This is a genomic window from Pseudomonas sp. HLS-6 TE3448 (assembly GCF_053629555.1).
Genome location: NZ_JBRJIO010000001.1, coordinates 4686987 through 4917672 on the forward strand (window position 1 = coordinate 4686987; position 230686 = coordinate 4917672).

The 230686-nt window shown below is 60.3% G+C and carries 202 protein-coding genes, 3 tRNA genes and 4 pseudogenes (2 of these 209 only partly in view); 102 read left to right on the forward strand and 107 right to left on the reverse strand.

The features are described 5' to 3' along the window. The 7 genes from AB7M23_RS21525 to AB7M23_RS21555 form a co-directional block, all read left to right on the forward strand. A protein-coding gene (locus tag AB7M23_RS21525) for a DMT family transporter (protein ID WP_454241984.1) crosses the window boundary here: on the forward strand, positions 1–119 show its 3' portion. 823 nt of this gene lie to the left of the window's left edge; only the last 119 of its 942 coding nucleotides appear in the window; the start codon falls outside the window, past its left edge; it ends in the stop codon at positions 117–119. A gap of 150 nt (positions 120–269) precedes the next feature. Further along, positions 270–3182, forward strand: coding sequence for a monovalent cation/H+ antiporter subunit A (locus AB7M23_RS21530; protein WP_454241985.1), 2913 nt, complete (start codon positions 270–272; stop codon positions 3180–3182). Then, positions 3182–3526, forward strand: a complete 345-nt coding sequence (locus tag AB7M23_RS21535; RefSeq protein WP_065759923.1) for a Na+/H+ antiporter subunit C — start codon at positions 3182–3184, stop codon at positions 3524–3526. The genes AB7M23_RS21530 and AB7M23_RS21535 overlap by 1 nt, the downstream gene beginning before the upstream one ends. Continuing rightward, the gene (locus AB7M23_RS21540) at positions 3523–5202 is read left to right on the forward strand and encodes a monovalent cation/H+ antiporter subunit D (protein ID WP_454241986.1); all 1680 of its coding nucleotides are present in this window, start codon (positions 3523–3525) and stop codon (positions 5200–5202) included. Before AB7M23_RS21535 ends, AB7M23_RS21540 begins: the two co-directional genes overlap by 4 nt. Then, positions 5199–5687 carry a Na+/H+ antiporter subunit E gene (locus tag AB7M23_RS21545; protein WP_454241987.1) on the forward strand — a complete coding sequence of 163 codons (489 nt, stop codon included), beginning with the start codon at positions 5199–5201 and terminating at the stop codon, positions 5685–5687. Before AB7M23_RS21540 ends, AB7M23_RS21545 begins: the two co-directional genes overlap by 4 nt. Then, positions 5684–5962, forward strand: coding sequence for a K+/H+ antiporter subunit F (locus AB7M23_RS21550; protein ID WP_065759920.1), 279 nt, complete (start codon positions 5684–5686; stop codon positions 5960–5962). The genes AB7M23_RS21545 and AB7M23_RS21550 overlap by 4 nt, the downstream gene beginning before the upstream one ends. Beyond that, positions 5959–6324, forward strand: coding sequence for a Na+/H+ antiporter subunit G (locus AB7M23_RS21555; RefSeq protein WP_099775315.1), 366 nt, complete (start codon positions 5959–5961; stop codon positions 6322–6324). The genes AB7M23_RS21550 and AB7M23_RS21555 overlap by 4 nt, the downstream gene beginning before the upstream one ends. A 4-nt stretch (positions 6325–6328) precedes the next feature. On the opposite strand, the gene AB7M23_RS21560 is transcribed toward AB7M23_RS21555, so the two are convergent. Then, the gene (locus tag AB7M23_RS21560) at positions 6329–6538 is read right to left on the reverse strand and encodes a hypothetical protein (protein WP_454241988.1); all 210 of its coding nucleotides are present in this window, start codon (positions 6536–6538) and stop codon (positions 6329–6331) included. Next, on the reverse strand, positions 6535–7002 hold the full coding sequence (locus AB7M23_RS21565) for a hypothetical protein (protein ID WP_065759917.1): 468 nt from the start codon (positions 7000–7002) through the stop codon (positions 6535–6537). The genes AB7M23_RS21560 and AB7M23_RS21565 overlap by 4 nt, the downstream gene beginning before the upstream one ends. A gap of 317 nt (positions 7003–7319) precedes the next feature. Between AB7M23_RS21565 and AB7M23_RS21570 the strand changes: the two genes are divergently transcribed. Continuing rightward, positions 7320–7523, forward strand: coding sequence for a hypothetical protein (locus tag AB7M23_RS21570; protein WP_099775316.1), 204 nt, complete (start codon positions 7320–7322; stop codon positions 7521–7523). Between the two features lie 10 nt (positions 7524–7533). Here the strand turns inward: AB7M23_RS21570 and AB7M23_RS21575 are convergent, their stop codons facing one another. The 14 genes from AB7M23_RS21575 to AB7M23_RS21640 form a co-directional block, all read right to left on the reverse strand. Beyond that, the gene (locus AB7M23_RS21575; protein WP_330523791.1) at positions 7534–7749 is read right to left on the reverse strand and encodes a hypothetical protein; all 216 of its coding nucleotides are present in this window, start codon (positions 7747–7749) and stop codon (positions 7534–7536) included. A 114-nt stretch (positions 7750–7863) separates the two neighbouring features. Then, the gene (locus AB7M23_RS21580) at positions 7864–9474 is read right to left on the reverse strand and encodes a methyl-accepting chemotaxis protein (RefSeq protein WP_454241989.1); all 1611 of its coding nucleotides are present in this window, start codon (positions 9472–9474) and stop codon (positions 7864–7866) included. A 167-nt stretch (positions 9475–9641) separates the two neighbouring features. Beyond that, a complete protein-coding gene (locus tag AB7M23_RS21585; protein WP_065759913.1) occupies positions 9642–10046 on the reverse strand; it encodes a TraR/DksA family transcriptional regulator in 405 nt (134 codons plus the stop codon). Between the two features lie 335 nt (positions 10047–10381). Continuing rightward, positions 10382–12049, reverse strand: coding sequence for a PAS domain-containing hybrid sensor histidine kinase/response regulator (locus AB7M23_RS21590; RefSeq protein WP_454241990.1), 1668 nt, complete (start codon positions 12047–12049; stop codon positions 10382–10384). Next, complete coding sequence (ercA, locus tag AB7M23_RS21595; protein WP_065759911.1) at positions 12033–13196, reverse strand: alcohol dehydrogenase-like regulatory protein ErcA; 1164 nt, start codon at positions 13194–13196, stop codon at positions 12033–12035. Before ercA ends, AB7M23_RS21590 begins: the two co-directional genes overlap by 17 nt. 129 nt (positions 13197–13325) lie before the next feature. Beyond that, positions 13326–13397: a pyrroloquinoline quinone precursor peptide PqqA gene (gene pqqA / locus AB7M23_RS21600; RefSeq protein ID WP_009394664.1), complete on the reverse strand. Its 72-nt coding sequence runs from the start codon at positions 13395–13397 to the stop codon at positions 13326–13328. Between the two features lie 259 nt (positions 13398–13656). After that, positions 13657–15177 carry an acetaldehyde dehydrogenase ExaC gene (gene exaC / locus AB7M23_RS21605; protein ID WP_065759935.1) on the reverse strand — a complete coding sequence of 507 codons (1521 nt, stop codon included), beginning with the start codon at positions 15175–15177 and terminating at the stop codon, positions 13657–13659. Positions 15178–15381: 204 nt separating this feature from the next. Then, complete coding sequence (locus AB7M23_RS21610; protein WP_065759910.1) at positions 15382–16155, reverse strand: enoyl-CoA hydratase; 774 nt, start codon at positions 16153–16155, stop codon at positions 15382–15384. A 14-nt stretch (positions 16156–16169) separates the two neighbouring features. Next, positions 16170–17297: an acyl-CoA dehydrogenase gene (locus tag AB7M23_RS21615; RefSeq protein ID WP_065759909.1), complete on the reverse strand. Its 1128-nt coding sequence runs from the start codon at positions 17295–17297 to the stop codon at positions 16170–16172. A gap of 8 nt (positions 17298–17305) precedes the next feature. Further along, the gene (locus AB7M23_RS21620) at positions 17306–18499 is read right to left on the reverse strand and encodes an acetyl-CoA C-acyltransferase (protein WP_330523788.1); all 1194 of its coding nucleotides are present in this window, start codon (positions 18497–18499) and stop codon (positions 17306–17308) included. Positions 18500–18515: 16 nt separating this feature from the next. Further along, entirely contained in the window at positions 18516–19283 is a 768-nt protein-coding gene (locus tag AB7M23_RS21625; RefSeq protein WP_454241991.1) for an SDR family NAD(P)-dependent oxidoreductase, read from the reverse strand. Positions 19284–19294: 11 nt separating this feature from the next. Continuing rightward, positions 19295–20947 carry an acyl-CoA synthetase gene (locus AB7M23_RS21630; RefSeq protein ID WP_454241992.1) on the reverse strand — a complete coding sequence of 551 codons (1653 nt, stop codon included), beginning with the start codon at positions 20945–20947 and terminating at the stop codon, positions 19295–19297. 115 nt (positions 20948–21062) lie between these two features. After that, the gene (locus tag AB7M23_RS21635; RefSeq protein ID WP_065759905.1) at positions 21063–22079 is read right to left on the reverse strand and encodes an AraC family transcriptional regulator; all 1017 of its coding nucleotides are present in this window, start codon (positions 22077–22079) and stop codon (positions 21063–21065) included. Between the two features lie 70 nt (positions 22080–22149). Beyond that, a complete protein-coding gene (locus tag AB7M23_RS21640) occupies positions 22150–23013 on the reverse strand; it encodes a LysR substrate-binding domain-containing protein (RefSeq protein WP_065759904.1) in 864 nt (287 codons plus the stop codon). Positions 23014–23125: 112 nt separating this feature from the next. Here AB7M23_RS21640 and AB7M23_RS21645 point away from each other — a divergent pair, with 112 nt between their 5' ends. Together AB7M23_RS21645 and phnX are read left to right on the forward strand one after the other, a co-directional pair. Further along, complete coding sequence (locus AB7M23_RS21645) at positions 23126–24235, forward strand: 2-aminoethylphosphonate--pyruvate transaminase (RefSeq protein ID WP_454241993.1); 1110 nt, start codon at positions 23126–23128, stop codon at positions 24233–24235. 48 nt (positions 24236–24283) lie between these two features. Continuing rightward, a complete protein-coding gene (phnX, locus tag AB7M23_RS21650; RefSeq protein ID WP_454241994.1) occupies positions 24284–25111 on the forward strand; it encodes a phosphonoacetaldehyde hydrolase in 828 nt (275 codons plus the stop codon). A 38-nt stretch (positions 25112–25149) separates the two neighbouring features. On the opposite strand, the gene AB7M23_RS21655 is transcribed toward phnX, so the two are convergent. After that, complete coding sequence (locus tag AB7M23_RS21655; RefSeq protein WP_065759901.1) at positions 25150–25704, reverse strand: NADPH-dependent FMN reductase; 555 nt, start codon at positions 25702–25704, stop codon at positions 25150–25152. A 147-nt stretch (positions 25705–25851) separates the two neighbouring features. On the opposite strand from AB7M23_RS21655, the gene AB7M23_RS21660 reads away from it, so the two are divergent. Further along, complete coding sequence (locus AB7M23_RS21660) at positions 25852–26070, forward strand: hypothetical protein (protein WP_065759900.1); 219 nt, start codon at positions 25852–25854, stop codon at positions 26068–26070. Positions 26071–26076: 6 nt separating this feature from the next. Here the strand turns inward: AB7M23_RS21660 and AB7M23_RS21665 are convergent, their stop codons facing one another. The 4 genes from AB7M23_RS21665 to AB7M23_RS21680 all read right to left on the reverse strand — a co-directional run bounded on the left by AB7M23_RS21665 (position 26077) and on the right by AB7M23_RS21680 (position 30554). After that, positions 26077–28332: an Orn/Lys/Arg family decarboxylase gene (locus tag AB7M23_RS21665; RefSeq protein ID WP_454241995.1), complete on the reverse strand. Its 2256-nt coding sequence runs from the start codon at positions 28330–28332 to the stop codon at positions 26077–26079. An 85-nt stretch (positions 28333–28417) separates the two neighbouring features. Further along, positions 28418–29161 carry a DNA polymerase III subunit epsilon gene (gene dnaQ, locus AB7M23_RS21670; RefSeq protein ID WP_065759934.1) on the reverse strand — a complete coding sequence of 248 codons (744 nt, stop codon included), beginning with the start codon at positions 29159–29161 and terminating at the stop codon, positions 28418–28420. 145 nt (positions 29162–29306) lie between these two features. Further along, positions 29307–29753, reverse strand: a complete 447-nt coding sequence (gene rnhA / locus AB7M23_RS21675; RefSeq protein ID WP_065759898.1) for a ribonuclease HI — start codon at positions 29751–29753, stop codon at positions 29307–29309. Positions 29754–29795: 42 nt separating this feature from the next. Continuing rightward, positions 29796–30554, reverse strand: a complete 759-nt coding sequence (locus AB7M23_RS21680; protein ID WP_454241996.1) for a methyltransferase domain-containing protein — start codon at positions 30552–30554, stop codon at positions 29796–29798. 82 nt (positions 30555–30636) lie between these two features. Here AB7M23_RS21680 and gloB point away from each other — a divergent pair, with 82 nt between their 5' ends. From gloB to fabI, 8 genes are all read left to right on the forward strand, one after another. Then, a complete protein-coding gene (gene gloB / locus AB7M23_RS21685) occupies positions 30637–31416 on the forward strand; it encodes a hydroxyacylglutathione hydrolase (protein ID WP_454241997.1) in 780 nt (259 codons plus the stop codon). A 99-nt stretch (positions 31417–31515) separates the two neighbouring features. Next, a complete protein-coding gene (locus AB7M23_RS21690) occupies positions 31516–32925 on the forward strand; it encodes a transglycosylase SLT domain-containing protein (protein ID WP_454241998.1) in 1410 nt (469 codons plus the stop codon). 124 nt (positions 32926–33049) lie between these two features. Next, a complete protein-coding gene (locus AB7M23_RS21695) occupies positions 33050–34879 on the forward strand; it encodes an extracellular solute-binding protein (RefSeq protein WP_330523781.1) in 1830 nt (609 codons plus the stop codon). Further along, positions 34876–36726, forward strand: a complete 1851-nt coding sequence (locus AB7M23_RS21700) for an extracellular solute-binding protein (RefSeq protein ID WP_454241999.1) — start codon at positions 34876–34878, stop codon at positions 36724–36726. Before AB7M23_RS21695 ends, AB7M23_RS21700 begins: the two co-directional genes overlap by 4 nt. A 1-nt stretch (position 36727) precedes the next feature. Next, positions 36728–37801 carry a microcin C ABC transporter permease YejB gene (locus tag AB7M23_RS21705; RefSeq protein ID WP_099775322.1) on the forward strand — a complete coding sequence of 358 codons (1074 nt, stop codon included), beginning with the start codon at positions 36728–36730 and terminating at the stop codon, positions 37799–37801. Between the two features lies 1 nt (position 37802). After that, positions 37803–38822, forward strand: coding sequence for an ABC transporter permease (locus AB7M23_RS21710; protein WP_102051751.1), 1020 nt, complete (start codon positions 37803–37805; stop codon positions 38820–38822). A gap of 1 nt (position 38823) precedes the next feature. After that, a complete protein-coding gene (locus AB7M23_RS21715) occupies positions 38824–40434 on the forward strand; it encodes an ABC transporter ATP-binding protein (protein ID WP_065761183.1) in 1611 nt (536 codons plus the stop codon). Between the two features lie 18 nt (positions 40435–40452). Beyond that, positions 40453–41247, forward strand: coding sequence for an enoyl-ACP reductase FabI (fabI, locus tag AB7M23_RS21720; protein WP_454242000.1), 795 nt, complete (start codon positions 40453–40455; stop codon positions 41245–41247). Between the two features lie 188 nt (positions 41248–41435). Here the strand turns inward: fabI and AB7M23_RS21725 are convergent, their stop codons facing one another. From AB7M23_RS21725 to AB7M23_RS21755, 7 genes are all read right to left on the reverse strand, one after another. Next, a complete protein-coding gene (locus AB7M23_RS21725) occupies positions 41436–43307 on the reverse strand; it encodes a SurA N-terminal domain-containing protein (RefSeq protein WP_454242001.1) in 1872 nt (623 codons plus the stop codon). Between the two features lie 231 nt (positions 43308–43538). After that, complete coding sequence (locus AB7M23_RS21730; RefSeq protein ID WP_065761180.1) at positions 43539–43811, reverse strand: HU family DNA-binding protein; 273 nt, start codon at positions 43809–43811, stop codon at positions 43539–43541. A 145-nt stretch (positions 43812–43956) separates the two neighbouring features. Then, a complete protein-coding gene (gene lon / locus AB7M23_RS21735) occupies positions 43957–46353 on the reverse strand; it encodes an endopeptidase La (protein ID WP_065761179.1) in 2397 nt (798 codons plus the stop codon). 151 nt (positions 46354–46504) lie between these two features. Then, positions 46505–47788: an ATP-dependent Clp protease ATP-binding subunit ClpX gene (gene clpX, locus AB7M23_RS21740; RefSeq protein WP_065761178.1), complete on the reverse strand. Its 1284-nt coding sequence runs from the start codon at positions 47786–47788 to the stop codon at positions 46505–46507. Between the two features lie 105 nt (positions 47789–47893). Continuing rightward, positions 47894–48535, reverse strand: coding sequence for an ATP-dependent Clp endopeptidase proteolytic subunit ClpP (gene clpP / locus AB7M23_RS21745; RefSeq protein ID WP_065761177.1), 642 nt, complete (start codon positions 48533–48535; stop codon positions 47894–47896). A gap of 91 nt (positions 48536–48626) precedes the next feature. Beyond that, positions 48627–49937 (reverse strand): trigger factor, encoded by a 1311-nt coding sequence (tig, locus tag AB7M23_RS21750; RefSeq protein WP_065761176.1) that lies wholly within the window; start codon positions 49935–49937, stop codon positions 48627–48629. A 252-nt stretch (positions 49938–50189) separates the two neighbouring features. Then, entirely contained in the window at positions 50190–50495 is a 306-nt protein-coding gene (locus tag AB7M23_RS21755) for a DUF6388 family protein (protein WP_065761175.1), read from the reverse strand. A gap of 319 nt (positions 50496–50814) precedes the next feature. Here AB7M23_RS21755 and AB7M23_RS21760 point away from each other — a divergent pair, with 319 nt between their 5' ends. Further along, entirely contained in the window at positions 50815–51357 is a 543-nt protein-coding gene (locus AB7M23_RS21760; protein ID WP_454242207.1) for an Hsp20/alpha crystallin family protein, read from the forward strand. Positions 51358–51490: 133 nt separating this feature from the next. Beyond that, the gene (locus AB7M23_RS21765) at positions 51491–51982 is read left to right on the forward strand and encodes a BCAM0308 family protein (RefSeq protein ID WP_454242002.1); all 492 of its coding nucleotides are present in this window, start codon (positions 51491–51493) and stop codon (positions 51980–51982) included. Between the two features lie 160 nt (positions 51983–52142). Here the strand turns inward: AB7M23_RS21765 and AB7M23_RS21770 are convergent. The 3 genes from AB7M23_RS21770 to AB7M23_RS21780 all read right to left on the reverse strand — a co-directional run bounded on the left by AB7M23_RS21770 (position 52143) and on the right by AB7M23_RS21780 (position 52475). Then, positions 52143–52227 (reverse strand) — tRNA-Leu (locus AB7M23_RS21770). A 54-nt stretch (positions 52228–52281) separates the two neighbouring features. Beyond that, positions 52282–52357: transfer RNA gene (locus tag AB7M23_RS21775), tRNA-His, on the reverse strand. A gap of 41 nt (positions 52358–52398) precedes the next feature. Next, a tRNA-Arg gene (locus AB7M23_RS21780) sits at positions 52399–52475 on the reverse strand. A 285-nt stretch (positions 52476–52760) separates the two neighbouring features. Between AB7M23_RS21780 and folD the strand changes: the two genes are divergently transcribed. The 8 genes from folD to AB7M23_RS21820 all read left to right on the forward strand — a co-directional run bounded on the left by folD (position 52761) and on the right by AB7M23_RS21820 (position 59735). Then, a complete protein-coding gene (gene folD, locus AB7M23_RS21785; protein WP_065761832.1) occupies positions 52761–53615 on the forward strand; it encodes a bifunctional methylenetetrahydrofolate dehydrogenase/methenyltetrahydrofolate cyclohydrolase FolD in 855 nt (284 codons plus the stop codon). A gap of 225 nt (positions 53616–53840) precedes the next feature. After that, positions 53841–54758, forward strand: coding sequence for a citrulline utilization hydrolase CtlX (gene ctlX, locus AB7M23_RS21790; protein ID WP_454242003.1), 918 nt, complete (start codon positions 53841–53843; stop codon positions 54756–54758). A gap of 24 nt (positions 54759–54782) precedes the next feature. Further along, a complete protein-coding gene (locus AB7M23_RS21795; protein ID WP_454242004.1) occupies positions 54783–55829 on the forward strand; it encodes an ornithine cyclodeaminase in 1047 nt (348 codons plus the stop codon). Positions 55830–56086: 257 nt separating this feature from the next. Further along, positions 56087–56866 (forward strand): ABC transporter substrate-binding protein, encoded by a 780-nt coding sequence (locus AB7M23_RS21800; RefSeq protein ID WP_065761829.1) that lies wholly within the window; start codon positions 56087–56089, stop codon positions 56864–56866. A gap of 69 nt (positions 56867–56935) precedes the next feature. After that, a complete protein-coding gene (locus AB7M23_RS21805; protein ID WP_454242005.1) occupies positions 56936–57661 on the forward strand; it encodes an ABC transporter permease in 726 nt (241 codons plus the stop codon). Beyond that, a complete protein-coding gene (locus tag AB7M23_RS21810) occupies positions 57658–58371 on the forward strand; it encodes an ABC transporter permease (RefSeq protein WP_454242006.1) in 714 nt (237 codons plus the stop codon). Before AB7M23_RS21805 ends, AB7M23_RS21810 begins: the two co-directional genes overlap by 4 nt. A 3-nt stretch (positions 58372–58374) precedes the next feature. After that, on the forward strand, positions 58375–59229 hold the full coding sequence (locus tag AB7M23_RS21815) for an ABC transporter ATP-binding protein (RefSeq protein WP_330522891.1): 855 nt from the start codon (positions 58375–58377) through the stop codon (positions 59227–59229). Positions 59230–59240: 11 nt separating this feature from the next. Beyond that, complete coding sequence (locus tag AB7M23_RS21820; protein ID WP_102051759.1) at positions 59241–59735, forward strand: Lrp/AsnC family transcriptional regulator; 495 nt, start codon at positions 59241–59243, stop codon at positions 59733–59735. A gap of 55 nt (positions 59736–59790) precedes the next feature. On the opposite strand, the gene AB7M23_RS21825 is transcribed toward AB7M23_RS21820, so the two are convergent. From AB7M23_RS21825 to AB7M23_RS21835, 3 genes and pseudogenes are all read right to left on the reverse strand, one after another. Further along, entirely contained in the window at positions 59791–61494 is a 1704-nt protein-coding gene (locus AB7M23_RS21825) for a putative bifunctional diguanylate cyclase/phosphodiesterase (protein WP_454242007.1), read from the reverse strand. A 22-nt stretch (positions 61495–61516) separates the two neighbouring features. Beyond that, positions 61517–62005, reverse strand: a pseudogene (locus AB7M23_RS21830) (methyl-accepting chemotaxis protein); the annotation flags it as partial. A gap of 795 nt (positions 62006–62800) precedes the next feature. Next, positions 62801–62965 (reverse strand): annotated as a pseudogene (locus tag AB7M23_RS21835) (PAS domain-containing protein); the annotation flags it as partial. Positions 62966–63269: 304 nt separating this feature from the next. Between AB7M23_RS21835 and AB7M23_RS21840 the strand changes: the two are divergent. Beyond that, a complete protein-coding gene (locus AB7M23_RS21840) occupies positions 63270–63584 on the forward strand; it encodes a helix-turn-helix domain-containing protein (protein ID WP_099775367.1) in 315 nt (104 codons plus the stop codon). 119 nt (positions 63585–63703) lie between these two features. On the opposite strand, the gene AB7M23_RS21845 is transcribed toward AB7M23_RS21840, so the two are convergent. Beyond that, positions 63704–65158, reverse strand: coding sequence for a TrkH family potassium uptake protein (locus tag AB7M23_RS21845; RefSeq protein ID WP_330522893.1), 1455 nt, complete (start codon positions 65156–65158; stop codon positions 63704–63706). A gap of 302 nt (positions 65159–65460) precedes the next feature. Between AB7M23_RS21845 and msuE (AB7M23_RS21850) the strand changes: the two genes are divergently transcribed. The 3 genes from msuE (AB7M23_RS21850) to AB7M23_RS21860 are packed head-to-tail and all read left to right on the forward strand — an operon-like array spanning position 65461 to position 68419. After that, a complete protein-coding gene (gene msuE / locus AB7M23_RS21850) occupies positions 65461–66024 on the forward strand; it encodes an FMN reductase (protein WP_454242008.1) in 564 nt (187 codons plus the stop codon). A 9-nt stretch (positions 66025–66033) separates the two neighbouring features. Next, a complete protein-coding gene (gene ssuD / locus AB7M23_RS21855; protein WP_099775370.1) occupies positions 66034–67188 on the forward strand; it encodes an FMNH2-dependent alkanesulfonate monooxygenase in 1155 nt (384 codons plus the stop codon). Positions 67189–67231: 43 nt separating this feature from the next. Then, positions 67232–68419: an acyl-CoA dehydrogenase family protein gene (locus AB7M23_RS21860; protein WP_454242009.1), complete on the forward strand. Its 1188-nt coding sequence runs from the start codon at positions 67232–67234 to the stop codon at positions 68417–68419. A gap of 122 nt (positions 68420–68541) precedes the next feature. Here the strand turns inward: AB7M23_RS21860 and AB7M23_RS21865 are convergent, their stop codons facing one another. The 7 genes from AB7M23_RS21865 to msuE (AB7M23_RS21895) form a co-directional block, all read right to left on the reverse strand. Then, complete coding sequence (locus tag AB7M23_RS21865) at positions 68542–69867, reverse strand: ABC transporter substrate-binding protein (protein ID WP_409281551.1); 1326 nt, start codon at positions 69865–69867, stop codon at positions 68542–68544. Positions 69868–69951: 84 nt separating this feature from the next. Beyond that, on the reverse strand, positions 69952–71019 hold the full coding sequence (locus tag AB7M23_RS21870) for a branched-chain amino acid ABC transporter permease (RefSeq protein WP_065760120.1): 1068 nt from the start codon (positions 71017–71019) through the stop codon (positions 69952–69954). An 11-nt stretch (positions 71020–71030) separates the two neighbouring features. After that, entirely contained in the window at positions 71031–71912 is an 882-nt protein-coding gene (locus AB7M23_RS21875; protein ID WP_065760121.1) for a branched-chain amino acid ABC transporter permease, read from the reverse strand. 70 nt (positions 71913–71982) lie between these two features. Further along, the gene (locus AB7M23_RS21880; RefSeq protein ID WP_454242010.1) at positions 71983–72774 is read right to left on the reverse strand and encodes an ABC transporter ATP-binding protein; all 792 of its coding nucleotides are present in this window, start codon (positions 72772–72774) and stop codon (positions 71983–71985) included. A gap of 15 nt (positions 72775–72789) precedes the next feature. After that, entirely contained in the window at positions 72790–73950 is a 1161-nt protein-coding gene (locus tag AB7M23_RS21885; protein WP_454242011.1) for an AMP-binding protein, read from the reverse strand. Positions 73951–73963: 13 nt separating this feature from the next. Then, entirely contained in the window at positions 73964–75055 is a 1092-nt protein-coding gene (sfnG, locus tag AB7M23_RS21890; protein WP_065760124.1) for a dimethylsulfone monooxygenase SfnG, read from the reverse strand. 32 nt (positions 75056–75087) lie between these two features. Further along, positions 75088–75651, reverse strand: a complete 564-nt coding sequence (msuE, locus tag AB7M23_RS21895; RefSeq protein WP_102051767.1) for an FMN reductase — start codon at positions 75649–75651, stop codon at positions 75088–75090. Positions 75652–76053: 402 nt separating this feature from the next. Here msuE (AB7M23_RS21895) and AB7M23_RS21900 point away from each other — a divergent pair, with 402 nt between their 5' ends. Next, positions 76054–77298 carry an acyl-CoA dehydrogenase family protein gene (locus AB7M23_RS21900; protein WP_065760126.1) on the forward strand — a complete coding sequence of 415 codons (1245 nt, stop codon included), beginning with the start codon at positions 76054–76056 and terminating at the stop codon, positions 77296–77298. A 68-nt stretch (positions 77299–77366) separates the two neighbouring features. On the opposite strand, the gene AB7M23_RS21905 is transcribed toward AB7M23_RS21900, so the two are convergent. Then, positions 77367–78773 (reverse strand): LLM class flavin-dependent oxidoreductase, encoded by a 1407-nt coding sequence (locus tag AB7M23_RS21905; RefSeq protein WP_330522899.1) that lies wholly within the window; start codon positions 78771–78773, stop codon positions 77367–77369. Between the two features lie 684 nt (positions 78774–79457). On the opposite strand from AB7M23_RS21905, the gene AB7M23_RS21910 reads away from it, so the two are divergent. From AB7M23_RS21910 to AB7M23_RS21930, 5 genes are all read left to right on the forward strand, one after another. Continuing rightward, the gene (locus AB7M23_RS21910; RefSeq protein ID WP_065760128.1) at positions 79458–79784 is read left to right on the forward strand and encodes a DUF485 domain-containing protein; all 327 of its coding nucleotides are present in this window, start codon (positions 79458–79460) and stop codon (positions 79782–79784) included. Beyond that, positions 79781–81448: a cation acetate symporter gene (locus tag AB7M23_RS21915; RefSeq protein ID WP_065760129.1), complete on the forward strand. Its 1668-nt coding sequence runs from the start codon at positions 79781–79783 to the stop codon at positions 81446–81448. Before AB7M23_RS21910 ends, AB7M23_RS21915 begins: the two co-directional genes overlap by 4 nt. 108 nt (positions 81449–81556) lie before the next feature. Next, complete coding sequence (locus AB7M23_RS21920) at positions 81557–82822, forward strand: OprD family porin (protein WP_454242012.1); 1266 nt, start codon at positions 81557–81559, stop codon at positions 82820–82822. A 160-nt stretch (positions 82823–82982) separates the two neighbouring features. Next, the gene (locus AB7M23_RS21925) at positions 82983–83768 is read left to right on the forward strand and encodes a sulfite exporter TauE/SafE family protein (protein WP_330522901.1); all 786 of its coding nucleotides are present in this window, start codon (positions 82983–82985) and stop codon (positions 83766–83768) included. Positions 83769–84205: 437 nt separating this feature from the next. Further along, positions 84206–85168, forward strand: a complete 963-nt coding sequence (locus AB7M23_RS21930) for an IS110 family transposase (RefSeq protein WP_102053915.1) — start codon at positions 84206–84208, stop codon at positions 85166–85168. A 119-nt stretch (positions 85169–85287) separates the two neighbouring features. Here AB7M23_RS21930 and AB7M23_RS21935 read toward each other — a convergent pair whose 3' ends face one another. The 3 genes from AB7M23_RS21935 to AB7M23_RS21945 are packed head-to-tail and all read right to left on the reverse strand — an operon-like array spanning position 85288 to position 88166. After that, positions 85288–86610 (reverse strand): TRAP transporter large permease, encoded by a 1323-nt coding sequence (locus AB7M23_RS21935; RefSeq protein ID WP_065761741.1) that lies wholly within the window; start codon positions 86608–86610, stop codon positions 85288–85290. Continuing rightward, positions 86607–87140 (reverse strand): TRAP transporter small permease, encoded by a 534-nt coding sequence (locus tag AB7M23_RS21940; protein WP_454242013.1) that lies wholly within the window; start codon positions 87138–87140, stop codon positions 86607–86609. The genes AB7M23_RS21935 and AB7M23_RS21940 overlap by 4 nt, the downstream gene beginning before the upstream one ends. Before the next feature lie 6 nt (positions 87141–87146). Continuing rightward, complete coding sequence (locus tag AB7M23_RS21945) at positions 87147–88166, reverse strand: TRAP transporter substrate-binding protein (RefSeq protein WP_454242014.1); 1020 nt, start codon at positions 88164–88166, stop codon at positions 87147–87149. 332 nt (positions 88167–88498) lie between these two features. Here AB7M23_RS21945 and AB7M23_RS21950 point away from each other — a divergent pair, with 332 nt between their 5' ends. Then, positions 88499–89758: an OprD family porin gene (locus AB7M23_RS21950; RefSeq protein WP_454242015.1), complete on the forward strand. Its 1260-nt coding sequence runs from the start codon at positions 88499–88501 to the stop codon at positions 89756–89758. Between the two features lie 44 nt (positions 89759–89802). On the opposite strand, the gene hpaR is transcribed toward AB7M23_RS21950, so the two are convergent. The 3 genes from hpaR to AB7M23_RS21965 form a co-directional block, all read right to left on the reverse strand. Continuing rightward, positions 89803–90225: a homoprotocatechuate degradation operon regulator HpaR gene (gene hpaR / locus AB7M23_RS21955; protein ID WP_102051772.1), complete on the reverse strand. Its 423-nt coding sequence runs from the start codon at positions 90223–90225 to the stop codon at positions 89803–89805. A 98-nt stretch (positions 90226–90323) separates the two neighbouring features. Beyond that, on the reverse strand, positions 90324–91589 hold the full coding sequence (locus AB7M23_RS21960; RefSeq protein WP_454242208.1) for a serine hydrolase domain-containing protein: 1266 nt from the start codon (positions 91587–91589) through the stop codon (positions 90324–90326). 261 nt (positions 91590–91850) lie between these two features. Beyond that, positions 91851–92147 carry a DUF3077 domain-containing protein gene (locus AB7M23_RS21965; protein ID WP_454242016.1) on the reverse strand — a complete coding sequence of 99 codons (297 nt, stop codon included), beginning with the start codon at positions 92145–92147 and terminating at the stop codon, positions 91851–91853. 630 nt (positions 92148–92777) lie between these two features. Here AB7M23_RS21965 and dusA point away from each other — a divergent pair. The 3 genes from dusA to AB7M23_RS21980 all read left to right on the forward strand — a co-directional run bounded on the left by dusA (position 92778) and on the right by AB7M23_RS21980 (position 96835). Then, a complete protein-coding gene (gene dusA, locus AB7M23_RS21970; RefSeq protein WP_454242017.1) occupies positions 92778–93779 on the forward strand; it encodes a tRNA dihydrouridine(20/20a) synthase DusA in 1002 nt (333 codons plus the stop codon). Between the two features lie 124 nt (positions 93780–93903). After that, positions 93904–94830 (forward strand): transaldolase, encoded by a 927-nt coding sequence (gene tal, locus AB7M23_RS21975; protein WP_454242018.1) that lies wholly within the window; start codon positions 93904–93906, stop codon positions 94828–94830. 85 nt (positions 94831–94915) lie between these two features. Then, positions 94916–96835, forward strand: a complete 1920-nt coding sequence (locus AB7M23_RS21980) for an alkaline phosphatase D family protein (RefSeq protein ID WP_454242019.1) — start codon at positions 94916–94918, stop codon at positions 96833–96835. Positions 96836–96880: 45 nt separating this feature from the next. On the opposite strand, the gene rssC is transcribed toward AB7M23_RS21980, so the two are convergent. Together rssC and rssB are read right to left on the reverse strand one after the other, a co-directional pair. Next, positions 96881–97363, reverse strand: coding sequence for an anti-sigma factor antagonist RssC (gene rssC / locus AB7M23_RS21985; protein WP_065758484.1), 483 nt, complete (start codon positions 97361–97363; stop codon positions 96881–96883). Further along, positions 97360–98544: a two-component system response regulator RssB gene (rssB, locus tag AB7M23_RS21990; RefSeq protein ID WP_330522910.1), complete on the reverse strand. Its 1185-nt coding sequence runs from the start codon at positions 98542–98544 to the stop codon at positions 97360–97362. The genes rssC and rssB overlap by 4 nt, the downstream gene beginning before the upstream one ends. A gap of 270 nt (positions 98545–98814) precedes the next feature. Between rssB and AB7M23_RS21995 the strand changes: the two genes are divergently transcribed. Continuing rightward, the gene (locus AB7M23_RS21995) at positions 98815–99114 is read left to right on the forward strand and encodes a PilZ domain-containing protein (RefSeq protein WP_099775387.1); all 300 of its coding nucleotides are present in this window, start codon (positions 98815–98817) and stop codon (positions 99112–99114) included. Between the two features lie 153 nt (positions 99115–99267). Here AB7M23_RS21995 and AB7M23_RS22000 read toward each other — a convergent pair whose 3' ends face one another. Continuing rightward, positions 99268–99972 carry an MlaA family lipoprotein gene (locus tag AB7M23_RS22000; RefSeq protein ID WP_454242020.1) on the reverse strand — a complete coding sequence of 235 codons (705 nt, stop codon included), beginning with the start codon at positions 99970–99972 and terminating at the stop codon, positions 99268–99270. A 198-nt stretch (positions 99973–100170) separates the two neighbouring features. Here AB7M23_RS22000 and AB7M23_RS22005 point away from each other — a divergent pair, with 198 nt between their 5' ends. Next, positions 100171–100755 carry a phosphonoacetaldehyde phosphonohydrolase-related protein gene (locus tag AB7M23_RS22005; protein ID WP_454242021.1) on the forward strand — a complete coding sequence of 195 codons (585 nt, stop codon included), beginning with the start codon at positions 100171–100173 and terminating at the stop codon, positions 100753–100755. A gap of 123 nt (positions 100756–100878) precedes the next feature. Beyond that, positions 100879–101142, forward strand: a complete 264-nt coding sequence (locus tag AB7M23_RS22010) for a DUF4404 family protein (protein WP_454242022.1) — start codon at positions 100879–100881, stop codon at positions 101140–101142. Between the two features lie 39 nt (positions 101143–101181). Here AB7M23_RS22010 and queF read toward each other — a convergent pair whose 3' ends face one another. Both queF and AB7M23_RS22020 read right to left on the reverse strand, forming a co-directional pair. Beyond that, positions 101182–102012: an NADPH-dependent 7-cyano-7-deazaguanine reductase QueF gene (gene queF, locus AB7M23_RS22015; protein ID WP_454242023.1), complete on the reverse strand. Its 831-nt coding sequence runs from the start codon at positions 102010–102012 to the stop codon at positions 101182–101184. A 68-nt stretch (positions 102013–102080) separates the two neighbouring features. Then, positions 102081–102605, reverse strand: coding sequence for a cupredoxin domain-containing protein (locus AB7M23_RS22020; protein ID WP_454242024.1), 525 nt, complete (start codon positions 102603–102605; stop codon positions 102081–102083). A gap of 154 nt (positions 102606–102759) precedes the next feature. Between AB7M23_RS22020 and AB7M23_RS22025 the strand changes: the two genes are divergently transcribed. Further along, complete coding sequence (locus AB7M23_RS22025) at positions 102760–103440, forward strand: heavy metal response regulator transcription factor (protein WP_454242025.1); 681 nt, start codon at positions 102760–102762, stop codon at positions 103438–103440. Further along, positions 103437–104789 carry a heavy metal sensor histidine kinase gene (locus AB7M23_RS22030; protein ID WP_454242209.1) on the forward strand — a complete coding sequence of 451 codons (1353 nt, stop codon included), beginning with the start codon at positions 103437–103439 and terminating at the stop codon, positions 104787–104789. Before AB7M23_RS22025 ends, AB7M23_RS22030 begins: the two co-directional genes overlap by 4 nt. 123 nt (positions 104790–104912) lie before the next feature. Here AB7M23_RS22030 and AB7M23_RS22035 read toward each other — a convergent pair whose 3' ends face one another. The 3 genes from AB7M23_RS22035 to AB7M23_RS22045 all read right to left on the reverse strand — a co-directional run bounded on the left by AB7M23_RS22035 (position 104913) and on the right by AB7M23_RS22045 (position 108171). Further along, the gene (locus AB7M23_RS22035; protein ID WP_330522914.1) at positions 104913–106157 is read right to left on the reverse strand and encodes a lipoprotein-releasing ABC transporter permease subunit; all 1245 of its coding nucleotides are present in this window, start codon (positions 106155–106157) and stop codon (positions 104913–104915) included. 72 nt (positions 106158–106229) lie between these two features. After that, on the reverse strand, positions 106230–106913 hold the full coding sequence (lolD, locus tag AB7M23_RS22040) for a lipoprotein-releasing ABC transporter ATP-binding protein LolD (protein ID WP_176717400.1): 684 nt from the start codon (positions 106911–106913) through the stop codon (positions 106230–106232). Between the two features lie 7 nt (positions 106914–106920). Beyond that, positions 106921–108171 (reverse strand): lipoprotein-releasing ABC transporter permease subunit, encoded by a 1251-nt coding sequence (locus AB7M23_RS22045; RefSeq protein WP_454242026.1) that lies wholly within the window; start codon positions 108169–108171, stop codon positions 106921–106923. A 94-nt stretch (positions 108172–108265) separates the two neighbouring features. Between AB7M23_RS22045 and AB7M23_RS22050 the strand changes: the two genes are divergently transcribed. Continuing rightward, entirely contained in the window at positions 108266–108853 is a 588-nt protein-coding gene (locus tag AB7M23_RS22050) for a PilZ domain-containing protein (protein WP_065758472.1), read from the forward strand. Between the two features lie 29 nt (positions 108854–108882). Continuing rightward, the gene (locus AB7M23_RS22055) at positions 108883–109605 is read left to right on the forward strand and encodes a glycerophosphodiester phosphodiesterase (protein ID WP_065758471.1); all 723 of its coding nucleotides are present in this window, start codon (positions 108883–108885) and stop codon (positions 109603–109605) included. Positions 109606–109647: 42 nt separating this feature from the next. On the opposite strand, the gene sthA is transcribed toward AB7M23_RS22055, so the two are convergent. From sthA to AB7M23_RS22070, 3 genes are all read right to left on the reverse strand, one after another. Next, positions 109648–111042, reverse strand: coding sequence for a Si-specific NAD(P)(+) transhydrogenase (gene sthA, locus AB7M23_RS22060; RefSeq protein WP_454242027.1), 1395 nt, complete (start codon positions 111040–111042; stop codon positions 109648–109650). 180 nt (positions 111043–111222) lie between these two features. Then, a complete protein-coding gene (locus tag AB7M23_RS22065) occupies positions 111223–112233 on the reverse strand; it encodes an FAD:protein FMN transferase (RefSeq protein WP_454242028.1) in 1011 nt (336 codons plus the stop codon). 71 nt (positions 112234–112304) lie between these two features. Further along, entirely contained in the window at positions 112305–113768 is a 1464-nt protein-coding gene (locus AB7M23_RS22070) for a glyceraldehyde-3-phosphate dehydrogenase (protein WP_454242029.1), read from the reverse strand. A gap of 180 nt (positions 113769–113948) precedes the next feature. On the opposite strand from AB7M23_RS22070, the gene mfd reads away from it, so the two are divergent. Genes mfd through AB7M23_RS22085 form a run of 3 tightly spaced genes read left to right on the forward strand, consistent with a single transcriptional unit; the run spans position 113949 to position 120243 of the window. Next, the gene (gene mfd, locus AB7M23_RS22075; protein WP_454242030.1) at positions 113949–117398 is read left to right on the forward strand and encodes a transcription-repair coupling factor; all 3450 of its coding nucleotides are present in this window, start codon (positions 113949–113951) and stop codon (positions 117396–117398) included. Between the two features lie 9 nt (positions 117399–117407). Further along, positions 117408–117935, forward strand: coding sequence for a CsiV family protein (locus tag AB7M23_RS22080; RefSeq protein WP_454242031.1), 528 nt, complete (start codon positions 117408–117410; stop codon positions 117933–117935). Between the two features lies 1 nt (position 117936). Further along, the gene (locus tag AB7M23_RS22085; protein WP_454242032.1) at positions 117937–120243 is read left to right on the forward strand and encodes a DEAD/DEAH box helicase; all 2307 of its coding nucleotides are present in this window, start codon (positions 117937–117939) and stop codon (positions 120241–120243) included. Positions 120244–120312: 69 nt separating this feature from the next. Here AB7M23_RS22085 and AB7M23_RS22090 read toward each other — a convergent pair whose 3' ends face one another. From AB7M23_RS22090 to AB7M23_RS22105, 4 genes are read right to left on the reverse strand one after another with little or no spacing between them, the layout of a single operon-like run. Then, positions 120313–121050 carry an S-methyl-5'-thioinosine phosphorylase gene (locus AB7M23_RS22090; RefSeq protein WP_454242033.1) on the reverse strand — a complete coding sequence of 246 codons (738 nt, stop codon included), beginning with the start codon at positions 121048–121050 and terminating at the stop codon, positions 120313–120315. 9 nt (positions 121051–121059) lie between these two features. Continuing rightward, positions 121060–122058, reverse strand: a complete 999-nt coding sequence (gene nagZ / locus AB7M23_RS22095) for a beta-N-acetylhexosaminidase (RefSeq protein WP_189395348.1) — start codon at positions 122056–122058, stop codon at positions 121060–121062. Positions 122059–122080: 22 nt separating this feature from the next. After that, positions 122081–122605, reverse strand: a complete 525-nt coding sequence (locus tag AB7M23_RS22100) for a L,D-transpeptidase (RefSeq protein ID WP_330522921.1) — start codon at positions 122603–122605, stop codon at positions 122081–122083. A 36-nt stretch (positions 122606–122641) separates the two neighbouring features. Then, positions 122642–123355 carry a TetR/AcrR family transcriptional regulator gene (locus AB7M23_RS22105; RefSeq protein WP_099775395.1) on the reverse strand — a complete coding sequence of 238 codons (714 nt, stop codon included), beginning with the start codon at positions 123353–123355 and terminating at the stop codon, positions 122642–122644. Positions 123356–123608: 253 nt separating this feature from the next. Here AB7M23_RS22105 and lexA point away from each other — a divergent pair, with 253 nt between their 5' ends. Further along, the gene (gene lexA, locus AB7M23_RS22110) at positions 123609–124217 is read left to right on the forward strand and encodes a transcriptional repressor LexA (protein ID WP_065758460.1); all 609 of its coding nucleotides are present in this window, start codon (positions 123609–123611) and stop codon (positions 124215–124217) included. A gap of 12 nt (positions 124218–124229) precedes the next feature. Beyond that, positions 124230–124703 (forward strand): SOS-induced cell division inhibitor SulA, encoded by a 474-nt coding sequence (gene sulA / locus AB7M23_RS22115; protein ID WP_454242034.1) that lies wholly within the window; start codon positions 124230–124232, stop codon positions 124701–124703. Positions 124704–124767: 64 nt separating this feature from the next. Here sulA and AB7M23_RS22120 read toward each other — a convergent pair whose 3' ends face one another. The 7 genes from AB7M23_RS22120 to AB7M23_RS22150 form a co-directional block, all read right to left on the reverse strand. After that, positions 124768–125001: a hypothetical protein gene (locus AB7M23_RS22120; RefSeq protein ID WP_102051793.1), complete on the reverse strand. Its 234-nt coding sequence runs from the start codon at positions 124999–125001 to the stop codon at positions 124768–124770. Between the two features lie 50 nt (positions 125002–125051). Continuing rightward, positions 125052–125573, reverse strand: a complete 522-nt coding sequence (locus AB7M23_RS22125; protein ID WP_065758457.1) for a DUF6586 family protein — start codon at positions 125571–125573, stop codon at positions 125052–125054. Positions 125574–125714: 141 nt separating this feature from the next. After that, the gene (gene topA, locus AB7M23_RS22130; protein ID WP_065758456.1) at positions 125715–128327 is read right to left on the reverse strand and encodes a type I DNA topoisomerase; all 2613 of its coding nucleotides are present in this window, start codon (positions 128325–128327) and stop codon (positions 125715–125717) included. A gap of 100 nt (positions 128328–128427) precedes the next feature. After that, positions 128428–128679: a DUF1653 domain-containing protein gene (locus tag AB7M23_RS22135; protein ID WP_065758455.1), complete on the reverse strand. Its 252-nt coding sequence runs from the start codon at positions 128677–128679 to the stop codon at positions 128428–128430. A gap of 79 nt (positions 128680–128758) precedes the next feature. Further along, complete coding sequence (gene fadA / locus AB7M23_RS22140; protein ID WP_065758454.1) at positions 128759–129934, reverse strand: acetyl-CoA C-acyltransferase FadA; 1176 nt, start codon at positions 129932–129934, stop codon at positions 128759–128761. A gap of 31 nt (positions 129935–129965) precedes the next feature. Continuing rightward, the gene (gene fadB, locus AB7M23_RS22145; RefSeq protein ID WP_454242035.1) at positions 129966–132113 is read right to left on the reverse strand and encodes a fatty acid oxidation complex subunit alpha FadB; all 2148 of its coding nucleotides are present in this window, start codon (positions 132111–132113) and stop codon (positions 129966–129968) included. A 500-nt stretch (positions 132114–132613) separates the two neighbouring features. Beyond that, positions 132614–133051: a hypothetical protein gene (locus tag AB7M23_RS22150; RefSeq protein ID WP_454242036.1), complete on the reverse strand. Its 438-nt coding sequence runs from the start codon at positions 133049–133051 to the stop codon at positions 132614–132616. A gap of 110 nt (positions 133052–133161) precedes the next feature. Between AB7M23_RS22150 and AB7M23_RS22155 the strand changes: the two genes are divergently transcribed. Next, on the forward strand, positions 133162–133605 hold the full coding sequence (locus AB7M23_RS22155) for a universal stress protein (protein ID WP_454242037.1): 444 nt from the start codon (positions 133162–133164) through the stop codon (positions 133603–133605). 42 nt (positions 133606–133647) lie between these two features. Here the strand turns inward: AB7M23_RS22155 and AB7M23_RS22160 are convergent, their stop codons facing one another. Next, positions 133648–135567, reverse strand: a complete 1920-nt coding sequence (locus AB7M23_RS22160) for an ATP-binding cassette domain-containing protein (protein WP_065758450.1) — start codon at positions 135565–135567, stop codon at positions 133648–133650. Positions 135568–135777: 210 nt separating this feature from the next. Between AB7M23_RS22160 and AB7M23_RS22165 the strand changes: the two genes are divergently transcribed. Further along, positions 135778–137706 (forward strand): transglycosylase SLT domain-containing protein, encoded by a 1929-nt coding sequence (locus tag AB7M23_RS22165; protein ID WP_065758449.1) that lies wholly within the window; start codon positions 135778–135780, stop codon positions 137704–137706. Positions 137707–137782: 76 nt separating this feature from the next. Here the strand turns inward: AB7M23_RS22165 and AB7M23_RS22170 are convergent, their stop codons facing one another. Continuing rightward, the gene (locus AB7M23_RS22170) at positions 137783–138586 is read right to left on the reverse strand and encodes an MOSC domain-containing protein (RefSeq protein ID WP_454242038.1); all 804 of its coding nucleotides are present in this window, start codon (positions 138584–138586) and stop codon (positions 137783–137785) included. A 76-nt stretch (positions 138587–138662) separates the two neighbouring features. Next, positions 138663–139598 carry a chemotaxis protein CheV gene (locus AB7M23_RS22175; protein WP_454242039.1) on the reverse strand — a complete coding sequence of 312 codons (936 nt, stop codon included), beginning with the start codon at positions 139596–139598 and terminating at the stop codon, positions 138663–138665. Between the two features lie 379 nt (positions 139599–139977). Here AB7M23_RS22175 and AB7M23_RS22180 point away from each other — a divergent pair, with 379 nt between their 5' ends. The 5 genes from AB7M23_RS22180 to AB7M23_RS22200 all read left to right on the forward strand — a co-directional run bounded on the left by AB7M23_RS22180 (position 139978) and on the right by AB7M23_RS22200 (position 145646). Next, positions 139978–140400: a histidine kinase gene (locus AB7M23_RS22180; RefSeq protein WP_454242040.1), complete on the forward strand. Its 423-nt coding sequence runs from the start codon at positions 139978–139980 to the stop codon at positions 140398–140400. Positions 140401–140902: 502 nt separating this feature from the next. Further along, on the forward strand, positions 140903–141793 hold the full coding sequence (locus AB7M23_RS22185; protein ID WP_454242041.1) for a sensor histidine kinase: 891 nt from the start codon (positions 140903–140905) through the stop codon (positions 141791–141793). Next, the gene (locus tag AB7M23_RS22190; protein WP_099775399.1) at positions 141790–142449 is read left to right on the forward strand and encodes a response regulator; all 660 of its coding nucleotides are present in this window, start codon (positions 141790–141792) and stop codon (positions 142447–142449) included. Before AB7M23_RS22185 ends, AB7M23_RS22190 begins: the two co-directional genes overlap by 4 nt. A 431-nt stretch (positions 142450–142880) precedes the next feature. Then, the gene (locus AB7M23_RS22195) at positions 142881–144335 is read left to right on the forward strand and encodes a mannose-1-phosphate guanylyltransferase/mannose-6-phosphate isomerase (protein WP_454242042.1); all 1455 of its coding nucleotides are present in this window, start codon (positions 142881–142883) and stop codon (positions 144333–144335) included. 63 nt (positions 144336–144398) lie between these two features. Further along, positions 144399–145646, forward strand: a complete 1248-nt coding sequence (locus tag AB7M23_RS22200; RefSeq protein WP_454242043.1) for a glycosyltransferase family 4 protein — start codon at positions 144399–144401, stop codon at positions 145644–145646. Here the strand turns inward: AB7M23_RS22200 and AB7M23_RS22205 are convergent. Together AB7M23_RS22205 and moaB are read right to left on the reverse strand one after the other, a co-directional pair. After that, positions 145635–146822 carry a molybdopterin molybdotransferase MoeA gene (locus AB7M23_RS22205; protein ID WP_177442414.1) on the reverse strand — a complete coding sequence of 396 codons (1188 nt, stop codon included), beginning with the start codon at positions 146820–146822 and terminating at the stop codon, positions 145635–145637. The genes AB7M23_RS22200 and AB7M23_RS22205 overlap by 12 nt on opposite strands. Positions 146823–146844: 22 nt before the next feature. Next, the gene (gene moaB / locus AB7M23_RS22210; RefSeq protein ID WP_099775403.1) at positions 146845–147384 is read right to left on the reverse strand and encodes a molybdenum cofactor biosynthesis protein B; all 540 of its coding nucleotides are present in this window, start codon (positions 147382–147384) and stop codon (positions 146845–146847) included. A gap of 186 nt (positions 147385–147570) precedes the next feature. On the opposite strand from moaB, the gene AB7M23_RS22215 reads away from it, so the two are divergent. Both AB7M23_RS22215 and AB7M23_RS22220 read left to right on the forward strand, forming a co-directional pair. Next, on the forward strand, positions 147571–147792 hold the full coding sequence (locus tag AB7M23_RS22215; protein WP_454242044.1) for a YgdI/YgdR family lipoprotein: 222 nt from the start codon (positions 147571–147573) through the stop codon (positions 147790–147792). Positions 147793–147895: 103 nt separating this feature from the next. Further along, on the forward strand, positions 147896–148270 hold the full coding sequence (locus AB7M23_RS22220) for a bacteriocin (protein WP_065758439.1): 375 nt from the start codon (positions 147896–147898) through the stop codon (positions 148268–148270). Positions 148271–148391: 121 nt separating this feature from the next. Here AB7M23_RS22220 and mqo read toward each other — a convergent pair whose 3' ends face one another. The 4 genes and pseudogenes from mqo to AB7M23_RS22240 all read right to left on the reverse strand — a co-directional run bounded on the left by mqo (position 148392) and on the right by AB7M23_RS22240 (position 154022). Continuing rightward, positions 148392–149981 (reverse strand): malate dehydrogenase (quinone), encoded by a 1590-nt coding sequence (gene mqo, locus AB7M23_RS22225; RefSeq protein WP_454242045.1) that lies wholly within the window; start codon positions 149979–149981, stop codon positions 148392–148394. A gap of 397 nt (positions 149982–150378) precedes the next feature. Then, a complete protein-coding gene (locus AB7M23_RS22230) occupies positions 150379–151146 on the reverse strand; it encodes a methyl-accepting chemotaxis protein (RefSeq protein WP_454242210.1) in 768 nt (255 codons plus the stop codon). A gap of 117 nt (positions 151147–151263) precedes the next feature. Continuing rightward, a pseudogene (locus AB7M23_RS22235) lies at positions 151264–152004 on the reverse strand (HAMP domain-containing protein); the annotation flags it as partial. 224 nt (positions 152005–152228) lie between these two features. Further along, entirely contained in the window at positions 152229–154022 is a 1794-nt protein-coding gene (locus tag AB7M23_RS22240) for an ABC transporter transmembrane domain-containing protein (protein ID WP_454242046.1), read from the reverse strand. Between the two features lie 234 nt (positions 154023–154256). Between AB7M23_RS22240 and AB7M23_RS22245 the strand changes: the two genes are divergently transcribed. Next, complete coding sequence (locus tag AB7M23_RS22245; protein WP_454242047.1) at positions 154257–154427, forward strand: PA1571 family protein; 171 nt, start codon at positions 154257–154259, stop codon at positions 154425–154427. A 54-nt stretch (positions 154428–154481) separates the two neighbouring features. Here AB7M23_RS22245 and pdxB read toward each other — a convergent pair whose 3' ends face one another. Beyond that, positions 154482–155624 (reverse strand): 4-phosphoerythronate dehydrogenase PdxB, encoded by a 1143-nt coding sequence (gene pdxB / locus AB7M23_RS22250; protein ID WP_454242048.1) that lies wholly within the window; start codon positions 155622–155624, stop codon positions 154482–154484. Positions 155625–155765: 141 nt separating this feature from the next. Between pdxB and AB7M23_RS22255 the strand changes: the two genes are divergently transcribed. Continuing rightward, positions 155766–157154: an MATE family efflux transporter gene (locus AB7M23_RS22255; protein WP_454242049.1), complete on the forward strand. Its 1389-nt coding sequence runs from the start codon at positions 155766–155768 to the stop codon at positions 157152–157154. Here AB7M23_RS22255 and tusA read toward each other — a convergent pair. After that, positions 157151–157405 (reverse strand): sulfurtransferase TusA, encoded by a 255-nt coding sequence (tusA, locus tag AB7M23_RS22260; protein ID WP_065758433.1) that lies wholly within the window; start codon positions 157403–157405, stop codon positions 157151–157153. The genes AB7M23_RS22255 and tusA overlap by 4 nt on opposite strands. 70 nt (positions 157406–157475) lie before the next feature. Then, on the reverse strand, positions 157476–158540 hold the full coding sequence (gene rlmM, locus AB7M23_RS22265; protein WP_065758432.1) for a 23S rRNA (cytidine(2498)-2'-O)-methyltransferase RlmM: 1065 nt from the start codon (positions 158538–158540) through the stop codon (positions 157476–157478). 255 nt (positions 158541–158795) lie between these two features. On the opposite strand from rlmM, the gene acnA reads away from it, so the two are divergent. The 3 genes from acnA (at position 158796) to AB7M23_RS22280 (ending at position 164145) form a co-directional block, all read left to right on the forward strand. Further along, positions 158796–161480 (forward strand): aconitate hydratase AcnA, encoded by a 2685-nt coding sequence (gene acnA, locus AB7M23_RS22270; protein ID WP_454242050.1) that lies wholly within the window; start codon positions 158796–158798, stop codon positions 161478–161480. 100 nt (positions 161481–161580) lie between these two features. After that, on the forward strand, positions 161581–162375 hold the full coding sequence (locus AB7M23_RS22275) for a CPBP family intramembrane glutamic endopeptidase (RefSeq protein ID WP_454242051.1): 795 nt from the start codon (positions 161581–161583) through the stop codon (positions 162373–162375). A 204-nt stretch (positions 162376–162579) separates the two neighbouring features. Continuing rightward, positions 162580–164145, forward strand: a complete 1566-nt coding sequence (locus AB7M23_RS22280; RefSeq protein ID WP_099775412.1) for a methyl-accepting chemotaxis protein — start codon at positions 162580–162582, stop codon at positions 164143–164145. A 44-nt stretch (positions 164146–164189) separates the two neighbouring features. On the opposite strand, the gene AB7M23_RS22285 is transcribed toward AB7M23_RS22280, so the two are convergent. The 4 genes from AB7M23_RS22285 to AB7M23_RS22300 all read right to left on the reverse strand — a co-directional run bounded on the left by AB7M23_RS22285 (position 164190) and on the right by AB7M23_RS22300 (position 166319). Then, on the reverse strand, positions 164190–165077 hold the full coding sequence (locus AB7M23_RS22285; RefSeq protein ID WP_065761174.1) for a pseudouridine synthase: 888 nt from the start codon (positions 165075–165077) through the stop codon (positions 164190–164192). A 50-nt stretch (positions 165078–165127) separates the two neighbouring features. Beyond that, positions 165128–165439 (reverse strand): transcriptional regulator, encoded by a 312-nt coding sequence (locus AB7M23_RS22290; protein WP_065761171.1) that lies wholly within the window; start codon positions 165437–165439, stop codon positions 165128–165130. A 91-nt stretch (positions 165440–165530) separates the two neighbouring features. Further along, on the reverse strand, positions 165531–165962 hold the full coding sequence (locus tag AB7M23_RS22295) for a D-Ala-D-Ala carboxypeptidase family metallohydrolase (RefSeq protein ID WP_102051803.1): 432 nt from the start codon (positions 165960–165962) through the stop codon (positions 165531–165533). A 120-nt stretch (positions 165963–166082) separates the two neighbouring features. Next, entirely contained in the window at positions 166083–166319 is a 237-nt protein-coding gene (locus AB7M23_RS22300; RefSeq protein ID WP_065761169.1) for a glutaredoxin family protein, read from the reverse strand. 176 nt (positions 166320–166495) lie between these two features. Here AB7M23_RS22300 and AB7M23_RS22305 point away from each other — a divergent pair, with 176 nt between their 5' ends. Beyond that, on the forward strand, positions 166496–168454 hold the full coding sequence (locus AB7M23_RS22305; RefSeq protein WP_454242052.1) for a cation:proton antiporter: 1959 nt from the start codon (positions 166496–166498) through the stop codon (positions 168452–168454). A gap of 6 nt (positions 168455–168460) precedes the next feature. Here AB7M23_RS22305 and AB7M23_RS22310 read toward each other — a convergent pair whose 3' ends face one another. Continuing rightward, complete coding sequence (locus tag AB7M23_RS22310) at positions 168461–169669, reverse strand: ammonium transporter (protein WP_454242053.1); 1209 nt, start codon at positions 169667–169669, stop codon at positions 168461–168463. Between the two features lie 284 nt (positions 169670–169953). Between AB7M23_RS22310 and AB7M23_RS22315 the strand changes: the two genes are divergently transcribed. The 7 genes from AB7M23_RS22315 (at position 169954) to AB7M23_RS22345 (ending at position 178234) form a co-directional block, all read left to right on the forward strand. Then, positions 169954–170268 carry a DUF883 family protein gene (locus AB7M23_RS22315; RefSeq protein ID WP_065761166.1) on the forward strand — a complete coding sequence of 105 codons (315 nt, stop codon included), beginning with the start codon at positions 169954–169956 and terminating at the stop codon, positions 170266–170268. 11 nt (positions 170269–170279) lie between these two features. Continuing rightward, positions 170280–170654, forward strand: a complete 375-nt coding sequence (locus tag AB7M23_RS22320) for a phage holin family protein (protein ID WP_065761165.1) — start codon at positions 170280–170282, stop codon at positions 170652–170654. Further along, positions 170651–170983 (forward strand): hypothetical protein, encoded by a 333-nt coding sequence (locus tag AB7M23_RS22325; protein ID WP_099775415.1) that lies wholly within the window; start codon positions 170651–170653, stop codon positions 170981–170983. The genes AB7M23_RS22320 and AB7M23_RS22325 overlap by 4 nt, the downstream gene beginning before the upstream one ends. 88 nt (positions 170984–171071) lie before the next feature. Continuing rightward, entirely contained in the window at positions 171072–172235 is a 1164-nt protein-coding gene (locus tag AB7M23_RS22330; RefSeq protein ID WP_454242054.1) for an EAL domain-containing protein, read from the forward strand. A 71-nt stretch (positions 172236–172306) separates the two neighbouring features. After that, complete coding sequence (locus tag AB7M23_RS22335) at positions 172307–173638, forward strand: deoxyguanosinetriphosphate triphosphohydrolase (protein ID WP_099776744.1); 1332 nt, start codon at positions 172307–172309, stop codon at positions 173636–173638. A gap of 310 nt (positions 173639–173948) precedes the next feature. Beyond that, positions 173949–174575, forward strand: a complete 627-nt coding sequence (locus AB7M23_RS22340; protein ID WP_454242055.1) for a response regulator — start codon at positions 173949–173951, stop codon at positions 174573–174575. Next, positions 174572–178234, forward strand: coding sequence for a transporter substrate-binding domain-containing protein (locus AB7M23_RS22345; protein ID WP_454242056.1), 3663 nt, complete (start codon positions 174572–174574; stop codon positions 178232–178234). The genes AB7M23_RS22340 and AB7M23_RS22345 overlap by 4 nt, the downstream gene beginning before the upstream one ends. A gap of 66 nt (positions 178235–178300) precedes the next feature. Here the strand turns inward: AB7M23_RS22345 and AB7M23_RS22350 are convergent, their stop codons facing one another. Then, on the reverse strand, positions 178301–178645 hold the full coding sequence (locus AB7M23_RS22350) for a YggL 50S ribosome-binding family protein (RefSeq protein ID WP_065761161.1): 345 nt from the start codon (positions 178643–178645) through the stop codon (positions 178301–178303). 249 nt (positions 178646–178894) lie between these two features. Between AB7M23_RS22350 and dacB the strand changes: the two genes are divergently transcribed. Next, a complete protein-coding gene (dacB, locus tag AB7M23_RS22355) occupies positions 178895–180358 on the forward strand; it encodes a D-alanyl-D-alanine carboxypeptidase/D-alanyl-D-alanine endopeptidase (protein ID WP_454242057.1) in 1464 nt (487 codons plus the stop codon). A gap of 135 nt (positions 180359–180493) precedes the next feature. On the opposite strand, the gene rlmKL is transcribed toward dacB, so the two are convergent. Next, entirely contained in the window at positions 180494–182689 is a 2196-nt protein-coding gene (gene rlmKL, locus AB7M23_RS22360) for a bifunctional 23S rRNA (guanine(2069)-N(7))-methyltransferase RlmK/23S rRNA (guanine(2445)-N(2))-methyltransferase RlmL (RefSeq protein ID WP_454242058.1), read from the reverse strand. 542 nt (positions 182690–183231) lie between these two features. Between rlmKL and rmf the strand changes: the two genes are divergently transcribed. After that, positions 183232–183447 carry a ribosome modulation factor gene (gene rmf, locus AB7M23_RS22365; protein ID WP_010223328.1) on the forward strand — a complete coding sequence of 72 codons (216 nt, stop codon included), beginning with the start codon at positions 183232–183234 and terminating at the stop codon, positions 183445–183447. A gap of 94 nt (positions 183448–183541) precedes the next feature. Here rmf and AB7M23_RS22370 read toward each other — a convergent pair whose 3' ends face one another. Then, positions 183542–184567, reverse strand: a complete 1026-nt coding sequence (locus AB7M23_RS22370) for a quinone-dependent dihydroorotate dehydrogenase (RefSeq protein ID WP_330522944.1) — start codon at positions 184565–184567, stop codon at positions 183542–183544. A gap of 159 nt (positions 184568–184726) precedes the next feature. Between AB7M23_RS22370 and AB7M23_RS22375 the strand changes: the two genes are divergently transcribed. The 4 genes from AB7M23_RS22375 to AB7M23_RS22390 all read left to right on the forward strand — a co-directional run bounded on the left by AB7M23_RS22375 (position 184727) and on the right by AB7M23_RS22390 (position 189597). Beyond that, on the forward strand, positions 184727–185941 hold the full coding sequence (locus tag AB7M23_RS22375; RefSeq protein WP_454242059.1) for a CmpA/NrtA family ABC transporter substrate-binding protein: 1215 nt from the start codon (positions 184727–184729) through the stop codon (positions 185939–185941). A gap of 14 nt (positions 185942–185955) precedes the next feature. Continuing rightward, the gene (locus AB7M23_RS22380; protein WP_454242060.1) at positions 185956–186531 is read left to right on the forward strand and encodes an ANTAR domain-containing response regulator; all 576 of its coding nucleotides are present in this window, start codon (positions 185956–185958) and stop codon (positions 186529–186531) included. A 176-nt stretch (positions 186532–186707) separates the two neighbouring features. Then, positions 186708–187919, forward strand: a complete 1212-nt coding sequence (locus AB7M23_RS22385; protein ID WP_454242061.1) for a nitrate/nitrite transporter — start codon at positions 186708–186710, stop codon at positions 187917–187919. Positions 187920–187926: 7 nt separating this feature from the next. Beyond that, a complete protein-coding gene (locus AB7M23_RS22390) occupies positions 187927–189597 on the forward strand; it encodes a protein kinase domain-containing protein (RefSeq protein WP_454242062.1) in 1671 nt (556 codons plus the stop codon). Positions 189598–189631: 34 nt separating this feature from the next. On the opposite strand, the gene AB7M23_RS22395 is transcribed toward AB7M23_RS22390, so the two are convergent. Both AB7M23_RS22395 and AB7M23_RS22400 read right to left on the reverse strand, forming a co-directional pair. Next, positions 189632–189952, reverse strand: a complete 321-nt coding sequence (locus AB7M23_RS22395; RefSeq protein WP_454242063.1) for a hypothetical protein — start codon at positions 189950–189952, stop codon at positions 189632–189634. Next, positions 189942–190181: a hypothetical protein gene (locus AB7M23_RS22400; RefSeq protein ID WP_454242064.1), complete on the reverse strand. Its 240-nt coding sequence runs from the start codon at positions 190179–190181 to the stop codon at positions 189942–189944. The genes AB7M23_RS22395 and AB7M23_RS22400 overlap by 11 nt, the downstream gene beginning before the upstream one ends. A gap of 75 nt (positions 190182–190256) precedes the next feature. On the opposite strand from AB7M23_RS22400, the gene AB7M23_RS22405 reads away from it, so the two are divergent. Further along, positions 190257–192371 carry a hypothetical protein gene (locus tag AB7M23_RS22405; protein ID WP_454242065.1) on the forward strand — a complete coding sequence of 705 codons (2115 nt, stop codon included), beginning with the start codon at positions 190257–190259 and terminating at the stop codon, positions 192369–192371. A gap of 182 nt (positions 192372–192553) precedes the next feature. Here AB7M23_RS22405 and AB7M23_RS22410 read toward each other — a convergent pair whose 3' ends face one another. The 9 genes from AB7M23_RS22410 to ppsA form a co-directional block, all read right to left on the reverse strand. Then, complete coding sequence (locus AB7M23_RS22410) at positions 192554–193588, reverse strand: OmpA family protein (protein ID WP_102051809.1); 1035 nt, start codon at positions 193586–193588, stop codon at positions 192554–192556. A gap of 109 nt (positions 193589–193697) precedes the next feature. Further along, positions 193698–194288: an RNA polymerase sigma factor SigX gene (sigX, locus tag AB7M23_RS22415; RefSeq protein WP_176717403.1), complete on the reverse strand. Its 591-nt coding sequence runs from the start codon at positions 194286–194288 to the stop codon at positions 193698–193700. An 88-nt stretch (positions 194289–194376) separates the two neighbouring features. After that, positions 194377–195201, reverse strand: coding sequence for a mechanosensitive ion channel family protein (locus tag AB7M23_RS22420; RefSeq protein WP_065758608.1), 825 nt, complete (start codon positions 195199–195201; stop codon positions 194377–194379). 2 nt (positions 195202–195203) lie between these two features. Next, positions 195204–195458, reverse strand: coding sequence for a CrfX protein (locus tag AB7M23_RS22425; protein WP_176717402.1), 255 nt, complete (start codon positions 195456–195458; stop codon positions 195204–195206). Between the two features lie 84 nt (positions 195459–195542). Next, positions 195543–196538 carry a zinc transporter ZntB gene (locus AB7M23_RS22430; RefSeq protein ID WP_330522949.1) on the reverse strand — a complete coding sequence of 332 codons (996 nt, stop codon included), beginning with the start codon at positions 196536–196538 and terminating at the stop codon, positions 195543–195545. Between the two features lie 27 nt (positions 196539–196565). Further along, positions 196566–197054 carry a ribonuclease E activity regulator RraA gene (rraA, locus tag AB7M23_RS22435; RefSeq protein ID WP_065758605.1) on the reverse strand — a complete coding sequence of 163 codons (489 nt, stop codon included), beginning with the start codon at positions 197052–197054 and terminating at the stop codon, positions 196566–196568. Positions 197055–197146: 92 nt separating this feature from the next. Then, entirely contained in the window at positions 197147–197449 is a 303-nt protein-coding gene (locus AB7M23_RS22440; protein ID WP_099775424.1) for a Rieske (2Fe-2S) protein, read from the reverse strand. A 49-nt stretch (positions 197450–197498) separates the two neighbouring features. Further along, positions 197499–198497 (reverse strand): alpha/beta fold hydrolase, encoded by a 999-nt coding sequence (locus AB7M23_RS22445; RefSeq protein WP_454242066.1) that lies wholly within the window; start codon positions 198495–198497, stop codon positions 197499–197501. Between the two features lie 111 nt (positions 198498–198608). Next, positions 198609–200987: a phosphoenolpyruvate synthase gene (gene ppsA, locus AB7M23_RS22450; RefSeq protein ID WP_065758602.1), complete on the reverse strand. Its 2379-nt coding sequence runs from the start codon at positions 200985–200987 to the stop codon at positions 198609–198611. 177 nt (positions 200988–201164) lie between these two features. Between ppsA and ppsR the strand changes: the two genes are divergently transcribed. Further along, positions 201165–201983: a posphoenolpyruvate synthetase regulatory kinase/phosphorylase PpsR gene (gene ppsR, locus AB7M23_RS22455; RefSeq protein ID WP_065758614.1), complete on the forward strand. Its 819-nt coding sequence runs from the start codon at positions 201165–201167 to the stop codon at positions 201981–201983. Between the two features lie 139 nt (positions 201984–202122). Here ppsR and AB7M23_RS22460 read toward each other — a convergent pair whose 3' ends face one another. Continuing rightward, positions 202123–206979 carry an NAD-glutamate dehydrogenase gene (locus AB7M23_RS22460; protein WP_454242067.1) on the reverse strand — a complete coding sequence of 1619 codons (4857 nt, stop codon included), beginning with the start codon at positions 206977–206979 and terminating at the stop codon, positions 202123–202125. 328 nt (positions 206980–207307) lie between these two features. Between AB7M23_RS22460 and AB7M23_RS22465 the strand changes: the two genes are divergently transcribed. The 17 genes from AB7M23_RS22465 to AB7M23_RS22545 all read left to right on the forward strand — a co-directional run bounded on the left by AB7M23_RS22465 (position 207308) and on the right by AB7M23_RS22545 (position 226604). After that, positions 207308–207661: a hypothetical protein gene (locus AB7M23_RS22465; protein WP_409278849.1), complete on the forward strand. Its 354-nt coding sequence runs from the start codon at positions 207308–207310 to the stop codon at positions 207659–207661. Positions 207662–207760: 99 nt separating this feature from the next. Continuing rightward, positions 207761–208720, forward strand: a complete 960-nt coding sequence (locus tag AB7M23_RS22470; protein ID WP_099775428.1) for an AAA family ATPase — start codon at positions 207761–207763, stop codon at positions 208718–208720. A gap of 4 nt (positions 208721–208724) precedes the next feature. Further along, positions 208725–209669 (forward strand): DUF58 domain-containing protein, encoded by a 945-nt coding sequence (locus tag AB7M23_RS22475; protein ID WP_065758598.1) that lies wholly within the window; start codon positions 208725–208727, stop codon positions 209667–209669. After that, on the forward strand, positions 209666–210160 hold the full coding sequence (locus AB7M23_RS22480) for a DUF4381 domain-containing protein (RefSeq protein ID WP_330522956.1): 495 nt from the start codon (positions 209666–209668) through the stop codon (positions 210158–210160). Before AB7M23_RS22475 ends, AB7M23_RS22480 begins: the two co-directional genes overlap by 4 nt. Further along, complete coding sequence (locus AB7M23_RS22485) at positions 210153–211229, forward strand: vWA domain-containing protein (RefSeq protein WP_330522957.1); 1077 nt, start codon at positions 210153–210155, stop codon at positions 211227–211229. The genes AB7M23_RS22480 and AB7M23_RS22485 overlap by 8 nt, the downstream gene beginning before the upstream one ends. After that, entirely contained in the window at positions 211226–212953 is a 1728-nt protein-coding gene (locus AB7M23_RS22490) for a VWA domain-containing protein (protein ID WP_454242068.1), read from the forward strand. The genes AB7M23_RS22485 and AB7M23_RS22490 overlap by 4 nt, the downstream gene beginning before the upstream one ends. Beyond that, positions 212953–214575 carry a BatD family protein gene (locus AB7M23_RS22495; protein WP_454242069.1) on the forward strand — a complete coding sequence of 541 codons (1623 nt, stop codon included), beginning with the start codon at positions 212953–212955 and terminating at the stop codon, positions 214573–214575. Before AB7M23_RS22490 ends, AB7M23_RS22495 begins: the two co-directional genes overlap by 1 nt. A gap of 85 nt (positions 214576–214660) precedes the next feature. After that, on the forward strand, positions 214661–215347 hold the full coding sequence (locus AB7M23_RS22500) for a thermostable hemolysin (RefSeq protein WP_454242070.1): 687 nt from the start codon (positions 214661–214663) through the stop codon (positions 215345–215347). Next, the gene (locus AB7M23_RS22505) at positions 215337–216818 is read left to right on the forward strand and encodes an AMP-binding protein (protein WP_454242071.1); all 1482 of its coding nucleotides are present in this window, start codon (positions 215337–215339) and stop codon (positions 216816–216818) included. Before AB7M23_RS22500 ends, AB7M23_RS22505 begins: the two co-directional genes overlap by 11 nt. Next, positions 216815–217507, forward strand: coding sequence for a TenA family transcriptional regulator (locus AB7M23_RS22510; RefSeq protein WP_454242072.1), 693 nt, complete (start codon positions 216815–216817; stop codon positions 217505–217507). Before AB7M23_RS22505 ends, AB7M23_RS22510 begins: the two co-directional genes overlap by 4 nt. Then, on the forward strand, positions 217494–218303 hold the full coding sequence (locus tag AB7M23_RS22515) for an SDR family oxidoreductase (RefSeq protein ID WP_065758590.1): 810 nt from the start codon (positions 217494–217496) through the stop codon (positions 218301–218303). Before AB7M23_RS22510 ends, AB7M23_RS22515 begins: the two co-directional genes overlap by 14 nt. Further along, on the forward strand, positions 218300–218944 hold the full coding sequence (locus AB7M23_RS22520; RefSeq protein ID WP_099775432.1) for a hypothetical protein: 645 nt from the start codon (positions 218300–218302) through the stop codon (positions 218942–218944). The genes AB7M23_RS22515 and AB7M23_RS22520 overlap by 4 nt, the downstream gene beginning before the upstream one ends. Before the next feature lie 13 nt (positions 218945–218957). After that, entirely contained in the window at positions 218958–219620 is a 663-nt protein-coding gene (locus tag AB7M23_RS22525; protein WP_099775433.1) for a response regulator, read from the forward strand. Further along, entirely contained in the window at positions 219617–220990 is a 1374-nt protein-coding gene (locus AB7M23_RS22530) for an ATP-binding protein (RefSeq protein ID WP_454242073.1), read from the forward strand. The genes AB7M23_RS22525 and AB7M23_RS22530 overlap by 4 nt, the downstream gene beginning before the upstream one ends. 141 nt (positions 220991–221131) lie before the next feature. Continuing rightward, positions 221132–222370, forward strand: coding sequence for an exonuclease SbcCD subunit D C-terminal domain-containing protein (locus tag AB7M23_RS22535; protein WP_454242074.1), 1239 nt, complete (start codon positions 221132–221134; stop codon positions 222368–222370). Next, positions 222367–226014, forward strand: coding sequence for an AAA family ATPase (locus AB7M23_RS22540; RefSeq protein WP_454242075.1), 3648 nt, complete (start codon positions 222367–222369; stop codon positions 226012–226014). Before AB7M23_RS22535 ends, AB7M23_RS22540 begins: the two co-directional genes overlap by 4 nt. Further along, positions 226011–226604, forward strand: coding sequence for a glutathione S-transferase (locus tag AB7M23_RS22545; RefSeq protein ID WP_454242076.1), 594 nt, complete (start codon positions 226011–226013; stop codon positions 226602–226604). The genes AB7M23_RS22540 and AB7M23_RS22545 overlap by 4 nt, the downstream gene beginning before the upstream one ends. A gap of 72 nt (positions 226605–226676) precedes the next feature. On the opposite strand, the gene AB7M23_RS22550 is transcribed toward AB7M23_RS22545, so the two are convergent. The 4 genes and pseudogenes from AB7M23_RS22550 to AB7M23_RS22565 form a co-directional block, all read right to left on the reverse strand. Next, complete coding sequence (locus tag AB7M23_RS22550; protein WP_454242077.1) at positions 226677–227816, reverse strand: lactonase family protein; 1140 nt, start codon at positions 227814–227816, stop codon at positions 226677–226679. After that, positions 227782–228074: pseudogene (locus AB7M23_RS22555) on the reverse strand (DUF5629 family protein). Before AB7M23_RS22555 ends, AB7M23_RS22550 begins: the two are co-directional and overlap by 35 nt. 114 nt (positions 228075–228188) lie before the next feature. Continuing rightward, on the reverse strand, positions 228189–230585 hold the full coding sequence (locus AB7M23_RS22560) for an efflux RND transporter permease subunit (RefSeq protein ID WP_454242078.1): 2397 nt from the start codon (positions 230583–230585) through the stop codon (positions 228189–228191). Next, a protein-coding gene (locus AB7M23_RS22565; RefSeq protein WP_454242079.1) for a WD40/YVTN/BNR-like repeat-containing protein crosses the window boundary here: on the reverse strand, positions 230582–230686 show its end. 966 nt of this gene lie beyond the right edge of the window; the window shows 105 of its 1071 coding nt (coding positions 967–1071); its start codon lies off the right edge, out of view — the gene reads right to left on this strand; the stop codon is at positions 230582–230584. The genes AB7M23_RS22560 and AB7M23_RS22565 overlap by 4 nt, the downstream gene beginning before the upstream one ends.

The following is a 230686-nucleotide window of genomic DNA, read 5'->3' on the forward strand; positions in this document are numbered from 1 at the left end:
CGCTGGTCGGTGCATTGCTCATCGTCATTGCGGTAGTGGTCAGCGAATTGAAGGTCAAACGTCGAGAGGAGAAGTCCGTCGAGGAAGAGGTACGCGAACAAGAGCGCGAACCGGGTTGAGGCAGCAGGCTTCACGCCATCCCTGAAAAAAACTGTTATAAAAAAATAGTTTAATGCACCGTTCTTGTAGGATTCTGCGACAGCTTGTGGGTTGGTGATCGACGGTCCGGCACGTATGATCCCTTACAAACTCCTGCAGATTAGAAACCCATGTCCTTGATAGTTCTGCTGCTTCTGCCATTCATCGGCAGCTGTCTGGCGGCTGTCCTGCCGCATAACGCGCGTAACAGTGAGTCACTACTGGCAGGTCTTGTTGCACTTGTCGGCACCGTACAGGTGGCGCTGCTGTACCCTCAGATTGCCGATGGCGGCATCATTCGCGAAGAAGTGCGCTGGCTACCCAGCCTTGGGCTGAACCTGGTCTTGCGCCTGGATGGCTTCGCCTGGTTGTTCTCCATGCTGGTGCTTGGCATCGGCACGCTGGTTTCGCTCTACGCCCGTTACTACATGTCCCCTCAGGACCCGGTGCCGCGCTTTTTCGCCTTTTTCCTGGCGTTCATGGGGGCCATGCTCGGCCTGGTGATTTCCGGCAACCTGATCCAGATCGTATTCTTCTGGGAACTGACCAGCCTGTTCTCCTTCCTGCTGATCGGTTACTGGCATCATCGCAGCGATGCACGACGCGGGGCCTATATGGCCTTGATGGTTACCGGAGCTGGCGGCCTGTGCCTGCTGGCAGGGGTGCTGCTGCTCGGCCATGTGGTCGGCAGCTACGACCTGGACACGGTGCTGGCTGCCGGTGATCAGATACGTAGCCATGCCCTCTACCCGGTACTGCTGCCCCTCATCCTGCTGGGCGCCCTGAGCAAAAGCGCACAATTCCCCTTCCACTTCTGGCTTCCCCATGCCATGGCAGCGCCGACGCCCGTATCGGCCTACCTGCACTCCGCTACCATGGTCAAAGCCGGGGTGTTCCTGCTCGCAAGGCTTTGGCCGGCGCTGGCCGGCAGCGAACAATGGTTCTGGATCGTCAGCGGCGCGGGCGCCTGCACCTTGCTGCTGGGCGCTTACACGGCGATGTTCCAGAATGACCTCAAGGGCCTGCTGGCCTATTCGACCATCAGCCACTTGGGCTTGATCACCCTGCTGCTCGGGCTTAACAGCCCATTGGCGGCCGTCGCGGCAGTGTTCCACATTCTCAATCACGCAACCTTCAAGGCCTCACTGTTCATGGCGGCCGGGATCATCGATCACGAGAGCGGCACCCGTGACATTCGCAAACTCAGCGGGCTGTTTCGCCTGATCCCCTTTACCGCGACGCTGGCCATGGTTGCCAGTGCTTCGATGGCCGGCGTGCCATTGCTCAACGGCTTTCTGTCCAAGGAAATGTTCTTCGCCGAAACCGTGTTCATTTCCTCCACTGCCTGGGTCGAAACGACCCTGCCGGTCATCGCGACACTGGCCGGTACCTTCAGTGTGGCCTACGCCCTGCGCTTCACCGTGGATGTATTTTTCGGGCCGCAGGCCACCGACCTGCCCCACACGCCGCATGAGCCACCGCGCTGGATGCGTGCACCGGTCGAGCTCCTGGTACTGACCTGCCTGGTGGTGGGTATTTTTCCAGCCCAGTCCGTAGGCCCCCTGCTTGCCGCGGCCGCCTTGCCTGTAGTCGGCGGCACCCTGCCCGAATACAGCCTGGCAATCTGGCACGGCTGGAATGCACCACTGATCATGAGCCTGATTGCCATGGCGGGCGGCATCGTGCTGTACCTGTTGCTGCGCAACCAGTTCAAGCTCGGCCGCATTGCCCATCCACCCTTCATCGAGCGTTTCAACGGCAAGCGACTGTTTGAACGCTGCCAGGTACTGTTGATGCGCATGGCCCGCCGTGCCGAGCGCCTGCTCACGACCCGACGCCTGCAAAAGCAGTTGTTCATGCTGGTACTGGCAGCGTTCCTCGCAGGCCTGCTGCCCATGCTGCACAGTGGCCTGAGTTGGGGTGATCGACCGAAGATCCCAGGTTCCGGTGTATTCGTGGCCCTCTGGCTGATCGCAATTACCTGCGCCCTTGGTGCGGCCTGGCAAGCCAAGTATCACCGATTGGCCGCCCTGACCATGGTCAGCGTATGCGGCCTGATGACCTGTATCACCTTCGTCTGGTTCTCGGCACCCGACCTGGCGCTGACCCAACTGGTCGTGGAAGTGGTCACCACGATCCTGATCCTGCTGGGCCTGCGCTGGCTGCCACGCCGGATCGAGGGCGTCTCGCCACTGGGCAGCCAGGAACGTGCCCGCCTGCGACGCCTGCGCGACCTGGTGCTGGCAGTGCTGGTCGGTACCGGCATGGCCTTGCTGTCCTACGCCATGCTGACCCGGCCGACCCCCAACGACATCTCCTCGTTCTACCTGAGCCGGGCACTGCCCGAGGGCGGTGGCAGCAACGTCGTCAACGTGATGCTGGTGGATTTCCGTGGCTTCGATACCTTGGGCGAAATCACCGTGCTGGTTGCCGTGGCGCTCGCGGTGTTTGCCCTGCTGCGACGTTTCCGACCGCCACGCGAAAGTATCGAGTTACCCGCACAACAGCGTCTGCTGGCGCCGGACGTGGTCACCGACCTGGTCAACCCACGGCACGCCGCCGATACGGCACTGGGCTTCATGATGGTGCCCGCCGCCCTGGTTCGCCTGCTGCTGCCGATTGCCCTGGTGGTGTCGATGTACCTGTTCATGCGCGGGCACAACCAGCCGGGCGGCGGCTTCGTTGCCGGCCTGGTGATGTCGGTAGCCTTCATCCTCCAGTACATGGTCGCTGGCACCCAGTGGGTCGAAGCGCAAATGAGCCTGCGCCCGCTGCGCTGGATGGGCACCGGCCTGCTCTGCGCCACCCTCACCGGGGTGGGTGCCATGCTGCTGGGCCACCCCTTCCTGACCACCCACACCGCCCACCTTCACCTGCCGGTGATCGGTGACTTGCATGTGGCCAGCGCACTGTTCTTCGATATCGGCGTGTTCACGGTCGTAGTCGGTTCAACCCTGCTGATCCTTACCGCGCTGGCGCACCAGTCGGTACGTAGCCATCGCCCCGGTGGCCACGTGAAAAACCCTCAACCAGGAGCCGCCTGATGGAAGAAGTCATTGCAATTGCCATCGGTGTACTCGCCGCCTCAGGTGTATGGCTGATACTGCGGCCACGGACCTTCCAGGTAGTGATGGGCCTGTGCCTGTTGTCCTATGGCGTCAACCTGTTCATCTTCAGTATGGGCAGCCTGTTCATTGGCAAGGAGCCGATCATCAAGGACGGCGTACCGCAGGACCTGTTCAACTACACCGACCCGCTGCCCCAAGCCCTGGTACTGACGGCAATCGTCATCAGCTTCGCCATGACCGCCTTGTTCCTGGTCGTACTGCTGGCGTCACGTGGCTTGACCGGCACTGACCACGTCGATGGCCGGGAGCCGAGTGAATGAATGCGATGAACCAACTGATCGTCGCCCCCATCCTGCTGCCTCTGATGACCGCAGCGCTGATGCTGCTGCTCGGCGAAAAGCGACGGCCACTCAAGGCCCGTATCAACCTGGTTTCAACCCTGCTTGGCCTGGGCATTTCCGTGGTGCTACTGGTGTGGGTACACACACAGGGGCATGCCAGTTCGATGGGTGTTTACCTGCCCGGGAACTGGCCCGCACCGTTCGGCATCGTGCTGGTAGTCGACCGCCTCGCGGCAATGATGCTGGTGTTGACCGGCATTGTCGGGCTTAGCGCGCTGCTCTACGCCATGGCCCGCTGGGACAGCGCAGGAGCCAGTTTCCATGCCCTCTTCCAGATCCAGCTGATGGGGCTGTACGGGGCCTTCCTGACGGCAGACCTGTTCAACCTGTTCGTCTTTTTCGAGGTGCTACTGGCGGCATCCTATGGCTTGATCCTGCACGGCTCGGGACGGGCACGGGTCAAGGCCGGCCTGCATTACATTGCCATCAACCTCGTCGCGTCATCGCTGTTCCTGATTGGCGCAGCGATGCTCTATGGCGTTACCGGCACCCTGAACATGGCCGACCTGGCGGTCAAGATCCCACTGGTGCCTGAGGCCGACCGAGGCTTGCTGCACGCTGGCGCCGCGATTCTGGCCATAGCCTTTCTGGCAAAGGCCGGCATCTGGCCGTTGAATTTCTGGCTGGTACCGGCGTACTCGGCAGCCAGCGCCCCCGTGGCCGCACTTTTCGCAATCATGACCAAGGTCGGCATCTACACCGTGTTGCGTCTCTGGACCTTGCTGTTTTCCGGGCAAGCCGGCGACTCTTCATTCTTCGGTGGTGAATGGCTGGTGTACGGCGGCCTCGCAACCCTGGGTTGTGCCGCACTGTTGATACTCGCCGCCCAGCGTCTTGAACGTATGGCCAGCCTGAGCATCCTGGTCTCGGCAGGTACGCTGCTGGCCGCGATAGGCTTCGGGCAACCCGCCCTGACCGCAGCGGCGCTGTTCTATCTGGTCAGCTCGACGCTCGCGCTGTGCGCACTGTTCCTGCTTGCGGAACTGATCGAACGCTCTCGTTCGGTCAACGAGATTCCGCTGGACGACGACGGCGACACCCTGCCCGAGCCACCCGAGCCACCCCAACTGCCCAAAGGCATCAACCTGGACGATGATCAGAAGGCCGTTGTCGGCCAAGTCATCCCCTGGGCCATGGCGTTTCTCGGCCTGAGCTTCATCGCCTGCGCCCTGCTGGTGATCGGCATGCCACCGCTATCGGGTTTCATCGGCAAGCTGAACCTGATCAGCGCCCTGCTCAACCCGCAAGGCCTCAGCATCACGACCGAACAGCCGTTGCCGATGACCGGCTGGACACTGCTGGCACTGCTGGTGCTTTCGGGCCTGGCCTCACTGATTGCCCTGGCACGCGTCGGTATCAAGCGCTTCTGGACACCACAGGAACGCCCTTCGCCAGTACTAAGGCGCCTGGAATGCCTGCCGATTGTTGCCCTGCTCGGCTTGTGCGTACTCCTCAGCATCCAGGCCGAGCCACTGTTACGCTACACGCAGGACACTGCGAACGGCCTGCAGAACCCGCAGCAGTACATTTCTGCGGTGTTCGCTACACGGCCAGTGGCAGGCCCGCTGGCTGTACCTGAGGAGGTGCAGCCATGAAGCGCCTGTTCCCTGCCCCTCTGATATCGCTGGCGCTGTGGTTGCTGTGGCTGGTATTGAACCTTTCGATAAGCCCCGGCAACCTGTTGCTGGGCGCGCTGCTTGGCGTGCTCGCACCGCTACTGATGGCCCCCCTGCGACCACAGTCAGTGAGCATTCGCAAACCTGCGACCATCGTACGCCTGATCCTGCGGGTTGGCCTGGATGTGCTGAGCTCCAACCTGCAAGTGGCTCGCAGTGTCCTGACTGCCGGCCAGCGCCCACCACGGTCGGCCTTCGTGCGCATTCCACTGGACTTGCGCGATGCTCACGGGCTAGCAGCCTTGTCGATGATCACAACGGTGGTCCCTGGCACCATCTGGTCGGAGCTGGCGCTGGACCGCAGTGTCTTGTTACTGCATGTCTTTGATCTGGACGACGAAACGCAATTCATCGAGCACTTCAAGCACACCTACGAACGCCCGCTGATGGAGATCTTCGAATGACAGGCCTGCTCGCCAACGCCATTCTCGCCAGCCTGTTCATTTTCGCCATGGCCATGGCCTTGACCTTGGTCAGGCTGTTCCGCGGCCCATCGGCGCAAGACCGGGTACTGGCGCTGGACTACCTGTACATCCTGGCCATGCTGATGATGCTGGTGCTGGGCATTCGCTACGCCAGTGATACCTACTTTGAAGGCGCGCTACTGATCGCGCTGTTCGGCTTTGTCGGCTCGTTCGCCCTGGCCAAATTCCTGCTGCGCGGTGAGGTGATCGAATGAGCGAGTTCAATGCATTGCCATTCTGGCTTGAACTGGCTACCGCGGCACTGCTGCTAACCGGCAGTGTGTTTGCGTTGATAGGCGCCTTCGGCCTCCTGCGCATGAAGACGTTCTTTCAGCGCATGCACCCACCAGCCCTTGCCTCGACGCTGGGGACCTGGTGTGTCGCACTGGCCTCGATCCTGTACTTTTCCGGCCTCAAGCACATGCCGGTTCTACATGCCTGGCTGATCCCGATCCTGCTTTCGATTACCGTACCAGTCACCACACTGCTGCTGGCGCGAGCGGCACTTTTCCGCAAACGCATGGCGAATGAGCCTGTGCCGGAAGAGATCAGTAGCGGGCGCGACAGGGGTAACTGATAGATCACGTGCTAAGGCGTTGCAGCTCACGTCGAACCATCGAAGCAAACTCCGGCGGGCTTAGTTGGTAGAGTTGCGCGGCAACCCAATCAAGCCAGGCGGCCTTAAGTTGTGCACGCTGCGCAAGCCATTGTTCAGCCAATTCGCGCGCCTGCGCCTGGTGCTGCGCATGAAACTCGGCCCGACCACGCAGTTCAGTGCCGACATCCGTCATTCGCTGGCCTTGAAGGTCATCTCGCCCTTGCGCCACTTGGCCGCTTTGGCGGTGGCCGCCTTGAGAATCTTGCTCAAGCCTTCCTGCAGTTGTGCATGGGCCGCAAATATCAGCACCACACTCTGCCCTTCACGTAACACGATTCCGTTGCCGTCCGGGGTCGATACGAAGGCATAGTCGCCCAGACCATAAACCGTATGTTTGATGTCACGGAATCGAACTTCCAACTTACCGCCCTCACGACTGGGCAGTACCGCCGCGCGAAAGTGGTCGCCGACCTTTAACTCCAGACGCTGCTTGTCATCAACGACCAACGCCTCTTCAGTGTCGATTTCGGCCATGTAAAGGCCTTCGGCACTTTGTTCAGTGACATAGACAAAACGCGATTGAAACTGTTTGACCAGCTTGGCCCGAAGATCGCCCAGCACAAACAGGGCCTGCATATCCAGATTGCTGACTGCCAATGAAAAATTCCTCAACGACTGATCACGCCCCTGCCAACGCTGGCAGCAATGCCGCGCAATGGCCAAGGCACGTTGTATTGAATGGCTAAGATAGTAGTGGTTTAGCGAATGATTATCCCGTGCAGATAAACACCCAAGCCTGAAGGAAAGTTAACTATTTCCTGCCGGCATAAGCCTTTTGGCGAATTCTCAGCAGATTTCCTCAATCAAGGAAGCTTTTTCTGACAGCAATATCGCATCAGACATGCGATAGCTGAAAGAACAGCCCCATCAGCGGGGTGTCCTGACAATCACTCATGCACTACAGGAAGCTGAATATGCACGAAAACACTGAATTCCGTCGAGAGGCCAACGCGTATTGTGGCGTAGAAAGTCGAAACCCTGCCAAGCCTCCCCGCTTCGTTGTGGTACCTGCGGGTATCGGATTCTTTCACATAACCGAGTACACCACCGGGCGGGTCAAAGGCTTTCGCCGTCAGCACACGGAAGCCTGCGCACTGGCGCGTGACCTTGAGCGCTGAAGGCGTGCGCTCAGCTGGCGTGGCGAGCCGCACCCACCCTGGCAGCCTTGTTCAACTGAGCCAGCCACGCGGCGCGGCATTCCTGAGCCTCGCTGCGGCTGGCAAAAGCGGTGCCTCGACGCTCGCCATTGACCAGCACCACCCAACATACTCGCTTGCCAAGTGCCTGCATCGATGCAGGCACACCAGAACCGATCATCACGGCTACATCGACCTTGCTATGCATGATTCCCTCCGGAACGTCATTAGCAAACTAACGATAGGGCCATGATAAAACCCGTTCCTCTCGGGAAAAAGCTATCGCCTGCATAGCAGTTTTACATCAGCCGCAACAAAACACTCAGCCCACAGCCGCCACCTGCGGCTTGTAACCCAGGCGAAAGCCGCCCCAATGACGCCCATGAACCTCAATGGGCACAGACAGATCATGCATCAGCTCACCGGTATCGCGGGTGTAGGTCTGCAGCAAAACAGCCTGTTGGTGGCTGCCACATCGAATGCCCGTCGGGTCATCGAACTTGCGCTTGCTGCGATTATGCGCAGTATCAACCGCTTCATCGCCGGTCAATGGCTGATTGAACGCTGCGTTGTGCGTTGGCACATAACCCTGTTGCGTGCAGGCAATGGCAAACACCAAGCCTTCGTGCTCCTTCAGCAAAGGCTCTTGGATGGCCGGCAGAACCTGGTCAGTGTACTGGTCAAAGCGCGTGCGATAACGCACGGGCCGAGTACCGGGGATCGCCTGATAGTGCCGATCAAACAGGTCATCCAGGCTGATACGGCCTTGTGCGACATCGGCCTCAAACTGCCTGGCCATTTTCTGCGCCCCCTCGCGCGCCAGGTCGTAGATGCGCTGGTGATACTCGTCCAGGCCGACCTCAGCCAAGCGTTCACTGATGCTCTCGGCCTGCCCTTCCATTTGCACCGCAGCCTTGGCCAGTTGCCGGGTCTGTTGGTCGCTGACCTGCAGATCACTACGCATTTGCTCGACAGCGCGGAACAGGCTGTCGAGTTGGGCCAGGTTGGTTTCTGTCCCTTGGGCAATCTCGCTGATCTGCTGCTCTACGCCCGCGGCCAGCCCGGCAATGCTGTCGAGTTGCTCACCGGTGTGCTCCACCTGATCGACCCCCGTGTGCAGGTCATCGGACAACTCACGAATCTGCTCCACGACCTGGGCCGTGCGTTGCTGGATATCAGCAACCATCAGCCCGACCTCTTCAGTCGCCGTTGCCGTTCGCCCGGCCAAGCCGCGCACCTCATCGGCAACGACCGCAAACCCGCGCCCATGCTCACCGGCGCGAGCAGCCTCGATAGCCGCATTCAGGGCCAGCAAGTTGGTCTGACTGGCAATGGTGTGAATCACCAGGGTCACCCGTGCAATGTCTTCGCTGCGTTGATGCAAGGCCTCGATCAACTCGCGACTCTCGCTGGCGCGGGCACTCAACTGATGCATCCGCTGGATCGACTCCGCAAGCACCGAACGCCCGGCAGCACTGCTCTGGTGTGCTTCACGGGCGGCAGCCAAGGCCTGCTGGCTGAGGTGCGAGGTCGCTTGCTCAGTATCGATCATGACGTGTGCGCTACTGACAATCTGAGCGGCTGAAGCAAGTTGCGATTGCAGCTTGCCGGCCAGTTGCTTCACAGAAAATGCCACACCCGCTGCCGACAAGGCGTTATGACTGGTAGTTCGCGAAAGATCACGGGTCAGCTCAGTGAGCGGATCGACTGCACGATGCACTTCATCCGGTTCGCGCCGGCGAAAACGCGGCAGCACCAGGGTCAACAAGGCCAGTGGCGCGCAGACATAGAACGACAGCCCGGCAAATGCCATCGCGGCCAACAGCACCAGCAGTACCAGACTTTGCAGCGCGACCCCCGCCCACCCCTGCCTGGCAATGGGTGAATGGCGCGGTGTTAGCATGGCCTCTGGCAGAGATCCTTCTCGCATCATGGTTCAAGCTCCATAGACACTGTCGTTTTTGTGACGCCATTAAACGCCACTATAAAGCCATTATCTATGCTTCCTTGGACCTAATACGACTGTGCTTGATACAGGACAAGAAACGCAAAGGCCCCGGGGTTTGATCCCTGGGGCCTTGAGCTACACCCGTGCTGACGTCAGATCTGACGCTGGTGCTTGTCGATCTGCTCGTGGCGTTCTTGCGCTTCGATGCAGTACTTGGTGGTCGGGCTGATAAGCAGACGCTTCAGGCCGATTGGCTCACCACTGTCATCGCACCAGCCGAAGCTTTCGTCGGCAATTCGGCCCAGTGCCATCTCCAGCTGTGGCAGCAGGCGCTGATCACGTTCGATGGCGTTGACCAGCCAATGGCGCTCTTCTTCGACCGAGGCAGCGTCGGCAGGATCGGCAGGCGAGTCCAGGCTTTCAATGGCTACACGGCTCTGTTCGATACGCTCCTGGGTTTCGATCTTCATCGACTGCAACAAGTCGGTGAAGAAGGCCAGTTGCTCGGCATTCATGTAGTCATCGGCCGGCATGGCCAGCAACTTTTCCTTTGTCATTGATTTCTCTATAAAAAATACGTGCATTAAGGCGAATCGGGTGCTGCTCGCGACGAGCGCGCTCAGCGGAATTCTTCAAGCACCATCCGGCACTCAATTTACAGGGGGCGGCAGTCTAAGGCCGAGATTCGTACTCAGCAACATAAAAGACAGTGGATGCACCCGAAAAAACCAAGGGTCATACTCACCTGATGGCCCGAGAGCGCAGGCTTTATAGCAAATAAAAGGGCTAGCCGGCGTACTGCAAGAGACAAACGGCAGCACCCGCCCCCGGCTCCCGGGAACCAACCGTTCAGATACTGTAACAATTTCTTGTGCATTCACGTGAATGCACACTACCCCAACAACTGACTCAACACCGCACGCAACTTGCCCGGTTTCACCGGTTTGCTCAACAACGGAGCCCCAAGGCGCTGCATCGCCAGACGGCTCTGATCGCTACGATCAGCAGTGATCATCACCGCGGCAATCGGCCGCCCAAAGTGCGCCCGCAGGTCCATGACCACATCACAGCCTGTTATTCCGTGGTCGAGGTGGTAGTCCGCCAGGATCAGCTCCGGCTCACGCCCCTGCAGCACCTCCAGCGCACTCTCACGGTCTGTAGCAGTCAGCACCTCACACCCCCACTGGCCAAGCAACGAGGCCATGCTCTGGAGAATGCTCAGCTCGTTGTCCAGCACCAGCAAACGGCGCCCCGGCAATGGATTGCCGATACTGGGTTGCGGCAACACGGCTGCCGCCGGTGGGCGTGGCAAATCGTGGGTCAGCGGTACATCAATGCTGAACACCGAGCCGCGCCCCGGCCAGGAACGCACACGCACCTGGCAGTCGAGTATGCGTGCAATACGCTCGACAATCGCCAACCCCAGGCCAACCCCCTTGCGATCAGCCGCACGACCAACGTCGAGCTGATTGAACTCCAGAAAAATCGACTCCAGGCGATCGGCGGCAATCCCCCTACCGCTATCCCACACCTCAAGTCGCAGGTAATGACCACATCGCCTGGCCCCCAACAACACACGTCCGTTCTCGGTGTATCGGCATGCATTGCTGAGGAAGTTGCGCAGGATCCGCGTCAACAAGCGCAAATCGGTATGAATCACCCGCTGACCGCTACGCACCCGCAAGCTCAGCCCTGCCGCCTCCGCTACCGGCTGGAACTCCGACGCCAATGGGGCCAACACCTCATCGAGGCTATACAGGTCAAGGTCCGGCTTGATCGCGGCCTGGTCCAGCCGGGAGATATCGAGCAAATCGGTAAGCAGGTCTTCGGCGCCTTCCAGCGCCTGATGAGCGCGTTCGACCAACACCTGCTCGGGGGCCGGTAGCGGTCGCTCACGCAAGGTAGAAATCAGCAGCCGCGCCGCATTCAATGGTTGCAACAGGTCATGGCTGGCCGCAGCCAGATACTTGTCCTTGCTACGGTTGGCGGCCTGGGCCGCATCGCGAGCCTCAATCAATTCATTGGTACGCTCGGTGACGCGCTGCTCCAGTTCATCGTTGAGCTGTTGCATGCGCTCTTGAGCCTGCTTGCGCTCGGTAATATCGGCAACAAAGCCTTCCACCAGGCCCTCTTCATCCGGTCGTCGCAGCAGGTTCATCAGCACGTCGATACTGCTGCCATCACGGCGACGCAACTGTGTCTCATAGCCCAACAAGGCGCCGTCGCGCTGCAACACCTGGGTAATTTGCAACAGCTCCGTCGGCCCACCGACAAACAAATGCCCTCCCAGATCCCTGCGGGCAAACAACACGGCCTGAGGGTCCGAGTAACCCAGCATACGTGCCAATGCCGGGTTCGCGGCACGCAGGCCATCGTCCAGGCTGGCCTGAAAAATCCCGTGTACCGCGTGCTCGAACAGCCACTTGTAACGATTGCGCTCGGCCTCCAGCTCCTCCAGCCGCACGGCCAACTCCGGGTAGTGGCTCTTGCGAACGGTGTGGTTGCTCAGCCCTAACAGCCCGGCAAGGGCATCGGCCCGAGGTTCAGAGGGCCTCGCCATACACCACCTCGACATCACGCAAGCTCGAGGCACGCGGGTTGGTCAGAATGCATGGATCATCCATGGCATGCTGCGACAGGAACGGGATATCCGACAGGCCAACACCGTGCAGGCCAAGGGTTTCATGGAAGCCCACCGCATGCTTGAGGGCAATCAGGTGCTCAACCAGCCGCTGGCGAATCTGGTTATGGTTCAAACCGCGGCAATCAATACCGAGGGTCTCGGCGATCACCTTGAAACGCTCGGGGGCGGCGCTGTAGTTGAAGGCCACGACGTGCTCAACCAACACCGCATTGCACAAGCCATGCGGCAGGTCGAGAAAACCGCCCAGGCTATGGGACATGGCATGTACCGCCCCCAGGATGGCGTTGGAAAACGCCAACCCGGCCTGCATGCTGCCCAACATGATCTTCTCGCGCAGGGCGATATCGCCGGGATTGGCAATCATCTGCACCAGGTGGCCGTTGATCAGGCGCATCGCTTCCAGGGCATGGGGATCGGTCAGCGGCCCGTGGCCGGTAGAGACAAAAGCCTCGATGGCATGCACCAACGCATCGATACCGGTGCAGGCGGAAAGGAATGGGTCCATGCTCAGGGTGGTTTCCGGGTCGATCAACGACACATCCGGCACCACTGCCTTGCTGACGATGGAGAATTTCATCCGTTCTTGCTGGTTGGAAATGATCACGAACTGCGAGACATCCGCCGAGGTGCCGGCCGTGGTCGGGATCAGGATCAGCGGCGGGCTCGGCACGCGAATGGTATCGACCCCTTCAAACTCCAGAATATGCCGCCCATGCGCGACCACGATGCCGATGCCCTTGGCGCAATCCATCGGGCTACCGCCACCGACGGCGACAATCACATCGCACTGCTCACTGCGGTAACGCTCAGCGCCGGCCATGACCTCCTCGACCCGAGGATTGGGCGACACGTCACTGTACAGGCAGTACTCGATGCCTTGCTCACGCAGGCTGGCTTCGATATCAGCCACCCACCCCGCCACGATCACCCCAGGGTCGCTGACCAGCAACACCTTGCGTGCGCCAAAGGTCTTGGCGTAGTTGGCCACATGGTGCCGACAGCCGGCGCCGAAGATGATTTCCGGGGAGACGAATTTACGCAACTGGCTCAGGTTCGGGCTCATGCAACGCCTTCTTGTTTTTTTTAAGATAGCGCCAGCCTAAAGCATCGGACCGGGATTGCAATCAGACCGTCAAGGTCGTCGAAGATAAGCCGCGCCGGTCACTGCAACCAGTGACCGGCGGGAGAAGGATCAACGGTTGGCGAAGTACATCGTCACTTCAAAACCAATACGCAGATCAGTGAACGCAGGCTTTTTCCACATAGCTCGATCCTCTTCTAGCACCACAGGATTGCGGTGATTTCATTAAACACTTGCCCTGCAAACCACGCCTCCTACTTTGGGAGCAAATGGCGCAGCGCTTTGGTGCCATACCCTCAACAAGCCCTTCAGATACAACGGGCACACGCGAGCGCCCTGCCAAGGGCAGATCCCGTCAAGCGAGCATTGAGTGGAGCACAAAAAAGCAGCCGCTGAACACTGACAGAAATGCCAGGTATCCAGCGGCTGAAAGGGACGTGAATTAGAAGAAGCCCAGCGGATTGATGTCGTAGCTCACCAGCAGGTTCTTGGTCTGCTGGTAATGGTCGAGCATCATTTTGTGGGTTTCACGGCCAACGCCAGACTTCTTGTACCCACCAAATGCGGCATGGGCCGGGTACAGGTGGTAGCAGTTGGTCCACACGCGACCGGCCTTGATCGCGCGGCCCATGCGGTAGGCACGGTTGATGTCACGGGTCCAGACGCCAGCACCAAGGCCAAACTCGGTGTCGTTGGCAATCGCCAGGGCTTCGGCCTCGTCCTTGAAGGTGGTCACACCAACGACAGGGCCGAAGATTTCTTCCTGGAACACCCGCATGCCATTGTGCCCCTTGAGCAGGGTCGGCTGGATGTAATAGCCCTGGGACAAATCACCGGCCAGACGCTCGCGGTCACCACCGGTGAGCACCTCGGCGCCTTCTTCGCGGGCGACCTGCATGTAGGAGAGGATCTTTTCGTACTGCTGTTCTGAAGCCTGGGCCCCGACCATGGTTTCGGTGTCCAGCGGATTGCCGCGTTTGATCTGGCCGATCTTCTTCATCACCGCGGCCATGAAGGGCTCGTAGATCGACTCCTGAACCAGCGCCCGCGATGGGCAGGTACAGACTTCACCCTGGTTGAAGAACGCCAGCACCAGGCCTTCGGCAGCCTTTTCGATGAATGCAGGTTCGGCCTGCATGATGTCCTCGAAGAAAATGTTCGGCGATTTGCCACCCAACTCCACTGTAGACGGAATGATGTTTTCGGCAGCACATTTGAGGATGTGCGAGCCCACAGGAGTGGAACCAGTGAAGGCGATCTTGGCGATGCGCTTGCTGGTGGCCAGGGCCTCACCCGCTTCACGGCCAAACCCCTGAACGATGTTCAACACGCCCGGTGGCAACAGGTCGCCAACCAGCTCGGCCAGCACTGTAATCGACAGCGGCGTCTGCTCAGCAGGCTTGAGTACGATGCAGTTACCGGCGGCCAGCGCTGGCGCGAGCTTCCAGGCCGCCATCAGCAGCGGAAAGTTCCACGGGATGATCTGCCCGACCACACCCAGCGGCTCGTGGAAATGGTAAGCCGTCGTGGTGTCATTGATCTCGGCGGCGCCTCCCTCCTGAGCACGGATACAGCCGGCAAAGTAACGGAAATGGTCAGCGGCCAAGGGTACGTCGGCATTCAGGGTTTCACGGATGGCCTTGCCATTGTCCCAGGTTTCGCTGATGGCCAGCACTTCCAGGTGCTGCTCGATACGGTCGGCAATCTGCAGCAGAATCCGCGAGCGGTCCTGCACCGAGGTTCGCCCCCAGGCATCGGCAGCGGCATGGGCCGCGTCCAGGGCACGGTCGATGTCGGCCGCATTGGAGCGCGGAAACTCCGCAATCAGTTGGCCATTGACCGGCGAGCTGTTGCTGAAGTACTGGCCGCTCAACGGCGCAACGAACTCACCGCCGATGTAGTTGCCATAACGGGGCTTGAAACTGACAAGGGCATCTGGGGTGCCGGGTGCTGCGTAAATCATGCGCAAACCTCTGCTGATCGAGGCCTGCCGAAGGGCAGGCAGTGGTTCGATCTTAGCCAGCAGGTCGATAGCCGCGAATGAGCCGTTGGCAGCGGGCGGCTCATTATTTGGTAGTAGGTCTGGGAGGCGTCGTAGCACCTTGGCAAGGCCTGGCTCCCACCGCCCAATGTGTGCGGGAGCAGGCCTTGCCGGCGAGCAGGTGCCTTAACGGTCCTTGAACTGTGCTTCGCGCTTGGCGATAAAGGCCGCCATGCCTTCTTTCTGGTCTTCAGTGGCGAAGGCCGCATGGAACACGCGACGCTCGAAGCGCACACCTTCGGTGAGGTTGACTTCAAAGGCGCGGTTGACGCTTTCCTTGACCATCATGGTCATCGGGATCGATTTGCTGGCGATCACGGCAGCGACCTTCAGCGCTTCGTCGAGCAACTCCGCCTGAGGTACGACACGGGCAACCAGCCCCGCACGCTCGGCCTCTTCAGCGCCCATCAGGCGACCGGTCAGGCACAGTTCCATAGCCTTGGCCTTGCCTACGGCGCGCGTCAGGCGCTGAGTACCGCCCATGCCCGGCAGCACACCCAGGTTGATTTCCGGCTGGCCGAACTTGGCGTTGTCAGCGGCAAGGATGAAGTCGCACATCATCGCCAATTCACAACCGCCACCCAAGGCGAAACCGGAGACGGCAGCAATGATCGGCTTGCGGCGATTGGCGATACGGTCAGCGTCGCTGAACAGGTCATCGACGTAGATCTGCGGGTAACGCAGGTCGGCCATTTCCTTGATATCGGCACCGGCAGCAAAGGCCTTCTGGGAGCCGGTAAGCACCACGCAGCCGATGTTCGGGTCGCGTTCGAGCTGGTCCAGCGCCTGGTTGATCTCACTCACGATCTGCGCGTTCAGGGCATTGAGCGCCTGCGGCCGATTGAGGGTGATCAGACCGACCTTGTCACGGATGTCCAACAGGATGGTTTCGTACGTCATGCAAACGGCTCCCTTCAAAGATTGCGCGCAATGACCATGCGCTGAATGTCGCTGGTGCCTTCGTAGATCTGGCAAACCCGCACATCGCGGTAGATCCGCTCCAGCGGGAAGTCGCTCAGATAGCCATAACCGCCCAGGGTCTGCAAGGCATCGGAGCAGACCTTCTCGGCCATTTCCGAAGCAAACAGCTTGGCCATCGAGGCTTCCACCAGCGCCGGACGCCCTGCATCACGCAAGGCTGCGGCATGATGCACCATCTGCCGCGCCACGGCGATGCGCGTTGCCATATCGGCCAGACGGAACGCGACAGCCTGATGCTCGATCAATGGCTTGCCGAAGCTTTGCCGCTCGCGGGCATAATCGCGAGCCACTTCAAACGCTGCGCGGGCCATACCCACCGATTGTGCGGCAATGCCGATGCGCCCGCCCTCCAGGTTCGCCAGCGCAATCTTGTAGCCTTCGCCCTCCTCGCCGAGGCGGTTGGCCACCGGCACGCGGACGTCATCGAAAACGATCTGGCAGGTGTCGGAGGCATGCTGGCCCAGCTTGTCTTCGACCCTGGCGACTTGGTAGCCCGGTGAATCCGTCGGCACGATGAAAGCGCTGATGCCGCGCTTGCCGGCTGCCGGATCCGTCACGGCAAACACGATCACCACACCGGCATTTTGCCCGGAGGTGATGAACTGCTTGCAGCCATTCAGTACGTAATGATCGCCATCACGGCGGGCGCGGGTTTTCAGGCTGCTGGCATCGGAACCGGCCTGCGGCTCGGTCAGGGCGAACGCACCGAGCATGGCGCCACTGGCCAGCGGGGTAAGGAACTGGGCTTTCTGCTGGTCATTGCCAAACTTGAGGATCGGCACACAGCCCACCGAGTTGTGCACGCTCATGATGGTCGAGCAGGCGCCATCACCGGCAGCGATTTCCTCAAGGGCCATGGCGTAAGCCAGGTAACCGGTGTCACAACCGCCCCACTGCTCCGGCACCAGCATGCCGAAGAAGCCCAGCTCAGCCATTTCGACCATGGCTTCTTTCGGGAAGCGGTGCTCACGGTCCCACTGTTCGGCAAAGGGCCGCAGACGTTCTTGGGCAAACTGCCGGGCGGCGTCGCTGATCTGCTGTTGTTCGTCATTCACTAACATGGTGGACCTCAATACAGGCATTCAACGGCCATGGCCGTGGCTTCACCGCCGCCGATGCAGATCGCCGCCACACCTCGGCGCAGGCCTTTCTGACGCAGGGCCGAGAGCAGCGTGACGAGAATCCGCGCACCCGACGCACCGATCGGATGGCCAAGGGCGCAAGCGCCACCGTGGACATTGACCTTGTCATGGGGCAATTCGAGCGCTTGCATGGCGGCCAGGGTAACCACGGCAAAGGCTTCGTTGATTTCGAACAGATCGACTTCGCCGAGGTTCCAGCCGGTGCGCTTCATCAGCTTTTCGATGGCGCCAATCGGTGCAACCGGGAACAGCGATGGCGTGTCAGCGAACGCTGCGTGACCATGGATCACTGCCAGCGGCTTGAGGCCACGTTGCTCAGCCTGGGAACGGCGCATCAGCACCAGCGCGGCTGCGCCGTCGGAGATCGAACTGGAGTTGGCCGCCGTTACGGTACCACCGTCACGAAAGGCCGGTTTGAGTTGCGGGATCTTGTCCAGGCGCGCCTTGGGCGGCTGTTCGTCATCACTGATCAGACGCTGTTCCTTGCCCACGGTGACTTCGACCGGAACGATCTCGGCGGCGAAGCTGCCGTCCTTGATCGCCTGCTGGGCGCGGGTCAGCGAGGCAATGGCAAAATCGTCCTGGGCTTTGCGACTGAAGCCATTCTTCTCGGCGCAATCCTCAGCGAAGGTGCCCATCAAGCGGCCCTTGTCGTAGGCATCTTCCAGGCCATCGAAGAACATGTGATCGATGATCTTGCCGTGCCCCATGCGATAACCGCTGCGGGCCTTGTCCAGCAGGTACGGCGCGTTGGACATGCTTTCCATGCCACCGGCCACCACCACATCGGCGCTGCCGGCCAGCAGCAGGTCATGGGCCATGATCGCGGCCTGCATGCCCGAACCACACATTTTGTTCAGGGTTGTACAGGTAGTGCCCTTGTCCAGGCCTGCACCGAGGGCTGCCTGACGGGCCGGCGCCTGACCAAGACCGGCAGGCAATACACAGCCGAACAGCACCTGCTCGACGCTATCGCTGGCAATACCAGCGCGCTCTACGGCCGCACGGATGGCTGCAGCACCGAGTTGCGGGGCCGTCAGGCTTTTCAGGTCACCCTGCAGCCCACCCATGGGGGTACGCACGGCGCTGACAATGACAATTGGATCGTTGGCGAGGGTCATGATGGTTACTCTCTGATTACTTGGCAGCCATGCGCAGCGCACCGTCAAGACGGATCACTTCGCCGTTGAGCATGCTGTTCTCGATAATGTGACGGGCCAGCGCCGCGTATTCCTGCGGACGACCCAGGCGTGGCGGATACGGCACACCTGCAGCCAGCGAATCACGCACTTCCTGAGGCATGCCCGCCATCATTGGGGTCTCGAAGATGCCTGGGGCGATGGTCATCACGCGGATACCAAACCGCGCCAGTTCACGAGCCGCCGGCAACGTCAGGCTGGCGATGGCGCCCTTGGAGGCAGCATAGGCTGCCTGGCCGATCTGGCCGTCATAGGCGGCGATGGATGCGGTGTTGATGATCACTCCGCGTTCACCCTCGGCACCGGCCTCGGTTTCAGCCATGGCCGCCGCGACCAAACGCAGCAAATTGAAGCTGCCAACCAGGTTAATGTTAATCACCCGACTGAAGCTGTCCAGGCCGTGCGGGCCCTGCTTGCCGAGGATCTTCTCGGCACCGACCACCCCGGCGCAGTTGACCAGACCATGGATGCTACCAAAGGCTTCGACTGCGGCATCCACAGCAGCCTTGGCGGCGGCTTCCTGGCTGATATCGGCAACCGCGTAACGCGCCTTGGGGCCAAGGGCCTGCGCCTTGGCCGCTACAGCTTCGGCATTGAGGTCGACCAGCATGACCTGGGCACCGGCCTCGATGAGCATTTCGGCGGTGGCCGCGCCCAGCCCGGAGGCCGCGCCGCTGACGATGAAGTTTTTATTGGCAATGTGCATGTTCGGGTTCCTCAGGCGCTGGCAGTCTGACCCAGCGCGGCTTGTTGTTTGGCGATTTCCTGATTGCGCAGGATGAAGCGCTGCAGCTTGCCGCTCGGGGTTTTCGGCAGCTCGCTGACAAATTCGATTTCACGTGGGTAGGCATGTGCATACAGGCGTTGGCGCACGTGCTGGCGCAGGGTTTCGGCCAGTTCGGGGCTGGCGCTGTGGCCATTCCCCAGCACCACGAACGCCTTGACCAGCTCAGTGCGCTCCGGGTCGGGTTTGCCGATCACCGCGGCCTCGACCACCGAAGGGTGCTCGATCAAGGCGCTCTCGACGTCGAACGGTCCAACCCGGTAGCCGGAGGTGGTGATCACGTCGTCACTGCGGCCGACGAAGCTGATGCTGCCGTCGTCGTTCAACTCGACGGTGTCGCCACTCAGGTAGTACTTGCCGACAAAGGCCTTGGTTGGCAGGCCGTGATAACCCGCGAACCAGCACAGTGGTGACTGCTCACGGTCCACGGCGAGAATGCCTGGCTGCCCGGCCGGCAGTTCACGCTGCTGCTCATCCAGCACGACAATGCGATGCCCTGGAACGGCAAAACCTGCGGCGCCCATATGCACCTTGTGCGCGAGGCCATGGTGATTGCACAGGACCATGCCCAGCTCGGTCTGGCCATAGTGGTCATGGATAGGCACATTCAACTGCTCGGCGAACCAGCGGATCACTTCTGGGTTGAGCGGCTCCCCAGCGCTACTGACCACCCGCAGGCAACCCTTGATCGGCGCCGAAAAGTCCTCACCGGCAGCAATCAACATACGGTAGGCGGTCGGCGAACCGGCGAGGTTGGTAATGCCGTATTTCTTGATCACCTTGCAGGTGCTTTCAACGCTGAACGGGCCATCGAAGAAGGTCGTCGCGTGGCCCAGCGACAGCGGGCCGGTAACCGCATAGTAGAGCCCGTAAGCCCAACCCGGGTCGGCCAGGTTCCAGAAAGCGTCTTCCGGGCGCAGGTCGATGGCGTCGCGCATGTACCCCTGGAACGCGACGATCGCGCGCAGCGGCACTTCCAGCGGCTTGGCCGGGCCGGTGGTGCCGGAGGTGAACATCAGCAGAAACGGTGCGTCGGCGCTCAGCAGCACAGGCTCGCATTCACTGGCCGCAGCATTGAGTTCGGTATGGAAGTCGAGGTCGCCGGAGTCGGCCTGGGCGAGCACCGAGATAATCCGCGGGCAACCCTCGACGTCATCGAGCTTGCTGCGGTTGTTGCGGTCGGTGATCACCACCTTGGCACCGGAGCTTTCCAGTCGGTGCTCGATCGCCTTGGGGCCAAATGCGGTGAACAGCGGCTGGTACACCGCACCCAGACGCCAGGTACCGAGTATCGTCACCAGCAGTTCTACGGTACGTGGCAACAAACCCGCCACACGGTCGCCGGGGCCTACACCCTGAGCCTTGAGCACGTTGGCAAACCGCGCGGCGCGGGCCTGCAGATCGGCAAAACTGTAGTGCGTGCTGTTACCGTCACGGTCTTCGCAGTTCAACGCAATACGCCCGTCCTGGGCATGTCGGTCACAGCACTCAACACAGGCGTTGAGCGCCTCAAGGTTACCTGCAAGGGCCTCGTCGGCGGCCTGCTGATAGTTGAAGCTGCTCGCAGCCACGCTGTATTCACGCATCACCAGACTCCTCGTTTCTTATTTTTGGAATAAACGAATGATCTGTTGATAGTCGCGCTGGTCACTGCCTGCGGCAATGGTCAAAGCGCGCAATCTGGATGACTGGTTTGGCCACTCAGTCGGTCGGCAGAAGAATCAGGCTGCGGTAGTGCCCCGGGTTACTGCCGGTCCATTTGCGGAATGCCTTGTAGAACGAGCTGGTATCGGCAAACCCCAGGCGCGCGGCAATGTCAGCAAAACTGACGTCGGCTTCGGCCAACCAGGTGATCGCCAGTTCCCGGCGCACACTGTCTTTCAAGCCCTGATAGGTCTGCCCTTCATCGGCCAAGCGCCGCCGTAACGTCGAGGCGGAAATGCACAGGCGCTGGGCCAAGGCTTCGGTCTCGGGCCAGGCCGCAGCGGGCAGCGCGCGCAGGTCGTGGCGAATACGCCGCGCCAGGCTGGCCGGGTCGCGGTACTTGACCAGGATGTTGGCGGGCGCTTCGGCCAGAAAACGCTGCAACTCATCGACGCTGCGCCTGACGGGAAGATCAAGGCACTCGGCCGCAAAGATCATCCGCGTGCGCGGGCGACCGAACTGCAGGTTCTCGGAAAACATCACCCGGTAGTCGTCGCAGAAGTCCGGCTCGGTACAGCGCAGTTCGATGGCCAGGATCGGAATACGCCGCCCTGCCAGCCAGCAGGCGACACCATGAACAATCATCCAGAAGGTGAAGTAGGTAAACGCCCGACGAGGTGCATCTTCAGGTTCGCCGACCACGATTTCGGCCAGGCTCTGCTGGCGCACCAACACCGGTTGCAGGTGCTCCAGCATCAATGACAGGAAGCTCAGCGCCGACTCCAGCGCGGCGCCCAGCGTGGGCTGCGCCATGGAAGAACGGCACAAAAATGCCAGGCTGCCGCTGCGCAAGCCGCGCGGGTCCATGCAAAAAAACTCATCGTGACAACGTCGCGCCAACAGCCGCCATAGCTGCGCATAGGCACTGGCCGGCACGCGGGCATCGAGCTGGCCCAACTGCTGCGGATCGATACCGACCCGTTTGAGTACCTCGCTCGTGGCGCTGCCTGCTGCACAACTCTGCAACAGGGCTTCACGCACCAGTTGCATGGAGATCGTGTCTTTCTCCGTCATCGCTTGTACTTCACCTTCCCTTGAGGTTGCCGGTCGACATCTTAGAGCTCCGCCAGCGAAAACGCTCGTTTCAGCCCTGCTGTGCCAGGTCCAGAAATGCCCGTATCAGCCGTAGCTCACGGCGTCGTTCCAGACAACCCAGCATATGCTGGTTGATCAGCCCCGGGCCGGCAATCGGCCGGGCCACAACACGCGGGTCGTGGCTGACTTCGACCGAGGCGACAATGCCGATACCCAGCTCTGCCGCCACGGCTTCGGTCACTGCTTCGCGGCTATCCAGTTCCAGCAGGACCCTGGGCTGCACCTGCGCTTCGCTGCACGCCTGATCGAAGGTGCGCCGGGTAATCGAACTGGGCTCGCGCAGCACCATGATCTGTTTATCCAACTGATCAATGGGCAACTGCGCGGTACTGGCAGCCCATTCATGCCCGGCCGGAATCAGTGCACAGATATGCGACGGCCCAAGGCTCTGCAAATACAGCCCCTTGCGCGGTTCCACCTCGGTCAGTACCGCCACATCGGCATGTTCGGACAACAACGCCGCAAGGGTTTCCTGAGCATTGCCCAGCCGCAGGTTCACCGTGATGCCCGGGTAGCGGGCGCGCAATTGCGCGAGCATCGGCATGACCCGGTGCGGGCCGTCTGCGGCCACTTCCAGGCGCCCGGTCAGCAACTGCCGGTTAGCTTCAAGCATCGCCTGGGCCTCTTCAGCCAGGCTGAACATGGCACGGGTGATCGCTGCCAGGCGGGTGCCCTCCTCGGTCAGTTCCACCCGGCGCGCCGTACGGCGCAACAAGGTGATCTGGTAATGCTCTTCAAGTGCCTTGATATGCCCGGTGACCGCTGGCTGGCTGATGAACAAGCGATTGGCGGCCCGGGTAAAACTGCCTTCACGGGCCACGGCATCAAAGGCGCGGAGCTGGAACAGGTTCATCAGTATCGGCCCCACTTATAGTTGGCATAACAACAAACAATTTGATTGATGGCGCGCGGAATTGCAACTTAAGCCCCGTACCTTCAGCCCACAGTTTGTGAGGACCACCACCATGAGTACTGCCGCTCCGATCCTGCTGACCCCTGGCCCCCTGACCACTTCGGCCCGTACACGGCAAGCAATGCTGGTGGACTGGGGCTCGTGGGACCGTGACTTCAACCAACTGACCGCCAGCCTGTGCCAACAACTGCTGGCCATCATCAACGGCGCCGGGACACACCATTGCGTTCCCCTGCAAGGCAGCGGCACCTTCGCCGTGGAAGCGGCCATCGGCACCCTGGTACCGCGCGACGGTAAAGTGCTGGTACTGATCAACGGCGCCTACGGCCAGCGCCTGGCAAAAATCTGCAAAGTACTGGGGCGCGCCTACAGCACGTTCGAAACCGCAGAAGACGAGCCGACCACGGCTGCCGATGTCGACCGCCTGCTGCAGGCCGACGCCAGCATCACCCACGTGGCGCTGATTCATTGTGAAACCAGTACCGGCATTCTCAACCCGCTGCCCGACATCGCCCGGGTCGTCGCCAACCACGGCAAGCGCCTGATCATCGATGCCATGAGTTCGTTCGGAGCCTTGCCGATCGACGCCAGCGAAGTACCCTTCGATGCCCTGATCGCCGCTTCCGGCAAGTGCCTGGAAGGTGTGCCAGGCATGGGCTTCGTATTCGCCAACCAGGCATCGCTGGCCGCTGCCGAAGGCAACTCGCATTCCCTGGCAATGGACCTGCACGATCAACACAGCTACATGGCCAAGACCGGCCAATGGCGCTTCACCCCGCCCACCCACGTGGTCGCGGCCCTACATGAAGCCCTGCTGCAGTACAACGAGGAAGGTGGCCTGCCCGCTCGTCATCAGCGCTACGCCAGCAACTGCAAAACCCTGCTCGATGGCATGGCCGCCATTGGCCTGCGCAGCTTCCTGCCGGCAGACATCCAGGCACCGATCATCGTCACCTTTCACGCCCCTCGTGATGCACGCTACGCCTTCAAAGACTTCTACGAGCGGGTCAAGGCCAAGGGGTTCATTCTCTACCCTGGCAAGCTCACCCAAGTGGAAACCTTCCGCGTCGGTTGCATCGGCTGTGTTGGCCCGGACGGCATGAGCGCCGCCGTCAACGCCATTGCCGAAGTGCTGCGCGAAATGGAAGTGCTGGATATCTGAAGCCGTTTTCAATCCGCCCGATGGCATGACCGATCAAGGAATTCACCGATGAACTACAAAAACCCAACACACCTGCAAGCCGCGATCCTCGACTGGGCCGGCACCGTGGTCGACTTTGGCTCCTTTGCACCCACGCAGATCTTCGTCGATGCCTTTGCCGAGTTCGACGTCGAGGTTTCTATCGAGGAAGCCCGCGGCCCGATGGGCATGGGGAAATGGGACCATATCCGCACCCTCTGCGACCAACCGCAGATTGCCGAGCGCTACCGTAAGGTGTTCGGGCGCACCCCGACCGATGATGACGTGACCGCCATTTACCAGCGTTTCATGCCGCTGCAGATCGAGAAGATCGCCGTGCATTCGGCACTGATCCCCGGCGCGCTGGAGACCCTCACCGGCCTGCGTCAGAACGGCCTGAAGATCGGCTCGTGCTCGGGCTATCCGAAAGTGGTGATGGACAAGGTAGTCGAACTGGCGGCAAAGAACGGCTATGTTGCCGACCACGTAGTGGCCACCGACGAAACCCCTAATGGACGCCCTTGGCCGGCGCAAGCGCTGGCCAACGTGATTGCCTTGGGCATCGACGACGTCGCTGCATGCGTCAAGGTCGATGACACCGTGCCAGGCATCCTCGAAGGCCGCCGCGCCGGCATGTGGACCGTCGCCCTGGTCTGTTCCGGCAACGCCCTGGGCCTGACCTACGAAGGCTATCGCGCCCTCGACCCGAACACGCTGGAAGCCGAGCGCAAACGCATTCATGCGATGTTCGAAGGTTCGCGCCCGCACTACCTGATCGACACTATCAATGAGTTACCCGGCGTGATCGCTGACATCAACCAGCGCCTGGCCCGAGGTGAGATGCCGCAAGCGGTTTGACTGCGCAGTGCCGGCTCCCGAAAGGAGCCGGCCTCACCTCAACGCTGATGCAGCGCGACCCAGCGCGCATAGCTGTCAATGAACCCCTGCAGAAACGGCCGGGTTTTCTCCGAAAGCTTGCCATGTTCATCGAACAGGCTCCCCGCCCCGCCTACATATGCCTCAGGCTGCTGCATGCAGGGCACGTCGAGGAACACCAGCGACTGGCGCAAATGATGGTTGGCACCAAAGCCCCCCACCGCACCCGGCGACACACTGATTACCGCGCCCGGCTTGCCGCTCCAGGCACTCTGCCCGTAGGGCCGTGAACCCACATCAATGGCGTTTTTCAGCACACCTGGGACCGAACGGTTGTACTCAGGTGTCACAAACAACAGTGCATCGCTGTTGCGAATCTGCTCACGAAAAGCCGTATAGGCAGCGGGTGGCGTGCCATCAATGTCTTCGTTGTACAGCGCCAGCCCGCCAATTTCGACAATACTCAATTTGAGACTGGGGGGCGCCAATTCGGCAAGCGCGCGAGCGACCTTGCGATTCAAGGACTCCTTACGCAGGCTGCCCACCAGCACCGCAACTGAATAGACCGGACTCATAGCGCTCTCCAACCTGAAAAACATAGGGAATTTTAGGTATAGACGATCAGTGCAGCTCCTCAGTTTTTTTCTACACTGGCAAAACTCCCCGCAGTTACAGCGGTCTATGGCTGACAGCGCATTTTTATTTCAGAGGTTGCACGTTAAATGACAGCAGTACTGGTCGGACAATTTCATGCACGGGATGCTGAAGGACGTATCTACCCTGTACATGAGTTCCAGGAATCTACCCTGCAGGCCGATGGAACTGCCGCCTCGCTCCCCGTTACCACCTACCGCCTGGCGATCGGTGACCGGGTCAACCACCTGGGTGAAGACCGTTTTGAACTGGTGCAAAGCGGTGTAGAGATCATCCGCATCCCCTGAGCCCATTCAGGGGGTAATGCAATCGACGGTATAGACCCGCCCCTGGGCGGTGTCTTCATGCTGTAGCCCATGCACGTCCGCGACAAAGCCGGGAAAACCGGTGTCGAAAGCCCGCGCGAAGGCCAGGTAGTCGATAATTGAGCGTGTCGCCTCGGTGAAGCGCTCACCCGGCATGATCAAGGGTATGCCCGGCGGGTACGGCACCAACATCACGGCGGCAATACGCCCGATCAATTGGTCGATGGGCACCGCCTCCACCTCCCCCCTGATCAGTTTGTCGTAGGCGTCGGCCGGCTTCATGACCACCTCCGGCAAACGGGTGTACAAACGCTTGAGTTGCTTAGCCGTGGCATTGCTGCGGTAACAGTCGTGCAACTGGTCACACAGGTCACGCAGGCCCAACCGCTGGTAACGCGACGGGTCCAGGTTTGCCACGCACGGCAGGCTTTCGAGCAAGTCGGTATTGGCGTCGTAATTGCGCTTGAACTCCAGCAGTTCGGTCAGCAAGGTGCTCCACTTGCCCTTGGTGATACCCATGGAAAACAGCACCAGGAAGGAATAGAGCCCAGTCTTTTCCACCACCAGCCCTCGCTCCCATAGAAACTTGCTGACCACGGCCGCCGGAATCCCGTGCTCGCCCAGCGTACCGTCCGCAGTCAGGCCCGGCATGACCAGCGTGACCTTGATCGGATCGAGCAGCACATAATCATCGGCCACCTCGCCAAACCCGTGCCATGCGGCCTGCGGCTGCAGCAGCCAGTCAGCAGTAGCCACCGCCCGCGCACCTTCGACCCGTGGTGGTTGCCAGACACTGAACCACCAGTCATCGGCGGCGATATGCGCGCGCAGGTTGGCCAGGGCCCGCCTGAAGCTCAACGCTTCATCGAACATTTCCTGCAGCAACGAACGCCCGGCCGGGCCTTCCATCATCGCCGACGCCACGTCGAGCGACGCCAGGATGCTGTATTGCGGCGACGTGGAAATATGCATCATGAACGCTTCGTTGAAACGGTCTCGGTCCAACTGCCGAGCCCCGCCATCCTGCACATGGATCATCGAAGCCTGGCTGAAGGCTGCCAGCAATTTGTGGGTCGAATGGGTGCTGAACACCAGCGGGCTGTCCGCACTGCGGGACGTTCCCATGGCGAAACGCCCGGCGAAAAATTCATGAAACGCCGCATAGGCATACCAGGCTTCGTCGAAGTGCAGCACCTCGACACTGTTGCCGAGCATCTGCTTGATCAGCTCGGCGTTGTAGCACAGGCCGTCATAGGTCGAGTTGGTCACCACGGCCATTCTCACCTTCGGCGCGCGGCCCTTCGCCAGCGGGTTGGCGTCGATCTTGGCCTGAATCGACTCGCGGCTGAATTCACTCAGCGGGATCGGCCCGATGATGCCCAGTTCGTTGCGTTCAGGGCACAGGTACAAAGGGATTGCACCGGTCATGATAATGGCGTGCAACACTGACTTGTGACAGTTGCGGTCAACCAGCACCAGATCATCGCGAGCGACCATCGCATGCCAGACAATCTTGTTGGCCGTAGAGGTGCCGTTGATCACAAAGAAGGTGTGGTCCGCACCGAAGTTGCGCGCGGCCCGCGCTTCAGCGTCAGCCAGTGGCCCGGTGTGATCGAGCAGCGAGCCAAGCTCCGACACCGACACCGAGAGATCCGAGCGCAAGGTGTTTTCACCGAAAAACTGGTGGAACGCCTGGCCCACCGGGCTTTTGCGATACGCCACACCGCCGCCGTGACCCGGCGTATGCCAGGAGTAGTTGGACTGCGCAGTGTGTTGCACCAATGCCTTGAAGAACGGCGGCAACAGCCCGTCCAGGTAATTGTGTGCAGCCCGTGCCACCTGCCGCGCCAAAAACGGTACCGTGTCTTCAAAAAGGTAGAGGATACCGCGCAGCTGGTTCAGCTCGCTCATGGCTTCCGCCGGCGCATTCTCCAGCGTCACTTGCTCGCCCAAGGCAAAGATCGGCAGGTGTGGCGCACGCAGCCGCGCCAGGCGAATGAGCTCGACCATGTTCTGCAGCAGGTGAGTATTCTCCCCGGCACCCTCGGCAGCGATCAGCATGCACGCCAGGCCATGGTGAGTGGACGCCACCAAACGTCCTTCGGCGTAATCCACTGCCGAAAGAATCGCAAAGCCGTCTTGCGTCAGCTCCTGAGCAATGGCACGTACGCGCTCGCCAGCAACCGTATCAGCCTTGATATCGCGGTGAACGATCAGAACGGGAAACTTAAGATCCTTGTACATGCGCCAACCCACCCCGGAAACGACAGGCCCGAAGAGCCTTTCACTTCACAGGTTAGAAGGTTGCCGCCAGTGTGCAGGAACGACTTCAGTTCGCCTCGTTCATCTGTTGCCACAACGACGGGCCACCCGCGGACTTGGCGATCGCTTCCAGGCGGGCAAGATGGGCTTCAAGCTCGCTGGCGTTAGCCCGAATGATTCGTCCAGGCTGACGATCAGCCGGCAACCGGCGAATTTCGCTGCCCTGAATGCTGTTGCCGTTACTGTCTTCGGCACCGTCGGCAGCCAACGAAAGGCTGGTCTGCCCGCCGGTCATGGCCAGGTAGACGTCTGCCAGCAACTCGGAGTCGAGCAACGCGCCGTGCAAGTCGCGACCGGAGTTGTCGATACCGTAGCGTTTGCACAAGGCATCAAGGCTGTTGCGTTGCCCTGGATGACGCTCCCGCGCCATCATCAGGGTGTCGAGCACGTCGCAGTATTGGGTGATGTCAGTGCGATCGGCGTAACCGGCCAAGGCGAATTCGTTGTTGATGAAACCAACGTCGAACGCCGCGTTATGGATGATCAGCCGCGCACCCTTGATGTATTCATAGAATTCATCGGCGACTTCGGCAAAGCGCGGTTTGCCAATCAGGAACGCATCGGTGATGCCGTGAACACCGATAGCGCCCTCGTCACTCTCACGATCCGGTTGCAGGTAAACGTGGAAGTTGCGGCCCGTCAGACGCCGACCAATCACCTCGACACAACCGATCTCGATGATCCGGTGACCGTCGGTAACCGGCATACCGGTGGTTTCGGTATCCAGCACTACCGACCTGTTGTTATGCATCTCCACGCCGGTGATCTCCTGCCGCGCACATCTAGAAAACCGCACCCCGTCGCTGATCCGGCCAAGCCGACAGTGACGGGGTGCTCAATTGGGAAAGCGAGGAATTCTACCTCAGCTCCGGGGCATTTGCCGGACCGATTTACGCTCAGCGCAGACCGCGCACTTCGTCGACACCGCGGTTGGCCAACTGGTCGGCCCGCTCGTTGCCGTCATGGCCAGTGTGGCCGCGCACCCACTTCCAGGTCACCTGATGCCGACCGACCTGTTCGTCAAGCTGCTGCCACAGGTCGGCATTCTTCACCGGTTGCTTGGCAGCGGTTTTCCACCCGCGTTTCTTCCAATTGACCATCCACTCGTTAATGCCCTTCATGACATATTCCGAGTCAGTGACCAACAACACTTCGCAACTGCGCTTGAGGGCTTCCAGCGCACGGATGGCGGCCATCAACTCCATACGGTTGTTGGTCGTTTCGCGCTCGCCCCCCCACAACTCCTTTTCCACACCCTTGCAAATCAGCAGGGCGCCCCAGCCACCGGGGCCAGGGTTACCCTTGCAGGCACCATCGGTGTAGATCTCGACGCTTTCGCTCATGTACAGCCTTTTTAATCAGTAATTGCCCCCAAGCCTGCACGCTCAGGGTTCGGAATTGCGTCGGTTGACCTTGGCCATCGGCAGGGGCAGCAACTTGCCCATGGGTTCGCGACGCTCCTGGCGCAGCGGCCGCAGGCCAACCACCATTTTGCGCGCTACCAACAGGTAGACACCACCACCGACGCCCTGCCATCGGCCGGCCAAGCGCTCCCAGCCTTCCAGGCGCTGTTGCCAGGCGGCGCAAGTGAGCGGCGGACGATAGCACCCGAAGCGGCGTTTCTCCAGCGCGAAGCCCAGCAGGTTCAACCAGTCGCCAACGCGAGAGGGCGAGATGCAGCGCGCCTTGCGCAAGGCATCATGGGCAAAGAAATGACGCACTCCCCAGGTACTCCAGGGGTTGATACCGACGATCAATAAATGCCCACCAGGGCGCACGCTGCTGGCGGCCTCGCGCAGCAGGCCATGCGGCGAAAGGCTGAAGTCCAGCCCATGCTGCAGCACGACCACATCAGCGGCGTGCTCACTCAACGGCCAGGCCTGCTCTTCACAGACAATCTCCACCCCTGGCAACGGCGCGCCCAGGCGCACATTGCGCTGCACTTGCGGCGCATTGGGCGGAGCCTCGGCACAAGGGCCGTAATGCACCAGGTAGCCACCGAAGTAACGCCCCAGTTCCTCCTCCAGCAGCCGCTGCTCTTCTTTGAGCAACAACTGCCCCAATGGCCCGCCGAACCAGTCTCTCGCCAGACTGATCAGCTCAAGCCAGTCCGGATCAGCCTGAGCGAACGCTTTGTCGGTCATAGCCCTCTCCCGCTTGCCGGGTTCTCGTGGAACCCCATAGCCTCTAAGATGCACCAATGTCCCACGCTTGGCGAATCGCACCATGATACAGATCGATGCCCTGCCCGCTTTCTCCGATAATTACATCTGGCTGTTGCAGGACCCTGCCAGCCGCCGTTGTGCGGTCGTCGATCCGGGGGACGCCGGCCCCGTGCTCACCTGGCTCGACCATCACCCTGGCTGGCAGTTGAGCGACATTCTGATCACCCACCACCACCACGATCATGTCGGCGGCATCGAAACGCTCAAGGCGACCACCGGCGCCCGGGTGTGCGGCCCGGCTACAGAGCCAATCCCGGCCCGCGACCTGGCCCTGAACGACAACGACCGCCTGCACGTGCTGGGCCTGACGTTCCAGGTGCTGGCAGTGCCCGGTCATACACTGGGGCATATTGCTTATTACAGTAGCCAGACACCAACACCGCTACTGTTCAGCGGTGATACGCTATTCGCCGCTGGCTGCGGTCGCCTGTTCGAAGGCACTGCCGAGCAAATGCACCAGTCACTGCAACGCCTGGCAGCCCTGCCAGCCGAGACGCTGGTCTATTGCACACATGAATACACCCTCAGCAACCTGCGCTTTGCCTGTGCGGTGGAACCACAAAACCCGCATATTGCCCAACGCTTCGCCGACGTTACCCAGTTTCGAGCACATGATCGCATCACATTACCCTCCACGCTGGCACTGGAGAAGCTGACGAACCCCTTTTTGCGCACCGGCGAAACATCCGTTAAAGAAAAAGTGGACGAACGGAATGGCACTACAAGCGCCTCTCCAAGTACTGTTTTTGCTGGCTTAAGGGCTTGGAAAGATACGTTCTAAGCAGACGCGGCTGGGCACCAAAAGTTCTGAGAGGTTGACCACCCCCCGGCTGCTTTCTAGAATCGCCCGACATTTTTGCCAGGAACTTACTTCCAGCCAATGTCGTCCCTTAGCCGCAGAACCCTCAATTCCGTCACCCTGACGCGCGTCGCACAAGCTGTCGCGCTGGCTCTGACCGCCACGCTCGTGGGCTGCCAGAGCACCAGTCATATGGGTGACTCCGAGAGCGTTCGCGCGCACAACTACCAGGCCCGACTGAAGCAAAAACCGGTCTTCATCCACGACAAGCCTGCACAACAGGCACCGGATGATGTCTGGGAACGCATGCGTCAGGGCTTCAAGTTGCAGGACGATATCGGGGTCAACCCGCGCATCGAGCAACAGCGCCTGTGGTTTGCCAGTAACCCTTCGCACCTGGAAACGGTCGGCGACCGCGGCAGCCTGTACATGCATTACATCGTCGAGCGTCTTGAAGAGCGCGACATGCCGCTGGAACTGGCACTGCTACCCGCGATCGAGAGCGCCTACAACCCCCTGGCGTATTCACGCGCCCATGCGGTCGGCCTATGGCAGTTCATCCCCTCGACCGGGCGGCACTTCAACCTGCGCCAAACGCGTTTCTATGATGGTCGGCGCGACATTACCGCGTCGACCAACGCAGCGCTGGACTACCTGTCACGCCTGCACGACATGTTCAACGGCGACTGGCTGCTGGCACTGGCGGCCTACAACGCCGGCGAAGGCACCGTGAGCCGCGCCATTGAGCGTAACGAACGCCTCGGCCTGCCGACCGACTACTGGAACCTGCCGCTCCCCAAGGAGACCCGCGACTACGTGCCCAAGCTGCTGGCACTCTCGCAAGTTGTGCTGACACCACAGGCTTACGGCGTAAACCTCAACCCGATTGCCAATGAACCCTACTTCGAGGCCATCGAGATCAAGGACCGCCTGGACCTTTCGCGCGTGGCGGCCCTGGCCGAAATCGACGAAGACGAGATGTATCAGCTCAACCCGGCCTTCAAGAAACGCATGACGGTCGATGGGCCGCAGCAACTGCTGGTCCCCACGGCCAAAGCGCAACTGCTCACGACCAGCCTGTCGAACATGAAGCCCGAAGAGCTGCTCAGCTTGCAGCCTCAGCCGGCCGTGTTCAAAGCCGCATTGGCCGAAGAGGAACCCAGCACAGCGGGTACCGCCCGTAGCTACCGGGTCAAGCGGGGGGACAACCTCGCCAGCATTGCCAAAGCCAACCGTGTCAGCGTCAACGATCTGCAACGCTGGAACAAGCTTTCCGGGCGCAACGTCAAGGTCGGCCAGACCCTTGCCTTGCGCGACACCAAAGGTGCCGTGAAGCAACGCTCCACCCAGTACAAGGTGCGCAAAGGTGACTCGCTGTACATGGTCGCCAAACGCTTCAACGTCGAAATGCAGCACCTCAAACGCTGGAACCCGAGCACCGCGCACGCACTCAAACCAGGCCAGACACTGACCGTCTATCTGCCTCATTGAGGCCGCACGGCACATCAACTCGGTGCCGCGTCGCCCCTGTGCGACCCGGTACTCTTTTTCCTGTCGATACAAGCTGTTACTGTAGCCAGACCAAAGCCCAAGCCGCCTGGAATGGATCCCCGACTTGATACGCCCCCTCCTGCTGTCAATCAGCCTGGCCTTGAGCTTTCCTGCGGGCGCAACAATCATCGAAAGCCATGGTTACGCCCAGTTTGGCACGCTCAAGTATCCAGCCAAGTTCACCCATTTTGACTGGGTCAATCCGCAAGCGCCCAAGGGCGGTACGTTGCGGGCCATGGCCTTTGGCACGTTCGATACGCTCAACCCCTATACCTTCAAGGGCAGCAGCCCGGTAACCACGCCGAACTTCCTGCAGTATGGCGTGAGCGAGCTGAACGAAACCCTCATGGTCGGTACCGGCCAGTACGATCCTTCCGGCGATGAGCCGACGTCCAGCTACGGCTTGATCGCCCGCTCGGTCGAGTACAGCGAGGACCGTAGCTGGGTGGTGTTCAACTTGCGTCCTGAAGCGCGCTTCCACGACGGCGTCCCGATTACCGCGACAGACGTCGCGTTTTCCTATCGCACGCTTCTCAAGGAAGGTCATCCGCTTTACCGCACCAACCTGCAGGAAGTACAACGGGTCGACATCCTCAGCCCTCAGCGGATTCGTTTCGTGTTCAAACGCGCTGGCAATCCACTGTTGATCCTGCGCCTGGGCGAGATGCCGGTACTGCCGCAGCACTACTGGAAAACACGCGATTTCAAGGCCACAACCTTCGAACCGCCCTTGGGCAGCGGACCGTACCGCATTGTTCAGGTACAGCCCGGCAGAAGCCTGGTGTTCGAGCGGGTCAGTAACTATTGGGGCAAGGACCTGGCGGTCAATCGTGGCAAGTACAACTTCGACCGGGTTGAGTTCGAGTTCTACCGCGACAGCGATGTTGCGTTTGAAGCCTTCAAGGCGGGCGAATTCGACATCTATATCGAACACCAGGCGAAGAACTGGGCCAATGGCTATACCTTCCCTGCCGTACGTCGCGGCGAGGTGATCAAGGCGCAGATCCCGCACCAGATTCCAACCCAGACCCAAGGCCTGTTCATGAACAGCCGCCGGGCGACCTTTGCCGACACCCGGGTTCGCCAGGCGCTGGGCCTGATGCTGGATTTCGAATGGACCAACCGCACCCTGTTCAGTAGCGCCTACCAGCGCGCGACCAGTTTCTACCCAAACAGCGAGTTCAGCGCCACTGGCTTGCCTGTCGGGCAAGAATGGCTAATGCTTTCGCCCTACCGCAACCAACTGCCGCCAGAGCTGTTCACCCAGCCGTTCAAGGTCAGCAGCACCGAAGGCCGGGGCATTGGCCGGGATACCTTGCGCCAGGCCCTGACACTGCTCAACCAGGCGGGCTGGAAACTGAGCGGACAACGCCTGCTCAACGCCAAGGGGCAACCCTTGAAACTGGAGATCCTGCTGGTCAATCCAAACCTGGAGCGGATTCTACAACCTTATGTCGAAAATCTGGCGAGCATCGGGATCGATGCACGCTTGCGCACCGTTGACCGCGCCCAGTACAAACAGCGGCTGGACCAGTTCGATTTCGACATGATTCTGATGACGCTCAACCAGACCCTCAGCCCGGGTCTTGAACAGTGGCAGTATTTCCATTCAAGCCAGGCCGCGGTCAAAGGCAGCAAAAACTATGCAGGGGTCAAGGACCCGGTGGTCGACCACTTGCTGGAGGTACTGCTCGCCGCAAAAAGCCGGGACGAGCAGGTTGCGGCCACTCGCGCACTGGACCGGGTACTGCTCTGGCAGCACTACATGATTCCCAACTGGTACCTGAACAATCACCGCCTGGCCTACCGCAATCGGTTCGCCTTCGTCGCCACACCGCCCTATACCCTGGGCCTTAACAGTTGGTGGCTCAAGCCTTCGGAGAATGCCCAATGACGCCATTGCCCGGCTTTCGCATACTGGCTGGCCTGTTGCTTGCTGGCCTCAGCCTGCAGACCCTGGCCGCGCCGCAACATGCGCTGACCCTGTACAACGAAGCGCCGAAGTACCCAGCCAACTTCAAGCACTTTGATTACGTCAACCCCGACGCGCCCAAGGGCGGCACCTTCCGCCAGAATGGCTTCGGCAGCTTCGACAGCCTAAACCCATTCATCAACAAGGGCGTCTCGGCGGACAACCTCGACCTGATCTACGACACCCTGGCCCGCGCCAGCCTGGACGAACCGTTCAGCGAATACGGCTTGCTGGCACAACAGATCGAAAAGGCCCCGGACAACAGCTGGGTGCGCTTCTACCTGCGCCCGGAAGCCCGCTTCCACGACGGCCACCCAGTACGCGCCGAGGACGTGGTGTTCACCTTCAACATGCTGATCAAGCACGGCGCCCCACTTTACCGCGGCTACTATGCCGACGTTGCGGAAGTGGTCGCCGAAGATCCGCTGCGGGTGCTGTTCAAGTTCAAGCACAACAACAACCGCGAGCTGCCGCTGATTCTCGGGCAGATCGCCGTATTGCCCAAACACTGGTGGGAAGGTCGTGACTTCACCAAGGGCAACCTGGAAATCCCGCTGGGCAGCGGGCCTTACACCATCGCCGAGGTCAAGCCCGGGCGCTCAATTCGCTACGTGCGCGACAAGAACTACTGGGGCAAGGACCTGCCGGTCAACCGCGGCTTCTACAACTTCGACCAGATGACGGTCGATTACTACCGCGACAACACCGTCGCCCTGCAGGCACTCAAAGCAGGGCAGTTCGATTATTGGCTGGAAAGCAGCGCCAAGAACTGGGCAACGGCCTACGACACGCCAGCGGTACGCGAAGGTCGCCTGATCCGTGAAGAAATCCCCAACGGCCTGCCAACCGGCATGCAAGGCTTCGTCTTCAACCTGCGTCGCCCAGTGTTCCAGGATGTACGGGTACGGGAAGCCCTGAGCCTGCTGCTGGACTTCGAGTGGACCAACAAGCAGTTGTTCAACGGCGCCTACACCCGCACCGGCAGCTACTTTGAAAACTCGGAGATGGCCGCCCGTGGCCTGCCTGATGCCGCCGAACTGAAGATCCTCGAACCCCTGCGCGGCAAGGTTCCCGAGCAAGTCTTCAGCCAGGCCTTCGCCAACCCGGTCACCGATGGCAGCGGCATGATCCGTGAACAGCAGCGCAAGGCCTACAAGCTGCTGCAGGAGGCCGGCTGGAGCATCAAGGATGACAAGATGGTCGATGCCCAGGGCAAACCGCTGAAAATCGAATTTCTGCTGGCCCAGACCGAGTTCGAGCGTGTCCTGTTGCCCTACAAACGCAACCTGGCCGACCTTGGTATCGATCTGACCCTTCGCCGGGTGGACGTTGCCGAATACGTCAACCGCCTGCGCTCACGTGACTTCGACATGATCGTCAGCGGCTTCCCGCAATCCAACTCCCCGGGCAACGAGCAGCGTGAGTATTGGCAAAGCGCCAGTGCCGACAACCCGGGCAGCCGCAATTTCATGGGCCTGAAAGACCCCGCCGTGGATTCGCTGGTGGAATCGCTGATCAACGCCGAATCGCGGCAAGACCTGATCGCCCATACCCGCGCACTCGACCGCGTATTGCTATGGGGTTACTACGTGGTACCCAACTGGCACATCAAAACCTGGCGCGTGGCCTACTGGAACCATATCGGCCATCCGCAAACCCCGCCCAAGTTCGACATTGGCATCAACACCTGGTGGATCAAACCCAGTACTACCCCTGTGATGCCCGTAGCAGCACCGACCGAGACTGCATCGACGAGCGGAGCACACTAGTATGCTGGCCTATACCCTACGCCGCCTGCTGCTGATTATCCCGACCCTGCTGGGCATCCTGGTCATCAACTTCATCATCATCCAGGCCGCCCCCGGTGGCCCGGTAGAGCAGATGATCGCCAAGCTCGAAGGTTTCGAGGGCGCCACCAGCCGGATTGCCGGCGGCGGCGCCGAAGTGTCGGTAGCCGGTTCCAACTACCGCGGCGCGCAAGGCCTGGATCCGGCCCTGATCAAGGAAATCGAGCGCATGTACGGCTTCGACAAGTCGGCGCCGGAACGCCTGTGGATCATGATCAAGAACTATGCCCGGCTCGATTTCGGCGAAAGCTTCTTCCGCGATGCCAAGGTCATCGACCTTATCGCAGAAAAGCTCCCGGTCTCGATTTCCCTGGGGCTGTGGAGCACCCTGATCATGTACCTGGTCTCGATCCCCCTGGGCATCGCCAAGGCCACCCGCCACGGCAGCCATTTCGACGTCTGGACCAGTTCGGCGATCATCATCGGCTACGCAATCCCGGCGTTCCTGTTTGCCATTCTGCTGATCGTACTGTTCGCAGGGGGTAGCTACTTCGACTGGTTCCCGCTGCGCGGCCTGACGTCGAACAACTTCGATGAACTGAGCACCACCGGCAAGATCCTCGACTACTTCTGGCACCTGGTACTACCGGTGACCGCACTGGTAATCGGCAACTTCGCGACCATGACCCTGCTGACCAAGAACAGCTTCCTTGACGAGATCAACAAGCAGTATGTGATCACCGCCAAGGCCAAGGGCCTGAGCAATAATCGTGTGCTTTACGGGCATGTGTTCCGCAATGCCATGCTGCTGGTGATTGCCGGCTTCCCCTCGGCCTTCATCGGCATTTTCTTCACTGGCTCGCTGTTGGTGGAGGTGATTTTCTCGCTCGACGGCCTGGGCCTGATGAGCTTCGAGGCAGCCATCAACCGTGACTACCCGGTGGTGTTCGGCACGCTGTTCATCTTCACCTTGCTGGGGCTGGTCGTGAAACTGATCGGCGACCTGACCTACACCCTGGTCGACCCACGCATCGACTTTGAAAGCCGGGAGCAATGAGATGAAACTGTCACCGCTCAATCGCCGGCGTTTTGAACGCTTCAAAGCCAACCGCCGTGGCTGGTGGTCGCTCTGGCTGTTCCTGATCCTTTTCGGCCTGAGCCTGGGCGCGGAACTGATCGCCAACGATAAACCCCTCGCCGTGCGCTATGACGGCCAGTGGTACTTCCCGGCGGTCAAACGCTACCCGGAAACCACCTTTGGCGGCGAGTTTCCGCTGGAGCCCAACTACAAGAGCCCGTACATCCGCGAACTGCTGGCCGCCAAGGACAGCTGGGTACTCTGGGCGCCCATTCCTTTCAGCTACCAGAGCATCAACTATGACCTGAAAGTCCCCGCCCCCGCGCCACCCTCGGCACAAAACTGGCTGGGCACCGACGACCAAGGGCGCGATGTGCTGGCGCGGGTAATCTATGGCTTTCGGATCTCGGTGCTGTTCGCACTGACCCTGACGATCCTGAGCTCGATCATCGGCGTGATCAGCGGCGCCCTGCAGGGTTTCTATGGTGGCTGGGTAGACTTGGCCGGGCAGCGCTTCCTGGAGATCTGGTCAGGCTTGCCAGTGCTTTACCTGCTGATCATCCTGGCCAGTTTCGTGCAGCCGAACTTCTGGTGGCTACTGGGCATCATGCTGTTGTTTTCCTGGATGAGCCTGGTCGACGTGGTGCGTGCCGAATTCCTGCGCGGGCGCAATCTGGAGTACGTGCGTGCGGCGCGAGCCCTCGGCATGCAAAATGGCGCGATCATGTTCCGGCATATCCTGCCCAACGCCATGGTCTCGACCATGACCTTCATGCCCTTCATTCTCACCGGCGCAATCGGCACCCTGACCGCACTGGACTTCCTCGGCTTCGGCCTGCCGCCTGGTGCTCCATCGCTGGGTGAACTGGTCGCACAGGGCAAGTCCAACCTGCAAGCACCGTGGCTGGGTATCAGTGCGTTTGCAGTACTGGCGCTGATGCTTAGCCTGCTGGTGTTCATCGGTGAATCCGCCCGCGATGCCTTCGACCCGAGGAAATAAGATGAATCAGGACAATTTGATCGAAGTCCGCGACCTTTCCGTCGAATTCGTCGTCGGCGACCAGATACAACGGGCCGTCGAACATATCAGTTTCGATATTCGCCGCGGCGAGACGCTGGCCCTGGTGGGCGAAAGCGGCTCAGGCAAATCGGTGACGGCTCACTCGATCCTGCGCCTGCTGCCCTACCCGATCGCCCGCCACCCCTCCGGCAGCATCCACTATGAGCAACGCGACCTGCTGAAACTGGACGAAAAGCAAATGCGCCACATCCGTGGCAACCGCATTGCGATGATCTTCCAGGAGCCGATGACCTCGCTTAACCCGCTGCACACCATCGAAAAGCAGATCAACGAAGTACTGCTGCTGCACAAAGGCCTGACGGGTAAAGCCGCCACCGAGCGCACCCTGGAGCTGCTGGACCTGGTGGGAATTCCCGAACCGGTCAAACGCCTCAAGGCGCTCCCGCACGAACTCTCTGGTGGCCAACGTCAACGGGTAATGATCGCCATGGCCCTGGCCAACGAGCCGGAGTTGCTGATCGCCGACGAACCGACCACCGCGCTGGACGTGACCGTCCAACTGAAAATTCTCAACTTGCTCAGGGAGCTGCAGTCGCGGTTGGGCATGGCCATGCTGCTGATCAGCCATGATTTGAACCTGGTAAAAAGAATTGCACATCGCGTATGTGTCATGCAGCGCGGTTGTATCGTCGAACAAGCGTCGTGCAACGAATTGTTCAGTGCTCCACAGCATCCGTATACCCAGATGCTGCTGGGCGCAGAGCCCAGTGGGCAGCCTGCGAACAACCCGATCGGCAAGCCGCTACTGGAGGTCGAAGACCTACGTGTGTGGTTCCCGATCAAAAAAGGCCTGATGCGACGAACAGTCGATTACGTCAAGGCGGTGGACGGCATCAATTTCAGCCTGCCTCAGGGCCAAACCCTAGGGATTGTTGGCGAGAGTGGTTCCGGAAAGTCCACGCTGGGTTTGGCGATTCTGCGGTTGCTGCACAGCCAAGGTGCCATACGTTTTCAAGGAAAGGCGCTAGACTGCCTTTCTCAGCAACAGGTGCGGCCGTTCCGACGGCAGATGCAAGTGGTCTTCCAGGACCCTTTCGGCAGCCTCAGCCCGCGCATGTGCGTGAGCGATATCGTCGGTGAGGGCCTGCGCATCCATCGGATTGGCACGGCAGCAGAACAGGAACAGGCGATCATAGAGGCACTCAAGGAGGTAGGGCTGGATCCGGAAACCCGGCACCGCTACCCTCACGAGTTCTCTGGAGGCCAGCGACAACGAATTGCCATTGCCCGGGCATTGGTATTGAAACCGGCACTGATACTGCTGGACGAGCCCACTTCTGCGCTCGACCGGACCGTTCAGCGCCAAGTGGTGGAGCTGCTGCGTTCGCTACAGACCAAGTACAACCTGACCTACTTGTTTATCAGCCATGACCTGGCGGTGATCAAGGCGCTAAGCCACCAACTGATCGTGGTCAAGCAGGGCCAGGTGGTTGAACAAGGTCCGGCGGCAAGCATTTTCGCTGCACCGCAACATACTTATACACAGCAGCTGCTGGAAGCGGCCTTTTTGGCCCCAACAGCTGTCGATTAACCTGAAGAGGAACAACACATGGGTTTTCTCGCCGGTAAGCGCGTACTGATCGTCGGTGTCGCAAGCAAACTGTCCATCGCATCCGGTATTGCTGCAGCCATGCATCGCGAGGGCGCAGAACTTGCCTTCACCTACCAGAACGAAAAGCTCAAGGGCCGCGTCGAAGAGTTCGCCGCTGGCTGGGGCTCCAGCCCTGAGCTGTGCTTCCCCTGTGACGTTGCCAGCGACGAAGAGATCGCCAAGGTCTTCGAGGAACTGAGCAAGAAGTGGGACGGCCTGGATTGCATCGTGCACTCGGTTGGCTTCGCCCCGGGCGACCAACTGGATGGCGACTTCACCGACGTCACCACCCGCGAAGGCTTCCGCATCGCCCACGACATCAGCGCCTACAGCTTCGTCGCCCTGGCCAAGGCCGGTCGCGAAATGATGAAAGGCCGTAATGGCAGCCTGCTGACCCTGTCCTACCTGGGTGCAGAGCGCACCATGCCGAACTACAACGTCATGGGCATGGCCAAGGCCAGCCTGGAAGCCGGCGTACGCTACCTGGCCGGCAGCCTGGGCCCAGAGGGCACCCGCGTGAACGCCGTTTCCGCTGGCCCGATCCGTACACTGGCTGCCTCCGGCATCAAGAGCTTCCGCAAGATGCTGGCTGCCAACGAAGCCCAGACCCCACTGCGTCGTAACGTCACCATCGAGGAAGTCGGCAACGCTGGCGCCTTCCTCTGCTCCGACCTGGCGTCGGGCATCAGCGGCGAAATCATGTACGTAGACGGCGGCTTCAACACCACCGCCATGGGCGATCTCTCCGAGTAAGCCACAGCCGTAGTTGCAAACAAACCCCCGCTTTTTAGCGGGGGTTTGTATTTGTGGGCCAACGATACAGACGCCAAGCCTGCATCCCACAGGAAGCTGTAGGCCGTGGCGCTTGCCTCAAACAAAAGCCCCTGGCCTTTCGGTCAGGGGCTTTGTCTGTTGCCGTTGCTGCTCTAGAGGAACGTCACTCAGTAGCGAGTGATGTCCGCCTTGGCTTCCAACTGCTTGCGGTAGGCTGCAAAGTCTTGCTGGCCAGCACGCGACGCCAGGAAGCGACGGTAGGCCGACTTCTCTTCGTCAGTGGCCGCAGAACCTTCGTTGACACCATCCAGACGCAGTACAACGAAGCTGCCATCGGCCAGGCTGACACTGCCGAAGAGCGGCTTGTCCTTGGCTTCAGGCTTGCCCATGCGGAACAGGGCTTGCAGTTCTACAGGATCGATACCGTCCTGATTACGCGTCACCGCTTCCTGCACCTTCCAGCTCTGGCCCTCATACGCCGCTGTCGGCGCGATCTTGCCGTCACGCAGGCCGGCAATCAGGGCTTCGCCTTTAGCCTTCACAGCAGCACTGGCGTGCTCCTTGGCCAGGTGCTTGCGAATGCTGTCGGCAACCGCTTCCAGCGGCAGCTGAGCCGGTTTGCGATGCTCTTTGACACGAATGACCACGACCGTTTCAGGGTCCAGCTCGATAGACGAACTGTTGGCACCCTCTTCCATGACTTCACGGCTGAACGCCGCCTGAATCACGGCACGGTTAGCCGTCACGCCTTCGCCACCTTCACGACCGAAAGGCTCGGAGGTCTTGACCTTCAAGCCCAGCTCCTGAGCTGGCTGGCTCAGGTCGGAGGCCTCGAATGCGGAGTCAACCAGCTGCTTGGTCGCCTCGACAAAGCGCTGCTCGACCTGCTGCGTCTTCAACTCTCGCGTCAGCTTGTCTTTCAGGCTGGCGAAACTTGGCACCTCAGGCGCTTGCACACCCAGCAGCTTGATCAGGTGAAAGCCGTAGTCGGTACGAACCGGGGCCGACACTTGATCCTTGTCCAGCGCGTACAGTGCCTCTTCGAAAGCCGGGTCGTAAACACCCTGACCCGCAAAGCCAAGGTCACCACCATTGCTGGCCGAGCCCGGGTCCTGCGAAAACTCCTTGGCCAGCGCGGTAAAGTCTTCACCTTTGGCCAGGCGCTGTTGAATCTCTTCGATACGAGCCTTGGCCTGCGCTTCATTCACCTTGTCGTTGACTTCGATGAGGATGTGCGCGGCATGACGCTGCTCGGCGAGGCCGGAAACTTCTTTCTCATACAGCGCCTGAAGCTCATCTTCATTGACACTGACCTGATCGAAGAACGCGGACTTCTTGAGCTCCAGGTAGTCGATGACCACTTGATCCGGGCTCATGAACTCCTTGGCGTGCGCGTCGTAGTGAGCCTTGATCTCGTCGTCGCTCACCTTGCTCGCAGCAACATCTGCCTTGAAGGTGATGGAGGCGAAGTCACGGGTCTGTTTTTCCAGACGGGCGAATGCCTCAACCTGCGAGTCGGTCACAAAACCGCTTCCGGCAAGGCCGGTACGCAGTTGGCCAATGAGCATTTCCTGCGCCAGCATCTCGCGGAACTGCAGACGGCCGTAACCCATCTGCCGAATGACCTGGTCGAAGCGCTCGGCACTGAACTTGCCGTCAACCTGGAACTCCGGCGTCTGCAGGATCAACTGGTCCAGCGCCGCTTCGGAGAACGCGAATTTAGCGTCGTGGGCCCCTTGAAGCAGCAACTTGCGATCGATCAGCCCCTTGAGTGCCGCTTCGCGCAACATGTTTTCATCCAACAGGGAGGCGTCAAAATCCTTGCCCAACTGTTGCATCAGCTGACGACGTTGCATGTCGACCGCTTGGCTCAGCTCGTTCTGGCTAATGGCATCGCCATTGACCTTGGCAGCGTCCTGGCTGTGGCTGGTGGCCTGGAAGATGGCATCGACGCCGGTCAGCGCCATCAAGGCTACGATGACACCGATGATGGTCTTGGCAATCCAACCTTGTGAATTGTCCCTGATATTCTGCAGCATGCGTCCCCCAGAAACGGTTGTACTGATAAAGCAACCGTGGAGCGTGGGTAGAGTCCTGATAGAAGAAAGGCGCATCCGAGGATGCGCCTTCTCGTAGCTGGCGAAGCGGTCGAAAGCGGGATATCTAAGCTTTCGGAGGAGACGCCTCTCGAGAGGCTTGCCCCCTTTGCGCTTCGCTGTCGAACCAGGCCATGGCCTTATTCGACGAGGCGTAAGCCCGAAAGAAGCGACTTAGTTGACGGCTTCTTTCAGTGCTTTACCAGCTTTGAAGCCTGGCTTCTTGGCAGCAGGGATTTCCAGAGTCTTACCGGTTTGCGGGTTACGGCCAGTACGCGCAGGACGGTCGGTCACGGAGAACGTGCCGAAGCCTACCAGTACAACCGAGTCACCTGCCTTCAGGGCGCCGGTGACGGAGTCGATTACTGCATCCAGCGCACGGCCAGCTACAGCTTTCGGGATGTCAGCAGATGCAGCGATAGCGTCAATCAGTTCCGACTTGTTCACTCTAAGTCCCCTTATATCTCTATTGAGTTTGTTTCTAAGTATGTAATCAAAGCAAAACGATGCTGGGTGGCCAGTTGGCATTTAAGTGCCGCCCTATAAAAAAGGCTCTAACTGCCGCCAACCAAGCCCCCCAACCAAATACGTATTAATGCGTGCTGATTCTTTCCTTGGAATCACCGTCGCGCTTTTCATCCTTTGCGACAATCTCGGGAGCCACATCTGGCAAGGGCTCCGGGGCGTATTGCAGCGCAATTTGGAGGACTTCGTCAATCCATTTCACGGGTTTAATCTGCAGATCCCGCTTAATATTCTCAGGAATTTCTTTCAGATCCCGCACATTCTCTTCCGGAATGATCACCGTCTTGATTCCGCCACGGTGTGCGGCCAGTAGTTTTTCCTTCAAACCACCAATCGCCAATACCTGACCACGCAGGGTAATTTCACCGGTCATTGCCACATCGGCACGCACCGGAATCTGGGTCAGTGCCGACACCAGCGCGGTGCACATACCGATACCTGCACTTGGACCGTCCTTCGGCGTGGCCCCTTCCGGCATGTGGATATGGGTGTCACGCTTCTCGTGGAAGTCAGCGGGAATACCCAAGCTCCGTGCCCGGCTACGGACGACGGTCTGCGCCGCGGTGATCGACTCAACCATGACATCGCCCAACGAACCGGTCTTGATCAACTGGCCCTTGCCTGGCACCACAGCCGCTTCGATGGTCAGCAATTCGCCACCCACCTGGGTCCAGGCCAGCCCAGTAACCTGGCCAACCTGATCCTGCTGCTCAGCCAGACCATAACGGAACTTGCGAACGCCGAGGAAATGCTCGAGCTGATCGCCACTCACCTTGACGGCCACCTGCTTGTGCCCGGTGTGTTCCTTGACCACCTTGCGGCAAACCTTGGCAATCTGACGCTCAAGGCCACGCACACCGGCTTCACGGGTGTAGTAGCGAATGATGTCGCGAATCGCCGTGGTGTCGATATCCAACTCGCCTTTTTTCAAGCCGTTGGCCTTGATCTGCTTCGGCACCAGGTACTTGACGGCGATGTTGATCTTTTCGTCCTCGGTGTACCCCGGCAAACGGATGACTTCCATACGGTCCAGCAGGGCTGGTGGAATGTTCATCGAGTTCGAGGTGCAGAGGAACATCACGTCCGACAGGTCGTAATCGACCTCAAGGTAGTGATCGTTGAAGTTGTGGTTCTGCTCTGGATCCAGCACTTCCAGCAGCGCCGACGCCGGGTCGCCACGCATGTCGCTGCCCATCTTGTCGATTTCATCGAGCAGGAACAGTGGGTTGCGTACACCAACCTTGGTCATTTTCTGGATCAGGCGACCCGGCATCGAGCCGATGTAGGTACGCCGGTGGCCACGAATCTCGGCCTCGTCACGCACGCCGCCCAGCGCCATGCGCACGAACTTGCGATTGGTCGCAGCCGCGATCGACTCTGCCAGGGACGTTTTACCGACACCGGGCGGACCCACCAGGCACAACACCGGACCACGGATCTTTTTGACCCGCTTCTGCACGGCGAGGTACTCAAGGATGCGCTCCTTGACCTCTTCCAGGCCATAGTGGTCGGCATCGAGGATTTCTTCGGCCTTGGCCAGGTCCAGGCGGACCTTGCTCTGAGCTTTCCACGGTACCTGAACCAGCCAGTCCAGATAGGAACGCACCACGGTCGCCTCAGCAGACATCGGCGACATCTGCTTGAGCTTGTTCAGCTCGGCTTGCGCCTTGGCGTAGGCATCCTTGGGCAGGCCTGCCTCGTCGATGCGCTTTTTCAGCTCTTCGACTTCGTTGTGACCTTCTTCGCTATCGCCCAGCTCTTTCTGAATGGCCTTCATCTGCTCATTCAGGTAGTACTCGCGCTGGCTGCGCTCCATTTGTTTCTTGACCCGGCCACGGATGCGCTTCTCGACCTGCAACAGGTCGATTTCGGCATCCAGCAAGGCCAGGACATGCTCAACCCGGGCACCCAGGTCGATGATTTCGAGGATTTCCTGTTTCTGCTCGATTTTCAGCGCCATGTGCGCGGCCATGGTGTCGACCAGACGACCCGGCTCATCGATGCTGTTCAGCGAGGACAGGACTTCAGCCGGGACTTTCTTGCCCAGCTGGACATATTGTTCGAACTGCGAAAGCAGCGTGCGCACGAACACTTCGGATTCGCGGTCAGCGGCTTCCGACTCGTCGATCAGTGCGACTTCGGCACGGATGTGCCCGTCAACTTCGTTGAAACGCTCGACAGCACCACGCTGCTCACCCTCGACCAGCACCTTGACGGTGCCATCAGGCAGTTTCAGCAGTTGCAGAACGGTAGCGATGGTGCCCACACGATACAGGGCGTCTTCGCCTGGATCATCGTCGGCTGGATTCTTCTGGGCCAGCAGGAGGATCTGCTTCTCGCCCGTCATCGCGGCCTCGAGGGCCTCGATGGACTTCTCGCGCCCCACAAACAGCGGGATAACCATGTGCGGATAGACGACAACATCACGCAATGGCAAAAGAGGCAAGTCGAGGGTTGTCTTCATGATTTCGCCTCTACAGCGGCCTTGTGGCCGTAAAACCGATGGAATTTGAGCTTGAACCTAATGTGGGGGCAGCCCCGGAAAAAAACAAGCTCTACGACAGGAAAAGCAAAGGGGCCCGAAGGCCCCTTGCTGATTCGAGCCGGTGAAGGGCTCAGGCATCAGGTGCAGCTTTGGCTTGCGGCTCGCTGTTCTCATAGATCAACAGCGGCTGCGAGGAACCATCGATGACACTCTCGTCGATCACCACCTTGCTGACATCCTTCTGCGAAGGAATCTCGTACATGGTGTCGAGCAGGATGCCTTCGAGAATGGAACGCAGGCCACGTGCGCCGGTCTTGCGCTCCAGTGCCTTGCGAGCAACTGAACGCAGCGCGTCGTTGCGGAACTCCAGGTCCACGCCTTCCATCTCGAACAACTTGGCGTACTGCTTGGTCAGGGCGTTCTTCGGCTCGGTCAGGATCTGCATCAAGGCAGCCTCATCCAGCTCGTCGAGGGTTGCCAACACGGGCAAACGACCGACGAACTCAGGGATCAGGCCAAACTTGACCAGATCGTCCGGCTCGACTTCACGCAGCGACTCGCCAACCTTCTTGCCTTCCTGCTTGCTGCGTACTTCGGCAGTGAAGCCGATGCCGCCGCGGGTGGAACGGCTCTGGATCACTTTTTCCAGGCCAGAGAACGCACCGCCGCAGATAAACAGGATGTTGCGCGTATCGACCTGCAGGAACTCCTGCTGCGGGTGCTTGCGGCCACCTTGCGGCGGAACGGAAGCGACCGTGCCTTCGATCAGCTTGAGCAGCGCTTGCTGCACGCCCTCACCCGACACATCGCGGGTAATCGACGGGTTGTCCGACTTACGCGAAATCTTGTCGATTTCGTCGATGTAGACAATACCCATCTGGGCCTTTTCGACGTCGTAGTCGCACTTTTGCAACAGCTTCTGAATGATGTTCTCGACATCCTCACCGACATAGCCCGCTTCAGTCAGCGTGGTGGCATCGGCGATGGTGAACGGCACATTCAGCAGGCGCGCCAAGGTTTCAGCGAGCAGCGTCTTGCCCGAACCAGTCGGGCCGATCAGCAGGATGTTGCTCTTGCCAAGTTCGACGTCGTCGTTTTTCTTGTCGCGTTGGTTCAGGCGCTTGTAGTGGTTGTACACCGCTACGGCCAAGACCTTTTTCGCGCGCTCCTGACCAATGACGTACTGGTCCAGGATGGCGCTGATTTCTTTCGGCGAAGGCAATTTATGCGCACTGCTCTCGGCCTGGGCTTCCTGCACCTCCTCACGGATGATGTCGTTGCACAGGTCGACGCACTCGTCGCAGATAAATACCGAGGGGCCGGCAATCAACTTGCGCACTTCATGCTGGCTTTTGCCGCAGAAGGAGCAATAGAGCAATTTGCCGTTGTCCTCGCCGTTACGGGTGTCAGTCATTCGATCGATCCAATCCGGTAGGCTTGCAACACAAGATGAAGGCAATTGCGGGCTTTTTCAAGTCCGCAGGTGGCTGGGCGGGCCCAGCACCTGCTTTTGAGTCGATCAAGCAGTCATTTGACGCTTGTCGAACACCGAGTCGATCAGGCCGTACTCGGCAGCGCGTTGAGCGCTCATGAAGTTGTCACGGTTGGTGTCACGCTCGATGGTTTCGATCGACTGGCCGGTGTGGAACGCCAGCAGTTCGTTCAGACGCGAACGGATCGAAAGAATTTCCTTGGCATGGATGTCGATGTCCGACGCCTGACCCTGGAAACCACCCAGCGGCTGGTGAATCATCATCCGCGAGTTCGGCAGGCAATGACGCTTGCCCTTGGCACCACCGGCCAACAGGAACGCACCCATGCTGCAGGCCTGGCCGATGCAGATGGTGGAGACGTCTGGCTTGATGAACTGCATGGTGTCGTAGATCGACATGCCCGCAGTCACCGAACCACCCGGCGAGTTGATATAGAGATGGATATCCTTGTCCGGGTTTTCCGCTTCAAGGAACAGCATCTGCGCCGCTACCAGGTTAGCCATGTAGTCCTCTACCGGGCCAACCAGGAAGATGATCCGCTCCTTCAAGAGGCGCGAATAAATATCGTAGGCACGTTCGCCACGAGCGGATTGCTCGATAACCATCGGGACCAGACCGCCTGCGGCCTGGATGTCAGAGCTCTGCTGATAATAAGAATTGCGGGACATGTCCTGCACTCACTCCCAAATAGTCATGTCTTGAATACGCATAAGCCAGCACGAAGGCTGGCTTATGGTGTTTTCCTACGCGAGAAGGAAATCAGTCGGCAGTTGGTGCTTGCGCCGGCTTGACAGCTTCTTCGTAAGAGACCGATTTATCGGTCACAGTCGCTTTCTGCAGAACAGTATCCACAACTTGTTCTTCCAGCACAACCGAACGAACTTCGTTCAGTTGCTGGTCGTTCTTGTAGTACCACGCCACGACTTGCTCAGGCTCCTGGTAGGCCGAAGCCATTTCCTGGATCAGCTCACGTACGCGGTCTTCGTCCGGCTTCAGCTCGTTCTGCTTGACCACTTCGGCGACGATCAGGCCCAGCACGACGCGACGCTTGGCTTGCTCTTCGAACAGCTCAGCAGGCAGTTGCTCTGGCTTGATGTTGCCACCGAACTGTTGAACGGCTTGAACGCGCAGGCGGTTCACTTCGTTTTCCAGCAGGGCCTTTGGTACTTCGATCGGGTTGGCAGCCAGCAGGCCGTCCATTACCTGATTCTTGACCTTGGTCTTGATCGCCTGACGCAGTTCACGCTCCATGTTCTTGCGAACTTCGGCGCGGAAACCATCGACACCGGCTTCCTTGATACCGAACTGGGCGAAGAACTCTTCGGTCAGCTCAGGCAGCTTGGGCTCGGAAACGCTGTTGACGGTAACGGTGAACTCGGCAGCCTTGTTGGCCAGGTCCAGGTTCTGGTAGTTCTCAGGGAAGGTCAGGTTCAGAACGCGCTCTTCACCGGCCTTGGCACCGACCAGACCTTCTTCGAAGCCTGGGATCATGCGACCGGAGCCCAGCACCAGCTGAGTGCCCTTGGCCGAACCACCGGCGAAGGCTTCGCCATCGATCTTGCCAACGAAATCAATGTTCAGCTGGTCTTCGTTCTGAGCAGCACGCTCTGCCACTTCGTAACGGACGTTCTGCTTGCGCAGTACTTCCAGCATGTTGTCCAGGTCGGCGTCAGCCACTTCGGCGCTCAGGCGCTCAACGGCGATCGACTCAAAACCGGCAACGGCGAACTCAGGGAATACTTCGAAGGTGGCAACGTATTCCAGGTCCTTGCCCTTTTCGAACACTTTCGGCTCGACGGCAGGGGCGCCAGCAGGGTTCAGCTTCTGCTCAACCACAGCTTCATAGAACGTGGCCTGGATCAGGTCGCCCAGGGCTTCCTGACGGGCTGCGTCTTCGTAACGCTGACGAATCACGCTCATAGGCACTTTGCCAGGACGGAAGCCTGGGACCTTGGCGCGACGGGCAGTCTGTTGCAGACGCTTGTTGACTTCGGTCTCGATGCGCTCGGCCGGAACGCCGATGGTCATGCGGCGCTCGAGAGCGGAAGTATTTTCAACAGAAACTTGCATGGATATTCCTCGTTGCACAGACGTTAGCCGGCGATACCCGACTCCAGAATCAAGGGCAAGCATTCTAGTAGCTCAAACACCAGAAGTCACCCCGTTCAAGACGACGGGAAACCACACCGGTCCTTTTGTATGAAGGGGTATCGGCCAAAATGGCCAGACACCCGCAAACCAAGGCGCACCGGGCACTACGAGACGGTGCTCGATTTTGCCCACACCCTTGGCAAATCTTTTCAAAACACTACACGACGCTCATCACGGCGCGGCTTCATCGAGCTCATTGAGCCCGCAGTACTCTTCCCAGCTCATGCCCAATGCCTCGGCCACTTCACGATGCACTTCCAGGCGCATGGCCTGCAGCTCCTCGGGAGATGCTGCAATCAGCTGCAGCGCCAGTTCCCAGGGCTGGAGCCCCTGCGTCTCGGCTTCATCCTCGAACGCCCACTGGATCTGTTGCGCCTGATCATGCTCGCTAAGCTGGGCAATTTCAGCCAGCAACTGCGGATTGGCCTCGGCGAAACGCTCCAGGGCAACCGCCTGGCGGAACTCTTTTGCGATCATATAGCTCTTCCTTCCTGCAGCCGACAGCTCGACCACTACCTCAACCGCCTGAAATCTATCAGCTTTCAGGCCATTGTCACCACCCGTGCGCACGCTGAACACCTTGGCGACACGGGTCTTTGCGACGCCGACGATCAGATAGTGCTCATCTGATCCAGATCAAACCCGGCCAGGCCTTTTGCGATTCAATTGAAACCTGAACATCAAGACTGCCCTTCGCACACTGATCCCAGTGCCTGACTCGCACCCATATTCCGGGCAAATCACCGCGCAAACAAAGGCAACAACTGTCGAAAACCACTGTAAAGGAGATATGAAAATGGCTAACTCCGTAAAAAAAATGCCGGTCCAGCAAGAAGAAAAACCCGGCCAACACTTGGCCACCTCAGATTTGTGGCGCCCCTTCGAAAAACTCCGCCAGCAGGTTGATCACCTGTTCGAGGATTTCAACCGAGGCTCGCTTTCCACCCCATTCGGCCGGGGCCTGTTTGACGCCGAACCCTTCTGGCGCAGGGAACTGATCAGCCGCAATGTACCCGCCGTGGACATTTCCGATAAAGAAAAAAGCTACGAAATCACAGCCGAACTTCCCGGCATGGACGAAAAAAACATCGAGGTCAAACTGTCCAATGGCAGCCTGATCATCAAAGGCGAAAAGAAAGAAGACAAGGAAGAGAAAAGAAAGGGCTACTACCTCTCCGAGCGCCACTACGGCTCGTTTGAACGGGTATTCAACCTGCCCAAAGAGGTCGACGCCGACAAAATCGAAGCCAGCTTCAGTAAAGGCATACTGACAGTATCGCTACCGAAAAAGCCTGAAGCCATCAAGCCAGAAAAGGTCGTGCCCATTAAAAGCAGCTGATGCTGCGCACCTGCCCCTTGTCGCGCCCACACAAGGGGCATCTGGGAAAATGCCACAGCCCCTAACAGAGCGATCACCTCGATTCTTGATGCGTCACCGACCGCTGCACATCAGTACGCATCGGAGAGCAGCAATGGACAAATACCAGCACAGCCAGAAAGACAAGCTGTTCAAAACAGACAAAACAGATCCATACCTGGAAGCGCACCGACCTGGTGGCTCAGCGCAATGCCCAGACTGTGGTGCCAAATACCATGCAGGCCAGTGGTCATGGCATGCTGACGCATCCCACGTTTCAGTCGAAAATTTTGTCTGCCCGGCCTGCAGGCGTATCGCCGATCGCGCAGTAGCGGGCCAAGTGCGGCTGGCAGGAGCATTTCTGCAAAAGCACCGCGAGGAACTTGTTCATCTTGTCCGCAATACAGAAGCAAGGGAAAAGGCCGAGCACGCCCTGGAACGACTGATTGATGTAACAGAGGATGGCGATGAGGTTCTGGTCACCACGACCGGCCTGCACCTGGCCAATCGCATCGGCCACGACCTGGAAGCTGCTTATGACGGAGACACCAGTTATCGCTACAGCGACAGCGAGTTCTACCTCAGCGTGGACTGGCGTCGAGACTGATTCGGCACAGATCAAACCCAGAGGTAAAAAACAGCAGTCAGAAACGACAAAGGGCAGCCACATGGGCTGCCCTTTTCGCCTGTTCATTCCCAAAGTGTTCCCAAAACGTTCCCATTTGAAGGGAAATCTTGAAAAACGCCTTTAAAAACAAACGCTTAGATGGTGCGGACGAAGAGACTCGAACTCTTACAGCTTGCGCCGCTGGAACCTAAATCCAGTGTGTCTACCAATTTCACCACGTCCGCGTAAAGCGTTTAAAGCAAAGGCGCCGGACTATTCATCGGGCGCCTTTTAGAATATGGGGTGGACGATGGGGATCGAACCCACGACAACAGGAGTCACAATCCTGTGCTCTACCAACTGAGCTACGCCCACCATATTACGTTACTGCTTCACTTGTGCCAAAGCTGCCTTAATGGCGCACCCGGCAGGACTCGAACCTGCGACCATCCGCTTAGAAGGCGGATGCTCTATCCAGCTGAGCTACGGGCGCATATTTAATCTGCTTTCGTTTAAGATTACAAACTAACTTTTCAGTCCCGCCAAACGAGCTTAAAATCTGCTCATTCTGCCTGACCTTGCTAACCAGTGCTAGGCTCTGCCCGACAAGTGCGACGAATGTTATAGACGAGTGGCAGGGTCGTCAACTCTTTTTTGAAAAAAATTCATTTTATTTAAGGGCTTAGAGCATTTGCCAGACCAAGCGCCTTTGCCCTAGGGCTGTGTCATGCGAGAATGCGCGCTCATTTTATTCCCTCTCGATGGTTAATCACGCGTCATGACTGCACAACTTATCGACGGCAAGGCGATCGCCGCCAACCTGCGCCAGCAGATCGCCCAACGTGTCGCGGAGCGCCGCCAGCAAGGCCTGCGCACTCCTGGCCTGGCAGTGATCCTGGTCGGCAACGACCCCGCCTCTCAAGTCTATGTTTCGCACAAGCGCAAGGATTGCGAAGAGGTCGGCTTTATCTCCCAGGCCTTTGACCTGCCCAGCGATACCACGCAGCAAGCCCTGACCGATCTGATCGATCGCCTTAATAACGACGCGAACATCGATGGCATCCTGTTGCAGTTGCCGCTTCCGGCACACCTGGATGCATCGCTGCTGCTTGAGCGCATCCGCCCGGACAAAGACGTCGATGGTTTCCATCCTTATAACGTCGGTCGCCTGGCTCAGCGCATTCCTCTGCTGCGCCCTTGCACGCCGAAAGGCATCATGACCCTGCTGCAGAGCACCGGTCAGGACCTGTACGGCATGAATGCCGTGGTGGTGGGGGCTTCGAACATCGTTGGCCGCCCAATGGCCATGGAGTTGCTGCTGGCAGGCTGCACCGTGACCGTCACCCACCGCTTCACCAAGGACCTGGCAGGCCACGTCGGCCGTGCCGACCTGGTAGTGGTTGCCGCCGGCAAGCCAGGCCTGGTCAAGGGTGAGTGGATCAAGGAAGGCGCGATCGTCATCGACGTCGGCATCAACCGTCAGGAAGATGGCAAGCTGGTCGGCGATGTGGTTTATGAAACCGCCCTGCCACGCGCAGGCTGGATCACGCCGGTTCCAGGTGGTGTAGGCCCGATGACCCGTGCCTGCCTGCTGGAGAACACCTTGTATGCGGCAGAAACGCTGCACAAATAAGGCATCAGGCAACTGAACGAACGGCACCTGCGAAGGTGCCGTTTTTGTTGGCGCCCGAAAAACCTGATCGCCTTTCAAACCCGCTCGCCCCCATCATCACAGCCGATTCCGCTGCATCACGACCGCATTCAGCTTTCCCGGCTGAGCGCCACACCGGCTTCAGCCGGGATTTACACGGCATCCCACGGACAATAGGCACATAGCCAACCCTGGATGCGTGCCTCGATGCAAACCACCAATACCGTCTTGATGATCCGCCCGGCGCGGTTCGCCTTCAACCCGGACACGGCCTTCAACAACCGCTTTCAGCAACCCTTTCTCGCCCCGGAACAGGCACAGCAGAAAGCGCTGGAAGAGTTCGATGGCTACGTCGACACCCTGCGCCAGCACGGCGTAGACGTACTGGTGGTGCAGGACACCCCTGCCCCTCACACCCCGGACTCGATCTTCCCCAACAACTGGTGGAGCAGCCACGCGGACGGCAGCCTGGTGCTGTATCCGATGGAGGGCCAGAACCGTCGCCTGGAGCGCAACAAAGGCGTACTGCGCGTTCTGGAAGAGCGCTTTGCAATTAACACCACCATCGACCTGAGCCCGCTGGAGCAGCAAAGCATGTTCCTCGAAGGCACCGGCAGCATGGTGCTGGACCGCGAGCACCGGATCAGCTACGCCTGCCACTCCGGGCGAACCCACACCGAAGCGCTGCGCCAGTTCGCCGAACAACTTGATTACCGCCTTTGCGTGTTCCATGCCGTCGACCGGCACCACGCGCCGATCTACCACAGCAACGTGATGATGAGCGTTGGCACTGAGCTCTCGGTGGTGTGCCTGCAAGCCCTGCCCGATGCGAGCGAGCGGCAGGCACTGGAGCGCTCCCTGCGCGACACCGGCAAAGACATCCTGGCACTGGACTTCGACCAGCTTGAAGGCTTCGCCGGCAACATGCTCGAAGTCCACGACAAGCAAGGCCAGCCGCTGCTGGTGATGTCGCGTAGCGCCTGGGCTTCGCTGAAGCCCGACCAACGCGAACAGGTCGAACAGCACAGCCGCCCGGTGGTGGTGAACATCGACAACATCGAACGCATTGGCGGTGGCAGCGCCCGCTGCATGCTCGCCGAAGTCCACCTGCCCGTGCGCAACTAAACTGATTATAAGAAGGAGAACAGCATGACCCGTTATCTGGATGTCACCGACCTGAGCCACTTGGTCACTCGTAAAGGTTTGAGCACCTGCCTGCGCGAGATGGCCGAGTACATCCGCCAGGACTACCTGCGCTGGCACGACTTTGAAAAGTGCGCGCGCCTGGCCAACCATTCGCCCGATGGTGTCATCGAATTGATGCCGGTATCCGATGCGAACCTGTATGCCTTCAAGTACGTCAACGGCCACCCCAAGAACACCCAGCGCGGCATGCTCACCGTCATGGCGTTTGGCGCGCTTGGCGATGTCGATACGGGCGCCCCGGTCCTGCTGAGCGAGATGACCCTGACCACCGCCCTGCGAACCGCCGCCACCTCGGCCCTGGCCGCACGCTACCTGGCGCGCCCGGGCAGCCGCAGCATGGCGCTGATCGGCAACGGCTCGCAGAGTGAATTTCAAGCCTTGGCATTCCATGCCCTGCTGGGCATCGAAGAGATCCGTCTGTACGACATCGATCCGCAGGCGACCGCCAAGCTGATCGCCAACCTCAGCACCTTCCCGGCACTGAAACTGATTCAGGCCAGCTCTGTGGCCGACGCCGTTCGCGGCGCCGATATCATCACCACGGTCACCGCCGACAAGGCCTACGCCACCATCCTCACCCCGGAGATGATCGAGCCAGGCATGCACCTCAATGCTGTCGGTGGCGACTGCCCAGGCAAGACTGAGCTGCACCGCAACATCGTCGAAAACGCCCGGGTGATTGTTGAGTACGAGCCACAAAGCCGTATCGAAGGCGAGATCCAGCAGATGCCGGCCGACTCACCGACCACCGAGTTCTGGCAAGTCGTGAACGGCCAGGCATCAGGCCGCGAAAATGACACCCAGGTGACCCTGTTCGACTCCGTCGGATTTGCCCTGGAGGACTATTCGGCCCTGCGCTATGTACTGGACGAGGCCACGGCACTCGGGATAGGCCGCCAGATCGAGCTGGTGCCTGAACTCAGCAACCCGAAAGACCTCTTCGCCCTGCTGCGCAACCCTGCCGAAACCCTGGCAAAAAAACGCGCCTGAATCCGCCAAACCTGCTGCGCCCAGGCGCGGCAGGTCGGAAACGGCTGTGCAAAAGCCAAAACAGGCAACGCCACAGCCGAATCGGCTGCACGGCAACCGTTAACAGCAAATTACGGTCGCCACGGCCGGCTGAAACGACACAAAAAAAAACCGCTCATCGCGCATTCTGAGGCCAGACCGAAGAGTCACTTCAAGACCCAAACAGCCTCACGATTTTTTACTGCCCTAAATCAATTACAAAACCAAGGGATACCCTCATGACTTCGTTTCGAAAGCCCCTTAGCGTGTTGCTCCTTGCGCTGTGCGCAAGCGCGGTTCAGGCTCAAGAATGGAAAGAAATCCGTTTTGGTGTCTACCCTGAGTACCCGCCGTTTGAATCGGTAGCGGCCGACGGCAGCCTGCAAGGCTTCGACATTGAACTGGGCAATGCCATTTGCGCCAAGCTGCAGGTCAAGTGCACCTGGGTCAACAACGAGTTCGATGGCATGATTCCGGCACTGCGTGCGCGCAAGTTCGACGCGATCATGTCCTCCATGGCCGTGACCCCGGCACGGCAGAAGCAGATCGACTTCACTGACCGCCTGTTCCTCAGCCCGACATCCGTGATCACCCGCAAAGGTGCTGATTTCGGCGACACGCCGGAATCGCTCAAAGGCAAGCAGGTCGGCGTGCTGCAAGGCTCTCTGCAAGAGGCCTACGCCCGCGCCAAGCTGGCGCCGCTGGGCGCGCAGGTCAAGGCCTACCAGGCCCAGGACCAGAACTATGCTGACCTGATGAACGGCCGACTCGACGCCACCCTGACCGACAAGCTGGAAGCCCAACTGAACTTCCTGGCCAAACCCGAAGGTGCCGACTTCAAGACCGGCCCAGCCATCAAGGACCCCACCTTGCCGCTGGACATCGCCATGGGCTTGCGCAAGAACGATAGCGAACTGAAGGCCTTGCTGAACAAAGGCATCGCTGAGGTCCTTGCCGATGGGACCTTCGCCGAAATCCAGAAAAAGTACGTCGGCGACCTGGATATCTACAACGAGTAAATCTGTCTGCGGCCAGCCATCCTGCTGGCCGCAGCGGTCTCCACTCCAGCTTCTGACGAGACTTTTCCCGTGAATGACCTCCTCCACTCAATCGGCCTGCAGGCCCTGAGTCTGCAGGGCTTTGGCCCGCTGTTGGCGCAAGGGACCTGGATGACCCTGAAACTGGCGCTGCTGTCGCTGGCATTAAGCCTGAGCCTGGGCCTGATCGGCGCCTGCGCCAAATGCTCACCGCTACGCCTGCTGCGCGCTCCGGCCACGCTTTACACCACGCTGATACGCAGCGTGCCGGACCTGGTACTGATCCTGCTGATCTTCTACACCCTGCAATTGTGGCTCAACGATTTCACCGAAATGCTGGGCTGGAACTACGTCGAGATCGACCCGTTCATGGCCGGTGTGATCACCCTGGGTTTCATCTACGGTGCCTACTTCACCGAGAACTTTCGCGGTGCCATTCTCAGCGTACCGGCAGGCCAGCTTGAGGCTGCTACCGCCTACGGCCTGAGCCGCGCCCAGCGTTTTCGCCTGGTACTGTTCCCACAACTGATGCGCTTCGCCCTGCCAGGGCTGGGCAACAACTGGCTGGTACTGCTCAAGTCCACGGCACTGGTCTCGATCATCGGCCTGGCCGACCTGGTCAAAGCCGCGCAGAACGCCGGCAAGACCACCAATAACACCCTGTATTTTCTGATCCTCGCCGCACTGGTCTACCTGATGATCACGACCCTTTCAAACCGGCTATTTAAACGCCTGGAACGGCGCTACAACACGGGCATCAAGGGGCTGGCATCATGATCGAACTGCTTGAGCAATATGGCCTGGCCTACCTCTACAGTGATGGCGCCGGTTTTTCCGGGCTGGCGGTGACCCTGTGGTTGTTTATCGTGACGACCGTCCTGGGTTTCCTGCTGTCGCTGCCCTTGGCCCTGGCCAGGGTTTCACGCCAGCGCTGGCTGCGCTGGCCAGTGGAGTTCTACACCTACGTCTTTCGCGGCACACCACTCTACATACAACTGCTGATCTGCTACACCGGCCTGTACGGGCTGGAGGTCGTTCGCGACAACGCCTTGCTCGACGCGTTCTTCCGCAACGCGCTGAACTGCACCCTGCTGGCCTTCGTCCTCAATACCTGCGCCTACACCGTGGAGATCTTCGCCGGGGCGATTCGCAATATCCCCCACGGCGAAATTGAAGCGGCCCAGGCCTATGGCCTGTATGGCTGGCGCCTGAACCTGTTCGTGATTCTGCCAGCCGCCCTGCGCCGTGCGATGCCGGCCTACAGCAACGAACTGATCCTGATGCTGCACGCCACCTCCCTGGCCTTCACCGCAACCATCGCCGACATCCTCAAGGTCGCGCGTGACGCCAATGCCGCGACCTTCCTGACCTTCCAGGCCTTTGGTGTCGCGGCCCTGCTGTACATGCTGCTGTCCTTCGCGCTGGTCGGGCTGTTCCGCCTGGCCGAACGCCGCTGGATGCGTTTTCTTGTTCCTGTCCGAGGCTAAACCATGACCCTTTCTGCACACGCCTTGTCGTCCCATCGCGAGCCACTGCTTGAGCCACTTACGACAGCACGTCAGGCCAACGTCGCCCAGACAGCGGCGGTCAAACTGACCGTCGAAGACCTGCACAAACACTACGGCGATCATCAGGTACTCAAAGGCGTCTCGCTGCAAGCGCGCAAAGGCGATGTCATCAGCCTGATTGGTGCCAGCGGCTCGGGCAAAAGTACAATGCTGCGCTGCATCAACTTCCTTGAACAACCCGACGCGGGCGCGATTACCCTCGACGGCCAAACCATCGAGATGCGCCAGGGGCGCGCGGGCGTGCGCGCACCGCACCCTGCCCAATTGCAGAACCTGCGTACGCGTCTGGCCATGGTGTTCCAGCACTTCAACCTGTGGAGCCACATGACTGTGCTGGAGAACATTTGCCTGGCCCCTCGCCGTGTGCTTGGTGTCAGCGCACAGGACGCCGAAGCCCGCGCTCGCGCCTACCTGGACAAGGTCGGGCTGCCATCGCGCGCAGCCGATCAGTACCCGGCGTTCCTCTCCGGTGGGCAGCAACAGCGGGTTGCCATCGCCCGCGCACTGGCCATGGAGCCGGAAATCATCCTCTTCGATGAACCCACCTCGGCGCTCGACCCAGAGCTGGTGGGCGAGGTGCTCAAAGTCATACAGACGCTGGCCGAGGAAGGTCGTACCATGCTCATGGTCACCCACGAAATGGGCTTTGCCCGAAAGGTGTCCAGCCAGGTGTTGTTCCTGCATCAGGGCCGGGTCGAGGAACAAGGCAGCGCCGCGATACTCGACCACCCGCAGAGCGAGCGCCTGCAGCAATTTCTATCCAACCGTTTGAAGTGAAGCAGACCCGCATGGAAAACAAGGCCAACAGCCCCCACTGCGCGCCCCCTCTGGACCGGATCGATGAAGCCATCATTGATGTACTGCGCCATAACGGGCGGATCACCTATGAGAAGCTTTCATCACTGGTGCATCTGACGCCTCGCCCGTGCCTTGAGCGGGTACGCAAGCTGGAAAGGCGCGGCGTGATTAGAGGCTACGGCGCGATCATCGACGTGCAGATGGTTTCACCGGGGCTGTCGCTGCTGGTGCTGGTTGCCCTCTCCAACCAGAGCGGGCGCGCAGCGCAACGAGCGTTTGAGGCCTGCATTCGGGCCTGCCCACAGGTTTTTGAATGTCAGCTGATCAGCGGCCACTTCGATTACAGCCTGCGCATGCGCTGCCGGGACATGGAGCACTACCGGGTGCTGACCGAGACCTGGATGAACAACGACGAACTGCACATCGACAAATTGGTCGCGCACCCAGAGCTGGCCGTGGTGAAGAACACCGCAACCCAACTCTAGGCACCTGCGATGCAGGCGATGCCATCGGCGCCTGCATCGTCAACACCGCTGACGCCTATACCGTCAGCGGTGCCAATGCAGCCCACTCCACGGGCTGCACATAACCCTCGACCCACAGCGTCACATCGGCGGCGGGCATTGGCCGGGCAATGCAGTAGCCTTGCGCCATATCGCAGCCCAAGTCCATCAGCAACAGACCATGCTCAACCGTTTCCAGGCCTTCGGCGATCACCTGACGGCCGAACGCCCCCGCCAGGCTAATCACCGCGCGGGTCAAGGCCAGGTCATCCTGATCGTGGAGGATGTCACGAACAAACGACTTATCGATCTTGATCGTCTGGGTTGGCAGCCGCTTGAGGTAACTCAGCGATGAGTAACCTGTGCCGAAATCATCCAGGGAGAACTGCACACCCAGCTCCTGACAGGCATCCAGGCATTGGCTGACCCGCTGGATGTTCTCGATGGCCACCGATTCGACGATCTCCAGATCCAACATGCTTGGCGCCACCGCTGCGTGGCGGGCCAGCAGTCGTTTCAACCGCTCGACAAAGTCCGAACGCTGGAAATGCCGGGCCGCAATGTTCACGCTCACCGACCAACAGAAACCCTGCAGTTGCCATTGATGCATTTGCGCCATGGCCTGATCGATCACCCATTCACCGATATCGACGATCAGGTCAGTCTGCTCTACCAACGGTAAAAACTCCGCTGGCGGCACCAGCCCCTTGACCGGATGCTGCCAGCGCAACAACGCCTCAAAGCCAATCACCGCACCGGTGCGCATATTGACCTTAGGCTGGTAGTACAGGCACAGCTCACCCTTGGCCAACGCCTGGCGCAAGCGCTCAACGGTCTGGTGGGTAGCCTTGACCTCCTTGTCCAGCGAGACGTCAAACACATGGTAGCGGTTACGCCCACTTTGTTTGGCCACATACATGGCCTGGTCGGCATGGCGCAGCAAGGTGTCGGCATCGTCATTGTCGAGCGGAAACAGCGTCACCCCGATGCTCGCGCTGACTCTCAAGTCCTGAGCGTTGATGGCGTAAGGCGATGCGACGGCGGCGAGTACCCGCTGCAGGGCAATGTGCAAACGATAGTGGTCGTGAATATCACGCAGAATCAGCACGAACTCATCACCTGACAACCGCGCCACGGCGTCACCGCCGCGCAGGATGCCCTTGAGACGAGCGGCCACCTCGACCAGCAGCAAATCGCCACTGGCATGACCATAGCCGTCGTTCACCGCCTTGAAGCCATCCAGGTCAAGCATGCACACCGCCAGCTGGGTGCCCTCTTGCCGGGAAAAGTCCAGTGCCTGGGTCAACAGGTCAGACAGGTAGGCTCGGTTGGGCAAGCCGGTCAGCACATCGTGGCTGACCCGCCATTGCAAGGTGCGCAGCAACTGGCGCTTCTCGCTGACATCGAAACGAATCGAAACATACTTGCGTACTCGACCTGTCAGCGGATCAATCAACGGCACCATCGTACTGTCGACCCAGTACAACGAACCGTCCTTGGCACGGTTGCAGATCTCGCCTTTCCAGACCTTGCCCATCACCAGGGACCGCCACATCTCCTGAAAAAACTCCGGATCATGCAGGCCCGAATTGAGGATGCGGTGATTGGCCCCAAGCAGCTCTTCGCGGCTGTAACCGGAAATGCTGCAAAACTGTTGGTTTACGTAGGTAATCCGACCCGTCAGATCGGTTTCGGAAAAAATCGCGGCCGCATCGACGGCCGCGCGGTAGTTATCGTCCATGACGTCCTCTGCACCCTGCCGGCTATCGATTGAATCGCTCGACCAGAGCGCGCAGGCCCGAAGAAATGCGCTCCAATTCACCGCCCCGTGTCGCCGCAGCATTGGCATTCTGCGCGGTTTTCTGCACCGTGCTGGCTACCGTATTGATCTGCCGCGAGACATCTTCGGCGACATTTGACTGTTCCTGAGAAGCAGCAGCCATCTGATGGCTCATGTCACTGATACGCTCTACGGCTTCGCGGATACCTTGCAAGGCACGCTGTGCTTCCAGCACCTGCGCAACCCCCTGCTCAGCTTCCTGAATACCCAGGTTGGCGATGCTCACGGCTTCCTCGGCCCCCGTACGAAGGCTTTCAATGACGCCCTGAATTTGCAGGGTCGACTGACGGGTCTTGCCGGCCAATGCCCGCACTTCGTCAGCCACCACCGCAAAGCCGCGCCCTTGTTCGCCGGCCCGAGCGGCCTCAATGGCAGCGTTGAGCGCCAACAGGTTGGTCTGTTCGGCAATCGAGCGGATCACGCTCGCAGCCATCATGATGTCCTGGGTCTGCCCGGCCAGGTTTCCGACTGCCTGGTTGATCTGGGTGACCGTACTGGCCAGCAACTGGATCGCTTCGCGGGTGGTACCGGCCACCTGACTGCCCTGATCGGCCAGGAGGTTGGCGGTTTGCGCTTCACCTGCCGTTTGCTGCACATGCTGGGCGACCTCAGCGATGGACGCGGCCATCTCGGTCATTGCCGCTGCCGTCATGTCGGTTTCGGCACGCTGTTCGAGCAACGCCGACTCCGTGCTGCTGGACAAGCGACTGGAATCGGTCGCTGCCTCAGCCATCTGCCTGGCCAGATCGCTCAGGCGTGTGAGGGCTGTTTTCAACCGCGCCTCTTCACTGATCAGGATCATCTGCAATTGAGCGCTCGGCCCCACGGCATCGGTGTAGGTCATTGCAACGATCGGGTCGGCAAAGGTATTGGGCGTAGACTGCACGATCTGTTTAAGCTCGCGCCCAAGGCGGCTGTGGCCATAAAGACCGACCAGCCCGAAAAGCCCAAGCGTGGCGCCCTGGCCAAGCAGACCGGGAGCGGCCTGGTTTACCGCAATGCAAACCCCGGCAGCCAGCACCGGCAACGCCAGTACCTTGCCGATCACAGTAGCGCGACGCAGCAATGGCACGGCAGACTTGCCTTCACGCAAGCGCGCATACAGCGTCTCGGCACGCTGCACCTGCTCGCGGGTTGGCTTGACCCGCACAGACTCGTACCCCACCAGGCGCCCGTCCTCGAGCACCGGCGTGACGTAGGCACTGACCCAGTAGAAGTTGCCGTTCTTGCAGCGGTTCTTGACGATCCCCATCCAGCTCTGGCCGGCCTTGAGGTACTGCCACATCTGCTGGAACACCTCTGGCGGCATGTCCGGGTGACGTACAAGGTTGTGGGTACTACCGATAAGTTCTGCCTGACTGAAGCCGCTCATGGCGGCGAATTCGGCATTGCAGTAAGTGATCTTACTGGTGGTATCGGTTGCGGAAACAAGGCGTTGATGTTCCGGAAACGTCTGTTCGACAGAGGTTACCGGCAAATTGAGACGCACGTTAGAACTCCGTTAGTGGCGGTCGTAATCCTGGATCCAGTCCATGTTGAACCAGGCATTCAGACTCTTGTCTGACAATCCAATTCTACGAATTACATCACGTTTATGACAGTAATGTTACAGAATCTGGCGTTGCCTAGCTCGACCAAATACCGTTAAGTTCTTGATTCTAAATGGGAATTAAGCGATGACAATTTCAGGTTTGGGTTCAGCCATAAAGCGCTACCGCAAGGTGGCAGGGCTTACTCAGGCTGAATTCGGCGAGAAAACCGGTTTTGATCCCAAAACCATCAGCCGCTTTGAAACCGGCTCCTACACCCCAAGCGTTGAAGCACTGTTCAAATTTGCCGAAGTGCTGGGTATAAAGCTGAAAGCTTTTTTCTCGGAGTTGGGCGATGAAGACGAGCAAAGAGCCTATCTGTTCAACGTCGTACACAAAGCCCCCCCAAAAGACCTGGGAAAGCTGATCGCGGCGGTCGATATGGCCCTGTCCAGGCGTTAACGCCAGCAACAGCAAGCAGACAGGCTTATCGCTAAACAGCGCTGCCCCATTTTAGGGGCGCGGAGTATATCTGATTCAGCCCCCGGATGGGGGCTGAGGCTTGGCAGCGCCCCGCGTTTCTAGAAGCGCCAGAACGACGGTGTGAACAGCACCAGAACGGTGAGGATCTCCAGGCGCCCCAGCAGCATGCCGACGGTCAGCAGCCACTTCGCAGCATCGGGCAGTGAGGAGAAGTTACCGACCGGCCCGATCACCGGCCCCAACCCCGGCCCCACATTGCAGACGGCCGTCGCCGCACCGGTCAGTGCAATGGTCCAGTCCAGGCCGATCAGGGCCAGCCCCAGCGCAATGGCGGCGATGGTGGTGGTAAAGAAAAAGCAGAAGGTCAGCAGCGAACGCACAATGTCCTCATCCAGCGGATGGCCGTTGTACTTGCTGCGAATCGTTGCGCGCGGGTGAATCAGTTGCGACAGGCTGCCATGCAGTAACTGGCCGGCGACCTGGAAACGAAAGATCTTCAAACCACCGGCGGTTGAGCCCGAACAGCCACCGACGAACGTCAGGTAGAAGAAGAACAACACCGAAAATGTGCCCCACAGGGTGTAGTCACCCAGCGCAACGCCCGTTGTAGTCACCACCGACGTGACGTTGACCGCCACCAGGCGCACCGCCTCCCACCACCCGTATGGCCCGTTGAAATGCAGCCAGGTGCCGACCAGCAACCAGGTCAACACCAGAAAGCCAATGAAGCCACGTACCTGATGATCCTTGAACAAGGCGCCTCTATTGCCTCGCAGCACCGCCACATACAACGTAAAGGGCAAGCTGCCGAGGATCATCACCCCTACCGCGACCCAGTGAATGGCCGGCTGCGACCAGTGCGCCAACGAACTGTCCGAGGTCGAGAAGCCACCGGTGGATATCAGCGACATTGAGTGGTTGATCGCCTCGAACGGCGTCATCCCGGCCCACCAGAACGCCAGGTAGCCAATCCCGGTCAACACGACATAGACCAGCAGAATGTATTTCGCCATGACATGGGAGCGTGGCAGCACTTTGTCCGACCAGTCCGACGACTCGGTCTGGAACAAGCGCATCCCCCCGACACGCAGCAACGGCAGAATCGCTACCGCCATACCGATAAAGCCGATGCCGCCCAACCAATGCAACATCGAGCGCCAGATCAGCAAGCCCGGGGACGCGGTGTCCAGCCCGGTCAGCACGGTCGAACCGGTGGTGGTGATACCCGACATCGTTTCAAAAAACGCATCCGTGTAGCTGATATCCCGTATGAACACCATCGGCAGCGCCGCAAAGGTACAGACCACGACCCAACTGGCCGTCGTCAGCAAATACATGTCTCGCGGGCGTAAATGAGCGTCCTCGGGACGCCCTTGTGCGACCAGCGCAATACCGGTGAGAAAGGTGATGACACCTGAACGGACAAATGCAGAAAGCCCGTCCTGCTGCTCATAAAGCATCAAGGTGAACAGAGGGATCGTCATGCTCACCGCAAGGGTGATGAGGAAGACACCGAGGATGAAACCAATCAAGCGGATTCTGGCAAGTGACATGTACGGGCTCTGACTGAATGGCGCGCGCAAGTATCGTTATAGCGCAGCACACAGACGCGTAAAGAATCCGTAAAAATTCAGTGGCTTCACACCTCATACTGCAGCCGCCCGCGCAGCCACTGTTGCGCCAACAACAGCAGCGAAACTGTTGCCCCAGCAACAGCCATTCAACAGGGCGCACTTCAAGCAACACTTGAGTACCCCGCAAAAAGCTCATAACAATTTGATAAATAAAGACTTTTCACACATGGAACAACTCTTGCTCCTGCCCCTGTACCTTCAACAGCAACGGGCCTGTAGCCATGAGCACTCCAATCAAAGTCGTCGCCGTTTCCGGTGGCACGTTCCGCCCTTCGCGCACACTGGTTCTGACCCAGTCCATCCTGGCTGAACTGGCGCAACAACTGCCCATCGAGAGCAAGGTCATTGAACTGGGGGATATCGTCCGCCCACTGGGTGGCGCGCTCTCGCGTAAAGAGCTGCCGGAAACCGTAGAGCATGAGCTGCGCGCAATCGAGTCCGCCGACCTGCTGATCGTCGCGGCGCCCGTCTACCGTGGCACCTACCCCGGCCAGTTCAAGCACCTGTTCGACCTGATTGGCCAGGATGCCTTGATTGATACGCCAGTACTGCTCGCCGCAACCGGTGGCAGTGAACGCCATGCGCTGGTCATCGACCACCAACTGCGTCCGCTGTTCAGCTTCTTCCAGTCGGTCACCCTGCCGATCGGGGTCTACGCCGCCGAAGCCGATTTCAGCAACTACCAGATCACCAGCACGGCCCTGCAGGCTCGTATCCGCCTGGCCGGGGAAAAAGCCTCCGAGCAGCTCAACGGCCACCGCGCTGTTCTACGTAAAATTGCCTGAGGCGCCGACATGAATGTTTTCTGGTTTCTGCCCACCCACGGCGACGGTCATTTGCTGGGTACCAGTGAGGGCGCCCGCCCCGTCACCCTGCCCTACCTCAAACAGGTGGCCCAGGCCGCCGACAGCCTCGGTTACTACGGCGTACTGATACCCACTGGACGCTCCTGCGAAGACTCCTGGGTGGTGGCCTCTGCCCTGGTACCGCTGACCGAACGCCTGCGTTACCTGGTAGCGATCCGCCCCGGGATCATTTCGCCGACGGTCTCTGCACGCATGGCCGCGACCCTTGATCGCTTGTCCGCAGGCCGCCTGTTGATCAACGTGGTAACCGGCGGTGACCCGGACGAAAACCGTGGAGACGGCCTGCATCTGAGCCACAGTGAACGCTATGAGGCCAGTGGCGAGTTCCTGCATATCTGGCGGCGTGTGCTGCAGGGCGAAGCCGTGGACTATGACGGCAAGCACCTTCAAGTGCAAAACGCCAAGGCGCTCTACCCTCCCGTGCAAAAACCCTATCCACCGCTGTATTTCGGCGGTTCTTCCGACGCGGCGCACGAGCTGGCCGCCGAGCAGGTGGATGTCTACCTGACCTGGGGCGAACCACCGGCGGCTGTCGCCGAAAAGATCGCCGATGTCCGTGCCCGCGCAGCCAAACACGGGCGCACCGTGAAGTTCGGCATTCGCTTGCATGTGATTGTCCGCGAGACTGCCGAACAAGCCTGGCAAGCCGCTGACAAGCTGATCGCCAACATCAGCGACGAAACCATTGCCGCCGCGCAGCAGTCCTTCTCGCGTTTCGATTCCGAGGGGCAACGGCGCATGGCCGCGCTGCATGGTGGTCGGCGTGACCAACTGGAGATCTACCCGAACCTCTGGGCGGGCGTCGGCCTGGTGCGTGGTGGTGCAGGCACGGCCCTGGTCGGTGACCCGCAACAAGTGGCCGGGCTGATCAAGGAATATGCCGACCTCGGCATCGAGAGCTTCATTTTCTCCGGCTACCCACACCTGGAAGAGGCCTATCGCTTTGCCGAACTGGTCTTTCCGCTGCTGCCGGAACCCTATGCGAGCCTGGCAGGCCGCGGTGTCACCAACCTCTCAGGCCCCTTTGGCGAAATGATCGCCAACGACGTGCTGCCCACCCAGGCAACAGCGCAACCAGCCTGATGGACGCGCCTCAAGCCACCCTACCCCCCGATGAGGACAGCCTGTGACTGCTATTCATCAATCCGCACGCCTGACGCCACTGCAGATTGCCCAAGCGCTGACCAGCACCTTCGCCGAAAGCGCCGCGGAACGTGACCGCCTCGGCGGCACACCGAAAGCCGAGCGCGATGCGCTGCGCCAGAGCGGCTTGCTGGGCTTGATCATTCCGACGCAATACGGCGGTCTGGGCGCCAACTGGACAGAGACGCTGAACATCGTTCGCGAATTTGCCAAGGTCGACAGCTCGATCGCTCACGTCTTTGGCTTCCAGCACCTGATGCTGGCTACTGTGCGCTTGTTCTCCCGGCCAGACCAATGGCAACCGTGGTTCGAGCTGACAGCACGCAACAACTGGTTCTGGGGCAACGCCCTCAACCCGCTGGATACCCGTACCGTCTCGAAAAAACTCGCCGGTTGGCGTGAGTTCTCAGGGCGTAAAAGCTTTTGCTCGGGCTCGGCCGACTCGGAAATGCTGATTGCCTCGGCGCTGGATGAGTCCACCCAGGGCAAACTGCTGATTGCCGCCATCCCAAGCGGGCGCACCGGCATTACCCTGCACGGAGACTGGGACAACATTGGGCAACGGCAAACCGACAGTGGCAGTGCGACCTTTGAACGGGTACGGGTCGAGGAAAACGAGTTGCTGCTCGAACCCGGCCCCTTGAGTACGCCCTTCGCCTGCCTGCGCCCGCTGATCGCGCAGCTCACCTTCGTCAACATGTTCCTTGGCATTGCCGAAGGCGCCTTCGTCGAAGCCCGCAACTACACCCTCAAGGAAACCCGCCCGTGGTTCAAGGCCAAGGTTGAACACGCCAACGAAGACCCTTACATCCTCGGCCACTATGGCGAGTTCTGGGTCGGCCTGGAAAGCGTGCGATTGCTCACCGAACGGGCGAACGCGCTGCTCGATCAAGCCTGGCGCAAGGAGCATCAACTGCATAGCGAAGAACGCGGTGAACTGGCCGTCGCCATCGCAACCGCCAAGGTGGCAGCAACACGCATCGGCCTGGACCTGACCAGCCGCTTGTTTGAAGTGACCGGCGCACGTTCCACCCACGCGGCCCTGCGCCTCGACCGCTACTGGCGCAACCTGCGCACACAGTCTCTGCATGATCCTGTGGACTACAAACTGCAAGAGCTGGGTGACTGGGCGCTGAATGCTCAACTGCCAACCCCGACGTTCTACTCCTAGGGTGGTGGCCTCGCGTCCTTGCAGCGGTTCATCAACGGCTACCCGGTCGTTGCCCCAGACAACACCGGGACAACGCTATCGGGACAACACCGGGGCCCATGTGCCCCGGTGTCGATGCAGCATCAGGACGCTTTGCTGCAGTCGCGCGGGGTGATGCCTTTCTCCTTCGCGTACTTTTGTGCAGAAGCTTCGATGATTGGCCGCAGCAATGCGCGGTCGGCCTGCACCCAATCGCTGATCAGGTTCCACTTCTCCCCATCCCACTGCTGGAAGCGCACGGCACCGCCGCCCTCATGGTCGGAGCAGGACAGTTGCAGGGGTTGCACCAGGCCTAGCGCGCCCAGTTCCTTGAGCCGCGCCTCATCCAGCTTCAGGTGCTCAAAGCCCCAGCGCACCTGCTCGCCGCTCAACGGCTTGTGGCCGTACTTTTCCTGCGCCAGGCGTACCGCCTCGACGTTGAGAATGCCGTTCACCACACCCAGGTTGTAGTAGACGGTCCCGAAGCGTTTTGGATCGGCAAGGTCGCCATGACCGGCATCGATAACGTCCTTCTTGATCCCTTGCGTCACCGGGAACGTGGTCCCGGAAGGGTGCGTGGTAATCGAGATGAAGCCCTTGGCTGCAGCACCTGCCGGTGCGGCGTCTTCCTCGGAGTTACTCCAGATGTTGCCGATGATTCGGTCCGCCGGGAAGCCGACCTTCTGCGCGCTCTTCAAGGCAACCGGGTTCATGACACCCCAGCCTCGCAGAATGACCCAGTCCGGCTTGGCGCGACGGATGTTCAGCCACTGCGATTGCTGTTCGTTGCCAGGGTGCGGCACCTCCAGCAAGGTCAGGGTAAAGCCATACTTGTCGGCCAACGCCTGCAGCACCTCATTGGTTTCCTTGCCATAGGGAGAACCATGGTAGAGCGTGACGATCTTCTTGCCACTCAACTTGTCCAGGCCACCCGACTGCTGGCCGATGTAATTGATGATCGCCGACACTTCGGAATACGGGTTCAGTTGCAACGGGAAGGCATAGGGGAACACGCTGCCATCGGTAGAGTCCGTGCGCCCGTGGTTGATGGTGATCAAGGGCAATTTGTCTGCCGTCGAGCGGTCCAGGGTGGCGTAGGCAATACCTACCGAGAGCGGGTTGGTCGCAGCGGCCGGCGCCCCGTTCAAACCGTTCTTCAGGCGTTCGTAGCACTCAACGCCCTTCTCCACCACGTACTCGGTTTCGCACTCGCTCCAGGTCAGCTTGACGCCATTGACCCCGCCATTGGCGTTGACGTACTTGAGGTAATCGATAAACCCGCCAAAGAACCCGGTACCGCCTGCCGCGTAAGGGCCAACACGGTAGCTTTGCAGCGGGAAGTACTGCTCGCCATCGGCCTTGGCGATGAAGGCAGTGGCACTCAAGCTCACGGCCAGCGCGAGGCTGCTGAGCAAAGATCGTTTGAACATCGCGTATTTCCTTGTCGAATCGTTGAGCTATGGCTTGCGCCTGAAGGGTGAACTGCGGAGCACGCTCCGCCTGCAGGGATTCGCTCAGTAGCGCAGCGGCCATCGCCGTGCGCGCTCGCGAAAGCGTTGCCAGAGGCGCGCCAGCCCCTCTGGTTCCTTGATCAGGAAAAGGATGATCAGTGCGCCGAACACCATCTTTTGCAGGTTCTCGACCTGCCCGGCATCAATCAGGCCCGCAGGCAACAGCCCGGCCAGGTTCGAGAGCAGGATCGGGAACAGCACGATGAACGCTGCACCGAGGAAGTTGCCGAGCAAGCTGCCCAGGCCACCGATAATGATGATGAACAACACCTGGAATGAGCGGTTCAGGTCAAAGCCATGCGGCTCTACCGTACCCAGGTAGGTGAAGGCCCACAGTGCGCCGGCAATGCCGAGGAAAAAGCCGCTGATGGCAAAGGCCAGCAGCTTGGTCTTGAGCAACGGAATACCGATGACTGCAGCGGCAGTGTCCATGTCGCGCACCGCCATCCAGTTACGCCCCAACTCACTGCGCACCAGGTTTTTGCCCAGCCAGAACAGCACCACGACCACCCCAAGCGTGAACAGGTAACGGCCCGCTGGCGAACTGAAATCGACCCCCATGAGGTGCAGCGGCGGCGCACTGATCACCCCTGAGGCGCTGTCATTGGAAAACCAGCTGAACTTGGTCAACGCCCATTGCACGAAGAACTGCGCAGCCAGGGTGGACACCAGCAAGTAGAAGCCCTTGATGCGAAGGCTGGGCAAACCGAACAGCAACGCCGTCAGGGCCGCACAAACGCCGCCCAGCACAAGGCTCAGCAGTAGCGGCAAACCCGGTACTCGCAGTTCGATGTTGTAGGTAGCAAAGGCCCCTACCGCCATGAAGGCCGCCGAACCGAGGGAGAGTTGCCCGGCATAGCCCGTCAGCAAATTCAGCCCAAGCCCGGCCAGCGACAACACCAGAAAAGGAATCAGGATGGCACTGAACCAGTAGTCATTGCCCAGGTAAGGCACCGCCACAAAGGCAAACAGCAGCAGCGCCAGCAGTGCGTGGCGATCCTGACGCAAGCGGAACACTCGACGATCCTGGGCGTAACGGGTACTGAACTGACCGGCTTCGTTGTACAACATGGCACTCTCCCTCAAACCCGCTCAATGGCACGTTCGCCAAACAATCCGGCTGGACGCACCAGCAAAAACAGCAACGCCAGGACATAGGGGAACCAGTTTTCGATCCCCCCGCCCACGAACGGCCCGAGGTAGACCTCGGCAAGTTTCTCGCTGGCGCCGATGATCAAGCCGCCGACAATCGCCCCACTGATCGAGGTGAACCCGCCAATGATCAGCACCGGCAAGGCCTTGAGCACGATGAGCGAAAGGGAGAACTGCACGCCCAGGCGAGCGCCCCAGAGCAGCCCGGCGACCAGGCCGACAAACCCTGCCACGGCCCACACCACAGCCCAGATGTGCTGCAAGCGAATGCCCACGGCCAAGGCTGCAACGGGATCGTCGGCAACGGCCCGCAACGACAGGCCAATACGGGTCTTGCTGAATAGCAATGACAGCACCAGTACCAGCAGCGCTGCCGTGGCTGCCGCAAACAGGTCGAACGAAGACAGCAACATGCCGCCCAACGCCAACGGCTCATCACTGATACCCAGGTCAAGGCCGTGCACCTGCGCGCCCCACAGCGCCTGGGCAAAACCTTCGATCATGTACGACAGGCCAAGCGTGGCCATGAACAGGGTGATCGGTGAGCGGTTGACCAACGGCCGCAGCACCACCCGCTCAACCGCCAGGGCCAACAGCACCATCGCCGCCAGGGTCACCACAAACGCCAACCAGAACGGCAACCCGCGCTCCAGCAAACTGACAAAGGTCAGCGCGGAGAACAGCACCATCGCGCCCTGAGCGAAATTGAACACGCCCGAGGCCTTGTAGATCAGTACAAACCCGATGGCCACCAGGGCGTACATCACCCCGGCCAGCAAACCGCCGATCAGTACTTCAAAGAAAAAATCCATGTCGTTTCCTGCTTTTCGGGCAATACGAAGCCAACCGCCCAACGCAGGACGGCAAACACGTAAACGCGCGTTAGTGTCGGGTACCGAGGTAAGCAGCAATGACCTCAGGGTCTTGCCGGACCTGATCCGGCGGGCCATCGCCAATCTTGCGGCCGTAGTCCAGCACCACCACATGGTGCGAAATGCCCATGACCACGCCGATGTCGTGTTCAATCAAGACCACGGTGGTACCGAACTCGCGGTTGATGTCGACGATGAAACGGCTCATCTGCGCCTTCTCTTCGGCATTCATTCCGGCCATTGGCTCATCCAGCAACAGCAAGGTAGGTTCCGCGGCCAAGGCACGGGCCAACTCAACCCGCTTTTGCAAACCGTAGGGCAAGGTGCCGACAATCGCATCACGCCACGGCTGGATCTGCAGAAACGCAATGACCCGTTCTGCCGCAGCGCGCTGAAGGTCATCTTCAGCCGCGACTCGCCCCACCCGCAGCACTTGCTCCAACCAACTGCTACGCCGTTTCAGGTTGCGCCCGGTCAGGACGTTGTCGAGTACCGTCATGCCCTTGAACAGCGCGATGTTCTGAAAGGTCCGGGCGATACCGCGTTGCGCCGCGTCGTGAGGACGCATGCGACGCCGCACCTGGCCGGCAAAATGAATGTGGCCTTCCTGTGCCTGGTACACACCGTTGATCACGTTCAACAACGAACTCTTGCCGGCACCGTTAGGCCCGATCAAGGCGCAGATCTCACCGGGCGCGACCGAAAAGCTGATGCCGGTAACCGCCTTGACGCCCTTGAAGGACAGGGAAATATTGTCCAGCGCCAGTAGCGGCGCCGGAACAGCAGAGTGGCTTGTGGACATCGTTCGCTCTCCTCATCAAGCCAATTGTGGATGGTCGTCAATCCAACCACTGATACGGCTGGCAGGCTCACTCGGCGCCACCTGCCAACGTGCGGGGTCTGGCCAGGTCCGCACACGAATGTCCAGCGCGGCAAAAAAGGCCTGCGCTGGTTCTGCCAACGGCTCCCCGACCAACAACGGTGCCTGTATGCGGCTGAAGCCAAGGATGTCGCGCAGCGCACGCCTCACCAGCCAGTAACCGAGCACACGCCTGAGTACGCCCGGCTGCGCCGCCAGCGCCCAATCCACCAGCCGCCGCTGCCAGGTGCCCACATCCGGCAGGCGTGCCAGCACCTCCTGGTACAAGCGGCCATAGGTCTCCCGGGTCCCGGCCACCAAGGTTGGCCCCAGCTCACGGCGATCGCGGTCACGGGTGTGCAGGCTCTCGGGGAAGTTCAGGCGAAACCCGGCAATCAGCCACGGCGCCAGCAAGTAGCGCGCCTGACCACTGGCGGCAAAGGCCCGGGCGGCCAGTGCTTCCTCCCCCGGCCCAAGGTGTTCGAGCTGCACCAGACGCGCCCCTTCGCGCACCAGCTCTGCATGGCTGATGCGCTGCAATTCGATGTGCCGGTCTTCATGCAAACGGTAGAAGATGAAGGCGCTGCGCTCCGTGCGCGCCTTCAGCTTGAGCGCCGGGTCGGCCGCCCGTGCCACAAGCACGGCATAATCGAGCGCTGTTTCTGCATGCTCGGCGGCCAAGCCTCGACCATCGGCATAAAACAGCAGAGCAGCATTCAGATTCGCCGCACCGACCTGCGCCAGTTCCTCAGCGCCTTCAGCAAAGAAGTAACCAGGGTTCAGCTCACGCAACAACTCAACCTGAGCAGCACCGCCCTGCAACGGATCGAACAACACCGCAACACCGCCCAACCATTGCGCAGCGAGTGCCGCGATCAGGGCTTCCGGGCGTGGACGGCTCAACACCACGAGGGTGTTCGCCTCGGTAAAACCACGCAGTTGAAGCGCCGAGGCCAAGCGACGGACTTCATCCGCCAACTGCTGCCAGGTACGCACCTGCCAGACACCCAGATGCTTGTGCCGCAGGGCCAGACGTGTACCGTGGTCAGCTGCCTGTCGCTGCAACCATTCAGGCAAGGTGCCAGGGGCATCAGGGCTGTGCTGCGCAAACTGAACCATAACGACTCCCGCCTCAGGCTACGGCCTTGTCGACCAAACGCCGGGCTTCCAGTTCACGGACCAATGGCAGTACCTTGCGCCCGAAGTACTCGACTTCCTCCTGGAAGTGCAGGAAACCACCCAACACCAGATCCACCCCCACGGCTTTCAGGGCGACGATGCGTTCGGCGATCTGCTGCGGCGTACCAATCAGGTTGGTCTTGAAGCCATCGTTGTACTGCACCAGGTCCTCGAAACTGGACTTGGCCCAGTTGCCTTCGCCTTCCGGGCTGGCCTTGCCGGCTTGCCGCGCCGCATCGCCAAAGGCGTTGACCGCTTCCGGATCGGCCTTGTCGATGATCTCGGCGAGTACCGCGCGGGCCTCTTCCTCGGTGTCGCGGGCGATGATGAATGCGTTCACACCGACCTTGACCGTATGGTTATTCGCCGCAGCCTTGGCCTTGATGTCATCCACCTGAGCCTTGATGCCTTCGACGGTATTGCCGTTGGTGAAGTACCAGTCAGACACCCGTGCCGCCATATCGCGAGCGGCCCGCGAGCTGCCACCCTGGAAGATCTCTGGATGCTGCTGCAGTGGCTTGGGCTGCAAGGTGTAGTTATGGAAGCGATAGAAGTCACCGCGCTGGGTGAAGTTATCGGTGGTCCAGATACCTTTGAGTGCAGTGATGAACTCTTCCGAACGACGGTAGCGTTCATCGTGTTCCAGCCACGGTTCGCCGATCGCGGTGAACTCCCCCTTGAACCAGCCCGACACCACGTTGATGGCCACCCGCCCACCCGTCAGGTGGTCGATGGTCGCAATCTGCTTGGCCAACAACGCCGGGGTCCAAGGCCCTGGCAGTACCGCAGCAATCACCTTCAGGCGCGTGGTGGCGGCGAGCAGTGCATGGCTGAACGTAACCGATTCATGCTGGTACTCCGCGCCGTAACCGGCGGTGAAGCGGATTTGCGACAGCGCATACTCGAAGCCGGCGTTCTCGGCGATTTGCGCGAGCTTGCGGTTGTAGTCGATGTCCCAGCTGGTGCGCTGTTCGATCTTGCTGACCACCAGACCACCGCTGACGTTAGGCACCCAATAGGCAAACTTGATCTGTTCTTGGCTCATTGCAGGTACTCCATTGAGTTGAAAGGGCTGAATCAGGCTGCGCTGGCGTTGCGCTGAAAACGTGGGCCGAGGCTTGCGACCGCAGCCTCGACCGCCCGCTCGATACGCTCGCGCAGCTGCGTATTACTGATGTGGTAGTTATCGAAATCGGCTTCTGCGGCGTACACGCCAACTGGCAGGCTGAGCGCCTGGAAAAAGCCGAACAACGGTCGTAGCTGATGGTCGATGATCAGGGCATGGCGCTCCGAACCACCGGTGGCGGCCAACAGCACAGGGACCTGCTTCAAGGCCTCGTGATGAACAAAGTCGAACAGGTGCTTGAACAGGCCGGTATAGGACGCGCGGTACACCGGGGTTGCCGCAATCAGCAAATCGGCGCTTTCGATGGCCTGCAGGTCTGCCTGTACCGCGGCGGGCAAATCCTCACGGCGCAGCACACCGGCGAATTGCGGGCCGACCTTGGCCAGCTCAATCAGTTGCAGCTCAATGGGCAACTGTTGCGCCAGCTCTGCCACCAGCGCGTTAAGCAGCACCAAGGTGCGTGAGGGCTGTTGCACGCTCCCCGAGACTGCGACGACTTTCAGTATTCTGCTCATTGATCGACCCCTGCCTGGACATGCCACCGCGGCATCCACACAAGGGCTATAGCAGCAACTGTGCCACTGTATTAATTCCTTATATTTCAATGACTTAACATAAAGCAGCGAACATCGCTCGATGTACCGCAGCAGGCAAGCTGCTGATCATCTGTTGCAGGGCAAACACTTGCGCGCAGCAGGCCACTGCCGACATGCCTGCACAGCCTCCTGCCACAGCTGTTGCCTGGGCAGCAGCAGTTCCACAACGTGCCCGCCAGCCGACATCAGAAAGCAGCCAGAACGTGCCAGACACCACGGATTACGGGGCCTTCCATGCTGGGCATGGCCTGTGCATTACACCGTAGGACAGCGACCAGACCGGTTCGCGGCTTTGTTTAATGCCCTAACAGGAGCGACAGCATGACTGCCCAGCAACAGCACATTCCGCACCCCCTCTCCACCGGAACCGACTATGAACAACTGGCCGCGCGATTCCGGCCGATTTTCACCCGCATCGCCGCTGGCGCCCTCGAACGCGAGCGCACCCGCAGCCTGCCCTATGAGCCGGTGAAATGGCTCAAGGAAGCCGGCTTTGGCGCCGTGCGCGTACCGGTGCAATACGGCGGCGCCGGCGCCTCATTGCCACAATTGTTCCAACTGCTGATCGAACTGGCCGAAGCCGACTCCAACCTGCCGCAAGCCCTGCGCGGCCACTTCGCCTTTGTCGAAGATCGCCTCAACGCGCACGCCAACACGCCACAGGACGTCTGGTTCAAACGTTTTCTGGACGGTGACCTGGTGGGTAATGCCTGGACCGAAGTAGGCGCCGTGAAACTGGGGCAGGTGATTACCCGTGTCTCGCGCCAAGGCGATCAGTGGCGGGTCAATGGCACCAAGTACTACAGCACCGGCAGTATCTTTGCCGACTGGATCGACCTCTACGCCCAACGTGACGACACTGGCGGCGATGTCATCGCTGCGGTTCGTGTCCAGCAACCCGGCATTACCCTCAGCGACGACTGGGACGGTTTTGGCCAGCGCACCACTGGCAGCGGCACCTCCGTGTTCGATAACGTTGTGGTCGAAGACGAAAACCTGTTCGACTTCGCCACCCGCTTCAAGTACCAGACAGCGTTCTATCAGTTGGTACTGCTGGCGGTACTGGCGGGCTCCGGTCGCGCAGCCGTGCGCGACATCGCCGAAGAAGTGCGCAAACGCACGCGCATTTTCAGCACGGGCAATGCTGCCGCGGCCAGTGACGATGCCCAGGTCCAGCAGGTGGTCGGCAAGGCCTCGGCCCAGGCCTATGCCGCCGAAGCCACGGCACTGCGTGCTGCCGCTGCCGCGCAGCGCGCCTACGAGAGCCACTTTGGCAATGATGCTGAAGCTGAGCGCGCAGCCAACATCGCCGCCGAACTGGAGTCGGCTCAAGGCCAGGTCGTCATTGCCGAGCTGGTCCTGCGCGCCACCAGCGACCTGTTCAACGCCCTCAGCGCTTCGGCCACCAGCACCAGCAAACTGCTCGACCGTCATTGGCGCAACGCCCGCACCGCCGCCTCGCACAACCCACTGATCTACAAGGAACGGATCATCGGTGACTGGGAGATCAACGGCACCGAACCACCGTATGTCTGGCAGATCGGTGGTGGTGCTAAACAGGGCTAATGCAAACGCCCCCTCGTCACATCGACGAGGGGGCGGCTCAATCATCGTGGCCTGTTATCCCGCCGGGATCAGGCCAGTACTGAAGCGTCTTCTTCACGTGCTGCCAACGCGGCGAGATCGCGGTAATCGGCAGCAGGATGATTCTGTGGCAAGCGCGGACCTTCGCCGAAGAGTTTTTCGCGCAAGGTGCCAGGGGCGTACTCCGTCTTGTAGACACCGCGCTTCTGCAACTCTGGCACCAACAGTTCGACCACATCGGCGAAGGTTTCGTGAGCCAGGGCATAGGCCAGGTTGAAACCATCCACGTCGGTTTCCTCAACCCATGCCTGCAACTCGTCCGCCACCGTTTGCGCACTGCCCACCAACAGCGGGCCAAAGCCGCCAATGCCCACCCAGTCGGCCAACTCTTTTACGGTCCATTGCTTGTTCGGGTCGGCCGTGGAGAACGTTTCGACCGCCGACTGAATAGCGTTGGTATGGATGTGCTTGAGGACCTGATCCGGTTGGTACTCGGAAAAGTCGATGCCGGTCCAGCCCGAAATCAGGGCCAAAGCGCCTTCATAGCTGGTGTACGACTTGTAGTCCTGCCACTTGGCCTGGGCCTGGGCATCGGTTTCGCCGACGATCACCGTCAGCAGGTTGAAAACCAGCACCTTGCGCGGATCGCGACCGGCTTCGGCAGCACGTCGACGAATGTCCGCCACGGTCTTCTTCAGCAAGATTTTCGACGGAGACGCAACAAACACACATTCAGCATGCTCCGCCGCGAACTGCTTGCCACGGCTGGAGGCTCCCGCCTGATACAACACCGGGGTGCGCTGGGGCGACGGCTCGCAGAGGTGAATGCCCGGAACCTGGAAATGCTTGCCGGCATGCTTGATGCCATGGATCTTGCTCGGGTCACTGAAAATACGCCGCTCACGATCACGCTGTATCGCCCCCTCCTCCCAACTGCCCTCAAACAGCTTGTAGAGCACTTCAAGGTACTCGTCGGCATAGTCGTAACGGGCATCGTGATCGCTCAAGGCCTTCTGCCCGAGGTTACGCGCACCGCTGTCCAGGTACGAGGTGACAATGTTCCAGCCAATACGCCCCTTGGTCAGGTGGTCGAGGGTGGAAAGGCGGCGGGCAAACGGATAGGGGTGCTCGAAACTCAACGACGCGGTCAGACCGAAACCCAGATGCTCGGTCACCAGCGCCATCGGGGTGATCAGCGCCAGCGGATCGTTGACCGGTACCTGGGTCGACTGACGGATCGCCGCATCGCCATTGCCGTTGAATACATCGTAGATACCGATGACATCCGCGATGAAAATGCCGTCGAAACGGCCGCGCTCCAACAACTTGGCCAGGTCGGTCCAATACTCCAGGTCCTTGTACTGCCAGGAACGGTCCCGGGGATGCGCCCAGAGGCCAGGAGATTGATGACCGACGCAGTTCATCTCAAAAGCATTCAAACGAATTTCACGGGGCATGGGAGTTCTCCAGTACGCAACAGGTTCTACGCCACATCAGGCGCTCTTGCCGAGTACGTCTCACAAACCATGCCAGCTACTTAGTTCTTTATTATCAATAACTTATACAAACAAAACGATCAAATGCCTGTGTAACCCGCGACACCTTGTTGATCCACTGTACGTGAGACAACAGCACGCCCATGTGTTTGCAGCAAGACAGCACGTGCCGGGCGGAAGCCGTAAACCCTGAATTTTCGAGGAAAAATATATAGTACTAATACTATACAACGCAGGTAGTACTTCCATAATTGACCGACATTGTTATATAAGGTGCGCGGAGCCATCTGCGCTGCTTCCCACCGACAAGGGTGCAGCAAACATCAAGAGCTAATAATCAGCCACCGGGTGCCAGTTATGTCGATCTTCACACAGGGACCAGTCCCTGCACGCGCGCGTCTTATTACCTTCAATACGCTCTACCCGAGCGAACCTGGCGCCGGCTTTTCCCACATTCCCCCGTTTTGATCAGTCGATTCCGAGTGAGCTGAAACGCTGCGCGACATGATTCCGCCGGCGTAACACAGCACTCGACGCTTACCCGTTTTTCCTGGCGAAAGGCTGCTGCCCATCGCCACGACGCCGTGCACCCAAAAAACGGCTGCAGGGCACACCAGGCAATAAAAAAAACAAGGAGCCACACCGATGAAAAACGCTGAGCTGTCCCATGCGCAGAGTTGCGACCGCATCCGCGCCAACCCCAAATTCCAACGCCTGGTACGCAGCCGTTCGCGCCTGGCCTGGTCATTGAGTGCCGCCGTACTGGGCGCCTACTACCTGTTCATGCTGGTGGTCGCGTTCTACCCGCACGTGCTGCATGCCCCTCTGGCCGAAGGCCGCCAACTGACGGTAGGGATCCCGGTCGCGGCGGCGATCATCGTGCTGTCCTGGCTGCTCACCGGCTGGTACGTGCGCAGCGCCAACACCCGCTTCGACGCACTGAGTGCCGACCTGCTGGAGGAGTTGAAATGAGCCGTCGCCTCGCCTCCCTTGGCCTTGCCAGCCTGCTGCTGGCACCGGCCGCAGCCTTTGCCGCCCCCCTCGTCGTGGCGGAAAAACAACCGATCAACCTCCACGCCATCGGCATGTTCTTCGTGTTCGTCCTCGGCACCTTGATGATCACCTGGTGGGCTGCACGGCAAACCAAGTCGACCTCGGACTTCTACACCGCTGGCGGCGGCATCAGCGGTTTCCAGAACGGCCTGGCGATTGCCGGTGACTACATGTCGGCGGCCACCCTGCTGGGCTTGTCCAGCCTGGTCTTCGCCAAAGGCTATGACGGTTTCATCTACACGGTGGCGTTCTTCGTCGGCTGGCCGATCATCACCTTTCTGATGGCCGAACGCCTGCGCAACCTGGGGCGCTACACCTTCGCCGACATCGTCTCGTACCGTCTGGACCAGACCAAAATCCGCACCTTCGCAGCCTTCGGCTCGCTCACCGTGGTGTGCTGCTACCTGGTCGTGCAGATGGTCGGCGCGGGTCAGTTGATCAAGCTGCTGTTCGGCCTGGATTACTCCACTGCCGTGATGGTGGTTGGCGTGCTGATGCTGGTCTATGTGATCTTCGGCGGCATGATCGCCACCACCTGGGTACAGATCATCAAGGCTGTACTGCTGCTGGCTGGCGGCACGACCCTGGCCCTGCTGGCCATGGCCGAGTTCGGCTTCAGCTTTGAAACCCTGGCAACCCGCGCGGTTGAAGCCCACGCTACGGGCTGGAACATCATGGGCCCCGGCTCGATGCTCGCCGACCCGATCAACGCGGCTTCGCTGTCGCTTGGCCTGGTGTTCGGTATTGCCGGCCTGCCGCATATCCTGATGCGCTTCTTCACCGTGCCGAACGCCAAGGAAGCCCGCAAGTCGGTGTTCTTTGCCACCGGCTTCATCGGTTTCTTCTTCCTCGTGGTCATGGTGCTGGGTTATGCCGCGATTGTGATCGTCGGCACTGACCCGCAGTTCTATGTCGGCGGCGACCTCAAAGGCGCATTGATCGGCGGCGGCAACATGGTTGCCATGCACCTGGCCAAGGCCGTGGGTGGCAACCTGTTCCTCGGCTTCCTCTCGGCCGTGGCCTTCGCCACCATCCTGGCCGTCGTGTCGGGCCTGGCCCTGGCCGGTGCGTCGGCGATCTCCCACGACCTGTATGCCACCGTACTGAAGAAAGGTACCGCCAGCGAAAAAGACGAGATGCGCGTAACCCGTATCGCTACGGTCGGCTTGGGCATCATCGCCATCCTGCTGGGCATCCTGTTCGAGAAGCAGAACGTCGCCTTCCTGGTGGGCCTGACCTTCGGCATCGCCGCCTCCACCAACTTCCCGGTACTGATCATGGCCATGTACTGGAAAGACCTGACCACCAAGGGCGCCCTGGCCGGTGGTTTCGTCGGCCTGTTCACCGCCCTGACCCTGGTGATCCTGTCGCCTGCGGTCTGGGTGTCGGTGCTTGGCAATGCGCAGGCGATCTACCCGTATGACCACCCGGCCCTGTTCTCCATGCCACTGGCCTTCCTGGTGATCGTGCTGGTGTCCAAGCTCGACCGCAGTGCGCAAGCCGCCCGCGAACGTGCGGCGTTCGACGATCAGTTCGTACGTGCCCAAACCGGCCTGGGTGCCGCCACGGCAGTCGCCCATTGATCCGCGTAAACCGCTGACCGTATCACCTGCAACCACCTGCACCGATCGCAACCGCGACCGGTGCAGGCCATGCCGTCCCCCATTCAATAACAATAAAAGGGCTTTACCATGTACCGCACGCATCCCATCGCTACCCGCCTTTTGGTTTCGGCAACGCTGGCCGGCCTCTGCGCACCTGCCAACGCAGAGTTTCTCAAGGACAGCAAAGCCAACCTGGAGCTGCGTAACTTCTACTTCAACCGCGACTTCCGCCAGCACGACGCGCCTCAGAACAAGGCTGAGGAATGGGCCCAGGGCTTTCTGCTGCGCTATGAGTCCGGCTTCACCGAAGGCACGGTCGGCTTCGGCGTCGATGCCATCGGCCTGCTCGGGGTCAAACTCGATTCAAGCCCGGATCGCAGCGGCAGCGGCCTGCTGCAACGTGACCGCGAAGCACCACGCCGCGCTCAGGACGAGTACGGCGAACTGGGCATGACCGCCAAAGTACGCGTCTCCAAGAGCGTACTGAAAGCCGGTACGCTGCTACCCAAACTGCCAGTGCTGATGGCCAACGACTCCCGCCTGCTGCCGCAAACCTTCGAGGGCGGGCAACTGAACTCACAGGAAATCGACAAGCTGAACGTCGACCTCGGTCAGGTGCGCCAGGTGAACCAGCGCGACTCCACCGACTATGAAGACATGGCCATCACCACCGGTGGGGCGAAGAACATCAAGGCCCGCAGCACCACCAGCGACCAGTTCAACTTCGCCAACCTCACCTACAAGTGGAGCGACAGCCTTAACACCACCTATGGCTACGGCGGGCTGGACAACTTCTACCGCCAGCATTTCCTTGGCCTGAACCACGTACTGGCACTGGGTGAAGGGCAATCGCTGAAAAGCGACCTGCGTTTCGCCCGCTCCCTTGATGAGGGTGGCAGCAACGTCGACAACAAGGCATTCGGCGCAATGTTCACCTACGGTATCCAGGGCCACGCCTTTGGCCTGGGTTACCAGCGCATGAGCGGCGACACCGGCTTTGCCTACATCAACGGCGCCGACGCGTACCTGGTGAACTTCGTACAGATCGGTGACTTCGCCAACAAGGACGAACAGTCCTTGCAGGCGCGCTACGACTTCAACTTCGCCAGCGTGGGCATTCCCGGCCTGACCTTCATGACCCGCTACCTGCAGGGCGACAACATCGACCTCGGCGCCGGCAAGCCTGAAGGCAAGGAATGGGAGCGCGATACCGATATCGGCTATGTGGTCCAGAGCGGTACGTTGAAAAACTTCGGCATCAAATGGCGCAACGCTACCGTGCGTACCAGCCACTTTGGCAACAAGCTGGACGAGAACCGCCTGATCCTGAGCTACAGCATCGCGCTGTGGTAACGGCCGCGGCCATCACCTGACGCAGCAACAGGGGCATTGACTCCAATGCCCCACTCAACATCTGGTTATAACCTAATAGCACATAATTATATTTGGCTATAAAAAAAGCCGTTATGCTTCTCGCGCCCCGCTCACAGCTCGTCTGGTGCTTAGATAGATTATGGATGCAGGTTACTTAGGTTTTTCCGTTGCAGGCTTGGTTGTCGGTTTCATCGTCGGCATGACCGGCGTTGGTGGCGGATCGCTGATGACTCCGATCCTGCTCTGGTTCGGCATCAACCCGGCTACGGCGGTAGGCACCGACCTGCTCTACGCTGCCATCACCAAGGGCAGTGGCGTCTGGGTTCATGGCAAGAACAAGAACATCGACTGGAAAATCACCGGCTGGCTCGCGCTCGGCAGTGTTCCAGCCGCAGCGCTGACACTCTGGTTCCTCACCACCCTGCACACTGACACCCAGGCCTTGAACGCGGTGATCAAGCAGGGTCTGGCCGTGGTACTGGTACTGACGGCACTGGCGATTCTGTTCAAAAGCCGCTTGCAGGCCTTCGCCAGCAAACACGCCAGCGACCACTACCACCTCAGCGACAAGACCCTGAACATCCTGACCGTGATCACCGGCATCGTGCTTGGCATCATGGTTTCCCTGACGTCCATCGGCGCTGGCGCCTTGGGCACCGTGGCACTGTTCCTGCTCTACCCGTACCTGGCTACCCGTCGCCTGGTCGGTACCGAAATCGCTCACGCCGTGCCCCTGACCCTGGTCGCCGGCCTAGGCCACGCCAGCATGGGCAACATGGACTGGACCCTGCTGGGCTACCTGCTGCTTGGCTCGCTGCCCGGGATCTACATCGGCAGCCACCTGACCGGCCGTATCTCCGACAACGTACTGCGCCCCTGCCTGGCCTGCATGCTGCTGCTGATTGGCTACAAACTGGCCTTCTGATCACGATACCGCCGACGCCATCGCAGGCAAGCCTGCTCCAACAGAGCCCGCGCCAGCTGTAGGAGCGGGTCTTGCCCGCGATGCAAACGCCGCGGACTCACTGACACCCCACCGACGCCATCGCAGGCAAGCCAGCTCCAACAGGGCCCGCGCCAGCCTGTAGGAGCCGGGCTTGCCCGCGATACAGACGCCGCGAACTTGCGGACACACCGCCGACGCCATCGCAGGCAAGCCTGCTTGTATGTTTAGACTTGAAGGGGTGGGTGGGACTAAAGCCTCGCTTCTGACTCTGACCAGTACAGACTGTTGGAGACATCGTCCCACCCCTTCACCTAATGCGCCGATAAGGAATGCATCGGCTCGGACCGACGATAGCAACAAGCCAGCGCAACGGTGAACCCCGACAAGTTTCTAAACCCTAGCTCGGAGGGTGAGCGATGACAATCCTTGATTCGCAGGTGGTCGTTGGTGTGGATGTCGCGAAGGACGAGATCGTTGTCTATCGGTGCGACGAAGAGAGCATTTTGGTCGTCGCCAATGAACGATCAGCACTGAGAAACTGGCTTAAGTTATTGCCAGACAACTGTGCACTGGCGATTGAAGCGACCAACACCTATCACCTCGACACGACGGAAATGGCTCATGAACTGGGTCACGACGTTTATGTCATTGATGGCAGCCGCCTCAATAAATACCGCGATGGGATAGGTGTCCGGGCAAAAACAGATGCTTTGGACGCGGTCTTGCTGGCGCGTTATTTGGGCAAAGAGTCCGACAAACTCAGAATCTGGAGTCCGCCCCCCAAGGCTTACACGCAGCTCAAAAGCTTGCTGCGACGCCGGGCTGAGCTCGTTCGACATCGGGTGGCAATCAAGCAAAGTTGGAGGGACGAACCCTTGCTCGAAGAGGCGCTGGATGAATACCTGCGCTGTGTAGAGCAGATTGAAAAAGGCATTCAGAAGACGCTGAAAAACATCGTTAGCGAAGCGGGTATGGACGCTCAGGTAAAACGCTGCCAAGCCGTTGAAGGCATAGGCGTCCTGACTGCCACAGCTGCGGTAACAGCCTTCATGCGCGGAGAGTTTTCCGATAGCGATGGCTTCATTGCCTTCCTGGGCATGGATCCGCGAGTGAGACAATCAGGCAAGAAAGATCAGAAACGCTACTTGTCCAAACGGGGCGATTCGGAGTTCCGGCGCTTATTTCACAACAGCGCAATGGCTGCCAGCCGCTCGCCAACCTGGAGACCGTTCTATCAGCGTTACCTGGACCGAGGCCTCAAGGGTACCCAGGCCTTGGTGATTCTGGCTCGCAAACTGGCCAGAGTGGTGTTTGCCTTGATGAAAAACCAAAGTGAGTACCAACCAAACTCTATGTTTGGGGGTTCCCCCCAAACATAGAATCTCCAACAGAGCCCGCGCAGCCTGTAGGAGCCGGGCTTGCCCGCGATGCAGGCGCCGCGAATGCACTGACACCCCGCCGAAGCCATCGCAGGCAAGCCTGCGCCAACAGGTAACCGTTAGAAACTCAACAACCACAAGCTGAGAGCCGGGAACGCGACCAGCAACACAATGCGCAGCAGGTCCGAACACAGGAACGGGACGATACCTATCGCGGTTTCACTGTAAGGCACGTCGCGCGCGGTGCGCTGGACGATGAACAGGTTCATGCCCAGCGGAGGGTGAATCAGCCCGATCTCCACCACCATCAAGGCCAGAATGCCAAACCAGATCGATTTTTCCGAGGCGTCCAGGCCATAAAAATCCAGGCCCATGATCATCGGATAGAAGATCGGGATGGTCAGCAGAATCATCGCCAACGAATCCATCACACAGCCCAGCAGCAGGTACAGGCCAAGGATGACGACCAGCACCAGCATCGGTGCAAGACCACTGTTGATCACCCACGCGGCCAACTCCGTGGGCATCTGGGTCAGGGCCAGGCCGGAGTTGAGCAGGTCCGCGCCCAGCAGCACGAGAAAAATCATCGCCGAGGTTTCTGCCGTACCCAACAGGCTCGCCCGAATACCGTCCCAGCGCATGCCGCCTTGCTGAACCGCAAGGATGCCGCAGGCCGCCGCACCGATCGAAGCCGCTTCGGTGGGGTTGGCCCAACCACCATAGATGCCGACGATCACCACCAGGAAAACGCCAATCACTGGCGACACCTGAACCAGTGCCTTGAGCCGCTCCACCCGCGTTGCCTTCGGCGACACCGTGGCCTGGCTTTCGTCACGGGAGACCATGATCCGCAACACGATCATGTAACCGATGATGGCAACAACCCCCGGCACGATCGCCGCCACAAACAGCTTGGCGATCGATTCCTGGGTCAGCACGGCATAGATGATCAACGGCACAGACGGCGGAATCAGGATACCCAGGGTGCCACCGGCAGCAACGGTCGCGGTCGCCAGACGACCGGAATAGTTGTGCCGGCGCAGCTCGGGCAATGCCACATGGCTCATGGTCGCTGCCGTGGCCAGGGACGACCCGCAAATCGCCCCGAAACCCGCGCAAGCACCAATCGCCGACATGCCCATGCCGCCCTTCCAGTGGCCGATGAACGCCGACGCACAGCGAAAGATCGAACGTGACAGGCCACCGTGGGTGGCGAACTGGCCCATCATCACAAACAGCGGGATGACCGCCAGGTCGTAGTTGGACAGGCGCGAATAGGCCAGATCATTGAGGGTGAACAACAGGCTCGACAGATCGCCGTTGTTCACCGCCCAGAAACAGGCCGCGCCACCGATCAGCATGGTGATGCCGATGTGCACACGAAGTAACAACAGCACCATGGTAATGGACAGCGCAATCAGACCCAGGCTCAGACCGCTCATGCGCGACCTCCCATACGGTGGAAAATGTCGGCAATACGCGCCAGCGCGCACACACCCAATAGCACCAGGCTAGGCACGATCAGCATTAACGGAACCCAGAGCGGGAACGACAGCAATGTGGTGACATCGCCGTTCTCATGGTTGTCGAACATCTGCTGAGTGGTGCGCCAGGCCATAATCCACGCCACGGCGCAGCACAGCAGGTGCGCCAACACATCCAGCAGGTCACGCACCCGTGCTGGCAACCACTGGGTCAGCGCGTCGACCTTGATGTGCTGACCGCGCAGCTCGCACAACGGCAGGAACGCAGCGATGGCAAAGGAGGCACCCACCTCCATCAACTCCATGTCCCCCCGGATCGGCGCCGAAAACAGCTTGCGCCCGACAATGGAAACCAGCGACATGCCGATCAATGCCATGAACGTCAGCCCGCCGGCCAGGGCAAAGCCCTGGGCCAACTGCATCAAGGCCCTTCGGCCACTCCCCTGTGTTACGTCCGAGGCGACGTTGAAGTCCAAGGATTCGTTCATGGGCGGTTACTGCGCTGCACGGGAGAGCTTACGCACGCCGTCCACCAGCGCCTGGCCGTCGAGCCCCTTGCCGGCCACTTCCTTGACCCATTGATCGACCGCTGGCGCAGCCGCCGCCTGCATGTCGGCGTAGGCCGCGCCATTGATTTCGACCAGGCCCTCAGCCGGGGTAGCGTCGTGGGCGCGGTCCATGGCGTTGTCCCAGGAGTTGGCAAAGCGTTCGGACAACGCCTTGCCGCTGTTGCGCTCGATGATCGCCTGCAGGTCCTTAGGCAGGCTGTCGAACTTGCGCTGGCTCATCAGCATGGCCAGCACGGTGTAACCGAAGGCCGGCTGCCCGGCCGGCGTGGCGCTGTGGTACTGGGTCACTTCATTGAGCTTGGTCGCTGGCACCACTTCCCAGGACGCCAGGGCGCCATCCACCACACCTTTGGAAATGGCTTCAGTCATCTGCGCGGGCGGCATGCTCACCGGCGTAGCGCCCAGGCTTTCGATGGTCTTGGCGGCGGTACGGCTGGAAGCGCGCAGTTTCAGGCCTGTCAGATCCGCCAGGTTCTGCACTGCCTTGCCGCGCGTGTGCAGGCTCATGCCGCCGTCACCGTGGATCACCAGCACCTTGTAGTCCTTGAAGTCGTCCTTGGCGTACTGCTCGTAGTAATCCCAGATGATCTGGTTACCAACCTTGCCGCCGTAAGGCAGCACGAACGGCAGTTCCAGCGCCTCGACCCGCGGGAACTTGCCGGCGGAGTACGACGGGCCGGTCCAGACGATATCGGCGACCCCGTTACGGGCCATATCCGCGAGCTTGGCCGGTGTGCCGCCCAACTGCATCGACGGATAGAGCTGGCATTGCAGGCGGTCCTGGGATTCCTGGCGCAGTTGATCGCACCACGGCTGGATGATGTTGACCTGAACGTTGGAGGTGGACGGCAGGAAATGCGCGACCTTGAGGGTGTAGGTCTCGGCATGAGCAGACAGGGCACCTGTCATCGCCATGCACAGGGCGGCAGCTTTGATTTTCTTCATTGTGGTAGCTCCGTTTTGTTTTTGTAGTCGTGTGCGCAGCCGTGGTTCGCGCCGGCATGGGAGGCATTGATACGTTAACAGGTTAATTTTATCAACCAGCTCGTCACGCCTGAAAATGAGCTGAAGCTACCAAAAATCCCGACAAAAAATTTAATAACTCTTAAAAATCAATGAATTAGCATGATTGCTCAGTTTTTAAAAGGAAGCTCCTTCGGCTAAAAATCTAAAAAAATGTTGTTAACAGCTTAACAAGTAGCTAACTTTCAGCTGCAAGCCCCTGCCGCGCAAAGGGGCCTTCATTCCAAAAACAAAAATGCCTAGAGATAACAATAATGATAAGGAAATTGGGCTCACTGCCCCTGCTCTCCTGTGCCATCGCCAGCAGTTTCAGCGGCGTCGCACTGGCCGATTTCATCGGTGACAGCACCGCACGCATCGAAGCGCGCAACATGTACATGAACCGCGACTTCCGTCAGGACAATGCCCCTCAGGCCAAAGCCGAAGAGTGGGCACAAGGCTTGACCGGCCGCTTCGAGTCAGGCTTCACCGAAGGCACGGTGGGTTTTGGGGTGGATGCACTCGCCCAGGTCGGGATCAAACTCGACTCCAGCAGTGACCGCCGTAATACCGGCCTGCTGCCCTATGGCCGGCAAAGCCTGGAGCCGGAAGACAACTACAGCGAACTGGGCATGACCGCAAAACTGCGGGTATCGAAAAGCGTGCTCAAGGTGGGGACGTTGCAGCCCCTCCTGCCCGTAGTCTCGTATAACGACACGCGCCTGCTCTCCTCCACCTACTCCGGCGGCCTGCTGACCTCGCAGGAAATCGACGGCCTGACCCTCAACGCCGGGCGCCTGGACAAGATCAACCTGCGCGACTCATCCAGCAACGATGAGATGAACTACGGCGGCGTGGAAAGCGATCACCTCGACCTGGCCGGCGGTAGCTACAACCTCACCCCGAACCTGACGGCGAGCTACTACTTCGCCAAGATGGAAGACATCTACCAGCAGCACTTCGCCGGCCTGGTACACACCTGGAAACTGGGCGAAGGCGTCAGCCTGAAAACCGACCTGCGCTACTTCAGCACCGGCGAAGACGGCGAGAAACGCTTTCGCGGTGCGGCACGGGTCAATGGCGGGCACATCGACAACCGCTTCTTCAACGGCATGACTACCCTGGCGGTGGGTGCGCATAAATTCGGTTTGGGCTACCAGAACCTGTCGGGAGATGGCGACTTCGCGTTCCCGGGCGTAGACCCGTACTCGGTCAACCTGGTGACCTACAACGCCTTCACCAAAGCCGAGACCGACGCCTGGCAAGCCCGTTACGACTATGACTTCGCGGGCCTGGGCATTCCCGGGCTGGCTTTCATGACCCGCTACGTCAACGCCAAGAACGTCGAGACTGCCGCCGTGCAGGGCGGCACAGAGTGGGAACGCGATACCGACCTGGTCTACACCTTCCAGGACGGCTCACTGAAAGGCCTGAACATACGCCTGCGTAACGCGACCTTCCGCTCCGGTGACGGCCTGAAAACCGCAATCGACGAAAACCGCATCATCCTCGGCTACACGCTGGCACTGTTCTAAGCTTGACGCGCACCTGCCCGCAACCCTGGGCAGGTGCGACACACTCAGGGCTTGATCTGCTTGAGCTCTTCCAGCAAGCCAAGCAGTTGCTGCAGCTTCTCCTCGCCCATCTGCTGCTGAATGCGCCGATAGTTCGCCTCCACCTCGTCAATCATGGACACGAAGCACTGCTGCCCCTTTGCCGTCAGATTGATCATGACCCGCCGCTGATCATGGGCAAGCTTGCGCCGGCTGACGATACCGTCGCGCTCCAGACGCCCCAGCACCCCGGTCATGCTCGGCTTGAGAATGCAGGCCTGCTCCGCCAACTGATAATTTTCCATCTCGCCCTGCTGACGCAGAATGCGGATGACCCGCCATTGCTGCTCGGTGAAACCGTGCTGGTTGAGCAATGGCCGAAAGAACGCCATGGCTGCTTCGCGGGCCTGTAGCAGGGCGAGCGTGAGAGAGGGGCTGGTAACGGGCATGAGGGGTAATGGGCTCCGACGTGTTATGAGTTATTCAACGGCGCTGACACCAGACTGCCCAACAGAGGGTGCAGCGTCAATTGAATAGCGGCCTGGCGCTAACGGCTCATCAGGTACTTGGCCACGGCATGGTAGGCCGGCAACGATGTCGCATCGTTGGCCGCGTTGGCGGCGACGGGATGGCTGGCGAACCGTGCGATCACCACCTCGGCCTTTGGATCAACATAGAGTGCCTGGCCATAGACTCCTCGCGCCATGAAGGCACCATGCTCGTTATGGGTGTTCCACCACATGTCGTGGTAGCTCCAGCCGGCCAATGTGGCGTAGCCGGCCTTGGCAAAAGCCTCCTTGCTGGCACCGCGGCGAATGTCATCGACGGCCGCTTTGGGTACGACCTGCTGCCCGTTGTACCGCCCTTCATTGCGGATCATTTCACCGAACCGGGCCAAATCACGCAGCCCCGCATTGAAACCACCACCTGCAAACGGCGTACCCGTCGAGTCGACGGTCATGTAGGCATCCTGCTCCGCCCCCAGCTTGCTCCAGATACGCTCGGAAAGCAGCTGCGCGACGTTTTTACCACTCACCCGCGCCAACACCCAGCCCAAGGCATCGGTATTGGCCGTGCGGTAATGGAACGCCTCACCGTGAACACCTTCTGGCTGCACAGTTTGCAGGAACTCGTAGTACGAACGCGGGCCGGTGTAGTCTTTCGGCTTAGGCAGAGGGCTACCGGCGGCAGCATGCGCCCACACTTCAGCCTTGGGGTCGGCGTAGTTCTCGCTGAAGCGTATGCCCGCGGTCATGTCCATCAACTGGCGCACGGTCGCACTGCCAAACGCCGACTTGCCCAGCTCTGGCACGTACTCAACCACCTTGCGCTCAGGATCAAGCGTGCCCTCGGCCACCATCATCGCCGCCAGCGTGCCGATGAACGTCTTGGTCACCGACATCCCTGCATGCTGCCCTTCGGGCTTCAATACGCCGAAATAGCGCTCGAACACGACGCGCCCTTTGTGCAGCACGACGATGCCATCGGTGTAGTTCGCCAACAACGAATCGCGCCAGGTCATCGAGCGGTCGCTACCCATCGGGACAAAACTCACCTCATCAATGCCCGCCTGCAGCTCACGCTCGAGCGTGTTGGGTGCACCAATGCCACGCGACACATTAATCGTCGGCATCAACTCCCTGAAGTGCGCGACACTCCAACGCCACTGCGGATACTGGAAGTAACTGCCATCTTCGAAGCGAATAATACGCTCGGGCGGGGGTGGCGACCCGACCATCCAGCCCATTTTGGCCGGATCACTCTCCAGCGCATTGGGGGTGGGTGGGCTACTGAATGCAGCACTCGGCATCATCAATGCCAGCACTGCACACACGAGGGGAACACGAACAGCGCGTTGCATCCGACCAAGCTTCATAGCTCAACTCCCTTTTGGCTTATCGCCACCATACCGATAACCGCCTAAAGCCGCTCGCTTTAGCGTGCCATGATATGGCGCCATACCGCGATCAAAACACGGCCGTTTGGAGTAGGTATGCAGATGCTGCGATGGCGTCGGTGGGGTGTCAGTGCGTTCGCAGCGCCTGCATCGTTGGCAACATGCACTGTCTTTGGCTTAAAAAGCCTCGTCGCAACCCTCGATCAACGCATCGACAACTGCCTTGGCGCTATTCAAGGTATGCCGAAGCAGCCAGGCAGCATTGCCCTGCAGCGGCACGTCCCCCATCGCCGCGTCATACAGCACGCCCTGCATCGTACCGAGCAATTCAGACACACTCTCCAGCGCATCAGGCATGGCGACACCGGGCACAACAGCGAACAACTTGCCCTGCTTCGCCGCATCGCCAGTGCCATGAAACAACGCACCTGGGCCGGTACTAATAACGAACCTCTGCCGCTCTTCAGGCGTCATTGGGCACCGCCTTGCCTGGCTGGCGGGCAAGCGTTGGGCATGAGGGTGTGGGGATGGGTTTTGGATGAATTTGGAGTGGACACAGGTAAGGCTCCTTCTGCTGTAGAGGAGCTGCCACGATCCTTCCTACGGGATTGGGTGGCAGCTGTGCACGGGGTAGGAATACCGGGGCAAAAGGAACCCGGCCAGGCCGAAGCCTGCCCGCACACAGCCGCCATAGCACTGCGCTGCAGGCGAAAACGCCTGCAGCCAGGTATGTGGGCTGTTGCACCTTTTGCTTATCGGGTTCCTACGCCCGGCCACGGGATTGACCGTGACTTTCGCTGACGAGTCAGCGACGGGCGAACCATACCGAGCCTGACCGCAGGCTGCAACCCGGTTTACAGCACGGGTTCTACACACCTCGCCATGACCGCACATGCTGCACAAGGGATGGTGCAGCGTGACAAAGAGCACCCAAAACACATCGCCTTCTCGCATTTCTGCGCTTTACCAAACTCGTCAGGCCGCATTGCCCAGTAGCTCAGAGCTTCCTGCTCAGACTGTCCTTGCGCAGCCGAAACCACCCTTTTCCTGATAAACTCCACGACAGCCGCAATCGCCCCGATCGTACCTCTACAGACACTCCCAATGCCCTCGAACACCGCCAAAACCATTACATCAGAGCCTTCTCGGCGCTTCAGCGTAGCACCGATGATGGACTGGACTGACCGCCACTGCCGTTTCTTCCTGCGGCTGCTGTCGCAAAACGCCCTGCTCTACACCGAGATGGTCACCACCGGTGCGTTGCTGCACGGTGATGCGGAGCGTTTTCTGCGTCATGACGAGGCTGAGTACCCGTTGGCGTTGCAGTTGGGCGGCAGTGTTCCGGCGGACCTGGCGGCCTGTGCGCGCCTGGCGCAGGGCGCGGGCTATAACGAGGTGAACCTGAACGTCGGCTGCCCGAGCGACCGTGTGCAGAACAACATGATCGGCGCCTGCCTGATGGGGCATCCGGCACTGGTTGCCGATTGCGTGAAGGCGATGATCGATGCGGTGGATATTCCGGTGACGGTCAAGCACCGTATCGGGATCAATGGCCGCGACAGTTATGCCGAGCTGTGCGATTTCGTCGGCCAGGTGCGTGAGGCCGGCTGCCGCAGTTTCACGGTGCATGCCCGTATCGCGATTCTCGAAGGCCTGTCGCCGAAGGAGAACCGCGAGATCCCGCCACTGCGCTATGACGTAGCGGCGCAGTTGAAGCAGGACTTCCCCGACCTGGAGCTGATCCTCAACGGCGGGATCAAGACGCTTGATGAGTGCAAGGCGCACCTGCAGACGTTCGACGGGGTGATGCTGGGCCGCGAGGCGTATCACAACCCTTACCTGTTGGCCGAAGTCGATCAACAATTGTTCGGCAGCACGGCTGCGGTGATTTCGCGCAGTGACGCGCTGGCCAAGCTGCGTCCGTACATCGCGGCGCACCTGGCGGCAGGTGGTGCGATGCACCATATCACCCGGCATGTTCTCGGCCTCGGCCAAGGTTTCCCGGGGGCGCGCAAGTTCCGCCAGTTGCTGTCGGTGGACATCCACAAGACCCAGGATCCTCTAGGCCTGCTCGATCAGGCCAGCCAGCTTTTGCAAGGGCGCTAAGCCGGGAACCTGTACGCGTTTTACGACTCGAAGGGTTATCGACCTCCTGCCTGCCAGCACGGCCCTTGAGCGGCTGGCAGGGCTCGGGTAATGTCGTAGGAATCGCACAGGACAGAGCACGCTCATGACTTCCAAGCTGGACCAACTCAAGCAGTTCACTACCGTGGTTGCCGATACCGGCGATATTGATGCAATCAGCCGCCTCAAGCCCGTCGATGCCACCACCAACCCGTCGCTGCTGCTCAAGGCTGCGGCGATGCCCGGTTACGCTGAGCTGCTCGACCAGGCCGTGCGTAACAGCAAGGGCGACCTGGGGCTGGCCTGCGATGCCTTCGCGGTGGCCGTCGGCAGCGGTATCCTGAAAGTCATTCCAGGGCGTATTTCCACCGAAGTGGATGCACGCCTGTCATTCGATGAGCCGGCCCTGCTAAGCAAGGCGCGCCAGCTGATCGAGCTGTACGACAAGGCCGGCGTTGGCCGTGACCGCGTACTGATCAAGCTGGCTTCGACCTGGGAAGGTATTCGCGCTGCCGAAAAGCTCGAACGCGAAGGTATCCAGACCAACCTGACCCTGCTGTTCTCTTTCGCCCAGGCCGTGGCCTGCGCCGATGCCGGGGTGTTCCTGATCTCGCCATTCGTGGGCCGGATCTATGACTGGTACAAGAAGTCCACCGGCAAGGAGTATGTCGGTGCCGAAGACCCGGGCGTGCAGTCGGTCACGCGCATTTACAACTACTACAAGGCCAACGGCTACGACACCGTGGTCATGGGCGCCAGTTTCCGCAATATCGGCCAGATCGAAGAGTTGGCCGGCTGCGACCGCCTGACCATCAGCCCGGAGCTACTGCAGCAACTGACCGACGACCAAGGTGCACTGGTGCGCAAACTCAGCCCGGGCCATGCTGGCGAGCCGCGCCAGCACCTGAGCGAGAGCCAGTACCGCTGGGCCATGAACGAAGACGCGATGGGCACCGAAAAACTGGCCGAAGGCATTCGCCAGTTCGCCCGCGACCAGGAAAAGCTTGAAGCCTTGCTGGCCGCAAAAGCCTGAGGCAACGCGCTGCCGAAGCAGGTTCGCCTGCTTCGACGCCCTCCCCGCGCATGCCCCTCCCCGCCTGAGTTGACCTGAGTTGCCGATGCCCGAAAACCCTACCTTGCCGCTGGTGCTGGCCGGCCCGTTGTTACGCCGCCTGGAACCTTCGCGGTTGGTGATGTGGCTGGTCGCTTCACAGCCGCTACAGCCTGACCTGTTGTTGCACTGCACGGGCACAGCCCCCATTGAACTGCCCTTGGAAGGCGAGCGTTGCCGCATTGTGCCGATTGGCCGCCATGCCTTTGTGCACTTGATCGACGTGAAGCTGGATACCCCCTTGCCCGTCGATGAAGCGATCGGCTATGACCTGATCATTCACGGCGCCAGCGAGCCGCAGCGTATCGCCGACTGGGCACCGCACCTGCTGTATGACGGCAAGCAACGCCCTGACTTCGTCTTGCGTGCACAACTGGACAACGTGCTGCATGGCTCTTGCCGCAAACCGCACTTCGACGCGGCAGACGGCCTGCTCTGCGCCGACCGGCTGCTGGCGACCGAACACACTGCACGGGCACGCCCGGCACTGCTGATGATGAGCGGCGACCAGATCTACGCCGACGATGTCGCTGGGCCCATGCTGCGTGCTATCCATGCCTTGATTGCTCGCCTGGCGCTGTTCGAGGAGCGTTTGGAGGGCGCGGTGGTCGAGGACAGCACCGCGCTGTACGAGCACCCCGCAAGTTACTACCACCGCGCTGACCTGCTGCCGGAAATCAAGAGCAACGAAACTCTGCGCGAGCGGTTTTTCGGCGGTGCCAGCAAACCTATTTTCACCAGCAGCAATGCCGACAATCACTTGGTCACCTTCGCCGAAGTCATGGCCATGTACCTGCTGGTGTGGTCGCCCGTCTGCTGGACGCTGATCGATCCGCAACCGCCAGCACTGACGCCTGAGCGCCAGCAACGTTACGACGATGAGCAAGCCGTGATTCGCAGGTTCGTCGCAGGCCTTGGCCAGGTTGCCCGCGTGCTGGCGCACCTGCCGAGCCTGATGATCTTTGACGACCACGACATTACCGACGATTGGAACCTGTCGGCGCAGTGGGAAGAAAGTGCCTATGGCCACCCCTTCTCGCGACGCATCATCGGCAATGCGCTGATCGGCTATCTGCTTTGCCAGGGCTGGGGCAACAATCCGGACGCATTCACGCGGTTACTGGCAAGCTGGCAGGGCCTGGCCGACGGCGCCATGAACGACCGCTACCTGAACAGCCCGCAACAGGATGCGCTGATCGGTGAGTTGCTGCGTTTCCAGAACTGGCACTATGCGCTGCCCAGCACCCCAGCGCTGCTGGTACTCGACACCCGCACCCGCCGCTGGCGCAGCGAGAGCAACCTCAAGCGCCCTTCAGGCTTGCTTGACTGGGAAGCCCTTAGCGAACTGCAACAGGCCCTGCTTGACCACCCATCGGCGATTATCGTCTCGCCGGCGCCGATCTTCGGCGTCAAGCTGATTGAAACCGTACAACGGGTATTCAGTTGGCTAGGCTATCCGCTGCTGGTGGATGCCGAAAACTGGATGGCTCATCGGGGCGCAGCGCAGGTGATCCTGAATATTTTCCGCCACTCACGTACACCCGGGCATTACGTGATCCTCTCGGGTGATGTGCATTACTCGTTTGTCTACGAAGTGCTGATTCGTCACCGCCAACGCAGCCCACACCTCTGGCAGATCACCAGCAGCGGTATCAAGAACCAGTTTCCACGGCGCCTGCTGGAGACCTTCGACCGCCTCAATCGCTGGCTGTATTCACCCCGTTCGCCACTGAACTGGCTGACCAAGCGTCGGCGTATGGAAGTCATTCCGCGCACCCCGACACACAGCAAGGCTGGCGAGCGACTGTGGAACAGCGCAGGCCTGGGTCAGGTGTTTTTCAACGCGCAGGGGCAGCCGGAGCGAGTTTTCCAGCTCAACGCAGACGGCTCGCCACCCACCGAGTTTCCTCGCGGGCAACCCCAGTAGTCAGAGAAGTTACCAGGGAGCGCAGAAACGCGCCCCTGGGCACGATCAGGTTCGCTCGAGGGCGTTGACCAGGTCGTGGAAGGCTTCGCGATTGGAATCGTTCAGGCCCATGAGGATCTTGTGCGCCTCAAGTACCTTGGCCCGTACCACGTCCTCACTCTGGTCCTGAGACGGCAGGTCGGTGAGGCATTCCGGGCACGGGATCGGCCGGTCGACGATGTTGAATACCTGATCGAAACCCATCGACTGCAACAGCCGGGTGATGTCGGCGTGGGTGGTGACCACGGTCGGCAGCAGCCCAACCTTCTGCCGCGAGAGAATCGACAGCTTGGCCAACAGGCCCAGGGTGGTGCTGTCGATGCTTTGGGTTTCGGTCAAATCAATCACGATCGCCGAAAAATTCAGCGCGGTGAAGATTTTTTCAATAGTCGCATCCAACGCCGAACACAGGGTAAGGCGTACTTCACCGACGAACTTCAGAACGAAGGTGCCATTCTGCTCGGCGAACTGGATTCTACCAGTACTCATTGAAGGTTCCTGCTCAACACCAATAGGGCGATATCATCCGGCATCTCCCCAAGCGTAGCCAATCCGAATCGTTGCCGCAGCCCATCCAAGCTGCCGCCCGCTGCCTTGACGATTTCCGGCAAGGCGGCTTCTTTATCTTTGAGTGTGCTGCCAGGCAAAAGGTCCAGAATGCCATCAGATAGCAGCGTAAGGCTGAATGCTGGTGGCAACTCCATGACCAGGTCCTGGTAGGTGGCTTCCTCGAACAACCCCACCGGCAGCCCGCGACCGTCGAGGTAGCGGCTCTGGCCTGGGGTATACAACACCGGCAACGGCAAGTGCCCGCCAATACTGTAGGTCAGAAGACCGGTGTCTTCATCGATCACGCCACCTACCATAGTGACATGTTTGCCCAGCTTGCAGTTGATCAACCCTCGGTTGATGTGCCCGAGCACTTCCGAGGGTTTGAAATCACGCAGGGTGCCACTGCGCTTGAACTCGAACAACAGGCGCGTGGTCATGAACTTGAGCAGCACCGTGACGAAGGCGGACGACGCCCCATGGCCGGAAACATCCGCCAGGTAAAAGGCAATACGACGCTCGTCGACACGGAAGTAATCGGCAAAATCGCCCGAGAGGTAGAGCGACGGAATGATCTGGTGCTCGAATGAAAAGTCACCAGCCACCCAAGGGCTTTCCGGCAACATGTTCATCTGCACCTGACGACCCGCTGTCTGGTCCTCCTGCAACAGGTGCAGGCTGGCTTCCAGTTCGCGGTTGGCCGCTTCAAGTTTCTCCCGGTAGCGCTGGTTTTCCAGTACCAGTTGCGCACGGTCCAGTGCTCGACGCACCGAGTGCTCAAGTACTGCAAGGTCTTCCAGAGGCTTGATCAGGTAATCGGCAGCACCCAGCCGCAGCGCTTCGACGGCGTCATTCATGACCCCGGCGCCAGACACCACAATGACCGGCAGATCAGGCGTGCGCTCAGTCACCTGGCGAATCAGCTCCAGGCCACCCATCTGCGGCATGCGCAGGTCGCAAATCACGAGATCGGGCTGGTTCTGCTCGAAGACTTGAAGACCCTGCTGGCCATTACTCGCTTGCAGGACATTGAAACCGCTGTCTTCGAGGTAGGCGGCGAGACTGGCACGTACTACGTCGTCATCGTCGATTATCAGCAGCGTTGCACTGGTTTTCTGCATGTGGGCAAACGGCGCCAGAAATAGGTTGGGGTAGGCGGCTCGGTCGGGCCGGAGCGCACTTACTGGATTCACTTCTAGCCTCTCTTCTATGAGTTGTAGGACAAGATGACCTGCCCAGCAAATATCAGAGGTGCCCTGTAAGGCGCAGACGGTACTCCCATCTGCCGGGTGTTTCAAGCTCACGCCGATGGTCGCTGACGCTCTTTACAGCGCAAAGAGCCGGGAGTTATAAAAACGGCTTTGACCGCAACCCAATGGAAGGATGCAGGTATGAGTCGAATCCACGCAGACTACAGCGAAAAGCGCGATTTCATTCGAATGAAAGTGGACAAGGATGTCAGCCTGATCCACGCCGACCAGGTCATCGCCGCTGTATGTCTGGATCTTTCAAGCAGCGGCCTGCAGGTACAGGCCCCCCGCTCGTTCAAGGTCGGTGACGCGCTTGAGGTGCGTATCGAGTCTGATCACCCCGCCCTCAAAGGGCTGGAGGCCAGTACCCGGGTCGTGTGGATCGCCGATCAGGCCGAAGGCCAGCAGAAACTGGGCCTGCGCATCATCGAAATGCACTGAGCCACGCCCAGGAAAGAGGTGCACGCTTGCTAAGCAGCAGCGATACCATCGCAGGCAAGCGTGCTCCCACGGTGCAGGAGCGGGTCTTGCCAGCGATGCACGCGCTGCGTATCGGCCGACGGCGGCCGGGACGCCTTTTAGCGCTTCTGCGGATCAGAAGTCGTCTTCGACCTGCCCATCCTTGACCTTGAACTCACGGTTTTGCAGGTAGGCGTTGCGGATAAAGGTGTACTTGTCGCCACGAATCATCTTCTCGGCTGACAACAGGCTGGCACGGGTATCCACTACATCAACGCCAATACTGGTGTTACGGGTCGGGATATGGCCTACGTAACGGAAGGGTTCGGTGTAAGTGTCCGGGTACTTGGAAATGGCATCACGGACGTTGCTTGGGCCCAGGAATGGCAATACGACGTATGGGCCGCTGCTTACGCCCCAGTAACCCAGCGTTTGACCGAAGTCTTCATCGTTGCGCTCCAGCCCCATCTTGGTGCCCACATCGAAGAAACCGACAAGGCCAAAGGTGGTGTTGAAGATCAGCCGTGCGGTATCGACCCCGGCAGCACGAGGCTTGAGCTGCAGGACATCGTTGGCCAGGTTGCCAACATCACCGATGTTGCGAAACATGTTGTGGATACCGTCTTCCAGAAACTGTGGCGTGACGGCCTGGTAACCCTGCGCCAAAGGCTTGAGCGCATAGGTGTCGATCGTATCGTTGAAGCGGAAGATGGGCCGGTTGATGCTCTCCCATGGGTCTTCCTCGGTTGCCGCCTGGGCCGCCAGGGGCCCCAGCAGCAGCCCGGCACAGACGCAGACACGGGTCATCCGATCAATCAAGCCTGTACCAATCCTGCGCATACACTCACTCCTCGACAATCACAAGGCGCTATCAGCGCCCCAAACTCAAAAATGAAATCAGTATAAAGGGTATGTCTCAGATTAGTCAGCGCGACATGGCCGGGATCAGCAAAATGTAAACAATTGCCACATTGTTTGATCGTCATCTGGCTGTCACCCTCTGTGCGTAGCCTGCAAGGTTATTTCAGGGATGATGCCATGCCCCAATCACCTGCTTTAACCGCACTGCTATTCGGACTACGCGGCTGCCTGGTTGACTTTGGCGCACGTAGCGATAGTTTCGAGCATTCGCCACAGGCGACTCCCGGCGCACTGCCGGCATTGGCGCGCCTGCGCAGGCAAGCCGTGCCCTGCGGCTGGATCGATGAAATCCCGATCGCTGTGGCCGGACACTTGAGCCGCCCCTTGCCCGATTGGCTCAAGCCGCACAGCAGTATGCACGACACGCCCTGGCCGGCCCCAGACGCGTGCTGGCACGCGTTGATGGCGCTGAAAGTAAGCCAACTGGATGGCTGCGTGCTGGTCAGCGGCGAACCCAGGTTGCTGCAGTCCGGGCTCAACGCGGGGCTCTGGACCATAGGCCTGGCGGCATGCGGCTCATTATGTGGTTTGAGCAGCAGCCAGTGGCAGGCCTTGAGCCCGCAAGAGCAGGCACACAAACGCGGCAAGGCGACACTGCAGCTCTATGCCTTGGGCGTGCATTCAGTTATCGACCATCTGGAAGCGCTCGACGATTGCCTCGCCGATATTGGCCAGCGTCGACTCAAAGGCGAGAAGCCCTGACACACCACCGTTGATCCGGGTCATGCAAAGCAACGCCGAGTGGATTACCCTGTCAGACATGGCATGGACCTTTCGCCAGTGGCGGTGGTCCATGGCTGTGCCTATTCATAAAGGGAGATCACCATGCCTGCCCGCGAACTGCAACAGCAAATCGAGGCCCTGCGCGAGCAACTGGAGCAAAATCCACCGCTCTCACTGGAGGAGCGTGAAAACCTGCATCAGCTGATGCAACAGATCGAAGCCGAGCTCAAACTGGAGCAATTCTCCACAGAGAACAACCTGGTAGACGGGGTGAACCTGGCGGTCGAACGCTTCGAAGTCGACCACCCTGGCCTGACAGCCACCTTGCGCAATATCGTTCAGAGCCTGCAAAGCATGGGTATCTGAGTACCAGAGCCAGCACCTGCAGCCCTGCAGGCGCTGGTGCTACTGGCGTACCAACCGCGAATTGCCCAGGCTGATCGTATCGGTACTGCGGTAGGGGTTGATGTCCAGCCCGCCACGGCGCACATAACGCGCATACACCGTCAGCGTCTCAGGCTTGAGCAGACGCTTGAGGTCGAGGTAGATCCGCTCTACGCACTGCTCATGGAAGTCCGCATGCTGGCGGAAGCTGATCAGGTAGGCCAACAGGCTGGCAGGGTCGAGTGCCGGGCCACGGTAATGCACGGTCACGCTACCCCAGTCCGGCTGGCCAGTGACCGGGCAGTTGGATTTGAGCAAATGGCTGTGCAGGGTTTCTTCAATTACCCGTCCGGTATCGCAGCGCAGCAACTCCGGCTGAGGATGCTCGTACTGGCTGATACTGACATCCAGGTCATCAATACAGACACCAGGCAGCGCCGCTACGCCCTCCCCTTCGACCTCAGACAAGGTGCGTACGCGCACACCGACCGGCTTGCCAGCGGCTGCCGAAAGGTCTTTTTCCAGGCAGGCCTGCAGCGCTTGCACCGAGGCGAATACGGTCTGGTTCAGCGAATTGAGGTAGAGCTTGAACGACTTCGACTCAATGATGTTCGGCGAATCGGCCGGGATCGCAAACTCACCGATGGCCACCACCGGCTTGCCGGACGGCAGCAGCCAGGACAGCTCAAAGCAGTTCCAGTAGTCGACACCCTGCCAAGGCAAGGTGTCGGCGCTGACCCCCAGTTCAGCCCACTTCGCCGCACGCGGGATCGGGAACAACAGGGACGGGGTGTAAGTGGCGATGTATTCGCTGGACTTGCCCAGCGGGGAATGTTCGGCGGCGGGGTGCATGGCTCAAACCTGAAGGACGAAATACGCCTAGTTTATCGGGTTTGTGCCATGCGTTGGGCAATCACCTGTCACTGAGCGATGGTCAGCGTGCCCACCATGCCGGCCTGGTAGTGGCCCGGAACGTTGCAGGCGAACTCGATCGGGGTCGACTGGGTGAACGTCCAGGTCAGTTCTGCGGTTTTGCCGGGAGCGATCATCACCACATTGGCATCGTCATGGGACATCCCACCCCCGTGCATCATCCCGTCATGATTCATCGTCATGTGACTCATGTTTCCATGGTCCATTTTTGCGTGATCCATCCCACCCGGCATGGCGAGCATTTCCTGCTGATGCCGAGCATGCATGGCCGCATCCCCGAGGTTGAACTCGTGTGGCAACTGGCCCTTGTTGGTCAGTACGAAACGTACGGTCTCACCCGCCTTGACCTGCAGCGCACGCGGGGCAAAGTACATGTCGCCCAGTTCCACCTCGACAGTACGGGTTGCCTGGTCTGCGGTAGCGGGATGACCGAAGGCAAAGGGTTGCGCCGGCGCGGCAAACAACGGCAGGCTGAACAGCGCCAAGGCGCCGGCAAGGATAAAACGTGACATGGTCGGTTTACTCCGGGGTTGTCTCGATATGCCCGCCACTCTAACGAGGTGCCACTGGCAACCAGCTGACGAAAAGATTACAACTTTGTCAGCTTTGCCTTTTGCCATTCACACCACGGTATAACGCCCTGCCCACCCTTACCATGAGCGCCCCATGAAACTGCTGATCGTCGAAGACCAGGCCAAGACCGGCCAGTACCTGTGCCAGGGCTTGAGTGAAGCCGGGTTCAGCGCAGAGCTGGCCACCGATGGCAATACGGGCCAGCACCTGGCACTCAGCGGCGATTACGCGCTGTTGATTCTCGATGTCATGCTGCCGGGCCGTGATGGCTGGCAGATCCTGCAGGCGGTGCGCGCTGCCGGGCTGGATACCCCGGTACTGTTCCTGACGGCGCGCGATGCCGTGGAAGACCGCGTGCACGGCCTGGAGCTGGGTGCCGACGATTACCTGGTCAAGCCGTTCGCCTTCTCCGAATTGCTGGCGCGGGTACGCACCCTGCTGCGTCGCGGCAGCAACCCGACACAAGAAACCCTGCTGGGCGTGGCAGACCTGAGCCTTGACCTGATCCGCCGCCGGGTGGAACGCGCCGGGCAACGCATCGACCTGACCGCCAAGGAGTTTTCCCTGCTTGAACTGCTGCTGCGCCGCCAAGGCGAAGTACTGCCAAAATCGCTGATTGCCTCGCAGGTGTGGGACATGAACTTTGAAAGCGACACCAACGTGATCGAGGTCGCTATCCGCCGCCTGCGCCTCAAAATCGACGACGCACACGACAACAAGCTCATTCATACCGTGCGCGGCATGGGCTACGTCCTCGAAGAGCGGACGGCCTGATGCGCCGTCTTTCACTCGGCAACCGCCTGGCGCTGCTGTTTGCGGCCTGCACGGCGGTGGTCTCGCTGTTTGCTGGCGTACTGTTCAGTCGCGCCAGCGAAACCCATTTCATCGAGCTGGACCAGCAATTGCTCAGCGGGCGCCTGTCGTTGATGCGTCAGCTACTTGAGGGCGTGCATGACCCCGCAAGCCTGAACACGCGGCTGCCTGCGCTGCAGACGGAGCTAAGCCATCAGGCCGATCTGGCCGTGCGCATCCGCGGCAACGACGGACGCCTGTGGTTCGATAGCCAGCCCGGCCTGCCGGACTCCCCCATGGCGCCCGGCCTGAACACCCTGACGAGCGACGGCGCCGATTATCGCAGCCTGAGCGAACCTCTCGACGGCGACGGCGCACCGAACCTGACACTGTTCCTCGACATCACCCATCACCAGCACTTCCTGCAGCGCATGCAACGGCTGATCTGGCTGACCGTTGGCCTCTCGGCACTGGCCACCGCCCTGCTCGGTGCTTGGGCCGTACGCAGTGGCCTGCGCCCCTTACGGCAGATGGGTGAAGTGGCGGCCGGGGTTTCGGCCCGTTCGCTGACCACTCGCCTGCCGGTAGCACAGATGCCGATTGAGCTCGCTGACCTGGCAAACACCGTCAACGCCATGCTTGAGCGACTGGACGATGCCTTCCAGCGCCTTTCGGCATTCTCTTCCGACATCGCCCATGAGTTGCGTACGCCGCTGTCCAATCTGCTGACCCACACCCAGGTCACCCTGACCCGTCCGCGCAGCCTGGAAGAGTACCGCGAGGCCCTGCACGGCAACCTTGAAGAGCTGCAGTGGATGGCTCAACTGGTCAACGACATGCTCTACCTGGCCAAGGCCGATAACGGCCTGCTAATGCCCAGCCGCCAGCCGCTGGCATTGGAAGATGAGGTTGGCGCACTGCTGGAGTACTACGCACCATTGGCCGAGGACGCTCAGGTACGCTTGAGCCATATCGGCCAGGCGCGACTGGAAGGCGACCGCCACATGTTGCGCCGGGCACTGTCCAATCTGCTGGACAATGCCTTGCAGTTTACCCCGGCTGGCGGCGAGATCCGCCTGAAGCTTGAACAGCAGGATGCGGGTGTGAGGCTGGAAGTGGCCAACAGCGGCGAGCCGATTGACCCAGCGCTGATACCGCGGCTGTTCGACCGATTCTACCGCGTCGACCCGGCCCGCCATGAGGGCAACAGTGAGCACGCAGGTTTGGGCCTGGCGATCACCCAATCGATCATCAAGGCGCATGGCGGAACCATTCATGGCGAATCAGCTCAGGGCTGGACGCGCTTCGTGATTGAGTTGCCGACAGCGTAGGGTGGCTGCAGCCCATCCTGTAGGAGCCGGGCTTGCCCGCGATGGCATCGGCGCGGTGTCAGCAGGTTCGCGGTGCTTGCATCGCAGGCAAGCCTGCTCCAACGCATCCTGCAGGAGCCGGGCTTACTCGTAACGCAAGGCGTACGCTGGCTCTACCTGCGAGGCACGCCACGCTGGATACAGCGTAGCCAGGAAGCTCATCACCAACCCTGCACTGCAGATCAACGCCACATCGCCCCATTGCAGCTCCGACGGCAAGGTACTGACGAAGTACACGTCGGAGGTGAAGATATGCTGCCCGCTTACACGCTCAAGCCAACCGACCAGTTGGCTGACATTGATCGCGGCGATCACCCCGAGCACGCCCCCGATCAGCGTGCCGACGATACCGATCAATGTCCCCTGCACCATGAACGTGCCCATGATCTGCGCGGGCGTGGCGCCGATGGTACGCAGGATCGCGATATCCGCGCCCTTGTCGTTCACGACCATGATCAGGGTGGCAATGATGTTGAACGCCGCGACCGCGATGATCATCATCAACAGCAGGCCAATCATGGTCTTTTCCATTTTCATGGCACTGAACAGGCTACCCTGGGTGTGGGTCCAGTCATCGGCGCGGAACTGGTCACCCAACTGACCGACAATCGCTGTCGACACCTGAGGTGCGCTGTACAGGTCCTGCACCTTGATGCGTACACCCTGCACCTGGTTCGGCGCCCAATGTTGCATCTGCGCCGCATCGGCCATGTGGATCAGGCCCATGGAGCCATCGAGCTCGGCACCAACCTTGAACACGCCTACTACGTTCAGGCGCTGCATGCGCGGGGTAATACCGCCTGGCGCGGTGCTGACTTCCGGCACGATCAAGGTGAGCTTGTCACCGACATTCAAATGGAAGCGCCGCGCTGTAATCTCACCGATCACCACGCCGAACTCATCCGGTTTCAGGTCATCCAGACGCCCCTGAACGATATGACTGGCAACGATCGATACCTTGGCTTCCTGAGCCGGGTCGATACCGCTGATCTGGATCGGCTGCATCATGCCCTTGTAGGACAACATGCCTTCGAGCTCTGTCAGCGGTGCAGCGGCAATCACCTGAGGGTTCTTCAGCGCAGTAGCGGCCACGGCTTGCCAGTCATCCACCGGCTTGACGCCCAGCAGGGCAGCATGGGGCACCATGCCGAGAATCCGTGCGCTCATTTCACGCTGGAAACCGTTCATGACCGACAGCACCACGATCATCGCCAGCACGCCCAAGGCCAGGCCGATCATCGAGGTCATGGAGATGAACGAGATAAAGTGGTTACGGCGCTTGGCGCGGGTGTAGCGTGCGCCAATGAAAATAGACAAGGGTCTGAACATGAACTGAAGCACCCGGAAAAAGAGAAAGAACACGGTGCCGGCCATTCACGACCGGCACCCTGCACGGCCAGATCAGATCGGCACCAGACGCCCTTCTTCCAGGCGCAGTACGCGGTCCATCTGCCGGGCCAGGCTGAGGTCGTGGGTCACCACCAGAAAGGCGGTCTGCGACGAACTGCTCAGCTCCTTCATCAGCTCCTGGATACCTTGGGCGGTATGCTGGTCGAGGTTGCCGGTCGGCTCGTCAAGCATGACCAGGCCAGGGCGATTGACCAGCGCTCGCGCAATGGCCACGCGCTGACGTTCGCCACCAGACAGTTCAGACGGTTTGTGGCTCAGACGGTGCCCCAGCCCTACCCGCTTGAGCAGCGCTTCAGCGCGCTCGCGCGCTTCAGGAATGGCGGTACGACCAATCAGCAGCGGCATGCAGACGTTCTCCAGCGCGGTGAACTCTGGCAACAGGTGGTGGAACTGGTAGACGAACCCCAGGGCACGGTTGCGCAACAGGCCTCGGGCCCGCTCACCCAGTGCCGAAAGCTCTTCGCCAGCCAGCCAGACACTGCCCTCGGTGGGCGTATCCAGGCCACCCAGCAGGTTGAGCAAGGTACTCTTGCCCGAGCCGGAACTGCCGACGATGGCAATCCGCTCACCCGGGTGCAGTTCCAACTGCAGGCCCGAGAGCACCCGAACCGACTCCGGGCCCTCTTCATAGGATTTGCCCAGGTTGCGGCAACTCAGCACAGCTTTATTACTCATGCCCAACTCACTCATAACGTAGCGCCTCCGCTGGCTGGGTGCGTGCCGCACGCCAGGCCGGGTACAGGGTGGCGAGGAAACTCAGGACCAGTGCCGCGCCACAGACCATCCAGACATCCTCGGCCATCACCTGGGACGGCAGGTAGTCGATGAAATAGACGTCGGCATTGAGGAATTTGTGGCCGATCAACAACTCAAGGCCGGCGATCGCAGCACTGACGTTCAGGGCAGCGGCAATGCCGACCACCGCACCGATAAGCGTACCGACCACACCAATGACCGTACCCTGGACCATGAAGATTGCCATGATCTGCCCCGGGGTTGCCCCCAGGGTGCGCAGAATGGCGATATCGCCCTTCTTGTCGTTCACCACCATCACCAGCGTGGAGATGATATTGAACGCAGCGACGGCGACAATCAGCAGCAACAACAGGCCGATCATGGCTTTTTCCATGCGGATGGCCTGGTACAGGTTGCCGTGGCTGCGGGTCCAGTCGCGGGCGTAGAACTCCTGGTCACCCAGTTTCTGGGCGATGCTCCAGGCCGTGCGCGGCGCCTGGAACAGGTCATCGAACTTCAGGCGCAGGCCTTGCACCTGGTCGGCCTTCCAACGGTGCAAGCGCGACAGGTCGGAGAGGTTGGTCAACCCGAGGTAGCCGTCGATCTCGCCAGCGCCAACATGGAAGATGCCGACCACGGTGAAACGCTTCATGCGCGGGAACATGCCAGCAGGCGTCACGGTCACTTCAGGTGCAACGAAGGTCAGCTTGTCGCCAATGCCGACGCCCAACTTGGTCGCCGCCTTGTCGCCGATCATGATGCCGAACTCGCCGGGCACCAGGTCATCAAGCCGGCCCTGGCGGATAAAGTCATCGATGATCGAGACCTTGCGCTCCTGACCTGGGTCAATACCGTTGAGCAAGACTTTCTGCACCTTGCCATCGTGAGTCAGCAACCCTTGCATCTGGGTGAACGGTGCCACCGCCACCACCTGCGGGTTCTGCTTTACTGTATCGGCAAGTGCAGGCCAGTTATTGATGGGCTGGCCGGTTTCAAGCGTGGCATGGGGCACCATGCCCAGTACGCGGGTACGCATCTCATGATCGAAGCCATTCATGACCGAAAGCACCACGATCATCACCACCACGCCCAGGGCGAGGCCGATCATCGAGGTCAGGGAAATGAACGAGACGAAGTGGTTGCGGCGCTTGGCACGGGTATAACGCGTACCGATAAATACGAAGAGAGGTCTGAACATGTCGGGGCTTGTTCGGATGAAAGAGGAACGTCCTTGTGGCGGGGCTTGGACAGCAGCTTTACACTCAGACCACCGCCGCTACCATGGGTTCGCCATGTCGACATTAGATGAAGAAGATCGCCGCGAATACTACCGTATCGAGGATAGGATCGCACTGGAAATTCGCCCACTGAACGTTGCCGATGCGTCTGGCACAGAGTTGTTGCAAGATGCGTCACCGCTGTTCAACCTGCTCAGCGAACTGCACCTGAGCGAGTTCGAGTCACAGCACCTGTTGCGCCAGCTCAGCGAAAAGGACCGCACCCTCGCAGCCTTTCTCAAAGCCCAGAACAAACGCATCGACTTGCTCAGCCAGGTAGTCGCCCAGAGCCTGCTCGGGCAGATCGGCGAACCACACGCCGTAAAACTCTCCGAAGGTGGCATCGAGGCCCGCCAGCGCCAGGCGCTGGCCGTAGGCAGCCGCGTCGCGGTGAAAATGGTGTTGATGCCGCAAGCCCTGGGGTTGCTGCTACGCGCCAAGGTCACGCATTGCGACAGCAAGCCTGACGGGCTGTTCGATATTGGCGCCGAGTTCATCGACATCACCGACGCACAACGCCAGCTACTGGCGCGCTACATCCTGCAACGCCAGGCGCAACAACGGCGCCAGGCACTGGAGCAGAACAGCGCAACGCCCACCTGAGTTTCACTCTTTACCTTGAAGGAACAAACGTGACCCAGATCTACGGCCACCGTGGCGCCAAGGGCGAAGCGCCCGAGAATACCCTGACCAGCTTCCAGCAATGCCTGAGCCATGGCGTGCGGCGTTGCGAACTCGACCTGCACCTGTCTGCCGACAATGAACTGATGGTCATTCACGACCCGACACTCAAGCGCACTACCGGTCGACGCGGCAAGGTGGTTGAGCACAACGCCAGTGACCTGGTGACCTATGACGCACGCAAGGGTGGGCCGGGCTGGGTACACCCCTGCCCCATCCCGCGCCTTGAGGAACTGTTCGAGAAGTGCGATTTCGAGCACTGGCAACTTGAGGTCAAGAGCGCCTCACGCATGCGTGCCGCCACCACGGTACTGGCTATCCGCGAAATGGCGCTGCGCTTTGGCCTGCTCGACAAGATCACCATCACCTCCAGCTCACGGGAAGTGCTCGCTGCCGCCCTGGAATTGACCCCGGACATCTCGCGCGGCCTGGTAGCCGAATACGCCTGGCTCGACCCACTGAAGGTCGCCCAGAACTATGGCTGTGAGATGCTTGCGCTGAACTGGACACTGTGCAGCCCGGAACGCCTGGCAAAAGCTCAGCGCCAGGGCTTGCACGTGTCGGTGTGGACAGTCAACGAACCGGCGCTGATGCGCAGGCTCGCTGACTTCGGCGTAGACAGCCTGATTACAGACTTTCCCGGTTTGGCCACTGCCACCCTCGAGAATTGCTGAAATCGGTCTCCCCGGCCGGCTCAGGCCACCGGCCGGAGCCGCTCAAAAAAGCCGGTTGAGGCCGTCGTAGGCCGCTACCCGATAGGCTTCAGCCATGGTCGGGTAGTTGAAGGTGGTGTTGACGAAGTACTTCAGGGTGTTGCGCTCACCCGGCTGGTCCATGATGGCCTGGCCAATGTGAACGATCTCCGACGCCTGATAACCGAAGCAATGTACGCCAAGGATTTCCAGGGTCTCACGGTGGAACAGGATCTTCAGCATGCCCTGGGGCTCACCGGCGATCTGCGCACGCGCCATGCTCTTGAAGAATGCCTTGCCGACTTCGTAAGGCACCTTGGCCTGGGTCAGCTCCTGCTCGTTCTTGCCGATCGAGCTGATCTCAGGAATGGTGTAGATACCGGTCGGCACGTCGTTGACGAAGCGCCAGCTGCCGTTGTCAACGATGCTGCCCGCTGCCGAACGACCCTGGTCGTGAGCGGCACTGGCCAGGCTCGGCCAGCCGATCACATCGCCCGCGCCATAGATGTTCGGCACACAGGTGCGGTAGTTCTCGTCCACTTCGATCTGGCCACGGCTGTTGACCTTGATACCGATGTTTTCCAGGCCCAGCTTGTCGGTGTTGCCTGTACGGCCGTTGCACCAGAGCAAGGCGTCCGCCTTGATCTTCTTGCCCGACTTCAGGTGCAGGATCACGCCGTTATCCAGCCCTTCAACACGCTCGTAGTCTTCGTTGTGACGTACAGTGATGTTGTTGTTGCTGAAGTGATAGCTCAACGCCTGGGAGATTTCCGAGTCGAGGAAGCTGAGCAACTGACCACGGTTGTCCACCAGCTCAACCAGTACACCCAGACCACTGAAGATCGAGGCGTATTCGCAACCAATGACACCGGCACCGTAAACGATCAGCTTGCGCGGCGTATGGCCGAGGCTGAGGATGGTGTCGCTATCGTAGATACGCGGGTGATGGAAATCGATATCGGCCGGGCGATAAGGACGCGAGCCGGTAGCGATGATGATGTGCTTGGCTACCAGTTTCTCGACCACGCCGTTGGCGCAGACCACTTCGACGGTCTGTTCGTCAGCGAAGCTGCCGGTACCGAAGAACACGTCAACGCGGTTACGTGCGTAGTAGCCGGTGCGCGAAGCCACCTGCTTGGCGATTACCTTCTCGGCGCTCTTGAGCACGTCCGGGAACGAGAACCAGCGCGGCTCACCAATGGCCCGGAACATCGGGTTGGTGTTGAACTGCATGATCTGGCGCACCGAGTGACGCAGGGCCTTGGACGGGATGGTGCCCAGATGGGTGCAGTTGCCGCCGACCTGGCGACGGCTATCGACCATCGCCACCTTGCGCCCTGCTTTGGCGGCATTCATTGCCGCCCCTTCTCCTGCCGGGCCGGACCCCAGCACCACTACGTCGTAGTTGTAGACAGCCATGCGTACTCCTTCAGAACAGGCCCGCTCGCCACGCCGGCGATCGGGGCTAGATCATGCCGCCAAGAGCGTCATGAAAATATTCGGGTGCAGTCTAATCAAGCGTGAACGCCGCGCACATTAACCCTTGGTCGCGTCGTAGGCTATTTTTCTCTGCACTACATCTCACACTGCAACAGTCTGTTACTGCGCGTGCATCAGTCGCTCAAATGCAGGCGTCGCATGGGAGACGAAGCCTGTATCGGCACGGGTCACGAAAACTGCTGCTACATTGTATTTCAAGGCAAACGCCCAGCCCTGTTCAGGGCCGAGGATCAGCAACACCGTGGACATGCCATCGGCCATCAGCGTTGAGGGATCAAGCACCGTGACCGAAGCCAGACGATGACTGACCGGTGCACCAAGCCGCGCATCAAAGACATGCGAAAAACGCTGGCCATTCTGCTCGAAAAAATTGCGATAGTCTCCTGATGTAGAAACACCGTAACCCTCAAGCGCCAGCACTTGCTGAGCAACCTGCTGATCGGCACGCGGCCATTCCAGCGCAATGCGCCACGGACTGCCATCCGGCTTGCGCCCCACCGCCTTGAGCTCACCTGTCACTTCAACCAGGTAGCTGCTCACACCCAGCGCACGCATTCGCTCGACCAGCAAATCGACGGCATGGCCGGCAGCGATGCTGTTGAAGTCCAGCTCCAGCGGGGCATCCTTGCACAACTGCTGCCCGTCGACCTGCAGGTGTTCGTGGCCAACACGCCCGCGGGCTGCAGCCAACGCCTGCGCACCGGGCACCTCTTCACCCCGAGACTGCGGGCCAAAGCCCCACACATCAAGCAATGGCTCCACGGTCAGGTCAAAGGCGCCCTGGCTTTGCCGCGACAACTGCTCACCCAACTGCACCAGTTGCAGCACGTCTGCCGGCATGACCTGACAACTGTTGGCCGGCAAACGATTGAACTGCGCAATCAGTGAGTCGCTGCTGTAGGTAGAAAACGTATGGTCGATCTGCTGGAGAACCGCTTCCACCGCAAGCCGGACCTGTTCCGGCGCCGGGCCCTGAGCCGTACGCACATACTGCACCGTGTAGGTACTGCCCATGGTCGGGCCACTGATGCGTTCCAGCGAAGGCGTACGGTCGCAACCGCACAGCCACAACGCCAGAATCACCAGCCCCCCACCTGCCCACCGCGCCATTACGCCTCCTTGAGCCCAGACACAAAAAACGGGAACCCTGGGGTTCCCGTCTTGTGCAACCTGATGACCGCTTAGTGCGGGAATGCAGGCGGGTTGACCCCAGCCATGTCTTCCATCACACGCACGACCTGGCAGCTGTAACCGAATTCGTTGTCGTACCAAACGTACAGGACAACGCGGTTTTCGTTGCAGATAGTCGCTTCGGCATCGACGACGCCCGCGTGGCGCGAACCAACGAAGTCGGTGGAAACCACTTCCTGGGAGCTCACGTAGTCGATCTGCTTGTGCAGGTCCGAGTGCATGGCCATCTGGCGCAGGTACTCGTTGATCTCTTCGCGAGAAGTCGCCTTCTCCAGGTTCAGGTTCAGGATAGCCATCGAGACGTTAGGCGTCGGAACGCGGATAGCGTTGCCTGTCAGCTTGCCCTTGAGCACTGGCAGTGCCTTGGCGGCAGCGGTGGCAGCACCGGTCTCGGTGATCACCATGTTCAACGGAGCGCTACGACCACGGCGGCTGCCTTTGTGGAAGTTGTCGATCAGGTTCTGGTCGTTGGTGTACGAGTGAACGGTTTCGACGTGGCCGTTGACGATGCCGAACTTGTCATTCACAGCCTTGAGCACCGGCACGATGGCGTTGGTGGTGCAGGAGGCCGCCGAGATGATCTTGTCTTCAGGGCTGATTTCGCCGTGGTTGATACCGTGAACGATGTTCTTCAGGGCACCTTTGCCAGGCGCGGTGAGGATCACACGGGAAGCACCCGGGCAGGCCAGGTGTTGGCCCAGGCCCTCGGCATCACGCCATACACCGGTGTTGTCGACGATCAGAGCGTCCTTGATGCCGTACTGGGTGTAGTCGACTTCACTTGGGCTCTTCGCGTAGATCACCTGGATCAGGTTACCGTTGGCGGTGATGGTGTTGTTCTCTTCATCGATGGTGATGGTGCCATCGAATGGACCATGCACCGAGTCACGGCGCAGCAGGCTGGCGCGCTTGACCAGGTCGTTGGTAGCACCTTTACGCACGACAATGGCGCGCAGGCGCAGGCCGTCGCCACCACCGGTCTTCTCGATCAGGATGCGGGCCAGCAGGCGACCGATACGACCGAAGCCGTACAGGACCACATCAGTGCCCTTGCGTGCCGAAGCGTTCTGCTTGCCGACCACGTCGGCCATTTCTTCGCGCACGAACTGCTCGGCGGTACGGCCGTTGCCTTGTTCCTTGAACTTGACAGCCAGCTTGCCCAGGTCGACCGAGGCGGCGCCCAGCTTAAGCTCGCTCATGGCCTTGAGCAGCGGGAATGTCTCGTGGACAGACAGTTCGGATTCGTCGGACTGGCGATGACGCGCAAAGCGGTGGGCCTTGAGGATCGCAATCACTGAACGGTTGATCAGGCTACGGCCATAGATCGAGCTCACCACGTTGTTATTGCGGTAGAGCTGACCGATAAGCGGGATCATCGCTTCTGCAAGCGCTTCACGATCAATCCACTCACCAAGACACTGGTCGGGCTTCTGAGTCACGGGAACCTTCCACATGTAGGGACAGAAAAAAGGGGCTACATTATGACGCCCCGAGGTGTTTCGAGCAATGCGCGCCTGTCGCTCCTCTTATCGCGGCATGACATCCGTGGTTTTTTGCCCCCTTCGCGCCTGACAGGCCGCCCCCAGGCCCGGTACAATCGACCCTTTGTCGCAACGCTTGGAGCTCGACCGCCCGTGCCAGTTCTGCGTCTTCCGCACCTGCCGGCCACCGCCGGCAAACACACCTGGAGCAACCTGCCGGGCGCCGCCCTGAGCCTGGCTATTGCCGAAGCCGCCAGCGCCGCCAAGCGCTTTACCCTGCTGCTGACCGCCGACAGCCAGACGGCCGACCGCCTGGAGCAGGAACTGCGCTTCTTCGCACCGCAGTTGCCGGTACTGCCCTTCCCCGACTGGGAAACCCTGCCGTACGACCTGTTCTCGCCGCACCAGGACATCATCTCTCAACGCGTGGCCAGCCTGTACCGGCTGCCGGAGCTCGACCACGGCATTCTCGTTGTACCGATCACCACCGCCCTGCACCGCCTGGCGCCAACACGCTTCCTGCTGGGCAGCAGCCTGGTGCTGGATATCGGTCAGAAACTCGACGTCGAGCAGATGCGCCTGCGCCTTGAAGCCAGTGGCTACCGCTGTGTCGACACCGTTTATGAACATGGCGAGTTTGCCGTGCGCGGGGCCCTGATCGACCTGTTCCCAATGGGCAGCAAGCTGCCTTACCGGATCGACCTGTTCGACGACGAAATCGAAACCCTGCGCACGTTCGACCCGGAGACCCAGCGTTCGATCGACAAGGTCGATTCGGTACGCCTGCTGCCCGCGCGCGAATTTCCGCTGCAAAAGGACGCCGTGACCCAGTTCAAGGCGCGCTTTCGTGAACGGTTCGACGTCGACTTCCGCCGCAGCCCGATCTTCCAGGACCTCACCAGCGGCATTATTCCCGCAGGCATCGAGTACTACCTGCCACTGTTCTTCGAGGAAACCTCGACGCTGTTCGACTACCTGCCGCAGGACACCCAGGTGTTTTCCCTGCCGGGTATCGAGCAGGCCGCCGAACACTTCTGGAGCGACGTGCGCAACCGTTACGACGAGCGCCGCATCGACCCGAACCGGCCATTGCTGCCCCCCGTCGAACTGTTCATGCCGGTAGAAGACTGCTTCGCCCAACTCAAGCGCTGGCCGCGCATCGTGGTCAGCCAGGATGACAGCGAGGGCGGTGTTGGCCGCGAGCGCTTCGCCGCGCAGACGCTACCGAACCTGGCGATCGAAGCCAAGGCCAACCAGCCGCTGGCCGCACTGTCCAGTTTCCTTGATCAGTTCCCGGGCCGCGTCTTGTTCACCGCCGAATCGGCGGGGCGCCGCGAAGTGCTGCTGGAGCTGCTCGAACGCCTGAAGCTGCGCCCACAGACCCTCGACAGCTGGGACGACTTCGTTCAAAGCAAAGAGCGCCTGGGGATCACCATCGCGCCACTGGACGACGGCCTGCTGCTAGAAAGCCCCGCCCTGGCGCTGGTCGCCGAAAGCCCATTGTTCGGCCAGCGCGTCATGCAGCGTCGACGCCGCGAGAAGCGCAGCGACGGCACTAACGATGCGGTCATCAAGAACCTCACCGAACTGCGCGAAGGCGCGCCGGTGGTCCACATCGACCACGGTGTTGGCCGTTACCTGGGCCTGGCGACGCTGGAGATCGACAACCAGGCCGCCGAGTTCCTGACGCTTGCCTACGCCGAGGGCGCCAAGCTCTATGTACCGGTCGCCAACCTGCACCTGATCGCGCGCTACACCGGTAGCGACGACGCCCTGGCACCGCTGCACCGCCTGGGCTCGGAAGTCTGGCAAAAGGCCAAGCGCAAAGCCGCCGAACAGGTCCGCGACGTAGCCGCCGAACTGCTCGACATCTACGCCCGCCGCGCAGCACGCAAGGGTTATGCCTTTGCCGACCCGGCAGCCGACTATGCCACCTTCAGCGCCGGCTTCCCGTTCGAGGAAACCCCGGACCAGCAAGCCGCCATCGAAGCGGTACGCGAGGACATGCTCGCCGCCAAGCCAATGGACCGCCTGGTCTGTGGCGACGTCGGCTTCGGCAAGACCGAAGTAGCCATGCGAGCCGCGTTTATCGCTGTGCATGGCGGACGCCAGGTGGCCATCCTGGTGCCCACCACCCTGCTCGCCCAGCAGCACTACAACAGCTTCCGCGACCGCTTTGCCGACTGGCCGGTGACCGTGGAGGTGATGAGCCGTTTCAAGTCAGCCAAGGAAATCAACGCCGCCGTCCAGGACCTGGCCGACGGCAAGATCGACATCGTCATCGGCACGCACAAGCTGCTGCAGGACGACGTCAAGATGAAAGACCTTGGCCTGGTGATCATCGACGAAGAACACCGTTTCGGCGTGCGTCAGAAGGAACAGCTCAAAGCACTGCGCAGCGAAGTCGACATTCTTACCCTCACCGCCACGCCGATCCCGCGGACGCTGAACATGGCGGTGTCCGGCATGCGCGACCTGTCGATCATCGCAACCCCGCCAGCGCGACGCCTGTCGGTGCGCACCTTTGTCATGGAGCAGAACAAAAGCACCATCAAGGAAGCGCTGCTGCGTGAGCTGCTGCGCGGCGGCCAGGTCTACTACCTGCACAACGATGTGAAGACCATCGAAAAATGTGCTGCCGACCTCGCCGAACTGGTGCCGGAGGCGCGTATCGGCGTTGGCCATGGGCAAATGCGCGAGCGTGAACTCGAACAGGTGATGAGCGACTTTTACCACAAGCGCTTCAACGTCCTGATTGCCTCGACCATCATCGAGACCGGTATCGACGTACCCAGCGCCAACACCATCATCATCGAACGCGCCGACAAATTCGGCCTGGCGCAGCTGCACCAGCTACGTGGACGCGTGGGGCGCAGCCACCACCAGGCGTATGCCTACCTGCTCACACCGCCACGCCAGCAGATCACCGCCGATGCGGAAAAGCGTCTGGAAGCCATCGCAAACACCCAGGACCTTGGGGCAGGTTTCGTCCTGGCGACCAACGACCTGGAAATCCGTGGCGCGGGCGAACTGCTCGGCGAAGGCCAGAGCGGCCAGATCCAGGCCGTAGGCTTCACCCTGTACATGGAAATGCTCGAACGTGCGGTCAAAGCCATTCGCAAGGGCACGCAACCCAACCTCGATCAACCGCTCGGCGGCGGCCCGGAAATCAACCTGCGCGTGCCAGCGCTGATTCCCGAGGACTACCTGCCGGATGTCCATGCACGCCTGATTCTCTACAAACGCATTGCCTCGGCTACCGATGAAGACGGCCTCAAGGACCTGCAGGTGGAGATGATCGATCGCTTCGGCCTGCTGCCGGAGCCGACCAAGAACCTGGTGCGCCTGACCCTGCTCAAACTGCAGGCCGAGCAGCTCGGCATCAAGAAAGTCGATGCCGGCCCACAAGGCGGGAAGATCGAATTCGCCGGGGAAACCCCTGTCGATCCACTGGTACTGATCAAACTGATCCAGAGCCAACCCAAACGCTACAAGTTCGAGGGCGCAACGCAGTTCAAGTTCATGGTTCCCATGGAGCGCGCAGAAGAACGCTTCAATACCCTCGAGGCGCTGTTCGAGCGCCTGACCCCGACATCCGCTTAAGGAAAACCGATGCGCCTGATTCGCTCCCTGGCCCTGCTGGCCGCGCTCTGCTCCACCAGCGCCTTCGCTGACGGCCTGTATCAGATCGAGATGATTCTGGTTCGGCAAAACAGCGTGCCGGCCATTACCAGCCAGTACGCCCCGGAAGACTGGGCCGCCGACGCCAAGACGTTAAGCAGCACCGACGAAAGCAAACCCGCAATGAACGACGAAGCGGCAAAGCTGCAGGCCGACAGCCAGTACACCATCCTGCTGCACAAAGCCTGGCAACAGAACCTGAGCGCCGAACCGGGCAAGGTCGCCATCAGTGACGGCAAACAGCACTTCGGCCACTTCCCCGTGGAGGGCAACCTGAGCCTGAGCGACGGCCGCTTCATCAGCGCTGACGCCAGTTTCTGGGTCAACCGTTTTGCGGCCGACGGCAGCATTATCCAGACCGAACAGTTCAAGCAGAGCAACAGCAACATGCGCCTTGGCGACCTGAACTACCTTGACGGCGGCCATCTGGCACTGCTGCTCAAGGTCACGAAGCTTTGAAATGCCCGACCGTGTGATAGCCCCACTTCTACCCCAGCCACGCCTGTGGCTGGGCAGCATCGAGTTCAGCGCCTTCGAGCCTCGCAACGGGCGCATGCAGCGTTACACCCAACACCGTGCCGCGCTCGCGTTCGGCTATGCCGGCGACTATGTCAGCGGCACCCTGCATGCGCGTCAGGCGCAACCCCTGCAGCGCCACCTGAGCGCCGAGCAAAGCCTGCGCGAAACACTCCTGAGCCTGGGCTTCAAGGTTGCCACCCGGCAGAGCAAAGCCTTGCCGGAAAGTGCCGGCGAGCCGTTCGAGCTCCCCAGCGAGGCAGCCTGGTTACGCTTTGTCCTCAATGACCTGCCACACTTGCGCGAGCAAGGCTGGCAAATCATCTGCGCTGACGACTTCGCCTTTGACCTCACCCCGGTCGACGACTGGTACGCCCAGGTCGTCGAGACGCCCGAACGCGACTGGTTCGACCTCGAGCTGGGCATCGTGGTCAATGGCGAGCGCTTGAGCCTGTTGCCGATCCTGCTCAACCTGCTGCGTACCCACCCGGAATTGCTCAACAGCGCGCACCTGGCCAAACGCCGTGACGACGAGCAGATCCTGGTGCCCATTCCCCACCCTCATGCACCGCGCAAGACGCTTCAGATCGCCCTGCCGTACGGGCGGCTCAAACCGGTATTGGCCACCCTGGGGGATTTTTACCTGCGCGAGCCGGGCGAGACCACCGTACGCCTGGCCAGCCCTGACGCGGCGCGCCTGAACACCCTGCTCGAGCTGCCACTGACCTGGGAAGGCGGTGAGCGGGTTCGCGCCCTGGGCGAACGCCTGCGCGATATTCGTACCCAGGCCGTCACCACCCCTGAAGGCCTGAAAGCTACCCTGCGCCCCTATCAGCTTGAAGGCCTGAGCTGGATGCAGGCGCTGCGCGAACTGGACGTCGGCGGCATCCTGGCTGACGACATGGGCCTGGGCAAGACGCTGCAAACCCTGGCCCACCTGCTGACTGAAAAAAACGCAGGCCGTCTTGATCGACCGGCAATGGTGGTAATGCCCACCAGCCTGATCCCCAACTGGCAGGATGAAGCCGAGCGCTTTGCTCCGCAGTTACGGGTACTGGCATTGCAAGGCATTGGTCGCCGACAGTACTTCGACAAGCTGGCGGACTACGACCTGCTCCTAACAACCTATGCGCTGCTGCCCAAGGACCTTGACCACCTCAAGCACCTGCCACTGCACGTACTGATCCTGGACGAAGCCCAGTACATCAAGAGCCCCACCAGCAAGGCCGCTCAGGCTGCGCGACAGCTGGAGGCGCGGCAACGCCTGTGCCTGAGTGGTACGCCACTGGAAAACCACCTGGGCGAACTCTGGTCACTGTTCCACTTCCTGCTGCCAGGATGGCTGGGCGACAACAAGGCGTTCAACCGCGATTACCGGGTGCCTATTGAGCGCCAGGGGGACGAAGAACGCTTGCAACACCTGAATGCACGGATAAAGCCCTTCCTGCTGCGCCGAACCAAGGAGCAAGTGGCAACCGAACTGCCGGCCAAGACCGAAATGATCCACTGGGTCGACTTGACCGAAGCACAGCGCGACGTCTATGAAACCATGCGCCTGGCCATGGACAAGAAAGTCCGCAACGAGATCAGCCGCAAGGGTGTTGCCCGCAGCCAGATCATCATTCTTGAGGCACTGCTGAAGCTGCGCCAAGTCTGTTGCGACCTGCGTCTGGTCAAATCGGAGGCAGCCGGCCCATCACGCAGCGCGAATTCGGGCAAACTCAACAGCCTGCTGGAGATGCTTGAAGAATTGCTCGCCGAAGGCCGTCGAGTGCTGCTGTTCTCGCAGTTCACCAGCATGCTTTCGCTGATTGGCGAGGAACTGCAACAGCGCGGTATCGACTATGCGTTGTTGACGGGTGACACCCGCGACCGACGCGCACCGGTTGCAGACTTCCAGAGCGGCCGGCTGCAGATCTTCCTGATCAGCCTCAAGGCCGGTGGCGTCGGCCTCAACCTCACGGCAGCCGACACCGTGATTCACTACGACCCGTGGTGGAACCCGGCAGCCGAACAGCAAGCGACCGACCGTGCATACCGCATTGGCCAGGAAAAACCGGTGTTCGTCTACAAGCTGATTACCCGCGGCACCGTGGAAGAGAAGATCCAGCAGCTGCAGCAGGAGAAGTCTGCACTGGCAGCCGGTGTACTGGATGGGCGCCAGGCCGGAGACTGGAAACTGGCCGACGACGATATCGACGCACTACTGGCACCCTTGCCAGGCCGTCGCCACCCGCCTAAAAGCGGGTGAGCCCGGTATTTACGAGGGTGTTAACGAAGGTATCAGCGGGGTGCCAGCGCGATCAAAGCAGCGGCACAATCAGCCCGCCAACACCCGCGCCAGAGTCGATTTCACCTTGCCCATGCCATCGTGCAGTGCCTGCTCGATTTCGGCCATGGTGATCACGGCGGTTGATTTGCCCGCCGCCGGGTTCACCACCAATGCCAGGCAGGCATAGTCCAGCTCCAGCTCGCGCGCCAATGCAGCTTCCGGCATGCCGGTCATGCCGACGATGTCGCAGCCATCACGCTCAAGACGGGCGATCTCGGCAACGGTTTCCAGGCGTGGCCCTTGGGTGCAGGCATAAACACCATGACTGCTGTAACCGACACCTTCGGCTGCCAGCGCGGCAATCAACCGGGCACGCAGCGGCTCGCTGTAGGGGTAGCTGAAGTCGATGTGCGTGACCTGCTCCAGGTCATCGGCAAAATACGTGTGCTCACGACCACTGGTGTAGTCGATCAGTTGATGCGGCACACAGAAATGCCCGGTCCCCATCGCCGCATGAATGCCACCCACGGCGTTCACCGCCAGGATTGCCTCAGCACCCGCCTGCTTCAATGCCCACAGGTTGGCACGGTAGTTGACCTTATGCGGTGGAAAGCGGTGCGGATGACCATGACGGGCCAGGAACAGCACTTCACGACCGGCATACTCACCCACCAATACGTCAGCCGACGGCCGGCCATAGGGCGTGTCCATCGGCATCGCCTGACGAATGTTCAAGCCCTCAAGCTGGGTCAGGCCGGTACCGCCGATAATGGCGTAAACAGTCATTGTGTGTCCTTAATCGATCAACTGGGCTTCTTGCAAAGCCCCTAAAGCCGCTAGCCAGCGTGGCTGTTGGCGATACTCGGTAGTGGCAAAGCCTTGCCCGCGCATGCGCGCGATACGTGGCGAGGGCTTTACCTTCATGCGCTGGGCTGCCGACAACGCAAGCTCTGCCGCCGCCCGATCGTTGCACACCAGCCCCATGTCACAGCCTGCACTCAAGGCGGCCTCGATTCGACTGGCAGCGTCACCAACGACGTGCGCACCGGCCATCGACAGGTCATCACTGAAGATCACACCGTCAAAACCCAGCTCGCCACGCAGAATGTCCTGCAGCCAGCGCCGCGAGAAACCGGCAGGCTGATTATCGACCTGCGGATAGATCACGTGCGCCGGCATCACAGCAGCCAACTGCCCACTCAAGCGAGTGAACGGAACCAAGTCGGCGGCGCGGATCTGCGCGAGGCTGCGCTCATCGGTCGGGATCGCCACGTGCGAATCCGCCTCGGCCCAGCCATGGCCGGGGAAATGCTTGCCACAGGCCGCCATGCCGGCTGCGTTCATGCCACGGATGAAGGCACCAGCCAGCACGGTAGCGCGCTCGGGGTCACCTTCAAACGCACGGCTGCCGACCACCGCACTGCGCTGATGATCGAGATCCAGCACTGGCGCGAAGCTGAGGTCCAGGCCTACCGCCAGCACTTCGGTCGCCATCAGCCAGCCACATTGCTCTGCCAGGTACTCGGCATTGTCGTTGTCGGCAATGGCGCGCATGGCCGGCAAACGCACAAAGCCCTGACGCAGGCGCTGCACCCGGCCACCCTCCTGGTCGACCGCCAGGATCAGGTCGGGGCGAATGGCGCGAATGGAGGCGGTCAGTTCTCGCACCTGGCGCGGGCAGTCGATGTTGCGGGCAAAAATGATCAGGCCCGCCACTTCGGGCTGGCGCAGGAGTTGACGGTCTTCGGCGGTCAACCAGGTACCGGCGACGTCCACCATCAGGGAGCCTTGCAGGCTGGCACTCATAAATGATCCTTCAGTTGAGGGAGGTCGTGGCCCACTCGGGGCACGCGGCTTCTTCGATCTGCACAGGGCAATGCACCGGCACCTGCTCGAACAGGCTCACCAGGTCGGCATTGCGTAGGCGCACACAACCATGGGACAGCGGAACGCCCATGGGTTCCGTGTCCGGTGTGCCATGCAGGTAGATATAGCGGCGGAAGGTATCGACCGGCCCAAGGCGATTGCGCCCTGGCTCACAGCCACTGAGCCAGAGGATGCGCGACAGAATCCAGTCACGCCCGGGAAACTGCTCATGCAGTGCCGGCGTCCAGGTTTCACCCGTCCAGCGTCGCCCCCTCAGCACCGCGCCGCAGGGCAAGCCCGCGCCAATTTTTGCGCGAACCTGATGGCGACCGCGAGGGGTGCATCCGGAACCACTGGTTTCCCCCGCACCGTTGAGCGCGGTAGACACTGGAAGACGCACGACCAGGCGCCCCTGGGCAAACCCGTAGAGGCATTGATCGGCGATGGAAATATGCAGTAAATCGAGAGTAGGCATGGGGCGCTAGCTTAGCTGAAGCGCCCCGCCGTTGCATCAGGCCTTGGCAGGCATCGGCGCACTGCCCGACTTGCTGCGCGGACGCAATTGCGCAGCGGCCATGGCTTCGTCGGTCACACCGCTTTCGGCGCGCATGCCGGCCGCCAGGAACGGCACCATAAGGCGCATGACCTGCTCGATCGAGGTGTTGACCCCGAAATCGGTTTCGGCAATTGCGCGCAACGCCTTGATGCCGGACATGCTGAACGCGGCGGCGCCGAGCATGAAATGCACGCGCCAGAACAGTTCGATTGGCGGAATACGCGGCGCCGCTTCGTTGACCAGCAACATGTAGCGACGGAACACCTTGCCGTACATGTCTTCCAGGTACCGCCGCAAGTGCCCTTGGCTCTGGCTGAACGCCAACCCCAGCAGGCGCATGAAAATGGACAGGTCGTTGCCACTGCGCGGCTGCACCGCCAGCGCCTGCTCGACCAACATTTCCAGCAGCTCTTCGAGTGTCGGCTTTTGCTCCGGGCGCGCCTGACGACGCTCCAGCTCACGCTCCAGGCTGGCACAGAACGGGCCAAGGAAACGCGAGAAGACGGCCTGGATCAGCGCCTTCTTGGAACCGAAATGGTAGTTCACCGCCGCCAGGTTGACGCCGGCCTTGCTGGTAATCAGCCGCAACGAGGTTTCGGCAAAACCTTTTTCCGCGAACAACTGTTCTGCTGCATCGAGAATGCGTTCAACGGTTTCCGACTGGGCCATGACTACTCCGCCTGACAAACACTTGTTTGAAACATACGTTTCAAGCCAGGGTATTGTCAAGTCTGGGCGGCCGTTTTCTGGCTCACGGGTCACGTATTTAATCACAGCTTCAAGGCGCAGGCTTCAGGCAACAAGCTCACGCAAGTCGACGTCGTTGCAGCGCCAACAGCCCGTCAGGTGAAGCTTATGTATTGCCAACCCTCTTCCACTGTATATAATCCCAGTCACTGTATAAAAAGACAGAGCGATCGACATGCTAAAACTGACGCCACGCCAAGCTGAGATTCTGGCTTTTATCAAACGCTGCCTGGAAGACAACGGCTTTCCGCCAACACGTGCGGAAATCGCCCAGGAGCTGGGCTTCAAATCGCCCAACGCTGCCGAGGAACACCTCAAGGCACTGGCCCGCAAAGGCGCGATCGAAATGACCCCGGGCGCCTCTCGCGGCATCCGCATCCCAGGCTTCGAGGCCAAGAGCGACGACAGTGGCCTGCCAATCATTGGTCGAGTCGCCGCCGGTGCACCCATTCTCGCCCAGCAACACATTGAGCAATCCTGCAACATCAACCCAAGCTTCTTCCACCCCAAGGCCGACTACCTGTTGCGCGTTCACGGCATGAGCATGAAGGATGTCGGCATTCTGGACGGTGACCTGCTGGCCGTTCACACCTGCCGCGAAGCCCGTAACGGCCAGATCGTCGTTGCCCGTATCGGCGACGAAGTCACGGTCAAACGCTTCAAGCGCGAAGGCAACAAAGTCTGGCTGATAGCCGAAAACCCTGAGTTCGCGCCCATCGAAGTCGACCTCAAAGAGCAGGAACTGGTGATCGAAGGCTTGAGCGTCGGCGTCATTCGCCGCTAATTAGGAGGCGTTATGCAGTTCCCCCATGTACCTCAGCAAGCCCAACTGCCGTTGTTCGAGGCGTTCCTGGCCCAGCCGATCCTGCCCCGCCTGAAGCCGGCAGAACCTGTGCGACCGAACAACGATCCCGAGGTATTCAGTGAGCTTTCCTTCCGAGGCGCACTGGGGAACTGCCAAAACCTGCTGGCCCCAATGCTTCGTGAACTGAGCGAAGAACAGGATGCCCGCTGGCTGACCCTGATCGCACCGCCTACCAGCCTGACTCAAGCCTGGCTACGCGATGCCGGCCTGAACCGCGAACGCATCCTTCTGCTACAGCCACGCAACACCCAGAGCGCCCTGCAACTGGCATGCGACGCCTTGCGCCTGGGCCGCAGCCACACCGTAGTGAGCTGGTTAAACCCGGTCAGCACGTCGGCCCGCCAACAACTGATCAATGCTGCACGTGCCGGGCACGCGCAAAGCCTGAACATCCGCCTCGGCTGATGTTCAGCAGGTCAATACATCTGCAGGCAAGGCTTCTCCAGAACGGAGAAGCCCTCAACGGCGATTAATGCAGAACCCGTGGGCCGTCTTCACGATCGATCTCGCCTTCAACCAGCTTGCCAGCCATCTGCACGCCCACGCTGAGCATAGCCTTGGCCACTTCAACGTGCTGCCCTTGCAGAAAAGCCTTGGCGTCCTCAGAGAAATCCAGGGTAACCAACGACCCTTCGTCCTCGGCGCGGCGCAGTTCGATCCGGCCGTCAGGTAACTCGACAATTTCTAGAAAGGACGTTGGCATAAAAGGCTGTTCTCCACGAAAGGCTGGCATTGTACCAGCCACCGATGAACTCAGCACTCACTCAAGCCCTCACGGAAACGAACGGTCAGGCTTTTGAGATTCTGCCGCCAGAGCTCCAACGCCTCCCGCGACAGCGGCTCAACCTCAGGCTCATCAAGGCTAACCGCCTGAATCAATGGCTGAGTAACGTCGGTTTTCGGCTTTTTTGCCGCGACAGGCGGTCGGAACAAATTGGCATAAGCACTTATCAGTTGCGCCAGCCAGGTTTCCGGCTGACGCGCCAACTCGATCAGCTCGGCCATCTCGGGGATGGCCACTGCCTCAAGCACTTCAGGCGTCAGCAACAGCTCGACACGCGATGCGCCGGCTTGCGGCAAACGGTAGAAACCCGCAATTTCGTGGCACAACCCCAGCAACGCCCCATAGAGATGGAAGAGCGCCGACTCACGCTCGGCCTGAACCAGCGCCTGGGCATTCATCGCCCGACTCTCCTGCGCCTTGCCAAGCGCCTCAAGGGCCAGGCCAGCGAAATAGATCTTCTGATTGGTGCGGGTATAGAGTTCCTGGGCCATCTGGATGCCCTCCGAAAGGCTGCAAGGCGGGCCTGCCAGTTTCAGGGATGCCCTGCCCGACCGCAAGCAGTGTCTGGCCCTGGAATGAAAAAGGCCGCATCCGACACACGTCGGATACGGCCCTCGACTGCGCCAGAACGATCAGCGCTTGTCTTCGACCTTCCAGGCATTGCCATCGTAGAAGGCACGCCAGCCGGTAGGCTTGCCGTCCACCTCGGTCTGCACGTATTGCTCCTTGGTCTTGCGGCTGTAACGGATAACCGCAGGACGACCCTCAGGGTCTTTCTTGGGCGCTTCGCACAGGAAATGGTACTTCGGATCGATCTCGTCCTTGTGCGGAACGATCTCGATCACCAACGGCGCACGAGTCTCACGGTTTTTCGGGAACTGGCTGGCGGCCAGGAACAAGCCCGAGGCACCGTCGCGCAGCACATAGGTGTCATCGACCTTCTCGCACTTGAGCTCCGGCATCTTCACTGCGTCCATCTTCGGCGGCGCTGCCTCACCGCTCTTGAGCAGCTTGCGGGTGTTCTTGCACTCGGTGTTGGTGCAACCGAAGAACTTGCCAAAACGGCCCGTCTTCAACTGCATCTCGCTGCCGCACTTGTCGCACTCAAGGCTCGGGCCCTCATAGCCCTTGATGCGGTAGTTACCCTCTTCGATTTCGTAGCCGACGCAATCCGGGTTGTTACCACAGATATGCAGCTTGCGCTTCTCATCGAGCAAGTAAGCATCCATCGCCGTGGCACAGATCGGGCAACGGTGCTTGTTGCGCAGCACCCGCGACTCGGACTCACCCTCGTCATCGGCAGCAATCTCGTCACCCGGCACCAGGTTGACCGTCGCCTTGCAGCGCTCTTTCGGCGGCAGGCTGTAACCGGAACAGCCGAGGAACACGCCGGTCGAGGCGGTACGAATCATCATCGGACGACCGCAATCACGGCACGGAATATCGGTCAGCGTCGGCTGGTTGGCACGCATGCCGTTTTCGCTCGACTCGGCCGCCTGCAGCTTGCTGCTGAAGTCGCCGTAGAATTCGTCGAGAACGCTCTTCCAGTCACGCTCACCCTGGGCGACGTCGTCGAGGTTTTCTTCCATCGCGGCGGTGAAGCCGTAGTCCATCAGGTTGGAGAAGCTCTCAGACAGGCGCTCGGTGACGATATCGCCCATCTTCTCGGAGTAGAAACGGCGGTTGTGCAACGTGACATAGCCGCGGTCCTGGATGGTGGAAATAATAGCGGCATAGGTCGACGGACGACCAATACCACGCTTTTCCATCTCCTTGACCAGGCTGGCTTCAGAGAAGCGTGCCGGCGGCTTGGTGAAATGCTGGCTAGGGTCGAGCTGGATCAGCTTCAGGCTTTCGCCCTGCTCCATTTCCGGCAGCACGTCGTCGTCGCCCGGCTTGCTCTGTTGCGGCATGACCCGGGTGTAACCGTCAAACTTCAGGATACGGCCCTTGGCACGCAGCTCGAACTCACCGGCTTTCACACTGACAGTGGTCGACAGGTACTGTGCCGGCGGCATCTGGCAGGCCACGAACTGACGCCAGATCAGCTCATAGAGGCGCTCAGCGTCGCGCTCCATGCCGCTGAGCTTGCTTGGATGTGTATTGACGTCAGACGGACGAATCGCTTCGTGAGCCTCCTGAGCGCCCTCCTTGCTGCCGTATACAATCGGCGCATCAGGCAGGTACTTCTTGCCGAACTCGCTTTCGATGTAGCTGCGCGCCATTTCCACGGCATCGACCGACAGGTTGGTCGAGTCGGTACGCATATAGGTGATGTAACCGGCTTCATACAGACGCTGGGCCATCATCATGGTTTTCTTCACGCCGAAGCCCAGGCGGTTGCTGGCAGCCTGCTGCAGGGTCGACGTGATGAACGGTGCCGACGGCTTGCTGCTGGTCGGGCGGTCTTCGCGCTTGACGATGCTGTAGCTGGACGCCTTGAGCTTTTCCAGCGCAGCCATCGCCTGGGCTTCGTTGAGCGGCTTGAACGCTTCACCGTTCTCACGTGCCACTTCAAAGCGCACTTTGGCGTTCTTGGCGGTGCCCAGGTCGGCGTGAATCTCCCAGTACTCTTCCGGGATGAACGCACGGATCTCGCGCTCGCGTTCGACCACCAGCTTTACCGCGACCGACTGCACACGACCGGCCGACAGGCCACGGGCAATTTTCTGCCACAGCAGCGGCGAGACCATGTAACCCACTACACGGTCAAGGAAGCGCCGCGCCTGCTGGGCATTGACCCGATCGATATCCAGTTCGCCCGGCTGGGAGAACGCTTCCTGAATGGCCTTCTTGGTGATCTCGTTGAACACCACGCGCTTGTAGCGATCGTCATCACCACCAATGGCTTCGCGCAGGTGCCAGGCAATGGCTTCCCCCTCGCGATCCAAGTCGGTTGCGAGGTAGATGGTGTCAGCATCCTTGGCCAGACGGCGCAGTTCCTCGATGACCTTTTCCTTGCCGGGAAGGATCTCGTACTTGGCTTTCCAGCCGTGGTCCGGATCGACACCCATGCGCGCGACCAATTGCTTGCGCGCCTTCTCCTTGGGCGTGAGCACCGGCCCCTCTGCCGCGGCAGCCTTGCCGCGCTTGGCAGCAGGCTCCTTGCTGGCGCTGGCCGAACCGCTGGTGGGCAGGTCTCGGATATGGCCGATACTCGACTTCACCACGTACTGGTTGCCCAGGTACTTGTTGATGGTCTTGGCCTTAGCCGGGGATTCCACAATGACCAGCGATTTGCCCATGGATCGGAAAATTCCTGAATACTGAAAATAAAAACACGGCAGGTACCTGACGTGGCACCGCTATATATAGTGGCAACAGAGTGAGGTCAAGCGCAGTGAACTAGCCTGCTTCGGCATCGCCACGGGTAAACAACGTCTCTTCGGCCTTGACCAAAGCAAAGCGCGGCACCTGCTCGCCGTCAACCTCGACCGACTCGAGGAACATCGAAAGAGGCCGCACCCACAGGCCGAACTCGCCATAGAGCGCTTGATAAAACACCACCCACTCCTCGGTTTCGGAGTGTTGGGCGACACTGAATACACGATACTCAGGCCCTTTGTAATGCCGGTATACGCCTGGTTGTATCTGCATGCTGCCTGCCCTCTTGAGAAAAATATCCTGCACAAACAAAAACCGGGGCACAAGGCCCCGGCTTCCTACCACCCAACGCTTAGACGCGTTCGAAAACAGTGGTAATGCCCTGGCCCAGGCCAACGCACATGGTCGAGACACCGAAGGTACCGCCATTCTGCTTCATGACATTGAGCAGCGTGCCGGAGATTCGAGCGCCGGAACAACCGAACGGGTGACCCAATGCGATCGCGCCGCCGTGCAGGTTAACCTTCTCATCCATCTTGTCGAGCACTTTCAGATCCTTCAGCACGGGCAGGGCCTGTGCCGCGAAGGCTTCGTTCAGCTCGAAGAAGTCGATATCGGTAATTTTCAGGCCGGCGCGCTTGAGCGCTTTCTGCGTAGCCGGCACCGGGCCGTAGCCCATGATCGCCGGGTCTACACCTGCCACCGCCATCGAACGAATCACCGCCAACGGCTGAATGCCCAGGTCCTTGGCACGCTGCGCCGACATCACGATCATGCACGAGGCACCGTCGGTGATCTGCGACGAGGTACCTGCCGTCACGGTGCCGCCCTTCGGATTGAACGCCGGCTTGAGTGCAGCCAGGCTTTCCAGGGTGGTGTCCGGACGAATGGTTTCATCGTAGTCGAAGACTTTCAGAAAACCATTCTCGTCATAGCCCTGCATCGGGATGATCTCGTCCTTGAACTTGCCTTCGACCGTCGCCTTGTGGGCGAGCTGGTGCGAACGCAGACCAAAGGCATCCTGCTGCTCACGGCTGATGCCATGCATCTTGCCGAGCATTTCAGCCGTCAGGCCCATCATGCCCGAGGCCTTGGCCGCATACAGCGACATGTGCGGGTTCGGATCGACCCCGTGCATCATGCTCACGTGCCCCATATGCTCGACGCCGCCGACGACGAAAACGTCACCATTGCCGGTCATGATTGCCTGGGCGGCGGTGTGCAGCGCGCTCATCGAGGAACCGCACAGACGGCTGACCGTCTGCCCGGCAGCGGTGTGCGGGATCTGGGTCATCAGCGAAGCCATGCGGGCGATGTTCCAGCCCTGCTCCAGGGTCTGGTTGACGCAGCCCCAGATGACGTCCTCGACTTCGCCCGGATCAACCTTGGCGTTACGCTCCAGCACTTTGCTGATCAGGTGCGCCGACATGTCTTCAGCGCGGGTATTGCGGTGCATGCCACCCTTGGAGCGGCCCATCGGGGTGCGACCGAAGTCGACAATCACCACGTCTCTTGGATTCAGGCTCATAAATTCATTCTCGCTCTATATCGTTGGGCGCTTAACCGAAGAAGCTCTGGCCGTTGCGGGCCATTTCACGCAGCTTCGCGGTGGGGTGATACAGCGGCCCCAGATCGGCGTACTTATCGGCCAGGGCAACGAACTCAGCCACCCCGATCGAGTCGATGTAGCGCAGCGCACCGCCACGGAAGGGAGGGAAACCAATGCCGTAGACCAGGCCCATATCCGCTTCGGCAGCGGTTTCGACAATGCCATCTTCCAGGCAGCGCACAGTTTCCAGGCACAGCGGGATCATCATCCAGTTGATGATGTCTTCGTCGCTCACGTCGCGCTGTTCATAGATGATCGGCTTGAGCACTTCCAGCACCGATGCATCGGCGACTTTCTTCGGCTTGCCGCGCTTGTCGGTCTCGTAGGCATAGAAGCCCTTGCCATTTTTCTGACCCAGGCGCTTGGCCTCATACAGCACATCGACGGCCGAACGACGGTCGTCCTTCATGCGATCAGGGAAGCCTTCGGCCATCACGTCACGACCGTGGTGGCCGGTGTCGATACCCACTACGTCCATGAGGTAGGCAGGGCCCATTGGCCAGCCGAACTTCTCCATGATCTTGTCGATGCGAACGAAGTCGACACCGGCGCTGACCAGTTTGGCGAAACCACCGAAGTAAGGGAACAGTACGCGGTTGACCAGGAAGCCCGGGCAGTCGTTGACCACGATCGGGTTCTTGCCCATCTTCTTGGCGTAGGCCACGGTGGTGGCAACGGCAACATCACTGGACTTCTCGCCACGGATGACTTCGACCAACGGCATCATGTGCACCGGGTTGAAGAAGTGCATGCCGACGAAGTTTTCCGGACGCTTGAGCGCCTTGGCCAGCAGGTTGATGGAAATGGTCGATGTGTTGGAAGCCAGGATCGCATCCTCCTTCACCTGACCTTCCACTTCAGCCAGCACCGCTTGCTTGACCTTCGGGTTCTCGACCACGGCTTCGACGATGATGTCGACGTTGGCAAAGTCGCCGTAGGACAGGGTCGGGCGAATCGCGTTAAGCGCTTCAGCCATTTTCGCCGGGGTCAAACGGCCTTTTTCGACGCGATTGCCGAGCAGCTTGGAGGCTTCGTTCAAGCCCAGTTGAATGGCTTCCTCGCGAATATCCTTCATCAGGATCGGCGTACCCTTGACCGCCGACTGGTAGGCAATGCCGCCGCCCATGATACCGGCGCCGAGTACCGCGGCCTGCTTCACATCGCGAGCGATTTCGTCATGGGCCTTGGCCTTGCGCTTGAGCTCCTGATCGTTCAGGAACAGGCCGATCAGGCTCTGGGCAACCGAGGTCTTGGCCAATTTGACGAAGCCGGCAGCCTCAATTTCCAGGGCCTTGTCACGCCCGAAATTGGCCGCTTTCTGAATGGTCTTGATCGCTTCGACCGGCGCCGGGTAGTTCGGGCCAGCCTGGCCCGCAACGAAGCCCTTGGCGGTCTCGAAGGACATCATCTGCTCAATCGCATTGAGCTTGAGCTTGTCCAGTTTTGGCTGACGCTTGGCCTTGTGATCGAACTCGCCACTGATGGCACGTTTGATCAGGTCCAGAGCCGCAGCCTGCAGCAGTTCAGGGGCAACGACAGCATCGACGGCCCCTACTTTCAGTGCATCTTCAGCCCGGTTTTCCTTGCCGGCGGCAATCCACTCGATAGCGTTGTCGGCACCGATCAGGCGCGGCAGACGGACCGTACCGCCAAAGCCCGGGTAGATCCCCAGCTTGACTTCAGGCAAGCCGATCTTGGCGCTGCTGGCCATGACGCGGTAGTCCGCGGCCAGGCACATTTCCAGGCCGCCACCCAGGGCGATGCCGTTGATCGCGGCCACAGTCGGCACCGGCAGATCTTCGAAATCGCTGAAAATACGGTTGGCTTCCAGGTTGCCGGCGACCAGTTCGGCCTCGGGCAGCTTGAAGTTATCGACAAACTCGGTGATATCCGCGCCGACGATGAACACGTCCTTGCCACTGCTGACAATTACGCCCTTGATCGATGCATCGGCCTTGATAGTGTCCACGGCCTGACGCAGTTCGTTCAGGGTAAGACGGTTGAACTTGTTGACGGACTCACCCTTGAGGTCGAACTTCAGTTCGACGATGCCGCTTTCAAGAGCCTTAACCGTGATGGCTTTACCTTCGTAAATCATCAACTGATCTCCACGATATGGAAGCTGAACAGTACACGCCGATCGCTGAAGAAAGGTTCGACAGGCCATAAGCCTGCGTTTATCGGACCCTTGCTCCAGGCACACCCGTCAGCGCGATAGTCGGGATTCTGTAAGCGCGTTCTTGTAATACAAACGCTCAATTCATACGCCCGTTTGATTGGGTGTGCACACATTCTCCGAAATCCTTTCGGTTGTCAAATGCACAAAAGTGTCGTGAAAACGCGACTTTCCAGTCATTTTTCCTGGGCGACAGGAAAACCACGGCCAGGTTGATCGACCATCATTCATATCAACGATAGTCGTCGCAGCCCTGCCGCGATCAGTGGACATTCAGCGTATGAGAGAAAAGAAAAATCAGAATGTGCATGCCTGAGACGACAGCACAGCTACACTCGAACCAACACGAACGATAGCCGGCCTGCCTGGCCTGTAGCCCGATCACGAATGGATCGGGCTTTTTTCTTGAAGGCCTTGAAGGCTCACGCCAGGGTGCGGAGCACTTCGGCAATATCTTGCAATACAGCCGACTCCCCCTTCTCGCCCCAGTACAGCGCGATCATCTGCGGCCCCGCCTCGACCTTGTAGACGCTCTCGGGCAGCTTGGTGAACTGCTCCAGCAAGTGAGGATCGGTACAGGGTTCGCGCCACTGATTCTGCCACTGCCCGGCCTCGACCTGCCAATAGCACCAGCTGTCCACCCGCCCTTTGCGCCGGGCCCGATGGTACTGCGCACACGTGCTGGGAGGCTCCTGCGGCAGCCAGTGCGGCCAGGTTTGCGGCGACAATTGCATGGCCAGCCCCATACGCCGGGCCTCCATGCGCAAGGCCATGCGCCCACTCTGCCGATGGGACGGCAACAGCCACGCCATGGGGCTGAGAATCAGCGCAAGGATTGACACCACCAGCCAGACCGTCATATCTGTTGTTCCTAATTGAGCCTTAAAGACGAACTGATTGATCTCAGTCCAGAACAATCAGCCTGAAACCGACCATACTTTAGCCATTGTGATTGCCAGGAGAGCCTCTCATGTCGTACGAACACATACTGGTCGCTGTAGACCTGACCGAAGAGTGCGATCCGGTCATAAAGCGTGCCCGCGAACTCGCCAGCACCGACGAAACCAAAATATCGCTGGTGCATGTCATTGAGCCCATGGCCATGGCCTTTGGCGGCGACGTGCCGATGGACCTGTCGCAACTGCAGCAGCAACAAATCGATCAGGCCAGGGAGCGCATGCATCGCGTCATCAACAAATACCCTGAACTGAGCGAGAACAACGTCCACCTGCCCTATGGCCAACCACGCCAGGAGATCCATACGTTGGCCAAGGAACAGGATTGTGACCTGATCGTGGTTGGCAGCCATGGCCGCCATGGCCTGGCCCTGCTACTGGGCTCGACCTCCAATGACGTCCTGCATGGCGCTCCCTGCGATGTGCTTGCCGTACGCCTGATGAAAAAAGCCGAGTAAAACACCAGGCCCGGCGTGCAATCGCATGCCGGGCCCGCCGCCTCAGCTGTCGAGCTCAGCCCAGCGCTCTACCAGCACATCCAGCTCACCCTGCAGGGACTCCAACTGCGCCAGCACCTTCGAGGTCTCGTCGATCGGGCGCTGATAGAAACCAGCGTCGGCGATTTGTGCCTGAACAGCAGCCATCTTCTGCTCAAGTTCATCGATCTGCCCCGGCAAGGCATCCAGTTCACGCTGCAGTTTGTAGCTGAGCTTCTTCTTCGCCTCTACCGGTTGAGCAGCCGGCGCGGGCTCAGGCTCAGGTGCGCTGACCACCGCACTGTTGAGTTCAGGCTTGCCAGACTTGTTCTCGGTCACACCGAGCAGTTTCGGCGAACCACCTTGGCGGATCCAGTCCTGATAGCCACCGACATACTCACGCACACGGCCCTCACCCTCGAACACCAAGGTGCTGGTGACCACGTTGTCGAGGAACGCCCGGTCGTGGCTGACCATCAATACCGTACCCTTGAAGCCAGACAGCACCTCTTCGAGCAGTTCGAGGGTTTCCACGTCCAGGTCGTTGGTCGGTTCGTCGAGTACCAGCAGGTTGGCCGGCTTGCTGAACAGCTTGGCGAGCAACAGACGCGCACGCTCACCCCCCGACAGGGCCTTGACCGGGGTGCGGGCGCGCTGTGGGCTGAACAGGAAATCGCCCAGGTAGCTGAGCACGTGACGGCTCTGACCATCGATATCGATGAAGTCGCGGCCTTCGGCCAGGTTGTCGATAACGGTTTTTTCCAGATCCAGTTGATGGCGCAACTGGTCGAAATAGGCCACTTCCAAGCGGGTACCGGACGACACCGTGCCGCTGATGGGCTGCAAATCGCCTAGCATCAGCTTGAGCAACGTGGTCTTGCCGGTACCGTTGGCGCCGAGCAGACCAATACGGTCCTCGCGCTGCAGCACCATTGAAAAGTCATTCACCAGCTTCGGGCCACCGGGGTGAGCAAAGCTGACATTTTCCAGCACCATCACCTGCTTGCCGGATTTCTCGGCGGTGTCGAGCTGGATGTTGGCCTTGCCCTGACGCTCGCGACGCTCACTGCGCTCGACGCGCAAGGCCTTCAGTGCGCGCACACGGCCTTCGTTACGGGTACGCCGGGCCTTGATGCCCTGGCGAATCCAGACCTCCTCCTGGGCCAGGCGCTTGTCAAACAGCGCATTGGCGGTCTCCTCGGCGGCCAGCATGGCCTCCTTGTGCACCAGGAAGCTGGCGTAGTCGCCGTTCCAGTCGATCAGGCCGCCACGGTCCAGCTCAAGGATGCGGGTCGCCAGGTTCTGCAGGAAGGAACGGTCGTGGGTAATGAACAGGACCGCGCCGCCAAAACCGCTCAAGGCATCTTCAAGCCAGGCAATGGCGCCGATGTCCAGGTGGTTGGTGGGCTCATCGAGCAGCAACAGGTCGGGTTCGGACACCAGCGCCTGGGCCAGGAGAACACGACGACGCCAGCCGCCAGAAAGCTCGGCGAGGGTCTTGTCGGCAGGCAACTGCAGGCGGCTCAGGGTGCTGTCGACCAACTGCTGCAGGCGCCAGCCATCACGCGCCTCAAGGTCATGCTGAACATGCATGAGCTTTTCCAGGTCGGCATCATTGGTGATGTTCTGGCTCAGGTGATGGTACTCGGCAAGCAGCGCACCGACACCGTCCAGGCCTTCAGCAACGACGTCGAACACGGTCCTTTGGTCGGCGACCGGAAGCTCTTGCGGCAGTTCGCCGATCTTCAACCCTGGCGAGCGCCAGATTTCACCTTCGTCGGGTTTCTGATCACCCTTGACCAGGCGCATCATGCTCGACTTGCCAGTACCGTTGCGGCCGATGATGCAGACCCGCTCGCCACGGGCGATTTGCCAGGACACTTTGTCCAGCAACGGCATCGCGCCGAAAGCCAGGGACACATCGCTGAATTTGAGCAGGGTCATGATCTTCTCCAAAAACCGGGCGCGCATTCTACCCGGTTTGCGACACACTCACATCAAGGAAGCACCTTCTATGCGCCAAGCCCTTCATTACAACTCGATACAAGCACAGTGCTTTGATCAGCCCCCGGCAACCGGCTAAGCTTAACCACGTAATACCCATCAGTGCTGGCGACGCCGACACTTGTTCTGGTCAAACTGTTCGGAAGTATCATGCGCCGTCGCCTGTACACCCTCGTTTCATGCATTGTTCTCTCTGCCTCTGCGGTCAGCGCCGCACAGGCGGCCGATATCACGCTGCAGCGCCAGTATTACGATGAAGCCAAGCGCGCCCTGGCCAAGGGCGACAGCGGCCCGTATCGGCGTTACGCCCAGGCGCTGAGCGATTATCCGCTGGAGCCCTACCTGGCGTATGACGAACTGACCGCTCGTCTGAAGACGGCAAGCAATGCCGAAATCGAGAAGTTCCTTGCCGAACACGGCGACCTGCCGCAAGCCAACTGGATGAAACTTCGCTGGCTGCGTTGGCTGGCCGATCGCGGCGAGTGGGACACCTTCGCCCGTTACTACGACCCCAAGCTCAACTTCACCGAGCTCGACTGCCTCAACGGCCAACACCTGCTGATTCAGGGCAAGCGTGCCGAAGGCTATGCCAGCGCCGAGAAACTCTGGCTGGTCGGCAAGTCACAGCCCACCGCCTGCGATGCCCTGTTCGACCGCTGGGCCGCCGAAGGCCAGTTGACCGAGGAAAAACGCTGGCAGCGCCTCAAGCTGGCCGCCCAGGCGCGCAATTACGCCCTGGCGAACAACCTGGTCAAGACCTTGAACAGCCTCGGCCCGCAAGGCCGGCTGCTGATCGACGTCGCGCAGAAGCCTGAACTGCTGAATCAGCCAGGCCGCTTTGCCCCGGCCAACGAGGCAATGGCCGACGTGGTCAGCCTCGGCCTGCGGCGCCTGGCTCGCCAGGACCCGGAGCGGGCCATGGCCCTGCTCGACGACTACGCCAACCGCATGCACTTCTCGCGTGACGAGAAGGTTGCGATTGCCAACGAAATCGGCCTGACCCTGGCGCGCCGCTATGACCCGCGCGCGCTCGAGCTGATGACCCGTTATGACCCGGAGTTGCGCGACAACACGGTCACCGAGTGGCGCCTGCGCCTGCTGCTGCGCCTGGGCCGCTGGGAGGATGCCCACGAGCTGACCAAACGCCTGCCACAAGACCTGGCCAGCAGCAGCCGCTGGCGCTACTGGCAGGTTCGCAGCCTGGAATTGGCGCAGCCGAAGAACCCACAAGTACCGCTGCTGTACAAGAACGTCGCCCGTGAGCGCGATTACTACGGGTTCCTTGCTGCCGACCGCGCACAAACGCCTTATCAGCTCAACAACAAGCCGTTAATGCTGAGCCAACAGGTCATCAACAAGGTTCGCAATACCCCAGGCATACGCCGCGCACTGGAGTTCCATGCCCGCGGACAAATCGTTGACGGGCGCCGCGAGTGGTATCACGTCAGCCGCCACTTCAACCGCGACGAGATGGTTGCCCAAGCCAAACTGGCTTATGACATGCGCTGGTACTTCCCGGCCATTCGCACCATCAGCCAGGCGCAGTACTGGGATGACCTGGATATCCGCTTCCCCATGGCCCACCGCGATACCCTGGTACGTGAAGCGCAAGCCCGCGGACTGCATTCGAGCTGGGTATTTGCCATTACCCGCCAGGAAAGTGCCTTCATGGATGATGCGCGCTCCAGTGTTGGCGCCAGTGGCCTGATGCAACTGATGCCCGCCACCGCCAAAGAGACAGCGCGCAAGTTCAGCATTCCCCTGGCATCCCCAGCGCAGGTATTGAACCCGGAGAAAAATATCCAGCTGGGCGCCGCCTACCTGAGCCAGGTTCACGGCCAGTTCAATGGCAACCGGGTACTCGCTTCAGCCGCCTACAACGCAGGCCCGGGCCGTGTCAGACAATGGCTGCGAGGCGCCAACCACCTGAGCTTCGACGTCTGGGTTGAATCGATCCCCTTCGACGAAACGCGCCAGTATGTGCAAAACGTGCTGTCCTACTCGGTGATCTACGGGCAAAAGCTCAACTCACCGCAGCCCATCGTGGACTGGCACGAACGCTATTTTGACGATCAGTAAGCCACCCGCCTGCCGCGACATGGAGCCCTGATGGGTTCCATGCCAGCAGGCTACCCAGCCCGAGGGAACAGCAGGGTTACTCCAGCACCGTCACCGGCATCCCCACCTCGAGCACACCCTCGCCGTCGGCCACCAGGTTTTGCCCGAACATCACATCGCCATCCTTCTGCCGATACGTCTTCAACGTAGTCAACGGCTCACGGTCGGCGCTGCGCTCACCCGTCAGTGGATCAATCGTGGTCAGGATGCAGCGGGTGCACGGTTTGAGCACGCGAAATGCCTGTGTGCCGATACGAATGCGCTTCCAGCCGTCCTCGGCAAACGGGGCACTCCCCTCAATCACCAGATTGGGCCGAAAACGCTGCATTGCCAGCGGTCGGCCAACGCGCTGTACCAGGTCATCAAGCGAGGCCTGGCCAATCAACAGCAAGGGAAAACCGTCAGCAAAGGCGACACGGTCGCTGTTCTCGCCATACCCGGCAGGCAGGTAGCGGGTTCGCTGTTCAGGCACATGAACCAAGCGTACAGCGGTACCCATGAATACGCTCAACCAGTCCGCCGCTGCATCACCGGCGTCCGGAACGCGCAAGGTATCGCGCCAGACCGTTACACCGCGCAAGGCGTCATCGGGACTCGGTACCGAAACGTGAAGTGCATCCTGGCCAGCCGCGCTCAACACCAAGCCCCCCTCGGCATCATAAAGGGCCGACAACTGAGTCATCCGGGGGTACGCACGCTGGGTCAGGAAGCGTCCGCTCTCACGCTCCACCAGCATCCAGCGCCGGTCTCCAGTCAGCCCCAACAGCCCACAAGACGACTGCTGCAACGATTCTCCCTGGGCCGACTTGAGTGGGTAACGGTATAACGCGCTCAACTGCATGTGGCCTGCTCCCTGAGATGTCAAAGGCAGCAAGCTTACACCGACAGCCGGGCTGGCGCTGCCCGGCCTGCACCCGTCAGGCGGTGGCCGTGTCAAGCATCAGACGCTCGCGCACCACATCGACCAGCTTGTCGGGCTGAAACTTGGAGAGGAAGTTGTCACAGCCGACCTTCTTCACCATCGATTCGTTGAAACTGCCGGACAACGAGGTATGCAAGACCACATACAGGCCACGCAAACGCGGATCGTTGCGGATCTCCGTGGTCAAGCGGTAACCGTCCATCTCTGGCATTTCAGCATCGGTGAACACCATCAACAGCTTCTCGCAGATATCTTCACCGGCGTCAGCCCAGGCCTTGAGCATGCGCAGCGCCTTCAGCCCGTCACTGGCCACATGCATTTTCACGCCAAGTTGAGACAGGGTGTCACGCAGTTGGGCGAGCGCCACCGTGGAGTCATCCACCAGCAATACCTCACGACCCAAAGCACGCGCCAGCAAGGGATCCTCGAGCTTGTCGCGGGATACCTTGGCACTGTACGGAACGATTTCCGCCAACACTTTCTCAACGTCGATGACTTCGACCAGTTGATCGTCAACCTTGCTGATGGCTGTCAGGTAATGCTGCCGGCCCGCACTGCTCGGCGGCGGCATGATGGCCTCCCAGTTCATGTTCACGATCCGGTCGACACCGCCTACAAGGAAGGCCTGTACGGAACGGTTGTACTCGGTGACGATAATGGTGCTGTTCGGCCCTGGCTGCAGCGGGCGCATGCCGATCGCCTGAGAAAGATCGATCACCGGCAGGGTCTGCCCACGCAAGTTGACGACACCACAGACAAACGGATGGCGCTGAGGCATCAGCGTCAACTTCGGCAGTTGAAGCACCTCTTGAACCTTGAACACGTTGATGGCGAACAACTGCCGACCTGCCAGCCGGAACATGAGGATTTCCAGGCGGTTCTCGCCTACCAGCTGCGTCCGTTGGTCTACCGTGTCGAGAATGCCAGCCATTAGAAGAACCCCTGTTTCGCAAATTAAATGCATTAACCGTATATCGGCCGTTTTTCGCCCAGCTTGACCCCTCAAATAAAATGCCGGGCACCCCATTGATGTCACTTTAGCATCATGCTTTACTGCGCTCATCCTCTTCATGCCCCTCCACGGGCACCTCAGACAGCATCAGGGAAACCCCTAGTAGCAATCGGGTGAGACCTGATGTTCGCAATATCCATTAGCCATTAATGTGACGCCATTCTCATTGCATGAATGGAGTCAGGCTTTTGTTTGCTATCGCTTGGTTGTGGCCAGCTTCTGCTCCGGCACTGCAAAACGTCCGCCGCCAGGTAGATTATCGGCACGTCGCCAACCTGCGCACTGCGGGAGCCGTATAATGCAAGACGACTCACCCAGCACGAGCGCGCTACAAGACTTTCTGATTGATGCCGAGGTTCTGCTGACCAAGACCCAGGAATGCCTGATGCACCTGGAACTGATCGGCAACGATCCGGATGCCATCGACTGCATGGTCGACACACTGGGTTCCCTGGCTAATCGCGCACAGGCCCACGACCAATCCGAGATTGCCGAATTCTGCCTTCAACTACGACTCTTGCTTGAGCCAGAGCGATACCGCAATCGTTTGCACGGTGAGGCGCTAACCGTGCTTTCGGACTGCCTGACACTGCTTTGCTGGCAACTGGAGTTGATTGATCCGCAAACCGGCATTCTCAGCCTGGATAACCAGGAGCAACTCGAGCTGATCGGTAACCTGACCAACACCCTGGACCCGCAAGAGGCGAGCCGCGCAGAATGAGCCGGGTCGCCCCATGCCAGTCGTTGTTTTTCAAGGCCAACTAGCCTCAACTAAAGTCAAACTAAGCCCGCGATAGAGCCGTTACCTGAACGGTGCAAGAAACACACTAAGCCATAACTTTGAGCGCGTTCGACTAGTTCCAGGTAAAGCGCTTAAATCCCACCCGACCTTGATGTAAGGGAAGGTATCTTTCCTGCACCAGTGATAGCGAAGTGCTACAATCCCTCAAAAGCGGAACGACCGTACCACCCAGTAAAATCTGACCATTCAGACACCTTCGGTACCCGCGACCAAATGTATGTGAAGTGCTAATATGCGTCACTGCGGTCGACACACAGCATCGCAGTGCTTAATTCATGGCATTGCCTGTTGGTTGAAAGCGTGGCCACCATGCCAATGTAAAACCAACAATCAACAAGTTGTTTAAGGCAATACGACCAATACCTCTTGTTCGACCTTTGACAGGCTTTCAACAGCGATATATTCAGTGGCTTCATTCCCTATGCTCCTACGCCTCATGACGTTCAAGCGCTGGTCACCCGGAGCCGCCCTATTACGCTGGTTGACCGCAGGGCTTTGCCTGAGCTCGATTGCCGCAAACCTGTACCTGTACCTGCATTCGATACCCATGCCGGGCAGTTTGCTGGCACTGCAGGCCTTGGCCATGCTGTGCATTGCATGGCAATTGCTGCGAAGCGCGCGCTCAATCGCCTTGCGCCCGCAGGAACTTGCCGAGCGCATGCTGAAAGTGCAGGAAAGTGAGCGCCAACACCTGAGCCGCGAGTTGCACGACGATATCGGCCAGTTGCTGACCGCCGCCAAACTTCAAGCCGACTGGCTCTATCGTCGCCTGCCAGCTGAGCTGCAGGAACACTGCACAACCCTGCGCAAGACACTGGACGATACATTGGCCAATGTCCGCGATGTCTCAGCGATCCTCAATCCTCGGCAACTGACCAGTCTTGGCCTGGAAGCAAGCCTGCGCGCGCACCTGCTGCGCACGCTGGAAAACACCGATGTGCTGTGGAGCCTCGATTGCAGGCAACGCATGGACGGCATCCCGCAGGAAACCGCAATCGCCGCCTTTCGGATTACCCAAGAGGCCGTCACAAACATTTTGCGACACGCACGCGCCAGCAATCTGGTCGTCTGTATTCAGCGCCTGCCTGAAGGCCTGTCGCTCTCGATCACCGATGACGGCCAAGGTTTCCTGGCCACAGACAACCCTGCCGAGGGCGGCCAGCGCGGCTTGGCCGGCATGCTCGAACGCGTGAACCTGCTGGGCGGCAGCCTTTCGGTAGACAGCCAGCCCGGCCACGGCACAAAGATCCAGGCATTGTTCCCATGGGCACCACGAACCCTCGAACGCGCCAATGCAAGTAAGACCCCATGACCTGTAAATTACTGCTAGTAGATGACCATTCACTGATTCGAGCCGGCGTACGCGCACTGGTATCCGACATTCCGGGCTACACCGTGATAGGCGAAGCCAATGATGGCAACCAGTTGCCAGAACTGGTTCGGCGGCTTGACCCGGATATCGTCCTGCTGGATATCTCCATGCGCTCAACCAGCGGCCTTGACGCACTGGCACAGCTGCGCGCAACCGATAGCCGCTGCAAAGTCTTGATTCTGTCGATGCACACTGACCCTGAGCTGATCATGCGCGCCCTGGAAACCGGCGCCCACGGCTACCTGCTCAAAGACACCACTGCCACCGAGCTTGAACAAGCACTTGCCGCACTGCGTTGCGACGAACGCTACCTGAGCCCGGCCATTGCCCATACGGTCATCAATCAGGCATTGCTCAAAGCCAAGGCGAACAAGCCGGAAGCGGCCGATAATCACAACCTCACGGCACGCCAACTGGAAATTTTGCGGTTGATTGTGCGCGGGAAGTCCACCCGGGAGATTGCCAACGGCCTGGGCCTGAGTATTAAAACCGTAGAAACCCATCGCTCGCAGATCATGAAGCGCCTGCAGATTTACGACGTGGCCGGCCTGGTTCTGTTTGCCGTACGTGAGCAAATCATCAGCCTGGACGACTGAGCACTGAATACGCCTCGGGCAGACGCACTCGCAATGCCCCTCAGCAACACCGTGAGCCGCAGGCTTGCCACCCAAAGCGCCCTGCCATCCCGATTGAACGCCCCCTGCGTACGCCTGACACAGCCAGGCGCTAACATGCCCCCTTGTGCCAAGGTCTATCGACATTCCAGCTGCAACGTCACGCAGCACCGATATCGGCCTCGGCACAGCAAGAGCGGGGTACGATCAACGGTCGGAAAACACCCGCATTCATGGAAATGCCATTGAAAGCGTGCCGCCTAACGTGCATTATTCGACAAAATATTGGCAATCAAGGACGACGCCGGTGAAAAAAGTCGGTTTATTGACTCATTGTGCAAGCGCCTGCCAGGTACCTGTTCCTTCCTGTCGCGCTGCACGATCGCAGCGCCCTTGCTTCGAGGCTATGTGAGATGAGTGTACTGATTCCCTGCATCATCGCTGGCGGCGCTGGCACAAGGCTCTGGCCGGTTTCCCGCGAAGCCATGCCCAAGCCATTCATGCGCATGCCAGATGGTCAGAGCCTGCTACAGAAGACCTTCATCCGGGCCAGCAACCTGAAAGATGTCGAGCGGGTGTTGACCGTGACCAACCGCGATGTTTTCTTCCGCACCCTGGATGAGTACCGGGCACTGAACCAGGCCCGCGTCGCACTGGACTTCATTCTCGAGCCTTGTGGCCGCAACACCGCGCCCGCCATTGCCGCCGCCGCCCTGCATTGCGCACGCCACTACGGTGAGGACGCGCATCTGCTGGTACTGCCAGCCGACCATCTGATCAGTGATCTGCAGGCCTTCGAAACCGCCGTTGGACATGCCAGGGAACTGGCCGAACAGCACTGGCTAACCACGTTCGGCCTGGTCCCCAGCCGCCCGGAAACCGGCTTTGGCTATATCGAGAAGGGCCAGCCGCTGGGCGCTCACGGCCATCAGGTTGCGCGCTTCGTTGAAAAGCCTGACGCAGCCACCGCACAACGCTACCTGGACGAAGGCCAGCACCTGTGGAACGCCGGCATGTTCTGCATGCGTGTGGATGCCATCCTGCACGAACTGGAGGTGCATGCACCGCAGTTGCTCGCAGCCGTAAGCGCATGCCTGGAACGCAGCCAGAGCAAAACCGGTCACGGTGAGTTGCAACTGGAACTGGATGCTGACAGTTTTGCGCAAGTCCCGGACATCTCCATCGACTACGCAGTGATGGAGCCCTCAAAACGGGTCGCGGTACTTCCCAGCGAACTGGGCTGGAGCGATATCGGATGCTGGCAAGCCGTACGCGAACTGAAGGAAAGCGATCACAACGGCAACCAATGCAACGGCGAGACCGTACTTCACGACGTGAGCAACTGCTACATCGATTCGCCTCGCCGCCTGGTCGGAGGCCTTGGCCTGGACAACCTGATCATCATTGATACGCCCGATGCGTTGCTGATCGCGGACGCGCAGCGCAGTCAGGAGGTCAAGTTGATCGCCCAGGAGCTCAAGCGCCAGGGCCATGACGCCTATCGCCTCCACCGCACCGTGACACGTCCTTGGGGCACCTACACCGTGCTGGAGGAAGGCCCGCGCTTCAAGATCAAGCGCATCATGGTTCGCCCGGAAGCGTCGCTGTCGCTGCAGATGCACCATCACCGCAGTGAACACTGGATCGTGGTCAGCGGAATGGCGATGGTGACCAACGGCGAAGAAGAATTTTTGCTCGACACCAATGAGTCAACCTTCATCAAACCCGGCTGCACCCATCGCCTGCGCAATCCGGGGGTCATCGATCTGGTGATGATCGAAGTACAAAGTGGCGAATATTTGGGCGAGGACGACATCGTACGCTTTACTGATATCTACGGACGCGCCCCAGAGCCGATCATCGGCTGACTCAGGCCGGCGCGCCTTTCATATCGGCCAGCGTTACCCGCCCGGCGATAGAGGAAAGGGTTCATGCGCGTACTCTGGACACTGCCCAACCTGCCCTGGCCAACCACCAGCGGTGGCAAGACCCGGCAATACAACCTGCTACGCGGTCTGGCCCAACGGGGCCACCGCATCACCTTGTTGGTGCAATCGAAGGTTCCTCTCGGGGACGCGGCACGGCAAGCGCTCGAACCCTGGGTCGAGCGCTTGATCGTACTGCCCAGGCGCCCGCTGCGCAGCCCGCTCAACCTGCTCGCAGCGTTCTATGTCAGCTACCCGATGCGGGCCAGTATCAACGGCCTGGCGCCCCACCTGCGGCATTGCTTCGAGCACTTGCTGCAAGAACACTGGGACGTGATACAGATTGAGCACAGCTACAGTTTTCAACCCTTCGAAAAAGCCCTGCAATCGAGCGGACTGCCATTCATTGTCAGTGAGCACACCGTCGAATCCATTGCCGGTGCCGCCCGCCAGGACCGACTGCCCTTGTGGCTGCGCCCTTTCAATACCTTCGACCGTTGGCGCTACCGGTACTGGGAAACACGGGTACTGCGCCAGGCCAGCGAAGTGATTGCGGTCAGTGAAGACGACGCCGGCCTGATCAGCCGAATGACTGGCCGCCCCGCCCATGTGGTCATCAATGGCGTCGACTGCGAGTACTACCAGTCTGTGAGCCCGGCACTGCACAGCCAACGCCTGTTGTTTGTCGGCAATTTCGAGTACGGCGCCAACCTCAATGCCATCGAATGGGCCCTCGACGACATCATGCCGAAAGTCTGGCTGAGCAACCCGGCGGTTCGCGTGGCAATCGCGGGCCATGCCCTGCCGGAACAATTGAAACTGCACTGGAATGACCCGCGTATCGAGTGGGTCGGCTACCTGCCCGACCTGCGCGACATACAACGTCACTCGGCGATTTTCCTCGCCCCGCTGCGCCATAAAGGTGGCTGCAAGGTCAAGGTGCTGGAAGCCATGGCGGCCGGCCTGCCCGTAGTCACTACACGCGATGGCGTCGCCGGCCTGACCGTAAACAATGGCGAACACTACCTGGGCAGCGACGACAGCGATGGCCTGGCCTTGATGATCACCCAACTGCTCAACCAACCTTGGCGCATGCAACAGCTGTCGGACGCTGCTCGCCAGTTCGTCAGTACAACGCACGACTGGAGCGTTGCAGCGGCACAACTTGAGGCAGTACACGCGCGCCTCAGCGCGCTACCCAGGGCACACGGCCCCCACCTGGACAGCGAACTGCTGAGTCGCTCAGCCGAGTAGCTCGCTCAACGGGATGAACTGCAGCATGTCGCCTGGCACAAGCGTCTGACCCTCACGAACCTCGACCAGCCCCTCTGCCCAGGCGGCACTGCGCAGCACGCCAGAACTCTGGTTTTTGTAGATCCGCGCCTGCCCGTGCTCCATTCGCCCACGCAAGTATTCCCGGCGACTGCCGGCCTTGGGCCATTCAAAGCCGGCTGGCACGGCAAACTGCAGAGGCGCGACGTCCTGAACACCCTGGCGGCGCAACAGGTAGGGACGGGTCAACAGGCCGAAGGTCACCAGCGTCGATGCAGGGTTACCGGGCAGCCCGACCACCGGCACACCACGGTAATGCCCAAAGGTCAGCGGCTTGCCTGGTTTGATCCCCAGCTTCCAGAGCCCCAACTCGCCTTCCTCGCGCAAGGCGATACCCAGGTAGTCGGCTTCACCGACCGAAACACCGCCGGTAGAGAGGATCAAGTCGACGTCAGAGAGACGTCCCAGGCATTCGCGGGTCTTCTGCAGGTCATCCTCAAGAATGCCGACGTCGACCACTTCACAACCCAAACGCTGCAACCAGGCCGCCAGCAGCCGTCGATTGCTGTTGTAGATCTGCCCGGGGCCCAACGGCAAGCCAGGCTCAACCAACTCATCCCCGGTGGACAGCAACGCCACTCGCACGCGCCGAACCACCGTCAGCTCAGCGCAGCCCAATGAGGCTGCCAAGCCCAACTCGATAGGCCCCAGGCGTGTGCCGGCAGCCAGCACCTGCTCACCGGCGCGTGTTTCCTGGCCTTGAGGACGAATGTTCTGACCAACGCGCAACGGCTGGGTGAAGCGTACCCGCTGATCGGCCAGAACCTCGGTATTTTCCTGCATTTCCACACAATCGGCGCCCGCCGGCATTGGCGCACCGGTAAAGATACGCGCACATGTGCCGGGCTCCAGTGGTGCGGGCGCATGACCGGCAAATATCCGCTGGCTCACCACCAGCGGCTCACCCTGCCAATCGGCCAGGCGCAAGGCATAACCGTCCATGGCGCTGTTCGGCCACGGCGGCAGGTCCAGGCTGGCAACCAGTTCACGGGCCAGTACGCGGCCTTCAGCCTCAGCCAGGCAGACCTGTTCATACTCACGAACTGGCGTGCTATCGGCCAACGCCAGCAGGCGCTCAAGGGCCTGCTCGACGGACATCAGCGGCTTCACCGCCGCGGCCTCAGCCACGGCTCTGGCAGGGTTCGGCCTGCTTGAGGTGGGTTACAAAATTGCACGGGCGATGACGGGCATCCAACTGCTCGGCCAGGATGCCGTCCCAGCCGGTACGGCATGCATTGGTCGAACCCGGCAGGCAACACACCAGCGTGCCATTGGCCAGGCCCGCAAGCGCACGCGACTGTATGGTGGAGGTGCCGATATCGGCCAACGAAATGTGCCGGAACAGCTCACCAAAACCATCGACCTGCTTGTCCAGCAAGCACGTCACCGCTTCGGGCGTGCTGTCGCGCCCGGTAAACCCTGTACCACCGGTAATCAGCACCACTTGAATCTGCTCATCGGCAATCCAGGTCGCGACCTGAGCCCTGATTTTGTAGAGATCGTCCTTGAGCAATACACGCGCCGCAAGGGCGTGCCCGGCCGTCGTCAGGCGTTCGACGAACACCTCACCCGAGGTATCGGTTTCAAGCGTACGGGTATCACTGACGGTCAACACCGCGATGTTAAGCGGCACAAAAGGTACATCAGCCTTGGCTTTCATGGGACCTTGAATCCATTGGTAGGAACACATGCCCGGTGTTATATCACAGGCCACATCAACTCGCGCCCAGCACTACCCTGACCACGATCAGCCCCTGACAGCTATGCTTCAATCAACAAGGAACTTGCTGTAAAGGCATGCATCTCAAGAACCGTACAGCGTCCCATCCATGACTGGAGATACACGATGATCCAACGAATACTCCCAGCGTTCCTCCTCGCACTGGGCCTGGGCACCCTGGCAGGCTGCTCATCGCCAGCCGTGATCACCCTCAACGACGGACGCGAGATCCAGACCATCGACACGCCAACGTATGATGATGACTCCGGTTTCTACGAATTCGAGCAACTGGACGGCAAGCGCAACCGCGTCAACAAAGACCAGGTCCGCACGGTCCAAGACCTCTGAAACGGGGCGGCTCGCGTGCTGCGCCGATGGTCAGTGTCGATTGCCGGCATCGAAGAACACCCTCAGAATACGCGCCCTTTTCTCCTGTTTGAGGTTGTTTCACATGCGTAAGACTCTTGCCGCCATTACTCTGGGCCTGCTGTGCGCACAAGGCGCAGTGGCGGGCGATGGCACGACGGCAATCGGCGGCGGCCTGGGCGGCGTTCTGGGTAACGTTGTCGGGCAAAAACTGGGCGGCAGCACCGGTGCAGCCGTCGGTGCCGGCGTTGGCGGTGCAGCGGGCAGCGCAATGGCCGCGAAAAAGGGCAACAAAGCCGAGGCAGCCCTGGGTGGCGGCCTGGGGTCGGCAGGTGGCTCGCTGATTGGCGGCAAGCTCGGTGGTAGCACCGGCTCGGCCATCGGTGCAGGCCTGGGCGGTGCAGCCGGTGGTGCTCTGGGCAACAACCTGGCCGACGGCAACAAGAAGCGTCGCCACTGATTCAACGCCTGCGATGGCATCAGCAGGGTGCCCGCGGGTTCGCGGCGCCTGCATCGCTGGCAAGCCCCGCGCCAACAGCCTTGTGCGACCGTTGTTGGAGCAGGCTTGCCAATGATGTGCCTTACATCGCCGCCTGGGCAGGCGCTTCCTCAGGCAATACCGGTACGAAGTTCAGCTGCAAGCGCTCGCTGCTCCAGGCACGGGTCTTGTTGGTCAGCTCAAGGTTGTTGTTGAGCTTCTGGCCATAGGTTGGAATGATTTCCTTCAGCTTGGCCTGCCACTCAGGGGTCTTGATACGGTCCTTGAAGGTCTTCTCCAACACACTCAGCATGATCGGCGCAGCAGTCGAAGCACCAGGTGACGCACCCAGCAGTGCCGCGATGGTGCCGTCCTCGGACGCAACCACTTCGGTACCGAACTGCAGGATACCGCCGTGCACAGGGTCTTTCTTGATAACCTGAACCCGCTGACCGGCCTGAAGCAGTTTCCAGTCGTCGTTCCGGGCGTTCGGGAAATACTCACGCAGGGCTGCCATGCGGTCGTCGAAGCTCAGCATCAACTGGCCCATCAGGTAGGTGCTCAGGTCGATGTTGTCGATACCGGCGTGGGTCATTGGCATGATGTTGTGGCGGGTCAGCGCAGCGAACATGTCAAGTAACGAGCCATTCTTGAGGAACTTCGTCGAGAACGTGGCGAACGGACCGAACAGCAGCACTTCCTTGCCATCGATCAGTCGGGTGTCCAGGTGCGGAACCGACATCGGTGGCGCACCGACCGAAGCCTTGCCGTACAACTTGGCCTTGTGGCGGGCAACGATGTCCTGGTTGTCCGTCATCAGGAATTGACCGCCGACCGGGAAGCCTGCGTAGCCTTCGGCTTCAGGAATACCCGACTTCTGCAGCAACTTGAGCGCACCACCACCGGCACCAATGAAGACGAACCTGGCCTTGACGCTGGTTTCGACGCCTTTGTTGGCCAGGTCGGCAACGACCACGGTCCAGGTGTTGTCTGCATTGCGAACAATGTCGCGGACTTCATGCTGAACGTGCAGCTTGACGTTATCGTGTTGGGTCATCGACGCGAACAACTGGCGGGTAATCTCACCAAAGTTGACGTCGGTGCCGATCGGCATGCGTGTGGCTGCGATCTTCTGGTCGGCGGCACGGCCTTCCATGACCAGCGGCACCCACTGCTCGATCTGCTTGTGGTCTTCGGTGTATTCCATGCCACGGAACAACGAGCTGTGTTGCAGGGCAGCATGACGCTTCTTCAGGAACTCGACGTTCTTGTCGCCCCAGACGAAGCTCATGTGCGGCACATTGTTGATGAACGACTTAGGATTGTTCAGCACATTGCGCTCGACCTGATAGGCCCAGAACTGCTTGGAGATCTCGAACTGCTCATTGACCCCGACAGCCTTGCTGATATCGATCGTTCCGTCGGCACCTTCGCTGGTGTAGTTCAGTTCGCAGAACGCCGAGTGACCGGTACCGGCGTTGTTCCAGGCGTTGGAGCTTTCTTCGGCAACCTTGTCCATGCGCTCATAGATGTCGATGGACCATTCAGGCTCCAGCTCGTTGAGGTAGGTCCCAAGGCTTGCACTCATGATGCCGCCGCCGATCAGCAGCACGTCTACGGTTTTCTCGGGCTCATTGGGCTTGGAGCAACCGATGACGCTCAGGCACAAGAGCGTCAGCAGGATTTTTTTCATAGTTCAATCCAATTGAAGTGAAGTAATTGGCAATGACTGCTCGCCCCGTTGTGCACGCCCGATTTTTGTTTTTGCTCGCGCAGGCCAACGCAGAGGGCGACCCGGTACTCAGGCAGCAGGCCTGGACACCGGCGCGATGGCTGGCGGCTGGGGTTGTTCGATGGATCGGGGAACAGTCGTCACGCCGCGCGGTCATCTGAAGCGGCAACCGCCGGGTGCTTGCATGGCCTAAGCCAACGCCGCCTTAAAGCAGGAAGCGGGCCAACTGCACTTACACCAACGGCCAATGGCTAAAACGTGTCAGTCCGCGCATATTTGGTGGTTTTCATGGCGACAATCCGCCACATTGCCACGCCTCAGCGGCTGGCAAGTGGCGGATTTCCCCCGCCTGAGGCGATCAGGCGCTGAGGCGAGCGGTAACGGCGCCCAGTTGCCCGGACAGCTCGTGCAGGCGACCACCGGCCTGCTCGGTATGTTGCACCGCTTCCTGGTTGGCGGTCGCAATCCGCGTGATTTCCACCAGGTTGCGCGAGATATCATCGGCCACGCTGGTCTGCTCCTCCGCAGCCGTGGCGATCTGCCGGTTCATGTCGCGGATCGCTTCCACCGCCAAGGTGATGCGCTGAAGCATTTGCCCTGCACGTTGAACTTGCGCGGCCCCCTCCTCACTGCGCACCTGACCGCTCTCAATGGCCTTGACCGCCTCCATGGCGCCCGACTGTACAGCGCTGATGATCTGATTGATCTCGGCAATCGACGCGCCGGTGCGCTGAGCCAGGCTGCGCACTTCATCGGCAACAACCGCAAAACCACGGCCCGCTTCGCCGGCACGCGCCGCCTCAATGGCCGCGTTGAGTGCCAGCAGGTTAGTCTGCTCGGCGATACCGTGAATGACCTCCAGCACTTTGCCAATCCGCGCACTGTCGTGCTCCAGATTGCGAATAACACCTGCGGTACCGAGAATTTCCTGATTAACGGCGGCAATCGTATCGATCGTCGCCTGCATCACCTGCTCGCCTGCCTGGGCATTGTGATCTGCCTCGTCGGCGGCACGCGCCGCTTCAGCCGCATGGCGTGCGACCTCCTGCGCCGTGGCAGACATTTCATGCATGGCCGTCGCGACCTGATCGGTGCGCTGAAACTGGTCATCCGTGCCACGAGCCATGCCGCCGGCGATGGTCCGCAACTCGCCGCTGGCCGACTCAAGGTCTACTGCGTTGCTCTGCAGACGCCCAAAGGTATCGGCAAGGAAGTCACGCAAGGTATTGGCCGCTAACGCCAGGCGCCCAAGCTCATCCTGACGGTCACTGGCAACACGCGCATCGAAACGGCCATGACTGAGGTTCGCCACATACTCGATCAGCTTGCGGATTGGCTCGACAATGTTGCGGTTGACCAGCGACACGCTAAGCAGCCCCACGAGCACAGCCGAGCCGAACATGATCAACAACCCCAGCCAGACCGTGCGCTGCGCCGCTTCACTGATGTGTGTAGCGCGCGCCTTGGCATCAGCGCGCAACTGGCTGACCAACTCACTCATCTGCTCACTGGTTGCCCGGTCGACACCCTTTACCGCCTGATCGCCTGCAACAGGATCACCGCCTGCTGCCAAAAAGGCTTCACGCCCTTTGGCATAGGCCGCACCCAGTTGACGATGGCTGTCCTTGAGTTGCACAAGGCGCGCCTGGAGCTGAGAGGCCTGTGCGTTGCTGCTGATCAATTGCGCAAGAATGTCCTGCACTTGCTGCTCGCGTGCCTGGAACTGCTGCCAGTACTTGTCCAGTTCCGCAGGTTGCTTGCCACGCAGCAGGACATTTTTCCACTCCTGAACCTGGACCTTGAATTGCAAGTTGGCCTCATCGATCAGCTGCGAGGCCTGCAGCGGCCCATCGACCAACTCACCATATCCACGCACGCTGGCAGAGAGAAACTGGAAGCAGACCAGAGCAATCAGCAGCATTGCCAACACGCTTCCGCCAAGCAGAGCGAGGATTTGCATCCGTAGAGATTTACGCAGGAACATCGGGCAGGGTCTCACAACAAGGTAGAGGTGTGTGTACCAATGCAAGACGCGGAGACATCCTTATCTCCCTTGGCAAGCAGCCAGCATCAGCAAAAAAACGGTCATCCGTGACGGCCGGCAAGCATTCAAGTGCTACGCAACAACGGGTTACGATAGTCTCAGGGGATTACTACAGAAATGTGACAGGCGGTATTGAGGCTGTCATAAAAATGTAAAGACCGGACTTACACCTTGTTATCGGCTTCATGTGGCGTATCTGCAGCACTGAACTGCAACGCCGCCAGCCGGGCATACAGGGGGCTTTCGGCAATCAACTGCCGATGAGTGCCGACTGCCACCAGCCGGCCCTGATCGATGACTGCGATCCTGTCGGCGTGCTGCACGGTTGCCAGGCGGTGAGCGATCACCAGCGTGGTTCGTCCGGCCATCAACCCTGGCAAGGCTTGCTGGATCAAGTGCTCGCTCTGCGCGTCCAGCGCACTGGTCGCCTCGTCGAGCAAGAGGATCGGCGCATCCACCAAAAGCGCCCGGGCAATGGCCAAGCGCTGACGCTGACCACCGGAAAGCCCAAGCCCGGACTCGCCCAGGTGGGTTTGATAGCCTTGAGGCAACTGCAGGATGAACTCATGGGCGTAGGCACTGCGTGCAGCGGCCTCGACCTCGGCGCTGCTGGCATCGGCACGGCCGTAGCGGATATTGTCCTCGACCGTGCCGTAGAACAACGCCGGGTTTTGTGCGACCAGCGCGAAGTTTCGCCGCAAGTCCTGAGGGTCCAGTCGATCAACAGGCTGGCCGTCGAGCAGGATCTGCCCGGTTTGCGGATCGTAAAAGCGCAGCAGCAGATCAAACAGCGTTGATTTACCAGCACCCGACGGCCCGACCAACGCCAGGGTCTCGCCGGGCGCCACCACCAGGCTCAAATGATCAATGGCGGCCGAGTTCGGTCGCGACGGATAGGCAAAGCACACCTCACGCAGTTCCAACTGGCCGCTGACCCGCTCCGGCAGGTGCATCACGCCGTGCTCCGGCGAAACGATCTCACTGCGTGCGGCCAACAGCTCAGCAATACGTTCCGCCGCGCCCGCAGCACGCTGAAGCTCACCGATCACCTCACTCAAGGTGCCAAACGCACTGCCGACGATCAGGCTGTAAAAAACGAACGCAGCCAGCTCACCGCCGGAAATCCGCCCCGCGATCACGTCCATGCCACCCACCCAAAGCATCACCCCCACTGCACCGAGCACCAGCACAATGACCAGGGTAATCAGCCAGGCGCGCTGCAGAATGCGTTTGCGCGCGGTGTCGAACGCCGCTTCGACCGTCACAGCAAAACGACGCTGGTCGCTGGCCTGATGGTTGTAGGCCTGCACGGTCTTGATTTGCCCCAGGGTTTCGGCCACATAACTGCCAACATCCGCTACCCGGTCCTGGCTCTGACGCGACAGGCTACGCACCCGCCGACCGAAAACCAGAATCGGCACCAGCACCAGGGGCAACGCCAACACCACAATGCTGGTCAGCTTCGGGTTGGTCACGAACAGCAGCACAATGCCACCCACCACCATCAAGGCATTGCGCAGAAACAACGAAAGTGAAGAACCGATCACCGATTGCAGCAACGTTGTATCGGCGGTCAGCCGCGACTGAATTTCTGAACTGCGGTTGCTCTCGAAAAAACCGGGGTGCAGGTAGACCAAGTGATCAAACACCTGCTGACGAATATCAGCAACAACACGCTCGCCGATCCACGACACCAGGTAGAAGCGCGTAAAGGTGCCAACCGCAAGGGCCAGCACCAGCAACAAGAACAAGCCGATAGACTGATTAAGCAATGTTGGCGACTGCGTCATGAAGCCCTGGTCAACCATCAAGCGAATCCCCTGCCCCATCGACAGAGTAATCGCCGCCGTCAGCACCAGCGCGACCAGCGCGGCGAATGCCTGTTTTCGATACGGGCGGATAAAACGCCATGCCAGTTGAATGGCTTGGCGTTGCCGGGAAGACACACGGAGGATCATGACAATGCCACTTTCAGTCGATTTGCAGCAGCCTACACCCGAGCAGCAGCATGAGCACAGCACTTAAGCCGCATCCCTGCAGTGCCTAGTAGATTTCGTTCTAAAGTGCTACTGGCAGTTTGTATGGCTTTCTGGTGGACTTGGCACAAGCGCGGCGACTCGCGAAGGACCTTGTCACACGGCGGTCATCGCGCCTATCTAGGCTGAGCTTGCAACCTGATGAGGAGACAGGATATGAGCTTGCAGAACAGCAGCACATGGCAACAAGCGTCGCCCCACGCCAACCCGGCCTGCGGCGCGATCATTGATGCTCAGGGTCGTGAAATCCCGATCACCGAGCAGATGATCCAGAAGGCTTGCCAGGACCTGGAAAAGAGCCGGGAACAAACCGCCAAAAAAGCCTGATCGGTACCGACTTCCTGAACCCGGCGCCAGCGCCGGGTTTTTATTGCCTGCCGTTCAGACCTGCACAGCCCCCAGCGCTGCGATCATCTGCCGCAAGGCTGGCGATTCGCCATTGACCTTTACGGCAAGGCCTTCGATTTCACGACGCGCCGGGTACTGCTTGCGCAAGAGGTCGAAGGCTGCTCGCTGCTTACCCGGGTCACGGCTAAGGCTACGGCGAAAATCTGCATCGTCACGGCGCGGGTCATACACGGCTCGGCACAGCGTGGCCAAGGCCCAGGCCGGATCGGTTTCGGCTTCAAGGCTCAGTTGCGCCAGCCATGGCCGTGGCAACAGATCGACCAGTTTCACCTGCTCGGGCTCGCCTCGCCAGGCGCAGAATGCCTGATAGATCTGCGCGGTACCGCGCTGCTTGCCATCCAGGCTGTAGCCCGCAATGTGCGGCGTGGCCAGTACACACAGGTCGGCAAGTGCCAGATCAACCTGTGGTTCGCCTTCCCAGACATCCAGCACGGCCTGGACATCGTCACGGGCGAGCAACAGCTCACGCAGGGCGCTGTTATCCACCACGGGCCCTCGGCTGGCGTTGATCAGCCAGGCACCTGGCCGCAGGCGCGCCAGTCGCTCGCGATCGAGCAGATGCCAGGTTGCGTGCTCTCCGCTACGGGTCAGCGGCGTGTGCAGGCTGATCACGTCGCACTCGGTGAGAATACGCTCCAGGCCGACATAATCCCCGCCCTCGCGAGCCTGCCGCGGCGGATCACAGACCAGCACCGACCAACCCAGCCCGCGCAGCACCTCGACCAGCCGACGTCCGACTTCACCAGCCCCCACCACACCATAGGTACGCTTGGCCAGATCAACGCCATCCAGTTCGCCCAGCGTCAGCAGGCTTCCCAGTACATAGTCCACGACGCCGCGGGCATTGCAGCCGGGTGCACTGGACCAGCGAATGCCTGCCTGCTCGAAATAGTCCAGGTCGAGGTGGTCCGTACCAATGGTGCAGGTACCGACAAAACGCACCTTGCTGCCTTCAAGCAAGGCCCGATCAACCTGAGTCACCGAACGCACCAGCAGGACGTCGGCGTCCCGCACACAGGCGCTGTCGATGGCTCGCCCCGGGTAACGGCGAATTTCACCGAAGCCGGCAAAAAAAGCATCGAGCAGCGGAATATTTTCGTCGGCAACAATAAGCATGGCGATCTCCTGTCGGGGAGCGCAGTTTAGGCGCATCGGCCCCGGCCAATCCAGTCACAGGTTATTTCCTGACCGATCCGTCAACGGTTAGACTAAGCAATTTTCCACACCATCAATGGGGACACCTGCCTTGTGACACTCATGACCACCGACACCACCCCGCTCTCCCGCCCCGCTCGTGTTCGCGCCGAATTGAGCACCCTGATGCGCCTGGCCACCCCCATCATCATCGCGCAACTGGCAACGACCGCCATGGGCTTCGTCGATGCGGTGATGGCCGGGCGGGTCGGCCCGCGGGACCTTGCCGCCGTAGCGCTGGGCAACTCCATCTGGGTGCCGGTGTTTCTATTGATGACCGGCATTCTGCTGGCGACCACGCCCAAGGTTGCCCAGCGCTTCGGCGCCGGCCAGCCTGCCGAGATTGGCCCGTTGGTGCGCCAGGCACTGTGGCTGGCACTGGCGGTCGGAATTGCCGCCAGCCTTTTGCTGATCAGTGCCGAGCCAATCCTGCACGTGATGAAGGTCGACCCGGAGTTGATCGCGCCCTGCATGGGTTATCTGAAAGGCATCGCTTTCGGCCTGCCGGCCGTAGGCATCTACTTTGTGTTGCGCTGCTGCAGCGACGGCCAGGGGCTCACACGCCCGAGCATGGTGCTGGGGCTTGCCGGGCTCATGCTGAATATCCCGTTGAACTACATCTTCATCTATGGCCACCTGGGCCTGCCGGCCATGGGCGGTGTCGGCTGCGGCTGGGCCAGCGGCATCGTCATGTGGTTCATGGCCCTGTGCATGGCGGTCTGGATCGCCCGGGCGCCGGTCTATCGCCCAAGCGAGGTATTTACCCGCTTCGACTGGCCGCAGTGGGCCCTGATCAAACGCCTGCTCAGTATCGGCCTGCCAATCGGCATCGCAGTATTTGCAGAATCGAGCATCTTTGCGGTGATTGCCCTGCTGATCGGCAGCCTCGGCTCAACCGTGGTTGCCGGGCACCAGATTGCCCTCAACGTCAGCTCCCTGGTGTTCATGATCCCCTACTCGCTGGGCATGGCCGTCACCGTGCGGGTCGGCCAGGCCATCGGCGCCGGCGAGCCACGCCAGGCGCGTTTTGCTGCGGGCGTCGGCATGGCCACGGCGCTGGCCTACGCCTGCTTTTCAGCAAGCCTGATGCTGCTGATGCGCGAACCCATTGCCTCGATCTACACCGCCGACAGCGCAGTCATCCAGATTGCCTCGATGCTGATCGTCTACTCGGCGCTGTTCCAGTTCTCCGACGCGGTCCAGGTCACTGCCGCCGGTGCACTGCGTGGTTATCAGGACACGCGAGTCACCATGATCCTGACCCTGTTCGCGTACTGGGGCATTGGCCTGCCGGTGGGTTACCTGCTCGGCCTGACCGACTGGCTGGGCACGGCCAGCGGGCCAAGCGGCCTCTGGGAAGGCCTGATTGTCGGCTTGACCTGCGCCGCATTGATGCTCTCGGTGCGCCTGGTGCGCAGTGCACGCAAACGCATCCGGCAGGCAGCGGCTTAATCGAGCTTCTTGCGGATCCAGTACAGGTAAGTACCCGACAGCTCCTGCTGCTCGACCAGTTCATGGCCGAGGAACACGCAGAACTTGGGAATATCGCGACGGGTCGAAGGGTCTGTCGCGATGACCTTGAGCAGGCCACCCGCGCCAAGATCGCGCACGTACTGATGCAGCATCATCACAGGCTCAGGGCAGTTCAGACCGCTGGCATCAAGGACCGCATCGGCGGTCAGGGTAGAATCGGTGTCAGTCATGCTTTTCTCCGAAGACTAGGTAACAACTGTCTTGCACTGCCTGGCTGGGCCAGTGCGACGTGCAACAGCCTCAACGTGGTTTCATATCCAGTCGGCGCAGATGGCAGGTGACCTCTTCACGGTCGTGATACAGCTGCTTGCAGCCAATCGATACCTTGACCTTGCGCGCCTTGAAGCCTTCTTCGATGCGCTCCAGCAAACGCCGAACCTCGGCATAGCGCTGCTTCATCGGCAATTTCAGGTTGACCACCGCTTCGCGGCACAGGCCCTCGCCCAGCCAGGTTTCCAGCAGTGCTGCACTACGCGCCGGCTTCTCGACGATGTCACAGACCATCCAGTCTACGGTCTGCTTGGGCTTGTAGGTAAAACCATCGGCCATCAAGTGCTGGACCAGCCCGGTATCCATCAAGCTTTCAGCCATTGGCCCATTGTCGATAGCCGTCACCAGCATACCGCGCTTGACCAGTTGATAGGTCCAGCCACCCGGTGCGGCACCCAGGTCGACCCCGGTCATGTCTTCAGACAGGCGCTGCGGCCATTGATCGCGTGGAATAAAGTGGTGCCAGGCTTCTTCCAGCTTCAGGGTTGAGCGGCTTGGGGCTTCACGCGGGAATTTCAGCCGCGGGATCCCCATCGGCCACATGGCCGAATTGTCCGCCGCTGCCAACCCGACAAACACCCGCCGGCCACTGACAAAGGTCAGCAGCAAGCGCGGCTTGGCAGCGTCGTCCACCAGCCGGCCAGCGTTGAGCAACGCCTTGCGCAGCGGCCCCTCGAACTTGCGGCAGAACGTCGACAGTTCCTTGCCGTCGTTACTGTCCATGACCTCCAGCCAGAGGCTGCCGCACACCGGGTACTCGGCCAGGGTCTCCAGCAGCACGCTGATCCGGTCGGTTTCAGGCAGTTCGACAAAACTGCCACGGGCCCATTGCCGAGGGAAAATCAACTGCGAGAAGCGCAGTTCACGCATCAACCGCTCGGCACCTTCGGCGTCGTTGCAAATGAACTCGGCGCACGCGCTTTGCGGTTTGGCCTTGGCATAACCGGCCACATTCAGCCGCGCGGCATGCTCGGCGATTTCGGAACAGACTTCGCCCTCGAAACCGGGTCGGCAATGCATAAACAGGGTATTCATCAATCACTCCAGGACGGTCGGCAGCACACGCAGCAGACCCTGGCCGAGCGCACGGCGCAACGGCGGCAAATCGGCGAATGATAAAGGAGTTTAGGAACCAGTGACACGTCCCGCCGGTCCAGTATTTAGCCGGGCCCGGCAATCAGGTCTAACCTGACCCTTCAGCCAGGTCCGTGCGTTGCGGACCGACACCTTGACGGTGAGTTCGGCGACCGCAGGGCGATTGCCGATCACCGGCCCAGAAGGAGTTGACCCATGCCCTCGCTCGACAGCCTGAATACCCTCAAGACCCTGACGGTAGGCAACCGCCTCTATCACTATTACAGCCTGCCCGAGGCAGCCCGCAGCCTGGGCGACCTGAGCGCACTGCCCCTGTCGCTCAAGGTGCTGCTGGAAAACCTGTTGCGCTGGGAGGACGGCAAGACAGTCACCAGCAGCGACCTGTACGCCCTGGCCAAATGGCTTGAAAATCGCCGGTCCGACCGCGAAATCCAGTACCGCCCGGCGCGGGTACTGATGCAGGATTTCACCGGGGTACCCGCAGTGGTCGACCTGGCAGCCATGCGCGCTGCCATGGCCAAGGCCGGGGGAGACCCTCAGCGCATCAACCCGCTGTCACCGGTGGACCTGGTGATCGACCACTCAGTGATGGTCGACCGCTACGCCAGCCAGCAGGCTTTCAGTGAAAACGTCGACATCGAAATGCAGCGCAATGGCGAGCGCTATGCCTTTCTGCGCTGGGGGCAAAACGCGTTCGACAATTTCCGCGTGGTACCGCCAGGTACCGGCATTTGCCATCAGGTCAACCTCGAGTACCTGGGGCAGACCGTCTGGACCCGCGAGGAAGACGGCCGTACCTACGCCTTCCCCGACACACTGGTTGGCACTGATTCGCACACCACCATGATCAACGGCCTGGGCGTGCTGGGTTGGGGAGTGGGCGGCATCGAAGCAGAGGCAGCCATGCTCGGCCAGCCAATTTCCATGCTGATCCCCGAAGTGATCGGTTTCCAATTGACCGGCAAACTGCGCGAGGGCATCACGGCCACCGACCTGGTGTTGACCGTCACCCAGATGCTGCGCAAGAAAGGCGTGGTCGGCAAATTCGTTGAGTTCTATGGCGACGGCCTGGCCGACCTGCCTTTGGCAGACCGCGCCACGATCGCCAACATGGCCCCGGAATACGGTGCCACCTGCGGCTTCTTCCCGGTCGACGACATCACCCTGGATTACCTGCGCCTGTCGGGTCGGCCCGAGGCAACCGTGAAACGGGTCGAGGCCTATTGCAAAGCGCAAGGCCTATGGCGCCCGCCCGGCCATGCGCCCGCCTTTACCGACACCCTGGCACTGGACCTGAACAGCGTCGAAGCCAGCCTTGCAGGCCCGAAACGCCCGCAGGACCGCGTGGCGCTTTCGCAGGTCCGCCAAGCCTTCGATGACTTCATGAGCCTGCAACCCAAGGCGAGCGCGCGTAATGGCGGGGTGACTACTGGCAGCGATTATCCGGCTCTGCAAGAGGGGGCGGTGGTCATCGCCGCCATAACCTCCTGCACCAACACCTCCAACCCCAGCGTAATGATGGCTGCCGGGCTGGTGGCCAAAAAAGCCGTGGAGAAAGGCTTGCAACGCAAACCCTGGGTGAAGAGCTCGCTGGCACCCGGCTCAAAAGTGGTGACCGACTATTACCAGGCAGCAGGCCTGACCCCCTACCTGAACGACCTTGGCTTCGACCTGGTGGGCTATGGCTGTACCACCTGCATCGGTAACTCCGGCCCTCTGGACGCGCCCGTCGAAAAGGCGATCACCGAGCATGACCTGACCGTAGCGTCGGTACTCTCCGGCAACCGCAACTTTGAAGGCCGTGTGCACCCTATGGTGAAAACCAACTGGTTGGCTTCGCCGCCGCTGGTGGTGGCCTACGCCCTGGCCGGCAGCGTACGTATCGACCTGAGCAAAGAACCGCTGGGCACTGGCCGGGACGGCCAACCCGTCTACCTGCGCGACATCTGGCCCAGCCAACAGGAAATTGCCATGGCCGTGGCCTGCGTAGATACGGCGATGTTCCATAAAGAGTATGCCGAAGTCTTTGCAGGAGATGCCCAATGGCAAGCCATCGAGGTACCGCAGGCTGCCACCTACGCGTGGCAGAACGACTCGACCTATATTCAGCACCCACCGTTCTTCGATGACATCACTGGCCCGCTGCCACAGATTCAAGACATTCACGGCGCACGCATCCTGGCATTGCTGGGTGACTCGGTGACCACCGACCATATCTCGCCAGCCGGCAACATCAAGGCTGACAGCCCGGCCGGGCGTTACCTGCGCGACAAGGGCGTGGCCCCGCCGGACTTCAACTCCTACGGCTCACGTCGCGGCAACCATGAAGTGATGATGCGCGGCACCTTCGCCAATATCCGTATCCGCAACGAAATGCTCGGTGGCGAAGAAGGCGGCAACACCGTGCATATTCCCAGCGGCGAGAAACTGTCGATCTACGATGCCGCCATGCGCTACCGCACCGACGGCACGCCACTGGTGGTGATCGCTGGCCAAGAGTATGGCACCGGGTCCAGCCGCGACTGGGCTGCCAAGGGCACCAATCTGCTGGGCGTCAAAGCGGTACTGGCGGAAAGCTTCGAGCGTATCCACCGCTCCAACCTGGTGGGCATGGGTGTACTGCCCCTGCAATTCAGGCCCGGACAAAATCGCAAGACCCTGGCCTTCAAGGGGGATGAGCGTATCGATATCCTTGGCCTGAGCGGGGCCTTCCTTTCACCGGGAATGGCGCTGCGCCTGCGTATCACCCGGGACAACGGTCGCGAGGATAGCCTGGAGGTCTTGTGCCGCATCGACACCCTGAACGAAGTGGAGTACTTCAAGGCAGGCGGCATCCTGCACTACGTGCTGCGGCAGTTGATCGCCGGCAAGGGGACCTGATGGATGGCCCTGCGGCCATCGTCGTTGCCCCGTAAAAAGGCGTGTCTTTTACCGTGCGGTTCAAGTCCAACATCGCGGACTTCACCGTAAGGTAATCGATATGCCATCACCTCGTGGGGTTGCCCTTGCCCTGCTCTGCCTCGGTTACGCCTTCGCGCTGAGCCAGGGCCAACTGACACGTGCCGCCCTACCCGGGTTAATCCTGCTGCTGTGTGCGGCAGCGCTTGTGCAACGACCTCGCAGCAACGGGTTGAAGGCCTGCGGCCATGGGCTGTTCGTGCTGCTCGCGGCGGGGCTGGCCCTGCATTGGCTTCCAGGCTTCAACAGCGCCAAAGTCATCGACGCGCAACGCTTGAGTACCGACGCAGCACCCTACTCGATGTACCTGAACCTGGATAAGCCGCTGATCGCGTTCTGGATACTGCTGGCTTGCCCGTGGATGCTGGCCGGCACACGCAACACCTCCACCAGCGTCCCCATGATTGCAACCATGACCGCCATGACCGCCATGGCCTGCCTGGGCAGTGCACAATTGCTCGGCATGGTCGCCTGGGCACCGAAATGGCCAACACAGGGCTGGCTATGGCTGGCCAACAACCTGCTGCTGGTGAGCCTGACCGAAGAAGTGCTGTTTCGCGGGTACATTCAGGGTGGCCTGCAACACCTGCTCAGGCACCGTGAGCATGGCCAGCGCCTGGCGCTGCTGTTGGCCGCAGGCGTATTCGGCCTGGCCCACCTCGGTGGCGGTTGGCAATGGGTGGTACTGGCAAGCATTGCAGGCGCAGGTTACGGCCTGGTTTACCGCCATGGCGGGCTGCTGGCAGCAGTTGTCAGCCACTTCACCCTGAACCTGCTGCATTTCAGTTTGTTCACCTACCCAATGCTGAATAAATGAGCCAAAGTGTGAACGACTGGTCAGTTGCTGACTTTTATGTCAAAAGCATGAAAGAATGCTTGCAATTCTCTGAAAGCTGCAGCTTTTTCGCATAACTCAGGTCATGATTGAAAACCCTGCGCTCGATCAATGGCTGCAAAAATCGACTCAATAAAAACAACTCGCTGCCGATACCCCTCGAAAGCCTTCCGGATTGAACAGCTAATGCGTAATAACCAGCCGATTACCCAGCGCGAACGGACGTTTCCAGATCAACAACGTTTGATTTCGACTACCGATGCCAAAGGTCTGATTACCTACTGCAACGATGCCTTCGTCGAAATCAGCGGTTTCTCGCGAGAGGAGCTGTTGCGCGCCCCACACAACCTGGTTCGCCATCCGGACGTGCCGCCGGCGGTATTTGCTCACATGTGGGGCACCCTGAAACAGGGTCTGCCATGGATGGGTATCGTCAAGAACCGCTGCAAGAACGGTGATCACTACTGGGTCAACGCCTACGTGACTCCTGTTTTTGAAAACAATCAGGTCGTCGGCTACGAGTCCGTGCGGGTAAAACCGACGGCTGAACAAATACGCCGCGCCCAAGGGTTGTACGAGCGAATCAACCAGGGCAAGTCGGCTATTCCAAAGCGTGACAAGTGGCTGCCGGTGCTGCAGGACTGGCTACCGTTCATTCTGGTCAGCCAGATCGGTTTCCTGATCGGTAACTGGCTCGGCCATTCGTGGGGCTTTGCCCTGGCCGCTGGCTTGTCAGTGCCACTGGGCCTGATGGGCCTGACCTGGCAACAACGCGGCCTCAAGCGCCTGCTGCGTCTGGCCGAGCAGACCACCTCTGACCCGCTGATCGCCCAAATGTACAGCGACAGCCGTGGTGTTCAGGGCCGCCTGGAAATGGCCATGCTCAGCCAGGATGCACGCCTCAAGACCTGCCTGACCCGCCTACAGGACACCGCTGAACACCTGAACGAACAGGCGCGTCAATCCGACACCCTGGCGCATAACAGCTCCTCGGGGCTGGAGCGCCAACGCGTTGAAACCGAACAGGTCGCCGCTGCCGTCAACCAGATGGCCGCCACCACTCAAGAAGTGGCCAACCACGTTCAACGCACCGCCGATGCCACCCAGGAAGCCAATCGCCTGACTGGACGCGGCCGGGATATCGCCGGGGAAACCCGCGAGGCCATCCAGCGCCTGTCCCAGGCCGTCGGCGAAACCGGGCAGACCGTGACGCAACTGGCACGTGACAGTGACGAAATCGGCGGCGTGGTGGATGTGATCAAAGGCATCGCCGACCAGACCAACCTGCTGGCACTGAACGCTGCAATCGAGGCTGCCCGTGCCGGCGAAATGGGCCGTGGCTTCGCGGTCGTCGCGGATGAAGTTCGTCAACTGGCACAACGCACCAGCGAATCGACCGGCCAGATCCACGGGCTGATCGCCAAGCTGCAGCAAACTGCCAGCAACGCCGTACAGACCATGGAAGCGGGCCATCGTCAGGCCGAAGAAGGCGTGGCTCGGGTCATGGAAGCCGACCAGGCACTGCTGGGTATCAGCGAAGCGGTGGCCAACATCACCGACATGACCACCCAGATCGCTGCCGCCACCGAAGAGCAGACTGCCGTGGCCGATGAGATCAGCCGCAATATCAGCACCATTGCTCAACTGGCCGATCAAACCTCCGAGCAGGCCCAGCACTCTGCCCTGCTTAGCGAAGAGTTGACTCGCACCGCCACCAGCCAGTACTCGCTGGTCGAACGCTTCAACCGCTGAACCGGTCAGGCGCACAGCCACAAGGCTGTGCGCCGACACCCCACCTACCAGTCGAGCGTCAGCTCGCTCTCGAAGTAGCGCTCTTCACCACTTAACGGGTCCTTGAAACGCAGGCTATGCGCCAGCAGTTTCAGCGGCTTGCTGTAATCGTCGTCCTCGTGACGCACCTCGGGGTAGAAAGGATCGTTACAGATGCTCGCCCCCAGCGCAGTCATGTGCACGCGCAACTGATGCGTCTTGCCGGTCACTGGCGACAGGCCATACCGCCAGAACTCGCCATTTTTTTCCAACACGTCGGCCAGCGTCTCGCTGTTACTGACCCCGTCTACTTCCTGCATGCGGAAAAATGGCTCCCCGCTGACCAGGCGGCTTTTATGCACCAAGGGGAACGCCAGTGCGGGCAAGGCAGGGGCAATAGCCTGATAACGCTTGTCGATCTGCCGATTGGGAAACAATGATTGATAAGCGGAACGGCTCTGTGGATTGGCAGAAAACAGCACCAGGCCTGCGGTGTGCCGATCGATGCGATGCAACGGCACCAGGTTCGGGTTATCCAGACGACGGATCAGCCGCCGCAGCAGGGTCTGCTCGACATACTCGCCCGTGGGCGTTACCGGCAAGAAATGCGGTTTGTCGGCCACCACCAGGTGCTCATCCACATGCACCAGGGTTTCCTGCACGAGAATCGGTTTTTCGTTAGGTACTTCACGAAAGTAATGGATGCGCAGCCCCTGGCGATAGGGCAGGTCGACCGGGATCGGTGCACCCTGAGCATCCAGCACACGGCCCCGGGCAATACGGTCAAGCCATTGTTCACGTCCGATGGCCTTGAAGTGATCACACAGGCAGTCCAGTACCGTTAACCAGGCACCTGGAGGGAGACAGACGGTGCTGGCTTGATGCTGTGCCGGATCGAATGAAGCGAAGGCCATGGGAACACCCAGAGGATAATGGCCGACCATTATCCCGCATGGCACCCAGCTCAGCCAGCCTGAACCGCTGCCGCTTCGGTGAACTCCTTGAGCCAGCGCAGTACATCGACGGCGTCCCAGCGCGTAGGGTCATACAGCGCATACAGCAACCCCTGATAACCGACCACATCCAATGGGCGGTGATAGCCGGCACGCTGAAACAAGGCTTCTATTTCAGCGAAGCAGGTGTTGAAGTGCAGTTTGTTGAAGGGTGTCTTGCCCTCAAGCACAAGCCCGTCAAGGCGCAGTTCAAGCACCGCCTCACTGACCATCTCGACCGACATGCGATTGACGGTGTACTTCAGTTGTTCGACGTTGACCATGTTTCGAGTCCTTGGGCGTAACCGCCCGCAAATACTGTATCTATATACAGCATATTGAGTGACCTGCACGCCGTCAATGACAGCACCTCACTTACTGCAGGCCAGGCAGGTAACCGGTGCCCTTGCGAATCGTCAGGATCTGCCGGCGCTCGGCAGAGGCCGATAACCCCAGGTGCACCCAGCTGTCGAACTCCAGTATCAGTTGATCAAACGCCAGCGTGCTTTGCGCTATCAACTGCGCCAGCTCCAGCGGAGCCATGCCCGCAACACTGATGTCTGCCGCCAACCCCAGCCTGTGCGTACTCTTGGGCGAGCCACCCACTGCGCGATTGAGTGCGGGTGAACGGTAACCGCTGCTGACCAGCACGGGCCGACCAACCAGGCTGCGCACCTGCTCCAGCGTGGCGCAAAGGCGCTTGAGATTGAGCAAAGCCTCATCGTTCGGGGTGTTATCAATACCCAGGCGACTGGCGGTCCGAGACGCGGTCATCTCGGACAGGGTGAAGTGTTTGGAAAGGTTCATGGATGCCACTCCTTTGGCTGAATAGGTCACACACGCTGCCGCTCCCGAGGCAACGGAGTAGAGTGTGAACCCGTCCAGGCCCGGTGTGCGCCAGGAAAAAGCCACCGGGAAGAAACGACATCAGCGCAGAAAGGCGACGACCTGCTCGGCATCAAAAGGCCAATTCAACTCGGCACCGCTGTCGCAACGACGCAGCACGGGAATTCGCAGCCCATAACGCTCGACCTGCATCTCGTCCTCGGCAATATCCACCAGTTCGACCAACAGGCCATGCTCGACAAACGGCATCAACAGGGCTTCTGCCACTTCACACAAGTGACATCCCAGGGTGCCGAACAGCTGGCATTCAGGAAGCATTGACAGTTACCGATAAAAAGAATGAATGGGTATTTTAGGTCGAGGGTACAAGGCCGTCGAGGCACTTGCCCCACGCCATCCCTGACGCCTGCGATACTGATTCGAATCAAGGAGCCACGCAGCACCTGGCGCTATGCTTTTGTGTTTTTTTGCTGTTTTCGTACATGGAGTATGTTGTGTTTGCAAACCTGCTGATCATTCTGGCGTCATCGCTGGTCGTCATTGCCATCTTCCGCCGCGTACAGCTACCACCTGTGCTCGGCTATCTCTGCGTTGGCCTGTTCGTTGGCCCAACCGCGCTGGACTGGGTCAATGAAAGCGAAGAACTGCCAGACCTTGCCGAAATGGGCGTGGTATTCCTGCTGTTTTCCCTCGGCCTGGAATTTTCCCTGTCGAAAATGATGGCGCTGCGCAAAGTGGTGTTCGGCCTCGGCAGCCTGCAGGTCATTTGCTCCACATTTGTACTGGCCGGGCTACTCGCCCTGCTCGGCATGCCGACCAACGCAGCATTGCTGCTGGGGGGTGGCCTGGCGCTGTCGTCCACCGCGATCGTCAGCAAGGAGCTGACCAGCCTCGGGGAAATTTTCAGCAGCCACGGGCAGAACGCGATCGGTGTATTGCTGTTCCAGGATGTCGTGGCGGTTCTACTGCTGACCCTGGTACCGGTGTTTGCCGGGCAAAGCGGCCAGGCGTGGTACTTCGCACTGCCACTCACGCTGGGCAAGACGGTCATCCTCTTCGTCGGCCTGCTGATGGCCAGCCGCTGGTTGCTGCCCCGACTGTTCCACGAAGTGGCCAACTCTCATTCGGCGGAACTGTTCGTTCTGTTGGCGCTGGTCATCGTGCTGCTGACGGCCTGGCTGACACACCTGCTGGGCCTGTCTCCGGCACTGGGCGCGTTCCTGGCCGGCATGCTGCTGGGTGAAAGCCATTATCGCCATCAGATCGAGGCGGACATTCGCCCCTTCCGCGACATCCTGCTGGGGCTGTTTTTCGTCAGTATCGGCATGCTGATCGACCTGCAACTGTTCGCCAGCCATGGCCTGGAGATCCTCGCCTTGACCCTGGCCCTGCTGGTTATCAAGGGCGCGGTGGTGGCTGCCCTGGTTCGCGTTCGTGGCAGCGACAGCGAGACCGCATGGCGCAGCGGCCTGGCACTGGCCCAGGGCGGTGAATTCTGTTTCGCCCTCATGGCCCAGATGCAACACAACAAACTGCTGCCCGAGGCGCTCGGCGACCTGCTGCTGGCGGCAACGTTCTGCTCGATGCTGGTCACCCCCCTGCTGCTGCGCGCGGCGCCCTCTATCGCCGCACGCCTGCACCGCAAACCCAACCAGGAAGTTCAACTGGAAGAAATCGGCGCACAGAGCGCGGCCCTGAGCGGCCACGTACTGATTTGCGGTTATGGCCGGGTTGGCCAGTCGATCGGACGCTTCCTGCGCCAGGAGCAGCTCGCCTTCATCGCCCTGGATGACGACCCGGTGCGCGTGCAGGAAGCTGCAGCGGGCGAACACAACGTCCATTACGGGGACTCACGCCGCGGCGAACTGCTGGCGGCGATCGGCCTGGACCGGGCACGCCTGCTGGTCATTGCCGTGGACAAGACAGAAGTTGCCTTGAATGTGCTCAAGGCCGCACGCCAACTGAACCGTGACGTTCCAATTCTCGTGCGTACCCGCGATGACAGCCAACGCGAAGAACTACGCGCCGCTGGTGCCAACGCGGTGGTGCCGGAGCTGCTGGAGTCCAGCCTGATGCTGGCCTCCCATGCACTGGTCATGCTCGGCCTGCCGCAGGAGCAGGTGCAAAAGCGCGTCGACGAAGTACGTAGGACCCGCTATCGCCTGCTCCATGGTTTCTATCATGGTGCGCAAACCAGCCTGATCGACAGCGAAGGGCAACCCAAAGTGCTGCTGCACGCCGTGAGCCTGGGTGCCGACGCCTATGCCTGTGGCCGTCCGCTGGGCGAACTGGCCCTTGAGACACTGGGTGTCGAGCTGCAATCCGTGCAGCGCCAGGGTAACGATCTGAAACTCGATACCAGTACCTGCCTGCATGCGGGCGACGCCGTGGTGCTCAGCGGCCCGCTGGAAGCGATAGAAGCCTGCGAATCACTGCTGCTGGGCGGTCGCTAGTCGGACTCAGTCCTGGCTGGTGGCGCCGATCTTGTGGATCGACAAATCGGCGCCGTAATACTCCTGCTCCTGACTCAGGCGCAAGCCATGCACACGCTTGATCACACCGTACACGCTGAAACCACCAGCCAGCGCCACCAACACCCCCGCCAGGCTGCCAATCAACTGGCTGATCAGGCTGACACCGCCCAATCCACCCAAGGCACTCTGGCCAAAAATGCCACAGGCAATACCGCCCCAGACCCCGCAGACGCCGTGCAGTGGCCAGACACCCAATACATCATCAAGCTTCCAGCGGTTCTGCGCCGCGGTAAAACACCAGACAAACAGCGCACCGGCAATTGCACCGGTTGCCAGCGCACCAACGGGGTGCATGAGGTCCGAACCCGCACAGACAGCCACCAACCCGGCAAGCGGTCCGTTGTGCAGAAAACCAGGGTCGTTACGCCCCACCAGCAGCGCTGCCAACGTTCCACCAACCATCGCCATCAGCGAGTTGACCGCCACCAGGCCGCTGACGGCCTGCAAGGTCTGCGCACTCATGACGTTGAAGCCAAACCAGCCGACGATCAGAATCCACGACCCCAAGGCCAGAAACGGGATATTGGAGGGTGCAAAGGCCACCAGGCGTCCCTCACGGTAACGACCATGGCGCGGCCCCAGCAGCAACACTGCGGCCAACGCCAGCCAACCGCCCATGGCATGCACCACCACAGAGCCGGCAAAGTCATGGAAGCCAGCCCCGAAACGCGCTTGCAACCAGGCCTGGCCACCGAAATTGCCGTTCCAGACAACCCCCTCGAAAAAGGGATAGACAAAGGCAACGATCAGCGCGGTGGCGCACAACTGCGGCACAAAGCGTGCACGCTCGGCGATACCACCGGAAATAATCGCCGGGATCGCTGCCGCGAAGGTCAGCAGAAAGAAGAACTTGACCAATCCATAGCCATGATCGGCACCCAGCGTGGCAGCCGGATGCATGAAGCTGACACCATAGGAAATCCAGTAACCCACGAAGAAATAGGCCAAGGTCGAAATGGCGAAGTCACTGAGAATCTTCGACAAGGCGTTGACCTGATTCTTGTGCCGCACAGTTCCCACCTCAAGGAAGGCGAAGCCGGCATGCATGGCCAGGACCATCACGGCACCCAGCAAGATGAACAAGGTGTTGGAGCCATGAACCAGTGTGTCCACGGCGCTTTGCAAGTTTTCCATGTAAAGGCAGGCCTGCAAGGGGAGAAAAAGCACCAAAGCAGTTCGCACCCCCCTTGCGACGCCCCGATTTGGCGCACCCGCAAGGCCGAACGCACTACCTGCTTGAGTTTTTTCTGGGGTTTGTCTTGGATTGGGTTAAGGTTTATCCACCAGCCTCGGGCCTTGCGCCCAGATTCAGCGCAAGAACGAGCACGGATGCACCAAAGCACAGCAAAAGCTGTACCAGTGAACCTTTGATACCGCTGCACACTCGAACTATTCACATGCCTCTGAGGGAAACGCCCATGACCAGCAAAATGGCAAAGAATGCTCAAGAAACCCTGATGGCCGATTTCCAGACCCTGGTGCGTGACACCGAAAAACTGCTGGAACATACCGCGACACTGGCCGGCGACCAGGCGGATGAACTGCGCACCCAAATCCACGACAGCCTGCTGCGCGCCCGAGAAACCCTGAAATTGACCGAAGACTCTCTGCGCGAGCGCGGTCAGGCAGCCTTGGGCGCCACCGAGGAGTATGTACAAAGCAACCCATGGCGCTCGGTGGGTATCGCGGCGGGTGTCGGCCTCCTGATTGGCCTGCTGGCCAGCCGTCGCTGAGGCCCTGCGGTATGGAAACCGAAACAACCAACAACGGGCCGTCTTCCCGACGGCTCGGTGCCGCCGTCCTGGGCCTGCTGCACGGCCATGTGGAACTGTTCGGTATCGAGTTGCAGGAACAGAAAACGCGAAGCCTCGGCCTGCTGCTGCTGGCCGGGCTGGCCTTGGTGTTCACACTGCTGCTGCTGGGCGCATTGTCCGTGCTGGTACTGATCCTGCTCTGGGACAGCTACCGACTGGCCGGGATCATTGGCCTGTGTGTGTTCCATGGATTGGCGGCGCTGTTTTGCGGCTTGCGCCTGAAGGCGCTGATATCCGACGAGACCTCCCCCTTCAGTGCAACCCTTGAAGAACTGGCCAAAGACCGGGAGCGCCTGTTGCCATGAGCCTGTCCCAGCTACCCCACAAACCTAACCGCCATGACCTGCGCAAGGCGCTGGTGCGCTTGCAAATGGAAATGCACCGCCAGGAAATCCGCCAGGCCTCGGGTGAGCTGCTCGAGCCACTGACTCGCCTGAAAAAAATGACGGGCAACCTGCAGGATGGCCTGGGTATCAAACACGCGCCGCTCTGGGGGCTGGGCGCGGTTGTCGCCTTGGGTTTCCTCACCGGCAAGGGCGCCAGAAGCGGCAATCTTGCTCGCCTGATTCGCCTGGGCAGCAGCCTGATTCCCTTGATCAGGGTATTCATGCAGCCCCCCTCTGGAAGACCCTGAGCAAACTGGCTGCATTCTTGCAGCGTCGGCCAGCAGGCCTTGCACTGGCAAGGCCTCGTTGCCAACCCACTTCACCTGAGGAGCCGCCGTGTTCGACGGGCAACCGCTCGCCTGCTTTCAGCCCTTCATCGATACTGCCACAGGCCGTATCGCCGGCGTGGAAGCCCTTGGACGCTTGCGCCAAGCCGACGGCTCGCTGCAGAGCGTCGGCGCGCTGTTCAACGATCCTTCACTGCCCATAGACAACCTGCGCGAACTTGATCGGCAACTGCGTCAACATGCCCTGCGACAGTTCCATCTAGCCCCTGAGGACTGGTTTCTCAGCCTGAATATTTCCCCGCGCTGGGTCAGTGAGCTGGCGACCGGGCAACCGCTGCCAAGCTTGATGCAGTTAGAAAAAGAGGGTATCGATCCACAGCGGGTGGTGTTCGAGATCACCGAACTCAGTGGTGACCCGCAACGCCTGGCCGAGGTGGTCAAGCGCTATCGCCAAGCCGGTGCACGGATCGCCATTGATGATTTCGGCGCTGGCTACTCCCAATTGGACCGGGTGCTGGCGCTGCAGCCCGACATCCTCAAACTGGACATGCGCCTGTTTCAAGCCGCCGCTCGAGGCGGGCCCAGTAGCGAAGTGGTAAAAGCCCTCGCGCAGATGGCGGAAAAGACGGGCTGCTGGATCATCGCCGAAGGGGTCGAGACTGAAGCGGAGCTGAACTTCGCGCTCGAGTGCGGTGCACGCTTCGTCCAGGGGTTTCTGTTTGCACAGGCCGAACTCGACTTCTTCCCGGCCGAGGCTTTTGTCGAACGTTTTGCTCATCTGCGCCAACAGTACGTCCATGGCAAGCTTGACGAGCGCAAACGCTTGATGGACATGCGCCGCAAGCTGAGCACCCTGATGCCACAACTGCACGCCTGGGCCATGGCGAAGGCACCGCTCAAGCAGCTGCCACAGCTGGACGCCTACCCCTGGGTATTACGCTTTTTTCAATGTGACCGCCATGGTACCCAACTGACCCCGAATCTGGAGTGGCGGGAGCGTCGCTGGCATAGCGATGCCAGCTATCTGGGCCACAACTGGTCCTGGCGCCCCTACTTTTATCAACTGCTCGCTGAAGGCTGGGAAGAGCGTCGACTGATCCTCTCGACCACCTACCGCGATGCTACCAGCAACCAGTATTGCCTGACGGCAGGACAGTTTTTCGATGAAGGTCGACGCTTGTTGTTGATCGATGTCGACGCTGCCGGGCTATGAGACTTGCAGCCGAGCGCTCGACACAGGAAGCTAGGGCATGACTGCCTTGCACCTGACCTGGAGAAATGGCCTTGGATTGGCACACCCTGCTTACCCGCGAACGCCTTGGTAAAACCCTGCACAGCCCCGAAGAGCTCGGGCGTAGCCCGTTCCACAAAGACCATGACCGCATCATCTTCTCCGGCGCCTTCCGCCGCCTGGGGCGCAAGACCCAGGTCCACCCGGTGTCAAGCAACGACCATATCCACACCCGCCTGACCCACTCCCTGGAAGTCAGTTGCGTGGGCCGCTCACTGGGCATGCGTGTCGGGGAAACCCTGCGCGATAGCCTGCCCCAATGGTGTGAACCCAGTGACCTGGGCATGGTGGTTCAGTCGGCCTGCCTGGCCCATGACATTGGTAATCCACCGTTCGGCCATTCTGGCGAAGACGCCATACGCCACTGGTTTCAGCAAGCGGCCGGGCGCGGCTGGCTGGATGCAATGAGCGACGCCGAGCGTGCCGACTTCCTCAACTTTGAAGGCAATGCCCAGGGCTTTCGCGTGCTGACACAACTGGAATACCACCAGTTCGATGGCGGCACCCGTTTGACCTATGCAACGCTGGGCACCTACCTGAAATACCCGTGGACCGCGCGCCATGCCGACGCACTTGGCTACAAGAAGCACAAGTTCGGCTGTTATCAAAGCGAACTGCCGCTGCTTGAGCAGATCGCCCGAAAGCTGGGCCTGCCGCAACTGGAAGAACAGCGCTGGGCGCGCCATCCACTGGTCTACCTGATGGAGGCAGCAGACGACATCTGCTATGCCCTCATCGACCTTGAGGATGGCCTTGAGATGGAGTTGCTGGACTATGCCGAAGTCGAGTCGCTGTTGCTTGGCCTGGTCGGCGATGACCTACCGGAAACCTACCGCCAACTCGGCCCCGCTGATTCGCGTCGACGCAAACTGGCGATCCTGCGCGGCAAGGCCATCGAGCACCTCACCAACGCCGCGGCCCGTGCCTTTGTCGAGCAGCAACCCGCGCTGCTCGCCGGCACGCTGCAGGGGGATCTGGTCGAACATATGCACGGTCCGGCCAAGCGTTGCGTACTCCAGGCCAAGGACATGGCGCGCAAAAAAATCTTCCAGGACAAACGCAAGACACTGCATGAAATCGGCGCCTACACCACACTGGAAATCCTCCTCAACTCGTTCTGTGGTGCAGCCTTGGAACAGCATGGTGGGCGCACGCCCTCGTTCAAGCACCGTCGCATTCTCGACCTGCTCGGCAACAATGCGCCGAACCCGGCAGGCTCCCTGCACAACTCATTCATGCGCATGATCGACTTCATCGCCGGGATGACCGACAGCTATGCCAGCGAGATGGCGCGCGAAATGACCGGGCGTTCGAGCCTGGTCTGAGCCGACGCCCGCCCACAAGAGTCCTGCCCGTCAGGACTCTTGTACAGCAGAAGCTTACATACCAAATTAACTCGCTCTGTAAGAAACAACCTACAAATACAACAAATAACTTAAACAGTTCGTAAAACGCGCAACAAATTGATTAAAAAACAGCATTGACACAACAAGTATCGAGCTAAACGCGTAGTCCTACACTGTTTAAATTGTAGGAATTATCCCATATTGGCCACTCTCCCCCCTGTATGCCTGCGCACCGGTCTACATCTGAGCTAAGGTGCGCCCTCCTATTGGTTCCCACCGGAAGAGGCCTATGTATTCTGTTTTTATTGTTGATGATCACCCGGTCATACGTTTAGCCGTGCGCATGCTGTTGGAGAATGAAGGCTACCAGGTAGCCGGCGAATCGGATAACGGCGTAGATGCCATGCAAATGGTTCGAGAATGCCAGCCGGACCTTATTATTCTGGACATCAGCATCCCGAAACTCGACGGGTTGGAAGTGCTTTCACGCTTTCATGCCATGTCGCTCCCCTTCAAGATACTGGTGCTGACGGCCCAGTCCCCAACACTGTTTGCCATGCGCTGCATGCAGTCGGGCGCCAGCGGCTATGTGTGCAAGCAAGAAGACCTCAGCGAACTGCTCAGCGCCATAAAAGCGGTACTGTCGGGATACAACTACTTTCCTAGCCAAGCCCTTACTCACGCCCGGGACGCTGAAAACACCAACAACGAGATTGATCTCTTCAAACTCGTCAATGACCGGGAACTTATGGTGCTGCAACTCTTTGCCCAAGGCAGGAGTAACAAGGAAATTGCCAAAGGCATGTTTCTCAGTAACAAGACCGTGAGCACTTACAAGAAGCGCCTGATGCAAAAGCTCAGGGCAAACTCGCTGGTGGAATTGATTGAAATGGCAAAACGCAATGCACTGGTATGAAGAGCGCCATGGTGAAGCACTTCACTGCCGCATGCATGCTGGCGATATCCGCCTGTACCTGGCAGGCGGCAATGGCCGAGGTCGACCAACCGGGTCAGTATGCCCTGCTTAGCCGCTCGGGCCCGGTTCGGATCAACATCACCCTGACACCAGAGCAGACACAATGGCTCAATGACAAGCACGAACTGATACTGGGTACCTCAGCGCCGGATTACCCCCCGTTCGACATGACCGCCAGCGGCCGTGACTACGAGGGCCTGACGGCGGACTACGCCGGCTTGCTGAGCAATACGCTCGATATCCCGATTCGCGTCGAACGTTTCGCCAACCGAGAGGATGCCGTTCGCGCACTGACGGAGGGCAGGATCGATCTGCTGGGCAGCGCCAACGGCTACGAGGCCGGCGCACAGGGCGTCGTACTCTCACACCCCTACGCGATTGATCAACCGGTACTGGTCACCCGCGAAGACGAAAGCAGGCCACTCAACACCGGCCTGGCCAATCTGCGCTTGAGCATGGTTTACCATTACTTGCCATTGGACGAGGTACGCACCACCTACCCCAAAGCGACCACCCACACCTACGTGTCCTACCAGCACGCACTCAATGCCGTGGCGTTCGATCAGGCCGATGTTTTTCTCGGCGATACCATCTCGACACACTACATGATCAACCAGGGCTACTTGCAGAACGTCAAGATGGCCAACTTCGGCAAACACGAACCCGTGGGGTTCAGCTTTGCCCTGCGTAGCGACAACCAGATGCTGCTGGGGATGGTCAACGCAACACTCAGTGCGGTATCCAGCGCCACGCGGGAACGCATCTTCCAGCGCTGGAGCGCAGGCAGCGGGGTCTTGCTGAGCGACCGCAAACTGCAACTGTCCAAGCGCGAAGAGCGCTGGCTGGGTGAGCATCCCGTGGTACGCGTGGTGGTCAACGAAAACGCTGCACCGCTGACCTTCTTTGACAGTTCCGGCAATTTTCGCGGCATCGCCGCCGACCTGCTCGAACTGATTCGCTTGCGCACGGGGCTGCGCTTCGAGGTGCAACGCACCACGGGCATCAGCGACATGATCCACCGTATCGACAACAACAATGCCGATGTGATCGCCGCCATTTCGCCCAGCGCCGAGCGCGATGCCACGCTCGCGATCAGTCGGCCCTACCTGGAAAACTCCTATGTCCTGGTGACGCGCAAGGGATCGGATCAGCCAACCAGCCTGGAGCAATTGCAAGGCAAGCGGGTAGCACTGACCCGAGGCAGCACGGTCATCAACCTGCTGCGCCAACGTTTTCCAACGATTCAACTGGTCGAGACAGAAAGCACCTCAACGTCAACCTCGCTGCTCGCCCAAGGCCAGGTGGACGGTACGATCACGGCGTTGATCAATGCCAATTTCAGCATGGCCTCCGAGCCGGATCTGATCATTCGCTCGACGGTCGGCGCCGAGCCGTCAAACTTTTCGATGGCCACGGCCAAAGGCGCCCAGGAACTCAGTTCGATTCTCGACAAGGCCTTGTTGAGCATCACCCCCGAAGAGCTGGGCGTCATCAACAGCCGCTGGCGCGGCTACAGCGCCGGTGGTGACTCGTACTGGCGCAATCATCAGCGCCTGATCGTACAGATCATTCTCGGTACCGCTGCGCTACTGCTGCTATCGCTGGCCTGGAACGCCTGGATGCGTCGGCAGATCAAACAGCGTGAAGCGGCTGAGCGCGCCCTCAACGACCAGTTGGCCTTCATGCGTGCAATGGTCAACGGCACCCCACACCCCATCTATGTCCGGGATCGCCAGGGGCTGCTGCAAACCTGCAACGAAAGCTACCTGGAGGCGCTTGAGGCCAAAGCGGAAGCGGTGCTCGGCAAGCCGGTGCCATCCGGCGGAAAAGGTGGAAAGCGCCAGGCGCGAAAGATCCATGCGGACTACGAGATGGTCATGAAGCAGGGTACACCGCTGATCGGTGATCGCCCCCTGCTGCTCAAGGACCGGCAATTGACCATCTATCACTGGATCCTGCCGTACCGCGACTCGCTGGGTGAGGTTCAGGGCATCATCGGCGGCTGGATCGACATCAGCGAACGCCGCCAACTGATCGAAGACCTGCGCCTGGCGAAGAAACAGGCCGACGAGGCCAACCGTGCCAAGAGCACCTTCCTGGCCACCATGAGCCATGAAATCCGTACCCCCATGAATGCGGTGATCGGCATGCTTGAACTGGCGCTCAAACGCGCCGAAAAGGGTCAGCTCGACCAACTGGCCATCGAAGTCGCACACAACTCGGCGACCGACCTGCTGGCATTGATTGGTGACATTCTGGACATTGCCCGCATCGAATCCGGCCACCTGAGCCTGGCGCCGGAGCGCGTCAATCTGGCCGAACTGGTGGAGTCAGTAGGACGGGTGTTCGACGGGCTGGCTCGTCAGAAAGGCCTGCGCCTGAACATGGACATCGCCATCAATGCTCAACGCGATGTATTGCTCGACCCGCTTCGCTTCAAGCAGATCCTGTCCAACCTGGTCAGCAACGCCATCAAATTTACCGAACGTGGCCATGTCACTGTACATGCGTCCCTGTACCCGAACCCGGGTGCCAGCGGGCTGACCCTGGAAATGTCAGTGCAGGACACCGGCATCGGCATCAGCCAAAGCGACCAGCAACGCCTGTTCCATCCCTTTGCCCAAGTCTCCCCCGAGAGCCAGTTGGCCCGCAGTGGCACCGGCCTGGGCCTGGTGATCAGTCGCAACCTGTGTGAAATGATGGGTGGCCGGCTGATCCTTCACAGTCAACCGGGGCACGGTACCGATGTTCAGGTCAGCATGCCGCTGACCGGGCTTGAGGCCTGCACCGAAACCCAGGCACCGGAACCGGAAACACCCGCAGTGCCGGCGGAACTGAGCGTACTGGTCGTCGACGATCATCCGGCCAACCTGTTGTTGATGGCTCAGCAACTGGATTATCTGGGCGTGCGCCACACCAGCGCCGAGGACGGCCTGAGCGGGCTGCACGCCTGGAAGCAGGGGCATTTCGATGTCCTTATCATCGATTGCAACATGCCGCGAATGAACGGCTACCAGCTTGCCCAGGCCATTCGCGAGCACGAGCAGCAACACGGGCTGACTCGCTGCACCCTGTGGGGTTACACCGCCAACGCCCAGCCAGAGGCTCGTGGGCAGTGCCTACAGGCCGGCATGGATGACTGCCTGCTCAAACCGATCAGCCTCAGAGCCCTTGGCCAGCGCCTGGCACAAGCACCGCTGCTGCCCCATGCGCCACACGTGGCACACGTCGCCGAACTGGACCTTGAGCGCCTGGAACCTGTGGTAGGTAGCTCTCGCAGCGATCTGCGCCGCCTGCTCGAACAACTGCTGCAAAGCAATCAGCGCGACCGGCAGACATTGCTGGAGCTCGACACACGGGGGTCGCCAGAAGCCTTGATGGACCATGCCCACAAGGTACTTGGGGCGGCACGTATCGTTCAGGCATCAGCCTTGATGGACGCCTGCGAACAGTTGGAGCACGCGTGCAGCAAAAATGCCCAGGAACCGGTAATCCGGCGTCGGCGCCAACGGCTGTTGCGGGAAATGCAGACGTTCGAACTGGCCTTGCAGGAAAAAATTACAGAGCTGAGCGCTGTAACAAGCCTGCAGGAGGAGTGAGGAGGAAGCAAAACAAGGCAGGCAAAACTGAAAACGGCAGCCCTTAGGCTGCCGTTTCACTGGATATCAAGCAACCGGATTGATTTCGTTTTCCGGGTACCAGGCATCGAGCAGCGGGCTGAGCTCGATCTTGGTCAGCTCGTTGCGAGCCTTCAACCAAGCCTCGACAGCAGCGCGTTGCGCTTCAGTCACCGAGCCACGCTTGGCCGAGCAGACCAGGCCGAAGTCATCGCCGCCGACATAGTCCAGGCCGTTGGCGTCCATGGCTTCTACAAGAAAGGCATCGAGGAAGGCATCGACAGCTTCTTCGGTCAGATCTTCCTTGAACTCCAGGTTCAGTTCGAAGCCCAGCTCCTGGAATTCACCCACGCAGAGCTTTTTACGCAAACGGCGGGAACGGTTGGTCGCCATGAAACAATCCTCTTAAGTAATAACGCGCCGCACTCTATCAGTTTTGCCTCCCCGGTGCCCGATTAAAACGCCACGGCAGGAAAACCGACTGCCATGAACAGCGGGCTTTCAAGTCAAAACCAAGGTCGATGAAGCCGCCCATCGCTGCGCAGCTTGGGGCATAATGCACGCATTATTTTTGTCATACCGGGGCGTCCATCTTATATCGCCTCGTTTTTTTCACCCCTCGCTCGCAGGGTTCTACCTCAGATGATCAAATCACTACGCCCTCTTCTTGTTGCCGGCCTTTTACTGCCACTGGCATTGCCAAGCCATGCGGCTGCCGTCAACACGACCCTTTCGCCGAAAGTCGAACAGGCCCTGAAGACCAACAAACTGCAGGAATCGGCCCTGTCGCTGGTGATGCTGCCACTCAATGGCCCCGGAACGCCCACCGTGTTCAATGCCGATGTCTCGGTCAACCCGGCCTCGACCATGAAACTGGTCACCACCTATGCCGCACTGGAGATGCTCGGCCCCACCCATCAGTGGAAAACCGAGTTCTACAGTGACGGCCCGCTGAGCAACGGGGTGCTGCAAGGCAACCTGTACCTCAAGGGTGGCGGCGATCCCAAGCTGAACATGGAAAAACTCTGGCTGCTGATGCGTGACCTTCGCGCCAATGGCGTTCAACGCATTACCGGCGACCTGGTGCTCGACCGCAGCCATTTCGTCCAGCCCCAACTGCCCCAGTTCAATGATGACGGCGGCGATGAGAACAAGCCGTTTCTGGTCAAGCCCGACGCCTTGATGATCAACCTCAAGGCCCTGCGTTTCGTTGCCCGTAACGATGGCGGCAAAGTGCTGGTGTCGGTCGAACCACCGATCGCCACCATCCACATCGACAATCAGGTCAAGGCCGTAGCCGGCAAGCAGTGCGCGGGCGATGTGCGCTACAACCCGATAACACGGGCCGATGGCATCACCGTGGTCGTCAGTGGTCAATTGGGCGAAGGCTGCAATTCTCAAACCTACCTCTCCCTGCTTGATCACCCCACCTATGCCGCCGGTGCAGTACGGGCAATCTGGAACGAGCTGGGCGGCAGCATCGACGGCCGCGACCGGGTCGACGCCTTGCCGAAGAATGCCCGCCTTCTGGCTCGGGCATTCTCCCCGGACCTGGTCGAGATCATTCGTGATATCAACAAGTACAGCAACAACACCATGGCCCAACAGCTGTTCCTCAGCCTGGGCGCGCAATACCGCACCGACGCCGATGGCGATGATGCGCGCGCAGCTCAACGCGTGGTCCGTCAGTGGTTGGCGAAAAAGGGCATTACTGCGCCGCACCTGATCATGGAAAACGGCTCAGGCCTGTCGCGTGCCGAACGGATCAGCGCGCGCGAAATGGCGACGCTGCTACAAGCCGCCTGGAAGAGCCCCTATGCCGCCGAGTTCATCAGTTCGATGCCGCTGACCGGCATGGATGGCACCATGCGCAAGCGCCTCAAGCGCACCGCCATGGCCGGCGAAGCCCACATCAAGACCGGTACCCTGAACACCGTACGCGCCATTGCGGGCTACAGCCGCGACAGCAACGGCAATACCTGGGCCGTGGTAGCGATCCTCAACGACCCAAAACCTTGGGGCGCTTCGGCGATTCTTGACCAGGTGCTGCTGGACCTGTACCGCCAACCCAAGCTGATGAACAGCACGGCGGCCGTACAACCTTGAGGCCAAGGCCCTGACAGGGACAGATAGGCACCGAAGGCTGTACAGGTAGCGCACCTGTACAGCCTTCGACGGTTTCGGGGCACCCTCGCCGAGGCTTGATAACCAAGGCGTTGAGCACCCCACAATCAAACGGACTCAGCGCGCCTGAATCTTCCAGGCACGGTGGATCTTGCTGTTGCGTGCAAAGTCCGGGTCCAGTGTCTGGGCGCTGATTTCCTCTACGGCATAACGCTCGCTCAGACGCTCATCCAGCTGGAACTTGCGGAAGTTGTTCGAGAAGTACAACACACCGCCCGGCGCCAGCCGTGCAACCGCCAGGTCCAGCAGCTCGACATGGTCACGCTGAACGTCGAATACACCTTCCATCCGCTTGGAGTTGGAGAAGGTCGGCGGGTCGATGAAGATCAGATCGTATTCGTCGCGACACGCCTGCAACCAGGCCATCACATCGCCCTGCTCCAGGCGGTTCTTGTCCGAGAAACCGTTGAGCGAGAAATTGCGCCGCGCCCAATCCAGGTAGGTGCGTGACAGGTCGACACTCATGGTGCTGCGCGCACCGCCCTTGGCCGCATGCACGCTGGCCGTAGCTGTGTAGCAGAACAGGTTGAGGAAACGCTTGCCGGCTGCTTCACGCTGGATGCGCATCCGCATCGGGCGATGGTCGAGGAACAGGCCGGTGTCCAGGTAGTCAGTCAGGTTGACCAGCAGCTTCACCCCGCCTTCATTGACTTCAGTGAACTGCCCCTGAGTGTTCTGCCGTTCGTACTGGCGAGTACCGGACTGCCGCTCGCGGCGCTTGACCACCACACGGCTCTGATCGATACCGAGGGCTTGAGGAATGGCCGCCAAGGCGTCGAACAAACGCGCCTGCGCCTTTTCCGGATCGATCGAACGGGGTGCCGCGTACTCCTGCACATGCACCCAATCCTGATAAAGATCGATGGCCAGTGCGTACTCCGGCATGTCGGCATCATAAAGGCGGTAGCAACTGATGTTCTCGCGCTTGGCCCACTTGCCCAGTTGCTTGAGGTTCTTCTGCAGGCGGTTGGCAAACATCTGCCCGCCTTCACTCAGGCGTGCAGGCTCGCTGGCCGATGCGGCGGTCGGTTGCGCGGTGTCATTGCCATCGCGCTCAGGCTGACGACGCTCACCCGTGACGAACTGATCCGGTTGTACCTTGATCAACAGCAGCTTGCACGGCAACGCGCCGTTCCAGAAGGCATACTGCTTGTGGCTGCGGATACCCATGCGCTTGCCCAGGTCCGGCGCACCGGTGAACACCGCCGCCTCCCAGTTCAGGCAGGCCTGACGCAGGCGCTCGCCCAGGTTCTGGTAAAGGTAGAGCAGGCTGGCTTCATCACCCAGACGCTCGCCGTAAGGCGGGTTACAGATGACCAGGCCTTTCTGATTCTGGTCTGGACGCGGCTCGAACGAACCCACCTCGCCCTGATAAATCTTCACCCAATCGCTCAACCCGGCGCGCTCGACGTTATTGCGCCCTGGCTGAATCAGTCGCGGGTCGGCTTCATAGCCACGAATCCACAGCGGTGGTCGCGCCAGGCCAGCCTCGGCACGCGCCAGGGCTTCGTCATGCAGCTTGCGCCACAGCGCCGGGACGTGGCCCAGCCAGGCACTGAAACCCCAGCGCTCGCGCTTGAGGTTCGGGGCGATGTCGGCAGCGATCATTGCCGCTTCGACCAGGAACGTACCAACACCACACATAGGGTCGGCCAGCGCGCCACCTTCGGCGGCAATGCGCGGCCAACCGGCACGGATCAACACCGCAGCGGCAAGGTTTTCCTTCAGTGGCGCAGCGCCTTGCTGCAGACGATAACCACGCTGGTGCAGGCTGTGCCCGGACAGGTCCAGCGACAGAATCGCTTCACCACGGTCCAGGCGCAGGTGCACACGCAGGTCCGGATTGAGCTTGTCGACCGACGGGCGCTCACCATTTGAAGTGCGCAGCTTGTCGACGATGGCGTCCTTGACCTTGAGCGCACCGAAGTGAGTATTGTCGATACCCGAGCCATGACCGCTGAACTCAACGGCCAGTGTCCCGGCGGCATCCAGATGATCGGCCCACTCGACGTCATGCACGCCGTAGTACAGGTCGTCGGCGTTCTTCATCGAGAAGCGCTTGAGCACCAACAGCACGCGGTTACCCAGGCGCGACCAGAGGCACAGGCGATAGGCGGTTTCCATGTCGGCCACGCCGCGAATGGCGGAAGTGTGCTCGCGCACCTCTTCAAGGCCAAGCCCGCGCGCCTCCTCGGCTAGCAGGCCTTCCAGGCCCTTGGGGCAGGTTAGGTAAAGTTCGAAACGGTCCGACATGAGTTTTCCAAGCCTTGAGCAATAAGTGAAAGGGCAAGCGCATCGCCCTTTCGATGTTTGATCGAACGCCCTTCCATCAAGCGCTCGAGTGGTACCCGAGCAGGGTACCGGACCACCCGGGAGAACAGACCCTTGCATGCGACAACGCAGCACTGATCACCGGGCAGAGTGAAAATATCCGTTACAAAAGAATCGTGATGACCCTTCGTCGTTTTCCTGGTTCAACTGAAGGTGACCTTCAGCACTGGCCAAATGACGCCATCTACGGGCAAAGCCTGATAATAGCGGCCTTTTCCGAGAATCCATCGCAGTAGCAATTTTTTACTTATCCTTGTGACCCTATGAAAGGTTACGTCCTTATGACAAATCGATCATTCACAGTGTGTCGTGCATTGGTTAGAAATCAAACTATGTTGTCACCGCAACGGGGCAACACTTACTGCTCGCCACGCCGGCAGCGAGCGCACACCGGCAGAACGATTCTGCCCGGCCTCAGACGAGGCCGACGGGACATTACAGTCAACAAGTGAGGGCAACACCCTATGAGAAGACTTAAGCGTGATCCGTTGGAACGAGCATTTTCACGTGGCTACCAATATGGGGTCACCGGCAAATCCCGCGAGCTTTGCCCTTTTACTCTACCGTCGGTTCGCCAAGCCTGGATCAACGGCTGGCGTGAAGGACGCGGCGACAACTGGGACGGTATGACCGGCACTGCGGGTATCCACAGACTCAACGAACTTCACGCCGTTGGCTGAACGAGGATCGAATTCAATTAACCATGCCAGCCCTATCCGGGCGGCGGGCTAAGGCCCAAGGGCCCCTGACGGGGCCCTTTTTTATGCCTGCGGTTCAGCGGCCTGGTAACGCGGCAATCGCGTCTACTGCTTCGCGAATCAGCGCAGGCCCTTTGTAGATGAAGCCCGAGTAAATCTGTACCAGGCTGGCGCCAGCAGCGATTTTTTCTGCTGCATGCCGCCCCTCGGTAATACCGCCTGCGGCGATGATTGGCATCTTACCGGCCAGCTCACCGGCAAGAATCTTCACCGTATGGGTACTCTTCGCCAGCACCGGCGCGCCCGAAAGACCGCCCGCCTCGTCAGCATGCGGCAAGCCTTCGACCCCTTCGCGACTGAGGGTGGTGTTGGTTGCGATCACCGCATCCATGCCCGACTCCAGCAACGTTGCAGCCACCAGCGCAGTTTCTTCGTCGCTCATGTCCGGCGCAATCTTGATGGCCAGCGGCACACGCTTGCCGTGCTGCGTCACCAGTTGCTCACGACGCTCGGCCAGGGCTTCAAGCAATTGCTTGAGCGAGTCACCGAACTGCAGGGTGCGCAGGCCGGGCGTATTCGGCGAACTGACGTTGACTGTCACATAGCTGGCATGGCTGTAGACCTTGTCCAGGCAGATCAGGTAGTCATCCACTGCACGCTCGACCGGCGTATCGAAGTTCTTGCCGATATTGATGCCGAGCACACCGCGGTATTTGGCGGCCTGCACACGGGCAAGCAGGTGGTCGACACCGAGGTTGTTGAAACCCATGCGGTTGATGATTGCCTGGGCTTCAGGCAAGCGAAACAGGCGTGGCTTGGGATTACCCGGCTGCGGTCGCGGGGTGACGGTACCGATCTCGACGAAACCAAAGCCCAACTGAGCGAAACCGTCGATGGCCGCGCCATTCTTGTCCAGGCCAGCGGCAAGGCCGACCGGGTTGTCGAACGACAGCCCCATCACCGTCACCGGCAAACGGGCCGGCGCCTTGGTCAGCAAACCGTTGATACCCAGACGACCACCGGCACCGATCAGGTCCAGGGACAGGTCGTGGGAGGTTTCCGGGGAAAGCTTGAACAGCAGCTGGCGGGCCAGGTTATACATGGGCGGGCTTAGCTCGACGGAAATAAAAGCGCGATTATAGCGGCGGCACAGGCCCGAGGACAGCGCCACGACCCCGCCCTGGCATATGGGTTGCTTTGTCACCTCCACGAAACCTGTCTGCATTCGGGCAGGCAAGAACGACAGAGCGGTCAACATCACGTGAACACTACTCTCCCGGCAAACCCACTGGCCTGGGTCAATGGCAGCGATGCGCCTGAAAAGCACAGCCTGGATATCGGCTTCATGGCCCTGACCGACTGCGCCCCACTGGTCGTGGCCGCCACCCAGGGGTTTGCCCAGCCCTACGGCCTGGCCCTCAACCTCAAGCGCCAAAGCTCATGGGCCAACCTGCGCGACAAGCTGATCAGCGGCGAACTGGATGCCGCTCACAGCCTGTATGGCCTTATCTATGCGGTGCACCTGGGCATCGGGGGTGGCACCACCACCGACATGGCGGTGCTGATGGGGCTTAATCAGAACGGGCAGAGCATCAACCTCTCCAAGGCGCTGCAAAACCTGGGCGTGACCGATCCTGAAGCATTGGAGCGCCACGCGCACCAAAACCAGACAAAACTGACCTTCGCCCAGACCTTCCCGACCGGCACCCACGCCATGTGGCTGTACTACTGGCTCGCCAGCCAGGGTATTCACCCATTGGAAGACGTCAACAGCGTGGTGATCCCGCCAATGCAAATGCCCGCGCACCTGCAGGCCGGCCGGATCGACGGTTTTTGTGTGGGTGAGCCCTGGGCAGCCAGTACTGTCGAGCAGGGGCTGGGCTTCACGCTGGCGACCAGCCAGTCGATCTGGCCAGACCACCCGGAGAAAGTACTCGGCTGCACGCTCGCCTTCGTCGAGCGCTACCCAAACACAGCGCGGGCACTGGTGATGGCGGTGTTGGCTGCCAGCCGGTTCATCGAACAGAGCCCTGAAAACCGCCGCAGCACCGCGCAACTGCTCAGCGGCCGCAGTTACCTCGACACCCCGGTCAGCCACATTGAACCGCGCCTGCTGGGCGACTACCACGACGGCCTTGGCAACCACTGGCACGACCCGCATGCCTTGCGCCTGCACGATAACGGCCGCGTCAACCTGCCCTACCTGTCAGACGGCATGTGGTTCATGACCCAGTTCCGCCGCTGGGGATTGTTACGTGACGACCCGGACTACCTGGCGGTTGCCCAGCGCATTCACCAGTTGACGCTGTACCGCGAAGCCGCCGGCGCATTGGGCGTGTCTTGCCCGGAATCGGCCATGCGCAGCAGCCAACTGATCGATGGAACGCGCTGGGACGGCACCGACCCGTATGGATATGCCCGCAGCTTTCGCCTGCATGCCCTGGCCGACACGCCCGTGGCGCGCGCCCAGCACTGAGAGGAAAGGCCCCTATGCTGCGTATCCTGCTGATCGACGACACCGAGAAAAAAGTCGGCCGACTCAAAGCTGCGCTGATCGAAAGCGGGTTCGAGGTTATTGAAGAATCCGGGCTGACCATCGACCTGCCGTTGCGCGTCGAAACGGTGCGCCCAGACGTCATTCTGATCGATACCGAGTCACCCGGCCGCGACGTGATGGAACAGGTGGTATTGGTCAACCGTGATCTTGCCCGACCGATCGTGCTGTTTACCGACGAACACGACCCCAAAATCATGCGCCAGGCCATCCATGCCGGCGTCAGCGCGTACATCGTCGAAGGCATTCAGGCCAGCCGCCTGCAACCGATTCTCGAGGTGGCCATGGCCCGCTTTGAGAGCGATCAGGCCCTACGTGCACAGCTGCAGGCCCGCGACCAGCAACTGGCAGAACGCAAGCGCATCGAACTGGCCAAGGGCTTATTGATGAAGATGAAGCATTGCAACGAAGAAGAGGCCTACACCTTGATGCGGCGCCAGGCCATGAGCAAGCAACAGAAACTGATTCAGGTTGCCGAGCAGGTCATTGCCATGAGCGATTTGCTTGGCTGATCGCCATTCTGGCCCGGCTCTTGCTAATTCGTAGTCACAGGTAGCCAACGGCGGTTGCCACACATCTCCGACAAAGACGTCGCTCGCCCTCCAGCTCAGGCTGGTCGGGCAGCGGCGTTTTTTTCGTTTCGCCCTCCGGGGTACGACTTCCGTTGCAATGCTGACCGAGGTGTTCGATGAATACGAGCTTCTGGAAATCTGGCCATATCCCAACCCTGTTTGCCGCCTTCCTGTATTTCGACCTTAGCTTCATGGTCTGGTACCTGCTGGGCCCGCTGGCCGTGCAAATCGCCAGCGACTTGCAGTTGACCACCCAACAACGCGGCCTGATGGTGGCGACACCGATTCTGTCGGGTGCCATCCTGCGCTTCATCATGGGCGTGCTGGTTGACCGATTGTCCCCGAAAACCGCCGGACTGATCGGCCAGGTGATTGTCATCACCGCACTGTTCTGCGCCTGGCGCCTGGGGATTCACAGCTACGAACAGGCGCTGCTGCTTGGGGTTTTCCTCGGTGTGGCCGGCGCCTCCTTTGCTGTCTCCCTGCCGCTGGCTTCACAGTGGTACCCGGCCCAACATCAGGGCAAGGCCATGGGCATTGCCGGCGCAGGAAACTCCGGCACCGTGTTTGCCGCCCTCTTGGCTCCGGTGCTGGCCGCCGGCTTTGGCTGGAGCAATGTCTTTGGTTTCGCCCTGATACCGCTGATCCTGACCCTGGCACTGTTCACCCTGCTGGCGCGCAACGCCCCGCAGCGCGCGAAACCCAAAGCCGTAGCTGATTACCTCAAAGCCCTCGGTGATCGTGACAGTTGGTGGTTCATGTTCTTCTACAGCGTCACCTTCGGCGGCTTTATCGGCCTGGCCAGTGCCCTGCCCGGCTACTTCAACGACCAGTACCATCTGGACCCCGTCACCGCCGGTTACTACACCGCGGCCTGCGTCTTCGGTGGCAGCCTGATGCGCCCGCTTGGCGGCGCATTGGCTGACCGCTTCGGCGGCATCCGCACACTGCTGGCCATGTACAGCCTGGCAGCCATCTGCATCGCCGCGGTCGGCTTCAACCTGCCCAGCGCCGTGGCCGCACTGGCGTTGTTCGTCATCGCCATGCTGGGCCTGGGTGCGGGGAACGGCGCCGTGTTCCAGTTGGTTCCGCAGCGCTTTCGCCAGGAAATCGGGGTAATGACCGGGCTGATCGGCATGGCCGGAGGCATCGGCGGTTTCCTTCTGGCAGCCGGCCTGGGGACAATCAAGCAACACAGCGGCGACTATCAACTGGGGCTGTGGTTGTTCGCCAGCCTGGGCGTACTGGCCTGGTTTGGCCTGCACGGTGTTAAACGCCGCTGGCGCACCACCTGGGGCTCGGCGGCGGTCACCGTCGCCCGCGTCTGAGGTAGCCATGGGCCTGCAATTGAGTGTTGCCCAGGCCAGCGCCATCGGCCCGCGCGAGGAAAACCAGGATGCACTGCGCCTGGTGACCCCCGCCCCCGAGCTGGCAGCCTGCAAGGGCTACCTGTTCGCCCTGGCCGACGGCGTCAGCCACTGTGCCGACGGCGGCCTGGCCGCACGGGCCACCCTGCAGGCCCTGGCCATGGACTACTACAGCACCCCTGCAACCTGGGGTGTCGCTCAGGCGCTGGAGCGCCTGCTACTCGCCCAAAACCGCTGGCTGCGGGCCAACGGCGGTGGCCAACCGCTACTGACCACACTGACCGCCCTGGTGCTACGTGGCCGACGCTTTACCCTCGCGCATGTCGGCGACTGTCGCGCCTACCGCTGGCATGCCGGTCAATTGCAGCGCCTGAGCCAGGACCATGTCTGGGATCAGCCCGGCATGCAGCACGTACTCAAACGCGCCCTCGGCCTGGATGAGCATCTGTTGGTGGACTTTCTCGAAGGTGAACTGCAGGCCGGCGAATGTTATGTGCTATTGAGCGACGGTGTCTGGGCCAGCCTGAATGAACAGCAAATCGCCGCTCATTTGCGCGAGCAGCCAGACCTGGACCAGGTGGCCCAGACACTGGTCAGTGCCGCCCATCACGCAGGCAGCCAGGACAATGCCAGCGCCTTGCTGGTGCGTATTGAGGAACCGGGGGCGGCCAACCTGGGCCACAGCCTTGCACAATTGCAAGACTGGCCGCTGCCTCCCAGCCTGCGCCCAGGGCAGGTTATCGATGGCTGGACCGTCGACAGCCTGCTCGCCCACAGCCGCCAATCACTGCTCTATCGCGTACATGACAACCAGCACCAGCACTGGTTGCTGAAAACCCTGCCAGCCACACGTCAGGACGACCCAGGTGCACAACAGGGCCTGCTGATGGAGGAATGGTTCCTGCGCCGGGTTGCCGGACGCTATTTCCCCGAGGTGCACACTGCTGGGCAACGCCAACACCTGTACTACCTGATGCGCGAGTACAACGGCCAGACCCTGGCCGAGCTGTTCCAGCGCGAAGGCCCCTTGCCATTGGAGAAATGGCAGAACGTCGCCCGCCAACTGCTGCGGGCGGTCGGCCAACTGCACCGACGCAACATCCTGCACCGCGATATCAAACCGGAAAACCTGCACCTTGCCGGGGACGACCAACTGCGCCTGCTGGACTTTGGTCTGGCCTACTGCCAAGGGCTGTCCGAGGCACCTATGGAGGACTTGCCCGGGACACCTTCGTTCATCGCTCCAGAAGCCTTCCAGGGCTGCCCACCCAGCGCACAACAAGATCTCTATGCAGCAGGCGTAACGCTCTTCTACCTGCTGACCGGTCAGTACCCCTATGGCGAGATCGAAGCCTTCCAGCACCCGCGCTTTGGCACACCCACCAGCGCAGCGCGCTTGCGACCCGATGTGCCCGACTGGCTGGAACGCAACCTGAGCCAGGCCATTGCTGCCGACCCACAACAACGTTATGAAACGGCCGAACAATGGCTATTGCAGCTTGAGCAGGGAGACCAACAGTCGTCAACAATGCGGCCTCGGCCACTGCTTGAGCGTGAACCCTTGAAAGTCTGGCGCGGCCTGGCGCTGCTGTCCCTGCTGCTCAACCTGATTCTGCTCCTGCACCTGCTGAAATCTTGAAATGCTCACTAAATCGCAGGCAAAAAAAGGTTCTTCACGGAATCCCGGGAAACACAGAAACAAGAACGCCGATTTGATTGATGATGTTCGTGCGAGCAAACACATCCAACAAACCGGCGTTCTTGTGCGCGATATTAATACTTACCTTCCTTTTTGGGAGGGCTTTTCTGTCGCCACGACCAAGCCTGATGGCGACGCGCGTGAGATCAACATGACTCCCCACGCCACCCGATTCCCTTCCTGTGGTGGCTGCCAAAAGCCCTGTTCTACCACGCATGAGTATTGCAAGCGTACCGTTCGTGACTTGCCGATTCTCGGTCGTGCGGTACGCCTCAGCGTGTTGCTCAGGCGGCATCGGTCGCGCCATGGCGGATGCGTTCAAGGCGTTGGTGGAGAAGGTCCTGAGCAGGCGGTTTGGCCTGAACGTAACGCTGTAAAACGGCTCTGTGAGCGCGCGCATCCAGCATGTAAAGACGCTCGCTGCTCTTACGAATCGTCTTACATGCAGCGAGCCTGAACCCTCCAAAAACCAGATCGAAAAGTAACCCTGTAATCAGCCAACCTCTTACAGACAGCTCCTGCATTCCACACCACCATTCCTTGCGCTTCAACGGATGAAGCGACAGCACCTGGTGCTGCTAACCGTCAAGGAATGACCTATGGATGACTTGCCGCTGTACGAACAAAACCTGATCAGCTATGACCCGGAAAATGGCTTGCCGATACCGCGCTGGCTTGATCCTTCTGTGAGCAACGAAGATCTGACGGCCCGCGAATTGGCTGAGCTGCTCGGGTTTTGCATGAAGCCGGAACTGCTGGATCCCGCCAAGTACATCAATACTGAAATAGAACGAATGATCGAGGCCTCGAGCGCATCGCAGGCGACCAAAGAAAGGCTGAACAGTCTCAGCCCCATCAAGGTGACTTTCCGTGAACGCGCGCCTTCAGGAGGCGGGTTGGTCGGCACCATCGCCCCCTCTCCCTTACACACCCAGACCTTCGACTTGAATCAAGTCGTCGCAGGCCAGCATTACGTCACCCTCAAAGACAAGGTGATGATCAACGTCATCTGGCCGAAAGACTTTCCATCGGATCTGATCTCCGCTCTGGAGTCTGCAGACCTGCAGTCCGATTACAAGAATCGGGTGATTGAGCATTACGCTCACCCGGACATGGAGTACACGTACAAGCTGCTCTGCGAGCAGGTGCTGAACCGTCACCTTCAGCATCATGCTGGCCTCCCCACGACGTCAGTCAGCAGCCAAAACCTGATCAAGGCGTATCAAAACAGTCAGATCCAGCCAAAACGTGTTTACTTTCAGGACGAGTACGTCGTCACTCAAGCCGTCTGCCTAGAAGCTCGCGGATCCATGACCGGCGTTGAGCCCCATGCGGCCCTTCTGGTTTTTCTCGGCGAACCGGACGATCAGGCGGTCTTCGAGCTTCCCGGCGATGGGCTGAAGAGAAGGGAAGTCATTGAAGCATCAGAGCTAATGGAAAAATACGTGCTCAAACGCCTTTCGATCTACGACGGTCTCAGGTTCGATAAGTTTGACTTGAAGTATCAGGGCATCGGGAAGCGCAGCAATGATTACCTGCGGGAAGCATCCCTGACGTTTCATGACAGCGACGACATTATTTCGCATCTGTACGTCACCAATCTGGAGAGACTTGTCTCCGACATCGACACGCTGGTCTTCACATACACCGAGCGTCTAGTCGATCAAGGGCTTGAGCTCTTCAGCGCAGTATTGAACATTGTATCCATGGGCGTGGCCGCGCCGACAATTGGCGCAGGGCTGGCTGGCCGAATGCTGTTGGCGTCCTTGCTAGGATTGTGTTCAGCGGGTATCGAGGCGACCAGAGGTATGTTGGCAGATCGTCCGGAGGACGCTGACAAGCACTTCAGAGCGGCGATCATCGCGGCGATCGTGGAAATCGTGACCGTCATGATCCCCAAGACAGCCTCGATAGGGCTTACCAACACCAGCAAGAACGCGATATCCGGGAATGTCCTCAAACGCATGAGGTTCGAAGGCGTGACACCACCTCTTTATCACGACATCCGGCTCATCAACCGGAACGTAATTCCCTCGGAGTTAGGCGCCATGCACCTGAAGCGGCGCCTGCTCGAACGTCTGAGCCAAGGCCCAACTGCGGCCCAGGACATGATTTATGAATATGCACGGTGCATGAAAAAGACAGTGGAGAATCACAACCTCATCATTTACCGGGGCCAGGTATTTCGTGGCGATATGCGCACGCCCGAGGTCATTTTCAGAGACGGCTTCCAGCTTCGCACGCCAGTCTCGGAGATCAAGAAAGACATTCATCAAATCACGGGCGTTCGAGGAGGCTTCGGCGGAGGCCGTAATGCACTGGATCCTGACGGGAAAGGCATCTCTACTTCGGTGTTCTATTACAAGGAACACACGGGGGCTTTTGTCTACGGCGGGAAACGCGGGGGCTATACGTACGTCGTGGACACCATCGACATGGATGGCTACCACCTCTATGCCAATCACCACATGGCCAAATACCCCAACTCACGTCCGATCAACTTGAGCCCAACGGAAATCAACTTCGGAGACAACATTGCCGGTGACATGATTTTGGGCGCCTACGACCAATCAGGCCGATTTATCCCCAACGATTTCGGTCTGGAGATGTTCGCACGACGCAGAGCCAGCGAAATAGAAAAGCAGTTGATGGAGGCCGCCACCCGAGCAGCGGGTAAAGCTCAATCACATGCTGCCGCCCAAGCGACGTCCTGAAAGATGAACTGGCTTAATGATTTTGGACACTTCAATCGGGCGCTACGCCTGTTGGTGCAAAAGCGATCACTGCCGAGCAACTGGAAATCCAGCAACTCAAGGCCTTGCTCAGGCAGAAAGACCGGGATATCGAACCCCAAAAAAAGCCCGGCCTAAGCCGGGCTTTTCAAGCGTCAGACCAATTACTTGGCTTGAGCTTCAACCTGCGCTTCTACGCGACGGTTTACAGCACGACCAGCGTCGGTGGCGTTATCGGCAACCGGACGGGTCTCACCGTAACCAACGGACTGAACGCGGCTCGACTCAACACCGTACTGCTGGGTCAGAACCTGCTTGACGGCGCCAGCGCGACGCTCGGACAGCTTCTGGTTGTAAGCGTCAGGACCGACGGAGTCAGTGTGACCTTCAACAGTGGTGGTGGTCTGTGGGTACTGCTTCATGAAGTCAGCCAGGTTCTTGATGTCGCCGTAGCTGTTTGGCTTCACAACCGACTTGTCGAAGTCGAACTTGACGTCCAGCTCTACACGAACGACTTCAGCAACAGCTGGGCAGCCGTCAGCGTCAACGGTAACGTTGGCTGGGGTGTCAGGGCACTTGTCGACGTTGTCGCAAACGCCGTCGTTGTCGCTGTCGGAGCAGACTTCAGCAACAGGTGCTGGAGCTGGTTCAGCTTTCTTCGAGCTACCGCCGAAGTTCAGACCGATACCGACGCTTGGCGCCCACTCGGTGTCGCCCTGGTCGATGTTGTACTGAGCTTCAACGCCAGCACGGGCGTAGAAGTTTTCGGTGAAGTACAGCTTGGCACCGCCGCCCAGGTTGGCGAAGGTGGAACCGTTACGACCGCTACGACCGTTCTGGCCGATGCTCTGGTCCGAGAAACCAGCGGAAACGTAAGGACGCAGCAGGTCACCTGGGTTGTTGAAGTGGTACAGAGCATCCAGGGCAGTGTTGGAGCCCTTGATGTTACGACCGTCTTCAGCACGGGCGTTGTGGACTTCGTCATAACCCAGACGCAGTTCAACGTCGTCGGTCAGGAAGTAACCAATCGAGCCGCCGAACAGGTTGCCGTTGTTTTTGAAGTCACGAGCGCTGTCGAACATCTCTTTCTTGGCGAAACCTTCCACCTCGACTGCGCCTTGGCCTTGTGCCAGAGCGCCGAACGAAGTTGCGGCTACAAGAGAACCAATGGCAATGCCCAAGGTGTTTTTCAATTTCATCCGTTAAATCCCCATCTGGTGATTGTTAAGCAGTCCCACCAAATCCGGGGGACAACTCGCGGGCAAGTTTAGCAGAACTTGCCGGTACGTTAGAGATATTTGCGCGCTACTAAGTTTCGGAGATGCCCGCAAATTTCTCACGTAGCTTGTCGAGCGCCCGCTTGTACCGCATTTTCGTGGCGCTCAGACCCATGTGCATGATGTCGGCGATTTCCTGAAATTCCAGCTCTGCAACAAAACGTAGCACCAGAATTTCACGGTCAATCGGGTTCACATGCACCAGCCATCTGTCCAGTCCGCCCTTCTCTTCCGGTTTCGGGGCCTTGTCGTCCGAGGCCTCCTCGACCGGGTCAAGACTCAGGGCATCCATCAAGCGACGCTTGCGTCGCTCTTTGCGGTACTGGGTAATGCACTCGTTGTAGGTAATGCTGTAGAGCCAGGTCTTGAACTTGGATTTACCCTCGAAGTTCTTCAGGCCATACAGCACCTTGAGCATGACCTCCTGACAGACATCGTCGGCATCCCGATCGTTCCCCAAATAACGCGCACAGACGTTGAACAGGGTCCGCTGGTAGCGCCGCATGAGCTCTTCATAGGCGCGGGTAACATGAAACAGCTCCTCATGCGAACGCGCCACCAACTCCTCATCAGTGAGCTCGCGGGGGTCGTAACGCATGGACAGCGAGTGAACTTTATTCAAAACAGATCTGGCCGAGAGTCAGGTCAAATGCCCCACAAAATAGCCCGAGGCCATTTTGCGGCGGCATACATTAGCAGAAATTGCCCGATCAGCGGCTACTGACTCGCTGTTCCAGCAGAATCCGATTGGACAAGGACACCAATTCACCATCATCTGTCAGCAGGGTCGTCTTGACCGTACCGATCTCCTCGATCTGCCCCTCGACCTCGCCAACCCGCACCTGCTGGCCAACCTGATAGAGTTCACGCACGTAAATTCCGGCCAGAATCTGCCCGGCAATCTCGCGGCTGCCGAGGCCCATGGCCAAGGCAACGGCCAGACCAACGGTTATCAAACCAATCACAATCACGTGGTTGAGCAGGTCAGTCTTGACTTCCAACTGGCTGATCGCCACGGAGATACTGATGATGATCACCAGCCCCTGAACGATCCGCCCAACGCCAGCGGCGTACTCAAGGCCTATGCCTTCTGCCGCACCGCGTACCAGGCCATTGGCAACCTGGGCCAGCAGCACACCGGCCAACAGCACCAAAGCCGCACCAAACACTTTAGGCAAGTACAGGGCAAGCATGTCCAGCGTAGCTGAAACCCGCTCCAGCCCCAGGGATTCAGCTGCAGAAACCAGGAAAATCAGCAATACGAACCAGTAGACGACCTTCCCGACCAGGGTAGAAATCGGCACCTGGATACCCACCCGACCCAGCATCTTGGTCAGCCCGGTACCCGCCATCAGGCGATCCAGGCCAACCTTGGCCAGCAGTTTCGACAACAGGGTGTCGAGCAACTTGGCGACGACGAAGCCAAGCAGCACCACCACCAGGGCACCGAACAAATTGGGAATGAAGTTCGCCACTTTGGTCCACAACGCCGTCATGGCGGTGACCAGGCTCTGGGTCCAGAGATCTAGTTCCATATTCAATCGGCCTTATCAGCTTTACGGGCAGAAGCACTGCGGCGTACCGGCGCAACATGCGCCGAGCCATTATTGAGGGCAATCATCAGCGCCTGGATCCAGCGACCCAGCAAGCTGAAAAGATCACCGGCACCGACCTGGCGGTTGGCGGTTTTCAGGACACGGCCCAGGCAAGCGTCATCGTCACGCTCGCGGCCGGAAGGCGAAGCCTTTAACAGGTCTCGCAGGGATTCTTCAAACGGATCGTGCATAGGCACCTCGCGCAGTATCTGTCAAAGACGAGGCCGCCGTGGCATCGGTCACATGGGCCACACCGGGCACCTGCATCATCATGTGACGCCTCAGACCCAACGCAAGCGACGAAACAACCACCACTGCCCAAGGGCCAACGCGATCAGCAGGACACTGGCGAACAGAAAGCCGTAGGGGCTTTCGGAACCCGGAATACCGCCAACGTTGATCCCCAACAGGCCTGTCAGAAAGCTCATGGGCAGGAAAATACAGGTAATAATACCGAAGCGGTACATGGTTCTGTTCATCCGCTGGCTCAAACGCCGGTCTTCGTTCTCCAGCACCAGCGCGACACGCTCACGGGTCAGCTCCAACTCTTCGAGGTAACGAATCAGGCTGTTGTTCAGTTCGTTCCAGTAATCGGCGTCTTCTTCGGCGAACCACGGCACCTTGTTACGGGCCAATTGCGCGTAGATTTCCCGCTGCGGCGCCAGGAAACGGCGTAGCCCGGCAGCACGACGACGCATCTGCAGCATGCTGCCATGCTCAGGCGCATACCGTTCGTCGGTTTCCAGCTTCTCTTCCTCGCCGTCCACCTCTTCGGAGAGATCACTGACCAGCGCCTGAACCTTTTCGGTCAGCAACTGGGCCAGCGCCAACAGCAGTTCCGAGGCCGATTTCGGGCCGCGGCCCTCTGCCAACTGCTGCAACACTTCATCGGACGCGCGCAGCGGCCGCAGACGCAGGGAAATAACCCGCTGCGACTCGGCAAAAATGCGTACCGAAACCATATCTTCCGGCTCGGCACCCGGGTTGAGATTGACGCCGCGAAGAAACAACAGCATCTGTGCATCGGGCAGCGGCAGTAAACGAGGCCGCGTGTTTTCCTCAAGCAACAGGTCACAGGCGAACTCGTTCAGGCCGCTGTCGCGACGCAGCCAGGTCTGGGTCTGCGGGTGACTGCGATCCCAGTGCAACCAGAGGCTTTGCTCGGACTGCAGTTGAAGATCATCCAGCTCAGTCCGGGCAATCGAACGCGCACCGCCTTTTCCATCCAGCACCAGGGCATGCACCAGCCCCCATTGCGCGTTTTCTTCCTCGAACATCCCCACCCCACAGACCGGCTTCAGAACTTACTCAGGCATTTTCAACGGGCTTGGCGAAACGATCACACCGTTGTTGTCGGCGTAGATGTATTCACCTGGACGGAAGGTCACACCAGCAAACGTCACGACCACATTGAGGTCGCCAATGCCACGTTTGTCGGTCTTCTTCGGGTGGCTGGCCAAGGCCTGAACGCCGATATTGGTCTGGGCAATGGCATCGACATCGCGGATGCAGCCATAAATCACCAGGCCTTCCCAGCCGTTTTTCGCTGCCTTTTCCGCGATCATGTCCCCCAGCAGGGCACAACGCAGGGAGCCGCCACCATCAACCACCAGTACTTTGCCCTTGCCATCAAGGTCGGCCTGCGACTTGACCAGGGAGTTGTCCTCGAAACACTTGATGGTGACGATCTCGCCACCAAAGGAATCACGGCCACCGAAGTTACTGAACATCGGCTCCAGCACCTGCACCAGCTCAGGGTAGGCGTCGCACAAATCGGGCGTAAGGTAATGCATGGGAAACTCCTGTCACTTGCCAAGACAATGGATGTCGGAACTCACAGTTTCTTGCGGTTGACGAGACATGGCGATCCGGCTTTAGGCCAAGGCTACACGTCGATGCCGATTCGGTCACCCTCATAGGCGAGGCTGAACACCTTCAAACTGGTGCAGGCAGCCTGCTGTACCGGCTGCCCACACGGCAAACGAAATTCGATGCCGTGTCGCTGGCAGCGCAACACATTCCCTTCCAGGGTCGCACTGTGCAGGGGCGCGCCCTGATGCGGGCAGCGGTTCTCAATCAACAACGGCTGATTGTCGACCACCAGCAGCAAAAGCTGCTGACCACTCACCTGAAAGGTCTTGCGGTAGCCCTCCTGCAGATTGATCAGACGCTCTAGTGCAACAAACATAGCCCTAACTCAAACACAAAGTGACCGAAACGACGACAATCGTCACATATTAGCCGTAACCAGGCTCTGGAGAAATGCTCTGTTCGCGACTGTCCAGCAGCGGCAGCAGCGGATCGCGCAACCAACGCTCGACCATTGGCCAGACTTGCACTTGAGCCGGTTTGCTCACCAGCATGTCGACATGCCCGAAGTTGTCAAAACCTTCCTCCGCGCCCAGCCGTACGAACTGCTTGTGCTCACTGCCCATTTGCTCGAACAGCTTGCGACAGGCCCAGACGGGGTCCTGGTGATCCCCTGCCCCTGCCACCGCCAGTATGGGCACCTGAACATCGGCAAGGCCGGCCCACCAGTCCTGCTTCTTGTCACCGAAGCGGCCGAACAGCCCATGCCAGCGCATGCTTTCCAGCGCCAGGCCAATCGGTTCGTCCTCTGGGCCACGCCCCAGCCTGGCACCGGACAAATGCACAAAGCGCTTGAGCAATAGCCGAGAGGTCCATTCCACCGGTGGAATCTTCAGCGGCCAGTAAATGCGACTGACCTGAGTGCCAAAGAATGCCGCGCTGGCCACCTCTTCGGCACCCAGCCAGCTACCCCCCAGCGCCGCCGCCAAGGTCGTCCCTCCCAAGGAGTGCCCCAGCCAATGCGGCACCTGGCCCGCCTGCTCACGCACAAACGCGGCAATCGCCGGCAGGTCATAGCGTGCATAGTCGGCCACGCGGTTTTGCCGGTACTCGCGGTTACGCGGCGACAGGCCATGCCCACGCATTTCTGGCATCCAGACATCGAAACCGGCCCGAGCCAGATGGGCACCCAGGCCGATACCCCGCGGCGAGTACCAAAAACGCCGGTTGGAAAAACTGCCGTGCAGAAGAATCACCGGCACACCACGAACCTGCTCCTGATCAGCCAGGCCCAGTCGTGTCACCGCCAGTTCTACCGTGCGGTCAGGGCTGTTGCCAGCCTTGAGGCGGTAGACATCTTCGCTCAGGTCTCCCCGGCGCTCGGCACTGAGCAAGGCCACGGGAAAAAGGCTACTGCTGCTTTGCATAGATCTCTTGCACAAAAAAGGGCGAGCACCATCACTGGAACACGCCCTGAAAAATTCGGTGGAAGCGCTCGAACGCCAAACTCCGGCGATCGAGCGCTTCATTTCAGCGCATCAGTTTGCTGCGCCTTGCCCCTCGGCCAGGAAGAACCAGGTCTCAAGCACGGAGTCAGGGTTCAGCGAGACGCTCTCGATCCCCTGCTCCATCAGCCACTTGGCCAGGTCCGGATGGTCGGATGGGCCTTGGCCACAGATACCGATGTACTTGCCGGCCTTGTTGCACGCCTGGATGGCGTTGGCCAACAGCTTCTTGACCGCAGGGTTACGCTCATCGAACAGGTGGGCGATGATCCCGGAGTCACGGTCCAGGCCCAGGGTCAGCTGGGTCAGGTCGTTGGAGCCGATGGAGAAACCATCGAAATACTCCAGGAACTCATCGGCCAGGATGGCGTTGGATGGCAGTTCGCACATCATGATCACGCGCAGACCGTTCACGCCACGGCCCAGACCGTTTTCGGCCAACAGGTCGACCACCTGGCTGGCTTCGCCAAGGGTACGGACGAACGGTACCATGATCTCGACGTTGGTCAGGCCCATTTCGTTGCGCACACGCTTGAGCGCACGGCACTCGAGCTCGAAGCAGTCGCGGAACGACTCGCTGATGTAACGCGAGGCGCCACGGAAGCCCAGCATCGGGTTTTCTTCTTCCGGCTCGTAGAGCTTGCCGCCGATCAGGTTGGCGTATTCGTTGGACTTGAAGTCCGACAGGCGCACGATCACCTTCTTCGGCCAGAACGCTGCTGCCAGGGTGCTGATGCCTTCGACCAGTTTCTCGACGTAGAAGCCCACGGGGTCATCGTAGCCGGCGATACGCTTGTCGACGCTGTCTTTCAGCTCTTGCGGCAAACCGGCGTAGTTCAGCAGTGCTTTCGGGTGCACGCCGATCATGCGGTTGATGATGAACTCCAGGCGCGCCAGGCCTACACCGGCGTTGGGCAACTGGGCGAAGTCGAATGCACGATCCGGGTTACCGACGTTCATCATGATCTTGAACGGCAGGTCAGGCATGGCGTCGACCGAGTTCTGACGCACATCGAAGCCCAGCTCACCTTCGAAGATGAAACCGGTGTCGCCCTCGGCGCAGGAAACCGTCACGCCCTGGCCGTCTTTGAGCACCTGGGTGGCGTTACCACAACCTACGACGGCAGGGATGCCCAGCTCACGCGCAATGATCGCGGCGTGGCAAGTACGGCCACCCCGGTTGGTAACGATCGCGCTGGCGCGCTTCATGATCGGTTCCCAGTCCGGGTCGGTCATGTCCGATACCAGCACGTCGCCTGGCTGGACCTTGTCCATTTCGGCGATATCGTGGATCACGCGCACCTTGCCAGCGCCGATGCGCTGACCGATGGCACGGCCTTCCACCAGCACTTTGCCGGTTTCCTTGAGCAGGTAGCGTTCCATGACATTGGCACTGGAACGGCTCTTCACCGTTTCAGGACGGGCCTGAACGATGTACAGCTTGCCGTCATCACCGTCCTTGGCCCACTCGATGTCCATCGGGCGCTGGTAGTGCTGCTCGATGATCATGGCCTGCTTGGCCAGCTCGGTGACTTCGGCATCGCTGAGGCAGAAACGGGCGCGGTCGGCACGATCAACATCGACGACCTTGACCGAACGACCGGCCTTGGCCTCGTCGCCGTAGATCATCTTGATTGCCTTGCTGCCCAGGTTGCGGCGCAGGATGGCAGGACGGCCTGCCTGCAGGGTGTTCTTGTGGACGTAAAACTCGTCCGGGTTCACCGCGCCTTGCACCACGGTCTCGCCCAGGCCGTAGGCGCCAGTGATGAAAACCACGTCACGGAAGCCCGACTCGGTGTCGAGGGTGAACATCACACCGGCGGTACCGGTTTCGGAGCGGACCATGCGCTGCACGCCAGCCGACAGGGCGACCAGCTTGTGGTCGAAGCCCTGGTGCACACGGTAAGCAATGGCACGGTCGTTGAACAGGGAGGCAAAAACCTCCTTGGCGGCGCGGATCACGTTGTCCACGCCACGAATATTCAGGAAAGTCTCCTGCTGACCCGCGAACGAGGCGTCTGGCAAGTCTTCGGCAGTGGCCGAGGAACGCACGGCGACGGCCATGTTCGGGTTGCCCTGGGACATTTCAGCAAAGGCGGTGCGGATTTCGGCATCCAGACGCGCCGGGAACTCTGCGTCCATCACCCACTGACGAATCTGCGCACCGGTTTTTACCAGGGCGTTGACGTCGTCCACGTCCAGCGCGTCGAGTGCGGCGTGGATACGCTCGTTCAGGCCACTCTGCTCAAGAAAATCACGGTATGCCTGAGCCGTAGTGGCAAAGCCGCCAGGAACCGATACACCGGCGCCGGCAAGGTTACTGATCATCTCGCCGAGGGATGCGTTCTTGCCCCCCACATGCTCCACATCATGGACGCCGAGCTTATCGAGGGAAACTACGTACTCTACCAAGGTGATCTCTCCACTGACTGTATTGGAAAAGCTCAGGACGCCGGCGATTTCGCTAGGAACGTGCCGGGCGCTTGTGGCCTGGACCTGGAAAATAAGTGAGAATGCCGACAAGGGTTGTTCGGCAAACCGAACCTATCATATCCAAGATTCGTCACCAGCTTAAGGCCCATGGCGCAAATGAAACGATCTGCTTTCTTTATTTCCGATGGCACCGGCATCACCGCCGAGACCCTGGGACAAAGCCTACTAGCGCAGTTCGAGAACATTCCCTTCAATAAATTCACGCGACCGTACATTGATAGCGTGGAAAAAGCGCACACCATGGTACAGCAAATCAACGCTGCCGCAGAACGCGACGGGGCGCGTCCGATCATCTTCGACACCATCGTCAACCAGGACATTCGCGAGGTACTGGCGACCTCCAATGGCTTCATGATCGATATCTTTTCAACCTTCCTCTCCCCTCTGGAACAAGAGCTGACTGCGCACTCCTCCTACTCAGTGGGCAAATCCCATTCGATCGGTGGCAACTCCAACTACATGGAGCGTATCGAGGCGGTGAACTTCGCGCTGGACAACGACGACGGCGCGCGCACGCACTACTACGACAAGGCCGACTTGATTCTGGTGGGTGTATCCCGTTGCGGCAAAACCCCGACCTGCCTGTACATGGCCATGCAATTCGGCATCCGCGCAGCCAACTACCCGCTGACCGAAGATGACATGGAACGTTTGCAGTTGCCCACGGCACTGAAAAAACACCAGCACAAGCTGTTCGGCCTGACCATCGACCCGGACCGCCTCACCGCGATCCGCCACGAGCGCAAGCCCAACAGTCGCTATGCCAGCTTTGCCCAGTGCGAATTCGAAGTGCGTGAAGTGGAGAACCTGTTCCGCCGCGAGAACATTCCGCACATCAACTCCACCCACTTCTCGGTGGAAGAGATCTCCGCGAAGATCCTGGTGGAAAAAGGCGTAGAGCGGCGCTTCAAATAGCACCCAGGAACGCGTGGGTTTCAGGTGGGATGCAGGCTTGCCTGTGATGGCGTCGACGCGGCGTCTGCATCGTTAGCCTAAAAACAAACCCCCGCTAAAAAGCGGGGGTTTGTCAGCAGCCTGGTTTGTTACCCCGGCATCAGAGCGTCGACTGCCCGCTCAATGCCAGATCCACCAGTTCACGGTTGGCCACGGCATACATCGCGTAGTCCGTCCCCGTCGCCGCACGCAACTCCTCAAGCATGACGCGCCAGCGCTGCACCATCACCGCATGCTGCCCCATCCACAATGCAACCCGAGCGTCCATGTCCTGCGGTGCATCGACCATCTGCAATACCGAGATGGTAATTGCTCGCTGCTGCAGGTCGATGTCGTCACGGAACGCTTCGCGTGCCAGGGCCTGCCAGTTGTTTTCCACCGGCAGGTTGCTGATTTCCTGCAGGTACCAGGTCAGGTCCAGGGCGCTGCCCACGGCGAAGAAGGCCTTGGCCACTTCGGCCGGGTCTTGCCCGGTTACGTCGGACGCTTCGATGATCGGCAACAGTGTGTACAGGTGCGTCGTACCGGCAACCATTCGCGCCAGCAACTCCGGCACACCGGCTTCGACGAAGCCCTGGTAGCGGGCCTGCCAGCGTTCACGGGTCGGACCTTCCAGCAGCTCGTCCAGTTTCAGGCCCAGCGCAGCGATTTTCGGCCCGAAGTGCGCCGCGTCGCGCCCGGCATCCTGTTCGTTACGACGGCTACGCAGGAACCAGCGAGTAGCGCGACGCCCAAGACGCATCAGCTCGTCCATCAGGGTCAACTGCACCTCGGCCGAGACCTGATAGTCCAGTGCCTCGATCTGGCGGAACCAGTGCGGCAGGTGGAAGATGTCGCGCACGATGACATAGGCGCCGGCAACGTTCGCCGGGCTCATGCCCGTGGACTCCTTGAGCCGTTGGACGAAGGTGATGCCCATGTTGTTGACCAGGTCGTTGGCGATCTGGGTACTGACGATCTCGCGTTTCAGGCGATGGCGACGCATGGCCTCGGCGAACTTGTTGACCAACGACGGCGGGAACGCCGTCTCCATGTCACGGGTCAGGTAGTCGTCGTCCGGCACCAGCGACTTGAGCAGCGCTTCCTTGAGGTCGATCTTGCTGTAGGAGATCAGTACCGACAATTCAGCGCGGGTCAGGCCCTGGTTTGCCGCCAGGCGCTCAGCCAGTTGCTCTTCGCTCGGCAGGAACTCGATGGCGCGGTCCAGCTTGCCACGGCTTTCCAGGTCAGCCATCAGGCGCTTGTACTCGGCAATGCGCTCCTTGGCACGGCGTGCAGCCAGCGACAACGCCTGGGTCTGCTTGTAGTTGTTGCCCAGCACCAGCGCGGAAACTTCCTCGGTCATGCTGCCCAGCAACTGGTTGCGCTGCTTCTCGGTCATGTCGCCAGCCTGCACCACTTCGTTGAGCAGGATCTTGATATTGACCTCGTGGTCAGAGCAGTCCACGCCACCGGCGTTATCGATGAAGTCGGTGTTGGTTGCACCGCCGTTCAGGCCGAACTCGACACGGCCAAGCTGGGTCATACCGAGGTTGCCGCCCTCGCCCACCACTTTGCAGCGCAACTCGTTACCGTCGACGCGCAGGGCGTCGTTGGCCTTGTCGCCCACATCGGCGTGGCTCTCTTCACTCGATTTGACGTAAGTGCCAATACCGCCGTTCCACAGCAAGTCAACCGGCGCCTTGAGCAACGCATTGAGCAGCTCGGTCGGGGTCAGCTTGTCTGCTTCGATGGCAAAGCGCGCTTTCATCTGCGGGGTAATCGCGATGCTTTTGGCGCTGCGCGGGAAGATCCCGCCGCCTTCGGACATGATGCTGGTGTCGTAGTCGCTCCAGGCTGAACGCGGCAAGTCGAACAACCGCTTGCGTTCGGCGAAGCTGCTGGCTGGCTCCGGGTTCGGATCGATAAAAATGTGCAGGTGGTTGAATGCCGCGACCAGTTGCAGCTTGTCGGACATCAGCAAGCCGTTACCGAAGACGTCACCGGCCATGTCGCCAATGCCGATCACACTGATCGGGTCTTCCTGTACGTTGATACCGCGCTCGCGGAAATGCCGCTGCACACCAACCCAGGCGCCACGGGCCGTGATGCCCATCTTCTTGTGGTCGTAACCGGCCGAGCCGCCCGAGGCGAAGGCATCGCCGAGCCAGAAGCCGTAGTCGATGGCAATGCCGTTGGCGATGTCGGAGAAGGTCGCGGTGCCCTTGTCGGCCGCGACCACCAGGTACGGGTCATCGTCGTCGTGGCGCACCACATTGGCCGGCGGCACCAGGGCGCCGTCCTTGAGGTTGTCGGTAATGTCCAACAGGCCAGAGATGAAGATGCGGTAGCAGGCGATACCTTCAGCCTGAATGTCATCACGGCTGCCGCCCAGTGGCAGGCGACGCGGGAGGAAACCACCCTTGGCACCGACCGGGACAATCACCGAGTTCTTCACCTGTTGCGCCTTCACCAGGCCCAGCACTTCAGTCCGGTAGTCTTCCTCACGGTCGGACCAGCGCAGGCCGCCACGCGCGACGTTGCCGAAACGCAGGTGCACACCCTCGACCCGTGGCGAATAGACGAAGATCTCGAACTTCGGCACTGGTTTTGGCAGTTCAGGGATCAGCTTCGGATTGAACTTGAAGCTGAAGTAGGACTTGTTATGGCCATTGGCATCGGGCTGGTAGAAGTTGGTCCGCAGGGTGGCCTTGATCAGGTCCAGGTAGCGTCGCAGGATGCGGTCTTCGTTGAGCACCTGAACGTCGTCCAGGGCACTGAGGATCGCCTGCTCCAACCGTTGCTGCTTGTCGTCCAGGTCTTCAACGTTGAGTTTGCGCGCCAGGTAGAAGCGGGTCTTGAACAGTCGCACCAGCTCGCGGGCGATATCCGTGTGGTTGTTCAAGGTACTGGCGATGTAGCCCAGATCAAAGCCCAGGCGAATCTGCTTGAGGTAGCGGGCATAGGCACGCAGCAGCGCAACATCGCGCCATGGCAGGCCGGCAGTCAGTACCAGGCGGTTGAACGCATCGTTCTCCGCATCGCCATTGACGATGTGGACAAAGGCATCCTGCAAGGTGTCATTGAGTTGCTGGATGTCCAGGTTAAGGCCTTCGCTGTAGGTGAAGGCGAAGTCATGGATCCAGAACTCGCGACCATTGGCATGACGCAGGCGATAAGGGAACTCGCCCAGTACGCGCAGGCCAAGGTTTTCCAGGATCGGCAGCACGTCAGACAGCGCCAACGGCGTATCGGCGTGGTACAGCTTGCAAAACAGTTGATGCTTACCGGTCTGGGTCAGCGGCTGGTAGAAACTCATTACCAGCGGCTTGTGCTCGGACAGCGCCAGCAGGTGCTGCATGTCGACCACCGCCGAATGGGCGGCAAAGCGCTCGCGGTAACCGGCCGGGAAGCCTTTCGGGAAGTCCGCCAGAACATTGGTGCCCTGAGCTTCACCAAAGCTTTCTACGGTCAGGCTGACGTAGTCGTCCTGCCACGAACGGCAGGCCTGAATGACTTCGTTTTCCAGCTGCTGCGGATCGATTTCGATGCGGTTCTTCGGGTCAACCCGCAAAATCAGTTGCACACGCGCCAGCACGGACTCGGAGAAGAAGGTCCAGAACTCGCAATCGGTGGCTTTCAGGCGATCCATCAGGACCTGCTGGATCTTCTGCCGCACTTCGGTGGAGTAGATGTCACGCGGCACATAGGCCAGGCAGTAGCAGAAGCGGCCGTAAGGATCCTTGCGCAGGAAGACGCGGATCTTGTTGCGTTCCTGGATCTGCACAATCGACATGACGGTACTGAACAACTCGTCGACTGGCGTCTGGAACAGGTCGTCGCGGGGCAGGACTTCCAGCACCTGCGCCAGTTCCTTGCCCAGGTGCGCCTTGGGGTCGAAGAGCGAACGACGCTCGATTTCGGCAACCTTGCCGCGAATATAAGGAATTGCCCGCACGCTCTCCCCGTACACCGTCGAGGTGTAGAGGCCCATGAAACGGCATTCCTTGATCACCTTGCCGTCAGCATCCAACTGGCGAATCGACACGTAATCCGGGTAGGCCGGACGGTGTACCCGGCTCGGATGAGCCGCCTTGGCAAAGGACAGCAGCAACGGTTCCTTGAGGTAGTTGACCGCGTAGTCTTCAATGCGCAATTCATCGACGGTCAGGCCGGTGCGCAGCAAGCGGGCCAGGCCCAGGAAGGACTGCTCGTCGTACTGCAGATGAGCGCCTTGGGCATCATTACCGACCACGAACTCCTCGTAGCCAAGGAAGGTGAAGTGGTTACCCACCAGCCACTCGAGGAAACCCTTGACCTCGGCCTTTTCAGCCTCGGCCGGGGCATAGGCGGTCTGCTCGACCAGCGCGAGCATTTCTCGCACCTTGGCTTTCATCGGCTCGAAATCGGCAACGGCAACCCGTACTTCAGCCAGCACCTGCTCCAACTCGCGGGTCAGCAGGTTCAGCTCGGCGGCGTTGGCGCAGCGATCAATCTCCAGGTACATCAGCGATTCTTGCAGAACGCCCTCTGCCTGGGTGCCCTTGGGCAGAATGTCCAGCAGTTCGCCCTTGGCGCCGCGGCGGACACTCAATACCGTGGTCTGCAGCGTGTGGATGCTGTAGCCGCGCCGGTTCAGCTCGGTGCGTACCGAGTCGACCAGAAACGGCAGATCATGGTGCAGCACTTCGACGGCGGTATGCGTCGACTGCCAGCCATGACGTTCGTAATCGGGGTTGTAGACACGAACCTGCGGCTGGGCGTGATCGAAACGCTCTAGCATGCGCCAGGCTGAAAGGGTGCAGCCCGCCAGGTCGGAAAGGCGACGCTGGGTCAGTTCGTCCAGAGAGATGATGCCGAAGAATTGCTCGGCGAACAGCGCCACTTGTGGCAGTGCCTGTTCGCTGATGTGCTGCGCCAGGGCCGCTTGCAGTTGATGCTGGAAGTCGGCTTTGCTGGCTGCGGTGAAGAACGCCATCTGTGGTACTCCGCTTGGGCTTTATTATTGAGAGAAGCGTCGTGCGCGTGCGCCTGATACGGGTCAACGATAGCCAACCCTGAGCAGGAAGACGGTAAAACCATTGGTCACATTCACCAATTCAACGGATGAGCATCTGCAAAAACGACTGCCGCTCCAGAGCTAGGCTGTGTCTTTACGGGTGACCATCGACAACGCAGCTTAACGAGGCCTGGGAGGCGCCTGCTTGCGCCGCTGCGACATATTCGGTCATTGACGTGCAGGCTGACGTTTATCCGCCAGCTGAACACTGGCAGAATCATGCCTCACCTTATTGATCGAGCCTTCCATGCAACTGACCACCGCCCAATTGATGGCCACCCCGTGCGACGACGAAGAAGACAACATGGCGACGCTGTGTTGCATCAGTGACAAGGGCGAAATGTTCCTGATGACCCGTTACCCGGATGAAGACGAGGTGGAAATCACCCTCGACGACGAGCCTTCGACCCTCGACGGCCTGAAGATCACCCTCGGCCCGCAACGCCTGTTGATCGAGGTCGCGCCTGGCGACGCGGATGCACTGGGCGGTGACGACCACCTGGAAATCACTCACAGCACGCCGGCCAGTGACCTGGCTGAAGTCGAAGAAACCCTGCAGAACATCCTCAAGGGTACCGGTACCTACGTCAGCGAACTGTAAGGAGGTTAGTCGCCAAGCCCCTGGATAGATTAAAGTATCAACCCCTGCCGACGGCTTTTTCGGACTGCACCTCGGCTCTTTATCCAGGAACCCTCGACGATGGAACATCGTGAAGCGCTGATCGCGCTGCGCACCTTTCTTTCAACCCAGATTCTTGGCCAGGAAAAACTGGTCGAGCGCTTGCTGATCGTGCTCCTTGCCGATGGCCATATGCTGGTGGAAGGCGCGCCGGGCCTGGCCAAGACCAAGGCGATCAAGGAACTCGCCGAGGGCATCGAAGCCGAGTTCCACCGGATCCAGTTCACCCCGGACCTGCTGCCGGCCGACATTACCGGCACCGAGATCTACCGCCCGGAAACCGGCAGTTTTGTCTTCCAGCAAGGCCCCATCTTCCACAACCTGGTGCTGGCCGATGAAATCAACCGGGCACCGGCCAAGGTACAGTCGGCCTTGCTTGAAGCCATGGCCGAGCGTCAGGTCAGCGTCGGGCGCAGCACGTATGAGCTCTCGCCCCTGTTCCTGGTGATGGCCACCCAGAACCCGATCGAACAGGAAGGCACTTACCCGCTGCCTGAAGCACAGCTCGACCGCTTCCTGATGCACGTGAAAATCGGTTTCCCGGATGCCGCGGTCGAGCGACGCATTCTTCAACAGGCTCGTGGCGAAGCCCTCAACGGCGAAACCAAGCCGGAACGTCGCGTCAGTCAGCAGGCCATTTTTGCCGCACGCAAGGAAATCCTCGGCCTGTACATGGCCGATGCGGTGGAGGAATACCTGGTACAACTGGTCATGGCCACCCGCACTCCAGCCAAATTCGACACCGAGATGGCCGACTGGATCGCCTATGGCGCCAGCCCTCGTGGCTCCATCGCCCTGGACCGTTGCGCACGGGCTCACGCCTGGTTGGCGGGCCGAGACTTTGTCAGCCCCGAAGACATTCAGGCAGTACTGTTCGACGTACTGCGTCACCGCATCATTCTCTCCTTTGAAGCCGAAGCCGCCGGTATTGACCAGGACCGGGTGATCCAGCGCATCCTCGACGTCGTTGCCGTGGCCTGATCCCATGCCCTCTCAACTGCTGGCGGCCCCAGGCATTCGCATCGGTCTTTCAGAACTGATCGAAATGCGGCATCGCGTGCGCGAGGTGCAGCTGTTTGCCGCCCCCGGCCAACGCAGCCCGCTGATCGGCTTGCACCATTCGAAGCTGCGCGGACGTGGCGTGGACTTCGATCAGGTGCGGGTCTATCAAGCCGGAGACGATGTGCGCAATATCGATTGGCGAGTGACGGCGCGCACTCAGGAGCCGCACACCAAACTGTTCCACGAAGAGCGCGAGCGCCCCATCTACATCCTGGTGGAGCAGAGTCAGCGGCTGTTCTTCGGCTCCGGCCTGATGTTCAAGTCGGTACTTGCCGCCCAGGCTGCGGCGCTGATTGGCTGGGCGGCGCTGGGCCACAATGATCGTATCGGTGGCCTGGTGTTCGGCGACAACGCCTATTATGAGATCAAGCCGCGGCGCAGCAAGCAAAGCCTGCTGCAGTTGCTCAACCGACTGGCCCGCGCCAACCAGGCGTTGCACACCGAAGCGCAACCGCAAGGCGATACCCTGGGCATGGCCTTGCGCCGCGCGCGGGAAGTTCTGCGCCCCGGCAGCCTGGCCATCGTCATCTGTGACGAGCGGGCACTGAGCACCAGTGTCGAACAACAACTGAGCCTGCTCTCACGCCATTGCGACCTGCTGCTGTTGCCGCTTTCCGATCCACTGGATCATGCCCTGCCGGCAGCCGGTTTGTTACGTTTCGCCCAACGGGGGGCGCAACTGGAGCTGGACACCCTCGACGCCAACCTGCGCCAGAGCTACCGCAGCCAGGGCGAGGCGCGCATCGAGCGCTGGGAGCTGCTGGCACAGAAGCTGAGGGTGGTACTCATGCCCTTGAGCACCCAGAGTGAAATGATCGAGCAACTGCGCGAGTACCTCAATCCGCAACGTCCAGGGCAAAAACGATGAACGGCCTGGAACAGTTGCAACCCTTGATCGCGCCGGAGCCGATTGGTCTGTGGCCACCAGCACCTGGCTGGTGGGCCTTGCTCCTGCTCCTGCCGCTGCTCGGCTGGGGCGCCTGGCGCCTGCGTCACTGGCGGCCGGGGAAAAAACCCATCGTGCGTGCCGAGTTGCCGCTTGACCCCATACGCCTTGAGGCCCTGGCCGAGTTGGCGCGCCTGACAAAACCCTACGACGGCGCACCCGCCGGTGCCTGGTTGCAGCAGATCAATGCGCTGCTCAAGCGGCTCTGCCGCAATCATTACCCTGGCAGCCATAGCCACACCCTCAATGGTCGGCAATGGCTGGCGTTTCTCGACAATCGCTGCCCGGCTGCGGGCCTGACGCGTTGGATGGTGCTGGTCGAAGGTGCCTACAAACCCGAGTGCAAGCTCGATGACAAAGCAATCGCCGGGCTGACCCAGGCGGTTGAGATCTGGATCCGCAAACATGTTTGAGCTGGCATGGCCGTGGGTCTTCGCCCTTTTTCCGCTACCCTGGCTGGCGCGCTGGCTGCTGCCCGCCGCCGACAGCGGCGAACCGGTGCTCAAGGTTGCCTTCCTCGATGAACTGGAAGGCCTGGCCGGACGCCGCGCCCGGCTGAACCTGCCCACATGGCGGCAACAGACGCCGTTTATCGTCGTCTGGCTGTTGCTGTTACTGGCCGCCGCGCGGCCCCAATGGCTCGGTGAGCCTGTGCCTGTGGCAGCCAGCGGCCGTGATCTTATGGTCGCCGTGGATGTTTCCGGCTCGATGGACTTTCCCGACATGCGCTGGCAGGACGACGACGTCAGCCGCCTGACCCTGGTAAAGCAGCTATTGGGCGATTTTCTCCAGGCCCGTCAGGGTGACCGCATCGGCCTGATCCTGTTCGGCAGCCAGGCCTACCTTCAGGCCCCCCTGACGTTCGACCGGCGCACCGTGCATACCTTCCTCAACGAAGCGCAGATTGGCATCGCCGGCAAGAACACCGCCATCGGTGATGCCATCGGCCTTGCCGTCAAGCGCTTGCGGCTACGCCCGACACAAAGCCGGGTGCTGATTCTGGTCACCGACGGCGCCAACAATGGCGGGCAGATCCATCCGCTGACCGCCGCACGCCTGGCAGCTCAGGAGAGCGTGAAAATCTACACCATCGGCATCGGCGCAGACCCCGAACAGAGCGGTACTGCTGGCCTGCTTGGCATCAACCCAAGCCTGGACCTGGATGAAGCCTCGCTCAAGGAGATTGCCGAGTTGACCCATGGCGCCTATTTCCGCGCGCGCGACGGCAAGGAATTGACGGCTATTGGCGAAACACTCGACCGCCTGGAGCCCGTCGCCCAACAACCGACGCAGGCCCGCACTGCCGAGGCGTTGTACAGCTGGCCACTGGCACTGGCGCTGCTGCTGAGCGTGTTGCTGGTGGTGCGTGAGCGCTGGCACGACAATCCGCTGCAACGCCTGCTCAGCAGCCGACACTTCCTGCAACCGCACCCTGAATGGCGCGAACGCCTCAAGCGTCTGCGTCTGCGGAGGCGTCGATGATCGAACTCTGGCCACAATGGCTACGCCCTGCCTGGCTGCTGGTACTACCGCTGCTGGGCTGGTTGCTGTGGAAGCTCTGGCATCGCCAAAAGCGTGCCGGTCGCTGGCAGATGATCTTGCCTCCGGCATTCCACGCCGTACTGCTGGGTGGTGGCAACGGTCGCGACAGCAAGTTGCCGTGGGTGGCATTGGGGGTGGCGTGGCTCGTGACGGTCATTGCCTTGCTGGGGCCGAGCTGGCAGCGCCTGGAGGAAACCCGACAGCGCCCAGCCGATCCTCTGGTGGTATTGCTGGAGCTGACACCGCAAATGCTTGCGACTGACAGCCCGCCCAATCGCCTGGAGCAGGCACGGCGAAAACTGCTCGACCTGCTCGAGCATCGCCGCGACAGCCAGACCGCGATCATCGTTTATGCCGGCAGCGCGCATACACTGGTGCCGCTGTCCGACGACCTGGACACCAGCCGCAACCTGCTTGAAGCCCTGGACCCCTCGATCATGCCGCAAACCGGGCAGCGCGCTGACCTGGCCGTACGCAAAGGCCTGGCCCTGCTGTCACAAGCTGGCCTTGGCCAAGGCCGTTTGCTGCTGATTGGCTCCTCGTTGAGCACCGAGGAACGGCAAGGCATCGTCCAGGCGCTGGGCCGCAAGGGACCAAAGCTGCTGATGCTAGGTATTGGCAGCGCAGAAGGCGCACCGGTAAAACAGAGTAATGGCGAATTCCTCAAGGATGCCGAGGGCACGATTCTCATGCCCCGCCTGGACAGCGCAAGCCTGAGGGAGTTTGTCATGGAAACCGGCGGCAAGTACCGCCATGCCCGAATCGACGACCTGGACCTGCGCGGCCTCGGCCTGTTCGCCCCGCCCCGGGCATTGCATGACGATGGCCAGACGGTGCAGTTGGACAGTTGGGCCGATCAGGGCTACTGGCTGCTGCTGCCGCTCTTGTTGCTGGCGGCCTGTGCGGGCCGTCGCGGCTGGCTGTTCTGCCTGCCGTTGCTGTGGGTGCTGCCACAACCCAGCCATGCCTTTGAACTTGATGACCTGTGGCTACGCCCGGACCAACAAGGCCAGCGCCTGCTTGAACAACAACGCCCCGCCGAGGCAGCAAAACGCTTCCAGAACCCGCAATGGAAAGCCCTGGCACTGTACGAGGCCGGTGACTATGCCGGCGCGGTGCGCCTGTTCGCTGAAAGCAACACGGCGGCTGCCCACTACAATCGCGGTAACGCCCTCGCACGCAGCGGAGAGTTGGAGGCCGCCGTGGATGCTTATGAACAGGCGCTGGAGCGCCAACCGGAACTTCAGCCGGCCATTACGAACAAAGCACTGGTCGAGCAACTGCTGCGCCAGCAAAAAGCTGCCGAGCAGGAACAGGCTGCGGCCACTGAAACGGAAACCGAACAGAACGCGCCCGGTACAACGACTGACAGCAACACGGATAGCCGCAGTACCGCCGCGGCTGACAGCGAGCAAGACACTCAAAGCGCACAAGAACAGCAAGGCCAGAACCCGTCGTCGGGGGCAGAACAAACGCAGCAAGGGAACAGCGGCGACCAGGATGATGAAACCACTCATCCGCCGCAACGGCCAAGCGACAGCAGCCTTGACGCCGAACAGCGCCAGGCCCTTGAGCAGTGGTTGCGACAGATCCCGGACAACCCTGCCGAACTGCTGCGCCGAAAATTTTGGTATGAACAGCAACAACACCAGGAAACTCATTGATGAGACGCGCCTGCGCCCTCGTTTTCAGCCTTGCCCTCAGCCTGCAGGTACAGGCCGCCGCGTTGCTTGCCAGCGTCGACCGCACACGCCTGAACGCCGGTGAAACGCTCGAGCTGACCCTTCAAACCCAGGACATCACCCAGTTTGGCAAGCCAGACCTGGAGCCCCTGCAGGCCAATTTTGAGGTTCGCGACACTCGCCAGGTGAACAACCTGACCACCCTCAATGGCGAAACCCAAGCCAGTACACGCTGGATCATCACCCTGCTTCCGCGTCAAAGTGGCAGCCTGCAAATACCCGCGCTGCAGCTGGGCGAGGTCAGCAGCCAGCCGATTGAGCTTCAGGTGCTGCAAGCACAGGATAACGTGGTCGAGAACCTGGCTCCGGTGTTCATCGAAGCCAGCCTCGACCAGGACAGCATTTATGTGCAGGCCCAAGCCGTTTTAACCCTGAGGATCTACCACTCGGTAGCCCTGTACGATGACAGTAGCCTGAGCCGGCTCCAGCTGGAGGGCGCGAAGGTAGAACCGCTGGGCGAATCACGGACCTACGAGAAAGAAATCAACGGTGTACGCCATGGCGTGATCGAAATGCGCTATGCGATCTACCCACAGCAAAGCGGCAACGTGACCATTCCGTCCCTGACCTTCAGTGCCACCACCGTAGAACCGGCGACAGATCAAGACAGCGCCCCGCGCAGTGGCAAACAGACCCACGTGAGCTCTGCACCGATTACCTTGTTGGCCAAACCCATACCAGCCACTTACCCGGCCAACACGCCTTGGCTACCGGCGCGCAACCTGACCCTGGAACAACACTGGAGCCCGGACCCGACGCAAGCCTCAACCCAGATTGGCGACTCCCTGACCCGTACAGTGACCATCAAGGCCGAAGGCCTGTCCAGCACACAGATACCACCTCTGGCGAACACTGAGGTCATAGGCCTGCGCCACTACCCTGACCAACCGCAACTGCGTAACGAGATCAACGACCGCGGCCTGCTCGGTAGTCGCGAAGAGCGCGAGGCGCTGGTGCCAACGCATGCGGGCACACTGGAGCTGCCCAACCAGGAGGTCATTTGGTGGAACACCCGAGAAGACCATCTGGAGCGCAGCAGTCTGCCCGCGCGAACCTTGCAGATTCAGGACAACCCGGCACTCAGCGCGGAAACGCCGAGCACGTCGATCCCCCTTGAAAACGGCCCGCTCTGGCCCTGGCAACTCAGCACACTGATACTGGCCCTGACCACCTTGAGTGGCTTTGCCCTCTGGTGGCGGGCCCGCTCACAACCGGCCGTGCTGCGTGCGGCTCAAAGCGGCCCGAGCCCGCGCACCCTGCTCGACGACCTCAAACGCGCCTGCCAGGCCAACGACCCGCAGGCCACCCGGCAGGCCCTCGACGCCTGGGCGCGCCAGCAACCCGAAACCCTTGCCGAAATGGCGGCTCGCTTCGTTCCATTGTCCGATGCCCTGGATGGTCTGAACGGCGCGCTTTACAGCGAAACCGGACAATACTGGCAAGGCGAAGAGCTGTGGCGGGCCATTGGCACTATCCCAACCGCTGAACAGACTCAACCGACACCCGGCGAAAGTAGTAGCCTGCCACCCCTCTATCCCAAGTAATCAGCCGCTCTAGCCTGCGCATCTTCAGGCTTCCTTAAGAAAACTCGTCGACACTTGCTCCCAACGATATACAGGAGCAAGCACGATGCCTGAGCCCACCGACACCATTTGGCCCTTCGCTTTACCGCTTCGGCTGGCACCTGAGAACAGCGCGATGTTGAGCCTGGCGCACGCGTTGCCCAACAGCGATGAGCGCCCACTGTTCGAGGACTTCATCCGCCAGCGTTTTCACTTGGTACATGGCGCCGACATACGTCACTTCATGCCTGAGCTGTTTGGCCTGAAAGACCAGAACAATGCCTTGTGTGCCGTCGCTGGCCTTCGCCGCGCCAGCACCTCAGGGTTGTTTCTGGAACAGTATCTGGATGCGCCAATCGAGCACTACATCCCGTCAGAGAACGAGCAACCGACGCAGCGCGACTGCATTGTCGAAGTCGGCAATCTGGCCGCCAGCGATACCGGCAGCGCCCGCCTGAGCATCATCACCATGACCTGGCTGCTAGGTGCTGCAGGCTTTCAGTGGGTCTCGTTTACCGGCAGTACCGGCCTGGTCAACAGTTTCCATCGCCTCGGTTTGAAACCTACCACCCTGTGCGCAGCAGATCCTCAGCGCCTGGGCGATGAGCGCCACACGTGGGGCCAGTATTACGACAGCCGCCCGAGTGTCCACATCGGCAACATCTGCAGTGGTTTCCAACACTTGGCCAAGGTCGGGCTGTTCAAACGACTTGGCCTACCACCCGTCGATCGGGAGACCTGCAATGTCGCCTGAACTGAGCCTGTTTGAAAATCAACTGCAACGCCATGCACAGGAGCGCCCTTTTGCCCTGGCCCTATGGGGTGACGAACTGCGTCTGGACTATGAAGCGCTGTGGTCAGAGGTCAATTATCGCCGCCGGTTACTGAGCGAGCAGCCTGAAGGCTGTGTAGTGCTCGCGCTGGACAACAGCCCCGAGGCGATGCTGTGGGACCTGGCCGTGCTCTTTGAAGAGCGCCCATGCCTTACCCTGCCGCCCTTTTTCAGCCCTGCGCAACGCCAGCACTGCCTGGAGCAATGCCAGGCACCGCTGGTCGTCGCTGACTCCGGCATGGCAAGCGAACTCGAAGCGGCAGGCTACCGCTTCCAGGGCACCCTGTGGAGCAAGGCCGCGGTCTCAGCCGTGGTACTGCCAGAGGGAACCGCGAAGATCACCTTCACATCGGGCACGACCGGCGCCCCCAAAGGCGTGTGCCTCAGTGCCGACAGTTTCCTGCGGGTGGCCCGAGAGCTGGCGGCGGCCAGTGAGCCTGTAAAGCCTGATCATCACCTGGCGCTGCTGCCCTTGGCGATCCTGCTGGAAAACCTCGGTTGCTATGCCGCCCTCTTTGCAGGTGCGGTGCTAAGCCTGCCTAGCCAGGCCCGCCTGGGTATTCGTGGCGCCAGCGGCGTCGATACCCCCACCTTCCTGCGCTGCCTGGCAGAACGCCGCCCACACAGCCTGATTCTGGTCCCGCAATTGCTGCAACTGCTGGTCGGTGCAACGCAAGCGCAGGCATTCGATCCTTCCTGCCTGCGCTTTGCCGCGGTAGGCGGTGCACGGGTATCCCCAGGCCTGCTTCAAGGTGCACACCAACTCGGCATACCGGCCTATGAAGGCTACGGCTTGTCCGAGTGCGCCTCGGTGGTGTGCTTGAACGTACCTGGCGCTATCAGGCCGGGAAGCGTTGGGCGACCATTGCCCCATGTAGAGGTCAAGCTGGCTGATGACGGCGAAGTACTGATTCAAGGCTCGACCATGCTCGGCTACCTGGGCAACCCGGCCCAACCGGAAGCGTGGCTGGCCAGTGGCGACATCGGTGAGTTCGATGACGAAGGCTTTCTGTACATCAAGGGCCGCAAGAAGCATCAGTTCGTCACCAGCTACGGCCGTAACGTCAATCCCGAGTGGGTGGAAGCAGAACTCACCCAAGGCGGGGTCATTGCCCAGGCATTCGTGCATGGCGAAGCCCTGCCCTATAACGCAGCCCTGCTCTGGCCTCATGACCCGAGCTGCAGCGACCAGGCCCTTGCCGATGCCGTAGCCAAGGCCAATACAGCCCTGCCCGACTACGCACGCGTTCATCACTGGCTGCGTTTGCCTCAACCCTTTACCCCTGCCAATGGCTTGCTGACCGCCAATGGCCGACCACGCCGCGATGCCATCCTTGAGCAATACCACGCGGCACTGGACTCCTTTAATCGTTCTGAGGAACTGTCGTCATGAGTTTTTTTGAAGCCCTGCAAGCTGCAACCGCCCAGGAACGCAGCGCGCTGTTTGAAGTTCCGGTCATCCGCAAGGCACTGGCCGGTGAGGTCACACTGGAGAGCTATCGGGCCTTCCTGATTCAGGCCTACTACCATGTTCGCCATACCGTACCGCTGATGATGGCCTGCGGTGCACGCCTGCCCGAGCGACTGGAGTGGTTGCGCCACGCAGTGTGCGAATACATCGAAGACGAGTACGGCCATGAGCAGTGGGTACTGAACGATATCGTCGCCTGCGGCGGCGACCGTGAAGCGGTGCGCACCGGCCAACCCGATCAACCCATCGAGCTGATGGTTGCGTTTCTCTATGACCTGATCGCACGTGGCAACCCGGTGGGCCTGTTCGGGATGGTCAACGTGCTTGAAGGCACCAGCATCGCCCTGGCAACCCATGCCGCCGAACGCATTCGCGACCGCCTGGCACTGCCTGAGGAGGCCTTCAGCTACCTGAACTCCCATGGCGCGCTGGATATCGGGCACATGCAGACCTACCGCAAACTGATGGACCGCCTCGACGACCCGGCTGATCAGGCCGCGGTCATTCATGCCTCGAAAGTGGTCTACCGGTTGTATGCGGACATGTTCCGGGCACTGCCGCAAAACACCCAGGCACCAACCCTGCTGGAGAGCAATCATGCGGCTCAATGAAGCCCGAGTCGTGCTCACCGGTGCCAGTGGTGGCATTGGCCTGGCAATCACCAATGCGCTGCTCGCCAGCGGCGCTCAGGTACTGGCAGTGTCTCGCCATGAAGACGCCTTGCGCCCAAGCATGACGCGTTACCCCAGCCAGCTGCGCTGGGTGTCGGCAGACCTGACCAGCGCCACAGACCGGCATAAAGTGCAGAATGCCGCCCAGGCCATGGGCGGCATCAATCTGCTGATCAACGCCGCCGGGGTAAACCAGTTCGCCATGCTTGAGCAACTGGAAGACAGCGACATCAGCCACATGCTTGACCTGAACATCATCGCCCCGATTTCGCTGACACGCTTGCTGTTGCCACTTCTCAGAGAGGCCCCAGCAGCAATGGTGGTCAATGTCGGTTCAACCTATGGTTCGATCGGCTACCCCGGGTACTCCCCCTACTGCGCCAGCAAATTCGCCTTGCGCGGCTTTTCCGAAGCACTGCGTCGAGAGCTGGCCGATACCCGGGTGAACGTACTTTATGTGGCCCCACGAGCGACCCAGACACGCATGAACAGCGCGGCTGCACAGGCGCTCAATGACGCCCTGAAAGCCAATACCGACGACCCGGAAATGGTCGCCAACGCCGTGATCCACGCCATTGCCGGTGACCGCCGCGACCTTTACCTGGGCTGGCCTGAGCGTTTTTTTGTAAGCCTCAATAACCTGCTGCCAAGCCTGGTAGACCGCGCCCTGCGCAAGCAGCTGCCGTTGATCAGACGCTTCAGCCATATTGGCTCCACGGAGAAAAACAAACCATGAAAAAACTGCTGATCGCCCTGCTGGCCACCGTATCAAGCACCTCACTGTGGGCCATGGACGCCACCGACCAACAACGCCTGAGCGATATTCAACAGCAATGGGCAAAAATCCAGTACGAAACACCCGAGGGTAAACGCGCCGATGCCTTCGAGCAGTTGGCCGCAAAGGCCAATGCCTTTTCCAAGGAGCGCCCAACCGCAGCCGAGGCCTGGATCTGGTCTGGCATCGTCACCAGCAGTTGGGCAGGCGCCCAAGGCGGGCTCGGTGCCTTGGGCAAGGTCAAAGAGGCGCGCAGCGACCTGGAAAAAGCCTTGTCGATCGACCCGACGGCGCTGCAGGGTTCCGCCTACGCCAGCCTCGCTGCACTGTATGATCGAGTGCCTGGCTGGCCGGTCGGCTTCGGTGACAGTGACAAGGCCGATACGCTGCTCAAACAAGCACTGCAGATTAACCCCAACGGTATAGACAACCTGTACTTCTGGGGCGACCATCTCTACCGCCAGAAGCACTACGCTGAAGCCAAGGCTGCCTTGCTCAAGGCACAACAGGCTCCTGCTCGTCCGGGTCGAGAAAGCGCCGATAAAGGGCGACACAAGGACATACAGGCGCTGCTGGTTGAAATAGACAAAAAACTCAACTGACCAAGGAGCCGGCATGCGACTGCTGCTGATCGAGGACGATGTTTCGCTGGGTGAAGGTATCTACCAGGCACTGAGCCGCGACGGCTATACCACCGACTGGATCAAAGACGGTAGCAGCGCGTTGCACTCGTTACTGAGTGAAACCTTCGACCTGGCCATCCTCGATCTTGGCCTGCCGCGCATGGACGGGCTGGAGGTGTTGCGGCGTCTGCGCAGCAGCGGCTCGAACCTGCCCGTGCTGATCCTGACCGCGCGTGATGCCACCGAAGACCGCATTGCCGGCCTTGATGCCGGTGCCGACGACTACCTGGTCAAACCTTTCGACCTGGCCGAACTCAAGGCGCGCCTGCGCGCCTTGATGCGACGCAGTGCCGGGCGCGCCCAACTGCGCATCGAACATGCTGGAATCAGCCTGGACCCTGTCAGCCATCAGGTCACCTATCTGGGACAGCCAGTTTCATTGACCCCCAAAGAGTACCAACTGCTGTACGAGCTGCTGTCCCCCCCCGGCCGGGTCATGACCCGCGAACGGCTGACCCAGTTGCTCTACGGCTGGAACGACGAAGCAGAAAGCAACACGCTTGAGGTGCATATCCACCACTTGCGCAAGAAGCTCTCCAGTGACTTGATCCGGACCATTCGCGGCGTTGGCTACCTGGTGCAAGAAGCACGATGAAATCCATCCGGCGGCGAACCCTGACCCTGATCATTGGCCTGTTGATCGGCGGCCTGATGACCCTGTCTGTGCTCAACCTGCATGACAGCAACCACGAAATTGCCGAAGTCTACGACGCCCAACTGGCACAAAATGCCCGCTTGCTGCAGGGCATCATGCGCATGCCAATGCACAACAGCGATCACAGCGAACTGTACCGTGCGTTCAACGAGGCGCTGGGTCAGGCATCCCCTAAGGTCGATGGGCACCCTTACGAAAGCAAAATGGCCTTTCAGGTCTGGAACCTCGATGGCCAGTTACTGGTGCATACCGCCAGTGCACCGAGCTTCACTGCACCGCCGAGCGATGCCGGCTTCAATGATGTGGTCGACCTGAAGAACCAGCAATGGCGTACCTTCGTGCTGGTCGACACTGAGCACTCCCTGCGCATCTGGGTTGGCGAGCGCGACGATGTGCGTAACGACCTGGTCAACCGCATCGTCCGCCACACCCTTGGGCCCAACCTGATTGGCAGCCTGTTGTTAGCGACGATGATCTGGTTTGCCATTGGCTGGGGGCTCAAACCACTGGCCAATATGGCCACGACACTGCGCGCCCGCCACCCCGGGTCGCTGGAGCCCATACAACTGTCACCATTGCCCAATGAGCTGGAGCCGATGCAAGCCGCACTCAATCGGCTGCTGGGACAGATTCAGGAAGTCCTTGGCCGGGAGCGACGTTTCATCGCCGATGCGGCCCACGAGTTGCGTACCCCGCTGGCAGTGCTAAGGGTACACGCGCAGAATCTGCAGGAAGCGCGCAACGACGCGGAACGCCAACAGTCCCTGCACAACCTGATTGCCGGTGTGGACCGAACCTCGCGCCTGGTCAATCAACTCTTGACCATGGCACGCCTGGAGCCACGGCTTGGCAGCGCACCACTACAGCCCATCGACCTGACTGCCAGTGTGCGTGACTCATTGGCACAACTGACCCCCTGGCTGCTCGACAGGGGCCTTGAGGTGAGCCTGGAAGCGCCTGAGGCGCCCCTGCGGATACTGGGCGATAGCGCAACCCTCGATATTGCCTTGAACAACCTGGTCACCAATGCCGCGAATTTCTCACCCAAAGGCGGGCTGATCACCGTGCGCCTGGAGGAGACCGCCAGCGCAGTGCTGCTGAGCGTCGAAGACCAAGGCCCTGGCATCGACCCAGAACACCGTGATCGCCTGTTCGAGCGATTCTTCAGCCGTGGCAACGACCAAGGCGCCGGCCTCGGCCTGGCCATTGTACAAACCATCGCCAAGCGCCTCGGCGCAAAAGTCAGCCTGGACAACCTGCCGCAGGGTGGCCTGTGTGCAAGCGTGCACTTCCCCCTGGCGCATGCCTGAAGTTCGCATGTCGCCGGTTGTCTCGGCCCTGCTGATCCCGGAAACTGGCAACCCCTGGGCGTAGTCGCGCTACCATAGCCGACCGCCCCTGCTGGCCAACGCTGCCCAGAGCGACCCGGTTTCCTCTGCACAGGACTTTCAATGCGTCTGTTTCACACCTCCGACTGGCACCTGGGGCAAACCCTCCACAGCCAGGAACGTGACTTCGAACATGCCTGCTTTCTCGACTGGCTGCTCGGCCAACTGGCCCTGCGTCAACCCGATGCCCTGCTGATTGCCGGCGACATCTTCGATACGGTCAACCCTCCGGTCAAAGCCCAGGAACGCCTGTACGACTTCATCGTCCGCGCTCACGAACAGCAGCCTGCGCTGGATATCGTGATCATTGCCGGCAACCATGACTCCGGTGCCCGTATCGAACTGCCGGCACCGTTGATGCGCCGCCTGCGCACCCATGCCCTGGGCCGTGTGCAGTGGCTGGATGACGGCCAGCTCGACAGTGATCGCCTGCTGATCCCGCTGACCGATGCCAAGGGCAAAACCCGCGCCTGGTGCCTGGCGCTGCCCTTCCTGCGCCCGGCCGAGGTGACCGGCGCACACGTGGGTGACGATTACCTGCACGGCATCGCCCAGGTACATGAACGCCTGATCGCTGCCGCTGAAAGCCGACGCAAACCGGGGCAGGCGCTGGTCGCCATCAGCCATGCGCACATGGCTGGCGGGTCGATTTCGGAAGACTCCGAGCGCAGCCTGATCATCGGCAACGCCGAAGCACTGTCGGCCAAGCTGTTCAGCGACTCGGTGGCGTATGTCGCCCTGGGCCACCTGCACAAACCGCAGCGGGTCAACGGTGAGGAACGCATTCGCTACAGCGGCTCGCCGCTGCCGTTGTCGTTCTCGGAAATTGGCTATCAACACCAGATACTCGAGGTGGAACTGGACGGCGCGGCACTGCGCAGCGTCGAGCCACGGCTGGTACCGCGGGCCGTGCACCTGCAACGCCTGGGCCCTGCCTCCCTGAACGAGGTGCTGGAGCACCTGGCAGCGCTGCCGGAAGTCGACCTGCTGGCCGACCTGCAACGCCAGCCCTGGCTGGAAGTGCGCGTGAGTCTGGATGAACCGCAACCGGACCTGCGCCAGCAAATCGAACTCGCGCTGAACGGCAAGGCCGTGCGCCTGGTACGGATCGCCGTCGAGTACGCCGGCGCTCAACAGGATGACGACGACAGTAGCCCCTTGATTGAACTGGGCCAACTCAGCCCGCAAGACCTGTTCAGCCGCGCCTGGGAGCAGGCCTATGGCAATGCCGTGGACGAGCAGACACTGGCCGACTTCGCCCAACTGCTGCAGGACGTGCAACAGGAGGAGGAGCACCCATGAAAATTCTCGCCATTCGCCTGAAAAACCTTGCGTCCCTGGCCGGCCCTTGCGAAATCGACTTCACCGCCGAGCCCTTGGCCAGTGCTGGCCTGTTTGCGATCACCGGCCCCACCGGCGCGGGCAAGAGCACCTTGCTCGATGCCTTGTGCCTGGCACTGTTCGGCGCTGTACCACGCCTGAACAGCATTGGCCGGGAAACCAAACTGCCAGAAGTCGACAGCGAGATCCTTACCAGCGACCCGCGCACGCTGCTACGCCGGGGCACCGGCAGCGGCTTTGCCGAAGTTGATTTCGTCGGTATCGACGGCCACCGTTACCGGGCACGCTGGGAGACCAACCGCGCCCGCGATAAAGCCAACGGCAAGCTGCAAGGCAGCCGTCAGAGCCTGCATGACCTGGACGGCAACCAGTTACTGAGCAGCCAGAGCAAAAGCGAGTACAAACAGCTGATCGAGGCCAAGCTGGGGCTCAACTTCGAACAGTTCACCCGTGCGGTCATGCTGGCCCAAAGCGAGTTCAGCGCCTTCCTCAAGGCCGACGACAAGGACCGCAGCGAACTGCTGGAAAAACTCACCAACACAGCGATCTACAGCCAGTTGGGCCGACGCGCCTACAGCAAGAGCAAAGAAGCCGAAGATATCCACAAGGCCTTGCAACAACAGGCCAGTGGGATCACGCCGCTCAGCCCGGAGGCACGCGCCGAACTCGACCAGCGTGTTGAACAGGCACAACGCCAACTCAAGACCGAACAGGCGCAACTGCGCCAGTTCGAGCAGCAGCGCAGTTGGCTGACAGAGCTAGGCCACTTGCAGGCGCAACAATGTGCCGCCGCCGAGGACGCCCACAGTGCCCAGCAGCACTGGGAGCAACTGGCCACAGAACGCTTGAACCTGGAGCGGCTGGAGCAGTTGGCGCCGCAGCGCCATCAGTTTGCCCGACAACTGGAGCTGACCGGCCAGCGCTCGCCACTGGACGTTGCCATTGAACAACAGCGCCAGCAACAGGTTGAGTTGCAGGCCGCCCAGCAACAGCTGGAACAACACCTGCACCACGCACGCGAGGCACTGAGCCAGGCACTGGCTCAGCAGGCGCAAAACGCGCCGTTGCTGCGCCAGGCCTTCGCCGAGCAAGACACCTTGGCGCGCCTGGAACAGGAACTGGCCGACAGCCTTGCCCTGCACCAACAGGCCGAACAGGCCTCCCGCGAGGGCCAGCAGCAGCTACACACCCTGATCGAACAACAGCAGCGTAACAGCGAGCGCCTGAACCAACTGGACGAGCAACTCGCGCACAGCGCGCACCTGTCCGGCCTGGGCGACGCCTGGAGCGCCTACCGAGGCCAACTGCAGCAACTGATGCTCATTGGCAACCGGCTAAACAAAGGCCGCGAGGAACTGCCCGCCCTGCAGCAACGCGCCACGGATGCGGCCCGCCAACTGGAAGAACAGCGCACACACCTGGCGCAGATCTACCACGAAGCCGGCGCTGAACCCGAGGCCCTGGCAGAGCAGATCAGCCTGCTGGGAACGCTGCTGCAAGACAACCGCAAGCAACAGCGTGCGGTCGAAGAACTGACCCGGCTCTGGAACAGCCAGCAGGATCTGGACAAACAAATCCACGCCTTGCGTGAACGTCAGCAGGCCGCGCAGCAGCAACGCGAACAGTTGATCAGCGAGGGACTGCAAGGCAAACAAGAGCTGATTGCCGCCGAGCAGGCACTGAACCTCACACGACAGCTGCTTGAGCGTCAGCGTCTGGCCCGCAGTGCCAGCGTCGAAGAGCTCCGAGCGCAGCTACAGGACGACCAGCCCTGCCCCGTCTGCGGCAGCCAGGAACACCCGTACCACCAGCCCGAAGCGCTGTTGCAAAGCCTTGGCCGACATGACCAGGATGAAGAAGCCAACGCCCAGCGCCTGGTCGACGGGCTGAAAGAAAAACTGGATGAACTGCGAGCGAAACTGGCCGGCGTCAATGGCCAGATCAAGGAATACCTGCACCAGCACGAACACCTTGTCACTCAACAGCAGGCGTTGGCCCCCAGCCTCGATGCTCACCCGCTCTACGCCCAGTTGGCCCATCAGGACAGCAACGCCTGCTCGGCCTGGCTGGAGCTTCAACTGCGCCGACTGAATGATGACATCAACCGGGACGAGCAACGCCAGCACACACTGCTTACGCTTCAGCAGGACGCCGCCCGCCTGCAGCAACAACTGCAGGTAGCCATCGAGGCCTGCCAGCAGGCCTCGCTGCACGTGAGCCAGCAACAGCAGGCGCTGAGTGACGACGAGGAACGCCTGGAACAGGCACTGGCAAGCTTCGCCGGCCTGCTGCCCGCCGACATCCTGCAAGCCCTGCGTCAGGAACCGTCAGCCGCCTTCCTGCAACTCGACCAGCAACTGGCGCAGCGCCTGGAACTGATAGGCCGGCAAAAAGACGAGCAACAGGACTACAACGACCGCCAGCAGCAACTGGAAAAGGCCAGCCTGCAACAACAGGCACGGGTACAGAAGCTGGAGGAGCTGCAGCAGCAGGTCGTTGCCCGGCAAACCCAACAGCAGCAGGCAAAAGCAACGCTAGACGGCCTGCTTGGCGAGCACGAAAACGCCCAGCACTGGCAACAGCAACTGGAGCAGGCCGTTGAACAGGCGCGCAGCGTCGAAGCGACCACCCAGCAGCAACTGCAGGACAGCCTCACCCGTTCGATCGAGCTGACAGCCGAGCTCAAGGCCAAAGCGCAACAGCGAGATGCCCTGGAAGAGGAGTGCCGTCAACTGGAGGCCGTCATCGGCCAATGGCGACACGCCCATCCTGAATTGGACGATGCCGGCCTGACACAATTGCTGGCGTTCGATGACGAACAGATCAGCCAGTTGCGTCAGCGCCTGCAAAACGCCAGAAAAGCCATCGAGCACACTCAGGTGCTGGTGCAAGAGCGCGAACAGCGCCTTCAGCAACATCAGGCCCAAGCCAACGGGGAACTGCCAGCCGATCAGCTGGAACAAGCCATGGCCGCGTTGCAGCAACAGCTGCACACCCGCGAGCAACAGTGTGCCGAACTGCGCGCCGAGCAAGCCGACGACCAGCGCCGCCAACAGGCCAACCAAGCGCTGGCAGAACAGATTGCCCAGGCCTATACCGAGTGGCAACGCTGGGCGCGCCTGAACGCCCTGATCGGTTCTGCCACTGGCGATACCTTCCGCAAGATCGCCCAGGGCTACAACCTCGACCTGCTGGTGCACCATGCCAACGCACAGCTGCGTCAATTGGCCCGCCGCTACCGGCTCAAGCGCGGCGGCAGCCTGTTGGGCCTGCTGGTGCAGGATACCGAGATGGGGGATGAACTGCGCTCGGTGCACTCCTTGTCCGGGGGCGAAACCTTCCTGGTCTCGCTGGCGCTGGCCCTGGGGCTGGCGTCGATGGCCTCGAGCACGTTGAAGATCGAGTCGCTGTTCATCGACGAAGGCTTCGGCAGCCTCGACCCCGAATCGCTGCAACTGGCCATGGATGCACTGGACGGTTTGCAGGCTCAAGGGCGCAAGGTCGCGGTGATCTCTCATGTGCAGGAAATGCACGAGCGGATTCCGGTACAGATCCAGGTTCGTCGCCAAGGCAATGGCCTGAGTACCCTGGAGGTCAGTGGATGATCCTCTATTCGTTTCGGCGCTGCCCTTACGCCATGCGTGCACGCATGGCCTTGCGCTACAGCCAATGCCCGGTCGAGATCCGCGAGGTCAGCCTCAAGGAAAAACCGGCCGACATGCTCGCCTTGTCGCCCAAAGGTACGGTGCCGGTGTTGAGTGTCGAGGGCAAGGTGCTGGAGGAAAGCCTGGACATCATGCGCTGGGCCTTGGCCCGGCATGACCCGCAAGACTGGCTGCTGAGTACCGACTCACAGGCTGCGCAACAGGCCAACGCACTGATAGCGCGTAACGACAGCCTGTTTAAAGTCAGGCTCAACCACTACAAGTATGCCGAGCGCTACCCGGCGCATTCGCGTGAGGAATACCGACAGCTGGCCTGTGAAATCCTTGATGACCTGGAGGCACACCTGGCGCAGCACGACTACCTGCTCACCTCGCACCCAAGCCTGGCGGATGTGGCCCTGATGCCGTTCATTCGCCAGTTCGCCGGGGTCGAACCAGCCTGGTTTGCCCAAGCCCCCTACCCCAGGCTGCGAGCTTGGCTGCAGGGTTGGCTGGACTCGGCGCTGTTCAAGGCAATCATGGCCCGCTGAAGCCACCCACCCTGTTGTTGCATCGCAGGCAAGACCTGCTCCTACCTGTTGGAGCGGGCTTGCCCGCGATGGTCAATTGACGAACTTCAGGTCCGAAGGCGCATCCTGGGCAAGCTTCTGCACAGTCTTGCCCAGCAGGCCGGTGTGCCGGTCACGCTGGATGACCACGATCTGGTTGCTCTTCTGGTTGGCAACCAGCACATAGCCACCGCTCGGGTCGAGGGTGAACTCGCGAGGATGATCACCTTCCACCGAACGCCGTTGCAGCGGCGTCAGCGTACCCAGGGCCGAGTCGATTGCGAACACCAACAGCTGGTTGGCTGTGCCGCGATTACTCACGTACAGGAAGCGCCCGTCCGGCGAGAGGTGCAAGGCCCCCGCCGCTTTGCTGGTCGGCGCCTGAGAGTCGCTCAAGGGCAGCCGTTGACGCTCGATGAGTACGCCATCCTGTACATCGAACACCACCACTTCAGCACTCATCTCAAGGGTCAGGTAAGCCTGTTTGCCAGTGGCTGCGAACACCAGATGGCGTGGCCCACTGCCCGGCGGCAGGTTGACCGCCGCAGGGCGGGCCGGGCCCAAGGGGCGCTCGGGGTTGGCGCTGTCGTAGCGATAGATGAACACCTTGTCGGCGCCCAGATCGCAGGCATACAGGTAGCGCCCGTCCGGCGACGACACCGCCGCATGCACATGGGAACCGGACTGGCGCTCAGGGTTGACGTAGCTGGGCGGATGGCGTTCTTGCTGCACCACCGGCAACAAGCGCCCGTCTGCCGCCACGGGCAGCACCGACAGGCTCCCGCCCGGGGTTGGCTGCACCGCATAGTTGGCAACGAACAGGTAGCGCCCGTCATTACTGAGGCTGGCGTGGGTCGGCTCGTCACCCAGGCTGTCGAGCCGGCTCAGCGGGCTTATCGCACCGCTGCCGGGGGCAAGCGCAAAGCTGCTGACCTGGCCATGCCCGGCGCCGTTTTCGTTGACCGCAAACAACAGGCGACGGTCACTGGACACGACCAGCCAGGACGGGTTGACGCTCTGCACCACCTGCAGCGGCTCTGGCTCGATCTGCCCGCTCTGGCTGTCAAAGCGGTAGCGATAGATCCCCTCGCTGCTGCCCTGGGTGTAGCTACCGACCAGCAGTTCGTGGCCTTGCGCCGTAGCCGTCATGGCAACAACACTATTGATCAATAGACACGTCAGTAGACGTTTCATCGTCATCCTCTTCCGAGGCGCGCAAGGCACTCATGCACACCAGACGGTGCTCGACACCGTCGGCCGCGATCAACCAGTCGCCGCCGTCCGCGCGGGCGGCATTGATCTGCTCAATGCTGAACTGCCAGCGTTTGAGTGCACGGCCATCCATGCATTCAACCTGCAGACCGGTCTCATCGAAGGTGGGAAATCAAAGGCATGCAGGCCGTCGATCAACAGCATGTCGCTGGCTTGCAGGGCGTGGGAAAGGGTCGTCATGAGAGAGGTATCATCGTGCGGAAAAGCACAATGATACTCCAATGCAAACAACATCGCCGGCACCCCATCCCCCGTAGGGGCCGGCGTTGCCGGCGATGCGCTCAACCGAGGCGATCAATGGGCGAAAATCGACCCACCCTCCTTGCCCACCAGTTTCTCCGGCTTGATCAGGAAACGTGCCAGTGCCGGCAACAACCACAATGCGCCGAACATGTTCCAGAGCAACATGAAGGTCAGCATCAAGCCCATGTCAGCCTGGAACTTGATTGCCGAGAAGATCCAGGTCGCGACGCCAATGGCCAGGCACAAACCGGTGAACAGCACCGCCTTGCCGGTGGACTTGAGGGTTTGATAGTAGGCCTCTTGCAGCGGCAGCCCGGCGCGCAGGAAACTCTCCAGGCGACTGTAGATGTAAATACCGTAGTCCACACCGATACCCACCCCAAGCGCCACCACAGGCAGGGTCGCCACCTTCACACCGATGCCCATGAAGGCCATCAGCGCATTACCCAGCACCGAAGTCAGCACCAGCGGCAGCACGATGCACAAGGTCGCGGCAAACGAGCGGAAGGTGATCATGCACATCACGGCCACACAGATGTACACCAGGATCAGGATGGTCAGCTCGGCCGACTTGATCACGTCATTGGTCGCGGCCTCGATCCCGGCATTGCCCGCCGCCAGCAGGAATTCCAGGCCGTCCTTGTTGTGTTCATCGGCGAAGGTCTGGGCCGCCTTGATCACGCGATCAAGGGTCTCGGCCTTGTGATCGTTGAGGAACACCAGCACCGGGGCCAGCGAACAGTCGCTGTTGTACAAGCCGTCTGCACGGGAGATCGAACTGTTCAGCACATCCGGGTTACGCGACAAGGTCTCCCATTTGAGGTTGCCCTCGTTCATGCCCTTGATGACCTGCTTGGACACCGTCACCAGTGAAATCGCCGATTGCACGCCCGGGGTGTTTTCCATGGTCCACATCAACTCATCGACCGGCGCCATGGTCGAATAGACCGAGCAGCCTTCGGATGGCGTCTTGACCATGATCACCAGCACATCCGAGCTGGTCGAGTAGTTACTGATGATGAAACGGTTGTCCAGGTTATAGCGCGAGTCCGGGCGTAGTTCAGGCGCTCCCTGGTCGAGGTCACCGATCTTCAGGTTCTGGCTGTACCAGAGGCCACCACCGAACGCGAACAGCGCCAGCACCACTGACACAGGCGCAACCTTGGCACTGGCAAAGCCGGACAGCAGCCGCCAGAACGGGTGCTCACGCGTGGCATCGCGCTTGCTGCGCTCGATAGCCTTCTTGCTGATGCCGACATAGGAGATCGCCACCGGCAGCAGGATCAGGTTGGTAAAGACGATTACCGCTACACCGATGGAGGCGCCAATGGCCAACTCGCGGATCACCCCGATATCGATGATCAGCAGGGTGATGAAGCCCACCGCGTCGGCCAGGATGGCAATCATCCCCGGCAAGAACAGTTGGCGGAAGGTTCGCCGTGCAGCGATCAGGGCATTGTCGGCATCGCTGGACTGCAAGGCGATACCGTTGATCTTCTGCACCCCATGGGAAATGCCGATGGCGAAGATCAGAAACGGCACCAGCATCGAGTACGGATCCAGGCCAAAGCCCACCGCGTGCATCAAGCCCAACTGCCAGACTACCGCTACCAGGGTGGTGATCAGCACGGCGATGGTGCTACGGATACACCAGGTAAACCAGTACAGCAGCACCCAGGTGATGGCCAAGGCGATGCCGAAGAACATCGCGACCATCATCAGGCCATCGATCAGGTCACCAACCTTCTTGGCGAAGCCGACGATGTGGATTTTTACATTGGGGTTCTGTGCCTGGAACTTGTCGCGGATCTTCTCTTCCAGCTGATGGGAGAACTGCTGGTAATCCAGCTTGATCTGTTTGCCCTGGTCCTGCGGGTCGGGGTAGGACTCCAGCAGCGGTACATCGACAATGCTGGACTTGAAGTTGTTCGCCACCAGGCGGCCAATCTGCCCGGACTTGAGCACGTTGCTGCGCAGTTCATCCAGGCTGTCGGCGGAACCATCGTAGGTCTTCGGAATGACCTCGCCACCGGCAAAACCTTCTTCGGTCACCTCGGTCCAGCGAACGTTCGGGCTCCACAACGACTTGAGCGCAGAACGATCGACACCGGGAATATAGAACACCTCATCATGGATCTGGCGCAGGGTTTCCATGTAGTGCTTGTCGAAGATATCGCCATCGACTGCCTCCACCGAGATACGCACCGTATTGCCAAGGTTGGCCAGGTCGTTACGGTGCTCAAGCATTTTCTCGATAAACGGATGCTCAAGCGGGATCATTTTCTCGAAGCTGGTCGAGGGGCGGATCAAGGTGGCCTGCCAGAACAGGAACAGGCTGACGACCAGGCAGATGAAGATGACGGCGGGCCGATTGTTGAAAATCAGGCGTTCAAGAATCGACGCCTTGTTCTGATGGTGGTGGGTGCCGAACGATTCCCGACTGGTCATGGTTGTACCCTCTCAGCGCCAGATGACGTGGCAACATGGATGCCGCCCTGGCCTACCAGAATCAGCTTGCCATCCGTGACTGCGCTGGCAGCCGCCAGCGC

Coding starts and splice junctions, on each gene's coding strand:
- AB7M23_RS21530 (WP_454241985.1), top strand. CDS start 270: ATGTCCTTGATAGTTCTGCTGCTTCTGCCATTCATCGGCAGCTGTCTG.
- AB7M23_RS21535 (WP_065759923.1), top strand. CDS start 3,182: ATGGAAGAAGTCATTGCAATTGCCATCGGTGTACTCGCCGCCTCAGGT.
- AB7M23_RS21540 (WP_454241986.1), top strand. CDS start 3,523: ATGAATGCGATGAACCAACTGATCGTCGCCCCCATCCTGCTGCCTCTG.
- AB7M23_RS21545 (WP_454241987.1), top strand. CDS start 5,199: ATGAAGCGCCTGTTCCCTGCCCCTCTGATATCGCTGGCGCTGTGGTTG.
- AB7M23_RS21550 (WP_065759920.1), top strand. CDS start 5,684: ATGACAGGCCTGCTCGCCAACGCCATTCTCGCCAGCCTGTTCATTTTC.
- AB7M23_RS21555 (WP_099775315.1), top strand. CDS start 5,959: ATGAGCGAGTTCAATGCATTGCCATTCTGGCTTGAACTGGCTACCGCG.
- AB7M23_RS21560 (WP_454241988.1), bottom strand. CDS start 6,538: ATGACGGATGTCGGCACTGAACTGCGTGGTCGGGCCGAGTTTCATGCG.
- AB7M23_RS21570 (WP_099775316.1), top strand. CDS start 7,320: ATGCACGAAAACACTGAATTCCGTCGAGAGGCCAACGCGTATTGTGGC.
- AB7M23_RS21575 (WP_330523791.1), bottom strand. CDS start 7,749: ATGCATAGCAAGGTCGATGTAGCCGTGATGATCGGTTCTGGTGTGCCT.
- AB7M23_RS21580 (WP_454241989.1), bottom strand. CDS start 9,474: ATGATGCGAGAAGGATCTCTGCCAGAGGCCATGCTAACACCGCGCCAT.
- AB7M23_RS21585 (WP_065759913.1), bottom strand. CDS start 10,046: ATGACAAAGGAAAAGTTGCTGGCCATGCCGGCCGATGACTACATGAAT.
- AB7M23_RS21590 (WP_454241990.1), bottom strand. CDS start 12,049: ATGGCGAGGCCCTCTGAACCTCGGGCCGATGCCCTTGCCGGGCTGTTA.
- ercA (WP_065759911.1), bottom strand. CDS start 13,196: ATGAGCCCGAACCTGAGCCAGTTGCGTAAATTCGTCTCCCCGGAAATC.
- exaC (WP_065759935.1), bottom strand. CDS start 15,177: ATGATTTACGCAGCACCCGGCACCCCAGATGCCCTTGTCAGTTTCAAG.
- AB7M23_RS21610 (WP_065759910.1), bottom strand. CDS start 16,155: ATGACGTACGAAACCATCCTGTTGGACATCCGTGACAAGGTCGGTCTG.
- AB7M23_RS21615 (WP_065759909.1), bottom strand. CDS start 17,297: ATGTTAGTGAATGACGAACAACAGCAGATCAGCGACGCCGCCCGGCAG.
- AB7M23_RS21620 (WP_330523788.1), bottom strand. CDS start 18,499: ATGACCCTCGCCAACGATCCAATTGTCATTGTCAGCGCCGTGCGTACC.
- AB7M23_RS21625 (WP_454241991.1), bottom strand. CDS start 19,283: ATGCACATTGCCAATAAAAACTTCATCGTCAGCGGCGCGGCCTCCGGG.
- AB7M23_RS21630 (WP_454241992.1), bottom strand. CDS start 20,947: ATGCGTGAATACAGCGTGGCTGCGAGCAGCTTCAACTATCAGCAGGCC.
- AB7M23_RS21635 (WP_065759905.1), bottom strand. CDS start 22,079: ATGACGGAGAAAGACACGATCTCCATGCAACTGGTGCGTGAAGCCCTG.
- AB7M23_RS21640 (WP_065759904.1), bottom strand. CDS start 23,013: ATGAACCTGTTCCAGCTCCGCGCCTTTGATGCCGTGGCCCGTGAAGGC.
- AB7M23_RS21645 (WP_454241993.1), top strand. CDS start 23,126: ATGAGTACTGCCGCTCCGATCCTGCTGACCCCTGGCCCCCTGACCACT.
- phnX (WP_454241994.1), top strand. CDS start 24,284: ATGAACTACAAAAACCCAACACACCTGCAAGCCGCGATCCTCGACTGG.
- AB7M23_RS21655 (WP_065759901.1), bottom strand. CDS start 25,704: ATGAGTCCGGTCTATTCAGTTGCGGTGCTGGTGGGCAGCCTGCGTAAG.
- AB7M23_RS21660 (WP_065759900.1), top strand. CDS start 25,852: ATGACAGCAGTACTGGTCGGACAATTTCATGCACGGGATGCTGAAGGA.
- AB7M23_RS21665 (WP_454241995.1), bottom strand. CDS start 28,332: ATGTACAAGGATCTTAAGTTTCCCGTTCTGATCGTTCACCGCGATATC.
- dnaQ (WP_065759934.1), bottom strand. CDS start 29,161: ATGCATAACAACAGGTCGGTAGTGCTGGATACCGAAACCACCGGTATG.
- rnhA (WP_065759898.1), bottom strand. CDS start 29,753: ATGAGCGAAAGCGTCGAGATCTACACCGATGGTGCCTGCAAGGGTAAC.
- AB7M23_RS21680 (WP_454241996.1), bottom strand. CDS start 30,554: ATGACCGACAAAGCGTTCGCTCAGGCTGATCCGGACTGGCTTGAGCTG.
- gloB (WP_454241997.1), top strand. CDS start 30,637: ATGATACAGATCGATGCCCTGCCCGCTTTCTCCGATAATTACATCTGG.
- AB7M23_RS21690 (WP_454241998.1), top strand. CDS start 31,516: ATGTCGTCCCTTAGCCGCAGAACCCTCAATTCCGTCACCCTGACGCGC.
- AB7M23_RS21700 (WP_454241999.1), top strand. CDS start 34,876: ATGACGCCATTGCCCGGCTTTCGCATACTGGCTGGCCTGTTGCTTGCT.
- AB7M23_RS21705 (WP_099775322.1), top strand. CDS start 36,728: ATGCTGGCCTATACCCTACGCCGCCTGCTGCTGATTATCCCGACCCTG.
- AB7M23_RS21710 (WP_102051751.1), top strand. CDS start 37,803: ATGAAACTGTCACCGCTCAATCGCCGGCGTTTTGAACGCTTCAAAGCC.
- AB7M23_RS21715 (WP_065761183.1), top strand. CDS start 38,824: ATGAATCAGGACAATTTGATCGAAGTCCGCGACCTTTCCGTCGAATTC.
- fabI (WP_454242000.1), top strand. CDS start 40,453: ATGGGTTTTCTCGCCGGTAAGCGCGTACTGATCGTCGGTGTCGCAAGC.
- AB7M23_RS21725 (WP_454242001.1), bottom strand. CDS start 43,307: ATGCTGCAGAATATCAGGGACAATTCACAAGGTTGGATTGCCAAGACC.
- lon (WP_065761179.1), bottom strand. CDS start 46,353: ATGAAGACAACCCTCGACTTGCCTCTTTTGCCATTGCGTGATGTTGTC.
- clpX (WP_065761178.1), bottom strand. CDS start 47,788: ATGACTGACACCCGTAACGGCGAGGACAACGGCAAATTGCTCTATTGC.
- clpP (WP_065761177.1), bottom strand. CDS start 48,535: ATGTCCCGCAATTCTTATTATCAGCAGAGCTCTGACATCCAGGCCGCA.
- tig (WP_065761176.1), bottom strand. CDS start 49,937: ATGCAAGTTTCTGTTGAAAATACTTCCGCTCTCGAGCGCCGCATGACC.
- AB7M23_RS21755 (WP_065761175.1), bottom strand. CDS start 50,495: ATGATCGCAAAAGAGTTCCGCCAGGCGGTTGCCCTGGAGCGTTTCGCC.
- AB7M23_RS21760 (WP_454242207.1), top strand. CDS start 50,815: ATGGCTAACTCCGTAAAAAAAATGCCGGTCCAGCAAGAAGAAAAACCC.
- AB7M23_RS21765 (WP_454242002.1), top strand. CDS start 51,491: ATGGACAAATACCAGCACAGCCAGAAAGACAAGCTGTTCAAAACAGAC.
- folD (WP_065761832.1), top strand. CDS start 52,761: ATGACTGCACAACTTATCGACGGCAAGGCGATCGCCGCCAACCTGCGC.
- ctlX (WP_454242003.1), top strand. CDS start 53,841: ATGCAAACCACCAATACCGTCTTGATGATCCGCCCGGCGCGGTTCGCC.
- AB7M23_RS21795 (WP_454242004.1), top strand. CDS start 54,783: ATGACCCGTTATCTGGATGTCACCGACCTGAGCCACTTGGTCACTCGT.
- AB7M23_RS21800 (WP_065761829.1), top strand. CDS start 56,087: ATGACTTCGTTTCGAAAGCCCCTTAGCGTGTTGCTCCTTGCGCTGTGC.
- AB7M23_RS21810 (WP_454242006.1), top strand. CDS start 57,658: ATGATCGAACTGCTTGAGCAATATGGCCTGGCCTACCTCTACAGTGAT.
- AB7M23_RS21815 (WP_330522891.1), top strand. CDS start 58,375: ATGACCCTTTCTGCACACGCCTTGTCGTCCCATCGCGAGCCACTGCTT.
- AB7M23_RS21820 (WP_102051759.1), top strand. CDS start 59,241: ATGGAAAACAAGGCCAACAGCCCCCACTGCGCGCCCCCTCTGGACCGG.
- AB7M23_RS21825 (WP_454242007.1), bottom strand. CDS start 61,494: ATGGACGATAACTACCGCGCGGCCGTCGATGCGGCCGCGATTTTTTCC.
- AB7M23_RS21840 (WP_099775367.1), top strand. CDS start 63,270: ATGACAATTTCAGGTTTGGGTTCAGCCATAAAGCGCTACCGCAAGGTG.
- AB7M23_RS21845 (WP_330522893.1), bottom strand. CDS start 65,158: ATGTCACTTGCCAGAATCCGCTTGATTGGTTTCATCCTCGGTGTCTTC.
- msuE (WP_454242008.1), top strand. CDS start 65,461: ATGAGCACTCCAATCAAAGTCGTCGCCGTTTCCGGTGGCACGTTCCGC.
- ssuD (WP_099775370.1), top strand. CDS start 66,034: ATGAATGTTTTCTGGTTTCTGCCCACCCACGGCGACGGTCATTTGCTG.
- AB7M23_RS21865 (WP_409281551.1), bottom strand. CDS start 69,867: ATGTTCAAACGATCTTTGCTCAGCAGCCTCGCGCTGGCCGTGAGCTTG.
- AB7M23_RS21870 (WP_065760120.1), bottom strand. CDS start 71,019: ATGTTGTACAACGAAGCCGGTCAGTTCAGTACCCGTTACGCCCAGGAT.
- AB7M23_RS21875 (WP_065760121.1), bottom strand. CDS start 71,912: ATGGATTTTTTCTTTGAAGTACTGATCGGCGGTTTGCTGGCCGGGGTG.
- AB7M23_RS21880 (WP_454242010.1), bottom strand. CDS start 72,774: ATGTCCACAAGCCACTCTGCTGTTCCGGCGCCGCTACTGGCGCTGGAC.
- AB7M23_RS21885 (WP_454242011.1), bottom strand. CDS start 73,950: ATGGTTCAGTTTGCGCAGCACAGCCCTGATGCCCCTGGCACCTTGCCT.
- sfnG (WP_065760124.1), bottom strand. CDS start 75,055: ATGAGCCAAGAACAGATCAAGTTTGCCTATTGGGTGCCTAACGTCAGC.
- msuE (WP_102051767.1), bottom strand. CDS start 75,651: ATGAGCAGAATACTGAAAGTCGTCGCAGTCTCGGGGAGCGTGCAACAG.
- AB7M23_RS21900 (WP_065760126.1), top strand. CDS start 76,054: ATGACTGCCCAGCAACAGCACATTCCGCACCCCCTCTCCACCGGAACC.
- AB7M23_RS21905 (WP_330522899.1), bottom strand. CDS start 78,773: ATGCCCCGTGAAATTCGTTTGAATGCTTTTGAGATGAACTGCGTCGGT.
- AB7M23_RS21910 (WP_065760128.1), top strand. CDS start 79,458: ATGAAAAACGCTGAGCTGTCCCATGCGCAGAGTTGCGACCGCATCCGC.
- AB7M23_RS21915 (WP_065760129.1), top strand. CDS start 79,781: ATGAGCCGTCGCCTCGCCTCCCTTGGCCTTGCCAGCCTGCTGCTGGCA.
- AB7M23_RS21920 (WP_454242012.1), top strand. CDS start 81,557: ATGTACCGCACGCATCCCATCGCTACCCGCCTTTTGGTTTCGGCAACG.
- AB7M23_RS21925 (WP_330522901.1), top strand. CDS start 82,983: ATGGATGCAGGTTACTTAGGTTTTTCCGTTGCAGGCTTGGTTGTCGGT.
- AB7M23_RS21930 (WP_102053915.1), top strand. CDS start 84,206: ATGACAATCCTTGATTCGCAGGTGGTCGTTGGTGTGGATGTCGCGAAG.
- AB7M23_RS21935 (WP_065761741.1), bottom strand. CDS start 86,610: ATGAGCGGTCTGAGCCTGGGTCTGATTGCGCTGTCCATTACCATGGTG.
- AB7M23_RS21940 (WP_454242013.1), bottom strand. CDS start 87,140: ATGAACGAATCCTTGGACTTCAACGTCGCCTCGGACGTAACACAGGGG.
- AB7M23_RS21945 (WP_454242014.1), bottom strand. CDS start 88,166: ATGAAGAAAATCAAAGCTGCCGCCCTGTGCATGGCGATGACAGGTGCC.
- AB7M23_RS21950 (WP_454242015.1), top strand. CDS start 88,499: ATGATAAGGAAATTGGGCTCACTGCCCCTGCTCTCCTGTGCCATCGCC.
- hpaR (WP_102051772.1), bottom strand. CDS start 90,225: ATGCCCGTTACCAGCCCCTCTCTCACGCTCGCCCTGCTACAGGCCCGC.
- AB7M23_RS21960 (WP_454242208.1), bottom strand. CDS start 91,589: ATGATGCCGAGTGCTGCATTCAGTAGCCCACCCACCCCCAATGCGCTG.
- AB7M23_RS21965 (WP_454242016.1), bottom strand. CDS start 92,147: ATGACGCCTGAAGAGCGGCAGAGGTTCGTTATTAGTACCGGCCCAGGT.
- dusA (WP_454242017.1), top strand. CDS start 92,778: ATGCCCTCGAACACCGCCAAAACCATTACATCAGAGCCTTCTCGGCGC.
- tal (WP_454242018.1), top strand. CDS start 93,904: ATGACTTCCAAGCTGGACCAACTCAAGCAGTTCACTACCGTGGTTGCC.
- AB7M23_RS21980 (WP_454242019.1), top strand. CDS start 94,916: ATGCCCGAAAACCCTACCTTGCCGCTGGTGCTGGCCGGCCCGTTGTTA.
- rssC (WP_065758484.1), bottom strand. CDS start 97,363: ATGAGTACTGGTAGAATCCAGTTCGCCGAGCAGAATGGCACCTTCGTT.
- rssB (WP_330522910.1), bottom strand. CDS start 98,544: ATGCAGAAAACCAGTGCAACGCTGCTGATAATCGACGATGACGACGTA.
- AB7M23_RS21995 (WP_099775387.1), top strand. CDS start 98,815: ATGAGTCGAATCCACGCAGACTACAGCGAAAAGCGCGATTTCATTCGA.
- AB7M23_RS22000 (WP_454242020.1), bottom strand. CDS start 99,972: ATGCGCAGGATTGGTACAGGCTTGATTGATCGGATGACCCGTGTCTGC.
- AB7M23_RS22005 (WP_454242021.1), top strand. CDS start 100,171: ATGCCCCAATCACCTGCTTTAACCGCACTGCTATTCGGACTACGCGGC.
- AB7M23_RS22010 (WP_454242022.1), top strand. CDS start 100,879: ATGCCTGCCCGCGAACTGCAACAGCAAATCGAGGCCCTGCGCGAGCAA.
- queF (WP_454242023.1), bottom strand. CDS start 102,012: ATGCACCCCGCCGCCGAACATTCCCCGCTGGGCAAGTCCAGCGAATAC.
- AB7M23_RS22020 (WP_454242024.1), bottom strand. CDS start 102,605: ATGTCACGTTTTATCCTTGCCGGCGCCTTGGCGCTGTTCAGCCTGCCG.
- AB7M23_RS22025 (WP_454242025.1), top strand. CDS start 102,760: ATGAAACTGCTGATCGTCGAAGACCAGGCCAAGACCGGCCAGTACCTG.
- AB7M23_RS22035 (WP_330522914.1), bottom strand. CDS start 106,157: ATGTTCAGACCCTTGTCTATTTTCATTGGCGCACGCTACACCCGCGCC.
- lolD (WP_176717400.1), bottom strand. CDS start 106,913: ATGAGTAATAAAGCTGTGCTGAGTTGCCGCAACCTGGGCAAATCCTAT.
- AB7M23_RS22045 (WP_454242026.1), bottom strand. CDS start 108,171: ATGTTCAGACCTCTCTTCGTATTTATCGGTACGCGTTATACCCGTGCC.
- AB7M23_RS22050 (WP_065758472.1), top strand. CDS start 108,266: ATGTCGACATTAGATGAAGAAGATCGCCGCGAATACTACCGTATCGAG.
- sthA (WP_454242027.1), bottom strand. CDS start 111,042: ATGGCTGTCTACAACTACGACGTAGTGGTGCTGGGGTCCGGCCCGGCA.
- AB7M23_RS22065 (WP_454242028.1), bottom strand. CDS start 112,233: ATGGCGCGGTGGGCAGGTGGGGGGCTGGTGATTCTGGCGTTGTGGCTG.
- AB7M23_RS22070 (WP_454242029.1), bottom strand. CDS start 113,768: ATGTGGAAGGTTCCCGTGACTCAGAAGCCCGACCAGTGTCTTGGTGAG.
- AB7M23_RS22080 (WP_454242031.1), top strand. CDS start 117,408: ATGCGCCTGATTCGCTCCCTGGCCCTGCTGGCCGCGCTCTGCTCCACC.
- AB7M23_RS22085 (WP_454242032.1), top strand. CDS start 117,937: ATGCCCGACCGTGTGATAGCCCCACTTCTACCCCAGCCACGCCTGTGG.
- AB7M23_RS22090 (WP_454242033.1), bottom strand. CDS start 121,050: ATGACTGTTTACGCCATTATCGGCGGTACCGGCCTGACCCAGCTTGAG.
- AB7M23_RS22100 (WP_330522921.1), bottom strand. CDS start 122,605: ATGCCTACTCTCGATTTACTGCATATTTCCATCGCCGATCAATGCCTC.
- AB7M23_RS22105 (WP_099775395.1), bottom strand. CDS start 123,355: ATGGCCCAGTCGGAAACCGTTGAACGCATTCTCGATGCAGCAGAACAG.
- lexA (WP_065758460.1), top strand. CDS start 123,609: ATGCTAAAACTGACGCCACGCCAAGCTGAGATTCTGGCTTTTATCAAA.
- sulA (WP_454242034.1), top strand. CDS start 124,230: ATGCAGTTCCCCCATGTACCTCAGCAAGCCCAACTGCCGTTGTTCGAG.
- AB7M23_RS22120 (WP_102051793.1), bottom strand. CDS start 125,001: ATGCCAACGTCCTTTCTAGAAATTGTCGAGTTACCTGACGGCCGGATC.
- AB7M23_RS22125 (WP_065758457.1), bottom strand. CDS start 125,573: ATGGCCCAGGAACTCTATACCCGCACCAATCAGAAGATCTATTTCGCT.
- topA (WP_065758456.1), bottom strand. CDS start 128,327: ATGGGCAAATCGCTGGTCATTGTGGAATCCCCGGCTAAGGCCAAGACC.
- AB7M23_RS22135 (WP_065758455.1), bottom strand. CDS start 128,679: ATGCAGATACAACCAGGCGTATACCGGCATTACAAAGGGCCTGAGTAT.
- fadA (WP_065758454.1), bottom strand. CDS start 129,934: ATGAGCCTGAATCCAAGAGACGTGGTGATTGTCGACTTCGGTCGCACC.
- fadB (WP_454242035.1), bottom strand. CDS start 132,113: ATGATTTACGAAGGTAAAGCCATCACGGTTAAGGCTCTTGAAAGCGGC.
- AB7M23_RS22150 (WP_454242036.1), bottom strand. CDS start 133,051: ATGACGGTCTGGCTGGTGGTGTCAATCCTTGCGCTGATTCTCAGCCCC.
- AB7M23_RS22155 (WP_454242037.1), top strand. CDS start 133,162: ATGTCGTACGAACACATACTGGTCGCTGTAGACCTGACCGAAGAGTGC.
- AB7M23_RS22160 (WP_065758450.1), bottom strand. CDS start 135,567: ATGACCCTGCTCAAATTCAGCGATGTGTCCCTGGCTTTCGGCGCGATG.
- AB7M23_RS22165 (WP_065758449.1), top strand. CDS start 135,778: ATGCGCCGTCGCCTGTACACCCTCGTTTCATGCATTGTTCTCTCTGCC.
- AB7M23_RS22170 (WP_454242038.1), bottom strand. CDS start 138,586: ATGCAGTTGAGCGCGTTATACCGTTACCCACTCAAGTCGGCCCAGGGA.
- AB7M23_RS22175 (WP_454242039.1), bottom strand. CDS start 139,598: ATGGCTGGCATTCTCGACACGGTAGACCAACGGACGCAGCTGGTAGGC.
- AB7M23_RS22180 (WP_454242040.1), top strand. CDS start 139,978: ATGCAAGACGACTCACCCAGCACGAGCGCGCTACAAGACTTTCTGATT.
- AB7M23_RS22185 (WP_454242041.1), top strand. CDS start 140,903: ATGCTCCTACGCCTCATGACGTTCAAGCGCTGGTCACCCGGAGCCGCC.
- AB7M23_RS22190 (WP_099775399.1), top strand. CDS start 141,790: ATGACCTGTAAATTACTGCTAGTAGATGACCATTCACTGATTCGAGCC.
- AB7M23_RS22195 (WP_454242042.1), top strand. CDS start 142,881: ATGAGTGTACTGATTCCCTGCATCATCGCTGGCGGCGCTGGCACAAGG.
- AB7M23_RS22200 (WP_454242043.1), top strand. CDS start 144,399: ATGCGCGTACTCTGGACACTGCCCAACCTGCCCTGGCCAACCACCAGC.
- AB7M23_RS22205 (WP_177442414.1), bottom strand. CDS start 146,822: ATGTCCGTCGAGCAGGCCCTTGAGCGCCTGCTGGCGTTGGCCGATAGC.
- moaB (WP_099775403.1), bottom strand. CDS start 147,384: ATGAAAGCCAAGGCTGATGTACCTTTTGTGCCGCTTAACATCGCGGTG.
- AB7M23_RS22215 (WP_454242044.1), top strand. CDS start 147,571: ATGATCCAACGAATACTCCCAGCGTTCCTCCTCGCACTGGGCCTGGGC.
- AB7M23_RS22220 (WP_065758439.1), top strand. CDS start 147,896: ATGCGTAAGACTCTTGCCGCCATTACTCTGGGCCTGCTGTGCGCACAA.
- mqo (WP_454242045.1), bottom strand. CDS start 149,981: ATGAAAAAAATCCTGCTGACGCTCTTGTGCCTGAGCGTCATCGGTTGC.
- AB7M23_RS22230 (WP_454242210.1), bottom strand. CDS start 151,146: ATGGCTCGTGGCACGGATGACCAGTTTCAGCGCACCGATCAGGTCGCG.
- AB7M23_RS22240 (WP_454242046.1), bottom strand. CDS start 154,022: ATGATCCTCCGTGTGTCTTCCCGGCAACGCCAAGCCATTCAACTGGCA.
- AB7M23_RS22245 (WP_454242047.1), top strand. CDS start 154,257: ATGAGCTTGCAGAACAGCAGCACATGGCAACAAGCGTCGCCCCACGCC.
- pdxB (WP_454242048.1), bottom strand. CDS start 155,624: ATGCTTATTGTTGCCGACGAAAATATTCCGCTGCTCGATGCTTTTTTT.
- AB7M23_RS22255 (WP_454242049.1), top strand. CDS start 155,766: ATGACCACCGACACCACCCCGCTCTCCCGCCCCGCTCGTGTTCGCGCC.
- tusA (WP_065758433.1), bottom strand. CDS start 157,405: ATGACTGACACCGATTCTACCCTGACCGCCGATGCGGTCCTTGATGCC.
- rlmM (WP_065758432.1), bottom strand. CDS start 158,540: ATGAATACCCTGTTTATGCATTGCCGACCCGGTTTCGAGGGCGAAGTC.
- acnA (WP_454242050.1), top strand. CDS start 158,796: ATGCCCTCGCTCGACAGCCTGAATACCCTCAAGACCCTGACGGTAGGC.
- AB7M23_RS22275 (WP_454242051.1), top strand. CDS start 161,581: ATGCCATCACCTCGTGGGGTTGCCCTTGCCCTGCTCTGCCTCGGTTAC.
- AB7M23_RS22280 (WP_099775412.1), top strand. CDS start 162,580: ATGCGTAATAACCAGCCGATTACCCAGCGCGAACGGACGTTTCCAGAT.
- AB7M23_RS22285 (WP_065761174.1), bottom strand. CDS start 165,077: ATGGCCTTCGCTTCATTCGATCCGGCACAGCATCAAGCCAGCACCGTC.
- AB7M23_RS22290 (WP_065761171.1), bottom strand. CDS start 165,439: ATGGTCAACGTCGAACAACTGAAGTACACCGTCAATCGCATGTCGGTC.
- AB7M23_RS22295 (WP_102051803.1), bottom strand. CDS start 165,962: ATGAACCTTTCCAAACACTTCACCCTGTCCGAGATGACCGCGTCTCGG.
- AB7M23_RS22300 (WP_065761169.1), bottom strand. CDS start 166,319: ATGCTTCCTGAATGCCAGCTGTTCGGCACCCTGGGATGTCACTTGTGT.
- AB7M23_RS22310 (WP_454242053.1), bottom strand. CDS start 169,669: ATGGAAAACTTGCAAAGCGCCGTGGACACACTGGTTCATGGCTCCAAC.
- AB7M23_RS22315 (WP_065761166.1), top strand. CDS start 169,954: ATGACCAGCAAAATGGCAAAGAATGCTCAAGAAACCCTGATGGCCGAT.
- AB7M23_RS22320 (WP_065761165.1), top strand. CDS start 170,280: ATGGAAACCGAAACAACCAACAACGGGCCGTCTTCCCGACGGCTCGGT.
- AB7M23_RS22325 (WP_099775415.1), top strand. CDS start 170,651: ATGAGCCTGTCCCAGCTACCCCACAAACCTAACCGCCATGACCTGCGC.
- AB7M23_RS22340 (WP_454242055.1), top strand. CDS start 173,949: ATGTATTCTGTTTTTATTGTTGATGATCACCCGGTCATACGTTTAGCC.
- AB7M23_RS22345 (WP_454242056.1), top strand. CDS start 174,572: ATGAAGAGCGCCATGGTGAAGCACTTCACTGCCGCATGCATGCTGGCG.
- AB7M23_RS22350 (WP_065761161.1), bottom strand. CDS start 178,645: ATGGCGACCAACCGTTCCCGCCGTTTGCGTAAAAAGCTCTGCGTGGGT.
- dacB (WP_454242057.1), top strand. CDS start 178,895: ATGATCAAATCACTACGCCCTCTTCTTGTTGCCGGCCTTTTACTGCCA.
- rlmKL (WP_454242058.1), bottom strand. CDS start 182,689: ATGTCGGACCGTTTCGAACTTTACCTAACCTGCCCCAAGGGCCTGGAA.
- rmf (WP_010223328.1), top strand. CDS start 183,232: ATGAGAAGACTTAAGCGTGATCCGTTGGAACGAGCATTTTCACGTGGC.
- AB7M23_RS22370 (WP_330522944.1), bottom strand. CDS start 184,567: ATGTATAACCTGGCCCGCCAGCTGCTGTTCAAGCTTTCCCCGGAAACC.
- AB7M23_RS22380 (WP_454242060.1), top strand. CDS start 185,956: ATGCTGCGTATCCTGCTGATCGACGACACCGAGAAAAAAGTCGGCCGA.
- AB7M23_RS22385 (WP_454242061.1), top strand. CDS start 186,708: ATGAATACGAGCTTCTGGAAATCTGGCCATATCCCAACCCTGTTTGCC.
- AB7M23_RS22390 (WP_454242062.1), top strand. CDS start 187,927: ATGGGCCTGCAATTGAGTGTTGCCCAGGCCAGCGCCATCGGCCCGCGC.
- AB7M23_RS22395 (WP_454242063.1), bottom strand. CDS start 189,952: ATGCCGCCTGAGCAACACGCTGAGGCGTACCGCACGACCGAGAATCGG.
- AB7M23_RS22400 (WP_454242064.1), bottom strand. CDS start 190,181: ATGCAGGAGCTGTCTGTAAGAGGTTGGCTGATTACAGGGTTACTTTTC.
- AB7M23_RS22405 (WP_454242065.1), top strand. CDS start 190,257: ATGGATGACTTGCCGCTGTACGAACAAAACCTGATCAGCTATGACCCG.
- AB7M23_RS22410 (WP_102051809.1), bottom strand. CDS start 193,588: ATGAAATTGAAAAACACCTTGGGCATTGCCATTGGTTCTCTTGTAGCC.
- AB7M23_RS22420 (WP_065758608.1), bottom strand. CDS start 195,201: ATGGAACTAGATCTCTGGACCCAGAGCCTGGTCACCGCCATGACGGCG.
- AB7M23_RS22430 (WP_330522949.1), bottom strand. CDS start 196,538: ATGTTCGAGGAAGAAAACGCGCAATGGGGGCTGGTGCATGCCCTGGTG.
- rraA (WP_065758605.1), bottom strand. CDS start 197,054: ATGCATTACCTTACGCCCGATTTGTGCGACGCCTACCCTGAGCTGGTG.
- AB7M23_RS22440 (WP_099775424.1), bottom strand. CDS start 197,449: ATGTTTGTTGCACTAGAGCGTCTGATCAATCTGCAGGAGGGCTACCGC.
- AB7M23_RS22445 (WP_454242066.1), bottom strand. CDS start 198,497: ATGCAAAGCAGCAGTAGCCTTTTTCCCGTGGCCTTGCTCAGTGCCGAG.
- ppsR (WP_065758614.1), top strand. CDS start 201,165: ATGAAACGATCTGCTTTCTTTATTTCCGATGGCACCGGCATCACCGCC.
- AB7M23_RS22460 (WP_454242067.1), bottom strand. CDS start 206,979: ATGGCGTTCTTCACCGCAGCCAGCAAAGCCGACTTCCAGCATCAACTG.
- AB7M23_RS22465 (WP_409278849.1), top strand. CDS start 207,308: ATGCAACTGACCACCGCCCAATTGATGGCCACCCCGTGCGACGACGAA.
- AB7M23_RS22470 (WP_099775428.1), top strand. CDS start 207,761: ATGGAACATCGTGAAGCGCTGATCGCGCTGCGCACCTTTCTTTCAACC.
- AB7M23_RS22475 (WP_065758598.1), top strand. CDS start 208,725: ATGCCCTCTCAACTGCTGGCGGCCCCAGGCATTCGCATCGGTCTTTCA.
- AB7M23_RS22480 (WP_330522956.1), top strand. CDS start 209,666: ATGAACGGCCTGGAACAGTTGCAACCCTTGATCGCGCCGGAGCCGATT.
- AB7M23_RS22485 (WP_330522957.1), top strand. CDS start 210,153: ATGTTTGAGCTGGCATGGCCGTGGGTCTTCGCCCTTTTTCCGCTACCC.
- AB7M23_RS22490 (WP_454242068.1), top strand. CDS start 211,226: ATGATCGAACTCTGGCCACAATGGCTACGCCCTGCCTGGCTGCTGGTA.
- AB7M23_RS22495 (WP_454242069.1), top strand. CDS start 212,953: ATGAGACGCGCCTGCGCCCTCGTTTTCAGCCTTGCCCTCAGCCTGCAG.
- AB7M23_RS22500 (WP_454242070.1), top strand. CDS start 214,661: ATGCCTGAGCCCACCGACACCATTTGGCCCTTCGCTTTACCGCTTCGG.
- AB7M23_RS22505 (WP_454242071.1), top strand. CDS start 215,337: ATGTCGCCTGAACTGAGCCTGTTTGAAAATCAACTGCAACGCCATGCA.
- AB7M23_RS22510 (WP_454242072.1), top strand. CDS start 216,815: ATGAGTTTTTTTGAAGCCCTGCAAGCTGCAACCGCCCAGGAACGCAGC.
- AB7M23_RS22515 (WP_065758590.1), top strand. CDS start 217,494: ATGCGGCTCAATGAAGCCCGAGTCGTGCTCACCGGTGCCAGTGGTGGC.
- AB7M23_RS22520 (WP_099775432.1), top strand. CDS start 218,300: ATGAAAAAACTGCTGATCGCCCTGCTGGCCACCGTATCAAGCACCTCA.
- AB7M23_RS22525 (WP_099775433.1), top strand. CDS start 218,958: ATGCGACTGCTGCTGATCGAGGACGATGTTTCGCTGGGTGAAGGTATC.
- AB7M23_RS22530 (WP_454242073.1), top strand. CDS start 219,617: ATGAAATCCATCCGGCGGCGAACCCTGACCCTGATCATTGGCCTGTTG.
- AB7M23_RS22535 (WP_454242074.1), top strand. CDS start 221,132: ATGCGTCTGTTTCACACCTCCGACTGGCACCTGGGGCAAACCCTCCAC.
- AB7M23_RS22540 (WP_454242075.1), top strand. CDS start 222,367: ATGAAAATTCTCGCCATTCGCCTGAAAAACCTTGCGTCCCTGGCCGGC.
- AB7M23_RS22545 (WP_454242076.1), top strand. CDS start 226,011: ATGATCCTCTATTCGTTTCGGCGCTGCCCTTACGCCATGCGTGCACGC.
- AB7M23_RS22550 (WP_454242077.1), bottom strand. CDS start 227,816: ATGAAACGTCTACTGACGTGTCTATTGATCAATAGTGTTGTTGCCATG.
- AB7M23_RS22560 (WP_454242078.1), bottom strand. CDS start 230,585: ATGACCAGTCGGGAATCGTTCGGCACCCACCACCATCAGAACAAGGCG.